Below are 229,659 nucleotides of genomic sequence, written 5' to 3'. Positions count from 1 at the left end.
TGGGAATGCATCCCGTGACGCTCCGCGTCACCCTTGCGCTGGGGCAGGACGCGGAGCGTCCAGGGAGGCGTTTCCACGCAGAGCGTGGGAACGATCAATTACCCATCTATCAGTATTACCAAGTTTGTCAGAGTTTTACATTGAGCCCGGCAGGGTGCATGTATATAATGGCGCGCTTCCATTTTCCCGCTCGGGAGCCCCCGCGATGCTGCGTATCAGCCAAGAAGCTCTGACATTCGACGACATTCTCCTAGTGCCCGGTTATTCCGAGGTGCTTCCTAACGAAGTCAGTCTCAAGACCCGCCTAACCCGTGGCATCGAGCTGAATATTCCCCTGGTTTCCGCTGCCATGGACACCGTCACCGAAGCCCGTTTGGCAATTGCCATGGCTCAGGAAGGCGGCATCGGCATCATCCACAAGAACATGACTATCGAGCAGCAAGCTGCCGAAGTGCGCAAGGTCAAGCGTTACGAAGCCGGTGTGGTGAAAGATCCCATCACCATCGAAGCCGACGCCACCGTGCGTGACCTGTTCGACCTGACCCGCCTGCACAACATCTCCGGCGTTCCGGTGCTGCACGATGGCGACCTGGTCGGCATCGTCACTTCCCGTGACGTGCGTTTCGAGAACCGTCTTGAAGTCACCGTCCGCGAAGTGATGACGCCTAAAGAGCGCCTCGTTACTGTCAAGGAAGGCGCCGACAAGAACGATGTGCGCGAGCTGCTGCACAAGCACCGCATCGAGCGCGTGTTGATCGTCGACGACAAATTCGCCCTCAAAGGCATGATGACCGTCAACGACATCGAAAAAGCCAAGGCTTACCCGCTGGCCAGCAAGGATGACCAAGGTCGTCTGCGCGTTGGCGCTGCGGTCGGCACCGGTAAAGACACCGGTGACCGCGTTTCGGCCCTGGTCGCTGCCGGTGTTGACGTGGTGGTGGTCGACACGGCCCACGGTCACTCCAAAGGTGTGATCGACCGCGTTCGCTGGGTCAAACAGAATTTCCCTGAAGTGCAAGTGATCGGCGGCAACATCGCCACCGGCGCCGCCGCCAAGGCCCTGGCCGAAGCGGGCGCGGATGCGGTCAAGGTCGGTATCGGCCCTGGCTCGATCTGCACCACGCGTATCGTCGCCGGTGTGGGCGTGCCGCAAATCAGCGCTATCGCCAACGTTGCCGCTGCCCTTGAAGGCACTGGCGTTCCGTTGATCGCCGACGGCGGCATCCGTTTCTCCGGTGACCTGTCCAAGGCCATCGTTGCCGGTGCTTCCTGCGTGATGATGGGCTCGATGTTCGCCGGTACTGAAGAAGCGCCAGGCGAGATCGAACTGTTCCAGGGCCGTTCGTACAAGGCTTACCGCGGCATGGGTTCGCTGGGCGCCATGTCCCAGGCGCAAGGCTCTTCCGACCGTTACTTCCAGGACTCCTCGGCAGGCGCCGAGAAGCTCGTACCGGAAGGCATCGAAGGCCGTGTGCCGTACAAAGGCACCCTGAGCGCGATCATCCATCAACTGATGGGCGGCCTGCGTTCCTCGATGGGCTACACCGGCAGCGCCGACATCGAAGAAATGCGCACCAAGCCAGAGTTCGTACGGATCACCGGCGCCGGCATGGCTGAATCCCATGTCCACGACGTGCAGATCACCAAGGAAGCGCCAAACTACCGCGTAGGTTGAGGCTTCCAGCAAAACGTTAAGTAACCGGGGCTGTTTTCAGCCCCGAGTTGTTTCTGATTTTCTTCACCGAATTGCATAGACGAGACTGACCCCATGGCCCTCGACATTCACGCCCACCGCATCCTGATCCTCGACTTCGGTTCCCAGTACACCCAGCTGATCGCCCGCCGCGTGCGTGAAATCGGCGTGTACTGCGAACTGCACCCGTTCGACATGGATGACGAAGCGATCCGCGAATTCGCCCCTAAAGGCGTCATCCTCGCCGGTGGCCCCGAGTCCGTGCACGAAGCCAACAGCCCGCGCTGCCCACAAGCCGTATTCGACCTGGGCGTGCCCGTCTTCGGTATCTGCTACGGCATGCAGACCATGGCCGAGCAACTGGGCGGCAAGGTTGAAGGTTCCGAGCTGCGTGAATTTGGTTACGCCCGTGTCGACGTCGTCGGCAAGAGCCGCCTGCTGGACGGTATCGAAGACCACATCGACGCCGATGGCCTGTTCGGCCTCGACGTGTGGATGAGCCACGGTGACAAGGTCACCAAGATGCCGGAAGACTTCCACATCCTGGCCAGCACCCCGAGCTGCCCGATCGCCGGCATGTTCAGCGACGAGCGTCGTTACTACGGCGTGCAGTTCCACCCGGAAGTGACCCACACCAAACAAGGCGGCCGCATCCTGTCGCGCTTCATCCTCGACATCTGTGAGTGTGAAGCCCTGTGGACCCCGTCGAAAATCGCTGAAGACGCCATCGCCCAGGTTCGCGCCCAGGTCGGCACCGACAATGTGCTGCTCGGCCTGTCCGGCGGCGTTGACTCCTCGGTCGTTGCCGCGCTGCTGCACAAAGCCATCGGCGACCAGCTGACCTGCGTGTTCGTCGACAACGGCCTGCTGCGCCTGCACGAAGGTGAGCAAGTGATGGCCATGTTCGCCGAGAACATGGGCGTCAAGGTGATCCGCGCCAACGCCGAGGACCAGTTCCTCAACAACCTGGCCGGCGAGTCCGACCCAGAGAAGAAGCGCAAAATCATCGGCCGCACCTTCATCGACGTATTCGATGCCCAGTCCAACAAACTGGACAACATCAAGTACCTCGCCCAGGGCACCATCTACCCGGACGTGATCGAGTCGGCCGGCGCCAAAAGCGGCAAGGCCCACGTGATCAAGTCCCACCACAACGTGGGTGGCCTGCCTGAGGAAATGAACCTCAAGCTGGTAGAACCGCTGCGCGAACTGTTCAAGGACGAAGTCCGTCGCCTGGGCCTGGAACTCGGCCTGCCGTACGACATGGTCTACCGCCACCCATTCCCGGGCCCGGGCCTGGGCGTGCGGATCCTCGGTGAAGTGAAGAAGGAATACGCCGACCTGCTGCGTCGCGCCGACCACATCTTCATCGAAGAACTGCGCAAGGCCGACTGGTATCACAAAGTCAGCCAGGCCTTCGTGGTGTTCCAGCCGGTTAAATCGGTGGGCGTCGTAGGCGATGGCCGTCGTTACGCTTGGGTTGTAGCCTTGCGTGCCGTAGAAACCATCGACTTCATGACTGCTCGTTGGGCACACCTGCCGTACGAACTGCTAGAGACTGTCAGCGGCCGTATCATCAATGAGATCGAAGGCATTTCGCGCGTTACGTATGACGTGTCGAGCAAGCCGCCGGCGACGATTGAGTGGGAATGACGGGGCGTCCGGCATTGCCGGGCACCCACTAGCAAGAAATGCCCTGAAGCCCGCGTAAATGCGGGCTTTTGGCTTTTTGGGGCTCGCCTGCCTCGCCGATGATGGCGGTCGAGAAGGCGCAACGGCCCAGCGCTGCTACCGTCGACATCCCTGCGGTGCCGTACAGTCCGCGTAGATCGCTCACCCGCTAATGGATTATCGGCGGCCGTCGCACACCGGTGATTCGCCGATGCGGCCTTCCTTACACAGGTCAATGTTATCTGTTCGCTTGAAACCTGCGTCTTTCATGCAATAAAACTGCGTGAGTACCTGGTCAATCGGGGTCCTGTCCCCTGTCCCTGTGAGGTTGATGTAGCCGCATGCGGTCATAGCGCTCTTGACGTCCTTTTCAGACATCCCGGCCTTCTTCCAATTGGTAAACTCCGGCGGCGGCGGTTGAAAGCCCCTTCCCGTGCAGCCAACCAGTAATGCAGCGCAAAAACTCAGCAACACGCTTGTTGTACACATGGCGTTATTCTTCATGTTTTGACTCGGATAAGTATGAGATGCCATGGGGTGGACCTTTCCAGAAAGGCTTACTACTTGGTTGAAACCTTGATCGCCGACACATGGGTTATGAAGGGGTGTGAAGTTTGTGCAACCGGTGAGCGCAAGACCATTGGCGTTCCCAAAAAGACGTCGCGGCTGACCGACCGCGCAGCGAGTTCATGGGGAGCCGCCGAATTGGTAGCCTGCTGTGGCAGAGTCTCGTTTTCAATCAATACCAAGGGCTGACGCAGGTATTAGAGAAACTGTGACCGAATCAAATCCGTATCGAACGGTGTTATCCCTTGATCCGGCGCAAACACCGCCTGTGCCTGCTGCGGTGACGCTACTCGTTCTCCCCGTGCTCGAACGTGTAAATCGAACAGAGTCTCCAAATCCGGTTTTGGTGTATGTATTAAAGCTCGCAACATCAGTGATACCCCACTGAGGTTGTTCTCGACGTTATTCCAACGCACAGATGAAGTGAGCCCCAGGTCGGCCCAAATCATGCGTCGTTCCTGCAAATCCATCACAAATGGCAGACAGATCGCTGTGTCGGATGCGATATCGATACGGTCGAACACGGAGCGCGGCTCGAATACTTCACCCGACGCTGTGTCGGTGCGGGCCATCCAGCCAGCGAAGCATTCTGGAAGATCGCAGTACGGTTGCTGGGTGAAAGAGTTGATAGAAGTGACGACATAGCGGATGCCCTTCTTGACGAGGACCTCGAGGTCGAGGTCGATGAACTCCGAAGCCCCGTCAGGCGCGTCGACGATGTCGCCGCTGTGACAGCCGCCGAAATCCTTGAGGTTGTAGTACGCGACCGTTTGTTTGAATACGAAGTTGGCGTCGAAAAATGCCGCGGACAAGTCGATATCCGTGCGTCCTCTGCCATTCTTCCACCACAGGAACAGGCGAATGAAACGTGTGTCAGGTATAGGTAACCGACTGCCTCGCACAAGCGTTCGTAGCGACTTCGATGAGGCACGCTGCGCCAGCGGCACCCTGTATTCACTTAATGCTGGATCTATAAAACAGCGGCCTAGAGGCGGCAGTGACGCAAAACGCGTTACGAGAGCGTCCTCACAGATTCTGACCGCACGAGCCAACACGTCGGGCGCGAGAGGTTCGCGTCGGTCCTTGATTGCATAGACTTTGGCAAATGCACCTTTCGGTGTGAACGCTCGCAGGGGGAGCGGGCGCGGCGCGCGTAAGTGAGTCAGCAATTGCAGCAGGACAGGTGAGGACACTTGTGTGGCAACCACCTCGAACGCGTCGAGAACCGCCTCTGGTTCCGTCGCGCGCCGCAGGGTTACGTCCAGTCGTCGCGCGAATTCACCAGGACGGCTCTGTAGTATGGGCGTAAGCGTGGCGATGTAATGCTGGGCAAGCAATGTTTCAACACGTGATCCAAATGAGTCTGGCGCTTCGTTGCGACGTGCTGCCGCGATGGCGGCTAGCGCTCGTGGGTATTTATCAGCGTAGTCGCCCGGATGTAGTACCTCAGCCAGGCGCTTCCAGCGCTCAGCATGGCGCATCACGTCTTCTACTGCATTGGGTATGCGGTCTAGCAGGCGCAATAGCAGACGGCGCATCGAGCGCTTCATCGCTTTGAAACGTGTCGAAGCTGTTGTCAGTGACACGTCTCCTCCGCTCAGCGCCACCGCGAGCCTTAGCACGTCAGTTGCGGTTTCGACGTTCCGCTCCAGAAACGCATTCACCCGTGCATCGCCAGCGACATGCAGGATAAGTGCGCCGCCAACCTGTGCACGGATTTCCCGGAACGGTACGGCCTCAGGCAGCAGACGGAACACATCGTTTTTGTACTCTCGGATAAACCAGACGACATCAGCTGTGTCGGTTTCTGAGAGCGAAGTGCGCGATGAAACCAGCGGCTCGAGCAGTGATTCGAATTCAGAGGCGCTTCCTGCTTCGATAACGCGGGAAACGAAGTTGCCTTCAAGCATCGCAGGTCGAGAGTGTTCACTCGCTGGTAAGCGCCAAAGTGTGAGGTAGTGAATGACGGCGTTAAGGTACAACTCCGCCTCTGAGGCTGCCAGAACTTGCTCGGGAAAGTCAGGATAAAGCGGTCTGTGGTGTACATGAGCGCCATTTTCCCGCCGAAGAACTGCGACGATTTCGCGCAGCCAGTACTTGAGTTCTGTCGCTGACAGCATGCCGATTTGTTCAATCAGAGGCTCTGACAGCACGCATCTGAACGCCGCGACTTCGCGGACAGCCGATGCGACCTGAGCGCGCGTGGCGCCGCCAGTGCCCATTGGAACGTGAACTTTGCTACGGCGACGCAGGAACAGATCCTGATTCATGCTTGATTTCTCCTTGGTCGCCGTCGTGGACGAGCTGCAGCATTGTTTTACAGTTGATGTAAAAACGCCTGCAAGAAGCAGGCGCAGTGTGGAGAGCGAAACCCCTAGGTCATAGGAGGTTAGAAGGAAGGTGTTCCATAGCCACCAAGGCATCCTACGTCAGGTTGAATCTGTTTGTCAGGTTGCTGCGTATTTCAACGGTAACAAGCTGCTTCGCCAGAAGAACAGGAGCTGATTAGCGACAAGTCGCTTGTCCACCGGCGACGATTGAGTGGGAGTGATCCTGCGATAGCAGGTGAACGCTGAATAACAAAACCCCGGCCATGTGCCGGGGTTTTGTGTTTTGAAATGCGATCAAAATGTGGGAGCGGGCTTGCCCGCGAAGGCGGTGTGCCAGTCAATAAATTTACTGGCTGATCTACCGCATTCGCGAGCAAGCCCCACATTTGATCTCTGTTTGTCTTCTAGCGCCGCGCAATATCCGAAAAATAAAACTTATCCAACGTATGCCGCGACTCGGTGTATTCGAACTGCCGCCCATCCTGCAAAAACGTCTGGTTGCTCACTACGATCACATGGCTTTGACCTTCGAGGTCCAGATGGGTCTGATCGTCCTTGCTGCGCGGCAGTGCCTCGATGGTGCGTTGCGCGTAGCTGATCTGCAGCTGCAACGTCTGTTCGATAAACGCGTAGATCGACTGTTCGGCGATGTCGCGGTCCAGGCCTGGGATCAGGTCGGCGACGAAGTGGTTGATGTCGAGAATCACCCGTTTGCCGCCGATGCGCCGTACCCGTTTTATCCGCGTGATCAGGGTGCCGGGTTCGGCTTCGACGTGTTGCAGCAGTGAACCTTCCAGTGGGAATTGGCTGAATTCGACGACTTCGGTGCGTACGTCATCGCCCAAATCGGCGTGGGTTTCGTGGAAGCTGACGATGCCGCCCAGTTGGAACTCGATGGGGTTTGGCGACAACACAAAGGTGCCCTTGCCGTGGATTTTTTGTGCAAAGCCACGTTCCTGCAACTGCTCAATGGCCCGACGCACGGTGCCACGGCTGGCCTGGTAGGCGTCCATCAGTTCGGTTTCGGAGGGAAGGCGCGTGCCGCGTTGCAGGCGTTCAGTGGTGATGCTGGCAAGCAGATCCGTATAGATCTGGTTGTATTTGCTCATGGTTTGGCTCTATGCCCGACGTGATGAAGGTGAACGGCGCGTTCAAGGCAGGAACCTTAGTGGCAGAGGTGAGGTTTGTCCATTCGACCCCAGTGGAAGAAAAAGAAATGCCTGACTCAAAAATCAGAAATATAAACAATTTGTGACTCGTACAGACGAGTTGTTGATTTAACTCGTACAGACGAGTACTTTTGGCCTCGGCGTGCTGCCAATGACTGCCCCCAAATAAAAAAATCAAAGTGGAAACCAAGCATGAGCCACGACTATTCGACTATTGCCCGCGAGATTCTCGAGAACCTCGGGGGCAGCGACAACCTTGAGCAAGCTGCCCACTGCGTGACCCGCCTGCGCCTGGCGCTCAAGGACCCGAGCCTGGTCAACAGCAGTGCGTTGAACCAGGTCGACCTGGTCAAGGGCTCGTTCTTCACCGGTGGCCTGTTTCAGGTGGTGATCGGCCCCGGCGAAGTGGAAAAGGTCTACGCCGCCTTGCGCGAACAGACCGGCCTTGCCGCCGCCACCATTGCCGACGTGAAGAAGAAGGGCGCCGACAAGACCAACGCCATGCAGCGTCTGGTGCGGGTGTTCTCCGACGTGTTCATGCCGATCCTGCCCGCGCTGATCATCGCCGGCCTGCTGATGGGCATAAACAACCTGATGGGCGCCAAGGGCATGTTCATCGAGGGCAAGACGCTGCTCGAGGCCTACCCGAACCTGGATGGCCTGTGGAGCCTGATCAACCTGATGGCCAACACTTCGTTTGTGTTCCTGCCGGCGTTGGTGGGTTGGTCAGCGGCCAAGCGGTTTGGCGGCAGCGAAATCCTCGGCATCGTGCTCGGCCTGATGCTGGTGCACCCGGACCTGCTCAATGCCTGGAACTACGGCAAGGCCGTCGCCGGCCTCGACGGCCAGAGCCTGCCGTACTTCGATATCTTCGGCTGGTTCAAGATCGAGAAAGTCGGTTATCAGGGGCAGATCCTGCCGATCCTGATGGCGGCGTATGTGATGAGCGTCATCGAGAAATGGCTGCGGGCACGTGTGCCTAACGCAATCCAGCTGCTGGTGGTGCCGATCACCACCATCGTCGTCACCGGCGTGCTGGCCCTGGCGGTCATCGGCCCGGTCACGCGTCACCTCGGTATCCTGATCACCGAAGGCGTGGTCACCCTGTTTGACCTGGCGCCGATGGTCGGCGGGGCGATATTCGGCTTGCTGTATGCGCCGCTGGTGATCACCGGCATGCACCATATGTTTCTTGCCGTCGACCTGCAGCTGATCTCCACCCAGGGCGGCACCTTTATCTGGCCGATGATCGTCATGTCCAACCTCGCACAGGGCAGCGCCGCACTGGGCGTGTTCTACATGACCCGTAATGCGCGGGACAAAAGCATGGCGTCCACCTCGGCGATTTCCGCTTACTTCGGCATCACTGAACCGGCGATGTTCGGGGTGAACCTGCGCTTCAAGTTTCCGTTTTATGCCGCGCTGCTGGGCTCTGCGCTGGGCAGCATTTTCCTGTCGTTGAACAAGGTGACCGCCTCGGCCATCGGCGTCGGTGGTTTGCCGGCGTTTATCTCAATCCTGCCGCAGTACATCCCGGTTTTTGTGATCGGGATGGTCATCGCGATTGTGGTGCCGTTTGTTCTGACCTGTGCGTTGAGCATGAAAATTGTTCGGCCTGGATACCGGGTCGCCTGATCAATCGCTATCGCAGGCAAGCCAGCTCCCACACTTGAAATGCGTTCCCCTGTGGGAGCCGGGCTTGCCCGCGATGAGGCCCGCATGGCCAGTACACAATTTAATTGAAGGAACCCACCATGCAAAACTGGCAACAATCGGTGATCTACCAGATCTACCCTAAAAGCTTCCACAGCCACGCGGGTAACGCCACCGGTGACCTGCTTGGCATCGTGGACAAGCTCGATTACCTCAAATGGCTGGGCGTGGATTACCTGTGGATCACGCCGTTCCTGCGCTCGCCGCAGCGCGACAACGGCTACGACATCAGCGACTACTACGCCATCGACCCGAGCTACGGGACCATGGCCGACTGCGACCTGCTGATCAGCGAAGCGGCCAAACGCGGCATCAAGTTGATGCTCGACATTGTGGTCAACCACACCTCCATCGAACATGAGTGGTTCCAGCAGGCGCGCAGCAGCCTCGACAACCCGTACCGTGACTTCTACATCTGGCGCGACCAGCCGAACAACTGGGAATCCAAGTTCGGCGGCTCGGCCTGGGAATACGAAGCGCAAACCGGCCAGTACTTCCTGCACCTGTTCGACCACACCCAGGCCGACCTGAATTGGGACAACCCCAAGGTGCGCGCCGAGGTGTTCAAGCTGATGCGCTTTTGGCGCGACAAAGGCGTGGGCGGTTTCCGCCTGGACGTGATCAACCTGATCTCCAAGCCTGCCGATTTCCCCGAGGACAACACTGACGGTCGTCGCTTCTACACCGACGGCCCGAACGTGCACGAATACCTGCAGCAAATGCACCGCGAAGTCTTCGAAGGGCATGACCTGATCAACGTCGGTGAAATGTCGTCTACCAGCCTGGAGCACTGCATTCGTTACTCGAATCCGGCGTCGAAAGAGCTGTCGATGACCTTCAACTTTCATCACTTGAAAGTCGATTACCCGAACCTGCAGAAGTGGGTGAAAGCCGACTTCGACTTCCTGCAGCTCAAACAGATTTTTTCTGACTGGCAACTGGGCATGCAGGCCGGTGGCGGTTGGAACGCGTTGTTCTGGTGTAACCACGACCAGCCGCGGGTGGTCTCGCGTTTCGGTGACGACGGCGAACACCGTGTGGTCTCGGCCAAGATGCTCGCCACCGCGCTGCACTTTCTCCAGGGCACGCCGTATGTGTACCAGGGCGAAGAACTGGGCATGACCAACCCTGGCTTCAACAAAATCGAGCAGTACCGCGATGTCGAGACTTTGAACATCTTCCGGCTCAAGCGTGATGCCGGTGAGCCCGAGGCGTCGAGCATGGCGGCGATTATGCAGAAGTCGCGCGACAACGGTCGCACGCCGATGCAGTGGAGCCGCGAAGCCAATGCCGGCTTCAGCAGCGGCGAACCGTGGATCGGTATTCCGGCCAATGCGGCGCAGATCAACGTCGAGAGCCAATTGGATGACCCTGATTCGGTGCTGCATCACTACCGTGCGCTGATTGCGTTGCGTCGCCACGAGCCGCTGATCCAGGAGGGCGTTTATCGCCAACTGCTGCAAGACCATCTACAGGTTTGGGCGTACCTGCGCGAAGGGCAGGGCGAGCGCTTGCTGGTGCTGAACAACTTCTATGGCACGCCCTGCGAAATCCAACTGCCCGAAGGCGTCATCAACGCGGCGAGCGAGCAACGCCTGCTGATCAGCAACTACCCCGACTGCCCATTGCGTACGGGCGCCGTGGTATTGCGCCCTTATGAATCCTTCGTCCTGCATCTCAAGGACTGAAACACCTCCCTTGTAGGCGTCGGCAAGCCGATTCCTACAAGGGGCGCGTCACGCAATAACAATAATAAAAATATTTGGAGTGCTTCATGAAAACAACAATAAAGCTGGGCCTCATTGCCTCATGTCTTACTGCACCTTTTGGCGCTCAGGCGCTGGAGTTTGCCGGTTACTTGCGCAGCGGCGCGGGCACTTCAACGGGCAGTGGCAAGCAGCAATGCTTCCAACTGCCGGGGGCGCAAACGAAGTACCGTTTGGGTAACGAATGCGAGCAATACGCCGAACTGGAATTGCGCCAGGACCTGCTGACCCTCGACGACGGCTCGGTGCTCAGCGTCGATGCGATGGCATCGCTGTATAACAAGTACGACCGCGCCCTGAAGTTCCAGGGCGAAGACAACGGCTCGGCGCGCATGCCGCAGATGTATGCGCAGTGGTCCAACCTGCCCAGCCTTAATGGCGGCTCGCTGTGGGCGGGTCGGCGTTACTACAAACGTAACGACATCCATATTTCCGACTTCTACTACTGGAACCAGAGCGCCACGGGCGGTGGTGTCGAGGACGTGAAAATTGGCGACCTCAAATACAGCTACGCCTTGTCGCGCAAGGACAACCTGTACCAGAAGGAATACGCCACCCGTCACGACTTCAACGTTGCGGGCTTCAAGACCAACCCCGGCGGTGAGCTGGAGTTCGGCCTGAGCTATATCGAAAAAGCCGGCGGCCGCGACGCCAACAGCGGTTGGGCGATCACGGCGCAGCATGTACAAAAACCGTTTCTGGGCGGCAAAAACAAATTCGCCTTGCAGTACGGCGAAGGCCCCGGCACTGGCCTGGGCTACACCGGTAATACAGCCCTGGATAACAGCAGCAAAAGCTACCGCGCCGTGGAGTTTTTCGACTGGCAGGTGACCCCGCGTTTTGGCGGGCAGGTCGAGGCGGTGTACCAGAAAGACATTCGCCCAGGCAGCCAGGACCAGACCTGGATGTCCATCGGCGTGCGCCCGGCATATGCCATCAGCGAGCAGTTCAAGCTGGTCACCGAACTTGGGCATGATCAAGTCGACGCTGCTGGCGGAACACGCAAGCTGAGCAAATTTACCTTCGCCCCGACCTGGTCGCCCAACGGCCCGGATTTCTGGGCGCGGCCGGAAGTGCGTTTGTACTACACCTACGCAACCTGGAACGAGGCGGCCAAACGCGCGGCGAATGAACTGGCGGCGGGCTCGGCGTTGTCCGACACCGGCGCCTACGGCACCGCGCGGCATGGGTCGAATGTGGGTGTGCAGGTCGAATACTGGTGGAAATAACGCGGATCAAATGTGGGAGCGGGCTTGCTCGCGAAAGCGGTGTATCAGGCAACACAGGTATTGAATGAACCACCGCATTCGCGAGCAAGCCCGCTCCCACACGGATTTTTACAGAACAAAACAGCAGGTGAAGTCATGACCACAACTCAACCCCTGGAACTGCTGGCGCCGCTGTCCGGTGTGCTGCTGGCGCTGGATCAGGTGCCCGACCCGGTGTTCGCCAGTCGCATGATCGGCGACGGCCTGTGCATCGATCCCACCTCGCAGACGCTTTGCGCGCCGCTGGCCGGGGTGATCAGCAGCATCCAGGACAGTGGTCATGCGGTCAGCGTTACCGACGACAACGGCGTCCAGGTGCTGATGCATATCGGCCTGGACACGGTAAACCTGGCAGGCCAAGGCTTCACACCGCTGGTAAAGGAAGGCCAGCGCGTGGCGGTCGGGCAGCCGCTGATTGAATTCGATGCCGACTACGTGGCGCTCCATGCACGCAGTTTGCTGACCTTGATGCTGGTGGTCAGCGGCGAGCCGTTTACGCTGCTGACGCCGGACGGTGGCGTGGTGGATGTGGGCCAGCCGCTGTTGCGAGTCGCAACAGGCGAAGCAGCTGAAACGGCGAATGAGGAGGAGGGCGAAGCGCTGTTTTCCAAGCCGCTGACCCTGCCCAACGCCAACGGTTTGCACGCGCGCCCTGCGGCGGTGTTTGCCCAGGCGGCCAAGGGTTTCAATGCAAGCATTTACCTGCACAAGCAAACCCAGAGCGCCAACGCCAAGTCGCTGGTGGCGATCATGGCGCTGCAAACCGCGCAGGGCGATACGCTGCAAGTGAGCGCGGCAGGTGATGACGCCGACGCGGCGATCAACGCCTTGGTGGCGTTGCTGGCCGAAGGCTGTGGCGAGACGGTCGCGGCAGTTGCTGCGGTGGTGGAACCGGTCGCGCCGCTGTCGTCGGCCAGCTTGTTGCGCGGCGTGTGTGCGTCCCCTGGTTCGGCATTTGGCCAGGTGGTGCAAGTGGCCGAGCCAGCGTTGAAGATTACCGAAGCCGGCGCTGGCGAAGCGATCGAGCGTGCCGCACTGGAGCGTGGCCTGCTGGCGGCAACCGAGGCGCTGCAAGCCCTGCAAGCCAAGGCGGCTGGCACTGCCCAGGCCGAGATCTTCCGTGCCCATCAAGAACTGCTCGAAGACCCGACCTTGCTTGAACAAGCCCACGCCCAACTGGCCAATGGCAAAAGCGCTGCCTTTGCCTGGAACCGCGCCACGCTGGCCACCGCCACCTTGTTCCAGGGCATGGGCAACGCGCTGCTCGCCGAACGGGCGGCGGACTTGGCCGACGTCGGCCAACGCGTGCTCAAGCTGATTCTCGGTATCGAGGACCGCGCCTGGGACTTGCCCGAGCAAGCCATCCTGATTGCCGAGCAACTGACTCCATCGCAAACCGCCAGCCTGGACACGCGCAAGGTGCTGGGGTTTGTCACCGTCGGTGGCGGTGCGACCAGCCATGTCGCGATCCTCGCCCGCGCACTCGGCCTGCCGGCGATTTGCGGTGTGCCGGTGCACGTGCTGACCCTGGCTAACGGCAAGCAGGTGCTGCTCGACGCCGATAAGGGCGAGCTGCACCTGGACCCGGACCTGGCCGAAATCGAGCAGCTGCAAGCTGCCCGCCAACAGCAGGTGTTGCGGCGCCAGCGGGAAGTGGCGCAGGCTGCTTTGCCGGCCATCACCCGCGACGGCCACCACGTCGAGGTCACGGCCAACGTCGCCTCGTTGCAGGAGGTTGAGCAGTCCTTGAGCTTGGGCGGTGAAGGCGTCGGCCTGCTGCGTTCGGAGTTCCTCTACCTGGACCGCAACCGCGCGCCCAGCCCTGAAGAACAAGCCGGCACCTACAGCGCCATCGCTCGCGCCCTGGGCACCGAGCGCAATTTGGTGGTGCGCACCTTGGACGTCGGCGGCGACAAGCCGCTGGCCTATGTGCCGATGGAAAGCGAGACTAACCCGTTCCTCGGCTTGCGCGGTATTCGACTGTGCCTGGAGCGCCCGGAACTGTTGCGCGAACAGTTCCGCGCAATCCTCGCCAGCGCCGGTTTCGCACGGCTGCATATCATGTTGCCAATGGTCAGCCTGCTGTCGGAACTGCACCTGGCACGCACGATTCTTGAAGAGGAAGCGCTGGCGCTGGGGCTCAAGGAACTGCCGAAGCTGGGGATCATGATCGAGGTGCCGTCTGCGGCCTTGATGGCCGATGTCTTCGCCCCGCACGTGGATTTTTTCTCCATCGGCACCAATGACCTGACCCAATACACCCTGGCCATGGACCGCGACCACCCGCGCCTGGCCAGCCAGGCCGACAGCTTTCACCCCTCGGTGTTGCGCCTGATCGCCACCACCGTCAAGGCCGCGCACGCCCATGGAAAATGGGTCGGTGTGTGCGGCGCGCTGGCGTCCGAAGCGCTGGCGGTGCCGGTGTTGATCGGGCTCGGCGTGGATGAGTTGTCAGTCAGCGTACCGCTGATCCCGACCATCAAGGCCACCGTGCGCGAGCTGGACCTGGCGGACTGCCAAAGCATCGCCCGCCAAGTACTGGGCCTGGAAGAAGCAGCCCAGGTTCGCGAGGCCTTGCGTCTGTATCACGCGGCCACGGTTGAAACCTCACCTGTTGTGGAGCACTGAGCATGTTCGAGAAATTACAGCGCGCGTTCTGGAAAGCCCTGACCCCGGATTTGATTGCCGAGACGGTAACGGCGCCGACGCCGACGTCGAGCCTGTTGTCGGCCGATGTACTGAATGCATTGGGTGGCGCGGATAATCTCAAGTCACAACAACGCGTGGCGCTGACGCGGGTGCGTGTGCAACTGCAGGATGCGGGGCGGTTGGATGCGCAGGCACTGAAGGCGGCGGGTGTGCCGGGCGTGATGGTGTTGACGGGCGGCGTGGTGCACCTGCTCACCGGCTTCTGAAGCCAGGCGCAGATCAAAAATGTGGGAGCGGGCTTGCTCGCGAAGAGGGAGTGTCAGTCACCAGATGTATCGACTGACCCACCGCATTCGCGAGCAAGCCCGCTCCCACATGAGTTATGGGTCGTTTGGGAGATTGGGGTTAAAGCTGCGGGTTATCTTCCGGCGGCTTGGTCTTATCCACACCCGGCACATGCAAGTTGCCTTCGACCACCTGGTTGCCTTCCAACTGCGGCTGCGTGACCCAAGTCAGAATGTCGTAATACCGCCGGATGTTCGCCACAAAATGCACCGGCTCACCTCCACGAGCATAACCGTAGCGAGTCTTGCTGTACCACTGCTTCTGCGACAGGCGCGGCAGCATCTTCTTCACGTCCAGCCACTTGTTCGGGTTCAGGCCGTCCTTCTTCGCCAGCGTGCGTGCATCTTCCAAGTGGCCGGTGCCGACGTTGTAGGCGGCGAGGGCGAACCAGGTGCGGTCCGGCTCGGCGATGCTGTCGTCCAGCTCATCCTTGATCTTGGCCAGGTATTTGGCGCCGCCCATGATGCTTTGCTTGGCGTCCAGGCGGTTGGACACGCCCATGGCCTGGGCGGTGTTCTGGGTCAGCATCATCAGGCCACGTACGCCGGTCTTGGAGGTCACGGCCGGTTGCCACAGCGACTCCTGATAACCGATGGCGGCGAGCAGGCGCCAATCGACTTTTTCTTCCTTGGCGTAGGTCCGGAAGTGCTTCTCGTATTTGGGCAAGCGTTGCTGCAAGTGCTGGGCAAAGGTGTAGGCGCCGACGTAGCCGAGTACATCGACATGCCCGTAATAGCGGTCTTTAAGACGCTGCAGGGTGCCGTTCTTTTCAACTTTATCCAGGTAGCTGTTGATCTCGTTGAGCAGGCTGTTGTCATCACCCGCCGCCACGGCCCAGCTCTGATTGCTGGCATTGCCGAGGTCGAACGCCACGCGCACGTTGGGGAAGTACACCTGGTTCATCGCGACTTCGTTGGAGTCCACCAGGGTCAGGTCGATTTGCCCCTCGTCGACCATGCGCAGTAAGTCGACCACCTCAACGGCGTCGGATTCTTCGTATTCAATCGCAGGGTTCTGCTTTTTAAGCGCCGCCAGTTGCTCGGCGTGGGTGCTGCCCTTGAGCACCATGATCTTTTTGCCCACCAGGTCCGCCGCCGTGGTCGGGCGGGACTGGCCATTGCGGTAGATGATCTGCGGCGTCACTTCCAGGTAAGGATGGGAAAAACGCACCTGTTGCGCGCGCTGCTCGCTGCTGACCAGGCCGGCGGCGGCCAGCACCGGACCGTTGGGTTTGCCCAACTGGCCGAACAGGTCATCGAGGTTGTCGGCGGTCTCGATCTCCAGCTTCACCCCCAGGTCATCGGCAAAACGCTTGACCAGTTCGTATTCGAAACCGGTTTCACCGTTGCGGTCCTGGAAATAAGTCGCCGGGCTGTTCCGGGTAATCACCCGCAATACGCCATCCTCCTTGATTCGCTCGAGCGTGCTGGGCTTATCAACACAGGCGCTGAGCATCAGGAAGAGTCCGGTTGCGATGAGCCATTTGGCACATCGCGGGCGCAAAGCAGTAGGGGAGAACATCTGCGCAGTATACGCAAACGACCCACGGCGCCATATATCGACAGCAGGGGACTTGTCTGCTAGCACCCCTGAAACTGGGCTGCAGCCCGCAGAAACGCGGGTTGACGAGGGTTTGTGACGGTTAAAATAACTGCGCGCAACCCGGTGAAAAACGCCCCGATACTGTGCAAAGCGTGCCAACTGACGTTCGGCAACGGCCAGCCGTGCCGTTTCGGGTGCCGTTGGCGGCGGTTTACGCTAGAATGCACGGCCTCAAAGCACACCCCCTTCCCGAGGCTGTCCCGAAGATGTTGATCCTGCGCGGCGCTCCTGCCCTTTCTGCCTTTCGCCACAGCAAACTCCTTGAGCAACTGAGCCAAAAGGTTCCAGCGGTTACAGGCTTGTATGCTGAATTTGCTCACTTCGCCGACGTTACCGGCGTATTGACCGCCGACGAACAGCAAGTGCTGGCACGCCTTCTGAAGTACGGCCCAAGCGTTCCCGTTCAAGAGCCTAATGGCCGCTTGTTCCTGGTTCTGCCACGGTTCGGCACCATCTCGCCCTGGTCGAGCAAGGCCAGTGATATCGCCCGCAACTGTGGCCTGGAAAAAATCCAGCGCCTGGAGCGCGGTATCGCTTTCTACGTCGCCGGCCAGTTCAGCGATGCCGACGCCGAGCTGATCGCCAGCAGCCTGCACGACCGCATGACCCAGATCATCGTCAGCCAGCTTGAACAGGCTGCCGGTCTGTTCAGCCATGCCGAGCCAAAACCGCTGACCGCGATTGACGTGCTCGGCGGTGGCCGTGCCGCCCTCGAGAAGGCCAACACCGAACTGGGCCTGGCCCTGGCCGAAGACGAGATCGACTACCTGGTCAACGCCTTCAACGGCTTGAAGCGCAACCCCCACGACATCGAACTGATGATGTTTGCGCAGGCCAACTCCGAGCACTGCCGTCACAAGATCTTCAACGCCAGTTGGGACATCGACGGCGAAAGCCAGGAAAAAAGCCTGTTCGGCATGATCAAGAACACCTACGTGATGCACAGCGAAGGCGTTCTTTCTGCTTATAAGGACAACGCCTCGGTGATCGTCGGCTCCGTCGCCGGCCGTTTCTTCCCGGACCCTGAAACCCGCCAATACGGCGCGGTGCAGGAACCGGTGCACATCCTGATGAAGGTTGAAACCCACAACCACCCGACCGCGATTGCCCCGTTCCCCGGCGCAGCCACCGGTTCCGGCGGTGAAATTCGTGACGAGGGCGCAACCGGCCGTGGCGCCAAGCCAAAGGCGGGCCTGACCGGTTTCACCGTGTCCAACCTGCAGATTCCAGGCTTCGAACAGCCGTGGGAAGTGCCGTACGGCAAGCCTGAGCGCATCGTAACCGCGCTGGACATCATGATCGAAGGCCCACTGGGCGGCGCCGCGTTCAACAACGAATTCGGCCGTCCGGCGTTGACCGGTTACTTCCGTACCTTCGAGCAGTCCATCACCACCCCGCGTGGCGATGAAGTGCGCGGCTACCACAAGCCAATCATGTTGGCCGGCGGCATGGGCAACATCCGCGAAGAACACGTCAAGAAAGGCGAGATCCTGGTCGGCTCCAAGCTGATCGTCCTCGGCGGCCCGGCGATGTTGATCGGCCTGGGCGGCGGCGCAGCTTCCTCCATGGCCACCGGCACCAGCTCGGCGGACCTGGATTTTGCGTCCGTACAGCGCGAAAACCCGGAGATGGAACGCCGCTGCCAGGAAGTTATCGACCGTTGCTGGCAGTTGGGTGACAAGAACCCGATCAGCTTCATCCACGACGTCGGCGCCGGTGGTTTGTCCAACGCCTTCCCGGAACTGGTCAACGATGGCGACCGTGGTGGTCGTTTCGAGCTGCGCAACATTCCAAACGACGAGCCGGGCATGGCCCCGCACGAAATCTGGAGTAACGAATCCCAGGAACGCTACGTACTGGCCGTTGGCCCTGAAGACTTTGCGCGCTTCCAGGCCATTTGCGAACGCGAGCGTTGCCCGTTTGCGGTAGTCGGCGAAGCCACTGCCGAGCCACAGCTGACGGTGACCGACAGCCACTTCGGCAACAGCCCGGTCGACATGCCACTCGAAGTGCTGCTGGGCAAAGCCCCGCGCATGCACCGTTCGGCCGTGCGTGAAACCGAGTTGGGCGATGACTTCGACCCAAGCAGCCTCGACCTGACCGACAGCATCGAACGCGTGCTGCACCACCCGGCCGTGGCCAGCAAAAGCTTCCTGATCACCATCGGCGACCGCACCATCACCGGTCTTGTGGCCCGTGACCAAATGGTTGGCCCATGGCAAGTTCCGGTGGCTGACGTTGCCGTTACCGCCACCAGCTTCGACGTCTACACCGGCGAAGCCATGGCCATGGGCGAGCGCACGCCGCTGGCCCTGCTGGACGCCCCGGCGTCGGGCCGCATGGCCATTGGTGAAACCCTCACCAACATCGCTGCATCGCGCATCGGCAAGCTGTCCGACATCAAACTGTCGGCCAACTGGATGTCCGCTGCCGGTCACCCCGGTGAAGACGCGCGTCTGTACGACACCGTCAAGGCTGTCGGCATGGAGCTGTGCCCCGAGCTGGGTATCACCATTCCGGTGGGCAAGGACTCGATGTCCATGGCCACCCGTTGGAACGAAGACGGCACCGACAAGAGCGTCACTTCGCCGCTGTCGCTGATCGTCACCGGCTTTGCGCCGGTTACCGACATCCGCCAGACCCTGACCCCGCAACTGCGCATGGACAAAGGCACCACCGATCTGATCCTGATCGACCTGGGCCGTGGCCAGAACCGCATGGGCGCCTCGATCCTTGCGCAAACCCACGGCAAGCTCGGCAAGCACGCGCCGGACGTGGATGACGCCGAAGACCTGAAAGCCTTCTTCGCCGTGATCCAGGGCCTGAACGCCGACGGCCACCTGCTGGCTTACCATGACCGTTCCGACGGTGGTCTGCTGACCAGCGTGGTAGAGATGGCCTTCGCCGGTCACTGCGGCCTGAACATCGTGCTCGACAGCGTTGCCGAGGATGCATCCGAAATCAACGGCATCCTGTTCAACGAAGAGTTGGGCGCCGTGATCCAGGTTCGCCAGGACGCTACCCCGGACGTACTCGCACAGTTCAGCGCTGCTGGCCTGGACGATTGCGTGGCGGTGATCGGCCAGCCGATCAACAACGGCGAGATCAACATCTCGTTCAACGGCGACACCGTGTTTGCCGGCCAGCGCCGCTTGCTGCAACGCCAGTGGGCCGAGACCAGCTACCAGATCCAACGCCTGCGTGATAACGCCGACTGCGCCGAACAGGAATTCGACGTGATCCTGGAAGAAGACAACCCGGGCCTGAGCACCAAGCTCAGCTTCGACGTCAACCAGGACATCGCCGCGCCTTACATCAAAAAAGGCATTCGCCCACAGGTTGCCGTACTGCGTGAGCAGGGCGTCAACGGCCAGGTGGAAATGGCGGCCGCGTTCGACCGCGCCGGCTTTAATGCGATCGACGTGCACATGAGCGACATCCTCGCCGGTCGCGTTGACCTCAACGCGTTCAAGGGCCTTGTCGCCTGCGGTGGTTTCTCCTACGGTGACGTGCTGGGTGCCGGTGAAGGCTGGGCCAAATCGGCCCTGTTCAACAGCCGTGCCCGCGACGCATTCCAAGGCTTCTTCGAGCGCAACGACAGCTTCACCCTGGGCGTGTGCAACGGTTGCCAGATGATGTCCAACCTCAGCGAACTGATCCCGGGCAGCGAGTTCTGGCCGCACTTTGTGCGTAACCGTTCCGAGCAGTTCGAAGCCCGTGTCGCCATGGTGCAGGTGCAAGAGTCCAACTCGATCTTCCTGCAAGGCATGGCCGGTTCGCGCATGCCAATCGCCATCGCCCACGGTGAAGGTCATGCCGAGTTCGAAAGCGAAGAAGCCCTGCTCGAAGCCGACCTGTCCGGCTGCGTGGCCATGCGTTTCGTCGACAACCACGGCAAGGTCACCGAAAGCTACCCGGCCAACCCGAACGGCTCGCCGCGCGGTATCACCGGCCTTACCAGCCGCGACGGTCGCGTCACCATCATGATGCCGCACCCGGAGCGTGTGTTCCGCGCCGTGCAGAACTCGTGGCGCCCGGAAGAGTGGAACGAAGACGGCGCCTGGATGCGCATGTTCCGTAACGCTCGCGTGTGGGTGAACTAAGGCGGTGTACAAGCTCAGCTTCTTTGTGCCCGCAAGCCATGTGGAGACGGTGAAAACCGCCGTCTTCGCCGCTGGCGGCGGGCGTATCGGCAACTACGACAGCTGCGCCTGGCAAGTGCTGGGCCAGGGCCAATTCCGCGCATTGGACGGCAGCCAGCCGTTTCTCGGGCAGGTCGGCCAGGTTGAAGTGGTTGAAGAGTGGAAGGTTGAGTTAGTGGTGGCGGATGAGTTGATTGTGGCTGTTGTGGCTGCTTTGAAACTCAGTCATCCGTATGAAACACCGGCGTATGAGGTGTGGCAGTTGGCGGATTTTTGATTCGTCGGCTGTTAAAACAAGAAACCCGCTGGGCCAGTTTGGTCAGCGGGTTTTTTGTTGGCTGTGATGGCCTCTTCGCGAGCAAGCCCGCTCCCACATTTGACCGCATTGCCACGTCGGGCACCGATCAAACTGTGGGAGCGGGCTTGCTCGCGAAGGCGTCGGGACAGGCACCTCAGACCTTTCCCACAGGCCTTTCAGGTTGTCCCTCGGAACTGGCCTCAATAGCCTTGCTCGGTCGCTGAAAAGTCAGCGATCGGGATTTGAACTCAAGACCCGTTCAGCAACCTTGCCTCGGCTTGAGATTCAATGATGGATTTTCCAGATGTCGTTGTTCCCCGACTAAATACGAGTACCCCGTTGGGCCAGGCGTTGATTTCAATGTTCAAGTCCATTGAGGTGGAGTTGATGATTGAGGGCGCCAAACCAGGCACGGTCAAGGTCATAGTGTTCGGCGGTTGTGCTGTTCATCTGTATACGCATCACCGCGTCTCCACTGATGTCGATGCAGAAATCTATTGTGCGAATACTCGAGACAAACTGCGTTTACGGACATTGCTGGCGGAGTTTCCAGAAGAGTTTTTCGATGAGCAGTCTGGCCGTGTCATGGAGCTGAACTACGATCTGCAATACAACACTGGTTTTGGCCCGCTTCACGAAGACTACTGGGAGCGAAGTCTTCCCCTCGAAGAGTTTCCTGATGGGTCTGCACTGCATCTTCACATAGCAGCGCCTATCGATATTGCGATCTCAAAACTGGGCAGAGCGACTGATCAGGATGTAAGCGACATCATGGCGCTGCTCAGGGCAGGCTTCATTGCGACCACTGAGTTCCGTCGGCTGGCATTGCAGGCGATTGATATGTATGTTGGCAACAAGGAACCACCTAGATCCATCCTGACCAATATTCTGCACGATTATCTGGAGACTGAAGTTGACGAAGCCTTTTAACGCTCCCGTCCTCTCATCCGCCTTGGATACGCTGGTCAAAAGCCCTTTGAATCAGGCTGACGACGCCGCGCTTGTCAGTGCAGCGAAAGCAGTCTGGTACTCGGACGCGAACCTTGTGGGCGAGGTGAGGGCTTTTCTGAAGGCACATTCCAGTGAAGTGGAGCTTCGTCGCGCAGGCTACTTGCTTGAGCGCTTTACGCGCTTTTCATGTGCGACGGATTCCAGGGTAATGGAAGCGTTGAAGGCGCTTGAATTGTTTTCGGCTTCTGCTGCCAAGCAAAACGTGCAGCCACAAGGCGCCGTTGCGCTGCGCAGCCGTCGTGATGAACTGGCGGTGTCTTGGGGGCTGAGTGAGGGGTTGGGTTTAAAGGCTCAAGCGCTGATGCCTTTCCAGACTCGCCATTACGAAGCCGAACAGCGCGCGGCGTCTGCTTAGGCATAGATCACAAACAAACAACCCGGCTTGGACCGGGTTTTTTATTGTCTGCGATATTTTCAAGTCTCGGAGGTTTCCCACAGGCCTTTCAGGTTGTCCCTCGGAACTGGCCTGACTAATCTTCTCGGGTCGCTGCCAATGTGGTGACCGGGACTGCAAGCCCGCCGATAGTTTGTTAGTACTCAACAGCACACCTATAATCGTGCCGCTTTCATAAAGCGGTTATTGAGTCATGGTGGCTGTGTGCGGGAGATCCTCGGGTCTGCCGGGGTTCCTAACAACTCGGTCTTGCAGGCCCGTACACAGCTGCCACCCATCATCTGCAAGTGATGTCGGTAGCTCCCATTTTTGTTAGGAGTTTTACCATGATCAAAGACAGTCCCAATCCTCCATCTGATTCTCAATCTACCGACCATATTTTCACTGTACTCCCCAACCTGAACAGCGAAACCCTGCTCGCCAACGCCTCCCAAGACCTGGCATCCGTGCAGGCGCTGGCGGGCAATCTGGCGTTTGACATCGACGGCCCGCAGCGTGATGCGGTGCTGGGAATTCATCGGATGCTGGAGGGTATCCAGTTGATGGTGGATCGGGTGCTGGATCTATTTGAGGTGCCTGAACAGAAGTAATCGGGCGTCTATGAGGCCCATTCGCGAGCAAGCCCGCTCCCACATTTGACCGCATTGCCACGTCGGGCAGGGATCAAAATGTGGGAGCGGGCTTGCTCGCGAAGAGGCCAGAGCCGCCGCTACTCTTGTAAGCCCTGGCGCCGACCCCGCGGCCACCGACCAACCGCTTGATCGTTCCCACGCTCCGCGTGGGAATGCATCCTGTGACGCTCCGCGTCACCCTTGCGCAGGGCTTGAGCGGGACGCGGAGCGTCCGGGGCGGCATTCCCACGCAGAGCGTGGGAACGATCGGTCAGGCGTTGATTGGGCGGGTAACCAACCGCTCCAGTGCCTCGCCCAATCCAGTGGCCTTGTCACCAATCAACAAGTGCCAAACGCCACTGTCCAGCTGGCTCACACCCTGGCAACCCAGCGCCGTCAGGTCAGCTTCAGACAACACCGAATCATCGCCCAGTTCCACCCGCAATCGGGTCACCGCCACGGCGTCCAACTGCCGTACATTTTCACGGCCACCCAAGGCCTTCAGCCATTTCTCGGCCTCTTGCACATTCACCGCAACCGGCTTATCCACAGGCGCAACCGCCACCGGCGCAGTGGCAACAAACGACGGCATGGCCAGGCGAATCTCATCAGCAATGCTGTCGGCCATCGGCCCGACCACCACCTGCAAGCTGCCGCCGTTACCCGGCCGAACCACGGCCATCGCGCCGAGTGCTTTGAGCTCTGCATCCACCGCCTTGTTGCGATCCACCATGTCCAAGCGCAGACGCGTGGTGCAGGCGCCAACACTCAGCAAATTATCCGCACCGCCCAGCGCACGGATATACGCCCCGGCCCGTTGGTTATCACTCATCGCCTCAGCCTGCACCACCTGGATATCTTCACGACCCGGCGTTTTCAGGTTGAAGCGGCGAATGCAGTAGTTGAACACGCTGTAGTAGATCACCGCGTACGCCAGCCCGACCGGGAACACCAGCCAGCCGTTGGTGGACTTACCCCAGCCGAGCACCATGTCGATAAACCCACCGGAGAAGGTAAAACCGAGGTGGATATTCAGCATGTTGGTCACGGCCATCGACAGGCCCGTGAGTACTGCGTGAATCAGGTACAAAAACGGCGCCAGGAACATGAACGCGAATTCAATCGGCTCCGTCACGCCGGTCAAAAACGAGGTCAGCGCCATCGACAGGAAAATCCCGCCCATCACTTTGCGGCGCTCCGGCAGCGCGTTGCGGTACATCGCCAGGCACGCGGCGGGCAGGCCGAACAGCATCACCGGGAACATGCCGGTCATGAATTGGCCGCCTTTCGGGTCGCCGGCGAAGTAGCGGGTCAGGTCGCCCGTGACGACGGCGCCGGTGGTCGGGTCGGTAAAGGTGCCGAACACAAACCACGCCATGTTGTTGAGGATATGGTGCAGGCCGGTAACGATCAGCAGGCGGTTGAACACGCCGAACACGAAGGCGCCAAAGCTGCCGCTTTCCATCAGCAGCACGCCGAAGCTGTTGATGCCGTGCTGGATCGGCGGCCAGATCAGGCCAAAGATCACGCCCAGGGCAACCGCCGAAAACCCGGTGACAATCGGCACAAAGCGTCGCCCACCAAAGAAGGCGAGGTACTCCGGCAGCTTGATGTCCTTGAAGCGGTTATACAGCCCGCCCGCCATCAAACCGCTGGCGATACCGGCGAGCATGCCCATGTTGATAGTGGTGTCCATCACCTTGAGCGTGGAGACCATCACCAGGTAACCAATCGCCCCGGCCAGGCCCGCCGTGCCGTTATTGTCGCGGGCAAACCCCACGGCAATACCGATGGCGAAGATCAGCGCGAGGTTGGCGAAAATCGCCTGCCCGGCATCGTGCATCACCGCAATGTTGAGCAAGTCGGTGTCGCCCAGGCGCAGCAAGAGGCCGGCGATCGGCAGGATCGCGATCGGCAGCATCAGCGCGCGGCCCAGGCGTTGTAAGCCTTCGATAAAATGTTGGTACATGGCGTGTCTCCCTATTCTTGTTGTTTTCAGCTCAGCGGCCAGTGGTGTTGACAGGCTTGGCGAACCGCCTTGGCGCTGCTCAGGTCGAGCAGGCCGAGGCTGAGTTGCCGGCATTGAGCCGCGTCCAAGTGGCGGACACGGTCCTTGATTTCTCCGATTTGCGGCGGGCTTACCGACAGCTCGCTGACGCCCAGGCCGACCAGCACCGGCGTGGCCAGTGGGTCGGACGCCAGGGCGCCACACACGCCGACCCACCGCCCGTGTTTGGCTGCGCCCGCGCAGGTCTGCGCGATCAGCCTGAGCAGCGCCGGGTGCAGCGCATCAACGCGAGCGGCGAGGCCGGCGTGGTCGCGGTCCATGGCCAGGGTGTACTGGGACAGGTCATTGGTGCCGATGGACAGAAAGTCCGCATGCTTGGCGAGTTGCTCGGCCATCAATGCGGCGGCGGGCACTTCGATCATCACGCCCAGCTCCGGGCGTTGGGTCAGTTCCAGCTCGGCGCACAGCTCATCCAGGCGCTGGCGGATTTGCAGCAGTTCGTCGACTTCACTGACCATCGGCAACAGGATGCGGCAACGCTCCAACGGGCTGACTTGCAGCAGCGCGCGCAGTTGCTGGTCGAGCAATTCGGGACGCACCTGGGCCATGCGAATACCGCGCAAGCCCAACACCGGGTTGGCCTCGATGGGCAGCGGCAGGTAGTCGAGCTGTTTGTCGCCGCCCACGTCGATGGTGCGGATGATCACCGCCTTGTCGCCCGTGGCATCCAGCACGGCTTGATAAGCCTGGCGCTGTTCCTGTTCATCCGGCGCGGTGCGACGGTCGACGAAGAGGAATTCGGTGCGCAGCAGGCCAACGCCATCGGCGCCGTTCTCAAACGCCACTTGGGCTTCGGCGCTGGAGGCGACATTGGCGGCCACTTCGATGCGCACGCCATCGCGAGTTTGCGCCGCTTGGTGCGCCTGAGCCTGTTGTTGCTCGCGGCGCAGTTTTTGCGCGTCGAGAATCTGATGCACCTCGGCATGACGCGCTTCGCTGGGAGCCAGTTCCAGGCGACCATTGGCCGCGTCGAGTACCACGCGTTGGCCTTGCGGCACATCGAGTACTTCCGCGCCCAACGCCACCACGCAGGGCAGGCCTTTGCCACGGGCCAAAATCGCCACGTGGGAGGTGGCGCCGCCTTCGGCCATGCAGATGCCCGCAGCGTGTTGCGCGCTCAGTTGCAGCAGGTCGGATGGCGTCAGTTCATGGGCACTGACAATCGCCCCGGCAGGCAATTCGAAGTGCCAGGCTTCACCCAGCAGCGCGCGCAGCACCCGTTGCTGTAAGTCGCGCAGGTCATTGGAACGCTCGGCAAACAGCGGCTTGCCGAGTGCCAGCAATACCGCGCATTGCGCCTGGATCGCATCGCGCCAGGCGTGGGTGGCGGCGCTGCCTTGTTCGATGGCGGCGGTGGCCGCTTCCAACAGGGCCGGGTCTTCCAGCAGCGCGAGGTGGGCGGCGAAGATCTCTTCTTCATCAATGTTTTTGCGTTGGCGAGCGTGGTCCAGCGTCGTGCGGATCTCGCCACGCACTTGCTCAAGGGCCGCATCCAGGCGTTGCAGTTGTTCGTCGGCGGAATGGTTGCGGGTGTCTGCCGGCAGTTCGATACCGCTCAAGCGAAACATCGGCCCACAGACCAGGCCGGGCGCAGCACATACGCCTTGCAGCACGCCAACTTCGGTATTCGCAGGGCGCGCAGCAACGGCCACCGGCGCGTGATGTTCTTCACTGACGGCCACCGACAGCGCCGCCACCAACGCCTGCAACGCTGCCTCGCAATCCTTGCCGCGACAGGTGACACGCACTTCGTCGCCTTCACCGATGCCCAGCCCCAGCAAGCCAATCAGGCTGTCGCATGGCGCCGACTTACCGGCAAAGTGCAACTGCGCGTGGCTGCTGAAGCCTTGCGCGGTTTTGCGGATCAACGCAGCGGGGCGTGCATGCAAACCGCCACGGTGAGTAATGCGCACGCTGGCGCGGACTTCGGTCACCGAGTTATCCACAGCTGCCTGCGGTGCTGCCGCCGAGCGCGGCACAATCACCAGCAAGGGCTCACCGACCTTGACGGCGTTTCCCGCCATCGGCCGCAGTTCAAAGCGCTCGCCATTGGTGAGGATAATCAGGCTGACCAGGCTTTTGCACTGGCGCGCAATGCGGTCCAGATCAAACTGCACCAGCGCCTGGCCGTTGCTGACCCGCGCGCCTTCCTTTACCAGCAGCGCAAACCCTTCGCCGTTCAGTTCCACGGTGTCGATGCCGACATGCATCAATACCTCGGCGCCGTTGTCTGCACGCAGGGTCAGCGCATGCCCGGTGCGCGCGACGTGGATGATCACGCCGTCACACGGTGCGTGCAGGCAATCGTTCAGCGGGTCGATGGCCATACCGTCGCCCATCGCGCCGCTGGCGAACACTTCGTCGGGAACGTTGCCCAGGGTCAGCACCGGGCCACTGAGTGGGGCGCTTAGGGTCAATTCGTTATTCTTGTTGGACATGGGCACGGTACTCATCAGGAAAACGCGACTCAGTGAGTGCGGGTAACTTTGCTCAGGTGACGCGGCTGGTCCGGGTCCATGCCCCGGGCTTGCGCCAGGCCTGCGGCCATTACGTAAAAGCTCTGGATCGCCAGGATCGGGTCCAGGCTCGGGTGTTCGGCGCGGCTCAGGGTCAGGTCGCGTTCGCTGATATCGTCCGGCGCGGCCAGCAGCACACGGGCGCCGCGTTGGCGCATGTCGGCGGCCAGGCTCAACAGGCCGGCTTGCTCGGCGCCACGTGGGGCAAAAATCAGCAGCGGGTAGTTCTCGTCGATCAAGGCCATCGGCCCGTGGCGCACTTCGGCGCTGCTGAAGGCTTCGGCCTGGATCGCCGAGGTTTCCTTGAGCTTGAGCGCGGCTTCCTGGGCGATGGCAAAACCGGCGCCCCGGCCGATCACCATCAAGCGCTGGCTGTCACGCAGGGCGTCGATGGCGGTGCTCCAATCCTGCTTCGCGGCGGCACGCAACTCGTCAGGCAAGGCGCGGCAGGCTTGCAGCAGGTCGGCCTCCTGGTTCCAGTGGCCGATCAATTGCGCGCTGGCGCTGAGGGTGGCGATAAAGCTTTTGGTCGCCGCCACGCTGTGTTCCGGCCCGGCGCACAGCGGCAGGTGGAATTCGCAGGCGGCTTCCAGCGGTGACTCTTCTGCGTTGACCAGCGAAATGCTCAGGGCACCGCGTTTGCGCAGCAGGCGCAGGCTGTTGACCAGGTCCGGGCTTTGCCCCGACTGCGAGAAACCGAACGCCACCTGGCCGCTGACTTTCAACGGTGCCTGCAACAAGGTCACCACCGACATCGGCAACGACGCCACCGGAATGCCCACGTGCTGCATGGCCAGGTAGGCAAAGTAGCTGGCGGCATGGTCCGAACTGCCGCGCGCAATGGTCATGGCCACTTGTGGCGGCTGACGGCGCAGGCGACCGGCGACTTCTTCCAGCAGCGGGTCCAGGCGTTGCAGCTGCGCCGCGACGGCGTCACAGGAGGCCAGGGCCTCCTCAAGCATTTTTGAAGTCAATGGTTTCTCCTTCGACCATTACGTCGGTCAATGTCAGGGAACGATCCAGTCGCACGCAGTCGGCAAAGCTGCCGGGTTGCAGGCGGCCGCGTTCTTCCAGGCCCAGGTAATCCGCAGGAAATTGCGACAGGCGTTGTGAGGCTTCGCTGATCGGCAGGCCGATTTTCACCAGGTTGCGCAGCGCCTGATCCATGGTCAGGGTGCTGCCGGCCAAGGTGCCGTCCGCCAGGCGCACGCCGCCCAGGCATTTGGTCACGGTGTGGCTGCCCAGCTTGTATTCGCCGTCGGGCATGCCGGCGGCGGCGGTGGAATCGGTGACGCAGTACAGGCACGGGATCGAACGCAGGGCCACGCGCATGGCGCCGGGGTGCACGTGCAGCAAGTCGGGGATCAACTCGGCGTACTTGGCGTGGGCCAGCGCGGCGCCGACGATGCCCGGCTCGCGGTGATGCAGCGGGCTCATGGCGTTGTACAAATGCGTGAAGCTGGTGGCGCCGGCGGCGAGGGCGGCGACGCCTTCTTCATAGCTGCCCAGGGTGTGGCCGATCTGCATGCGCACGCCGCGTTGGCTGAGCGCGCGGATCAGGGCGTCATGCCCGGCGATTTCCGGCGCGATGGTGATCACCCGGATCGGCGCCAGGCGCAGGTAGGCTTCCACTTCGGCCATCAGCGCGGTGTGGGCGAAGTTGGGTTGGGCGCCGAGTTTGCCTGGGTTGATGTAGGGGCCTTCCAGGTGCACGCCGAGTACACGGGCGCTGCCGGTCGGGCGTTGTTCGCAGAAGCTGCCGAGTTCGCCGAGCACACGGGAGATTTCGTTCACCGGTGCCGTCATGGTGGTCGCCAGCAGTGAGGTCGTACCAAAACGCACGTGGGTGCGGGTAATGGTCTCGAAGGCGTCGACGCCTTCCATGATGTCTTTGCCGCCACCGCCGTGTACGTGCAGGTCGATAAAGCCCGGCAGCAAGTAGGGCAGGTCGTTGTCGGCCGGGTCGCACGGCGTACCTTCGATGGCGACCACCTTGCCGTGTTCGTGCACCAGGCGGCCGCGAATCCAGCCGTGGGGCGTGAGGATATTGTCTTCGGACATGGGCAGTTCTCTAACGTCGCAGTTCAGCGGAATAGTCATGACGGCGCAGCTCTGCGACAAAGTCGTAGTAGTCGTTGCGGCAGTAGGTGTCGGTGATTTCAATTGGCGTGTTGTCGGCGGTGTAGCCGACCCGCGTCATCAGCAGCATGGCGGTGCCGGGGGCGATGCCCACCAGCTTGGCGAACTCATCCGAGGCGTTGATCGCCTGGATGTGCTGCAGCGCGCGCACGATGGGCTTGCCGATGCTTTCCAGGTATTCGTACAGCGAATTGCCGATGGCTTGCGGGTGCGGCAGCACCGAGGCGGGCATGGCGGTCATTTCAATCGCCATCACCGTGTCATCGGCTTTACGCAGGCGTTTGAGGCGCGCGACTTTGTCGGTGGGCGACAGGCCCAGGCGGATCAGCTCTTCGTGGGTCGGCGGGGTGATGTCGCGTTCCAGCCATTGCGAAGTCGGTACAAAACCTTTCAGTCGCAGCATCTCGCTGAAGCCCGACAGGCGTGACAGCGGTTGTTCCAGGCGCGGTGTGATAAAGGTGCCGGAGCCTTGGCTGCGGCGAATCAGGCCTTGGGCGAACAACACTTCCAGCGCTTTGCGTGCGGTCACCCGCGAAATGCTCAGTTGCTCGCTGAGGGCGCGTTCCGACGGCAAGGCCTGCTCGGATTTCCACTGGCCGGCATGGATCGCCGCTTCCAGGTTGCGCGCCAGCTGCAGGTACAGCGGCGTGGATTGTTTGTCGTCGGGGCGCAGCGTCAGGATGGGGTTCATCTGTGAAGGTTCCGATGCGGTTATTGGAGTGTTGTCGCCCGGTAGTGGCCGGAAATTAATACCACTTAAATACCATGTCAATGCTGCCAAAACGGTGCGAATCCCGGTTTGTGGGCGCTTTAATGGTGCCTGGTATCAAGTGGTATTAGAGAGGTCTTTATCGCGCGCAGAACTACGCAGCCCGGCGTGGTGAACTGGTATTCACCGGCAGGCGCTGCCAGGGGCAGGAATTATTTTCAGATTATTTTACGAACGGTACGAAACTAGGGGCGAATCTCGATCATGGTGCCGTCTTTGACCAGGTTCCAGACTTCGCGCATGTCCACGTTGCGCATGCCGATGCAGCCGTCGGTCCAGTCCAGGGTGTGGAACCACTGCTCCGGGTATTCCTCGGTGTCGGGCGTGCCGTGGATCATGATCATGCTGCCCGGTTTCACGCCTTCGCGGCGCGCGCGCGCGGAGTCGCTGATGTTCGGGTAGGAGATGTGCATGGCCAGGTTGAAGCGGTCGCTGGTTTTGCGCCAGTCGATCCAATAGAAACCTTCCGGCGTGCGGCGGTCGCCTTCAACCAGCTTGGTGCCTTTGGGGTTTTTACCGAGGGAAATGCGATAGGTCTTCAGCGGCTTGCCGTCATTGATCAACTGCAACTGGTGGGCGGACTTGAGCACCAGGATTTTTTCCACAGGTTTGCCCCCGATGATTTCCACCGTGGAGGCCGACGAAAAGGTAGCGAACGACAGGCAGATCAAAGCGAGCAACAGACGCATTAAAACGGTTTCCCTTAGAGGCTATCTGCCGGTTTTTTTATTCGGTGGGTTTGCCCATGGGCGGTACAGCTTCGCTGCGCACCGGGAACGCCTGCTGCCGACGGTCAGCGAAAAAGTATTCTAAAGTACGCCCGACCGTGCGGAAAGCCAGCTCTGACCAAGGGATGTCGGCTTCATCGAACAGCTTCACTTCAAGGCTTTCGGGGCCTGCGGCAAAGTCGAGGTCGACCAGTTCGGCGCGGTAGAAGACATGCACCTGGCTGATGTGCGGCACATCGATCAGCGTGTAAATGCTCAGGTTGCGCACGCGGGCGCAGGCTTCTTCCAGGGTTTCGCGGGCAGCGGCCTGTTCAACCGTCTCGCCGTTTTCCATAAAGCCTGCGGGCAGGGTCCAGTAACCCAGGCGCGGTTCGATGGCGCGGCGGCACAGCAGCACTTTATCGCCCCAGACCGGCACGGTGCCGGCGACGATATTGGGGTTTTGATAATGAATGGTCGAGCAGTGATCACACACATAACGCAGGCGTGTGTCGCCTTCGGGAATGCGCTGGGTGACCGGTTTACCGCACTGGCTGCAGAAGTTCATGCTGGGGTTCCTGGAGAGTGGGCCTATCTTGGCTTGACGGGCAGGGCCCTGCAAGTTGTCGTTTCGCGACATGCGCAGGGTTTGGGGTTGGGTGCCTGCCCGCTTTGGTGCATGATGCAAGGTAGCCAACAGACCGAGATGACTCATGCTGGACGAGCTACTTCGCCGGGTAAGCAATCACACCCCTCATACACTGGAAACTGACGGGCGTTTCCCCGAGGCCGCCGTGTTGGTGCCGATCACCCGCAGCGACGAACCTGAGCTGATCCTGACCCTGCGCGCCAGCGGCCTGTCGACCCACGGCGGCGAAGTGGCGTTTCCTGGCGGGCGGCGTGACCCCGAAGACCCGGACCTGATCTTTACTGCGCTGCGCGAAGCCGAAGAAGAAATCGGCCTGCCGCCCGGTCTGGTGGAAGTCATTGGCCCGTTGAGCCCGTTGATTTCCCTGCACGGTATTCGCGTGACGCCCTACGTCGGCGTGATTCCCGATTACGTCGAATACCTCGCCAACGATGCAGAGATCGCTGCGGTCTTCAGCGTGCCTCTGGAGTTTTTCCGCCAGGACCCGCGCGAACATACTCACCGCATCGATTACCAGGGCCGCAGTTGGTATGTGCCCAGCTATCGGTTTGGCGAATACAAGATTTGGGGGCTGACGGCAATCATGATTGTCGAGCTGATCAACCTGCTCTATGACGACGCCAAGATCAGCCTGCACCACCCACCTAAAAGCTTCATCAATACGTAAGCCATCGCTTGAATGGCAACGCCGTGAGGACACACCATGAAATACCGCCTGGGCGACGCCCGCGTCGAGACTCATCCGCAAAGCTGGGTGGCACCTAACGCCACGCTGGTCGGCAAGGTCAAGCTGGAAGAGGGCGCCAACGTCTGGTTCAACGCGGTGTTGCGTGGCGACAACGAACTGATCCTGATCGGCAAGAACAGCAACGTGCAGGATGGCAGCGTGATGCACACCGACATGGGCTACCCATTGACCCTGGGCACCGGCGTGACCATCGGCCATAACGCCATGCTGCACGGCTGCACGGTCGACGACTACAGCCTGATCGGCATCAACGCGGTGATCCTCAATGGCGCCAAGATCGGCAAGCATTGCATCATCGGCGCCAATTCGCTGATCGGCGAAGGCAAGGAAATTCCCGATGGCTCGCTGGTGATGGGTTCGCCGGGCAAGGTGGTGCGCGAACTCACCGAGGCGCAGAAGCGCATGCTCGAAGCCAGCGCCGCGCACTATGTGCATAACTCGCAGCGGTATGCGCGTGACTTGGTTGAGCAGGAAGAATGAGCCCGATCGAACGCCCTGTTGCCTCGCCGTGCGTGAGTATCTGCGCGCTGGATGACGATGATATCTGTACGGGTTGCCAGCGTACGGTGGATGAGATTACGCGCTGGAGCCGCATGGACAATACCGAACGCCGAGTGGTGTTGGGGTTGTGTCATGAGCGGGCGAAGGCGAGTGGATTGGTGTGGATGATGCCGGGGAAATCCGGCGCCTGACAGATTGCTTTCGCGAGCAAGCCCGCTCCCACATTTGATAGCGTTTAACCTGTAGGAATGCGGTCAAAATGTGGGAGCGGGCTTGCTCGCGAAGGGGCCCTCCCAGACGACATATTTCCAATTGTGAAGTACCCTGTGCCGATTGCTCACAGGTCCATCTCCATGCTCTTCCTGATCGCCTACATCAGCAGCGTCGTGCTGATCAACTTCGCCTTTTCCACCGCGCCGCACCTGGACGTCATCTGGTCCGCCTGGGGTGGCCTGGTGTTTATCCTGCGCGACATGGTGCAAACCCGCTTCGGCCACGGTGCAATCATCGCCATGCTGGCGGCGCTGGTGCTGTCGTATATCACCTCCGATCCGTCCATCGCCCTGGCCAGTGCCACGGCATTTGCAGTGTCCGAGTGCATCGACTGGCTGGTGTTCAGCATCACCAAGCGCCCACTGCATGACCGCCTGTGGATAAGTTCGGCGCTGAGCATTCCCCTCGATACGTTTATCTTCTTCGGCCTGATCGGCGCGCTGACGCCGGCAGTGGCGGGCACGGCATTGGTGTCTAAATTCGCCGGCGTCACGGTAGTGTGGCTGATCATGGCCTGGCGCATGCGCAAACGCGCCGTCGCCAACTGAGGCCAATTCTTGCAGTTCATGTAAAATGCCGGCCTTTCTCCCCATGATCCGCTCCCCTGAGGACCTGAGATGACCCGAATCGGAACTCCATTGTCGCCAACCGCGACCCGCGTTTTGCTGTGTGGCTGCGGTGAGCTGGGCAAGGAAGTGGTAATCGAACTGCAACGCCTGGGCGTTGAAGTGATTGCCGTGGATCGCTACGCCAACGCGCCGGCCATGCAGGTTGCGCACCGTAGCCACGTGATAAACATGCTCGACGGCGCCGCCTTGCGTGCCGTGATCGAGGCGGAAAAACCGCACTTTATCGTGCCGGAAATCGAAGCCATCGCCACTGCCACGCTGGTTGAGCTGGAAGCCGAAGGCTTCACCGTGATCCCGACCGCGCGGGCCACCTCGCTGACCATGAACCGTGAAGGCATTCGCCGCCTGGCTGCCGAAGAGCTGGACCTGCCGACCTCGCCGTATCACTTCGCCGACACCTTCGAAGACTACAGCAAGGCCGTGCAAGACCTGGGCTTCCCGTGCGTGGTCAAGCCGGTGATGAGTTCCTCGGGCAAAGGCCAGAGCCTGCTGCGCAGCGCCGATGACGTGCAGAAAGCCTGGGATTACGCTCAGGAAGGCGGGCGTGCCGGTAAAGGCCGCGTGATCATCGAAGGCTTTATCGATTTCGACTACGAAATCACCCTGCTGACCGTGCGCCACATCGGCGGCACCACCTTCTGTGCGCCGGTCGGCCACCGTCAGGAGAAAGGCGACTATCAGGAATCCTGGCAGCCGCAAGCCATGAGCCCGATTGCCCTGGCGGAATCCGAGCGGGTTGCCAAAGCCGTGACCGAGGCGCTGGGTGGCCGTGGTCTGTTTGGCGTGGAATTGTTCATCAAGGGCGATCAAGTGTGGTTCAGCGAAGTGTCGCCGCGCCCGCATGACACCGGTTTGGTGACCCTGATTTCTCAGGACCTGTCGCAGTTTGCCTTGCACGCTCGCGCCATTTTGGGCCTGCCAATTCCGCTGATTCGCCAGTTCGGGCCTTCGGCTTCGGCGGTGATCCTGGTGGAAGGGCAGTCGACCCAGACCGCATTCGCCAACCTCGGCGCGGCCTTGAGCGAGCCGGACACGGCGTTGCGTCTGTTTGGCAAGCCAGAAGTGAATGGTCAGCGCCGGATGGGTGTGGCGTTGGCGCGGGATGAGTCGATTGAGGCGGCGCGGGCCAAGGCTACTCGTGCTTCCAAAGCTGTTGTAGTCGAGCTGTAACTTTACCTTGATCGTTCCCACGCTCCGCGTGGGAATGCCTTATGTGACGCTCTGCGTCACGCTTTGGGACGCAGAGCGTCCCGGGCTGCATTCCCACGCAGAGCGTGGGAACGATCTTCGCTCAGGCGACCTTGTTCAGGTCGTTATCCCGCGTCTCTTTCAGGCACAGCACAGCAATCAAGCTGAGCAACGCTGCCGCCGACACATACCCGCCGACATAACTCAGCCCACCCATCGCCACCAGCTTGGTCGCGAAGAACGGCGCGGCTGACGCACCCACAATCCCACCCAGGTTATACGCCGCCGAAGCGCCGGTATAACGCACGCGGGTCGGGAACAGTTCCGGCAGCATCGCGCCCATCGGCGCGAAGGTCACGCCCATCAGGAACAACTCCAGCGCCAGGAACAATGCCACTGCCCAGGTCGAACCATGGGTCAGCAGTGGCTCCATGGTGAAGCCCGACAGAATCGCCAGGATCGCGCCGACGATCAGCACCGGCTTGCGCCCGTAGCGGTCGCTGGCCAAGGCCGCCAATGGCGTGGCCAGGCCCATGAACAACACTGCAAAGCACAGCAAACCGAGGAACATCTCGCGGCTGTAGCCCAGTGTCGATACGCCATAGCTCAGGGAAAACGCGGTGGTGATATAGAACAGCGCATAACACACCACCATCGACGCGGCGCCCAGCAGCACCGGCAGCCAATGCTGGCTGAACAGCTCCATCAATGGCACTTTCACCGGCGCTTCTTTGGCCACGGCGTTGGCGAACACTGGGGTTTCATGCAATTTGAGTCGTGCATACAGGCCGACCATCACCAGCGCTGCGCTGAGGATGAATGGGATGCGCCAGCCCCAACTGCGGAACTGCTCGTCGTTGAGGCTCATGGCCAGGATCAGGAACAGGCCGTTGGCGGCCAGAAAGCCGATCGACGGGCCCAGTTGCGGGAACATGCCGAACCACGCGCGCTTGCCCTTGGGCGCGTTTTCGGTGGCCAGCAACGCCGCGCCACCCCATTCGCCGCCAAGCCCCAGGCCCTGGCCGAAGCGCAATACGCACAACAGGATCGGCGCCCAGGCGCCAATGCTGTCGTAACCCGGCAGCAAACCGATCAGCGTGGTGCACACGCCCATCAGCAGCAACGAGGCGACCAACGTCGACTTGCGGCCGATACGGTCGCCGAAGTGGCCGAACAGGGCCGAGCCCAGCGGGCGGGCGATAAAGGCGATGCCGAAGGTCAGGAACGACGCGAGCATCTGCGCAGTGCCGGAGGTCTGCGGGAAGAACACCGGGCCAATCACCAGCGCAGCAGCCGTGGCGTAGATATAGAAATCGTAGAATTCGATGGCGGTACCGACGATGCTCGCGGTTGCAACTCGTGCGGTCGAGTTAAGCGGGGCGGCGGTCGCGGCCTCGTTGTAGGTGGTGCTCATTGAGGTATCCCTGACGGTCATTGCGCGTTTGGACGCGGATTATTATTGGTCGAACACCCATGGGTCAGGGGTGTGCGCGGGGCGGCTCGGGATGGGAGCAAACACCGGTCAGACACGGTAAAGCAGTGCCTGGACGCGCTGAGTGCGGGTAGCACGCGGTCGGGCGGGGCTTGGGTAAGCCGCACCGATTATAGGAAGGGGTTTGCGGATCCAACAAGGGGCTCAGTCACGATCTATCAAACGCTGCAAATCAACTGTGGGAGCGGGCTTGCTCGCGAAAGCGGTGGGTCAGTTAAAGATGGGCTGACTGATCCACCGCTTTCGCGAGCAAGCCCGCTCTCACATTGGAATGCGCAGTGCCAGAAAGCTAGGCGGCGACGGGCACGCGGCTGGTGTGCCAGATCAGCACCTTGCTCACGCGGTTGTCCTCGGTCTCAAGGATTTCCAGGCGATAGCGGCCGATCTTCAGGCATACCGCACAGTCTGGAATGGTCTCCAGCGCTTCGGTCACCAGGCCGTTGAGGGTCTTGGGGCCGTCGCTGGGCAGGTGCCAGCCGAGGCTTTTGTTGAGTTCGCGGATCGAAGCGGCGCCGTCGATGATGTAGCGGCCGTCGGGTTGCGCTTCGATATGCGGGTTGTCTCCCGCCTGATCGCTTTCGAATTCGCCGACGATTTCTTCGAGGATATCTTCCAGTGTCACGATGCCCAGCACTTCGCCGTATTCGTCCACCACCATGCCCAGACGGCGCTGCTGTTTGTGGAAGTTCAGCAGTTGCAGCTGCAACGGTGTGCTTTCCGGTACGAAGTAAGGCTCGTGGCAGGCGGCGAGCAGGGCTTCTTTGGTCAGGCTGGCATCGGGCAGCAGGTGCTGGATCTGCCGCGTATTGAGCACCGCTTCGACCTGGTTGATGTCGCTGTGAAACACCGGCAGGCGCGTGCGCTGGGAGGTGCGCAGTTGCTCGATGATTTCCTCGACCGAGTCATCCAGGTTAATGCCGTCCACTTCGCTGCGCGGCACCAGGATGTCATTGACCGTGATGTTGTCCAAGGCGTGGATGCCGGGCATGCCGGGCGTGCGGTTTTCGTCGGCCTCGGGCTCCGGTTCATCGTCGTGATCGGGCAGTGGTTCGTCGCTCTTTTTTACCACGCCGGATTTGCGTGCGAACGGGCGCAGCAGTAATACGCTGATGCCATTGAGCAGCCAGGCCAGCGGATAAAGGATTTTCAGCGGCACACCCAGCAGCGTGTTGCCAAAGCCCAGCACAGCTTGCGGGTGGCGGATTGCGAGGGCGCGAGGCAGGTAGTCGGCGAGCACCAGCAAAATCGCGCAGGAGATCAGCCAGCCGAGCCAAGGGCCGTTCTGCGCCCAGGCGTAAATCGCCAGCAGGGTGCAGAGAATCACCACGGCGGCGCGGCACAGGCTGTTGCACAGGATCAGGCTGTTGCGCGGGAAATTCAGGCGGGCGGCCGCCTTGTCACCCTGGCGTGTGCCGGGGCGCAGGGCCAGTAAGTGTTGTTGCGCGGCCTCGATGGCGGTAAACAGCGCGGCCCATAACACCAGCAAGGCAATTACCGCGAGCATCGGCCCAAGGGGCAAGTTGTCCATGATCGCTGCCCGTCAGATATGCAGGATGTATTCGCGAACCAGCTTGCTGCCGAAATAGGCCAGCATCAGCAGGCAGAAACCGGCCAGGGTCCAGCGGATCGCCTTGTGCCCACGCCAGCCGAGGCGGTTACGCCCCCACAGCAACACGCTGAACACCACCCAGGCCAGGCACGCCAGCAGGGTTTTGTGCACCAGGTGTTGGGCGAAGAGGTTTTCGACGAACAGCCAGCCGGAAATCAGCGACAGCGACAGCAGCGTCCAGCCGGCCCAGAGGAAGCCGAACAGCAGGCTTTCCATGGTTTGCAGCGGCGGGAAGTTCTTGATCAGCCCGGAAGGGTGCTTGTTTTTAAGCTGGTGGTCCTGCAGCAGCAGGAGCAAAGCCTGGAACACCGCGATGGTGAACATGCCGTAGGCCAGGATCGACAGCAGGATGTGCGCGAGGATGCCCGGCTCCTCGTCGATCACCTGCACGGTGCCGGTCGGGGTGAATTGCGCCAGCAGCACTGTAAGCATTCCCAATGGGAATAGCAGCACCAGCAGGTTCTCGACGGGAATGCGGTAGCAGGCCAGCAGCGTCAGGGCGATGACGGCTGCGGCGATCAGGCTGGCGGCGCTGAAAAAGTCCAGGCCCAGGCCAACCGGCGTCATCAAGTGGGTGAAAAGGCTCGCGGCGTGAGCCAGCAGGGCGACGACGCCCAGGCCGACCAGCAGACGTTTGTCCGCTTTTGTGCCTTGGGCCAGACGAGTGCCCTGATAGAGAGTCGCAGCGGCGTACAAAATGGCGGCGGCGAGGCTGGGTAGCAAACTGGGTGACAAGGGGACCATAAATCCTGATAGACAAGCCCGAAAGGCGCTGAGTTTGGCACACACCTGCGCTGCACGAAAGACTCCCGGGCCAGAGAGCGGGTGTGCACAGGCGCAGTCTTCGCTATAATCCGCGACCTGCCCACGCCGCAGGCTCGCCGAGCGCTGTTTTTAATAGCGATTTACCCCAGCCTGGGCCGCCACTACCTCGGTCTACTAATGCATTTCGATGAATAGGGCCTGAAAGGATCGCGCATGTTTGAAAACTTGACTGACCGTCTCTCGCAGACGCTGCGCCATGTAACCGGCAAGGCCAAGCTGACCGAGGACAATATTAAAGACACCCTGCGTGAAGTGCGCATGGCGTTGCTGGAAGCCGACGTTGCCTTGCCTGTGGTCAAGGACTTCGTCAACTCGGTCAAAGAGCGCGCAGTGGGCACTGAAGTGTCCCGCAGCCTGACGCCGGGCCAGGCCTTTGTGAAGATCGTGCAGGCCGAACTCGAAAGCCTGATGGGCGCGGCCAACGAAGACTTGAACCTCAGCGCCGTGCCGCCAGCCGTTGTGCTGATGGCCGGTCTGCAAGGTGCGGGTAAGACCACCACCGCCGGCAAGCTGGCGCGCTTCCTTAAGGAGCGCAAGAAGAAGTCGGTGATGGTGGTGTCGGCCGACGTGTACCGTCCGGCGGCCATCAAGCAGCTGGAAATGCTCGCGGGCGAAGTGGGCGTGACCTTCTTCCCGTCCGACCTGAGCCAGAAGCCGGTCGACATTGCCAACGCGGCTATTAAAGAAGCCAAGCTCAAATTCATCGACGTGGTCATCGTCGATACCGCCGGTCGCCTGCACATCGATGAAGAGATGATGGGCGAGATCAAGGCGCTGCATGCTGCGATCAACCCGGTCGAAACGCTGTTCGTGGTCGACGCCATGACCGGCCAGGATGCGGCCAACACCGCCAAGGCCTTCGGCGACGCACTGCCGCTGACCGGCGTGATCCTGACCAAGGTCGACGGCGACGCCCGTGGCGGTGCCGCATTGTCGGTGCGTGCGATTACCGGCAAGCCGATCAAGTTCATCGGTATGGGCGAGAAGAGCGAAGCGCTCGAGCCGTTCCACCCTGAGCGGATCGCCTCGCGTATCCTCGGCATGGGCGACGTGCTCAGCCTGATCGAGCAGGCCGAAGCCACGCTCGACAAGGACAAGGCCGATAAGCTGGCCAAGAAGCTGAAGAAGGGCAAGGGCTTCGACCTCGAAGACTTCCGTGATCAGCTGCAACAGATGAAGAACATGGGCGGCCTCGGCGGCCTGATGGACAAGCTGCCGAACATCGGCGGTGTGAACCTGGCGCAAATGGGCAATGCCCAGGGCGCGGCAGAGAAGCAGTTCAAGCAGATGGAAGCCATCATCAACTCCATGACCCCGGCCGAGCGCCGTGACCCTGAGCTGATCAGCGGTTCGCGCAAACGTCGGATCGCCATGGGTTCCGGCACCCAGGTGCAGGACATCGGTCGCTTGATCAAGCAGCACAAGCAGATGCAGAAGATGATGAAGAAATTCTCCGCAAAAGGCGGAATGGCCAAGATGATGCGCGGCATGGGCGGTATGTTGCCCGGCGGTGGCATGCCTAAAATGTAAAGTATTCGAGCGGGAGCCCAGCTCCTGCTCCGACCCACAGGGATGTGGGATCTCCAGCAAACCCGCCGTTGGCGGGCGCTGACTCGCCGTTTTAACCGACGGCTCTATAGCAGATCTGAGTGGCACGCTGATAGGCGCCAGAAAAAGACATTTGCAAAAGTCCGGATATTCCTTAGAATATGCGGCCTTTCGGGCACCTATGCCCGCTGTGCATTTAGATTTGCAGCACCGACTACAGGAACGATGTTCACATGCTAACAATCCGTCTTGCCCTTGGCGGCTCCAAAAAGCGCCCGTTTTACCACTTGACCGTAACCGACAGCCGCAACCCGCGCGACGGTTCGCACAAGGAACAGGTTGGTTTCTTCAACCCTGTTGCTCGTGGTCAAGAAACTCGTCTGTCCGTGAACCAAGAGCGCGTAGCCTACTGGCTGAGCGTGGGTGCACAGCCATCCGAGCGCGTAGCAAAACTGTTGAAGGACTCGGCTAAGGCCGCAGCCTGAGCAATATGAACGCGACGCCAGCTGTTGCTGATGATTTGATCGTTATCGGCAAGATTTACTCTGTTCATGGCGTTCGCGGCGAAGTGAAGGTGTATTCCTTTACTGATCCGACTGAAAACCTGTTGCAGTACAAAACCTGGACGCTCAAGCGCGAAGGGAGTGTGAAACAGGTTGAGCTGGTCAGTGGACGCGGGAGCGATAAGTTCCTGGTCGCAAAGCTCAAGGGTCTTGATGATCGTGAAGAAGCGCGTCTTCTGGCCGGTTATGAGATCTGCGTGCCGCGCAACCTGTTCCCTGAATTGACCGACGGCGAGTACTACTGGTACCAGCTGGAAGGTCTGAAGGTTATTGATCAACTCGGGCAATTGCTCGGGAAAATCGATCATCTTCTGGAAACCGGCGCCAATGATGTAATGGTGGTCAAGCCTTGCGCTGGCAGCCTGGATGATCGCGAACGCCTGTTGCCGTATACCGAGCAATGTGTGTTGGCCGTCGACCTGGCAGCGGGCGAGATGAAGGTGGAATGGGACGCGGACTTCTAAGCGTGGCTAATTTGCGCATTGAAGTGATCAGTTTGTTTCCCGAGATGTTCTCCGCCATCAGCGAGTACGGCATCACCAGTCGGGCGGTGAAACAGGGGCTGTTGCAGCTTACCTGTTGGAACCCGCGAGACTACACGACGGATCGACATCACACTGTGGACGATCGCCCATTTGGCGGTGGCCCGGGCATGGTGATGAAGATCAAGCCCCTGGAAGACGCGTTGGTTCAGGCCAAGGCCGCCGCCGGGGAGAAGGCGAAGGTAATTTACCTGTCCCCTCAAGGCCGTCAGCTGAAACAGGCTGCGGTACGCGAACTGGCGAATGAGGAAGCACTGATCCTGATTGCCGGTCGCTATGAAGGCATTGACGAGCGGTTTATTGAAGCTCATGTCGATGAAGAGTGGTCGATTGGGGACTATGTCCTGTCTGGTGGCGAGCTGCCGGCGATGGTCCTGATAGATGCGGTTACACGACTGCTGCCTGGAGCTTTAGGGCATGTGGACTCCGCGGAGGAAGATTCCTTCACGGATGGTTTGCTGGATTGCCCGCACTACACCCGACCGGAGGTGTATGCGGATCAGCGTGTTCCCGACGTATTGCTAAGTGGCAATCACGCACACATCCGGCGTTGGCGTTTACAGCAGTCCCTTGGTCGGACCTATGAACGACGCGCCGATCTTCTGGAAAGCCGCTCGCTTTCTGGAGAAGAGAAGAAGCTGCTCGAGGAATACATCCTCGCGCGGGACGATAGTTAACAACGTATCGATGGTAGGTCCGACGACTTACCTTAGGAGCACAGCATGACTAACAAAATCATCCTTGCACTCGAAGCAGAGCAGATGACCAAAGAGATCCCTACCTTTGCCCCAGGCGACACTATTGTCGTTCAGGTGAAAGTGAAGGAAGGCGACCGTTCGCGTCTGCAAGCGTTCGAAGGCGTGGTAATCGCCAAGCGTAACCGTGGTGTGAACAGTGCTTTCACTGTTCGTAAAATCTCCAACGGTGTTGGCGTAGAGCGTACTTTCCAGACCTACAGCCCGCAAATCGACAGCATGGCCGTTAAGCGTCGCGGTGACGTACGTAAAGCCAAGCTGTACTACCTGCGTGACCTGTCCGGTAAAGCAGCTCGCATCAAGGAAAAACTGGCTTAAGTCCAGCTTCCCGATGCAGAAAAAAGCAGCCTACGGGCTGCTTTTTTGTGCCTGAAATTTGTCAATTTGCCGGTAATTCCCCATGACCACCCGCCTCGAAGAAATCCAGCGTCGTACCGACCTGTCCGTGACCCACGTGACCAAAGCCGTGTTCCCGCCGACCACCAACCACCACAACACCCTGTTCGGCGGCACTGCGTTGGCCTGGATGGACGAAGTGTCGTTCATCACCGCCACGCGGTTTTGCCGGTTGCCGCTGGTGACGGTGTCTACCGACCGCATCGACTTCAACCATGCAATCCCGGCCGGCTCCATCGTCGAGCTGATCGGCCGCGTGATCAAAGTGGGCAATACCAGCCTCAAGGTTGAAGTGGAAGTGTTCGTCGAAAGCATGAGTGCCGATGGCCGCGAAAAAGCCATCCAGGGTGTGTTCAGCTTTGTCGCGATCGATGCTGACAAGCGCCCGGTGCCGGTATTGCCCGGGTTTGTAGACTGATCCGGTACCGAGTCGCGGCTATCGCAGGCAAGCCAGCTCCCACAGATTTGTTCAGTGTTGATCCTGCTATCAGGCAAAACACAAAACCCATGTGGGAGCTGGCATGCCTGCGATAGGATCTACCAGTCACCCAAGAAATCAGCCTGAGCCCCTATGCCCGCCATTGACCACCCTCTGATCGACCGCTTCCTCGATGCCCTCTGGCTGGAAAAAGGCCTGTCAGACAACACTCGCCAGGCCTATCGCAGCGACCTGGCCCTGTTCAATGGCTGGTTGCAGGAGAAAAACCTCGAATTGATCAATGCCGGTCGCGAGTTGATCCTCGATCACCTGGCCTGGCGCCTGGAGCAGAACTACAAGCCACGTTCCACCGCGCGATTCCTCTCGGGTGTGCGTGGCTTTTATCGTTATTTGCTGCGCGAAAAGTTGATCGCTATCGACCCGACCCTGCAAATCGATATGCCGCAACTCGGCAGGCCATTGCCCAAATCCCTGTCGGAACCCGACGTCGACGCCTTGCTCGCTGCGCCCGACTTGAGCGAAGCCATTGGCCAGCGCGACCGTGCCATGTTGGAAGTGCTCTACGCCTGCGGCCTGCGCGTGACCGAGCTGATCAGCCTGACCCTGGAGCAAGTCAACCTGCGCCAGGGCGTGCTGCGCGTGATGGGCAAGGGCAGCAAGGAACGGTTGGTGCCGATGGGTGAGGAGGCGATTGTGTGGGTCGAGCGCTACATGCGTGATGCCCGTGGCGAATTGCTCGGTGGGCGGCCCAGCGATGTGCTGTTCCCCAGCCTGCGCGGCGAGCAGATGACCCGCCAGACCTTCTGGCACCGCATCAAGCACCAAGCCAAAGTGGCCGGGATCGGCAAGGCGCTCTCGCCTCACACATTGCGACACGCGTTTGCCACCCATTTGCTCAACCACGGTGCGGATCTGCGCGTCGTGCAAATGCTGCTTGGGCACAGCGACTTATCCACCACCCAGATCTACACGCATGTCGCGCGGGCGCGCTTGCAGGATATGCACGCCAAGCATCATCCGCGCGGATGAAATTACGTGGGAAACGGCCCAATTTACCCACCGCAGTCTGCCCTGTGGCCCAACTGTGGTAGGCTTTGCCGGTTAGCAAAGGGGACGGCCTCAGCCCGTGTTTTCAGACCGGTGTTCCTTCCCGTCCCTGCATCTGCCTTCAGGAGTTCCCATGCGCTTGACCCAGATTATTGCCGCCGCAGCGATTGCGTTGGTTTCCACCTTTGTTGTCGCCGACGACGCCGCCGAGCAAACGATTCGCAAGAGCCTGGCCAACCTGCAGCTCGACACACCCATCGAAAGCATCAGTGTCAGCCCGATGGCCGGCCTGTATGAAGTCAAACTCAAGGGCAGCCGCGTGCTGTACGCCAGTGCCGATGGCCAGTACATCGTCCAGGGCTACCTGTTTCAATTGAAAGATGGCAAGCCGGTCAACCTCACCGAGAAAGCCGAGCGCCTGGGCGTGTCGAAGCTGATCAATGGTATTCCGGTGGCTGAAACCGTGGTTTACCCGGCCATCGGCGAGACCAAGACCCACATCACCGTGTTCACCGACACCACCTGCCCGTACTGCCACAAGCTGCACGCCGAAGTGCCTGCGCTGAACAAGCTGGGCGTGGAAGTGCGCTACGTAGCGTTCCCGCGCCAGGGCCTGGGTTCACCGGGTGACGAGCAATTGCAGGCAGTCTGGTGCTCGGCCGACAAGAAAGCCGCCATGGACAAAATGGTCGATGGCAAGGAAATCAAGTCCGCCAAATGCGCCAACCCCGTTTCCAAGCAGTTCGCCCTGGGCCAGTCGATTGGTGTGAACGGTACGCCGGCCATCGTTTTGGCTGACGGCCAAGTGATTCCGGGCTACCAGCCGGCGCCACAAGTTGCCAAACTGGCACTGGGTGCGAGTAAGCAGTAATCGTCGAGCCTTGACGATCATGGCCCGCCGAACAGTCGGCGGGTCATTAATTGAGAGCCGCAGTTGTGCGGCTGTTTTCCACGGCCGACCTTGAGTCGGCCGTTTCATGGGGAGTTCTTCAGTGAAACCGGTCAAAGTAGGCATCTGTGGGTTAGGGACCGTCGGTGGCGGCACCTTCAACGTACTTCAGCGTAACGCTGAAGAAATTTCCCGCCGTGCAGGGCGCGGGATTGAAGTGGCGCAAATTGCCACGCGTTCGCCAAAGCCTCAGTTCCAAACGACCGGTATTGCGATTACCAACGATGTCTTCGCCGTGGCCACCAACCCTGAAATCGATATCGTCATCGAGCTGGTTGGCGGCTACACAGTGGCCCGTGACCTGGTGTTGCTGGCCATCGAGAACGGCAAGCACGTGGTCACCGCCAACAAGGCGCTGATCGCCGTGCATGGCAACGAGATCTTCGCCAAGGCCCGCGAGAAGGGCGTGATCGTTGCGTTCGAAGCCGCCGTGGCCGGCGGCATCCCGGTGATCAAGGCGATTCGTGAAGGCCTGTCCGCCAACCGCATCAACTGGGTGGCCGGCATCATCAACGGCACCGGTAACTTCATTCTTACCGAAATGCGCGAGAAGGGCCGTACCTTCGAAGACGTGCTGGCCGAAGCCCAGGCCCTGGGCTACGCCGAAGCCGACCCGACCTTCGACGTGGAAGGCATCGACGCTGCGCACAAATTGACCATCCTGGCGTCCATCGCCTTTGGCATCCCGCTGCAGTTCGACAAGGCCTACACCGAAGGCATCACCAAGCTGACCACTGCGGACGTGAATTACGCCGAAGCGCTGGGCTACCGCATCAAGCACTTGGGCGTGGCGCGCAGCACACCGGCCGGTATCGAGCTGCGTGTGCACCCGACGCTGATCCCGGCCGACCGCCTGATCGCCAACGTCAATGGCGTGATGAACGCGGTGATGGTCAACGGCGATGCTGCCGGTTCTACATTGTTCTACGGCGCGGGCGCCGGCATGGAGCCAACTGCTTCGTCGGTGATCGCTGACCTGGTGGACGTGGTTCGCGCCATGACCAGCGACCCGGAAAACCGTGTACCGCACCTGGCCTTCCAGCCGGATTCGCTGTCGGCTCACCCGATCTTGCCGATTGAAGCATGCGAAAGCGCCTACTACCTGCGCATCCAGGCCCAGGATCATCCGGGCGTGTTGGCCCAGGTGGCGAGTATTCTGTCGGAGCGCGGTATCAACATCGAGTCGATCATGCAGAAGGAAGTCGAGGAACAAAACGGCCAGGTGCCGATGATCCTGCTGACCCACCGCGTGCTCGAGCAGCACATGAACGATGCCATCGCCGCCCTCGAAGCCCTGCAAGGTGTGGTCGGCCCGGTGGTGCGGATTCGCGTCGAGCACTTGAACTAACCGATTTGTTCCAGGGGCCCCGCGCATTCGGCGGCCTCTGTTCGAGAATGTTTTAGAGGAGCCAGTCATGCGTTACATCAGCACCCGCGGCCAGGCACCGGCCCTGAATTTCGAAGACGTTTTGCTGGCAGGCCTTGCCACTGACGGCGGCCTGTACGTGCCGGAAAACCTGCCACGCTTCACCCAGGAAGAAATCGCTTCCTGGGCCGGCCTGCCGTACCACGAACTGGCGTTCCGCGTGATGCGCCCGTTCGTCACCGGCAGCATTCCGGATGCAGACTTCAAGAAGATCCTGGAAGAGACGTACGGCGTGTTTTCCCACAGCGCCATCGCGCCATTGCGTCAGCTCAATGGCAACGAGTGGGTGCTTGAGCTGTTCCACGGGCCGACCCTGGCGTTCAAGGACTTCGCTCTGCAACTGCTCGGTCGTCTGCTGGATTACGTGCTGGAAAAACGCGGCGAGCGCGTGGTGATCATCGGTGCCACCTCGGGTGATACCGGCTCGGCGGCCATCGAAGGTTGCAAGCACTGCGAAAACGTCGACATCTTTATCCTGCACCCGCACAAGCGCGTGTCGGAAGTACAGCGTCGCCAGATGACCACCATTTTTGGTGAGAACATCCACAACATCGCCATCGAAGGTAACTTCGATGACTGCCAGGAAATGGTCAAGAACAGCTTCGCTGACCAGAGCTTCCTGAAAGGCACACGCCTGGTAGCGGTGAACTCGATCAACTGGGCGCGGATCATGGCCCAGATCGTTTACTACTTCCATGCAGCGCTGCAGCTGGGCGGCCCGGCGCGTTCGGTGTCGTTCTCGGTGCCGACCGGCAACTTCGGCGACATCTTCGCCGGTTACCTGGCGCGCAACATGGGCCTGCCGATCAACCAGTTGATCGTCGCCACCAACCGCAACGACATCCTACACCGCTTCATGAGCGGCAACCAGTACGTCAAGGAAACCCTGCACGCGACGCTGTCGCCGTCGATGGACATCATGGTCTCGTCGAACTTTGAACGCCTGCTGTTCGACATGCACGGTCGCAACGGTGCTGCCCTGGCCGAGCTGATGAACAGCTTCAAGAGCGGTGGCGGTTTCAGTGTCGAGCAAGAGCGCTGGACCGAAACCCGCAAGCTGTTCGACTCCCTGGCCGTGGACGACGCACAGACCTGCGAAACCATCGCCGAAGTCTATGCCCAGACTGGCGAGCTGCTCGACCCGCACACCGCTATCGGCGTGAAGGCTGCGCGCGAATGCCGTCGTAGCCTGGACATTCCGATGGTGATCCTCGGCACCGCTCACCCGGTCAAGTTCCCGGAAGCGGTCGAGAAGGCAGGTGTGGGCAAGGCGCTGGAATTGCCGGAGCACTTGGCTGACCTGTTCGAACGTGAAGAGCGTTGCACGGTGCTGGCCAATGACCTGAAGACAGTGCAGGCGTTTGTCAGCCAGCACGGGAATCGGGGCAAGCCGTTGTAAGGCGAACCGCGTAGACAAAAACGCCGCTTTCCCTTCCTTGGGTCAGCGGCGTTTTTTGTCTGTCATGTTGCAAGCGCATGCTGGTTGACGTCACTCCCTGACGACCGCGTAAAGACGATAAAGCGAACTTTCCTACGACATAACCAGTCACTTAGGATAGAGGCAGCTGCCGTTGAAACGATTGTTCCCGAACTATTGAGTGGTGATCGAGATGGAAAATATCAGCCTATTGCTCGAAGAAGCACTGAGCCCTTATCAGGTTACGTTGACCACCTCGGGTGTGCAGGACGAGTGCCTGGTGACCGTGAAGAATCCGGCCGGTGCCATCGTTGTCGAGCGTGAAGTCGACCGCGCACAATTGACCGACAAGCGCGTTTTGGTGGATGTGGTGGATTGCCTGTTGCGCGACCTGAAAATCGCCGAAGGTCGCCTGGAACCCTCGGTCATCGCGGCCCTGCGTAACGCTGCACAGACGCGTGGCGCTGCCGTCGCATGAAGAAAAATTTAATCGGCGAAACTTCCTACAGCATGGCCGGTCAGATTTTGTAACAGCAAGAGCAAACATTGTGCTCCGGTGTTTGTGGCTTGTTGTACTGGTCTTTGTAGGCCACGTTTAACCCCGAAGTGTCTCCCCACTCTTCGGGGTTTCTTTTTGCCTGCGATTTACCCTGTGGCTGCTCAGGGCTCGGGGGAATCCTGGAAAAACCTCGGGTTGTCGCGCAAATACTGTTCACGCATGCCTGGGTCCAGCCATGAGGCGTAGGATTGCTGCAGTTGCGCCTGTGGGATATCGCGTAGTACCCGGTCAATGCGCGTCATGGCCTGGCGGCCTTGCGGCGTGTTCGAGCAACCGATATGCGTGCGCTGGTAAGGCGCTGAGCCTTTGATGGCGTAGAACATCAGGTCTTGGGCGGCGATGCCCTGTTGCTTGGCGTGATAGCGAATTTCTGGCCAATAGCCCAACACCGCTTCCAATCGCCCCAAGCGCTGCATTTGCAACAGGCTCCCAAGGGCGTCATTGCCGTAATGGAGTGCCAAGGTGTGTGAGTCAACGCCTTTGAGCTGTTCATCGATCACAGGGCCATAGCTGCGCTCGGCGGTTGCGCCGATCCGTGCCTTATGGGAGTCGAGAAAGGCTTGCAGGTCGAATTGGCCCTCGACGATAAACGGCGCCAGTGCTTGCTGCTGGCTGCGTCGGATGGTCACCCCATTGGCCACCGCCACAAATGCCTGTTTGGAAAACACCACGTACTTGGCGCGTTCCGCGGTCCACAACAGCGACGGGTCGCAGGTGAGGGAGGGCGAGCGCAACATTTGAATGCCGCGCGCACGGTTGACGTGCATGACCGTGTGGCGGTATTCCGGCAGGCGCTCGCTGAGTATCGGCAGCAACTGGTCCAGCGCCCCTTGGCCTTTCTGCGGGCCCTCGAAAATGGTGATGGGCGGCAAGTCACGCAGCAGCCAAATCAAGGTTTCCTCGGCGTGCGCAAAGAATGGCCATACGCCGAACATCGCGCCGGCGAGGTACAGATGGATGAGCCGGCGCTTGCGCGGACGAGCCATCAGATCGCGCCATCCTCACGCAAGCGGGTAATGGCTGGCGCGTCATAGCCCAACGCGTTGAGCACCACGCTGTTGTGCTCGCCCAACTGCGGGCCGACCCATTCACAACTGCCGGGGGTGTCCGAGAGCTTGGGCACAATCCCCGGCATCTTGAAGTCCTTGCCGCCCGGTAACTGGGCCTTGAGAAACATTTCCCGCGCCAGAAACTGAGGGTCGCCAAGCATGTCTTCAGCGCTGTAGATGCGGCTGGCGGGCACGTCTGCCGTGTTGAGCTGCTCGACGACCTGGTCCAGCGGCAGCGAATTGACCCAGCGGTCGATCACGCCGTACAGCTCATCGCGGCGGCTATCGCGCCCATCATTGCTGGCCAGTTGCGGGTCATTGGCCAAGTCCTCACGGCCGATCGCGCTCATGAAACGCTTGAAGATCGCATCACCGTTGGCACCGATCTGCACATGCTTGCCATCGGCGCTGGTATGGATCGACGACGGCGTGATGCCGGGCATGATGTTGCCGGTGCGCTCGCGGATAAAACCGAACACATCGAACTCCGGGATCATGCTTTCCATCATGGCGAAAATGGCTTCATACAGCGCCACATCCACCACCTGGCCCAGGCCGCCGTTGACTTCACGATGACGCAGCGCCATCAGCGCGCCGATCACCGCCCACAAGGCGGCAATCGAATCGCCGATGGAAATCCCGGTGCGCACCGGCGGTCGGTCTTCGAAACCGGTGATATAGCGCAAGCCGCCCATCGATTCACCCACCGCACCAAACCCCGGCTGGTCTTTCATCGGCCCGGTCTGGCCAAAGCCTGAAAGACGCACCATCACCAGCTTGGGGTTCAGGGCATGCAGGGTTTCCCAGCTCAGGCCGAGTTTTTCCAGCACGCCGGGGCGAAAGTTCTCGATCAGGATGTCGGCATCCGCCAGCAACTGTTTGAGGATCGCCAGGCCATCCGGATGCTTGAGATTGAGTGTCAGCGACTTTTTGTTACGTGCCTGCACGAACCACCACAGTGAAGTGCCTTCATACAGCTTGCGCCATTTGCGCAGTGGGTCGCCGCCGTCCGGGGATTCGACCTTGATCACTTCGGCCCCGAACTCGGCACAAATACGTGACGCAAACGGGCCGGCGATCAAGGTGCCCAGTTCGATGACTTTCAGGCCGGCAAGCGGTTTGGCATTAAACGACATGAGGATCCTTAGCAAGCGCAGGGCGGTGGTGTGATGCCTTTTAACATAGGCGAGCGGCCCAGGGATAAGGATGATGCAGTGCAGTATTCGTTGATTGGCCCCACCATCGGTTAGACTGGCCGCCTTTCCCTGTCTCTAGAAGCCCGTTCATGGCCCAGCCGTCCACGACCTACAAATTCGAACTCAACCTCACCGACCTCGATCGTTCGGTGTACGAGAGCGTCAAACAGACCATCGCCCGCCACCCTTCGGAAACCGAAGAGCGCATGACTGTGCGCCTGCTGGCCTACGCCCTTTTCTACAACGAGCAGCTGGCTTTTGGTCGTGGCCTGTCAGATGTAGACGAACCAGCCTTGTGGGAAAAAAGCCTGGATGACCGCGTCCTGCACTGGATCGAAGTCGGCCAGCCGGATGCGGACCGCCTGACCTGGTGTTCCCGTCGCACCGAACGCACCACGTTGCTGGCCTATGGCAGCCTGCGCGTCTGGGAAGGCAAAGTAGTGCCGGTGGCGAAAAACCTGAAAAATGTGCACATCGCCGCCGTGCCCCAGGAAATCCTGGAAACCCTGGCCAAGGACATGCCACGGGTGATCAAGTGGGACGTGATGATCAGCGAAGGCACGGTTTTTGTGACTGACGACCGTGGCCAGCACGAAGTCCAGCTGGAATGGCTGGCCGGCGAGCGCGGTTGACCCTGTAGGTGCCGGCTTGTTTGGGAGCTGGCTTGATGTGGGAGCCGGGCTTGTGTGGGAGCGGGCTTGCTCGCGAAAGCATCACCTCGGTATGGCTGAAAGACCGAGGTGTCTGCATCGCAGGCAAGCCAGCTCCCACAAGCTGGCTCCTACACAAGCCGGTTTCTACAGTTGATCCATGTTGTTTTCAGCATTGTTGTTTAACCGTTGTACTAGAAGAGAAGTTTCCGTCACCCCATGCGTATCGATCCTCGCCCGTTGCCTGCTGTCCTGCCGTTTCTCGGTGAATTGCCACCGCTGTTGACCCGTCTCTACGCCGCACGCGGTGTGCAGTCCGAGGCCGAGCTGGACAAGAGCCTTGCGCGGTTGATTCCTTACCAGCAGCTCAAGGGGATTGATGCAGCGGTGGACCTGCTGGTGGTGGCCTTGGAGCAGCGCCAGCGCATCCTGATCGTCGGTGACTTCGACGCCGATGGCGCCACAGCCAGCACCGTGGGCACCCTGGGCCTGCGGTTGCTCGGCGCGGCCCATGTCGACTACCTGGTGCCTAACCGCTTTGAGTACGGCTACGGCCTGACCCCGGAAATCGTCGCGGTGGCGCTGCAGCGCGAGCCACAGTTGCTGATCACCGTGGACAACGGCATCTCCAGCGTCGAAGGCGTAGCGGCGGCCAAGGCGGCAGGGTTGAAGGTGTTGGTCACCGACCACCACTTGCCGGGTGATGAGTTGCCGGCGGCAGATGCCATCGTCAACCCGAACCAGCCTGGCTGTGAGTTCCCCAGCAAGGCGCTGGCCGGCGTAGGCGTGATCTTTTACGTGCTGATGGCCTTGCGCGCGCGGTTGCGCAGCCTGGGTTGGTATGACAACAAGCCTCAGCCGAACATCGGCGAATTGCTTGACCTGGTGGCCTTGGGCAGCGTCGCCGACGTGGTGCCCCTGGACGCCAATAACCGCATCCTCGTCCATCAAGGCCTGGAACGTATTCGCGCCGGCCGTGCGCGGCCGGGGATCAAGGCGATCCTTGAAGTCGCCAAGCGCGATCACGCGCGCATCACCTCCACCGACCTCGGCTTTATCCTCGGGCCACGCCTGAACGCCGCCGGGCGCCTGGACGATATGAGCCTGGGCATCGAATGCCTGCTCACTACCGACGTCGCTGCCGCACGGGAAATGGCGGCGCAACTGGACGGTATGAACCAGGACCGCAAATCCATCGAGCAGGGCATGCAGCGCGAGGCGCTCGCCCAGCTCAAGGACTTGCCGGTGGAGTCGATGCCTTACGGCTTGTGCCTGTTCGACCCGGAATGGCACCAAGGTGTGATCGGCATTCTGGCGTCGCGGATGAAAGAGCGCTATTTCCGCCCGACCATCGCCTTTGCCGACGCCGGTGATGGCCTGCTCAAGGGCTCAGGGCGCTCTGTGCAGGGTTTTCATATCCGTGACGCCCTGGCGGTCGTGGCGAGCCAGCATCCCAACCTGATCGCCAAATACGGCGGCCACGCGATGGCGGCTGGCTTGACCTTGCCTGAAGAAAACTTCCCACTGTTTGCCGAAGCCTTCGACGCTGAAGTGCGTCGGCAACTGCGTGAAGAAGACCTGACTGGCCGACTGCTGTCTGACGGTACGTTGGCGGTGGAAGAGTTTCACCTGGAACTGGCGCGCGCCTTGCGGCATGCCGGGCCGTGGGGGCAGCACTTTCCCGAGCCGTTGTTTCACGGCGTGTTTCAGTTGGTCGAGCAGCGCGTCGTGGGAGAGCGGCACCTGAAGGTGGTGCTCAAGAGTGAGTGCGGGTCGGTGAAGCTCGATGGCATTGCGTTTGGTGTAGACCGTGAAGTCTGGCCTAACCCGACAGTGCGTTGGGTGGAGTTGGCCTACAAGCTGGACGTGAACGAGTTTCGTGGGAATGAAACTGTGCAGTTGATGATTGCGCATATCGAACCGCGCTAGTTTTCACCAGCGCCACAAAAACAATGTGGGAGCGGGCTTGCTCGCGAATGCGGTGTGTCAGTCAAAGATGTTGTGACTGATCCACCGCATTCGCGAGCAAGCCCGCTCCCACATTTTTAATCCGCGTACAGCTCGGGATTACTCGGCTTTGTCTTTAGCCTGGTGCTTCACGATGATGTCCACCAAGCGCTGTGCCAGCGCCGGGTAGTTCTCATCAAAGTGATGCCCGCCCGGCAGTTTCACCGCCTCGCCAACCGCCGTCTTGTCGGTGCAGCCACTTTCGTCGACTTCTTCGGCGCCATAGATGCACACCACTTTGTCAGCCGGCAGCTTGGCCATTTCCGGGCCGGTCGCGGCTTCTTTGCCGGCGTTGCCCAGCCAGCCTTCCACTTCGATCTCAAAGCTGCCGGTACGCGCGAAGGCCAGCAGGATGATCGCGTCCACACGCTGTTGTTCGTTTTCCGGCATGCGGTTGTAGATCGCGGGCAGTACGTCGGCGCCGAACGAGTAGCCGGTCAGCACGAAGCGCTTGGTGCCCCATTTCTGCCGGTAGTGTTGCATCAACTCGGTGAGGTCTTTGGCGCTCTGTTCCGGGGTCTTGTGCTGCCAGTAGTAGCGCAGGGTGTCGATGCCCACCACCGGGTAGCCGATCTTGGCCATTTCACCGGCCACGTCGCGGTCCAGGTCGCGCCAGCCGCCGTCACCGGAGAGGAACAGGGTGACGGTGTCCTTGGCTTGGCCGGCCGGTACTTCAACCACAGGAATCGCCAGGCCGCCGTTGTCCGAACCCACCAGCTGCTTGCGCAGTTCGTTGTTCAGCACTTGCGGGTAATGAATGTCGTAGTCGCTGATGCTGGTGGTGGCGCGCGGGGTGTCGCGCACGAAGCTGGCGGCATCGTCGTCAGGGTTGTCGTTCCATGCCACCAGCCAATTGCCGTGGGCGGCGGTTTTCGGCAGTGGGTCCTTGCAGCCTTCCTGTGTCATGGCGAAGCCGACCGAGATGGCGTTGGCCTTGTCGTCGGTCTGTGCGGCCAACCAGCGCCAGGCCAGGCTTGCGCCAGGGCCAATGCCGCTGACCAGCGTCGCCGGGCCTTTAAGCTGGCCCAGGGCGCTTTGCAGCGCTTGTTCCTGCAACTTGCAGTCGTCTTTGGGCAGGATCACTTGAACGATTTGCGCAGAGCCGCCCTGGCTCAGGGCAATCAGCTGGCTGTCGGTCAAGGTTGCATCGGCCAATACGGCCACAGCCACACGGGCTTTTGCCGAACCGGCAGGGGTGACACGGGTCATCACCGAACCGTCGGCCTGGGGCAGTTGTTCCAGGGTCGGTTGCGGGGCAGGGCGGTTCCAGTACCAAAAGCCACCCGCCGCGATCAGCGCGAGCAGCACTACAAAGGCCAATACATACCGCCAGGAGCGTCGAATCATCAGCGTTTCACCAATCCAGTCAAGCCGCCCGCAATCAGGGCGGCGGTATCGGCCAGTGCCACCAGCGGATCAAGTCCTGCGGGCACGGCCATATAACGGGGTTCCCAGTCAGGCTGGAACTTATCTTTGAAGCGGCGCAAACCTTGGAAGTTATACAGCTGCTCGCCACGGCGGAACACCATCGAGCCCAAGCGTTGGGTCAACGGCGCGCCACGGCGTGGTTGCAGGCCCGACAACGGCACCATGCCGAGGCTGAAGCGGGCGTAGTCGTGGTTCTTATAATGTTGAATCAGGCCAACCATCATGAATTCCATGGTCAGCTTCGGCGCGTCCGGGTGCGCACGCATCAGGTCGAGACTGGCCAGGTCGTGGTTGTAAGTCTCGAGCAGGTTGGCGAAGGCCACCGGGCGCCCTTCGAAGCGAATGATCGCGATGCGAAAGTGCTTGAGGTAGTCGTCGCTGAAACGGCCCAGGGAAAAGCCCTTTTCCCGTACGTTCTTGCCGGTCAACCAGGCATCAGAGATGACCTTGAGTTCATCCATCGGCGCCTGGCCCGGGTCGAAGATCTCCAGGGACAAGCCGTCCCGGGTGCCACGGTTCCAGGTGTAGCGCAAATCCTTCATCTCTTTGCCCTTGGCTTCCAGGTCAAAGCGTTTCAGGTCGACGCGGGCCTCTTCGCCCAGCTTGATCGCGGTGAGGCCGATGTCCATGTAGTACGGCAGGTTCTCGGCGCGGACCTGATAGAAAACCGGGCGTGCGTGGTGGATGTCACACAGGTCACGGAACTGCCAGATCATTTCGGCGCGTGGTTGAGTCGGGCCGATCGGGTCATACAAGGCCACCAGGCTGCGCCCGCGACGCGCGTACATCAGGAAGGCTTCGTCGTTAGGGTGGAACAGCAATGCTTTATCGCCGGTCAGCGCCAGGCCGCCGTCGGGCTGGGACGAGGCCATCAGGATCTTGGTGGCGCGCTCCAGTTCGTCCGGCGTCGGCAGGTGGATCACCGGGCGCGCGGTGCGCAGCAGCCAGGTCAGCGACACGATCACCAACAGCACCGCCGCGCCCAGCAGCGAGCGCAGGCCGCGTGGGGCGTTGGCGTCCAGGGTGAACTGCCACCACAGTTGGTGGCTGTACGGCACGTCTTGATAAGCAAACAGCAGCAGCCAGATGGAGGCGCCCAGCACGCAGACGCTGGCCACCAGGTACAGCGGCGAGAACGGCAGTTCGGTCAGGCGGCTGGCGCGGTAGAACGAACGCCGGAAGATCGCCAGCAGCACCGCCGTCATGATCATCAGGCTGGCTTCTTCCCAGTCGAAGCCTTTGAGCAGCGAGAGCAGGGCACCGGTCAGCAGCAGCACCATGGTCAGCATCCAGGCGGCCGACAACCGCCGACGCAAACCCTGTGCGAGCAACAGGCACAACACGCCGATCAAGCTGGCGCCAAAGTGCGAGGCGTCAATCAGGCGGTGGGGAATCAGGAAGCCGATGTTTTCCAGGCGTGAGTCGATTTCCGGCGTTGCGCCGGAAAACAGCAGGACCACGCCGGACAAAAAAACCAGCACGGCCAGCACCGGTGCGGCCAGGCCTGAGGCAACCCGCAGGCTTTGCTGGGTCTGGAACAGACGCTGGGCCTCGTTGACCAGCAGGAACACGCAAGCGATCAGCAGCGGCAGCACCACGTAGATCATGCGGTACAGCAGCAGGGCGGCAGCCAATGGCGCGGCGCCGAGCTTGTCGGCGAAGGCGGCGAGCAGAATCGCCTCGAATACACCCACGCCACCCGGTACATGGCTGAGCACACCGGCGGCCAGGGCCAGCAGGTACACCAGCAGGAACGGGCCGAACGGCGGTGCTTCCGGCAGCAACATATAAAGAACGGTGGCGGCCGCGGCGACGTCCAGCGCGGTGATGATCAGTTGCAGGAACGTCAGGCGCCGGCCCGGCAGGCGCAGGGTACGGCGCCCGGCCTTGACCAACAGATTATCCGGGTAAGGTTGCTCCGGCAGGCGACGACGATAGATGCCGATGCACAGCGCGGCGGACAGCACGAGTACTGCAGCGGCGATGCCGCCGAGCAATCCTTGGGATAAATGCAGGTAAGTAGAGGCGGCTGGCAAATTACTCAGGGTGGCCAACGCGGCCAGTGGCGGCAACGCCGTGCCCAGCGCCAGGCTGGCGAACACGGTCATGTGGGCGACTTCTGCAGCGCCGATGCCATGGCGTGCATAAAGACGGTAACGCACCGACCCGCCCGAGAGCATCGACAGACCAATTGCGTTGCCGATGGCGAAGGCTGTGAAGCCGCCCATCGCCAGGGTCTTGGCCGGCAGTTTCACCCCGGCATAGCGTGCGCCGGAGAATTCATAACCGAGCAGAATGATGAAGCCGGCGACCGCCGCCGCAAACGCGCCGAGCAGGGCGGGCTTGGGCACTTCCAGGATCGAGTCGTGGAGGGCGTACAGGTCCAGTTCCAGCAACAGGTGTCGGCAGGCGATCAGGGCGATTGCGAACAGCAACAGAGTAACGGCCAACCCAATGGGCTGACGGTATTTACTCAACAGATCCAGCCAGCGCAAACGGGTGGGTGGAATCGGTTGTGTCGCTGTGACGGTGTCTTGTGGTTCAGACGAGTTGGCGCGCATCAATCACCTCGTGGATTGTGCGCGACAGGATGGAGGTATCCAGCCAAGTTACCAATCCCTATGGACAAAATAATTACAAATATTAACGCGTATCGCCGGGTGCGGCGACTGCGGCCATTAGTCGTAGAGGATAGCGCTTGAGCATTGAGCATAGCTTGCAAAGACATGGACTCAACAAACCGCGCAGGGTTTCATGAAAGATGCCATGCCATTGTTTCAGAAGAACTTTTTCACCGGATACAAAAAAGGCCACTCTTTCGAGTAGCCTTTTTTGATGTTTGGTTGCGGGAGCCGGATTTGAACCGACGACCTTCGGGTTATGAGCCCGACGAGCTACCAGACTGCTCCATCCCGCGTCTGTGGGCGGCATTCTACAGCCCAGCGGCGGGGTGTCAACCGTTAATGGGCTGATGGGTCAAATTAGTGTGAAATAGCTGTTTTGAACCGGCTACGCACGGTAAGTGCGCGAAGGGCAAAGACTTTTTTGTCTTACAATTTTCATACATAGCAAAAACAGGCACGCACAAAAAAGGCCACTCTTTCGAGTAGCCTTTTTTGATGTTTGGTTGCGGGAGCCGGATTTGAACCGACGACCTTCGGGTTATGAGCCCGACGAGCTACCAGACTGCTCCATCCCGCGTCTGTGTGTCGGCATTCTACAGAGGAACGCAGATGTGTCAACCTGTGAATTGAAGAAAAGCGCTTGTGGTTCAATCGTTTAGCTCTCCAAGACGGGGTTTGGAACGGCTCGGGGCCAGTCTGGCCGTGGGTTTCGGCTCTATCGGAAGGCTGATTTCGATTGATAAAATAAATTCATCTGTGAAATTTCCTACCGCTCAAGCGGAAGAATCAAACTACTGGTGCTATATACAGGGGTGAGTGCGATACTGGCCACCCGTTGGATTACACCCTCTGTTTATATGACGCAGCGCAAAATCATCCACGTCGACTGTGATTGCTTCTACGCCGCCATCGAGATGCGCGACGACCCGAGCCTGGCACAAAAGCCTCTGGCCGTTGGCGGTTCGGCGGACAGGCGAGGGGTGATCGCCACCTGCAACTATGAAGCGCGGGCGTACGGGGTGCGTTCGGCCATGTCGTCACGCCACGCCTTGAAGCTGTGCCCGGACCTGACCATCGTCAAGCCGCGCATGGAGGCTTATAAGGAAGCGTCGAAGGAAATCCAGACGATCTTTCGTGACTACACCGACCTGATCGAACCGCTGTCGCTGGATGAAGCCTACCTGGATGTTTCCGACAGCCCGCATTTCGGCGGCAGCGCCACGCGTATTGCCCAGGACATTCGTCGTCGGGTTTCCAACCAGTTGCACATCACCGTGTCCGCAGGCGTTGCGCCGAACAAGTTCCTGGCCAAGATCGCCAGCGACTGGAAAAAACCCAACGGCCTGTTTGTGATTACCCCGGATCAGATCGAAGACTTTGTCTCCCAGTTGCCGGTGAAAAAGCTGCACGGTGTCGGCAAGGTCACCGCCGACAAGCTGGCGCGCCTGGGCATTGAAGACTGCCTGCAGTTGCGTGACTGGAACAAGCTGGCGCTGGTGCGTGAATTCGGCAGTTTTGGCGAGCGCCTGTGGAGCCTGGCGCGTGGGATTGATGACCGTGTGGTGCAGAACGACAGCCGTCGGCAATCCATCAGTGTGGAAAACACCTACGATGTGGATCTGCCGGATCTCTCAAGTTGCCTGGCGAAGCTGCCCGAGCTGATGGAAACCCTTGCCGGGCGCATGGCGCGCATCGACAGCAGCTATCGCGCGGGCAAGCCATTCGTCAAAGTGAAGTTTCATGACTTTACCCAGACTACCTTGGAGCAGGCCGGGGCAGGGCGGGACCTGGAAAGTTATCAACAGCTGTTGACCCAGGCGTTCAATCGGGGCGGCAAGCCGGTGCGGTTGCTGGGGATTGGGGTGCGGTTGCTGGATTTGAGCAGTGGTAATGAGCAGCTTCAGTTTCCCTGGTAGAAACCGGGAGCCAAATGTGGGAGCGGGCTTGCTCGCGAAGGCGCCGTGTCAGTCGATACATTCATCACTGAAACACCGCTTTCGCGAGCAAGCCCGCTCCCACATTTAGATCTTTACCTGTCTTGAGATCCTAGTGAGCGCCTGGGTCTGCGACGAGCCGCCCCGCATCCTTGGTCAGTGCCTGCAGGAATTCCTGCTGTAACTCCGGATCATTGCGAGTCAGTTCGATCAGGCTCTGCTCCAGTTCACTGGCTTCTTCCTCCAGGCCCAGCTCCGACAGGCGCTTGACCCGGTGCACCCACTGGTTGACTTCATCGTCTTCCAGGTCGTCGTAAATCAGGCCATGGGCTTCCAGCAACTTGCCGCGCAGGGTGTTGCTGATCGCCAGGGTCGAGTCCGAATGCACGTCGTCCTGGCCATCTTCCACGCTGATCTTCAAGGTGCTGATGCGGTTCAGGTCCTGTTCGGCAAATGGGCTGTCCAACAGGTTCAGGCGCAGGACGCCATTACGGTCGGTGGTCAGCTCATGGGTTTGCTTGCCGGCGGTGACCTGTACCGGGCGTTCGCTCCACGGCAGGCTCGAATACTCCGTGCGTTTGTCGCGCTGGACTTCATCGATACCCGCCAGGTTCTGTTGCGCACGGCCGTGGGATTGCACGTTCATGAACGGGTTGATGCCGTCCACGCCGTAGCTCAGCCAGTCGCGGGTCATGCTGGTGGGCAGGTTGCCGAGGGCGAAGATATTCGCCACGTTGGCACCCGCGCCCGCCACTAAAGCGACCGCGCCCAGGGGCATTTCGTAGATTTTGCGCCAGGGTTGGTAAGGTGTGTAGCGATCGTAACGGCGGGTGACTTCGTATTCGGTGACCTCAAAGGTCTTCTGCTCGTGAATGCGAACCCGGCGTTGCGGCAGTTCGAGCACTTTGGGTTCACCTACATCGATCTGCAGGCTGTGGTCGAGCAATTTGCGCTCGACCCGCTCCTCGTGCTCACTGCGTTGCGACATCTGGTTGGCGCAGCCGCTGACCAGCAGGGCGCCGCACAAGGCGGCGCCCCCCAGGGCTCTGGTGTTTCGCTTGAACATGACTTCTCTTGATCTGGTTTTCAGCGACGAATACGCGCCTGAAGGAAAGACAGCACGTCAGCCACCGGCAACGGTTGGGCTTCGGCTTCGGTCCGGCTTTTGTATTCCAGATTGCCATCGGCCAGGCCGCGGTCACTGACCACGATCCGGTGCGGGATGCCAATCAGTTCCATGTCGGCGAACTTGATGCCCGGGCTGGTTTTCTTGTCCCGGTCATCCAGCAGCACTTCAAAACCGGCAGCCGTCAGTTCGGCATACAGTTTGTCGGTGGCTTCGCGAACTTGCTCGGTTTCATAACGCAGCGGCACCAACGCCACCTGGAACGGCGCCAGGGCGTCACTCCAGATGATGCCTTTCTCGTCGTTGTTCTGCTCGATGGCAGCGGCAACCACGCGGGATACGCCAATGCCGTAGCAGCCCATGTCCAGGGTGATCGGCTTGCCGTTCTCGCCCAGCACTTCGCACTTCATCGCCTTGCTGTACTTGTTGCCCAGCTGGAAGATGTGCCCGACTTCGATGCCGCGCTTGATTTCCAGGGTGCCCTTGCCGTCCGGGCTTGGGTCGCCTGCAACCACGTTACGCAGGTCGGCCACGGTCGGCACCGGCAGGTCACGTTCCCAGTTCACGCCGAAGTAGTGCTTGTCGTCTATGTTCGCGCCGATACCGAAGTCGCTCATCAGCTCGACCGAACGGTCGATGATGATTGGCAGCGGCAGGTTCAGCGGGCCGAGCGAACCGGCACCGGCGCCAATCGCGTCGCGCAGTTCGGCATCGGTGGCCATGACCAGCGGGCTGGCCACGCCAGGTTGCTGGGCGGCCTTGATTTCGTTGAGCTCATGGTCGCCACGGATGACCAGGGCGATCAGCTTGCCTTCTTCCTCGGCGCGCACGATCAGGGTCTTGATGGTCTTTTCAATCGGCAGATTGAATTTTTCCACCAGGGCCGCGATGGTCTTGGTCTCTGGCGTGTCCACCAGGCGCAGCTCTTCAGTCGGTGCCGGGCGGGAGGTCTCGCGTGGCACAGCTTCGGCTTTCTCGATGTTCGCCGCGTAGTCGGAACCGTTGCTGAAGACGATATCGTCTTCGCCGGACTCGGCCAGCACGTGGAATTCGTGGGAACCGGCGCCGCCGATGGAACCGTTGTCCGCTTCAACCGGGCGGAATTTCAGGCCCAGGCGCGTAAACACGTTGCAGTAGGCCTGGTGCATGCGGTCGTAGGTGACCTGCAGGGAGGCCTGGTCGGCGTGGAACGAATAGGCGTCCTTCATGATGAATTCGCGGCCGCGCATCAAACCGAAGCGTGGGCGGATTTCGTCACGGAATTTGGTCTGGATCTGATACAGGTTCAGCGGCAGCTGTTTGTAGCTGCTCAGCTCGTTGCGCATCAGGTCGGTGATCACTTCTTCGTGGGTCGGGCCGGCGCAGAAATCGCGGCCATGACGGTCCTTGAAGCGCAGCAATTCAGGGCCGTACTCTTCCCAGCGCCCGGATTCCTGCCACAACTCAGCCGGTTGGGTGCTCGGCATCAACACTTCCAGAGAGCCGGCGGCGTTCATTTCTTCGCGAACGATGGCTTCGACCTTGCGCATCACCTTCAAGCCCATGGGCAGCCAGGTGTACAGGCCGGAGGCCAGCTTGCGGATCATGCCGGCGCGCAGCATCAGCTGATGGCTGATCACAACCGCGTCGGAAGGCGTTTCTTTCTGTGTGGCGAGCAAATATTGACTGGTACGCATGGTAGGCCGTTGTCGGTTGCTTGGACTTGAAATGACTTGGGATTGTACGGGCGCAAACTGCTGGAGTACAGGTATCAGAATGCAGAGGGGTCTGTGGGAGCGGGCTTGCTCGCGAAGGCGGTGTATCAGTGATGCATGTATCAACTGACACTGCGCCTTCGCGAGCAAGCCCGCTCCCACATTGACCGAGGAGTGTCACTCCTGTTCAGGCGGGCTCAACCGAATCCGTCGATTTTCCTGAAACCAATGCAAGGCAATCAGGAACAACGTCGGCACGCCCAGCAGGCAGGTGATCAGGAAGAAGTTGTGATAACCGAACTTCTCCACCATCACGCCTGAATAGCCGCCAATCAGGCGCGGCAGCAACAGCATGATCGAGCTGAGCAACGCATATTGAGTGGCCGAGAACTTCAGGTTGGTCAGGCTCGACAAGTAGGCGACAAACGCCGACGTGGCCAGGCCCGAGCTGAAGTTATCCAGGGAAATGGTGAAGATCAGCATCTGCAGGTCGGGGCCCATGTCGGCGAGCATCACGAACAGCAGGTTGGTGGCGGCCGAGGCGACGCCGCCGATAAACAGGATCGGCAGGATCCCGAAGCGCACGATCAGCAGGCCGCCCATACCGGCGCCGAGCAGGGTCATGATCAGGCCGAAGATCTTGCTCACCCCGGCGATCTGGTCCTTGGTAAAGCCCTGGTCGATGTAGAACACGTTGGCCATCACGCCCATCACGGTGTCGGACATGCGGTAAGTGGCAATCAGCCCGAGCAGCAGCAACGCCTGCCAGCGATAGCGCAGGATAAAGTCGTTGACCGGCGTCAGCACCGGCGCCAGGCCGCGACGGCCCATGGCCGACAGGCACAGGGTGGTGAGGATGATGTACAGAATGGCGCGCAGGAACGCGCGGTCTTCCATCAACAGCTCCCACAGGCTTACGCCATGGAACAGCACGCTGGCAAAATCGGTGTTGTACAGCTGGGTGAACATCGCCGGGACCGACACCAGCAGCACGATCAGCACAAATACAGAAACAAGCTGGTGCACGAAGCTGTAACGGCCGGCCTGCAACTGGGTGCGCAGTGGCACGTTGGGTTCGCGCATGAACAGGGTGGTGAGCAAGGCGGGGATCATCAGCACACCGAACAGCACGTAGGTACCGGTCCAGGCCGAGTGTTTATAGTTGAACCCGGTCGAGCCGAAGCCTTCGGCAAAGAACAGTGCGCCGGCCGTGGCCAGCAGGGCCGCGATGCGATAACCGGACATATAGCTGGCAGCCAGGGCTGCCTGGCGGCTGTCGTCGGCGATTTCCAGGCGATAGGCGTCCACCGCAATGTCTTGGGTAGCCGAAGCGAAGGCAACGATGACGGCAATGGCGATCAGCCAGGACAGGTGTTTTTGCGGGTCGCAAAAGCCCATGCCGATCAACCCGAGGATCACCAGCGTTTGGGCCAGCACCAGCCAGGAACGACGACGTCCGAGTTTACCCAGCAGCGGCAGGCGCCATTGGTCGAGCAGCGGCGACCATACCCATTTAAAGGCGTAGGCCAAACCGATCAGGCTCGCATAACCGATGGTCTCGCGGGCCACACCGGCTTCGCGCAACCACACTGAAAGCGTCGAGAACACCAACATGTAAGGCAAGCCGGCGGCGAAGCCGAGCAACAACAGTACTAACGTCGAGGGGCTGGCATAGGCAGCGAGCGCGGCGCGCCAGGTTTTACGGGGCATGGGCTGGAGTCTGCCTCAGATTTGCGGAAACAAAGCGCGCACTCTAACCGCTGTGCTCTACCGGGCGCCAGCCATGACGCTGAATATCAACGCGATTGTTCAGGATACTGACGCCTTCACTGCGTAAACGCGCACGTTGTTCGTCGCCTGAGGCACTGCCCACCGGCAGACTTATCCGACCACCGGCACCCAGCACTCGGTGCCAGGGCAGGCGAGTGTCTTGCGGCAGTTGGCTCAGCGTGCGCCCGACCCAGCGGGCCGCGCGGCCCAACCCGGCCAGATGGGCCAGTTCGCCGTAACTCACCACGCAGCCCTCGGGCACTTGCGCCAAGGTCAGGTACAGCGCGGTGCGGCGCATCTCGGCGGGGCTTTGATGAGTATCGTCGGGTGGATTCTCTGTGGGCATCGTCAGGGTCTTTGTAAGAAACGTCTGTAATCATGCAGGTGAGAATTGAACTCAATATAAATACTTGAGTCAGTCCTAGCTATCTAACACGATAACGCCTCTTTTTCGCCAACTCCGAGCCCCCAATACGCTTATGTTGTCCAGAACCCTGCTGTGCCTCGCTGTTTTCAGCGCCTCCACGCCCTTGCTTGCCGACACCGTCTGGTTGAAGAACGGTGACCGCCTGACGGGCAAGATCAAGGTCTTCGACGGTGGCAAACTGCTGATTCAGACCGACTACGCAGGGGCAATCCCGGTGGACTGGAAACAGGTGAAGACCCTGGAAAGCGACCAGGAGTTGCTGGTCAAGCAGGACGCCTACAGCGGCGAGAAGGCCAAGTCCTTGAAGGCAGCGGAGGATGGCAAGGTGGTCTTGGCCAATGGCGAAGCCCCCAAAACCGTGGAGCTGGCGAGCATCCAGCAAATCATCAAGCCCAAGCCTGTGATTGAAGACCTGGTGTGGAAGGGCAACGTCGACCTGGCGCTCGACTACAAGCGTGCCGACAAAGACACCAACGACTACGACGTCGACTTCAAGACCACCGCCCGTCACGGCCAGTGGCGTCATACCGGCCAGGGCGAATACAACCGCGAGTTCCAGGACGACGTCACCACCACCGACAACTGGGCCCTGGAATATGACTTGGACCGCTTCCTCACCGAGCATTGGTTCTGGCAAGGCCGCCTGACCTACAAGCGTGACAAGGTTGAAGACTTGTCCCGCCAGCGCACCGTCGGTACAGGCCCGGGCTACCAGTTCTGGGACGACGAACTGGGGGCGTTCTCCCTCGGCTCGCTGGTTAACCGCACCGATTATGAATATTCCAATGATCTCAAGACCAACTTCTATTCCCTGGCCATGAAGTGGAACTACAACCGCTACCTGGTGGGTAAAACCGTTGAGTTCTTCACTAACGGTGAGGTGGGCAAGCCGCTCTCCGGGCCGGCCAAGTACTCTCTGGATTCGGAAATGGGCCTGCGTTACAAAGTCACCGAGTGGGCGTCTCTGAACCTCAAGGCCGAACGCGACATCATTGATGGCGATTCGAAAGGCAGCTTGAGCAAGACCCGTTATACCGCAGGCTTTGGCGTGGCCTGGTAAAAGCAGCACGGAGCGCTCTGGCAACCTGCGCGGTTATTGATTACCTTGTGTTGAGATTCATTCCCATAGACGCCATAGGCTATGGGCGGCTGATTACCCGAGGAGTCATACGTTGAGCGCGCACGTTGCCAAGAACGCCCGAGAGCTGTTGCTCAAGGAATACCGTGGGGCTCTCTCCACATTGTCCAAAGCCATGCCCGGGTTTCCCTTTGGCTCGGTCGTGCCGTATTGCCTCGACGAGCAGGGCCGACCGCTGATCCTGATCAGCCGTATCGCCCAGCACACCCATAACCTGCTGAAAGACCCCAAGTGCTCGCTGCTGGTAGGCGAGCGCGAGGCCGATGAGGTACAGGCCGTCGGCCGCCTGACTTACCTGGCCGAAGCCGAAAAACTCGAAGACGCCGACGCCATTGACGCGGCCGCCGAGCGTTATTACCGCTACTTCCCCGATTCCGCCAACTACCACAAGGCCCACGATTTCGACTTCTGGGTGCTCAAGCCTGTGCGTCATCGTTATATCGGCGGGTTTGGCGCCATTCACTGGGTCGATCAATTGACCCTGGCCAATCCGTTCGCGGGCAAGGCCGAGCGCAGCATGATCGAGCACATGAACAGCGATCACACCAAGGCCATCGCGCATTACGTCGCGTTGACCGGCTTGCCGACCTTTGAACCGGCGCAATTGGCCGGCATCGACAGCGAAGGCATGCACTTGCGCATTGGCCAGTCATTGCACTGGCTGCCCTTCGCAGCGTCTTGCAACACTCCGACACAAGTACGCGAAGCCCTGGTTTCATTGGCTCACGCCGAGGTCTGGCCGAAAAAAGAGCCTGCCAGCGCTTGAATTCACGAAATGGCGACGTCATCTAGGGTGGACTGGCAAGGCATTCTTGCGTTGAGGAACCATTTGATGCGCCCTTTTTTATTGCTCTTTCTGCTATTTCCGGTGTTGGAGCTGTTCGTATTCGTTCAAGTCAGCGGTGCGATCGGGTTTTTCCCGGCCCTGTTGCTGATCATTCTCGGCTCGATGCTCGGCGTTCTGGTGCTGCGCGTCGCCGGCCTGGCCACGGCGTTGCGTGCCCGTGAAAGCTTGAACCGCGGCGAACTGCCAGCCCAGACCATGCTTGAAGGCCTGATGATGGCTTTGGCCGGCGGCCTGTTGATCCTGCCGGGTTTCATCAGCGACGTGGTCGGCCTGGTCATGCTGCTGCCGGTCACCCGCAAGCTGCTGGCCGGCAAGATGCGCCAGCGCGCTGAAGAGGCTGCGATTCGCCAGCGTGCGTTCGCCGACGACCTGCAACCCCGTGGCGGCCCGGCCCCGCGCCAGCCGTTGGGGCGTGAAGGTGATGTGATCGAAGGCGAGTTCGAACACCGCGACAGCAAATAACCGCTTTATGAGCACGGCACCTTCGGGTGCCGTGTTGCATTTGGTTGCCGGCAGACACAAAAAATTTCCGCTGCGACCCCTTGTAATAAGCTTATGCGCCCTTATGTAACGGTCACCGCAAGGTTTCTGGTGGCGACACCAGACAGACTTCCGCGTCTTGCTTGGCGAGGCGCGACCGGCACCGCCGGAATACAACCCGCCGGTACCGATACCGGCCGATGAAAAACACAATTAGGAGAGATCGACAATGAGCAAGCTTCGTCCTCTGCACGACCGCGTCGTAATCCGTCGCAGCGAAGAAGAAAAGAAAACCGCTGGCGGTATCGTTCTGCCAGGTTCGGCTGCTGAAAAAGCCAACCACGGTGTGATCATCGCTGCAGGCCCAGGCAAGGCTCTGGAAAACGGTGAAGTACGTGCGCTGGCTGTGAAAGTGGGTGACAAGGTTGTTTTCGGCCCTTACTCCGGCAGCAACACTGTGAAAGTCGACGGCGAAGACCTGCTGGTAATGAGCGAGAACGAAATTCTCGCCGTTCTGGAAGACTGATTCCCCGCTCATTTTCCCGTTACTACAAAGTATTTAAGGAATATCGATCATGGCTGCTAAAGAAGTTAAATTCGGCGATTCCGCCCGCAAAAAAATGCTCACCGGTGTCAACGTCCTGGCTGACGCAGTAAAAGCGACCCTGGGCCCGAAAGGCCGTAACGTGATCATCGAGAAGAGCTTCGGCGCTCCGACCATCACCAAGGACGGCGTTTCCGTCGCCAAAGAAATCGAACTGGAAGACCGTTTCGAGAACATGGGCGCGCAGCTGGTCAAAGACGTTGCCTCCCGTGCCAACGATGACGCAGGCGACGGCACCACCACCGCCACCGTTCTGGCTCAGGCTATCGTCAACGAAGGCTACAAAGCCGTCGCTGCCGGCATGAACCCGATGGACCTCAAGCGCGGCATCGACAAGGCGACCATCGCCGTTGTTGCTGAGCTGAAAAACCTGTCCAAGCCATGCGCCGACACCAAGGCTATCGCTCAGGTAGGCACCATCTCCGCCAACTCCGACAGCTCCATCGGCGACATCATTGCCGAAGCCATGGAAAAAGTCGGTAAAGAAGGCGTGATCACCGTTGAAGAAGGCACTGGCCTGGAAAACGAACTGTCGGTTGTAGAAGGCATGCAGTTCGACCGTGGCTACCTGTCCCCGTACTTCGTCAACAAGCCAGAGACCATGGTTGCCGAGCTGGACAGCCCGCTGATCCTGCTGGTCGACAAAAAAATCTCCAACATCCGTGAAATGCTGCCAGTACTGGAAGCCGTTGCCAAAGCCGGCCGCCCACTGCTGATCGTTTCCGAAGACGTTGAAGGCGAAGCCCTGGCGACGCTGGTTGTGAACAACATGCGTGGCATCGTTAAAGTCGCAGCCGTCAAGGCTCCAGGCTTCGGCGACCGTCGCAAGGCCATGCTGCAGGACATCGCTGTTCTGACCGGCGGTACCGTTATCTCCGAAGAGATCGGCCTGAGCCTGGAAAGCGCCACCCTGGAAAACCTGGGCAGCGCCAAGCGCGTGACCATCTCCAAAGAAAACACCATCATCGTTGACGGTGCTGGCGTAGAGCAGGACATCCAGGCGCGCATCACTCAGATCCGTGCCCAGGTTGCCGAAACTTCGTCCGACTACGACCGTGAAAAACTGCAAGAGCGTCTGGCCAAGCTGTCCGGCGGCGTTGCAGTGATCAAGGTTGGCGCGGGTTCCGAAGTTGAAATGAAAGAGAAGAAAGCCCGCGTTGAAGACGCCCTGCACGCAACCCGTGCAGCCGTTGAAGAAGGCGTGGTACCTGGCGGTGGCGTTGCGCTGATCCGTGCTCTGGAAGCGCTGGTTGACCTCAAAGGCGACAACGCTGACCAGAACGTCGGTATCGCTGTACTGCGTCGTGCCGTTGAAGCACCGCTGCGCCAGATCGCTGCCAACTCCGGCGACGAGCCAAGCGTTGTGGTCAACGAAGTCAAGAACGGCAAAGGTAACTACGGTTACAACGCTGCGACTGGCGTCTACGGCGACATGATCGAAATGGGCATCCTGGACCCTACCAAGGTGACTCGTTCGGCACTGCAAGCAGCAGCTTCCATCGGCGGTCTGATCCTGACCACCGAAGCGGCAATTGCTGATGCACCGAAGAAAGAAGGCTCGGCTGGCGGCGGTATGCCAGACATGGGCGGCATGGGTGGCATGGGCGGCATGATGTAAGCCAGCCTTACCCGGCTACTGAAAAACCCCGCCTGCAGCGATGCAGGCGGGGTTTTTTTATGGGCTTTATCCAATACATCAACCGATGGAGCGGCGCCGCAACAGCTTTTTGAAGGTCATGCCCCGGGCCAGCGTCAGTTCGGCATGCGGCATAAGTGCCAGGGGTTGCGATGCAGCAGCTTGGTTGAGTGGGTGAGTGACAGGCAGGTGCGCGAGTTTTTCAGCGCGGGTGGCTCTGGGCCGCCTCCGGTGTTCGGCTACAACGACCCTGCCTGTCACGCTTGGGTAGCACACGGCTTTGCGTGTGTAGTCGGCGACGTATTGATCTATGCGTTGCGCTGGCGAGTGTGTGACCGCCAGTGGCAAGGCCGACGCTGTGCCGGTGACGATGCACAACGACAGCAGCAGCGTGAACAAATGCTTCTTGGGGGGACGCATGTACGGGCTCTCCAACCTGGGATTCAGGCGGCAGAGAGTAGGGGGAATGGCAGCGTCTCGCTGTCACCGGCTGTAACACGCTATCTAGAGTGGGCGCAGCGGCAACACCAGGGTCAGGCGTGCACCGCCCAGCGGGCTGCGGGCCACCGTCAATTCACCGTGGTGCCACTGGGTCGCACGTTTGGCCAGCGCCAGGCCGAGGCCGAAGCCGCCGGGTGCGTCGCCGCCCATGGCAAGCCGCACAAAGGGCTCGAAGACCTTTTCGCGGTTTTCCGCGAGGATGCCGGGCCCATCGTCATCCACGTGCAGCACCAAGTGATGTTGCCCCTGATACGCCGCGCTGACACACACTTGCTCGCGGGCATAGGTGATGGCGTTGCTCAACAGGTTACGTACGATCAGGTGCAACAAGGCGCGGTCGCCGACCAGTTCCAGCCCGGCCGGCTCGGTTTCCAGGCTCAACCGCCGATGGTGCCCGTCGAGCAAGGCGAACTCTTGATGCAACCACTCACGCAGGTTGATCGGTTCGTGTTGCAAGTCGGTCGGCGCGCCCGCAAGGCGAGCAAACGCCAAACTGGCGCGAACCAAGGCTTCGAGCTCTTCGACATCGATGAGCAAACGTTCTTGAAGGCGCGTTCGGGTGGGCGGGTCTTCGCTTTTGCCCAGCAGCGATAAGGCAAAGCGCATGCGCGCCAGGGGCGTGCGCAGTTCGTGGGACACCGCCTGGGAGACTTCGCGGTGGCGTTCACTCATGGCGCTGATGTCCCGTGCATGCTGTTGCAGCGTCAGCAGCAACGGTGTCCATTCCTTGCCCATGGCGGGCAACATCACGTTCGGGCTGCGCGCCAGTGTCGCCAGGCAGGTATTGAGTGTGTGCAGGTCGGTGTGGCGCCGCCGGTGCAGGCGTAAACCAATCCCGAGCAGTAGCAGCACCGGCAAGCCTGCGACGCAGGCGGTGATCCAGAACACCGGGAATTTCAGCAGGTCCTTGACCTCGGCGCTGCCCCACATGGGGCCGAATCGGATCACGGTTTCGTCGTCGAGCGGGAAGTAGCTGATGTCTTCGTCGCTGTTCAGCGCCGGTTGCCTATGTTCCAGCATGACCATGGCTTCCGGCGGCAGCTCCACATCGTCCAGCGCGATCAGGTTCACCGGGTACTGAAAGTGCGCCCGCAGGGTATCCATCCGCGCTTCGCGCTGGTCGGCGGGCACGCCTTTGAGCTGTTCGGCCACCAGGTAGCCCGGCCCGGCCATCAGGCGCAAGAAGCTGTCATCACCCACAAATACTGAGGCGTTGGTGCACAGCCAGAGCAGGTAAAGCGTCAAGCCGGTCCAGCCCGCGCCGGCCGTCGCCACCATCCAGGGCCGCAGGTTAGAGAACACGCGCGGCCTCCTGCGGGATTTCGACGAACAGATAGCCTTGGGCCGTAATGGTCTGGATGGTCACCGGGCATTCCAGGCTCATCAGCTTTTTGCGCAAGCGCGATACGCGCATATCGATGGAGCGGTTGAGCCCGTCGTATTCCAGGCCGCGCAGGCTTTGCAGGAGTTTTTCCCGCGTCAGCAAGACGCCGCAATGGCGGGCAAAAATCGCCAGCAATTCGAACTCCGCAACCGAGAACTGCAAGGGCGCGTCATTCAGCCAGGCGAAATGGCTGTTGAGGTCCAAGCGAAACGCGCCCCACTGGTAATACGCGCGAGGGGCTTGCGGGTGGCGGCGCAGCAACGAGCGAATCCTGGCCAGCAACAACTGCGGGTCGACAGGCTTGACCACGTAATCGTCTGCCCCGACGTTGAACCCGGTGAGCTGTTCGGCGTTTTCGTCCAGCGCGGTCATCATCAGGATCAGCCCAGGGTATTGGTCGCGAATCTGTCGGCACAGAGTGAAGCCGTCGATACCCGGCAGCATCACGTCCAGGATCAACAGCGCCGGCTGCTCGTCGCGAATGCGCTGGGCGGCGCGGTCGCCCCGGTGCTCAATGGCCACGGTGAAACCTTCGGCGCGCAGAAACTCGGCGGTCAGCGCGGCCAGTGGGCGGTCATCTTCAATCAGTAGCAGGGTGTCGGACATGAACGGGCGTCGTCGCCAGGGAATGGGCGCAAGTGTTACGCCCTTGCCCTGTGGCAGGCAAGGGCTTGAGTGGGGCTGTCAGCGGATGCTGATGGCCGCAGCCTCATCCTTCGGCGCTTTCCAGCTCAGCAATTGCTGTTTGAAGCCATAGCTGGCGGCCTGGTAGTAGGTGATTGCGCGCAGGATCAATGGGTCATCACTGCCCACGCGCAACTCCTGGCTTTCGGCCAAGGCTTGGTCATGGCGACGCAGGCCCAGGCGGGGGCTGAGGATTGCCAGGTCCTTGCCGTCAAACAACCCCAGGTGCTGGTAGTTGCCGACCACCACGCGCGGCGGCAGCGGGTTGTCCTGCAACAGGTTGCGGCCGAAAAACGTCGACTCGTAGCTCAGGTTGATCAGGCCCAGCAAGGTCGGCGCCAGGTCGATCTGGCTCGCCAGTTGCGCGGTTTCCCGGGCGTCGATCAGCTTGGGTGCATAGATAAACAGCGGGATCTGGTAGTTGGTGATGGGCAAGTCTTCCTTGCCCGCGCTGCCTGCGGTGTGGTCGGCGACGAACACGAAAATCGTGTTATCGAACCACGGCTTCTGGCGTGCCGCCTCAAGGAACTCGCCGATCGCGTGGTCGGTGTATTTCACCGCACCGTCACGGCCATTGCCGGATTTGATATCGATGCGCCCGTCCGGGTAGGTGTAGGGGCGATGGTTGGAGGTGGTCATCAGTTGCAGCAAAAAGGGCTGCTGCTTGGCGTAATCGGCGTCGGCCAGTTTCAGGGTTTGCCGGTAGAGGTCTTCGTCAGCCATGCCCCAGGCGTTTTTGAACGAGATGTCGGTTTCCGGAACGCTGCTCTGGTCAACGACGCGATAACCGTTGCCGCTGAAAAACGCGTTCATGTTGTCGAAGTAACCGCGCCCGCCGTAAACAAACACGCTGTCGTAGCCGATGGCGCTGAGTTGCTGGCCGAGGCTGGCGAAGCCGCTTTCACGGCCTATGCGCTTGACGATTGAACGCCCTGGCGTGGGTGGAATCGCCAGGGTAATCGCTTCCAGGCCACGGTCGGTGCGGGTGCCGGTGGCGTAGAAGTTATTGAAGTACAGGCTTTGTTTGCGCAGGGCATCCAGGTTCGGCGTGAGGTTACGCCCGTCGCCATTGCTGCCCATGTATTTGGCGCTGAAACTTTCGATGGTCACCAGCACGATATTGGGTTTGCGCAACGTGCCGGGGTTGTTGATTGCGCGGCGGATGTCCAACGGGTCTTTGCCAATAAAGCGCGCATTGGGTTCGCTGAGTTCGGCACGCAACTGCTTGGCGACCACCTCGGTGGGCAGGCTTTGGTAGAACTGTGGGTAATCCAGCTCGTTGTTGCGAAAGGCCGCAAAGAATTGATACGGGCCGTTGCTCGCCAGCTCGTTCTTGTAGGCGTTGCCACCTTGGGCGCGCGGGCTGTCCTGGCTGATCAGTTGCAGGCTGAGGCCGGCGACAATCAACAGGCCCAGGGCGTTAAGCAGGCGACCTCGCAGCGGCGGCAAGGGTGCGTTCATGGCGGCAATGAACGGATTGCGCAGAACCACACTCAACACAACCGCGAGCATTGCCAGCAGGCTGAGCAGCTTGCCGATCGGGTAAGACTCCAGCAGGTTGTTCAACACTTCGTCTGAGTACACCAGGTAATCGACGGCGATAAAGTTGAAGCGCACGCCGAACTCATCCCAGAACAGCCACTCGGCGACCGACGTAAACAGCATGGCGAACAGGCTGACGGTCAGCACGGCCTGCAGGAACCAGCGGTGGCCACGGCGGCGCCACAGCGCAGGCGGGCAGAGCAGCAGGTACAAGCCCAGCGGCAAGGCGGCATAGGCAAGGAAGCCGAGGTCGTATAACAGGCCCACGCCAAACACCGGCAGCAGGTTGCCGCCGACTTCATCCAGATGGGTAAGCAGCAGCACGCTGCGCGTCAGCAAGAAAACAACCAGCCAGGCGCCGGTGACGAGCAGCAAAAAGCGCATAGGCGCCGTTTTGAGAAACCCCATGTCTACATTCCTTATATCAATGGGCGGTGATCTTCAGCCTGACACTGTAGTCAGTTTGTGAAGCTATAGTGAAAAACTTGTTGGTTCGTGCAATTGGTTGAAAACCTTTATCGACAGGCCCTCAAGGTCTATCCCTGAGCCACACTTGGCCTTAAGCTGCGCGAGCCAACACGGCCGTTACCGCGTACGGAGACACTGCCCATGCGAATTTTATTGGTTGAAGACAACCGCGATATTCTGGCCAACCTGGCCGATTACCTGGGGCTGAAGGGCTACACCGTGGACTGTGCGCAGGACGGTTTGTCAGGCCTGCACCTGGCTGCCACCGAGCATTACGACTTGATCGTGCTCGACATCATGCTGCCGGGCATCGATGGCTACACTTTGTGCAAACGCCTGCGTGAAGACGCGCGCCGTGACACGCCGGTGATCATGCTCACCGCCCGTGACCAGTTGGACGACCGGCTGCAGGGCTTCAAGTCCGGCGCCGATGATTACCTGCTCAAGCCGTTTGCCTTGTCGGAATTGGCCGCCCGCATCGAAGCCGTATTGCGCCGCGCCCAAGGTGGCGGCCGCCGTGCCCTGCAGGTTGGCGACTTGAACTATGACCTCGACACCCTGGAAGTGACCCGCGAAGGGCGCCTGCTCAAACTCAACCCCGTGGGCCTGAAATTGCTCGCGGTGTTGATGCAAAAGAGCCCGCATGTCTTGCGCCGTGAAATTCTCGAAGAAGCCCTGTGGGGCGATGACTGCCCGGACAGCGACAGCCTGCGCAGCCATGTTCACCAATTGCGCCAAGTGATCGATAAACCGTTCGCCAAGCCGCTGCTGCAAACGGTGCACGGTGTGGGTTATCGCCTGGCCGAGGGTCGTGATGGAGTTTAAGCAAAGCCTTGCCCAACGGATCATCATCGCCTTTGCGTTGATGAGTGCATTGGTGGCGGGGGCGTTCGCCATGGGCATCGTCGCGACCGTGCACCTGGTGGAAGAAAAACTCATCTCGGCAGGCCTGGGCGGCGACTTGCAACGCTTGTTGCTGATGGACAGCGTCGAGGACTGGAGCCACCGGCCCGAGCCCGACCAGCTGTTCTATTTCAGCGGTGGGCGCGGGGATTTCGAACTGCCCAAGGATTTACGCCATCTGGAACCGGGCTTTCACGAGGTGTTCCGCGAGTCGCTGTCGTATCACGCCATGGTCGAAGTGGTGGATGGCCGGCGCTATGTGCTGCTGCAAGACCAAAGCGATTTTGAAGAGCGCGAGCGTGTTCTGTTCGCCGTGGTGCTGGTGGGCTTCGTGCTCAGCCTGGCGCTGGCGGTGTTTCTCGGTTGGGTGTTGGCGCGCAAAGTGATGGCGCCGGTGGTGCGGCTGGCCCGCCAGGTGCGACATCGCGACCAACTGCTGGGCCTGGCGCCGCCGCTGGCGCCGGATTACGCGGCCGATGAAGTCGGCGAACTGGCGGTGGCCTTCGATGCCACCTTGGGCCGCTTGCGCCAGGCGTTGTCGCGCGAGCAGCTGTTTACCAGTGATGTCAGCCATGAATTGCGCACGCCATTGATGGTGCTGGCCAGCTCCTGCGAGCTGCTGCTGGAAAACCCGGCCATCGACCAACGCGGGCGTAATCAAGTGGAACGCATCGCCCGTGCCTGCGAAGAAATGCGTGAACTGGTGCAGACCTTCCTGATGCTGGCGCGCGCGGAACATGATGAAGCGGCGATGTCACCGCAGGTGACGCTGGCGCAGGTCGCTGACGATTTGCTCGGCATCTGGCGCGAGCAAATCGAGCGCAAGGGGCTGGAATTGATTTACCAGCCCGGCAATCCTTCGGATGCGCGTTACAACACCACCTTTCTGCATGCGGTCATGGGCAACCTGTTGCGCAATGCCCTGCATTACACCGAGCACGGGTTTATCCGCCTGACCCTTGAACCCAGCGGTTTTGTGGTGGAAGACACCGGTGTAGGGATTCCCGAAGACAAGCGTGAGGCGATGTTCGAGCCGTTTGTGCGTGGCAGCGAGAAGCGTGGCGAAGGCCTTGGCCTGGGTTTATCGCTGGTGCAGCGCATCTGCGAGAACCAGGGCTGGACGGTCAGCCTCAACCCGATGGACCCCCACGGCTGCCGTTTTCACGTCCAGTTGAGTCAGGTCAAGCCCTGACGCATGTCCCTGCCGTTATCCTGCCAGACATCGCCGTAATTCGGCGAAGATGGCCCCATGATATCGCTTGTGTCTGTAAAGTCTTGAAATGTATGAGATTGGACAGGACAAGTTTTTCACAACGGGTTGACCAGTTGATCACAGGGCGGTGCTTAAGGTTGTAGGCATCAGCTACTGGAGATCCGTTGATGTCTACCCCGATCAAACTCGATTTTTCCGAAAAGTACGACGATCAGCACGCGCAGAATTATTTGCTCAAGCATCAGGACAATCTGGCTCGCCGGTTGTCCCACAAACGCGACGAGCAATTGGCGCGCGGTGCGCTGGCCATGGCTGGCGAACCTGGCCTGGTGTTGGACCTGCCCTGCGGGGCCGGGCGTTTTTGGCCGTTGCTGGCTGAGAAACCCAACCGAGTGATTATCGGGGCCGACAATTCGGCGTCGATGTTGAAGGTGGCGACCGTCGCTCAGCCGGCGGACGTGGTGAAACGGGTACGACCCTTGCAGACATCTGCCTTTGATATCGATTTGCCTGACAATTCAGTCGACAGCATCTTCTGCATGCGCTTGATGCACCACATTGGTGACCCGGCGCACCGTATGACGATACTGCGGGAATTTCAGCGGGTTACCCGCGACAGCGTGATTATTTCGCTGTGGGTGGACGGCAATTTCAAGGCCTGGAAACGCAAGCGCGCCGAAGTGAAACGTCGTAGTAAAGGTGAGCAGGAAGGTTACCAAAACCGGTTCGTGTTACCGGCTGCTACTGTTGAGGCAGAGTTCGAGCAGGCCGGTTTCCGTGTTCAGGAATCCCTGGACTTCATACCGCTCTACGCCATGTGGCGTGTGTATGTATTGCGTAAGAGGTAACAGGATGGCAGTTGAGTGCGTAGTAGGCAGTCATGTAGCTCCCGAAGAACGGTTTGATTATTTTTGGCGCCTGAAGGGCGAATGGGTCGAGGAACCCAATCGTCGACGCGGCGGTGAAAGTGGTGTGCAACGCGTGATCAGCCCCAATGGTCGTTTGCTCTACAGCAAGCGCCAGACCGGGCATATCTACCGCAGTTTGCTCCACCCGTTCGGGCGCCCGACGGTGTTGCGTGAACGTGATGCCCTCAAGGGCCTGCGTTCACTGGATGTACGAGTGCCTGAATTGGTGTTCTGCGAGGCGCGCCGCGACCCCGAGCACCAGTGGAAAGCGCTGCTGGTGACCGCGTCGCTCGACGGTTTCGACGAGATCGAAAACTGGTACGCCGCCGGTGGCCGCGAGCAGTATGGCGAGGTGGTGCATGAGCGTGTGCTCAAGGAAGTGGCGGGCACCCTGGCGCGTATGCACAAGGGCCGCTGGCAACATGGTTGCCTGTACATCAAGCACATCTTTTTACGGGTGACGGGTGAGGGCGACTCGGCCAATGTGGAAGTGGCGTTGCTGGATTTTGAGAAATGCCGCCAGCGTTTGACCGCTTATCGGGCCGCCTCCCATGATATGCAGCAACTGCGGCGCCATTCGTCGTGGAGTGATACAGACTGGAAAAAACTCAGCTACTTTTACGAGACGGCGTTTGGCAGCGCTATCAAGGGTTTAACCAGATGAAGCTAGAAATAGCACGAGGTTTGTTCCTGGTCGGTGCGTTGGGCATTGCAGCCCTCGCATTGGCTGCGTGGGAACAACCTCGCACACAAGTGCTCAGTGCGGTGCAAGGTAGCGGGCAATGCCTGCTGCCGCGCGTCGCCAAGACGAGTGTGGCGGTCAAGCCTGATCATGAGTTGTTGCTGTTCATGTTCGGGATGTCTCAGGGCATGAGGCCGCAGAGTTGAAACGATTCAAACCCCCAAGAAAGGGCCTTGCGATGCGAGGCCCTTTTTTTGTACTTGACCTGAACGTTTACAAGTAACGTCGAGCCGAAACGCCCAATGTTCAGCATCGGGCGCGGCGTTCAAGGCATCTGGGATGGGGCAACGTTGACTTGGCCGGATGGGGGGCCAGCAGTGATGACATAAGGCACATCCGGGTTCCAGATGCCTTTAACTTTGTCAAAGTACACATAGACTCCGTGATTCGGTTCGATTTCCAGAGGCTTCGAAAGAGAACTATTGTCCGTGTTAATAAAGGTAGATTTATCCGATTTGTTTAATACCATTACAGCGCTGCCATAATCATTCGACTTTTTGGGTAAAGTTAGTTTTTCTGTAAACCCCATAGTTGAATTATCTAACCGATACACCAATGGGCCATTATCTGGCACCTTCGGCATAACGCCTATCGATGTAGAACCACCAGTTCTCACGTCGTCATTGGGTGAAGGGAAATATTCGGTAGTTGCGGCAAATACCTGAGTTGACATCAGTAAACAGGCCGCGAGGATTAGTTGTTTCATACTGTAATTCCTTTTTAAGATATCCAATCTAAACTACTGCAGGCAGTCGCCAATAGTGACCGCCCCGACACCATAACGAGGAAAGAAATAGCGGTGTACTGTGAGAAATGACAGTTTTTAATTCGATATGGGAATAAGCGTTATTCCGGAATAAAGCTGAACATGAATCGCTCTTCGCCCGCGGAGTTCGCTGAAAGCATCTACAACCGCATGAAGGCTCGTTCCCGCGCGGGAGAACGAGCGTGCTGATGTCAAACCAAGTGCAAGTGGTTATCCCAAAAACCCGACGGCAACTCCAACGGTTTAGCCACCAACGGCTGCTGGCGGCAGTCATAAAAGCGGCAGCGCCCCTGGCCTGACGTCACCACAAAACCGTCCGCTACCGCGCCAACCCCGGCGCAGTCGGGCAACGGCCCATCCAGGCGCAGCTCGCCGCTGTCCATGTCCCAGATAAAAAAGCGATTGCCCCGTGGCGCAGTCAACGCCACCAGCCGTAACTCACTGTGTACCGCAACGCTGGCGGTGTAATGCCCCATGGCCTGCAACTGCTCATCGGCCACCGGAAACGCCACAAACGGCTGCCCTGGCCGCTTGATTGCCAGCAACTCGGAGCGCTCCTGAGACGCGCCCATAAACTGCTGCCCCGTGAGGATGGTGCCGTCGCCGGCAATCCCCATATGGCGCACGCTGTTCATTTGCTGCCCCAGGGTTTCCTTGCTGATCAGGCTGCCGTCGCGGCGCATCAGCACCAGGCTCGGCTCCATGGCGTTGAGGTTCATCTCCACCCGGCTTTCAGCCTCGGTGCGAATGCCGCCGTTGGCGACCACCAAGGTCTCACCGTCCGGCATCCACGACACTTGGTGCGGGCCGATACCGTGGGTGGAAATTTCCCCAGTGTGCACCAGCCGCTCACCTTCGAACTTATACACACCCAGCAACCCACGGCCCGGGTCGGATGTGTCGTTCTCGGTGGCATACAGCCAGTCGCCGCTCTTGTGGATGACCGCATGGCCATAAAAATGGCGATTGGCATTCGAGGTAATGGTCTGCAGCAGCGCGCCGTCACGCAGGTTGATCAGGTAGCTCTCTGTGCCCGGACGCCGGGCGACGAACAGCGCAATCGGCAGCGTCGGGTGGTTGATGATGTCGTGGCACCGCTGGCCAACCTGGGTGGCAAACACTTGCTTGCCGTCCAAGTGATAACCCACGGCATAGTGTTTGCCATCCACATCATCGCGCGCCGACAGCAGCAACGGGCTCTTTGAGCCCTTTTGCTTGAACAGCGTCCAGCCACCCAGCGTGATTGCACTGAGCAGCACGCTACCCACCGCCAAAGCCTGTCGCCTGAGCATCATCAGTCACCGTCGTTGGCGTTAAAGCCCAATTGGATGCCCAGCGCCTTGGCCAACTCGCCTTCGTGCAGGCGGTGGACTACGTTGAGGCTGTCGTAAATATCGTTGAGCTGCTGACGGCCGGCGTCGTCGGCCAGCAGTTCATTCAGCGTGCGCTGGTTGCTGGCGAACAGTTTCAGTGAAGCGGCATAGGCAGCGTCGATCTTGTCGGCCAATGGTTTTTGGTCCGAAGGCAACAAGCCACGCAGGCCTTTGTTGTCGACGCCGGCCCATACGGTCTGGGCGGCGGCCAGGCTGGCTTGCAGGCTTTGCAGGGACGACTGGCTGCGCCACGCATCGGCCTGGAACGGCTGCGGGATGCCCTTGGTCTGGCGGCCCATCGGCGTGCCGAGTTTTTTCTTCAGCGTATCCAGCGCGGTCACTTGCACGCGCAGCAGATCGGCGATGGCTTCGTGGGAATCGGCGTAACGCTGGTTCGGAAACTTGGTCATTTGCGCGAGCATGCCGTCGGTGCTGTTCCAGCTCGCCAGGATCTCTTCAGCCAGGGCTTTCTGGCGCTCGCCGATTGCCACCAGCAGCGGGCAGTAGCGGGCCTTCTGAGCTTCGTCGGCGACGTCGGTCTTGGCGTCGTAGAGGATGTATTCGTAGGCCGACAGGCCCTGTACCACCACGCTGGATTTGGCCAATGCGGCGCCGTCGATCTGCGGCTGGGCGGTGACCAGTTGCTCGACTTGTCGGCCGACCAGGTTTTTCTTGTCCGGCCAGAACTGCACTTGCCACGAGCGGTTGCCCTCGGCCAGTGGGCCGATCAGCAGCGGTTGCAGTTCGGCCCAGGCTTTTTGCGCGTGGAGGAAGTCGGCGCGGGCGGTGTCCAGGCTTTCCTTGCCCTGGCAGTAGGCCAGCGCGCTGACGGCCAATTGGCGGTCGGCTTCAACCCAGCGGCTGTAGGTCGGCAGGATCACTTGCTTGGCGATGGCCGCCGAGGTCACCGCTTGCGGGTCCTGCGGCGAGCAGGCGCCGAGGGCTAAGGCGGCCAGGCTGGTGAACAACAACTTGGGACGAAACATGTCGAGCTCCCTTCGGTAATTGGGGCAAATCTTATAGAGAATTCAGGAACGCCAGCAACGCGGCACGCTGCTCGGCATTAAAGGACAACACATGCTGCTGCGCCGCCTGTGCTTCACCGCCATGCCAGAGCACGGCTTCGAGCAGGTTGCGGGCGCGGCCATCATGCAAAAACTGGGTGTGGCCACTGACAGTCTGTGTCAGGCCAATGCCCCACAACGGCGGCGTGCGCCAGTCGCGGCCACCGGCCTTGAATTCGCTGCGGTGGTCGGCAAGGCCTTCGCCCATGTCGTGCAACAGCAGGTCGCTGTAAGGGCGAATCACTTGGTTGGCCAGTTCGGGTTCGGCAGCGTTGGCGGCCGTGGTGAACGTCGGTTTGTGACAGCCCTGGCAACCGGCCTGGTAGAACAGGTTTTTACCGGCCAGCACCTGCGGCGTGTCGACGCCGCGGCGCACCGGCACGGCCAGGTTGCGGGTGTAGAACAGCACCAGGCGCAAGATGTTATCGCTGACTTCCGGCTCGCCATCGGGGCCGTTACCGTTAGGCGCCTGTTTGCAGGCGACTTGGGCGTCGGTGCAGTCATCAAAGGGTCTCAGGGACGTGGTGAGGCCCATATCACCAGAAAACGCGTGAACATTTTGTTGATTGAGGTTGGGTTGCCCGGCTTTCCAGCCGAAGCGGCCGAGCACGGTTTTGTGCTGGGCGTCATCCCAGACCCAATTGGCGCGGCCGACGAGGGCTTCTTTGTCGGCGGTTTTCGGGTCGGTGTTGCGCAGCACATCGGCGTCGCTGATGGCTTCGAGCAAGCCCAGGCCAATCATTGGCGGGGCGATGCGCGCCGAGAAAAGTGTATCCGGATGCATCGGGCCATAGCCGAGTTGAGTGATTTGCAGGTCCGGCTTGCGCAACTCGACCACCGTGCCGTCCTTGAACGTCACGTGGACCGGCGTGTAGTCGACCCGCACTTTGCCTTCCGGCGCCACGCCCGGCACCGCCATGTCTTGCAATTGCCCGCCGTAGACCGGCTCGGGCACTACGCCGAGCTGTTCGATGAGCTTGGCGTAGGGCTCAGCATTTGGAATCGACAGTCGCACCAGCATCGACACTGCATTCGGCGCGTCCGGCAACGGCGGGTGGCCACGGCCATCCTTGATATGGCAGTTCTGGCAGGCGTTGGTGTTGAACAGTGGGCCAAGGCCGTCGCGCGCGGTGGTGGTGGACGGCGCGATCACCCAGGGGCTGCGAAAGAAGCTGTTGCCGACACTGAAGTCCAGGCGGCGAGTGGGCGCCAGGTTGGCCGAGGGCAGGGAAAACGCGTTCTGGTCGCGCTTGTTTACCGTCGTCGCGCCGCCGGCTCGCGCTTCACCGGGCTCTGCCTTGGTGAAGCGTGGGGCGTCATCGCAGGCCGTCAGGCTCAAGGCCATCAATGCTGCGCACAGGCGAAATAGCGAACGGAACATCGAAATTCCTGAACGGAGGCCGAAAATTAGGCCGCAAAGTCTAACAGGGCAGGGCGGTTTGAATAAGAGCAATTATCGTTTGGTCGAATCCGAGTCATTCCCGCTAGAATGGCCGCACATTTTTCTCTGGAGGTGGCCAATGCAGGCTCTCGACGCTTTGCTCAACCGTGTTTCCGTGCCGCGTTTGCTGGAACCGGCACCGACCCAGGAGCAGCGCGACGTGCTGTTCGCCGCCGCCATGCGCGCGCCGGACCACGGCCAGTTGCGCCCTTGGCGTTTCCTCACTGTGGAAGGCGCGGCCCGTGAACAAATGGGCACGCTGTTGGCCGAAGCGGCGCGCCTGCAGGACGCCGACGCCCCGCAAGCTGTCATCGACAAAGCCCAGAACGGCCCGCTGCGCGCACCGTTGGTGGTGGTGGTGATTGCCCGCCTGCAAGAACATTTCAAGGTGCCGAAATCCGAGCAACTGCTGGCGGCCGCGTGTGCGGCCCACGGTATTCTGTTGGCGGCATATGCACAGGGGATCGGCGCGGTGTGGCGTACGGGGGAGTTGTCTTACTCGGCCCACGTGGCGAAAGGCCTGGGGCTGACGGCGGATGAGGAAGTGATTGGCTTCCTTTACCTGGGTACGCCGCAGAACCCGCCGCGCACTGCGCCGAAAGAAGACCTGACGCCGTTTGTTACAGCCTGGACTGGTCTGTAAGAAAGCGCAGATCTGCTTTATGTGGGAGTGGGCAAGCCCGCTCCCACATTGGGTCCCCATTGTTTCGAAGTCCGAGGTTTACACCTTGAACTGATCCATCAACTTCATCTGCTGGCTGGCCAGGGCGTTCAACTGGCTGCTGATGGCCGCCGACTCGGTGGCCTGGCCGGTGAGAGTTTCAGTCACGGTGCGGATCGCCGACACATTGCGATTGACCTCTTCAGCCACGGCGCTCTGTTGCTCGGCGGCGCTGGCGATTTGCAGGTTCATGTCGCTGATCACCGTCACCGCATCGCTGATTTTGCCCAGCGCTTGCACGGCTTGATGGATCTGCCCCGCGTTGCTCTGGGCCTGGTGTTGGCTGGAATGCATGGTCGCCACCACGCCGCGGGTGCCGCTTTGGATGCGCTCGATCACCAGGCGAATTTCTTCCACCGAATCCTGAGTGCGTTTGGCCAGGTTGCGCACTTCGTCGGCCACCACCGCAAAACCACGCCCGCTTTCCCCGGCGCGCGCTGCTTCGATGGCGGCGTTGAGCGCCAACAGGTTGGTCTGCTCGGCAATGCTGCGGATCACTTCCAGCACCGAGCCAATCTGCTCGCTGTTCACCGCCAGGGCTTCAACTTCGCCTACGGCTTTGCTGACTTCTTCGGCGAGGGTGGTGATGTCGCGGGTGCTCTGTTCAATGATCGCCATGCCGTCACGTGCCGACTGGTCCGCGCCGCGCGCTGCGCTGGCGGCATTGGAGGCGCTGTTGGCGACGTCGTGGGCGGTGGCGCTCATTTCGTTGGAAGCGGTGGCCACCTGGTCGATTTCGCGGAACTGCACCTGCATGCCTTCACTGGTCTGGCGTGCGATGGCCGAAGACTGATCCGCCGTGCCACGCGCCTCGGTGATGCTTTGCTTGATCTGCGCGATGGTCGGTTGCAGCTTGTCGAGGAAACGGTTGAACCAGTTGGCCAGCTCGCCCAATTCGTCTTTCTTCGAGTAGGTCAGGCGCTGGGTGAGGTCGCCTTCGCCGCTGGCGATATTCTTCAGCATCGCCGCCACGGTATTGATCGGGCGGGTCACGCCGGTGGCGGTCAGCCAGATCAGCAATAAGCCCAGCAACGCGGCGGTGGCGCCGACCAGCAACGCCTTGAGCATGCCGGCCGCCTGGGCTTTGTCGAGTACGCCTTGCAGTTTCAAGGTGTCGGCCAGCATCACGGTTTTCGGCAGTTTGATCACGATGCCCCAGGACTTGGCGTCGGCAATCGGCTTGACCGGGTACACGGCGCGAATCGTGTCGTCTTGCTCGCGGATCGTGCGCGTGTCGTTGGCCAACAGTTGCACGATTTCCTTACCCTCGGCGCCCAGGGTGTCGATCAGGTTTTTACCGACGCGCGCCGGCTCACCGCTGTAGGCCGCGATCAACCCGGTGCTGGACAGAATCTCCAGGTGCGCCGCCCCGTCGAACAGTTCTTTTTGTGCCGCGTCCGTCACCGCCTGCAAGGTATTGAGGGCCAGGTCGATACCGACCACGCCGATGACCTTGCCGTCGACGATCAACGGCAGCGAGATCGTGGTCATCAGCACCTGCTTGCCGGCCACTTCATCGGAATACGGGTCCAGCAGGCAAACGTTGCGCGTGTCCCGTGGGCAGGTGTACCAAATGTTGTAGGGCGTACCGCTGAGGTTGGGCGTGGTCTTGGTCAGGTCTTCCTCGACCATCACCGTGTTCAGGCCTTCACCGGCGGCGCGGCTCCAGTAGCTGGAGAAGCGCCCTTTTTCGTTGGAGACGCGGGCTTTGTCGTCGACAAACTCGCTGTCCTTGCCATCCAGGCCATTGGGTTCGAACGACAGCCAGATGCCCAGCACCTTGCTGTTGCGCTCGAACGCGGTCTTGAGGCTCTGGTTGAGTTCTTCACGCAGTGCGCCGGCTTCCAGCCCGCGTTTGGCGGCTGTGGTGCGCAGGCCTTTGATCTGGTCGGCCAATGCTGTGATCGCCACCAGGCTTTCGCCAAAGGTTTTCTGCAGTTGTACGGCCTGTTCGCCGGCCTTGGCCTGCAACAGGTTCTGCACACTGGTGGTGAGCATGCGCGAGCTGGATTCGCTGACCATGCGGTTGTTCTGGTCGGCCTCGTAGAGGTTGACGCCGACGATCAGCGCGATCACCCCAACCAGGCAGAGGCCCGACAGCAGCACGATTTTCAAGCGGATAGAGAGGGTGTCGAACATAGGTTCACTCGCGATTGGACTTGTTGACCTGCAAGCAGGGCGAGCCAAGTCCATTCGGCGCTTATGTCCGGAACATCGGCGTAACTAGATGTTTCATGAGGGGCAGGCGATGAGCGGTAGGTAAAAGACTACACGCCGCGTTATACGGGCGTTGCGAGCCGTTCCGGGCGTGACCAGATCCACAGGTTGCCCAGGCTCATTCCGGCAATCGCCAGGTAGATCGGCCAGTCGTGATCGAGCATCACCAGCATCAAGCCGGCGCACAGCAGCATGCTCACGGTGGCGCTGACTTTGGCACGCCGCGCGATGATCTTGCCGTTGCGCCAATTGAACAGGATCGGGCCGAACAGGCGGTGGTTTTCCAGCCAGGCACTCAGGCGCGGCGAGCTTTTGGTCGCGGCCCAGGCGGCGAGCAGGATGAATTCGGTGGTGGGCAAACCCGGTATCACAATCGCCACCAACCCAATGCCCAGGCTGACGTAGGCCAGCAGGCCGAAGAGGAGCTGGGCGATTTTTGAGGTGGATTGGGTTTTGCCGGGCATGGGTCGAGTGATCACAGAAAATTAGTTTGAAATGAGATCTAAATGTGGGAGCGGCGGTGCGACGATTCGACTTGCTCGCGAAGGCTGTGGTTCAGTCATGCAAATGTCGACTGACACACCGCTTTCGCGAGCAAGCCCGCTCCCACATTTTTAATCGCATTTCAGCAATCAGGCCAATTCAGGCGCGCTAGCGTACGCCTGTTCCAGCAGCACGGTGAAGCGCACAAACGCGTCGATTGCACCTTTTTCTACCGCCGCTTCTTCTTCGGCGCTGAACTCAAGGACGTCGAGGGTGCGGGTAAAGCTTTTCCAGCCTTCAGCACGGCCACCGGCCGGCTCGCCGAGGTGGCGGGCGCCGAAGGTTTCGCTCAGGCCCAGGCCCACGGCGCGCTTGATCAGGAAGGCAGCGCCCAGTTTGGAGCCTTCCGACACGAACAGCCAGCCCAGGGCTTCGGCCTTGCTCGGGTTTTTCACGGCGCCAGCAACCGGTGCAGGCACTTCGGTGTCCAGGTCGCCCAGGTCCAGTTTGGCGGCTTCGGCGCGGCAGCGCTCGGCCAGGTCCGGGACGATCTTGATCAACTCAGGGTCGTTGTACAGCGCCATCAGTTCCGACTGGAACAGGTATTGCGCGACCACGAAGCGGGCGAAGTTGGCTTGGGTTTCGAAGGGCGCGTGGGCTTTGACCAGCGCATCGAGCTTGGTGTGTGGCGCGTTGGTGATTTGGTTCAGGCGCTGGGAGCGCAGGCTTGGGCGTTCTGCGGTAGGAGAAGCGGTCATCGAAAAAGTCCTTGAGAAGAGTAGCGCCTGGGTGCCCTAAAGAGAGCTGTTATCAACTAGACGAACAAGAAGACGCGGCACAGTAAAAAATCCTCACCTCGCCGCTGAAATTCCGGCGAGGTGAGGAGGGCGGCATTTGGGGCAAGCGCGATCAGATGTCCCAGATCAGGTTGATCGCAAAGTTGCGGCCCGGCTGGGTCAGGCGGTCGAGGTTGGCCGGCGCGGTCACACCCGCTTCGCCGACGCCGTCGTAGCTGCGCACGTCATCCCAGTTCCAGTACTTCTTGTCGGTGAGGTTGTAGAGGCCGCCGTTGATGGTCACGTCGTTGGTGACCTTGTAGTAGCCGGTCAGGTCGACGATACCGAAGCCTGGGGTTTTGAACGGGGCGCTGGTGCTGCCATCCGGTGCGTGGAAGGTGGTGCTGTCGACGCGGTTTTGTTTCTTCACCAGCGTCCAGCTGACCAGTGCGCCGTATTGCTCTTGCTCGTAGCCCAGGCCGAACACGCCTTTAAGCGGGTTGACGCTGTTGAGTGGCTCGCCGTTGTCGTCGTTGCGGCCATAGGTGTAGCCGACCGAACCCTGGGTGTAGAGGCCTTGTGGTGCGCCGAAGGCGTCCAGGTTCAGGCGGCCCTTGGCTTCAATCCCCTTGATGGTGGCGTGCTTGATGTTGTTGGCTTCGAAGGTTTGGATATCGCCGCCGGCGACCGAGGCGTCTTCGTCGATAAAGTCACGGTACTTGTTGTAGAACACCGCGATGTCGAAGGAGCCTTCGTCGAAATTGCCGCGAATCCCGGTTTCGATGCCCTTGCTGGTTTCCGGCTTGAGGTTCGGGTTCGGCTCGACGGTGTAGCCCAGGTTGAGGTTTTCAAAGCGACCATACAGCGCCTTGGCCGATGGGGTGCGGAAGCCCTCGGCGTATTGACCGAACCAGGTGTATTGGTCGGTCAGGGCATAGGTCAGGCCGAACTTGGGCGTCACACGGTGCCAGGTTTTTTCCTTGTCGCTGACCGGGTAGGCGCCGGTCGGGTTTACGGTGTTGAGGAACTCCTGGGTCAGCTTGGGCTTGAGCTGGGTGTAGTCGTAGCGCACGGCGGGCAGGAAGGTCCATTTGTTCCAGGTGATCTGGTCCTGGGCGAACAGCGAGTAGGTGTTGATGGTCGGGTCCGGGAAGTCGCTGGATTTTTTCACGCTGTCACTGGCAGAAGGGCTGGGCGCGCCGATAGCCGTGCAACCCCCGCCGACCGCCAGGCACGTCGCGGCACCTTCCCGGGAGCCGGTGACTTTCTGCTGTTTGAGTGTGGTGCCGTAGGTCACTTGGTGATCGGTTTCACCGAGGCTGAAGGCTTTGTCCAATTGGGCGTCGAAGACCCACTGCTTTTCTTCGTACAGGGTTTCGCGAGTGCGCAATACGCGACGCGACGGTTGGTAGATCTCGGCAGTCGTCTGGTCGGTCTTGGCGATCTGGTAATTGAGGCTGGTTTTGATCTGATCGGCAATCGGCGAATCGAGCGCGAAGCGGTTTTCGATACCGAAGCGCTCACGGGTGATGGTGTCGTTACCCGAACGGCCGCGATAGAAGTTGAAGCCTCGACCACCAACGAACGGCCCGCCCACGGCGTTTTTCAGGTCGACGTCGCGATCATCCTTGAACTTCTCGTAGGTCAGGCCCAGGCGGTTGTCATCGCCATAATTCCAGCCCAGCTTGGCGAGGATATTGGTGGTGCGCGCATCTTCCGGGTTGGCGCCGGTGCGGGCCAGGCCGGTGGCGTTGTTGCCGTCGTAGGACTCCATTTCGTGGCCATTGCGCTGGCTCAGGTGCAGCAAACCGTCGAAGTCCTGCACGCGTCCGGCGACGGTGCCGGAGGTCAGCCAGCTGTCGTCAGCAGAGCTGTAGCCGGTTTTCAGGCGGGCACCGACATCCTGGCCGGGCTTGATGATGTCGTCCGGGTCGAGGGTGAAGTAACTCACTGCGCCGCCAATCGCGCTGCTGCCGTACAAGGCCGAGGCCGGGCCACGCAGGATTTCCACGCGCTTGACGATTTCCGGGTCGACGTAGTTGCGGCGCGTCTTGGCGTAGGGGCCATTGAAGAAGTTATCCGGCACTTCGACGCCGTCGACCTGCGTGAGGATGCGGTCGCCGTCGATGCCGCGAATGTTGTAGCCCGCGTTGCTGGCGCGCGTGCCGGCGCCGCCGACCGATACGTTGGGCTCGTAGCGCACCAGTTCACGGATGGTGTTGACGTTCTGGCGGTCCAGTTCCTGGCGATCATGCACGGTGACGGTGCTCGGCACGCTGTCGACGGCCTGCTCGTTGCGCGTGGCGCTGATGGTCACCTGTTGCAGGTTGAGCACGCTGCCTGCGGCGCGTTTTTCCAGCACGATGTTGTTATTGCCCAGTTTGCGGTAGCTCAGGTTGGTCCCCACCAACAGCCGGTCCAGGGCTTTTTCCGGCGACAGCGGGCCGCGCACGCCAGGGGATGACACGCCTTGGCCCAGCTCTGCCGGCAGGCCGACTTGCCAGCCGGTCACGCGGGTAAAGGCGTTGAGTGCCGAGACCAGTGGCTGCTGCTCGATGCTGAAATTGTAGTTGCCGTGGCTGCGGGCGACCGGCTCGGCGGCCGTGGCGGCCATGGCCGGCGCGCTGGCCAGCAGGATGGCGGCGGTCAGCAAGGACAGGACGGGCGAAGAAGACCGGCGGTTGAAACGAGAGGACATCGAGAGCGCTCCGGAGGTACGAATCTTATAGTTGCGAACCGAATCAAATAGGAATCAGTTGCATTGGCTATAACGAGACGTACCGCCGGTTAGCATCGAGTAAAAATAATTCTCATTTAGTTGAGGATGACCAGCGCCGGGTATTCCGAGAGCTTGGCCGAGGTGATGTGTGCCAGTGAGCGCACCACGTCCAACGGCTGGTCGAGGCGGTAGTTGCCGGTGACGGCCACGCTGGCCAGCTTGTCGTTGGTGTTGACGATCCAGCCGGGGTAATAGCGGCGCAGCTCGGCCAGCACTTCGCTCATCGGGCAGTTTTCAAACACCAGGCGGCCCTGGACCCAGGCCAGATCCTTGCTCACATCCAGCTTGGCGGGTTGGCCGAAGCCCTTGGGGCCGATGCGGATACTCTCGCCAGCGCGCAGGCGCACACGGGCATCGTCGAAGGTGTTGCTCAGGTCGACATCACCACGCTGCACCTGCACTTGCGCTTCACCGTTGAGGTAACGCACGGCGAAGTCGGTGTCACGCACACTGGCACGCACCGGGCCGGCGTCGATCTCCAGCGGCAGGCCACGGTTGGGGGCTATCTCGAAAAACGCCTCGCCCTGATACAGGCGGGCGACGCGCTGGTGGTCCTTGATGCTGCTGGAAAACGCCGAGTTGGTGTTCAGCAGCACTTTGGCGCCATCGTCCAATTGCAGGCGCTGGCGTTCGCCGACCACGGTGAGGTGGTCGGCTTGCAGGCGTACGGGCAGGTTGCTGAAGCTGAACAGGCCGATCAGCAGCACGGCGGCGGTGGCCAATGGTTTCCAGTGCGGCTTGACCCGGCGCCAGGCGCTCGGCTTGCGCGGCGCGGCCAGGGCCACGGCGGCACTGTGCACGGGCGCGCCACCCCAGGCGGCCTGGGCTTTGTTGAAGGCGTGGGCATGCGTCGGGTCAGCGGCCAGCCAGGCGTCGAACTCCGCCTGCTGCCCGGGTTGCGGGCACTGCAAGGCGATCAGCCAATCGAGGGCTTGGTCCATGGCCGTGTCTTGCAACACCGCATGAGCCAGCTCATGGGCGCGCAGTTTATTCGGGTCCGTCACGGTGTTCCTCGGGTCTTCGCCACGTTTTATTCGTCTTTCCTGCAGCCTGGATCGACACATCTGTCGGGTGAATCTTAAGGCTGATCCAGCCGCTCGGCCACACCTACACAGATGGCCATGATCAATTTCAGTTCCTTTTGCACGGTGCTCAAGGACACTTGCAACTGGTCGGCAATCTCCTGATAGCTGCAGCCATGCAAGCGGCTGAGGATGAAGATCTGCTGCTGACGGGCGCTCAACTGACCGAGGCTGACGCTCAGGTGTTCGAGCAATTGCTCGGCCTGTGTCGCGTCTTCGGGCGTGCTGATGGGGGCGGCGACGCTTTGCAGTACGTCCAGCGGGACATCTTCCTGCAGCGTGCGGGCTTGAATCCGGCGCGAACGCAGATGGTCGAGCGCCAGGTTGCGCGCCGTCTGGTAGACAAAGGGTTCGAGGTGATCAATCGGCCGCTCGCTGAGGGCCCGGGTGACGCGCAGGTAGGTTTCCTGCAACAGGTCCTCGGCGGTGCTGTGGTTATTCACCATCCGCTGCAAGGTGCGTAGCAGAATCACCCGTTGGGTGAGAAAGACTTGGTTGAAGCGAGATTGGCTCACAGTGGTACCAGACCGATATGCAGTTAATGATAATGCTTATCATCAACTCAAATGGCAAGTGGCTATTTCTATGAACCTATACGGGGCTGGGTAATGCACAAAACCCATGTGGGAGCGGGCTTGCTCGCGAATGCGGTGTGTCAGTCAATTGATTGGGCGACTGATTCACCGCATTCGCGAGCAAGCCCGCTCCCACACAAGCCCGCTCAAACAGAGCGCTTTGTTGCCTGTTTATTCGGCGTTACACAGCGCCAGGCAGTTATCCAGCATACGGTTGGAGAAGCCCCACTCGTTGTCGTACCAGGCCAGCACTTTCAGCAATTTGCCACTGACTTTGGTGTGGTTGGCATCGAAGATCGACGACAGCGGGTTATGGTTGAAGTCACTGGAAACCAGCGGCAGGGTGTTGTAGCCGAGGATTTTCGAGTGCTGGCTGGCTTCTTTGAGCAGGGCGTTGACTTGCTCGGCCGTGGCTTCTTTCTTCAGTGTCACGGTGAGGTCGACCAGCGACACGTTGATCACCGGCACGCGCACCGCCATGCCGGTCAGCTTGCCTGCCAGTTCCGGCAGTACCAGGCCGACCGCTTCAGCGGCGCCGGTCTTGCTTGGGATCATGTTCTGGGTGGCCGAGCGCGCGCGGTACGGGTCGGTGTGGTAGACGTCGGTCAGGTTCTGGTCGTTGGTGTAGGCGTGAATGGTGGTCATCAGGCCGTTTTCGATACCCAATTCACGGTGCAGCACCTGGGCAACCGGCGCCAGGCAGTTAGTGGTGCAAGAGGCGTTGGAGATGATCTGGTGGGATTGACGCAAAATGTCATGGTTTACGCCATAGACCACGGTGGCGTCGGCGCCCTTGGCCGGGGCCGAGATGATCACCTTGCGCGCGCCGGCGGTAATATGCGCGGCAGCCTTGTCACGGTCGGTGAACAGACCAGTGCATTCGAACACGACGTCGATCTTGTGCGCAGCCCACGGCAGGTCGGCCGGGTTGCGGATGGCGCTTACGGCGATCCGGTCACCATTGACGGTCAGGCTTTCCTGATCGTGGGCAACCTCTGCTTCGAAAGTACCGTGTACGGTGTCGTATTTGAGCAGGTGGGCATTGATCGAACTGTCGCCCAGATCATTGATGGCGACGATCTGCAAATCCTGGCGGTAGCCTTGGGTATACAGTGCGCGCAGGACATTACGGCCGATACGGCCAAAACCATTGATTGCGATACGAAGAGTCATTGGAAAGTGCCTGTCGTCGATTTGTTGTAAGAATTACAAGATTATTCGCATAAAAATAGAAAACAAGCCTTTTTAGTGGCAATATTTTGTTCAATCTACAACGAGTGACCTGAATCAACTGGTCCGATGATTCAAACGACACCCTGCCATCCCATGCGCTGCGGGCGTTTGATCAGCATAGACACTCAGGTCGCCACATCCGTTAGCCTGGAGTTCTACACATGCATCCCCGCGTTATTGAGGTCACCGAACGGCTTATCGCCCGCAGTCGTGCAACCCGCGAGGCTTACCTTGCGCTCATTCGCGGCGCCGCCAGCGACGGCCCGATGCGCGGTAAGCTGCAATGCGCCAACTTCGCCCACGGCGTAGCCGGTTGCGGCACTGAAGATAAAAATAGCCTGCGCATGATGAATGCCGCCAACGTGGCAATTGTTTCGTCATATAACGACATGCTCTCGGCGCACCAGCCGTACGAACATTTCCCTGAACAGATCAAAAAAGCCCTGCGTGAAGTCGGCTCGGTCGGCCAGTTCGCCGGCGGTACGCCCGCCATGTGCGACGGCGTGACCCAAGGCGAGCCCGGCATGGAGCTGAGCCTGCTCAGCCGTGAAGTCATCGCCATGTCCACGGCGGTAGCGCTGTCCCACAACATGTTCGACGCGGCGCTGATGTTGGGCATCTGCGACAAGATCGTCCCTGGCCTGATGATGGGCGCGCTGCGCTACGGCCACCTGCCGATGATCTTCGTACCGGGCGGCCCAATGCCCTCGGGCATCTCCAACAAGCAGAAGGCCGACGTGCGCCAGCGCTACGCCGAAGGCAAGGCCACCCGCGAAGAGCTGCTGGAATCGGAGATGAAGTCCTACCACAGCCCCGGCACCTGCACTTTCTACGGCACCGCCAACACCAACCAGTTGCTGATGGAAGTGATGGGCCTGCACTTGCCGGGCGCCTCGTTCGTCAACCCGTACACGCCGCTGCGTGACGCGCTGACCCGCGAGGCTGCGCACCAGGTCACACGCCTGACCAAGGCCAACGGCAACTTCACGCCGATCGGCGAGATCGTCGACGAAAAATCCATCGTCAACTCCATCGTCGCGCTCAACGCCACCGGCGGTTCCACCAACCACACCCTGCACATGCCGGCCATCGCCATGTCGGCGGGCATCATCCTGACCTGGCAGGACATGGCCGACCTCTCCGAGGTGGTGCCGACCCTGTCCCACGTGTACCCGAACGGCAAAGCCGACATCAACCACTTCCAGGCCGCGGGCGGCATGTCGTTCCTGATCCGCGAACTGCTCGAAGCCGGGCTGCTCCACAACGACGTCAACACCGTGGCCGGTCACGGCCTGAGCCGCTACACCCAGGAACCCTTCCTGGTCGACGGTGAACTGGTGTGGCGTGAAGGCCCGATCGAAAGCCTCGACGAAACCATCCTGCGCCCCGTGGCCCGCGCGTTCTCGCCGGAAGGTGGTTTGCGTGTGATGGAAGGCAACCTCGGCCGTGGCGTGATGAAAGTCTCGGCCGTGGCCCTGGAACACCAGATTGTCGAAGCACCGGCCGTAGTATTCCAGGATCAACAGGACCTGGCGGACGCGTTCAAGGCAGGCCAGCTGGAAAAAGACTTTGTCGCCGTGATGCGCTTCCAGGGCCCGCGCTCCAATGGCATGCCGGAACTGCACAAAATGACGCCGTTCCTCGGCGTGTTGCAGGACCGTGGCTTTAAAGTAGCGTTGGTGACAGACGGGCGTATGTCCGGCGCGTCGGGTAAGATTCCCGCCGCGATCCACGTCAACCCCGAAGCTCAGAGCGGCGGGCCGCTGGCGCGGGTCAAAGATGGCGATATCATTCGCGTCGATGGCGTCAAAGGCACCTTGGAGCTTAAGGTGGACGCCGAAGAATTTGCAGCGCGCACGCCTGCCACGGGCCTGTTGGGCAATAACGTGGGGGCCGGTCGCGAGCTGTTTGCATTTATGCGCTTGGCCGCAAGCTCCGCAGAGCAGGGCGCCAGCGCCTTTACCTCTGCCTTGGAGACGCTTAAGTGAAGCTTGCGCTGGTCGGTGATATTGGCGGTACAAACGCCCGTTTTGCGTTGTGGCGGGATCAGGCGCTGCACTCGATCCGCGTGCACGCCACGGCGGATCACACCAGCCCTGAGGAGGCCATCAAGGTCTACCTCAAGGAAGAAGGCCTGCACATCGGCGACATCGGCGCGGTGTGCCTGTCGGTCGCCGGGCCGGTGAGTGGCGATGAATTTAAATTCACCAACAATCACTGGCGCCTGAGCAAAACTGCATTCTGCAAAACCCTGCAAGTGGATGAACTGCTGCTGGTCAACGACTTCACCGCCATGGCCCTGGGCATGACGCGCCTCAAACCCGACGAATTCCGCGTGGTCTGCGAAGGCACCCCGGAGCCGTGGCGCCCAGCCGTGGTGATCGGCCCGGGCACCGGCCTGGGCGTCGGTACCTTGCTGGACCTGGGCGAAGGCCGTTACGCGGCGCTGCCGGGCGAGGGCGGGCATGTCGACCTGCCCCTGAGCAGCCCACGTGAAACCCAGCTGTGGCAGCACATCTACACTGAAATCGGCCACGTCAGTGCCGAAACCGCTTTGAGCGGTGGCGGCCTGCCCCGTGTGTACCGCGCGATTTGCGCGGTCGACGGGCATACCCCGGTGCTGGACACGCCCGAAGCCATTACGGCAGCGGGGTTGGCCGGCGACCCGGTGGCAATGGAAGTCTTGAACCAGTTCAGCATCTGGCTGGGCCGTGTGGCGGGTAACAACGTACTGACCACCGGCGGGCGCGGTGGGGTGTATATCGTGGGTGGGGTGATTCCACGGTTTGCCGACTTCTTTATCAACAGCGATTTTGCCAAGAGTTTTAGCGACAAAGGCTGCATGAGCGACTACTTCAAAGGCATTCCGGTGTGGTTGGTGACGGCGCCGTATTCCGGGTTGACCGGGGCGGGTGTGGCGCTTGAACAGGCTTTTGCGTAGAGGCTGATGGCCTCATCGCAGGCAAGCCAGCTCCCACATTTTGAAATGCATTCCAAATGTGGGAGCGGGCTTGCTCGCGATAGGGGCCTGAAGGGCAACAAATGACTTAAGCTTGGCCATAACAACAAGGAGGACCCCGTGAGCGTAATCAGTAAATCGATTCTCCTCGTCGACGACGACCAGGAAATCCGCGAATTGCTGCAAACCTACCTCAGTCGCGCCGGCTTCCAGGTGCGTGGCGTGTCGGATGGTGCGGGGTTCCGCCAGGCGATGAACGAGGCGCCGTGTGACTTGGTCATTCTTGATGTGATGTTGCCCGACGAAGACGGTTTCAGCCTCTGCCGCTGGATTCGCCAGCACCCGCGCCAGGCGCAGGTGCCGATCATCATGCTCACCGCCAGCTCCGACGAAACCGACCGCGTGATCGGTCTGGAGCTGGGCGCCGACGACTACATCGGCAAGCCGTTCAGCCCCCGCGAGCTGCAAGCGCGGATCAAGGCCCTGTTGCGCCGTGCCCAGTTTGGCCAGGAGCGCAGCAGCGGTGGCGATGTGTGGGTGTTCGATGAATGGCGCCTGGACATGATCAGTCACCGCCTGTTTCACATTGACGGTGAAGAGGTGATTCTCTCCGGCGCCGACTTCGCCTTGCTCAAATTGTTTCTCGACCACCCCCAACAGATTCTCGACCGCGACACCATCGGCAACGCCACCCGTGGCCGCGACCTGATGCCGCTGGACCGTATCGTCGACATGGCCGTCAGCCGCCTGCGCCAACGCCTGCGCGACACCGAAAAACCCCCTCGGCTGATCCGCACCGTGCGCGGCAGCGGTTATCAACTGGCAGCCAGCGTGGTTGCCGGCAATGCCCACTGAGCATGTAACCGAACGCCGCCGCCGCTTCCCGGTGCCGCGTTCACTGCTCGGGCGCATGCTGCTGTTGACCTTGCTCGCGGTGCTGTTCGCCCAAACACTCTCCAGCGTGATCTGGGTTTCGCAATTGCGTGCCACCCAGCTCGAAGGCCTGGTCACCAGCGCCCGCAGCCTTGCGCACTCGATGACGGCCAGCGTGAGTTATTTCCGTTCGCTGCCGGTGGCCTATCGGCCGTTAGTGCTGGACCAGCTGCGCAGCATGGGCGGCACGCGTTTTGTCGTGACCCTCAACGACCGCCCCCTGGACATGCAGATATTGCCGCAGACCCCGCGCAAGCAGGCGGTGCTGCAAGCCGTGGATGAAGTGTTGCGCCAGACCCTGGGCGGCGATGTGCATATCTCGGTGGAGTTCGTCAGTGCCGAAGACCTGCGTATTTTCAACGCCGGCTTGAAGCTCGATGAGCTGCCGCGTTCCTGGGCGCATTACGCGTTGACCCTGGAGCCGGTAAACCCGCCGGTGCTGGTCACGCAGATCCAGCTGGCGCCCGGCGAATGGCTGTACATCGCCTCGCTGCTGCCCGAGCCCTACACCAGCCTTGAAGAACAAGGCCTGCCGTCGCAGCAGGTGTGGTTTATCGTGCTGACCAGTGGCTTCCTGCTGCTGTTTATCGGCCTGTTGGTGCACTGGCAGAGCCGGCCACTCAAGCGCCTGGCACGGGCGGCGCGGGACATGTCGCTGGGCGCGGACGTGGAGCCGGTGGCCGAAGGCGGCGGCAGTGAAGTGGTGGAAGTGGGCCGTGCGTTCAACGCCATGCGCGAACGCATCAGCCGTTACCTGACCGAACGCAGCCAATTGTTCAGCGCCATTTCCCACGATTTGCGCACGCCGATCACGCGCCTGCGCCTGCGCGTGGAACTGCTCGAAGACGAAAACCTGCAAACCAAATTCGGCCGCGACCTGGACGAGTTGGAGTTGCTGGTCAAAGGCGCGCTGCAGTGCGTAAAAGACACTGACATTCACGAAAACATCGAGCCGGTCGACCTCAATCACGTGCTCGATTGCCTGGTGGAGCCGTACCTGGCGCCCAACGGCAACGGCCGCATCACCCAGGCCGGGCGAGCCCTGTCGCCGTACGCAGGCAAGCCGCTGGCGCTCAAGCGCTGCATCGGCAACCTGATCGACAACGCCTTGAAGTATGGGCAGAACGCGCATTTGCATATCGAAGATGATGGTGTGTTGTTCATCTTGCACGTTGATGATGAAGGGCCGGGCGTTCCGGAACAGCGCCTGGAGCAAGTGTTTGAACCGCACTTTCGGTTGGCGGGGCAACAGCAGGGTTATGGCTTGGGCTTGGGTATTGCGCGCAACATCGCTCACAGCCATGGCGGCGAGGTGAGTTTGCAGAATTTGCGTGAGGGTGGTTTGCGCGTCACGCTACAGCTGCCCCGGACACTGGACTAGCAAGCAGCGCAAATCAAATGTGGGAGCGGCGGTGCGACGATTCGACTTGCTCGCGAATGCGGTGGGTCAGTCAATATTTTCGGTGACTGACACTCTGCATTCGCGAGCAAGCCCGCTCCCACATTTTTTGATCTCTGTTGGGTCAGATGCTTTGGCGCAATCTGGCCAAGTCTCTTAAGGGCGGCGCTCCAAACAACCGGCTGTACTCCCGGCTGAACTGCGACGGGCTTTCATACCCCACCCGATACCCCGCCGCCGAGGCTTCCAGCCCTTCGGCAATCATCAACCGCCGCGCTTCCTGCAAGCGCAGTTGCTTCTGGTATTGCAGCGGGCTCATCGCGGTGATCGCCTTGAAACGGTGGTGCAAGGTCGAGACGCTGAGGTTCACTTCCTTGGCCAGGTCATCAATACGCAGCGGCTGTTCATAGTTGCCGTTCAACCACTTGATCGCCTGGCTCACACGATGGCTCTGACTGTTGGCCACGGCGATTTCATACAGCCGATAACCCTGCGGCCCACGCAGCAGGCGATACAGAATCTCGCGGTTGATCAACGGCGCCAGCATCGCGATGTCTTTGGGGCTGTCCAGCAGGCGCGCCAGGCGCAGCACGGCATCCAGCAGTTGGGTGTCGATGCGGTCGACATACATGCCGCGCGATGTCGGGCGGGAGGGCACGCCCATCGGGCCGGCCTCGGCGATCAGTGCGGTCAGCTGCGCCGGGTCGATGTTGATGCGCACTGACAGGTTCGGGTCTTCCGGCGTGGCGTCGATGATCCGCCCGGCCACCGGCATCGCAACCGAGAACACCAGATAGTTGAGTGGGTCGTAGGCAAAGATCTCGTCGGCCAGGCGTACTTCCTTGCTGCCGCTGGCGAGGATGCACAGCGCCGGCTCCACCAGCACCGGCATAAAGTCGCGTGGCGTGTTGTGGCGGTTGAGAAACAGTGAGGTGATCGCCGTGCCGTAGGAACCGTCTTCCCAGGTATGCCGATGCACGATACCGGCGAGTTCGGCGCGCTGTTTTTCCATCTCGGCATCGAGGGGAATGGGCTTGGGGTCCGGCGACGACATGGGGTGTCCTCTACACGCTTGTTTGATGGCCCCAGCTTAGCGGCGGCTTTCGAAAAAGTGTTACGTCGATTCTGCACAATCCTTGCCTGATCCTGCGAGAGGTCGCGAATCAGGCAAGTTCCTGGGCTGTCATGTGCCTGAAATACTGAGCATGGGCCTGGAATAAACCCTGGGGGCCAAACGTCTTATCTACGCTTCTCGCAGGATTGTGCAATAAGCCTGCAGGAATTGACTAACCGCGCCCACACCCGCGCCGTTATCTTTGATCCTGTGGCAACACGCCCTCACAGTGCTTGCCGAGCATCACTTCTCAACGGGAGAGTCGAACATGTCCACCCCCATTCCCGCGAGCCATATGGCCTTTATCCGTGCCCGTACCGGGTGCAGCACCGAACTCGGTGCACGCTTGAGCAGTTTGATCGAACCCGGCCGTCAGGCGCAGGGTTGCCTGCAATTCTCGTTGCAGCATTCCCAGGTCGATCCCGATGTATGGCTGGTCTCGGGCTTCTGGAGCAGCGAGCAGGCGATGAGCGCCTACTTCAATTCTCCGGCGCTGATGATCTTTACCGAGCTGTTGAACGACATGGTCGTGCGCAGCATGGACTTCCAGACCTTCACCGATGCATCCGCCGCGCATGCCTACGGCGAGTACCTGCAACTGGCCGGTTAACGGTTAGAATGGCTGACTTTCCATTGGCCAGGACCTGCAACATGGCACGTAAAGAGTTTGCCCACCACGAAGCCGTTTCCGCCTTGGTGCGTGAAGAAGAAGGTGGCTACAGCGCTGCCATCGCCGTCAAGGCACTGGATGGCATGGGCGCACCCAAGTTTCACAAGATCCTTGAAGGACAGACGTTCAAGACCGCCGACGACGCCGACGATGCGGCTGCCGCGCAATTGCAGCGGTTGGTCGATGTGGACGAAGAAGGTCAACTGACTTGGGCAACAGCTGCTAGCTGAACACCACCACCGATCAAATGTGGGAGCGGGCTTGCTCGCGAATGCGGTGTGTCAGTCAATGCATCAGTGACTGAAAAATCGCATTCGCGAGCAAGCCCGCTCCCACATTTTTATTGCATTCCAATCAGCGTGGCGTGGCGCCTGGGCGATACATCTTGAACAACGCCTCCGGCCCCAGCTGGAAGTAATCCGCCGGCCCACCACCGCGCAAGATCGGCTCGGCAGCGGCGGTGTCGTAGATCCCGTCCTTGAGCAGCCATTTGGCAATGTGCACCGCCACCACCTCGCCTAACACCAGCCAGCTTGGCACCAACTCTTTGTCCGCACGCTGTAGCTGAATGATCTGCGTCACCTTGCATTCGAACGACACCGGGCTTTCGCCCACGCGTGGCACGCCGACGATTTTCGAGGCGACCGGCGTCAGGCCCGATAGCTCGAACTCATTCACCTGCGGCGAGACCGCCGCGCAGCTCTGGTTCATCTGCTCGGCCAACGGGCGTGTGGCCAGGTTCCATACAAACTCGCCGGTCTGTTCGATGTTGTTCAGGCTGTCTTTGCGCCCGACACTGGAAAACCCAATGATCGGCGGAATGTAGTTGAACGCATTGAAGAAGCTGTAAGGCGCCAGGTTCAGTTGGCCTTCGCGGTCATGGGAAGAAATCCAGCCAATCGGCCGTGGGCCGACGATGGCATTGAACGGATCGTGGGGCAGGCCGTGGCCGTTGGCGGGTTCATAGAAGTGGATATCGTCAGACATGGGCCGGGGTTCCTGCTGCGGGGTTCTGGGAGGTAGCCATAGTGCAAGCCATAACGGCGAATTTCCATTGGCCGTATGGAATTTTCATTGATTGCCCACCTATTTTTCACGGCCCTGCGTTCAGTCTGCGCCCCAGGTCGACACGCCTATAAGTCGGCCCAATGAAAGACTGAGCTTCGGAGCCTTCTGCACCATGAACAAACTTCCTCAGATCACCCTGGCGTTCTGGGTCATGAAAATCTGCGCAACCACCCTGGGCGAAACGGCCGGGGATTTGCTGTCGATGACCTTGAACGTCGGCTACGCCATCAGCTCGATGATCCTGATCAGCGTGTTTTTCGTCACCCTGGTGACGCAACTCTGGTCGAAAACCTACAACCCGGTGCTGTATTGGCTGGTGATCCTGTCCACCAGCACGGCCGGCACCACTATGTCTGACTTCATGGACCGCACGCTCGGCCTGGGATATGCCGCAGGGTCGATGATCCTGATCGTGATCCTGATGATCATCTTTGCGCTGTGGCGGTTGAGCGGCGACTCGCTGAACGTGAACAAGGTCCAGACGTTTCGCGGTGAGCTGTTTTACTGGATGGCGATTCTGTTCTCCAACACCTTGGGCACCGCGCTGGGCGACTTCCTGGCGGACGACTCGGGGCTCGGCTTTGCCGGGGGCGCCTTGCTGATCGGCGCGGCCATTGCGGCAGTGGTGGCACTCAAATACTTCACCCAACTGTCGTCGGTGCTGTTGTTCTGGGTGGCATTTGTACTGACCCGGCCGTTTGGCGCGACCCTGGGCGACTTCCTCACCAAACCCCACGAAAAGGGCGGGCTGGATTTCGGCACCATCGGCTCATCGGCGGTGTTGGCGGCGGTGCTGGTGGTGATGATTGCGGGGGCGTCGTATGCGCAGCGCCGGTATGGTCGTCCGCAGTCCGTAGAGCTGACCTGACGCTTTTTTGGAAACGCTAAAGAACTAAATGTGGGAGCGGGCTTGCTCGCGAATGCGGTCTATCAGTCACTGATGTATTGACTGACACTGCGCTTTCGCGAGCAAGCCCGCTCCCACATTTTTACTGCGTTAAACCTTTAGTCTGTGGTGATACGAGAGTGCTTGCGGGTGTCCTTCATGGTCACGTAAACCACCAGCGACACGGCAATGCACGCCGTCACATACCAGTAGTAACCGGTTTCCATCCCAATACTCTTGAACCACAGCGCGATGTATTCAGCAGTGCCGCCGAAGATCGACACGGTCAGCGCATACGGCAGGCCCACGCCGAGGGCGCGAATTTCGGTCGGGAACAGTTCAGCTTTCACCACTGCGTTGATCGAGGTGTAGCCGCTGACGATGATCAGCGCCGCCATGATCAGGAAGAACGCGCCCCACCAGCTTTGGATGGTGTGCAGGGTGGTGAGGATCGGCACGGTGAACAGCGTGCCGAGGATGCCGAAGGCGATCAGGATCGGGCGCCGGCCGACTTTATCGGAGAGCCCGCCGACCAAGGGTTGCAGGCACATGAACAGAAACAGCGTGGCGGCCGAAATGGTGGTGGAGTCGGAGATGCTCATGCCGACGGTGTTCACCAGGTATTTCTGCATGTAGGTGGTGTAGGTGTAGAACGCCAGGGTGCCGCCCATGGTCAGGCCGACCACGGTCAACACTTCTTTGGGGTGGCGCATCAAGGTGCGCATGGCGCTTTCCTTGGCTTTTTCCTTTTTGGTGAACGACTCGGTTTCTTCCATGCCGCGACGCAGGAACAGCGCGACCACTGCGCACAAGGCGCCGATGGCGAACGGGATGCGCCAGCCCCAGGCGTACAACTGCTCGGTGGTCAGCACTTGCTGCAGCACGATCAACACCGCCAGGGCGATGAGCTGGCCGGAGATCAGGGTTACGTATTGGAAGCTGGAGAAGAAACCGCGACGTTCCTTGGTCGCCATCTCACTCAGGTAGGTCGCCGAGGTGCCGTACTCGCCACCCACCGACAGGCCTTGCAGCAAACGCGCGAACACCAGCAGGATCGGCGCGCCGATGCCGATGGTGTCGTAACCCGGGGTCAGCGCGATCAGCAGCGAGCCGAAGCACATCAGCAAGACCGAGGCCATCAGCGCGGCCTTACGGCCCTTGTAGTCGGCGTAGAGGCCCATCAGCCAGCCACCGATCGGGCGCATGATAAAGCCCACGGCGAAGATCGCGGCGGTGTTCATTAACTGGGCGGTGGAGGAGCCGGCGGGGAAGAAGGCTTTGGCGAAGTACAGCGAGAAGGCGGCGTAGACGTACCAGTCATACCACTCGACCATGTTGCCGACGGAGCCGCTGAAGATCGATTTGATCCGGCTGGACGTTGTGCGTTCTTTGGCCGGCACAGCCGCCGACCCCAAAGGCAAGGTGTTGGAGTTATCCATTGAAGGATCCTTCATCTAATTGTTTTTGTGGAGCGGCGCGAACGCTGCCTGGTTCGGCTATAGCAGAAGCTGTGCCAGGTAGATGAAGGCCCGGTTTAGAAGGGTTTCAGAATGTTTTTGAGCGGAAAGTTGCTGATGGTTTGAGGGGGATGAGCGGAAATCCGCTTATGGCGACTGCCCCTTTCGCGAGCAAGCCCGCTCCCACATTCGATCCCATTTCAACTGGAGAGATGCGGTCGAATGTGGGAGCGGGCTTGCTCGCGAAGGCGTCCTGCCAGGCAATACAAAAGTCGGCCTACAGGAAGGTATCCCGCACCAACCCATGCCGCTGCATCTTTTCATTAAAGGTGCGACGCGGCAGTTGCAACTCCGCCAGCACCGCCTTGATATCACCCTTGTGCCGAACCAGCGCCGCTTTCAGGCAATGCGCTTCAAATGCCTCCTGCTGCGCCGCCAACGATTGCCCGGCCTCGATACCTTCCGGCTCCGGCTCACCCAGGCCCAGCACTTGGCGTTCGGCGACGTTGGCCAGTTCGCGCACATTCCCTGGCCAATCATGGCTGAGCAACCGCCCCAGTTGCGCACCGCTCAAGGGTTCGGCGCTGCGGCCCAGGCGCTCGGCGGCGCTGTGGGCAAAGTGGTCAAACAGCAGCGGAATATCTTCGCGGCGCTCGCGCAGCGGTGGCAGGCGCAATTGCGCGACGTTCAGGCGGTAGGCCAGGTCTTCGCGAAAACGCCCGGCGCGTGCCTCTTCCAGCAAGTCCGGCTTGGTCGCGGCGATAATGCGTAAATCCACGTGAATACTTTGGTTGGAACCCAGTCGCTCCAGCTTCTGCTCCTGCAACACGCGCAGCAGCTTCACCTGCTGGGCCAGCGGCATGCTTTCGATTTCATCCAGGAACAACGTGCCGCCGTGGGCGTATTCCAACTTGCCGATGCGCTTGCCCTGGGCGCCGGTGAACGCGCCACTTTCGTGGCCAAACAATTCGGCTTCAAACAGCTGCTCGGGGATGGCGGCGCAGTTGAGCGCTACAAACGGCTTTTTCGCGCGCGGGCCGAAATCATGCAGGCAGCGCGCGACCAATTCCTTGCCGCTGCCAGTCTCGCCACGGATCAACACATTGACCGGCAAACTCGCCAGGTCCAGCACCTGGCGGCGCAAATTCTGCAAGCTGCGGGACACGCCCAGCAGGCTCGACTCCAGCTGCGCTCGATGGTCGGCCTGTTGATGCAGGCGACGGTTCTCCAGGATCAGCCCGCGTTTGTCCAGGGCGCGCCGCAAGCTGTTAAGCAAGGCGTCGGGGCTGAAGGGTTTTTCCAGAAAATCGTAGGCACCGTCGCGCATGGCTTCCACCGCCATCGGCACATCGCCGTGGCCGGTGAGCAATATCACCGGCAGGTCGGCATCGCGGCGCCGTACTTCGGCCAACAACTCCAGGCCGCTGAGGCCGGGCATGCGCACGTCGCTCAAGATCACGCCGGGGAAATCCTTGGGCAGTTGCGCCAAACATTCCTCGGCGCGGCTGAACAGCTGCACGGCAAACCCCGACAGGCTCAACCATTGTTCGACGGCCGTGCGAATACTGGCTTCGTCATCGACCACAATCACTGCATTCAACATAGGTCGGGCGTCTCCAGCGCAATGGGCAAGGTCAGGGTAAATATGGCGCCGTCGCCACGGTTGCCGGCGAGCAGGCGCCCGCCCAATTCATGCACGATAGCGTAGGACACCGCCAGCCCAAGGCCGAGGCCGTCGCCCACGGGTTTGGTGGTAAAGAACGGGTCGAACACGTTGTTCAAGTGTTCTTCGGCAATCCCGCCGCCGCTGTCGCTAACGGTCAGTCGCCACAGTTGTTGGTCGGCGTGCAGGCGGATTTCCAGGCGTTTGCGCGGCTTGTCGGCCATCGCGTCGAGGGCGTTGCGCAGCAGGTTGATCAGCACCTGTTCCAGGCGGATCGCGTCGCCGCGTACCCAGGCGGGGCGCGTCAGGTCCAGCACCACGCCGATGGCTTCGTCGCGCAGGCGTGCATCGAGCAAGTGCAGGGATTGGTCGACCACCGTGGCCAAATCCAGCTTTTCACGCAGGCCGCTCGGGCTTTTGCGCGCGAAGGTCTTGAGGTGGCCGGTGAGTGCGGCCATGCGTGTGAGCATATCGTCCAGCGGCGTCAGTGCCTGATAGGCATCGTCCACGCGGCCATGGTCCAGCAGCAGGCGCAAGGTCGCCAACTGCATGCGTTGCGCGGTCAGCGGCTGATTGATCTCGTGGGCGAGGGCGGCGGACATTTGCCCCAATGCAGCCAACTTGGCCGATTGCACCAGACCATCCTGAGCCGTGCGCAGCGCCTGGGTGCGCTCCTCGACCAGTTGCTCCAGTTCTTCGCGGCTGCGTTGGCGCAGGCGGGCCAGGCGCCAGCGCTGGGTCAGGAACAGCACCAGAAACACCAGGGCCAACCACGACCCGGCGGCGGCGAGGCCGGCGTTGCGTTGGTCTTCAAAGGCAAATTGGGGTTTGCGCAGCAGGTGCAGCGTCCAGCCTTCGGCCTTCAGCGGCAGCGATTCCCAGATGTAGTTGGCATTGCCGTCGGGGCCATTGACGCGCATCAGGTGGCTGTTTTCGCCGAAGCGCTGCAGGGTGCTGGTTTCCAACGGCTGCAGCTGTTTTTTGTCGTACTGGCGGGTGGCCTTGAGCTCGGCGAGGTCACTGGCCGACAGCGGTCGCAGGTTGCGGTAACGCCAGCCTGGCTGATTGGCGATAAACACAATGCCGCGCGCGTCGCTGACCAGCAGCAAGTCATTGCCTTGGGCCCATTCGCGTTCGAGTTCAGGGAATTCCAGCTTCACGACCATGGCGCCGAGGAACTGGTCGTGCTCGTCGACCACTGCGCTGGAGAGGAAGTAACCTGGAATCCCGGTGGTTACGCCCACCGCATAAAAACGCCCGGTGCCCTGGCTCAAGGTCTGGCTGAAATAAGGGCGAAACGCATAGTTGTGTCCCACATAACTGCTCGGCAGGTTCCAGTTGCTGGCGGCCACGGCCAGGCCGGTGCGGTCCATCAATTCGAGCGTGGAAGACTGCGCGGCGCCGTTGATGCGCTCCAACTTGCGGTTAAGCACGTCCTGAGTCGTGGCATCCACCGGGTTTTTCAACGCGCTGATCATCTCCGAGTCCAGCGCCAACACGGCGGGCAGGGCGCGGTAGCGTTCGATCAGCGTGTGCAGGGAGTTGCCATAGAGCGTGAGCTGCTGATTGGCGCGAGCGGCGTCATCGACCAGGGCTTGGCGTTCGGCATGGCGAGTGGCCAAGGCCGCGGCCAGCACCGCACCAGCGATGATCAGCAGGGAGTAGAAGGTCAGGCGCAACGGGCGTGGGATCGCGATCATACGGTGATGAACAGGCACGGTAAGGGGCGAGCACCATAGCATGAGCGGCCTGGAACTTGTGGCGAGCGAGCTTGTGTGGGAGCTGGCTCGACTGCGATGGCATCAATCCGGTGTGCCTGATGTACTGAGGTGTCTGCATCGCAGGCAAGCCAGCTCCCACATGAGCGAGTTCGCCATAAAAAAGGCGACTGGGCCGTGGGGCCGCAGTCGCCTTTTTCCTTGCAGTGAGGTGCTTACTGCACTTCTACCGCCAGGCTTTCACTGATCTTTTTCTGCCAGATGGCAGGACCGGTGATGTGCACGGATTCGCCCTTGCTGTCGACAGCAACGGTGACCGGCATGTCTTTCACGTCGAACTCGTAGATCGCTTCCATGCCCAGCTCGGCGAAGGCGACAACGCGGGACTTCTTGATGGCTTGCGCCACCAGGTAAGCGGCGCCGCCCACGGCCATCAGGTACACAGCCTTGTGGTCCTTGATCGCTTCGATCGCGGTCGGGCCACGCTCGGATTTGCCGATCATGCCCAGCAGGCCGGTTTGCTCGAGGATCTGACGGGTGAACTTGTCCATCCGCGTCGCGGTCGTCGGGCCGGCAGGGCCAACCACTTCTTCGCGCACCGGATCAACCGGGCCGACGTAGTAGATGAAGCGACCCTTGAGGTCCACCGGCAGGGTTTCACCCTTGTTCAGCATCTCGACCATGCGCTTGTGCGCAGCGTCGCGGCCGGTGAGCATCTTGCCGTTGAGCAACACGGTTTCGCCCGGCTTCCAGCTCTGCACTTCTTCCGGGGTCAGGGTGTCGAGGTTGACGCGACGGGCCGATGGGCCGGCTTCCCAGACGATTTCCGGGTAGGCGTCCAGCGGTGGCGCTTCCAGCGACGCCGGGCCCGAGCCGTCGAGCACGAAGTGCGCGTGACGGGTGGCGGCGCAGTTGGGGATCATGCACACCGGCAGCGAAGCTGCGTGGGTCGGGTAGTCCATGATTTTCACGTCGAGCACGGTGGTCAGGCCACCCAGGCCCTGGGCGCCGATGCCCAGTTGGTTGACCTTCTCGAACAGCTCCAGGCGCATCTCTTCGATACGATTCTGCGGGCCGCGCTTTTTCAGCTCGTGGATGTCGATGGATTCCATCAACACTTCCTTGGCCATGACTGCGGCCTTCTCGGCGGTGCCGCCGATGCCGATGCCGAGCATGCCCGGTGGGCACCAGCCGGCGCCCATGGTCGGAACGGTCTTGAGCACCCAGTCGACGATCGAGTCGGACGGGTTGAGCATGGCCATTTTCGACTTGTTCTCGGAACCGCCGCCCTTGGCCGCCACGTCCACTTCCACGGTGTTACCCGGGACGATGGAGTAGTGGATCACGGCCGGGGTGTTGTCCTTGGTGTTTTTGCGCGCGCCTGCCGGGTCGGCGAGGATCGATGCACGCAGGACGTTTTCCGGCAGGTTGTAGGCGCGACGCACGCCCTCGTTGATCATGTCGTCCAGGCCCATGGTGGCGCCGTCCCAACGTACGTCCATGCCCACGCGCACGAACACGGTAACGATACCGGTGTCCTGGCAGATTGGGCGATGGCCGGTGGCGCACATGCGCGAGTTGATCAGGATCTGCGCGATGGAGTCACGGGCTGCTGGCGATTCTTCGCGCAGGTAGGCTTCGTGCATCGCCTGGATGAAGTCAACGGGGTGGTAGTAGGAAATGAATTGCAGGGCGTCGGCAACGCTCTGAATCAGGTCGTCTTGCTTGATCACGGTCATGAGTCGCGCTCCTCTATAAGACGGGAACATTCAATAAAGGTGGCTTCAGTGTTGCATCGGTCGGCTGAAGCCACCTTTCCAAGGCGCGTCGCCAAGAAGAGCAAGTATTGTTGGCGCGACGCTAAAAAGGCGCGGCAGTATAACCCGGCGCGGTGGCTGATACACCCGACTATGGTCAAACTCTGTAGGGCATGATTCCCTGTACGCAGCCCTTCTGATAGAGACCTTATATGCCTGAACTGCACGTCGGCGAACGCCATTGGTCGGTAGCCACCGGCAGCAACCTGCTGGACGCCCTGAATCTGGCGGGTGTGGCCGTGCCTTACAGTTGCCGGGCGGGCAGTTGCCATGCGTGCCTGGTGCGTTGTCAGGGTGAGGTCGAGGACAAGCAACCCGACGCCCTGACCCCGGCGCAGCGCCAGGACGGCTGGCGTCTGGCCTGCCAGTGCCAGGTCAGTGGGGACCTGCAGGTCGAGACGTTTGACCCGCTGCGTGACGGTTTGGCCGCCAAGGTGGTCGGCGCCGATTGGCTGGCGGCGAACGTGCTGCGCCTGCGGCTGCAACCGGAGCGTGGATTGCGCTATCGGGCCGGGCAGCATCTGGTGCTGTGGGCGGGGCAGGTGGCGCGCCCCTATTCGTTGGCCAGTTTGCCCCAGGAAGATCCGTTCCTGGAGTTCCACCTCGATTGCCGTCTGCCCGGTGAGTTCAGCGATATTGCCCGCCAGTTGCAGGCAGGAGACAGTCTGCGATTGGGCGAATTGAGAGGCGGCGCGCTGCAATATGACCCTGACTGGCAATCGCGGCCACTCTGGCTGCTGGCCTCGGGCACTGGCCTTGGGCCTTTGTGGGGCGTGCTGCGTGAGGCCCTGCGTCAGGATCATCAGGGCGCCATTCGTGTGATTCACCTGGCCCATGATGCGCACGCCCACTATTTGGCCGAGCCCCTGGCGCAGCTGGCTGCGCAGCATCCCAACCTGTGCGTGGAGCTGTGGACGGCGGCGGAGTTGACCCAGGCATTGGCGCAACTACGGCTTGTTTCGCGGCAAACTCTGGCCTTACTCTGCGGGCACCCTGCCAGCGTCGAGGCGTTTTCCAAGCGCTTGTTCCTGGCGGGACTGCCGCGTAATCAACTGCTGGCCGATGTGTTCCTGCCCCGTGGTTGAGCGCTGAATTCGACAGCCGCGAGATCCGCCATGACCGACGCCATTCTTCAACAACGCGAACGCGGGCTGCTGATTCTGCAGCTCAATCGGCCCGACAAGAAAAACGCCCTGACCCGGGCCATGTACACCCAATTGGCCGAAGCGTTGGAGCAGGCCGATGCGGATGCCGCTGTCCGTGCCGTGCTGATTCAAGGCAGCAGTGAGTGTTTTACCGCCGGTAATGACATCGGCGACTTTCTCGAACAGCCGCCCAGCGACCTCGACAGCCCACCGTTTCACTTTATGAAAAGCCTGCTCAACTGCCGCAAACCGGTGATCGCCGCTGTGGCCGGCGCGGCGGTGGGCATTGGCACGACCCTGCTGCTGCATTGCGACCTGGTGTATATCAGCCGTGACGCGCGTTTGCGCATGCCGTTTGTCAACTTGGGGCTGTGCCCCGAGTTTGGCTCCAGCTTGATCCTGCCGCGGCTGCTGGGGCATGCCAAGGCGGCTGAGCTGTTGCTGCTGGGCGAAGGGTTTACCGGTGAGCAAGCGGCGGCGTGGGGCATTGCCACCGAGGCGTTGGGCAGTGGTGAGGCGGCATTGGCCAAGGCGCGGGAAGTGGCTGAACGCTTTGAAACGCTGGCGCCGGGGGCAGTGCAGGTGAGCAAGCAACTGATGAAAAGTGTTGATCGCGACCAGTTGCGGCAGGTGATTGAGGAAGAGGGGGCGTTGTTTACCCAGCGGTTGAAGTCGCCGGAGGCGATTGCGGCGTTGTCGGGGTTTATCACCCGGCGATAGATGTTTGTTGATTGTTCGGACGTCTTCGCGAGCAAGCCCGCTCCCACATTCGACCGGGTTTCTTCAGGATGTACGCGGTCAAATGTGGGAGCGGGCTTGCTCGCGAAGAGGCCATTCATGCCCACACACCCGTCAGCATTGAAATGTAAAAAGCCCCGCCATTCACATGGCGGGGCTTTTGTTTTTCAGCCTGTCACTCAGACCATTGGGTCGCCAACGTGCAGAATCTTCATGCCGTTGGTGCCGCCGATGGTGTGGTAGCTGTCACCCTTGGTCAGGATGACCCAGTCGCCTTTCTCCACCACGCCGCGCTTGATCAACTCGTCGATGGCAGCTTGGCTGACTTCATGGGGCGGCAACGAAGCCGGGTCGAACGGTACGGTGTACACGCCACGGAACATCGCGGCGCGGGCCTGGGTTTCGCGGTGTGGGGAGAACGCGTAGATCGGCACCGAGGAACGGATACGCGACATGATCAACGGCGTGTAGCCACTTTCAGTCAAGGCGATGATCGCTTTAACGCCCGGGAAGTGGTTCGCGGTGTACATCGCAGCCAGGGCGATGCTCTGGTCGCAGCTTTCGAACTCTTTGCCAATGCGGTGGCTGGAGGTCTTGCTGGTCGGGTGCTTTTCAGCGCCGAGGCAGATACGCGCCATGGCCTGGACGGCTTCCAGCGGGTACGGGCCGGCAGCACTTTCAGCCGAGAGCATCACGGCGTCGGTGTAGTCGAGCACGGCGTTGGCCACGTCAGACACTTCAGCACGGGTCGGCATTGGGTTCTGGATCATCGACTCCATCATCTGGGTCGCCACGATCACCGCTTTGTTGTGGCGGCGTGCGTGCAGGATGATTTTCTTCTGGATACCGATCAGCTCGGCGTCACCGATTTCCACGCCCAGGTCGCCACGGGCAACCATCACAGCGTCGGAAGCCTTGATCAGGCCGTCGAGGGTTTCGTCATCGGCCACGGCTTCGGCGCGTTCGATCTTGGCTACCAGCCAGGCGGTGCCGCCAGCTTCGTCGCGCAGTTTACGCGCGTATTCCATGTCGGCAGCGTCGCGCGGGAAGGACACGGCGAGGTAGTCCACTTCCATTTCGGCGGCGAGAATGATGTCGGCCTTGTCTTTTTCAGTCAGGGCCGGCGCCGTCAGGCCACCACCGCGGCGGTTGATGCCTTTGTGGTCGGACAGCGGGCCGCCGATGATCACGGTGCAGTGCAGCTCGGTCGGGGTCGCGGTATCGACGCGCATTACAACGCGGCCGTCGTCCAGCAGCAGTTCGTCACCGACGCCGCAGTCTTTCACCAGGTCCGGGTAGTCAATACCCACGACTTCCTGGTTGCCGTCGGTCAGCGGGTGGCTGGTGGAGAAGGTGAACTTGTCACCGATCTTCAGTTCGATCCGCTTGTTGGCGAATTTGGCGATACGGATTTTCGGGCCTTGCAGGTCACCCAGCAGTGCCACGAAACGGCCGTGCTTGGCGGCCAGGTCACGCACCAGCTTGGCGCGAGCCTTGTGCTCGTCCGGGGTGCCGTGGGAGAAGTTCAGACGGGCAACGTCCAAACCAGCCAGAATCAGCTGTTCGAGGACTTCCGGCGAGTTGCTGGCCGGGCCAAGGGTGGCGACGATTTTGGTGCGACGGACGGACATGCACAGACTCCTGAGTTCAAGCGCTGGAGAAGGCTACTATGCTCTTTCGTTGTAGTCATTGTTCGTTTGCACTACTTATCGACGATTGGCTTGTTTTTGCAGCGGTTGAATCGACGAACATCCTTGAAGATTTTCGACGAGGGGTCGATACACTGCTCAAGACAGGAGAACCCCCATGCGAATTTTGCTCGTTGCTGCCCTGGCCGTCAGTGTTGTCGGCTGTACCCGCTGGTCGATGGACCACCATTTGAACAATGCTTACCGCGCCTATGGGGTGGGTGATTGCGAGCGCGTCACCCTGGAATTGTCCCAGGTCGACCGTGAGAGCCGTACCCGTCGTTATGTACAACCGGAGGTCTCGATGTTGCGCGGGCAATGCCTGGAACGGCAGAAGTTGTTCGTGGACGCCGTACAAACCTATCAATTCATCATCAGTCAGTACCCGACGAGTGAGTACGCTTTCCGCGCTCGCGCCAGGCTCGACACCCTGCAGCAATTGGGGCATTACCCCGGCGCCAGCGTTGCGCAGCCACGGCCAGCGTCTTTGTAATTATATTTGTCATGCTGTAGCTGGCCCGACGCCAGTCTTGGACTATTCTTTGAGTGTTCGTTTGTACAAGTTTCTACTCAAACGAATGCGAGGCCCGGATTCGGCAGCTGTTTAGTGACCCCAACGCTGTACGTTGTCACACCGAGATCCAGGGAGAGCGAGCCATCGGCTCGTTCCGAATCACTGGCACGGCCAAAACATGGCCATTGGATGGCGATCTCACATGGTTACCCACCGACGGATCGAGCGGCACCAGTTACATTGCTTCCTGCAGGTGTTCAATCGTCTTACCGACAAGCCTATCGGTTTTCTGGGCAATGTTTCCGAAAACGGGCTGATGTTGATCAGCCAATTGCCCATGATGGTCGATGTGGACTTCGAGTTGCGCCTGAAAGTCCCTGGGCCGGACGGCGAACTCCAGGCCATTGACCTTACCGCGACCTGCCTGTGGAGCCATGAGGACATCAATCCTCAGTATTATGACTCCGGGTTCAGTGTGATTGATGCGTGCGAAGAGTACGGGCAACTGATCACCGCCTTGTTGAATTACTTCAGTTTTGATCCCTTGCAGGCATCCGCCTAGGCACTGTGTGTTGTCGGCCGGGTTCGGTTTGTTGCCCGAACCTGGTCGTACACTCGCGCTCAAAATACGCCGGCTTTTTTCCAACCCAGATAACGCGTCACCAGGGCGGCACCCAGCGCCGAAGGTGAGGTGTCCACTACGGACAACCCATGCGCGCTCAGCCGGTCGTGGAGTTCGTTACGCGTATTGAGGTAGTCCACCGTGCCGCTATAAGCCAGTGCCTCGGGCAAGGTCTGCACGGGGGCCTGGCGCAGTTGATCAAGCACCTCCTCGCGCAGGCTGGCCACCAATACACGATGCTGTCGGCTGATGCGCTTTACCGCTGTCAGCAGTGCTTCATCGTCCTCATCGCGCAGGTTCGTGACCACGATCACCAGCGCCCGGCGTTTCTGCCGAGCCAGCAGTTGGCTGGCGGCGGCCTGGTAGTCCGCGCTGCGCCGGGTGGTATCCAGGTCGTACACCGCATTAAGCAGCAGGTTCAACTGGCCGCTACCCTTGACCGGCGCCAGGTAGCGTGGCTGGTCACCGGCAAAGGTGCACAGACCCACGGCATCGCCCTGGCGCAGTGCGACATAGCTGAGCAGCAGGCATGCGTTAAGCGCGTGGTCGAAGTGCGATAACTCGTCATCCTGGCTGCGCATGCGTCGGCCGCAATCAAGCATGAACACAATTTGCTGGTCGCGCTCATCCTGGTATTCGCGAGCGATGGGCGTGCGTTGGCGGGCGGTGGCCTTCCAATCTATCTGGCGCAGGCTGTCGCCTTCGCGAAATTCACGCAGTTGATGGAATTCCAGCCCTAACCCCCGGCGCTGACGTTGTTGCACACCGAGTTGGCTCAGCCAGTTATCCACACCCAGCAGCTGCGCGCCGTACAGCCGGGCGAAGTCCGGGTAGACGCGGGTTGTATCGTTAACTTCAATAAAACGTCGTGCAGACCACAGCCCAAAGGGGCTGGGCAGGTGAATTTCACAACGGCTGAAACGGAAGTGCCCACGCCGCAGGGGGCGTAGCCGATAACCCAGCTCACTGCGTTCACCGGGGCGCAGTTCGATGGACTGAGGCAGGTTTTCCATGCTCAGGCCATCCGGGACGTGATCGAACACCTGCACCGTCAGTGGCTGCGGGTAGTTGTGGGTGAGCGTCAGGCGAACGTCACCCCAGCGCCCGAGCGCCAGGCTGCCGGGCATTTGCCGTTGCACTTGCACAGAAGGGCGCCGACGCAAGCGTGCAGCATCCAGCAGGGTCAGCAGCAACAGTGCCAGCAGCAGGCCCCAGGCGACCGAATGCAAGGTGTCGGGCACCTTGAACTGCAATGCTGCGGCAACGCCGAGCAAGGTGTTCAGGCCCAGTAGCGCACCCAGCCAGGCCAGCAGCAGTCGGGTCGGCTTCATGGGCACGTCACTGCCGCGGCGCCGCAATCTGGTCCAGCAACTGCTGGAGCACCTGGTCGACCTCAAGGCCGTCGATGTCCAACTCCGGTGCAATGCGCACCCGGTGACGCAATACCGCCAGCGCACAGCCCTTGATGTCGTCCGGGGTGACAAATTCACCCCCGCGCAACAAGGCTCTGGCGCGAGCACCGCGAACCAGTGCGATGGACGCCCGAGGGCCGGCGCCGATAGCCAGCCCAGGCCAGGTGCGTGTGGCCCGCGCCAGGCGCACGGCGTAGTCGAGCACCTGTTCATCCAAAGGCAGTTCACTGGCAATCTGCTGCAATCGCAGTACGTCCTCGGCTTGCAGCACGGTGCGCAGCGGTTGCACATCGAGCATGTCTGCTCTGGATGAGCGGGTCACCTCGCGCACCATCTCCAGCTCCTGCTGTGCATCGGGGTAGTCCATGCGTACTTTGAGCATGAACCGGTCCAGCTCGGCCTCGGGCAGAGGGTAAGTGCCTTCCTGCTCGATGGGGTTTTGCGTCGCCAGCACCATGAACGGTTGGCCGATAGGCAGCGCCTCGCCCTCGAGGGTGACCTGGCGTTCCTGCATGGCTTCGAGCAGGGCGGCCTGAGTCTTGGCCGGGGCGCGGTTGATTTCGTCGGCCAGCAACAAATGCGTGAACAGCGGCCCCTTGCGCAGTTTGAACTGTTCGGTATGCAGGTCGTAGACGGCATGGCCGGTGACATCGCTGGGCATCAAGTCCGGCGTGAACTGGATACGCGCGAAATCACCCCCGAAACACCGGGCCAAGGCGCGTACCAGCAGCGTCTTGCCCAGGCCCGGTACGCCTTCGAGCAGGACGTGGCCGCCGGCGATCAGGGCGGTGAGTACGTCGTCAATCACCTGGTCCTGGCCGATCACTGCCTTACGCAGCTCAACGCGCAGGGCTTGTGCCTGCCCACTGGCGTGTTGAAGGCTTTCGCTGGTCGGAGCCGTGGCTGCTGGAAAATCGCTCATAGGGCATTCCTGAGAGTTTGCAGGCACGCCACCTGACGGCAGAAATCGGCGCTGCTGAGCCGTTTTGCCGGGAGTGGGCCGAGGGCCTGACTGATGACGTGGGAGGGTTGGCGCGTCAGGCGTTCGAGCACCTGCCACTGTTCAGCGGTTTCGAGGTGTTCAAAGCCTGGGTGACGCCGTCTTGCAGCGCGTTGGACGTCACGCTGCAAGGCTTGCAGGAGTGGGCCCTGGCCACTGCGGCGCAGCAGGAAGTCGGCGCTGGCCTTCAAGTGTTCCTGCAACTGCCGACGAGCCTTGGGCGCCGGCGCCTGGATTGGGCCTTGGCGCATGCCGGCCTGCCACAGCGCCAGGGCAATCAGCGCAACAAATGCCACCAGGGCCTGGGGGAAATAGCGCAGCAACAGGGTCAGTAGATTGTCTACGTCACTGTTGAACAGCAAGGTCACGTCAGTGCCTTGGTTGAGATACCACAGCAGCCAGGCGTTGTCGTGTTTGCCGATGGCCGGGGTTTTCCACAGGTCGCTGTCGGTCACAACCGTCACGGTGCCGTTGCCGAAGTCGAGTTGCATCAGGTGGCTGGCCTTGGCGCTATTCGCGGAAAACTGTGCGACGTGTTTGGGGTCGGTAAGGTTGAAGGCGGTATCGAAGCTGAAATAGGCCGGGGCCGTTTCATTGTCGACGTAGAGCTTGGTCAGATCCGGAGCCGCTTTCTTTTTGCGCGGGGAGGCCGGCTCGTCAGGGACGTCACTCATCAGTTGGTGGATGTTCAAACGGTCAAGCAGCAGGTCGCCGCTCTTGCCTGTTTCTTCATCCCATAACGCTTCGGCAACCACCAGCAGGTGCCCACCCGACTTGGTCCAGCCCAACAGTTGATCCACTTGGCGCGGGGTCATGTTGCTGCGTTCGCCCAGGATCAGCAGGCTATTGCCTTTGGCCGGGAGCTGGGTGAGTCGTTCAAGGTTGTTGGCATGCTCAACGGCCAAACCTTGCTCACGTAGAAAATGCTCGGCGGCCAGATAGGGGTTCTGCCGGGCCTGGGGCGAAGGGCCGCGATCCACCACTTCGTCATAAGGGATTGCCTTGTGCCAGGCATAAAGGGCTCCTGCTCCCAGCAGGCAGGCCAGCAGTAATCCGATCCAGACTAATGGGCGGTTCATTGGGCGGCCCCCGAACTGAACAGCGCGCGCCAATCGGTGCAGAGCTTCTGCTGGGCTGAGGCTGGAGGCAGGTGGTGACCGTAGGCGAGGTTCTGCCAGTGACGGGTCAATTCTGCACTGAACGCCAGCAGCTGCGGTTGATGCAGCTGGTGAATGCGCTCCAGCACCTGGCCTTCGGTATCGGCGCTTTTCAGTGGCAGGCTGTAGTCATGCAGCAATCGACTGAGCAGGCCTCGATATAGAAGGCCAAGTGCTTCCCGTGGCTGAGTGAGCCACAGTTGCTCGGCGGTACTGGCGATGTCTTCCGGCAACGTCTCGATACCCAGTTCAAGGCCGAACAACTGCGCCGGCGCTGGCTTGGTGAGTTTAGGGCTGGGCTGCGGGCGCCAGCCGACAAAGGCGCGCAGCCAGTCACGGTAGCGCCAGACCAGCAGGGCCAAGAGACCGATTACCAGGCTCCAAAGGAGAACTTCCAAGCCCTGGCCGACATGTTTGAAGGTGTTGCTGTTGAGGCTGTCCAGCAGCGACTCAAGCCAGGCTGGTAATTTGCCGTCACCGTGCGCTTTGTTTTTAGTCGCAGGCTTGTCATCCCCAAAACGATAACGCGTGACGGTTTCCGGGTTTTTGAACGGGGGCTGCTCCAGCACGGTCTTGATCGACTGGGCGGCGGCCTGAGTACTGAGTGGCGTGCGTGCGTTTGAGTCGCCAGCCATGGCCGGCGGGCTCGACGGTAGCAGCAACAGCCCGACAACCAGCAGTAGCAGCGGCGCGACACTGCTCAGGCGTTGGCGCAGTCGACGGAATACCAGCTCCAGGTCCCAGGCTTCCAGCACGGTGCGACGATTGAGGTACAGGCTGAAACCGCAGGCAACATAGATCGGCTCCCAGAACACCAGGATCAGGGCGTAGAAGGCATTGGTCAGGTGTTCCAGCCACAGCCAGTTCGATCCCGTGCCAAGCGCCAGGCGTTGCCAGTCCCAATCCAGCTCAACCTGATCCGGTATAAACAGATAAAACATCGCCATGCAGCCAAACCACAGGCCGATTTCCAGGTGTACGCCGATGATGGTCAGCCAGCGCGCGGCACCGGCGTTGCGTTGCAGCAGTACCCCCAGACGTTGCTGGCGTGCCTGGCCACCGAGGCCTTCGAGTTGGCTGACCGGCAACACGAAACTGCGACTCAGGCTGAGTCGTCGCCAGGTCAGGCTGACCAGCAACTGGTTTTTCAGCAGTCGTGGCCAATGGCGTACGGCGTCTTTGAGACGCGGCGTTTCTCCAAACAGGGCCTTGGACAGGATGTACAGCGGCAAGCGATCGAAAGCCGGCTTGAGCCACCAGAACACGAACATTGCCATGGACGGGTGTTCCCAAAGCAAGACGGTGAGCAAGGCAAACACCGGCAGGCTCACCAGCGCCCAACTGCTCATCAACAGCAGGCGATGTTCCCGGGCCATTAATACGCCAAGGTCCATGGCTTCCCAGGCGGTACGCGGGCGAATCACCACGCTGGCGTCACTCAGGCGCATGGTGGTTCCGTCCAGCAAGGGTCAGGTAAGTGACGACCATGAGCCAAAGCGCAGCGCCGACGAGGTATTTGACCCAGGGAGCGATCGATGTGGTGGAAGACCAGTAGGCTTCAATAAAGGCCGCAATCAGCAGGAACACCATGACGCCACAGAGCATCTGCACGCTTTTGCGTGCCGCCAGGCGCAGGGATTCGCTGCGAGCCAGCGGCCCCGGAGCGATCAGCGCCCAACCCAGTTGCAAGCCCGCCGCGCCGGCCAATGCGATGGCGCTCAGCTCGAATGCACCGTGGCCGATGACAAATGACCAGAAGGTCTGGCCATAGCCAATTTCGGTCAGGTGGCCGGAGACAGCCCCAATGATCAAGCCGTTGAAAATCAGAAAGAACACGCTGCCCAGGCCAAATAGCAGGCCGGCGGCGAAGGTCTGGAAGGCAATGCCGATGTTGTGCATCACGTAGTAGCCAAACATCATCCAGTCTTCGCTGGAGGCACGCTCGGCAGCGCGGCCCAGGCGGCTGGCGTCCGGGTCGTACATGCTTTGCATTTCGGCGACCTGCTGGGGGCTGACGATGCTGTAGATCAGGTCGGGAAACACGTAGACCAGCAGGGCTATGCCCACCAGGCTGCCAAAGAACAGCAGGCTGGCGATCAGGACGAAGCGCCACTGTTCACGCACCAGCCGCGGGAAGCCGGCCAGAATGAAGGCCAATACATTCGCGCCCAGCTGGCTGCGGTGACGGTACAACTGTTGATGGCCACGCAGGGCAAGTTGCTGCAGCGGATCTACCAGGTAACTGCTGTAGCCGCGCTCTTGGGCGAGGGCCAGGTGCTGGCATAAACGTCGATAGTGATGGGGGAAATCAGCCACGTCACTCGGCTTGGCTTTACCCTGCTCCAACTGCTTGAGTTGCTCGGTGAAGGCTTCCCATTGGGCCTGGTGACGGCTTTCGAACTGGCTCTGTTTCATGTCGGCCCCAACAAGCCACGGGCCACACCATTGAGCTGTTCCACGGCCCGTGCCGGCGACACTTGCAGGGGCGTGGCGAGGATTGAGGCCAGTTCATGCACCCGTTCGCTCGACAGCTCAGCCTGGCGTTCGGCGAAGCCGAGGATGGCGCGTTGCTCGCTCAGGTCCAGGGCAAAGGGCAGTCGCAGGGCGCCAGCTTGAGGAATCTGAGGGCGCAGCAGTGGCTGTTCACGGTAGACCACCAGCGTGCCGGCGGCCAAGTCGCCGAGGCGCTTGAAATGAGGATGTTGCAGACAACTGATGGCGCCGAGGAAGTATCCGAAGGGCAGCATATCGACGAAGCGCAGCAGGTTGCGGATCAGTGATGCGGACCAGCCGACAGGTGTGCCGTCGTCCTGCACAACCCGCAGGCCCATGACTTGTTTGCCAGGGGAGCAGCCCTGATTGAGCACCTCGAACAGGACCATGTACCACCAACTGACCAGGAACAGCAGCAATGAGCCCAGGCCGATGCCGATATTGCCCAGCAGGGCCAAAGGCACGAGCAGGATACCCATGATCAGCCCACGCACGCCCAGGTCGAAAGCAAAGGCCAGGACGCGTGGCAGAAGACCTGCCGGGCGCAGGGGCAGATCAATACCCTCTGGGGTCTCGATCTGATAGCGGGTATCCAACGGGGGTGATGGCATTGCGATCCTTGGCAGTGCGAGGCGGTTCAGAGACACGGATGCTAGCAGTGTCGACGGTGGAAGCAACCTTTCCAGTTTTTACTGGATGTTTGTACAGGTCATGTATCGCTGGCCCCGGACGCCTCGCAGCGCCTAGACTTTGACGGTCTTCAGTACAGGAACAGCCCGTGACCTCCATTTTCTGGTACGACTATGAAACCACCGGCATTAACCCGCGCAGCGATCGCCCGCTGCAGGTCGCCGGTATTCGTACCGATCTCGAACTCAACGAGGTCGGCCCGCCGATCAATCTTTATTGTCAGCCCAGCGACGACATCCTGCCTCACCCGGCCGCTTGCGCGATCACCGGTATCACCCCAAGTGTTCTGGCGGAAAAGGGGTTGGCCGAAGCCGACTTCATGACCCGCGTGCACGCCGAGCTGGCCGCGCCAGGCACCTGTGGCGCCGGCTACAACACCCTGCGTTTTGACGATGAAATGACGCGCTACAGCCTGTACCGCAACTTTTTTGACCCCTACGCCCGTGAATGGCAGGGCGGCAACAGTCGCTGGGATTTGATCGATGTCGTGCGCACAGCCTATGCGCTGCGCCCCGAAGGTATCGTCTGGCCGGAGCAGGACGGGCGCGTCACCCTTAAACTTGAGCGCTTGACCGAGGCCAATGGGATTGATCATGGCCAGGCTCACGATGCCTTGTCGGACGTGCGAGCCACCATTGCGCTGGCCCGTTTGGTCCGGGAGAAACAGCCGAAGCTATACGACTGGCTGTTTCAGTTGCGCAGTAAGCAGCGGGTGATGGATCAGATACGCCTGCTGCAACCCATGGTGCATATTTCCGGGCGTTTTTCCGCCGAGCGTCATTACCTGGGCGTGGTGCTGCCTCTGGCTTGGCACCCGCGCAACCGTAATGCGCTGATTGTCTGTGATCTGGGGCTCGACCCGCAGGGGTTGCTGGATCTGGACCCCGCTACCTTGCGCGCACGTCTCTACACGCGGCGCGACGATCTGGCGGAGGGGGAACTGCCGGTGCCGCTCAAGTTGGTGCATATCAACCGCTGCCCGGTGGTTGCCCCTTTGAATGTGCTGCGGGCACAGGATGCCGAGCGCCTGCAGTTGGATATGGCGGCGTGCCAGGCGCGGGCGCTGCGACTAACTGACGCACAGGAAGTTTGGCGCGATAAGTTGGCGGCCATTTACGCCGAGGAAGATTTTGCGCCGAATGCAGATCCTGAGCAGCAGCTCTATGACGGTTTTATAGGTGATCGCGACCGTCGTTTATGCGAACAAGTCCGGTCGGCTGAACCGGCACATCTAGCGCATCAGCAGTGGCCTTTTGATGATCATCGATTGCCTGAACTGTTATTTCGCTACCGTGCACGCAACTTTCCTGACACCTTGAACAGCGAGGAGCAACAGCGCTGGAAACTTTTTTGCCAGCAACGTTTGTCGAATCCGGAGTGGGGCGCACCCAATACCCTTTTGGCATTTAAACAGGCGCGTGAGGAGTTGGCCCTTAGTGCTACATCGTTTCAGTGCCAGGTGCTTGATCAATGGCAGGAGTATGCCGATTCATTAGCGGCTCGCCTGGCGCTGTAGTCAGGCAATTGCAGAATTATCGGAAATAAAAAAACGCCAGCAAGCTGGCGTTTTTAATGTGCTGCATATCAGGCAAGTGCCCGACCAGGCTTAGCCCAGCAGGGTAGCCCAGCCTTCAACGACGTCGCCGCCCCACTTGGCTTTCCACTCTTTCAGGGTTTTGTGGTTGCCACCTTTGGTTTCAATCACTTCGCCATTGTGCGGGTTCTTGTATTGCTTGACCTTGCGAGCACGCTTGGTGCCGGTAGTTTTTACAGCGCCACGCGGTGCTTTAACTTTCGACTCTGGATCCAGCAGCGCGATGATGTCACGCAGGGATTTGGAGTATTCACCCATCAGGGTGCGCAGTTTACCTTCGAATTCCAGCTCGGTTTGCAGCTTGTCGTCTTGGGACAGGTTCTTCAAACGGGCTTGCAGCTCTTTGATAGCTTCTTCGGTGGCACGGTATTCGTTGATCAGAGACATGTGGACTACCTTATGTAGAGCGCTGATTGACAGGGGAAGTGGGCTAATAATAGTCAGGCAATTACCTCAAGTAAACATTTAAGGACGTATTTATGTGAATTACGTTGAATGTTTGTAGCAAGGCTACGCAATCGAGTTAATTAGTAGGTGCAAGGCGTAAAGATAATCTCGGTTATTTTCGGATAACTGCCCGTGCTCGACGTTGTACAGACATATAGCGGTAGTAAAACCTTACGCTATTAAGGGCTGTAGCCAGGGCGCGCGGGCAGAATAAGGCGCAAGGAATACTGCAGTTTTTCTGCGTAATCGCTAGAATGGCGGCCTTTGCGAAGTTCTGGAGTTCCCCCCTAATGCGCACTTTTCGGCTGGTGATTGCTTGCCCGGACCGGGTTGGCATCGTTGCCAAAGTCAGTAACTTTCTGGCCTCCCACAACGGCTGGATCACCGAGGCGAGCCATCACTCGGATGATCTCAGCGGTTGGTTTTTCATGCGTCACGAAATTCGTGCCGACACGCTGCCCTTTGGTCTTGAAGCCTTCCGTGAGGCGTTTGCGCCGATCGCCGAAGAATTTTCGATGACCTGGCACATCGCCGACACCGAGCAGAAAAAGCGCGTCGTGCTGATGGCCAGCCGTGAGTCTCACTGCTTGGCCGACCTGCTGCACCGCTGGCACAGCGATGAGCTGGACTGCGAGATCGCCTGCGTGATTTCCAACCATGACGACCTGCGCAGCATGGTCGAATGGCACGGCATTCCGTACTACCACGTGCCGGTCAATCCGCAGGACAAGGAGCCGGCATTTGCCGAAGTCTCCCGCCTGGTCAAGCAGCATGAGGCGGATGTTGTGGTGCTGGCGCGCTACATGCAGATTCTGCCGCCGGAACTGTGCCGCGAATACGCCGGCAAGGTCATCAACATTCACCACAGCTTCCTGCCGTCGTTTGTGGGGGCCAAGCCTTACCACCAAGCCTCGCTGCGTGGCGTGAAGTTGATTGGCGCCACTTGCCACTACGTTACCGAAGAACTGGACGCCGGTCCGATCATCGAGCAAGACGTGGTGCGTGTCAGCCACAGCGACAGCATCGAAGACATGGTGCGTTTCGGCCGCGACGTCGAGAAGATGGTGCTGGCCCGTGGGCTGCGTTATCACCTGGAAGACCGCGTGCTGGTGCATGGCAACAAAACCGTGGTGTTCTGATAACCGCGTTTTGAACGATTGAAGAATAAAGGGCCTGGGCGTTAAATCGTTCAAGGCCCTTTTTCTTTGCCTGCCATTGAGGATTGATCGATGAGCGATCCACTCGACAAAGCCACCTCCAAAGCCCCGGCGACGCTGGGGGAGGGGTGTTTGAGCCGATTTGACCCGGATGACCTGGACGCTGAGGACGGCACCGAGTTTCCCGGTGCCGCCGAGCTGTGGGAGCGTGAGCACGGTAAACCCGAGCCCTCGCAAGACTAGTCTGCCCGCCGTCGTATCAGCCGGCGGGCACGCAGGTCAGATGCGGAAACTCCCCACCAGTTGCTTCAAGCGTGCCGCCTGTTGTTCCAGGTCGGTGCAGGCGCGCAGGGTCGAGTGCAGGTTTTCCACGCCTTCCTGGTTGAGGGTGTTGATCTCGGTAATGTCCATATTGATCGACTCCACCACCGAGGTTTGTTCCTCGGTGGCCGTGGCGACCGACTGGTTCATGCCGTCGATCTCGCCAATGCGCTGGGTCACGCTGTTCAAGCGCTCTCCGGCCAGGTTAGCGATTTCCACGCTGTCCTGGCTGTGACGCTGGCTTTCACTCATGGTGCTGACCGACTCCCGGGCGCCGACTTGCAGTTCTTCGATCATCGTCTGCACTTGTTGCGCCGACTCTTGAGTGCGATGGGCCAGGTTGCGAACCTCATCGGCCACCACCGCAAACCCGCGCCCGGCTTCCCCGGCACGCGCCGCTTCGATTGCGGCGTTAAGTGCCAGCAGGTTGGTTTGTTGCGAGATGCTGGTGATCACTTCCAGAATTTGTCCGATGTTCACGGTCTTGCTGTTAAGCGCTTCTATATTGGTGCTGGAAGCACTGATCATCGCTGACAGTTGAGTCATCGCCTTGATATTGCGATCCACCACCTGTTGGCCGTCCTCGGCGAGGTGCCGCGCATCGCTGGCCTGGTTGGAGGCTTGTGCGGCATTGCGTGCGATTTCCTGGGCCGCGGCACCCAACTCGTTGATGGCGGCGGCGACGCTGTTGGTACGGTTGGCCTGCTCGTCGGAATTGACCATCGACGAATTGGACGCGCTGACTACGCGCAAGGCGACTTCGTTGACCTGCTCGGTGGCCGAGGACACTTCCCGAATCGACGTATGAATTCGCTCCACGAAGCGATTGAAGGCGTTACCCAGGCTGCCGAATTCGTCGTTGTTCTGAATGGTCAGGCGGCGGGTCAAGTCGCCCTCGCCATCGGCGATGTCTTGCATGGCGCGGGTCATCACGTGCAAGGGTTGCAGCAGCACGCGGATCAACATGCCCAGCAGCGCAATGATGATCACCACGGCAATGAGCGTGGCGATCACCGCCGAAGTGCGGAATTCGCTGAGCATGGCGAAGGATTTGTCTTTATCTACTGAAATACCCAGGTACCAGTTCACCGAAGGCAAGCCCTTGATCGGTGTGAAGGTCACGATGTTGTCCTTGCCGTTGGCCTGGACTTCGCTGAAGTCCGCGCTGATCTTCGGCGTGTTTTTCGGGTACATGTCAGCCAGGGTCTTCATCACCAGGTTTTTGTCCGGGTGCACCAGCACTTTGCCGTCAGCACTGACCAGGAACGCATAGCCCATGCCGCCGAAATTCAACGCGCCGATGTTATCCACCAGGGTTTGCAGGCTCAGGTCGCCGCCCACCACGCCGACGCTCTGGCCGGCCTTGGTGGCGCTCGGGGTGGCCACGGAAATGATCAACTGCCCGGTAGCGGCGTCAATATAGGGTTCGGTCAGGGTCGAACCGTTGCTGCTTTGGGCGCCCTTGTACCAGGGGCGAACGCGCGGGTCGAAGCCGTCCGGCATCTTGGTGTCGGGGCGGATGGTGAAGGCGCCTTTGCTGTCGCCGACGTAGGTGGCCATGAACGCGGAGGTCAGGGCTTTTTGCTCAAGCAGGCCGGCAACCACACTGGGTTCGGGATTGATGGCGATGTTTTGTGCGGCGTTTTCCACCAGGGCAATGCGCCCGTTGAGCCAGGTTTGGATATTGCTGGCGGTGACGTCGCCCATTTCATGCAGGTAGTTATTGAGGTCGTCGCGAATCGCGTTGCGTTGCAGGTAGTCGTTATAGAGGGTAAACAGCGCGAAGGCGGCGATGACGATAAGGGAGGCTGCAAGCAGGATTTTGTGGCTGAAGCGCAGGTTTTTATTCATGGCTTGTAGGGTCCGCTAAGGTCTTAATATCCGAAGCGCGTCCTTATGGGACGCGCAAAATGACAGCGTCAAAAAAGGTGTGATACTTCTTGTGATAGCTCTGCTAGTCCCTGTAGGCGCTATCTGACCTATTTTTAGACTTTGTGGGTCTTACATCGCTCTATATCGACCTGGCGGCACTAAAGATTAATCAAAGGTGACGAAATGCCTGACTCCTCGCAACTGCTTATCGGCGCCGGCCTCGATGGCCAGCCAATCGCCCAGGCCATGCGCCTGGCCAACCGCCATGGGTTGATCGCCGGTGCCACCGGCACAGGCAAGACCGTCACGTTGCAGCGCCTGGCGGAGGCCTTCAGTGATGCGGGCGTGGCGGTGTTCGCCGCTGACATCAAGGGCGACTTGTGCGGTTTGGGTGCTGCGGCCAACCCTCAAGGTAAGGTCGCCGAGCGCATCGCGGGTATGCCCTTCCTTAACTACACGGCGAAGGCCTATCCGGTAACGCTGTGGGATATTCACGGGCAGTCGGGTCATCCGCTTCGCACCACCATCAGCGAAATGGGGCCGTTATTGCTCGGCAGCCTGCTGGAACTCACCGACAGCCAACAATCGGCACTGTATGCCACCTTCAAAGTGGCAGACCGCGAAGGCCTGTTGCTGCTCGACCTTAAAGACCTCAAGGCATTGCTCAACCACCTGCGCTATCACCCGGAACTGCTCGGTGAAGACGCGGCGCTGATGACCACCGGTTCCAGCCAGGCGCTGTTGCGGCGCCTGGCGGTGCTGGAACAGCAAGGTGCCGAAGCCTTGTTTGGCGAGCCGGCGCTGCAACTTGAGGATATTTTGCAACCGGCCAGTGACGGCCGTGGGCGCATCCATTTGCTCGACGCCAGCCGCCTGGTGCATGAGGCACCGAAGGTCTACGCGACCTTCCTGTTATGGCTGCTGGCCGAGCTGTTCGAGCAATTGCCGGAGCGTGGCGATGCCGACAAGCCGCTGCTGGCACTGTTTTTCGACGAGGCGCATTTGTTGTTTGCCGACACGCCGAAGGCGCTGCAGGATCGTCTCGAGCAAGTGGTGCGGTTGATTCGCTCTAAAGGCGTGGGTGTGTACTTTGTCACTCAGTCCCCAGGTGATTTGCCTGACACGGTATTGGCGCAACTCGGCCTGCGTATCCAGCACGGCTTGCGTGCGTTCACCACGAAAGAGCAGAAGTCCCTGCGTGCGGTCGCCGACGGTTTCCGGCCCAACCCGGTGTTCGATACGTTGTCGGTGCTGACTGAACTGGGCACAGGTGAGGCGCTGGTGGGCACGTTGCAGGAAAAGGGCACGCCGGAGGTCGTCCAGCGCGTGCTGGTTGCGCCGCCGCAATCGCGAATCGGGCCACTCAGTGAGGCCGAACGCGCGGCACTGATCGCCAGTTCGCCGCTGCTGGGGCGTTACGACAAGCCCATTGACCGCGAGTCGGCCTATGAAGTGTTGATGGCGCGCAAGGACCTTGGGCCGACCGAAGAGGCTAAACCCTCCACTGAAGAACCGAGCTTTACCGACAAGGCCGGCGCGTTTTTGGGCACGGCGGCCGGCAAGGCACTCAAATCCGCCATGCAACAGGCCGCCAATCAGATGGGGCGGCAGCTGGTAAGAGGGTTGTTGGGCTCGTTGCTGGGCGGCAGCAAGCGTAAATAGGGGCTCAGGCTTTAGGCTTGGCGTGCGCGGCCAACCGCTCCAGGGCTGCGCGCAAGCCCGGGTCGCTGATCCCATCGGCCGTCGCCTGGATGGTTTCGGCGGCCGTCACCGACAGGTTGATCGTGTGCCCCACTGCGCCTTGCTGCACGGTGGGTGGCTGCACCTTGAACTGGATACGGGTCAAGCTGGCAAATTCATCAAATACCATCAATTGTCGCTGCAGGCGTTTTTGCTGGTAGCGCAAACGGGTCGCCCAATGGCCGTCGGTGACAATTAACAACAAATTGCCTTCACGCCAGGACGCGACATGGCAATGTTCTCGTGCGGCAGGTTGCAGCTGGCTTTCGACCAAGCGTTGCAAATGGCCCAGGCGTTGCGCGTGGCCGAAGATGGCTTTCAACGGTTTGGCTTCGCGGAGCAACACGCTTGGCGCGCGGGCTGTAAGAGGGCGAAATGCCATGTCTAGACACCTTAAGTAACAGAGCCGCCATCTTAGCAGAAAGCGCCTGTGCGCCCCCAGGCAATGCGATAACAGGCCTTTGCCCGTGAAATCAATAGGTAACTTCTGCGCTCCATGGGTTGAAGTTCCAGCAAAAGCCCTTATTTTAAACAGGCCCTCTCACAGCGCCATGCCAGCATCGGGGAATAACGCCACTTTCCTCACCCACGATTCCGGGTAGAATGCGCGTTCGCATGCGGCCGTGAGGGCTGCTCGGGCCACTGACGGTGCGCCCTCCATCCCTATGTGTGGAAGAACCTGCCGATATGTTTGCGCCTTTGTTAAAGAAACTTTTTGGAAGCAAGAATGAGCGCGAAGTTAAACGCATGCTCAAAACGGTGCAGCTGGTCAATGCCTTCGAAGAGCAGATGGTTGCCCTTTCGGACGAGCAATTGCGCGCCAAGACCGAAGAGTTCAAGGCCCGCATAGCCAAAGGTGAAACCCTCGACAAGCTGCTTCCCGAAGCCTTTGCGGTCGCCCGTGAAGCCGGTAAGCGTGTCATGGGCATGCGCCACTTCGACGTCCAGTTGATCGGCGGCATGACCTTGCATGAAGGCATGATTGCCGAAATGCGTACCGGTGAAGGCAAGACCCTGGTGGCAACCCTGGGTGTTTACCTCAACGCACTGTCCGGCAAGGGCGTGCACGTTGTGACGGTGAACGACTACCTGGCTCGCCGGGACGCCAACTGGATGCGCCCGCTGTATGAATTCCTCGGCCTGACCGTCGGCGTGGTAACGCCGTTCCAGCCGCCGGAAGAGAAGCGCGCTGCGTACGCCGCCGACATCACTTACGGCACCAACAACGAATTCGGTTTCGACTACCTGCGCGACAACATGGCGTTCAGCATGGAAGAAAAATTCCAGCGCGAACTCAACTTTGCCGTGATCGACGAAGTCGACTCCATCCTCATCGACGAAGCCCGTACCCCGCTGATCATCTCCGGCCAGGCCGAAGACAGCTCGCGCCTGTACACCGAGATCAACAAGTTGATCCCGCGTCTGGAGCAGCACATCGAGGAAGTGGAAGGCGTGGTGACCAAAGAAGGTCACTTCAGCATCGACGAGAAGACCCGCCAGGTCGAACTCAACGAAGCCGGTCACCAGTTCGTCGAAGAGATGCTGACCCAGATCGGCGAGCTGGCAGAAGGCGAAAGCCTCTATTCGGCGCACAACCTGGGCCTGTTGACCCACGTGTATGCCGGCCTGCGCGCCCACAAGTTGTTCCATCGCAACGTCGAATACATCGTGCAAGACGGCCAGGTCGTCCTGGTTGACGAACACACCGGCCGTACCATGCCGGGTCGTCGTTTGTCCGAAGGCCTGCACCAGGCCATCGAAGCGAAGGAAGGGCTCAACATCCAGGCCGAAAGCCAGACGTTGGCGTCCACTACCTTCCAGAACTACTTCCGTCTGTACAACAAGCTGTCCGGCATGACCGGTACGGCCGACACCGAAGCGTTCGAATTCCACCAGATCTACAACCTGGCCGTGATGGTGATCCCGCCGAACAAGCCGCTGGCGCGTAAAGACTTCAACGACCTGGTGTTCCTGACTGCCGAAGAGAAATACGCGGCAATCATCAACGACATCAAGGACGGCATGGCCCAAGGCCGTCCGATCCTGGTGGGTACCGCCACTATCGAAACCTCCGAGCACGTGTCCAACCTGCTCAACAAGGAAGGTATCGAGCACAAGGTACTGAACGCCAAGTTCCACGAAAAAGAAGCCGAGATCATCGCCCAGGCCGGTCGCCCAGGCGCACTGACCATCGCCACCAACATGGCCGGTCGTGGTACCGACATCCTGTTGGGCGGTAACTGGGAAGTGGAAGTCGCGGCGCTGGAAAACCCAAGCCCCGAGCAAATCGCCCAGATCAAGGCCGACTGGCAGAAACGTCACCAGGCCGTGCTGGAATCCGGTGGCCTGCAGGTGATCGCGTCCGAGCGTCACGAATCGCGCCGTATCGACAACCAACTGCGTGGTCGTGCCGGTCGTCAGGGTGACGCCGGTTCCAGCCGTTTCTACCTGTCGCTGGAAGACAGCCTGATGCGCATCTTCGCCTCGGACCGGGTGAAGAACTTCATGAAAGCCCTGGGCATGCAGTCCGGTGAAGCGATCGAGCACCGCATGGTGACCAACGCCATCGAGAAGGCCCAGCGCAAGGTTGAAGGCCGCAACTTCGACATTCGTAAGCAACTGCTCGAGTTCGATGACGTCAACAACGAACAGCGTAAAGTGATCTATCACATGCGTAACACGTTGCTGGCCGCCGACAACATTGGCGAGACCATTGCCGATTTCCGTCAGGACGTGCTCAACGCCACCGTCAGCGCGCACATTCCACCACAGTCCCTGCCTGAGCAGTGGGATGTTGCCGGTCTGGAAGCGGCGTTGAAGAGCGACTTCGGTGTGGATTTGCCGGTTCAGCAATGGCTGGACGAAGACGACCACCTGTACGAAGAAACCCTGCGCGAGAAGCTGATGACCGAGCTGCTGGCCGCGTACAACGAAAAAGAAGAGCAGGCGAGTGCCGAAGCACTGCGCACCTTCGAGAAACAAATCGTACTGCGTGTACTGGACGACCTGTGGAAAGACCACCTGTCGACCATGGACCACCTGCGTCACGGTATCCACTTGCGTGGCTACGCCCAGAAGAACCCGAAGCAAGAGTACAAGCGCGAGTCGTTCACGCTGTTCTCCGAGCTGCTGGATTCGATCAAGCGCGATTCGATTCGCGTGCTGTCCCACGTTCAGGTGCGTCGCGAAGACCCGATCGAGGAAGAAGCTCGCCTGCGCCAGGAAGCCGAAGCACTGGCTGCGCGCATGCAGTTCCAGCACGACGAAGCGCCGGGCCTGGAAGCGCCGGAAGTATTGGGTGAAGAGGTCGATGTGGCCTTGGCTCAAACTCCGGTTCGCAATGACCAGAAGCTGGGCCGCAACGAACTGTGCTGGTGCGGTTCGGGCAAGAAGTTCAAACACTGCCACGGCGAAATCAACTAAGGTTTTTGCCTGACGCTGCAATACCCCGCGCCGCGACCGGCTTCTGCCGTCGCGGCGTTTTGCCATTAATTTCACCGTCGACACGACGGCACAGACATCACCTAATTTTTAAGGAGCGCATTCATGGCTGTTGGTCTTGGTCCTTTGCCCACATTGCACCCGGTTGCCGGTTTTGAACTCGGTATCGCTTCGGCCGGCATCAAGCGCCCGGGGCGCAAGGATGTGGTGGTGATGCGCTGTGCCGAAGGCTCGACGGTCGCGGGTGTGTTCACCCTCAACGCGTTCTGCGCGGCGCCGGTGATCCTGGCCAAGCAACGCGTTGCCGGTTCGATCCGCTACCTGTTGACCAACACCGGCAATGCCAACGCCGGCACCGGCGAGCCAGGCCTGGTGGCGGCTGCGCGCACCTGCGCCAAGTTGGCCCAGTTGACCGGCGTGGACGCCAGCCAAGTGCTGCCGTACTCCACCGGTGTGATCGGCGAGCCGCTGCCCGTGGAAAAAATCGAAGGCGCATTGCAAGCCGCGCTGGATGATTTGTCGGTGGATAACTGGGCCGCCGCCGCTACCGGCATCATGACCACCGACACGCTGCCCAAAGGCGCGAGCCGTCAGTTCGTGCACGACGGCGTGACCATCACCGTGACCGGTATCAGCAAAGGCGCAGGGATGATCCGCCCGAACATGGCCACCATGCTCGGCTACATTGCCACCGACGCCAAAGTTTCCCGTGACGTGTTGCAGCGCCTGATGCTGGACGGCGCCAACAAGTCGTTCAACCGCATCACCATCGATGGCGATACCTCGACCAACGACTGCTGCATGCTGATCGCCACCGGCCAGGCCAACCTGCCGGAAATCACCTCCACCGAAGGCCCACTGTTCGCTGCATTGAAGCAGGCGGTGTTTGAAGTGTGCATGGACGTGGCCCAGGCCATCGTGCGTGATGGCGAAGGCGCGACCAAGTTTGTCACCGTTGAAGTCAATGGCGGCGGCAACCACCAGGAATGCCTGGATGTCGGCTACACCGTGGCCCACTCGCCGCTGATCAAGACGGCGCTGTTTGCCTCTGACCCTAACTGGGGTCGCATCCTTGCTGCCGTGGGCCGTGCCGGTGTGCCGGACCTGGACGTGAGCAAGATCGACGTGTTCCTGGGCGACGTGTGCATTGCCAGCCGTGGCGCCCGCGCCGAAACCTACACCGAAGCCCAGGGTTCGGCGGTGATGCAGCAGGAAGAAATCACCATCCGCATCGAGTTGGGTCGCGGCGAGTGCAGCGAAACCATCTGGACCACTGACCTGTCCCACGAATACGTGAAGATCAATGCGGAATACCGCACCTGATAGCCAAGAGGATAGCGCGGTGAAACGAGTGCATGTAGCAGCAGCGGTGATCCGTGGCGTCGATGGCAGGATTCTGCTGGCGCGCCGCGCCGATACCCAACACCAAGGCGGCCTCTGGGAATTTCCCGGTGGCAAGGTGGAGGCCGATGAGTCGGTCGCCACCGCGCTGTCCCGTGAATTGCAGGAAGAGCTGGGCATTCAGGTCACCACGGCGCGGCCGCTGATCAAGGTGCAACATGACTACCCGGATAAACAGGTGTTGCTGGATGTCTGGGAAGTTTCGGCCTTTAGCGGCGAGCCCCATGGTGCCGAAGGGCAGCCGTTGGAATGGGTGGCTCCACGGGATTTGAGCAACTATGAATTCCCGGCGGCCAACGCTCCGATCGTTGCGGCGGCGCGGCTACCGGCTGAGTACCTGATCACCCCGGGCGAGCTGGAAACCCCGACATTGCTGCGCGGTATTCAGAAAGCTATTGCCGGTGGCATCAAGCTGATCCAATTGCGTGCACCCAACGGCTACGACCCCAAGTACCGTGACCTGGCGGTGGACGCTGTTGGCCTGTGTGCCGGTAAGGCGCAACTGATGCTCAAAGGGCCGTTCGAGTGGCTGGGGGATTTCCCTGCCGCTGGCTGGCACATGACCGCGGCGCAACTGCGCAAATACGCGAGCAAGGGCCGCCCGCTGCCGAAGGATCGTTGGTTGGCGGCGTCGTGTCATAACGCCGAAGAGCTGGCGCTGGCAGAAATGATGGACGTGGATTTTGTCACGTTGTCACCGGTGCAGCCGACCCAGACGCATCCGGATGCCCAGCCGTTGGGTTGGGAGCAGGCGGCGCAGCTGATCAGTGGGTTCAGCAAGCCGGTGTTTCTGTTGGGCGGCGTTGGGCCGGCTGAGCGGGAACAGGCTTGGGAAGCTGGGGCTCAGGGTGTGGCCGGCATTCGGGCGTTCTGGCCGCAGGTTTGATGCAGTCTTGATGATGATGATCGTTCCCACGCTCTGCGTGGGAATGCAGCCCAGAACGCTCCGCGTCCCAAAGCGTGACGCGGAGCGTCACATGAGGCATTCCCACGCAGAGCGTGGGAACGATCTTATAATCAGTGGGGTTTTGCGGCGGCCTGCCACAACACCTCAGCCACACCCTGGCGCTTGGCAATCACCCGTGCCGCCACAAACAATAAATCCGACAACCGATTGATATACGCCAACCCCACGCCTTCCAACGGCTCCAGCGTATTCAACTGCTGACACCGCCGCTCCGCGCTGCGCGCCAGGCTGCGGCACACGTGGGCTTGGGCGATCAGCGCCGAGCCTCCGGGCAGGATGAAGTTCTCCAACGGTCCGACTTCCTCGTTCCAGCGATCAATCGCCGCTTCCAGTCGATCGACTTCCGCTGCATTCAGTGCCTTGTACACTGGCATCGCCAGTTCACCGCCCAAGTCGAACAACCGATGCTGGCAAGGTGTGAGCACCTCGATCACCTCGTTCAGTTGCGGGTGCTTGCCGCTTTGCTCTTCAAGGTTGGCCAGCAATAGGCCCAACTGGCTGTTCAGCGTATCCACCTCGCCAATGGCTTCCACCCGCGGGTGGTCCTTGGGCACGCGGCGGCCGTCGCCGAGGCCGGTCTCGCCCTTGTCGCCGGTACGCGTGTAGATCTTCGACAGGCGAAAGCCCATGGTCATTGCTCCAGTTGAGTCAGGTCAAAGGATGGAATCTGGCTGCCGGCCAACGGCAGGCGCAGGGTGAAGCAAGTGCCCTGGCCGAGGGTGGAGTGCACCTCCATCTGGCCCTTGTGGTTGTTGGTGATGATGAAATACGACACCGACAGCCCAAGCCCGGTGCCTTGGCCGATTTCCTTGGTGGTGAAGAACGGCTCAAAGGTCCGTTTGCGCACGTTTTCGCTCATGCCGATGCCGTTGTCTTCCACCTGGATCTCCGCCCAGGGCGGGTTGAGGCGGGTGCGCAGGATAATGCGCCCGGGTTCGCGGTCGTCTTCACGCAGGTGAATGGCTTGAGCGGCGTTTTTCAGCAGGTTGAGCAACACTTGCTCAAGCTCGTTGGCGGTGCCCGGCACCGGGCCGAGTTGCGGGTCGAACTGGCGGATGATCGCCTGGCCCTTGAAGTCGAAACCTATGGTCAGGTCGAAGTCGTTACCGGCAATTTCTACCGCTTGGTCGATCAGGGCCGGCAAATCACAGGGCGCCATCTGGCGATTGCTGAGGCGGCTGAAACTGAGCATATGGGTGACGATCTTCGCCGCCCGCGCGCCGGCTTGCTGAATGCCATCGAGCAGTTGCGGCACTTCGCGGCTGTGCAGGTAACGGTTGACGGTGTCCAGCTCGACGCCCACCTGTTCGGCGTGTTCCAGGTTCTTCGGCAGGTCGGGTGACAAGCGCCGGCGGATGTTCTGCACGTTGTGCAGGATCGCGCCCAATGGGTTGTTGATTTCATGGGCCATGCCCGCAGCCAGGCCGCCGACGGAGAGCATTTTTTCCGACTGCACCATCATTTCTTCCAGGGACAGGCGCTGGGTGATGTCGTCGATACGGATCACCACGCCGCGCCCGGCACCGCCCATCAGCGGGTAGAACGTCAGGGCGTAATGCTTGGCCTCGTCATCCTTGATCCAGGTGACGCGCTCAATCCGTTCCACCGTGTGTTGCTCAACCGTGGCCTTGATTTGCGGCAGGTAGGGCTTGAGGGGCTGGAACGCGAGGAATATCGGCTGGTTCAGCGCTTCATCCAGGCGCGTGCCGGAAAGTGCACTGGCCTCCTGGTTCCACTGGGTTACGTAGAGCTGCTCATCGAGGGCGATCAGCGCCGAGGGCATCGAGTCGATAATGCTGTTCAGGTAGTTCTGGAAACCGGTGAGTTTCTTCTCGATCTTGCTGCGCACCTGGACTTCCAGTTCCAGCTTGCGGTTGGTGTGACGCGTTTCTTCGGCCAGGCCTTGGGCCTGGTCGTAAGCCGCCTGGGAATCATCGCGCGCACGCTTGAGCTGCTGCTCGCGAGCCTCGATGCGCGACAGCATGGTGTTGAACGCTTCGGCCAGGCTGCCGATTTCATCACGGTTGCCGCGCCCGGCGCGCAGGGCGTAGTTTTCTTCGCGGGTGACCTGGCGCGAGAGTTCTTCCAGTTCGTGGATCGGGCGGGTGATCAGGCGTTTGATCTGCCGGGCGATGACCAGCCAGAGCAACACACTGAAAATCAGGATGCCCAGGCTGGCGGTCAGCGTGCCGGTGTAGAAGGCCATCGGCAGCTCGCTGCTGGCCACCAACAGCAAATGCCCGGAAGGCTGGCCGGTGCGGGGCAGGGTGATGACTTGGTTACTGCGAAACTCGGTAACACGCCAGGCTTCGATATGCCGGTAGTTTTCCGGCAGTTGCAGGCGATTGCCGTGTTGCATCTGCGCCAGGCGGTTGCCGTCGCCGTCGTACAACGCCGCCGCGCGCAGGGGCGAGTAGCTGGTCAGCTCATTGAGCAGCGCTTCGGCCTTGGCCGGGGATTCCAGGGCTTCACCGGCCAGGGACGGGTTCGACACCAGGCGACCGATGGCCTGCAAGGCCTGGGGCGCCATGCTTTCCTGGGAGATCCAATAGGCGGCGCTGATAAACGTCAGGTTGGCCACCAGCAACACGGTGGTCAACAACACCAGCAGGGCGGCCAGCAGTTTCTGCCCTACCGGTAGATTTTCAAGACGCTGGCGCAGTGGCATCAGGGTTTTCCCAGGTGATAGACAGGTAGGCAGGGTAGCGCGTGCCTCAGTCGCTGGCCAATCCGCGTGCGTGCAAGTACTCAACCAGGCGCGCTTGCACTTGTTGCAGGTGCGGCAGTACCAATTGATGGCGAGCCGCTGCCGCGCAGGCATAGCCCAGCAGGTAGCTGATTTCGGTGCGCCGGGCGTTGGCCACGTCCTGATACATGGAAGAGTAGTTGGCGGCAGTCGCCTGGATCACTCGCTCCACTTCACTGTGCAAATCTTCGGCGGCCGCCGGTTGGCCGCAACATTCAAGCAGCTCGGTCAACTCGGCGCACAAGGTCGCGACTTCACATTGATGCGCTTGCAGACCGCCGTTGCGGCACTGGTACAGCACGGTCAGTGGGTTGATGGCGCAATTGAGGGCCAGCTTGCGCCACAGGCGCGTCAGAATCTCGGTGCTCCATTCGTGGGGAATGCCGGCGGCGTGCAGGTCGTCCAGCCATAACGGTGGAGTAGGGTGGCCAACGTCCCCCAGCCAGGTGTAGCCATGGCCGGCAAACACGACGCGCCAATCGCCGTCGCGAAACGCGCCTTCGGTGCTGGAAGCAAACAGGCAGCGGGCCTTGGGAAGCTGCGCGGCCACCGCGTCCTGGCTGCCGAGGCCGTTTTGCAACAGGATCAGTTCGGCATCCGGCACCAAGCGATGTTGCAGCTGTGCGATGGCGCTCTGGGCGTCGTAGGCTTTGCACGCCACCAGCAGGCGCTGAATTGGCTCAGGGCTGTCGGGCGTTTCGCCGATCACCGGGTAGGTGTGCTCTACGCCGTGTTCGACCAGCGTCAGCCCGGGTCCTGCCTGATAGCTGGCCAGGCGCGCAGCATCGCGCAGGATCAGTTTCACCGGTACGCCCGCGCGGGCCAGGCGCGTGGCCCAGAGTGTGCCCAGGCTGCCGGCGCCGAGAATGTGCCAGGTGGTCGACATCAGATTGTGCTCCGTGGGGTCGCTCACAGTGAACGGGGCGAAAGAACCGCTATAATGTCTCGGCATTTTAGCTCGGGCGCGCTCCATCTCTACTGAGCCCGCCCCTTATATTGGAGAAATGACATGCCTTCGTTCGACGTGGTATCCGAACTGGACAAACACGAAGTCACCAACGCCGTCGAGAACGCCGTCAAGGAACTGGACCGTCGCTATGACTTGAAAGGCAAGGGCAGCTTCGAATTCAAGGAAAAGGAACTGACCGTCAACCTGACCGCTGAAGCCGATTTCCAGCTGGAAGCGATGATCGAGATCCTCAAGCTGTCCCTGGTCAAGCGCAAGATCGACGCGCAGTGCCTTGAAATCAAGGATGCTTACGCCTCCGGCAAGCTGATGAAGCAGGAAGCGGTACTCAAGGAAGGCATCGACAAAGAGCTGGCGAAGAAAATCGTCGCCCACATCAAGGATGCCAAGCTGAAAGTCCAGGCTGCCATCCAGGGTGAGCAGGTACGCGTGACCGGCAAGAAGCGTGATGACTTGCAGGAAGCCATCGCCGCCCTGCGCGCCAAGACCTTCGACATGCCGCTGCAGTTCAATAACTTCCGCGACTGATGGCACATTGGGGAACCTGTGGGCGTTTTTGACGTCCCACGCCCCGGAAACAGTGCCTACACTTGAGCCCTTCGGGGCTCATTTGCGTTTTAAGGCAGTCAATAAAGCCGCACATCCGCGCAACAGGAGAAGATAGATGGATTTAAACGCTGAAGTGGATCACCTGATCAAGACCTCTGAGTCTTGGCTCCCGATGATCATGGAATATGGCAGCCGCTTTTTGCTGGCCGTGGTCACGCTGGCCATCGGTTGGTGGCTGATCAACGTGTTGACCCACCGCGTCGGGCGTTTGCTGGCACTGCGTAACGCCGACCTGGCCCTGCAACACTTCATCACCAACCTTGCCAACATCGCGCTCAAAGTCATGCTGGTGGTCAACGTGGCCTCGATGATCGGCGTGGCAACGACCTCGTTTGTGGCCGCGATTGGTGCCGCCACGCTGGCCATCGGCCTGGCATTGCAAGGCAGCCTGGCGAACTTCGCCGGTGGCGTGCTGATCCTGTTGTTCCGTCCGTTCCGCATTGGTGACTGGATCGAAGCGCAAGGCACGTCCGGTACCGTCGACAGCATCCAGATCTTCCACACCGTGTTGCGCACCGGCGACAACAAAACCGTGATCATCCCGAACGGCAGCCTGTCCAACGGCCTCATCACCAATACCAACCGTCAGCCGACCCGCAAGGTGGTGTTTGACGTGGGTGTCGACTATGAAGCCGACCTGCAGAAGGCCCGCGAAGTGCTGTTGGAGCTGGCGAAAGACCCGCGTGTATTGGCAGATCCGGCGGCAGTTGCTGTGGTGTCGACCTTGGGTGACAGTTCGATCACCGTGTCTTTGCGCTGCTGGACCAAAACGTCCGATTACTGGGACGTGGTGTTTATGCTTAATGAACTGGCGCGTGATCGCTTGAAAGGCGCGGGTATTGATATTCCGTTTCCGCAGCGAGTTATTCGCGTGATGCAGGAACCGGCGGCGAAATAACGAAGCGATAAAGTCTATCGAACTTGGCCAATAGGTCAGGTTCAAAGCTGACGGTTAATCTCGTTAGCTAGCTTGCTAGTTATTTTTTCCAAAGTAATAAAGTTGCAATAAAAAAAGCCGCTCCCTTGTAAACAGGGGAGCGGCTTTTTTGTTTAAGGCCGAAGCCTTAAGCCATCGTTGTAATTAAACGGCTAATTACAAGATGTTCAGCGGGTATTGCGCGATCAGACGCAGTTCGTCCAAGGAGGCCGAACCGTAGTAAACCGCATCGCTGGAGCGATAAGTCGCTTGACGCAGACGCAGGCTCAGGTCTTTAGCCGGGCCGCTCTGGATCACGTACTTGGCTTCGATGTCGCGTTCCCACTCTTTCGCGTTGTTAGTGACACCGTTGTCGGCGCCGCTACCAGTGACATAACGCGTCATGAAGCTCAGGCCTGGAATGCCGAAAGTGGCCATGTTCAGGTCGTAACGAGCTTGCCAGGATTTTTCGCCTTCGGCGTTGAAGTCAGAACGAGCGACGGAGTTGGCCAGGAAGATCGTGCCACCGCCGTCTACGCCATAACCATAGTCGCCATCACCGGTAACCTTTTGGTAGGCCAGGGTAAAGGTGTGAGCGTCGATGGTGTACGCGCCCTGCAAGCTGTAGGCACGGTTGTCGAGCTTGGTGGTGTTGTCTTTTTCTGCGCGAACAAGACCTTCGCCATCACTTTTGGTGCTGTAGATGTTGAAGTCAAAGGCCAGCGACTGTTCCTTGCTGAGGGCATGGGTCCAGTTGACGTTGGCGTAGGTCTTCTTCCAGTAGTCTTCGGTTTTTGCGTAGTAGAGGCTACCGGTCAACTCTGGGGTGAACGCGTAGACGCCGCCGATGAAGTTGGTTTCCTTCAGGCCCAGGCTGTCATGGTAAGTCGCGTTTTGCGCAGTGGAGGCCGTGAAGTGACCGCCTTCCAGTTTCAGGCCCTTGATTTCGTTGCTGGTGATCGAGATACCTTGTGGCAGCTCTGGCAGCAGACGGCTGTCATCGGACGCGAAGACCGGTGCGGTGGTGTACTGGTCACCGATTTTCAGCACGGTGTCGGAGAAACGGAACTTGATGGCGCCGCCGCCTTTGGAGTAATCGTCCTGGGCACGGCCGTCAGCACCGTTAGGGAACAGGCCGGTACCGGCGTGACCCCGACCACTGTCGAGCTTGACGCCCAGCAAGCCAATAACGTCTACACCGACACCGATGGTGCCTTGGGTGAAGCCCGATTGGTACAGGGCATTGAAGCCAAGGCCTGATTCTTCGTAGATGCTTTTGCGTTCAGTGCTACCCGGTTTGACGGGTTTATAGCCGCCACCTGGTTCGTTACGGATATCGCGGCTGAAATACAGCGCACGGGTATTGATGCTGAAAGTACTGTCGTCTACAAAGCCCTTGGAATCATCTTGGGCGGACGCCATTGCGAACTGCGAGGTGCCGGCTGAAACAGCCAGGGCGATCATGCTCCACTTCATCACGCGCATCGTGATTTGCTCCTTTGGTTTTAGGAAGAGTACTGCCGTCCCACCTGTATTTTTATCTGGGCGGCTCTTTCTTTTTTGTGTCGGCGCAAAGTTATATCACGCAGACCCTATTGACGATACTGACTCATCTATCCTTTCAGCTTCTTTACGAGGCTGTCGTAAATTGCTAGTTCCATGTCGCAAATTCACAGCCCTAATGTAACCAGGCTGACAACTTAAATGCTGTTTTCAGACCCCTTTCGAAGTTTGAACTCTTCCTTGGTGCGCATTCAAACGCTGCTGTTCTTTTATCGCGAAACACCTGCTTCCAAACGGGTGCCGTTGCCGACGATACGGGTGTGAATGCAACAAGCGTGCACAAAGCGGTAACCGAATGTCATTTTTTCGTGAAAAACGTTACGGCAGTGTAAAAACCGCATAAGCACGGGCTTTTTACGTCGTTTGGTTTGGGCTTGACGCCCGGGTATTTCAGATGTGAGCAGGTACATAAAACCTGTGCCAGAGCAAAACGTTACCGGTTCACCCCGCTGAGTGGGTAATTGGCGGATCCCTTTGAAGCACAGGTGGGTCATTTTGGTGCATCCCGGCGAGGCCCGATTTAGCGTAGCTCAAATATTCGCCTGCCTCTAAAGGGTGCAGATTTTTTATCTGCTTGCATCGAGGGTATGCTGGGCGCCTGATATCGACCTGCCGAACGGAGTGCCCGCGTGTTCGCTTTAGATCAACGCCTGCAACAAGACACATTGGTCATGGGTGACTTCCCGCTCTGTCGCCTGCTGCTGTCCAATGACTCGAATTACCCCTGGTTCATCCTGGTGCCGCGCATCAACGGTATCAGTGAAGTGTTTCAGCTGGATGTCGCCGATCAGCAGACACTGTGGCAAGAAACGACCGCCCTGGCGCAAGTGCTTAATGAAGGCCTGGTGGCCGACAAGATGAACATCGGTGCGCTGGGCAACGTTGTCAGCCAGTTGCATGTGCACGTGATTGTGCGTAAGCGCGACGATGCCGCCTGGCCGGCACCGGTCTGGGGCAAGCACCCGGCCCGGCCGTATACCGAAGAGCAAGTGGCGGCGCTTCGCACCCGACTGCGCGCGTTATTGCCTGCCGACTTCATCTTTACCCAGGACTGAACCATGGACCTGCAAGACCGCGTCAACGACCTGGAAAGCCGCCTGGCGTTTCAGGACGACACCATCGAGACCCTCAATGACATCCTCGTCACCCAGCAGCGCGCGGTTGAGCGTCTGCAACTGCAGATGAAGGCGCTGCTCAAGCGCCAGGAAGAAATGGGTGGCCAGTTCGAGTCATCCGAAGAAGAAGCGCCGCCGCCGCATTATTAAGGCGCGCATAAAAAAACCGCGATCCAGCAGGGCTGGATCGCGGTTTTTTATTGCGCCGAGGGTGGGAATCAGCGACGCGGCAATGCCGCGATCACGTCTTCGGCTTGCAGGCCCTTGTCGCGGTTCATGACGGAGAACTCCACGCGCTGGCCTTCGACCAGAACGCGATGACCTTCGCCGCGGATGGCCCGGAAATGGACGAAGATATCGTCGCCCGAATCGCGGGAAATAAAGCCGAAGCCTTTGGAGGTGTTGAACCACTTGACGGTCCCGGTATCCCGGTTGGTCATGTCGTAGTTTTGCGACGCAGCGGCTGGGGACGAACGGTAGAAGCTGATGGCCAGGTGAAGAACGATGGCGACCACAGCAATCACCAGGCTGAGCAGGATGGCCGGGTGGCCACCGACTTCAGGCATCGGTGCGAGGAGGGTGAGGGTTTGAACGACAACGGTCAGTACCAGCAGCGCGCTGACCAGGTTTTGCAGTTGATGACGCGTGCCTTTGTTCCAGTAAGGGATCACCGGTGCCAGCGTCAGGTTAAGAAGGCCGAACAAGGCCAGGTACAGAGCGTCGTGTTGTTCCAGGTAGGGAGGGCTTCCCTGTTGCAAGCTCGGTATAAAGGACAGCAGCAACGCTGCAACGCCCGTTAGCAGGTGGACGATTTTCAACATTTTGATTAACTCACGTTAAGAAGGATCACAAGGAAGAGCTGACTGGCACGGTTCGCTTCTGAACAATGGGAGGCGTTGGGCACGTGCACGGGTATCAGCCTATGTGGCGTGCCGCAGAAATAAACGGCGCACCACACGACGTCTATTTAACAGCAAAGGCTGTGCCTACTCAAATCAAGCATTTCGGGGTGTTGCGAGCGCGTTGGCATTTCTGCGTCAAACACTTGTCCTAGACAGGTGCGGGATTTTTGAGCAGCATTTTTAGCGTTTTCCTACGCTGCGCAAAGGCTTGCATGCCGCTGTCACGTTACCGGCAGGTGCATGCGCAGAAGGGGCGATTTGCCGCACGCCAGCGGTGTATGTCGGGCTGCACACAGCCGGCACTCTTGCTAGAGTGGTCCTGCACCTGATCAATGAATGCTCGTCAATTGAAGGGGAAAAACATGGCAATCGATATTGGTATCAGTGAAGAAGACCGTAAATCCATCGTCGACGGACTTTCACGGCTGCTGTCCGATACCTATGTACTGTATTTGAAAACCCACAACTTCCATTGGAACGTCACGGGCCCCATGTTTCGTACGCTGCACTTGATGTTTGAAGAGCAGTACAACGAACTGGCGCTGGCAGTGGACTCCATTGCCGAACGTATCCGTGCCCTGGGTTTCCCGGCGCCGGGTGCCTATTCGATCTACGCCCGTCTGTCTTCGATCAAGGAAGAAGAGGGTGTGCCCAGCGCCGAAGAGATGATCAAGCAGTTGGTGGCGGGCCAGGAGGCAGTGACGCGTACCGCGCGCGGCATCTTCCCGCTGCTCGATAAAGTCAGCGATGAGCCAACGGCGGATTTGCTGACCCAACGTATGCAGGTTCATGAAAAAACCGCGTGGATGCTGCGTTCTCTGCTCGAAAACCAGTAAATCTACACCTGAGTGGCGCCGCCCTGGCGCCGCTCAGTGGTTTCCCCGCGCTTCCTGGCGTTGTCCTACGACTACCGACTCCCTGTCTTCTGGTCGCCCCTCGCATCCTGCTGTTTTATAGACCCACTGTTCCATGGGAGAAACCCGTGGGCTGTTGTTTGGCAATGGAGTGTCAGGTGTATGTCACGCGCAGTGGGTAATGGAGTGATGGAAACCTGTGGTTTTCATAAGATAAAGGTCGACCCCTTTGCAAAAGGGTTCGATATGGGACTGGCCAAGCCACTGTCCCGGTCGGTCAGGCTCAACGGGTTTTCCACCTGCCTGCGGCTCGAACAGATCTACTGGAATATCCTCACGGAGATCGCCAGGATCAATGCCTGCTCAGTCAGTGCGTTGCTGTCGTATGTCGACCGGGAAGTGCATTTGCGTTACGGAGGGGTGAAGAACTTCAGCGGATTGGTCAGGGTGGTGTGCGTGGTTCACGTATTAAAAGCTTGCACTACCCCGATGAGCGCCGATTAATCCGGCGGTTGCACAGCCGGCCCGCCGTCGAGGTGGGCCGGCCTTGGGGCAGAAAGCCGGCTGCGCTGCCTCGATTTACCAGATATAATCCCGCGCTTTGCTGCGCATGCCTGGGGTTTATCCACAGGGCAGGGCGTGGCGCAGTAATGATCTGATCGCCGAGACATCTCCATGCCCATGTACGACTATCAATGTGCTTCCTGTGGTCATCAGTTGGAAGCCATTCAGAAGATCAGCGCCGCGCCGCTGGTCGATTGCCCTGCCTGCCAGGCACCTGAGCTGAAGAAGATGTTGTCCATGCCGGGCTTCCGCCTGAGCGGCGGTGGCTGGTACGAGACCGACTTCAAGACCGGCGCCAAGAAAAACCTGGCAGGCGGCGACAAAGCAGACTGAGTTGAACTCTACGCGCAGGCTCCTGCATTATCCGTCCCCTGCTTAACTGTACGGTGACGAGGCGAGCCTCCACCGAATTTCGAATTACGAGAAGTGAAACCACTACCATGATGCGCAGCCACTATTGCGGCCAACTGAACGAGACCCTGGAAGGTCAGGAAATCACCCTTTGCGGATGGGTTCACCGTCGCCGCGACCACGGCGGGGTGATCTTCCTCGATATCCGTGATCGTGATGGTCTGGCCCAAGTGGTGTTCGACCCGGACCGCGCCGAGAGCTTCGCCGCCGCCGACCGCGTGCGCAGCGAATACGTCGTGAAAATCACCGGCAAGGTGCGCCTGCGTCCGGCCGGTGCCGTGAACAAGAACATGGCGTCCGGCGGTATTGAAGTGCTGGGCTACGAGCTGGAAGTGCTGAACGAGTCGGAAACCCCGCCGTTCCCGCTCAACGAATACTCCGACGTGGGCGAAGAAACTCGCCTGCGCTACCGCTTCCTGGACCTGCGTCGCCCGGAAATGGCCGAGAAGCTGCGTCTGCGTTCGCGCATGACCACCAGCATCCGCCGCTTCCTCGACGAAAACGGCTTCCTTGACGTCGAAACGCCGATCCTCACCCGGGCCACCCCGGAAGGCGCGCGTGACTACCTGGTGCCGAGCCGTACCCACGCCGGTTCCTTCTTCGCCTTGCCGCAATCGCCGCAATTGTTCAAGCAACTGCTGATGGTGGCCGGCTTCGACCGTTACTACCAGATCGCCAAGTGCTTCCGTGACGAAGACCTGCGTGCCGACCGCCAGCCTGAATTCACCCAGATCGACATCGAGACCAGCTTCCTCGATGAAAAAGAGATCATGGGCCTGACCGAACAAATGATCCGCAACCTGTTCAAGGAAGTGCTGGACCTGGAGTTCGGCGAATTCCCGCACATGACCTTCGAAGAAGCCATGCGCCGCTACGGTTCCGACAAGCCAGACCTGCGTAACCCGCTGGAACTGGTGGACGTGGCCGACCAACTCAAAGAAGTCGACTTCAAGGTGTTCAGCGGCCCGGCCAATGACCCGAAATGCCGCATCGCCGCCCTGCGCGTGCCTGGCGGCGCGAGCATGCCGCGCAAGCAGATCGACGACTACACCAAGTTCGTCGGCATCTACGGTGCCAAAGGCCTGGCGTACATCAAGGTCAACGAGCGCGCCAATGGCGTTGACGGCCTGCAATCGCCGATCGTGAAAAACATCCCGCTCGACAACCTGAACGCGATCCTGGACCGCGTCGGCGCGGTTGACGGCGACATCGTGTTCTTCGGTGCCGACAAGGCCAAGATCGTCAGCGAAGCCCTGGGCGCGCTGCGCATCAAGCTGGGCCACGACCTGGACCTGCTGACCTGCAAGTGGGCCCCAATGTGGGTGGTCGACTTCCCGATGTTCGAAGAGAACGACGACGGCAGCTTCAGCGCCTTGCACCACCCGTTCACCGCGCCGAAGTGCTCGCCTGAAGAGCTGGAAGCCAACCCGGCAGGCGCGCTGTCGCGAGCCTACGACATGGTCCTGAACGGCACCGAGCTGGGTGGCGGTTCGATCCGTATCCACCGCAAAGAGATGCAGCAAGCGGTATTCCGTCTGTTGGGCATCAACGAAGCGGAACAGGAAGAGAAGTTCGGCTTCCTGCTCGACGCCCTGAAGTACGGCGCGCCGCCGCACGGTGGCCTGGCGTTTGGCCTGGACCGCCTGGTGATGCTGATGACCGGCGCCCAGTCGATCCGTGAAGTGATCGCCTTCCCGAAAACCCAGAGTGCTGCGGACGTCATGACCCAGGCTCCGGGCGTGGTGGATGCCAAGGCGCTGCGCGAACTGCACATCCGTCTGCGCGAGACGCCGAAGGCTGAGTAAGGCTGCTGCGTGAAAGCGCGATAAGGTTGTAAGCAGTCAAAAAGGCGCATCTTCGGATGCGCCTTTGCGTTTAAAAGAGGGAATTCCTGCCTGGGGTGGGATTGTTAAGGTTTCTAGAGAATTTCGGAGTTGTGTTATGGCTGGCCATTCCAAGTGGGCGAACATCAAGCACCGCAAAGAGCGTCAGGATGCCAAGAAAGGCAAGATCTTCACCAAGTGGATTCGCGAACTGACCGTCGCTGCCCGCCAGGGTGGCGGTGACCCGGGCTCCAACCCGCGCCTGCGCCTGGCGCTGGACAAGGCCTTGGGCGCGAACATGAGCCGCGACATCATCGATCGCGCCGTGGCCCGTGGTGCCGGCGCGGCCGACACTGACGATATGGTCGAGTTGAGCTACGAAGGCTACGGCCCGGGCGGCGTGGCGGTGATGGTCGAGTGCATGACCGACAACCGCAACCGCACCGCGGCAGCCGTGCGCCATGCATTCAGCAAATGCGGCGGCAACCTGGGCACCGACGGCTCGGTGGCCTACCTGTTCGAGCGCAAGGGCCAGATCTCCTTCGCGCCGGGCGTGGATGAAGATGCGCTGATCGAAGCCGCGATGGAGGCCGATGCCGACGACGTGGTGAGCAACGAAGACGGCTCCATCGACGTATTCACCTCGTTCGCCGGCTTCTATGCGGTGCGCAACGCCCTGGAAGCCGCCGGTTTCAAAGGCACCGACGCAGAAATCGTGATGCTGCCGACCACCAGCGCCGAGCTGGACCTGGACGGTGCGCAGAAAGTGCTGAAGATGCTGGATATGCTTGAAGACCTGGATGATGTGCAAAATGTGTACTCGAATGCCGACATCCCGGAATCTGTCGCCGAACAGCTCACCTGAGAACAATGAGGATCCCCTGTGGGAGCGGGCTTGCTCGCGGATGCGGTGTGTCAGTTACTTGATGCATTAACTGAATGGCCGCTTTCGCGAGCAAGCCCGCTCCCACATTGGGTCTATCTGTATCCACAAAACCGCAGGCGTTATGACTTTAATCCTAGGTATCGACCCCGGTTCGCGCATCACCGGGTTTGGCGTGGTGCAACAGACCCCGCGCGGCTGTGTGTACGTTGCCTCGGGCTGCATCCGCACCGGTGCGGGCGAGTTGGCCGAGCGCCTGCAGATCGTCTATCGCGGCGTGCGTGAAGTGATCCAGACCTACGGGCCGGTGACCATGGGCATCGAAAAGGTGTTCATGGCCAAGAACGCCGACTCTGCGTTAAAACTTGGCCAGGCGCGAGGCGCCGCCATCGTCGCCGGCGCCGAGGAAGGCATGGAAATCGCCGAATACACCGCCACTCAGGTCAAGCAGGCCGTGGTCGGCACGGGCGCGGCGAATAAGGAGCAGGTGCAGATGATGGTCATGCACATGCTCAAGCTCACCTCAAAACCACAAATTGACGCCTCCGATGCCCTGGCCATCGCCATTTGCCATGCGCATACCCGCTCAAGCCTGTTGCCGCATGGTCTGGGCACGGCACGCAGTCGTGGCGGTCGCCTGCGTCTCTGATAGCATCAGCGCAATCGTTATTTCCGGTCAGGCCTTATCTGACCCCAAGCTTTAAGGATTTGAACCGTGATTGGACGCTTGCGCGGCACCCTGGCTGAAAAACAGCCGCCGCACCTGATTCTGGATGTAAACGGGTTGGGGTATGAGCTGGAAGTGCCCATGACCACGCTGTACCGTCTACCGTCGGTCGGCGAGCCGCTGACCCTGCACACCCATTTGGTGGTGCGCGAAGACGCGCAATTGCTTTATGGTTTTATTGGCAAGCGCGACCGCGACTTCTTCCGCGAGCTGATTCGCCTGAACGGCGTAGGCCCGAAACTTGCGCTGGCGTTGATGTCGAGCCTGGAGGTGGACGAGCTGGTGCGTGCGGTTTCGGCCCAGGACACCTCGGCGTTGACCAAGGTGCCGGGCGTCGGCAAGAAAACGGCCGAGCGCTTGTTGGTGGAGCTCAAGGACCGCTTCAAGGCCTGGGAAGTCGTACCGAGCATGTTCGCCCTGGTGCCGAACCAGCCGGATATGCCGGCAGGCCAGGTGGCCAGCGCCGAAAGCGATGCGGTCAGCGCGTTGATCTCCCTGGGCTACAAGCCGCAGGAGGCCAGCAAAGCCGTATCGGCCATCAAGGACAAGAACCTGAGCAGCGAAGACATGATCCGCCGAGCCCTGAAGGGAATGATTTAAGTGATTGAAGCTGATCGTCTGATCGCGGCCACCGGCCCGCGCGACCGTGAAGAAGTCCAGGACCGGGCCATCCGCCCGCTGAGCCTGGCCGAGTATATCGGCCAGCCAACCGTGCGCGAGCAAATGGAGTTGTTCATCCAGGCCGCGCGCGGGCGCAGCGAGTCTCTGGACCACACGTTGATCTTCGGCCCGCCGGGGCTGGGTAAAACCACGCTGGCCAATATCATCGCCCAGGAAATGGGCGTGTCGATCAAGTCCACCTCCGGCCCGGTGCTGGAGCGTCCGGGTGACCTGGCGGCGTTGCTGACCAATCTTGAGCCGCACGACGTGCTGTTTATCGACGAGATCCACCGGCTTTCGCCGATTGTCGAGGAAGTGCTGTACCCGGCCATGGAAGACTTCCAGCTCGACATCATGATCGGCGAAGGCCCGGCGGCCCGCTCGATCAAACTCGACCTGCCGCCCTTTACGCTGGTGGGCGCAACCACCCGTGCGGGCATGCTGACCAACCCGCTGCGAGACCGTTTCGGCATTGTTCAACGTCTAGAGTTCTATAGCACGGCGGATTTGGCCACCATCGTCAGCCGTTCGGCGAGCATTCTCGGCTTGCCCCTGGACCCGGAAGGCGCGTTTGAAATCGCCCGCAGGGCACGTGGCACGCCGCGAATCGCCAACCGTTTGTTGCGTCGCGTGCGCGACTTTGCCGAGGTGCGGGCCAAGGGGCATATCACCAAGGCCGTGGCCGATCTGGCCTTGAACCTGCTGGATGTGGACGAGCATGGCTTCGATCACCAGGATCGACGTCTACTCTTGACCATGATCGAGAAATTCGACGGCGGCCCGGTAGGTGTGGACAGCCTGGCGGCGGCAATCAGCGAGGAGCGTCACACCATTGAGGATGTACTGGAGCCGTACCTGATCCAGCAGGGTTACATCATGCGTACGCCAAGGGGCCGCGTCGTGACGCGCCATGCCTATTTGCACTTCGGGTTAAACATTCCGTCACGATTGGGCGAGATGCCTGTAGTAGACGAATTCCTCGATGCAGTGGACGATTAAAAAGGTCACGCGGGACGATTTATTCAAGGTTTGTGCTGTCCTAGTGGCTGGCGTCGTCATTCAGTCGTTAGAAATGTTGAATAGAATGAAAAACAGTTGCCCGGCCGGATTGGCAACCTGAGGAGTAAGCACTAGAGTATGCGCGCGCAAAACGGGGATCAGTCGTTCGCACATCGCTGTCGCGTTTATTACGAGGACACCGATGCCGGCGGCATCGTTTATTACGTCAACTACCTCAAGTTCATGGAGCGGGCTCGAACCGAGCGGCTACGGGAGCTGGGCTTTGCCCAATCCCAGCTGGCAGGGGAGGACCTGTTATTCGTCGTGCATTCCAGCGAGGCGCGTTACCACGCACCGGCGCGATTGGACGACGAGTTGCTGGTCAGCGCTGAAGTAATCGAATTGAACCGTGTCAGCCTGCGCTTTAAACAGCAAGTCAGGCGGGCAACGGATGCAACGCTGCTCTGTGAGGGGCAGTTCCTGGTGGCCTGTGTGCGCACCAATAGTTTGAAACCCCGGGCCATTCCCGAAGCTCTACGTGCGGCCTTTGCCGGCGTAAGCGGCGCGGGTAAACAATCAAAGCAGGAGATTTAGCGTGGAACCTACCGTCGTCGACCATTCCTCCATGTGGAGCCTGGTCAGCAATGCCAGTGTTGTGGTTCAACTGGTGATGCTGGTCCTGGTAGCCGCTTCGGTTACCTCTTGGGTCATGATTTTTCAGCGCAGCAACTTGCTGCGTGCCGGTCGACGTGCCCTGGAGAGCTTTGAAGAGCGCTTCTGGTCGGGTATCGACCTGTCCAAACTGTACCGTCAGGCCGGCAGCAACCCGGACCCGGATTCGGGCGTCGAGCAGATCTTTCGCGCCGGCTTCAAGGAATTCTCCCGCCTGCGTCAGCAACCGGGCGTTGACCCGGAAGCGGTCATGGAAGGCGTGGCCCGTGCCATGCGCGTCGCCATTTCCCGTGAAGAAGAGAAGCTGGAGCAGAGCCTGCCGTTCCTCGCCACCGTCGGTTCCGTCAGCCCGTACATCGGTCTGTTCGGTACGGTGTGGGGGATCATGAACTCCTTCCGCGGCCTGGCCCAGGCCCAGCAAGCGACCCTGGCCACCGTGGCCCCGGGTATCGCCGAAGCCCTGATCGCCACCGCGATCGGCTTGTTCGCTGCTATCCCCGCAGTAATCGCCTACAACCGTTTTGCCGCCCGTGGCGAAACCTTGATCAGCCGTTACTACACCTTCGCCGACGAATTCCAGGCGATCCTGCACCGTAAAGTGCACACCAGCGAAGAATAAGCAGGTAATTCCCAATGGCTTTAATCGCTCGAGCTCGCAAAAAGCGCAAGCCGGTCGCCGAGATGAACGTAGTGCCTTACATCGACGTGATGCTGGTGCTGCTGGTCATTTTCATGGTGACCGCGCCGATGCTCAATCAGGGCGTGAAGGTTGATCTGCCCAAGGTTTCCAGCGAAGCCTTGCCGCAAGACAACAACACTCAGGTCCTGACCATTTCGATCAAGGCTGACAAGACCTATTACTGGAACCTTGGCAGCGAAGTCGATACCCAGAAACAGCAGGACAAGGCCATGACCTTGCCGCAGATGACCGACGCCGTGACCAAGATCATCCGGTCCGGCAACGAAGGCGGCAAGCACACCCAGGTGTTCATTCGCGGCGACAAAGTGGTCGACTATGGCTCCGTCATGGGCGCCATGGGCGGGCTGCAGAAGGCCGGCGTGGGTAACGTTGGCTTGATTACCGAGGCGCCCTGATGCAGCAACAGCGAGAGCCGTCCGCCTCGGAAAGCTACTTCTGGCCTAGCGTCTGGGCAATCGCCCTGCACGTCCTGGTGTTTGGCATGCTGTTCGTCAGCTTTGCCATGACCCCGGACCTGCCGCCAGCCAAGCCGATCGTGCAGGCGACCCTGTATCAGCTGAAATCGAAAAGTCAGGCCACCACCCAGACCAATCAGAAGATTGCGGGTGAGGCCCAGAAGTCGGCTGCGCGCCAGACTGAAGTCGAACAGATGGAACAGAAGAAGGTCGAGCAGGAAGCGGTGAAGGCTGCTGCGGAACAAAAGAAAGAAGAGGCGGCTCAAAAGGCCGAGGAATCGAAAAAGGCTGACGAAGCCAAGAAAGCTGACGAGGCGAAAAAGGCTGATGAAGCCAAGAAAGCCGAAAAAGCTGCCGAAGCTAAAAAAGCCGAAGAGAAACAATTGGCTGATATAGCCAAGAAGAAGTCTGAAGAAGAAGCCAAGAAAGCTGCCGAAGAAGAGGCCAAGAAAAAGGCCGCTGAAGAGGCCAAGAAGAAGATAGTCGAAGACGCGAAGAAGAAAGCCGCCGAAGACGCCAAGAAAAAAGCTGAAGCAGACGAGGCGAAGAAGAAAGTCGCCGACGACGCGAAGAAGAAAGCTGCCGCCGATGCCAGCAAGAAAAAGGCCCAGGAAGCAGCACGTAAATCCGCCGAAGAGAAAAAGGCCCAGGCCTTGGCAGATTTGCTTTCCGACACGCCTCAGCGTCAGCAAGCCTTGGCCGATGAGCGTGGTGATGAAGTCGCGGGCAGTTTCGACGACCTGATTCGGGCACGGGCAGCGGAAGGTTGGACACGTCCACCTTCGGCACGCAAAGGTATGACAGTAGTGCTGCAGATCGGCATGTTGCCGGACGGTACGGTGACTTCGGTCAGCGTGGCCAAGTCCAGTGGCGACGGTTCGTTCGACAGTTCGGCGGTTGCCGCGGTCAAGAATATTGGCCGGTTGACCGAGATGCAGGGAATGAAACCAAGCGACTTCGCTCCCTATCGTTCATTCAAGATGACATTCACACCTGAGGATCTAGCCTTGTGAGAAACCTTCTTCGAGGAATGCTTGTCGTTATTTGCTGTATGGCAGGGATAGCGGCGGCGGATGAAAAGAACATCCTGGTTACCAGCGGTAGCGATCGGGCCACCCCGATCGCCGTAGTACCGTTCGGCTGGCAGGGCGGCAGCGTGCTGCCGGACGACATGGCCCAGATCGTCAGTGACGACCTGCGCAACTCCGGTTACTACGCGCCGATTCCAAAAGGCAACATGATCAGCCAGCCGACCCAGGCCAGCGAAGTCATCTTCCGTGACTGGAAAGCCGTAGGCGCCCAGTACCTGATGGTCGGCAGCATCACGCCGGCCGGCGGTCGCCTGCAGATCCAGTACACGTTGTTCAACGTGGCCACCGAGCAGCAGGTCTTGACCGGCAGCGTATCGGGCACCGCCGAACAACTGCGGGACATGGCGCACTACATCTCCGACCAGTCGTTTGAAAAGCTCACCGGTATCAAGGGTGCTTTCTCGACGCGTCTGCTTTATGTAACGGCTGAGCGTTTCTCTGTAGACAACACTCGGTACACCTTGCAGCGCTCGGACTACGACGGTGCACGGGCTGTGACCTTGCTGCAATCGCGCGAGCCAATCCTGTCGCCGCGTTTCGCGCCGGACGGCAAGCGTATTGCCTATGTGTCGTTCGAACAGCGCCGTCCGCGCATCTTCGTGCAGCACATCGATACCGGCCGTCGTGAGCAGATCACCAACTTCGAAGGCCTCAACGGTGCGCCAGCCTGGTCGCCGGATGGTTCGCGCCTGGCGTTCGTGCTGTCCAAGGACGGCAACCCGGATATCTACGTGATGAACATGGCTTCGCGCCAGATCAGCCGTGTGACCAGCGGCCCGGGCATCAACACCGAGCCGTTCTGGGGTAAGGATGGTTCGACCATCTACTTCACTTCCGACCGGGGCGGCAAGCCACAGGTCTATAAGGCAAATGTTAACGGCGGCGGTGCAGAACGCGTTACCTTCATTGGTAACTACAATGCCAACCCTAAGCTTTCGGCTGATGAAAAGACGTTGGTGATGATTCACCGTCAGGATGGTTTCACTAATTTCCGGGTTGCGGCCCAGGATTTGCAGCGCGGAACCGTAAAAATCCTTACAGATACCAACCTTGATGAGTCAGCTACTGTTGCGCCCAACGGCACCATGGTAATCTACGCCACCCGCCAGCAGGGCCGGGGAGTCTTGATGCTCGTGTCCATTAATGGACGCGTAAGGCTCCCGCTTCCTACCGCACAAGGCGAAGTCAGAGAACCATCCTGGTCCCCTTACCTGAACTGACGCGGCGCTACAAAAAGAAGTACTTAACACACTGGGGTTCATTAGGAGTTTCACGATGGAAATGCTGAAGTTTGGTAAGTTTGCTGCTCTGGCTCTGGCTCTGTCCGTAGCCGTTGGTTGCTCGTCTAAAGGCGGCGACAATGCCGGTGAAGGCGCAGCTGTTGATCCAAACGCTGGTTACGGCGCTAACACTGGTGCAGTTGACGGCTCCCTGAGCGAAGAAGCTGCTCTGCGCGCTATCACCACTTTCTACTTCGAATACGACAGTTCGGACCTGAAACCAGAAGCCATGCGCGCTCTGGACGTTCACGCGAAGGACCTGAAAGCTAACGGCGCTCGCGTTGTTCTGGAAGGTAACACCGACGAACGTGGTACTCGTGAGTACAACATGGCACTGGGCGAGCGTCGTGCGAAAGCCGTTCAGCGCTACCTGGTACTGCAAGGTGTTGCTCCAGGCCAACTGGAACTGGTTTCCTACGGTAAAGAGCGTCCAGTTGCTACTGGCCACGACGAGCAGTCCTGGGCTCAAAACCGTCGCGTCGAACTGCGTAAGTAATTCGTCATGCGAACGTGCCGTCGTGCTCTAACTGTATTGGCTCTCAGCCTCGCACCGCTTGCGGTGTGGGCTGCGGTTCCTGTGGAAGATAGCAACTCTGGCTATAACAATAGCGGGAGCAGTTATCCGCCAGCGGGTTATGGCACGAACGGCGCCTATGCTGGGGGAGCGGCTACGTCCGCTCCCTCGGCACAGGGCGAACTGTTCAACCAGCTGCAACGCATGCAGGATCAATTGTCGCAGCAACAAGGCACGATTGAAGTTCTGCAGAATCAAGTGAACCAGCTGAAGCAAGAAGGCCTGGAGCGTTACCAGGATCTTGATCGACGCATTGGAGCCGGCGTAACACCTGCCGCCACTCCTGATAATTCTTCTGCCGGTAGCGCGCCAAGCGCCGCTGCCGGTGGTGCAGCAGCGGGGGCTGCGGCCGCAAGCCAAGCCCCTGCCGCCAGCAGCGAACCGGGTGATCCGGCCAAAGAAAAGCTGTATTACGATGCAGCCTTCGACCTGATCAAAGCCAAGGATTTCGATAAGGCCAGCCAGGCTTTTACCGCATTCCTGCGCAAATACCCCAACAGCCAATACGCGGGCAATGCCCAGTACTGGTTGGGCGAGGTTAATTTGGCCAAGGGTGATCTGCAGGGCGCAGGCCAGGCGTTTGCCAAGGTCAGCCAGCTCTACCCAAAGCACGCCAAGGTGCCTGATTCGCTGTACAAACTTGCTGACGTAGAACGCCGCCTGGGTCACACCGACAAGGTCAAAGGCATTCTGCAGCAGGTCGTTGCCCAATATCCGGGTACGTCCGCTGCCCAGTTGGCTCAACGAGATCTGCAACGCTTGTAAGCGATGCTTTCCCGTTTAGAAGAAACCCGCGCCTGGCGCGGGTTTTTTCGTTAGAATCCACGCCCTTTTATGAAACACGCTTCCTGGGGTTTACGCGTTTGCGAAATTCCTTGAAGTGCCTGACGGAGGCGGACAGCCTGTTTAGCTGTTACGCCCGTGGCGACTATGCAAGACACATTACGTATTACCGAAGTTTTTTACTCGTTACAGGGTGAAACGCGAACCGCTGGCCTGCCCACCGTATTTGTACGGCTGACCGGCTGCCCTTTGCGTTGCCAATACTGTGACAGCGCCTACGCCTTCAGTGGCGGCACCGTGCGCAGCCTCGACGACATCCTCGAGCAAGTGGCCGGCTTCAAGCCGCGCTACGTCTGCGTGACAGGTGGCGAGCCGTTGGCCCAACCCAACGCCATCCCATTGCTCAAGCGGCTGTGTGACGCCGGTTACGAGGTCTCGCTGGAAACCAGCGGCGCCTTGGACATCTCGGCTGTTGACTCGCGCGTGAGCCGGGTAGTCGATCTCAAGACCCCAGGTTCCAAAGAGGCGCACCGCAACCTCTACGAGAACATGGACTTGCTGACGGCCAACGATCAGGTCAAGTTCGTGATCTGCTCTCGTGACGACTATGACTGGGCAGCCTCCAAGCTGATCCAGTACGGCCTCGACCGCCGCGCCGGTGAGGTGCTGTTCTCGCCCAGCCATCACGACCTGAACGCCCGCGACCTGGCCGACTGGGTCGTCGCGGACAACCTGCCGGTGCGCCTGCAATTGCAGTTGCATAAATACCTGTGGAATGACGAGCCGGGGCGCTGACATGGCCGATGAAAAACGCGCCGTCATCCTGCTTTCCGGCGGCCTGGACTCCGCCACATTGGTGGCCATGGTACGCGCCCAGGGCTACAGCTGTTACACCCTGAGCTTCGACTACGGCCAGCGCCACCGTGCCGAGTTGGACGCCGCTGCGCGTGTCGCCCGTGACCTGGATGTGGTCGAGCACAAGGTCATCGGCCTCAACCTTAATGGCATCGGCGGTTCGGCGCTCACCGACAGCAGCATCGACGTACCCGAGGCGCCCAGCGAAGGCATCCCGCTGACCTACGTGCCGGCGCGCAACACCGTCTTCCTGTCGCTGGCCCTCGGCTGGGCCGAAGTATTGAACGCCCGCGACATCTTCATCGGCGTCAATGCACTGGACTACAACGGCTATCCGGACTGTCGCCCTGAGTATGTCGAGGCATTCGAGCGCATGGCCAACCTGGCCACCAAGGCCGGTGTAGAGGGGCAGGGCTTTCGTATCCAGGCGCCGCTGCAGAACATGACCAAGGCGGATATTGTGAAGGCTGGTGTAGGACTTGGTGTCGACTACACGCTGACAGTTTCCTGCTACCAAGCAGACAATGCCGGTCATGCCTGTGGGAAATGTGACGCCTGCCGACTGCGTGCAGAAGGCTTCCAAGCCGCCGGAATTGCTGACCCAACGCGTTATTTCTGATTTATTTAAAATAAGGTGTTGAATAATCCTTAGAAATCAGTATTATACGCGCCACCACACAGCGGGTCGTTAGCTCAGTTGGTAGAGCAGTTGGCTTTTAACCAATTGGTCGTAGGTTCGAATCCCACACGACCCACCATTTTTGGCGGTTTAGAAAATCCGGAAGGCCCACGCAAGTGAGGATTTCCGGGTTTTTTTTTGCCTGGTGAAAAAGCCGCCTGCAATAGGTGGCCCGTGGCTCCTCTGTCGGGGTCGCTCAGCCAAACCGCCCGGTAATATAGTCCTCCGTCTGCTTCATCTTCGGCTTGGTGAAGATCTCGTCCGTATTCCCATACTCAATCAATTCCCCCATGAACATGAACGCGGTGTTGTCCGACACCCGCGCGGCTTGCTGCATGTTGTGGGTCACGATAATCACCGTGTACTGCGCTTTCAGCTCAGTGATCAATTGCTCGATGCGCCCGGTGGAAATGGGGTCGAGCGCTGAGGTCGGTTCGTCCAGCAGCAACACCTGCGGGCGCAGCGCGATGGTGCGCGCGATGCACAGTCGTTGTTGCTGGCCGCCGGAGAGGCTTTGGGCGCTCTGGTTGAGTTTGTCTTTGACTTCATCCCACAGGGCGCCGCCGCGCAGGGCTTGTTCGACGCGGTCGTTCATCTCACGGCGCGAGAGTTTTTCGTGGTGGCGCACGGCGTAGGCGATGTTGTCGTAGATCGACATCGGGAACGGCACCGGCTTTTGGAACACCATGCCGACGTGGCTGCGCAGGCGGTTCATTGAGTAGCCGGGGGCGAGGATGTTTTCGCCGTTGAGCAGCACTTCGCCACGTGCTTCCTGCTTCGGGTACATCGAGTAGATGCGGTTGAACACGCGCAGCAAGGTGGACTTGCCGCAGCCGGAGGGGCCGATGATGGCGGTGATGCGCTTTTCCGGAATGTCGATGTCGATGGATTTCAGCGAGCGTTGGTGGTTGTAGAAAAACTCCAACCCGCGCACCTGGATTTTGGTTTTTTCGGGAACAATGCCGGTGGCGTCCATCAGTGAGACCTATTGCGTAAAAGGATCAGGCGAGATGCCAGGCTGAGCACCAGCACGAACAGTGTGAGCACCAGGGCGCCGGCCCACGCGAGTGAGTGCCAGTCGTCGAACGGGCTCATGGCGTACTGGAAGATAACCACCGGCACACTGGCAATCGGCTTGAGCAAGTTGCTGCTCCAGAACTGGTTGCCAAAGGCGGTGAACAGCAGCGGTGCGGTTTCCCCGGTGATTCGCGCCAGGGCCAGCAGGATGCCGGTGACCACCCCGGCCTTGGCCGCTCTCAACACGATCTGCAAGGTCAGCTTCCATTGCGGCACACCCAGTGCCAGCGCGGCCTCGCGCATGGTGGAAGGTTGCAGTTGGAGCATTTCATCGGTGGTGCGCACCACCACTGGAATCACCAGCAGGGCCAGGGCCAAGGCGCCGGCAATGGCGGAAAAACCAACCTGGTGATTGGTCAGCAGGTTGAGTGGCAAGATCACGCCGGTGTAGATAAACAAACCCAGCACAATCGAAGGCGCCGACAGCAGGATGTCGTTGATAAACCGCACCGTGGTGCCCAGGCGTGAGTGGCGTGCGAACTCTGCCAGCCAGATACCGGCCATCAACCCAATGGGCGTGCCGATCAGCAGTGCGATGGCAGACATCAATGCGCTGCCATAGAACGCGTTGGCCAGGCCGCCTTCGGTGCCGGGCGGCGGCGTCATCTGGGTAAACAGGCGCAGGTTGAGGGCCTGGAACCCATTGATGATGGTGGTCAGCAGAATCCACGCCAGCCACAAAAGGCCGAAGGCCGTCGCGCCGCAACTGAGGAACATTGCCACCGTGTTTTTTAACGCGCGTTTTCGGTACAGGCGTTCGTTGGCGTTCATAACCCTTCCTTGCGCGACAGGCGCATCAGCATCAGGCGCGCCAGTGCCAGCACCACAAAGGTCACGATAAACAGCAAGAAGCCCAGCGCGATCAGCGCGGAGCGGTGCAGGTCGGTGTAGGCCTCGCTGAATTCATTGGCGATCACGGACGCAATCGAACTGCTGGGCATCAGCAGCGAGGCGGAGAATTGTTGGGCGTTGCCCAGTACGAAGGTCACCGCCATGGTCTCGCCAAGGGCACGGCCCAAACCGAGAAAGATCCCGCCGACAACGGCCGAGCGCGTATAGGGCAAGACGATGTCCCACACCACTTCCCACGTTGTGCTGCCAAGCGCGTAGGCCGATTCTTTCAATGGCGTCGGCACACTGCGAAACACCTCATGCATCACCGAGGTGATAAACGGCATGATCATCACCGCCAGCACAATCCCGGCAGTCAACATGCCGATCCCCAGCGGCGGGCCCTGGAACAGCGAGCCAATAAAGGGCAGAGCGCCGAGGTAGTCGTTGATCAAGGGCGACAGGTGCTCAGCCATAAACGGCCCGAACACGAACAAGCCCCACATGCCATAGATGATCGAAGGAATACCGGCGAGCAATTCAATCGCCGACGCGACCGGCATCTTGAGCCAGGGCGGCGCGACCTCGGTGAGAAAAATCGCAATGCCAAAACTCACCGGCACCGCAATCAGCAAGGCCAGGAATGAGGTGACCAAAGTGCCGTAAATCGGCACCACGGCGCCAAAGTGGTTGTTCACCGCATCCCATTCGGTGCTGGTGATAAAGCTGAAACCAAAGGTCTTGAACGCCAAACCGCCGCCCCACAGGGTCGAGGCCGCAATGGCACCCAGCAGTGCCAACACCAGCATGGCGGCGCCGAACATCGAGCGTTTAAACCACAGATCGTGGCGTTGATCGCGGGTGGCACGGCGGTCGCCCGCGGTGTCGCCTGCGTGAGAAGTCATGACCAGCGAGTGGACGGTGTCGTTCATATCAGATGTGCTCACCGCCTTGCGCAGTCAATGCGCAAGGCGGCCGTAGGACGAATCAGTTGGCGAAGTCAGACTTCCAGTAACCTTCGATTCGCGACACCAGGGAGTCCGGCAGGGCTACGTAGTCCAGCGCCGCTGCCTGTTGCTGGCCTTTTTCCAGTGACCACTTGAAGAAGCTGAACGCCGCCTGGCTTTGCTCGGCATTCTTCGGCTGCTTGTACATGATGATCCAGGTGGTCGCCGTGATCGGCCACGCGCCTTCGCCTGGGGCGTTGGTCATGATCAGGTTGAAGTCTTTGGCATTCGCCCAGTCGGCGGTATCTGCGGCGGCCTGGAATGCCTTGGCATCAGGTTTGACGAATTTCCCCGAAGCGTTTTTCAGTTGGGCATAGGTCATTTTGTTCTGCAGGGCGTAGGCGTATTCCACGAAACCGATGGAGTTCTTGATCTGCTTCACGTAGGCCGAAACGCCTTCGTTACCCTTGCCGCCCACACCGACCGGCCACGGCACGGTGGTGCCGAACCCCACCTTGGTTTTCCAGCTGTCACTGACTTTGGCCAGGTAGTTGGTGAAGTTGTACGAGGTGCCCGAGCCGTCGGAACGGTGCACCACGGTGATGTTCGCCACCGGCAGGTTCAAGCCGGAGTTGAGGGCGGCGATGGCCGGGTCGTTCCAGGCCTTGATGTCGCCGAGGAAAATCTTCGCGAGCACGTCGCCATCGAGTTTCAACTGGCCAGCCGCTACGCCCTCGACGTTCATCACCGGCACGATGCCGCCAATCACGCTGGGGAACTGGCCCAGGCCGCCGGCTTTGAGTTCATCGGCCGACAGCGGGGCGTCGGAGGCGCCGAAGTCAACGGTGGCCGCCTTGATCTGGGCGATGCCGCCGCCGGAGCCGATCGACTGATAGTTGATGCGGTTGCTGGAGTTCTTGCTGTAGTCCTGCGACCACTTGGACAGCACCGGGTAGACGAAACTGGAGCCGGCGCCGGTAACGTCGGTGGCGTGGGCCACGCCGCTCAAGCACAGGGCAGCGAACAGAACAGACAGACTTTTTTTAGTCGGCAACATCACGACAACACCTCAAGGGAAGGGGTAAGTGGATAGGTCCACCTGTCTAAGACGTGACGATTTAATTCCTGAGATATGTCTGTTTAATGACGGTTTGGCTTTATGAAGAAACATTTAGAAATGTTTGCAGCGGTGAACGTGGGTTGCCCACGTCCACCGCCGCCGTGCGACTTAGTTGATGCTCTGCTCTATCCCGGCCTGCAACACCTGGCTGTCACTGTGCCCGCCGACCCGCAGTGGCCCAAGGTTGAAAGCCTGATCCTTACGCGTGGCGTCGTCCTGTTTCCGGGTCAGTTCATCCTTGGCGCCCAAGGCCAGGTTGACCGGTGATTTCGACAGGTTCAGCCCGACATCGGCCCGGTAGTCGCTGCCGGCCAGTGTCGTCGCCTTGACCGTGGAACCGCCGAGGTCGACCTTGCCCTTGTCCGCGCTGATCTGCGCACCCGTGAGGCGTGTTTCGCCACTCACGTGCAGAGTGACGCCCTGAGTGCCGCGCAGGCCCGACGCCTGGGTGACGCTGTCTTTCACCACGTGGCTGACGTCCAGATTCAACGTTGGGGTGTAGGACGTATCGCCACTTTTGTCGCCGAACAGCACGTTTTCGGCGGTATTGGCCACCGAGCTGCCGGTGGTGTTCTTGCCGCTGACGGTGTAGCTGTCCGTGGTTTTTGGCCAGACTTTTTCCTTGAGGTTGGACAGGCGAGTGCCCACGGCGTCCTTCTTGTCCGCCAGGTAAGCCTTGGCTTGATCCAGGCGTGTGCCAAAGGCGCCACGGGGCTCGGGGTTCACGTCGTAGCTACCGCTGCGGGTGAGTTTTTCGCCCAGGCGCTCCTTGGCGTTGATCACGCTCTCTTTGGCCGAGGCCAGGTGCTCGGTGCCCTTGTCGACGGCGTTCTCCAGCTTTTCGCGGTGTTTTTCAAACGCGCCCTCGGCCTTGGCTTGCACCTTGTCCTTGAGCGGGCCGCTGGCCTTGGCCAGTTTGTTGACCACACCCGGTTGGTTTTTCTCGACGTCGAGCCGGGTGTCGACGTTGACCTGGGTGCTGCTGACGTGGTCCTTGCGGCTCTCGACGACGAGGTTGCCGCCCACGTTGCCGCTGACCTGCTCGGCTTGAATCCGCGCGCCGGCCAGATGGGTATCACCGGCACTGTTGATCACCACCTTATTCGCCTTGATCAGGCTGTCGTGCTGGGTGGTGCCTTGCAGGTGATCGACGTCGACCTTGACCCGCGCATTGATGCCGTACTGGGTTTTGGCTGTGTCGTGTTCACCGGCGTCGGCCAGGGCTGTTTTGCCGCCGCTGCCACCTGCGCCCAAAGTCACGCCCCAGCTGTTATGCGCTTGGGTGGATTGTGCCGACTCTTGCAAAATGCCGCCGTTTTGCGCCGCCAGGTTGACCCTGTCGGCCACTACTTGGGTGCCTTGCAGGTGGATGGCATCCGCCGCGTCAGCGCCACTGGCGAGGGTAACGTTGCCGTTGCTGTGCAATTGCCCGACCACTACGCCCTGATCGTTCTCGGAAACCTTGCCGATGTTGAAGTTGGCGCTCAGGCTACCGGTTGTACCGCTGCTTTCGGCACTGCTGGTCTTGCCGGCTCCCACCGTCAAGCCGCCGCCCAGGTTGCTGCCGCTGCTGACATGGTTTTCGGTGGCCGCTTGCAGGTTCAATTTGCCGCCGGCGTTGAGGCTGATGTCACCGGTCTTCGCGGTGCTGCTGCCGATCTGAGTGCCTTGCAGGGTCATGTCGCCGCCACTGCTCAGTTGGATCGGCCCGTTGCCGTGGAGCGTCGCGACACGTGCCTGGCTGTCCTGGGTGTCGAGGCGTTTGTTATCCAGTTGAACGCCGGCACCCAGGTTCACGTTCGTACCATTGCTGCCCGGCGCTGTGCCCACCGTCAACGAGCCGCTGCCGCGCAGGCTGTTGTCGGTTTTGTTTTGGGTATCGCTGGCCTGGTTCAGTGCCAATTCGCCTCCGGCCTTGAGGTTGACGCCTGCCTGGCCACCGTTGAAGTGGCTGCCTTCATAGCGTGCATCGCCTTGGGTCTGAATGCTCACACCCTGAGCCCCGGCGTAGCTGCCGACCACCGCCGTGCTGCTTGATTCGCGCACATCACTGCTGCCGCCGGTGCCGCTGCCGCGCACGTTCAAGTCTTCACCCGTGGTGGTGTAAACCCGCACGCCCGCCTTGGCGTCCACGCCTTGCTCGCTGCTGCTGTGAGTGTTGGCGGCTGCGGTGGCAAGGTGCTCGCCGGCATTGATCTTGAGCCCGCCCTCGCTGGCGCGGTATTGAGTGCCTTGATCCTTCACGGTGTTGGCGACATTGACCTGCACCGTTCCACCACTGAACTGGCTGACCACCGCGGTGCTGTCCTGCTGTGTGCGGGTCTTTTGGGTATGACCGACTTCCACATCCAGCCCGACATTCGGCTGCTCAAACGCATCGAGCAAACCTGGCTGATGGAATTTGGCCTGGGCCACGCCCTCGACGGCTTTTTCGACCGGCCGGGTGATGCCTTTGTATTCGACATTGGCGCCGACATCGGCGGTCCAGCCATTCTCCTTGTGGGTGCTGGTCTCGGTGTTATGCGCCGCCTGGTTATCGACCTGGGCAGCGTTGACCTGCAACTCGGAGCCGGCCTTGACCTGCGCGCCTTGGCTGGTCAGGGTGTTGCCGGCGTTGATCGTCAGCTTGCCGGCCGCCGCTACATTGCTGGTTTGCGCGGTGGTTTTGTTGCGGGTGTCATCGCTGCTCTGATGGCTGAATTGCGCACCATTGCCGGCCCGGTCCAGGCCACCGGTGTAGTACACGCCGCCCGCAGTGGTGGTCGTGTCGGTTTGGTTGCGGGTGCTGTCATCCGCCGCCAGCAGCTCGACGTTTTTGCCGCTCACGGTCGCGTCGCCCTGGGTGGCCTTGAGCTCAGAGCCCTTGATGCTCACATCGCCACCCGCGGTGACGGCCAGGCTGCCACCGCTGAGGCTGGCTGCCTGCTGCCGGGTGGTGTCGGTCTTAGCTGTTTGCTGTTGATCTTCATAGGTGACACCCGCGCGGTACTGACGGCTGCCTTCGGCGGTTTCCTTGGCGTAGCCATCGAAACCACGGGTGTGAGTGCTGGTGGTATCGCTGGAGGTGTTTTGCGCCGAAGCGACCTTGATATCGCCCTTGGCGTGCGCCTGCAATGAACCTGTGGCAGCCACTTGAGAGCCACTGACTTCGATGTCCTTGGCGCTTTGCAGTCTGAGATTACTGTCCGATCGCAGGTTGCTGGCGACGGTGGTGCTGTCCTTGAGGTTCTTGCGGCTTTCATCCTTTGTAATGCCGAAGAACTTACTGTCGTTGCTGTAGCTATTGTCGTGGGAGGTGTCTTGTACGCCGTCGATCACCAGCGAGCCTTTGTCGCTGATGACGCTGGCCTGTTTGCCGCCGCGCGCCTGGCTGCCGCTGATACGCACGTCATCGGCCTTGACGATCAACTTGCCGTCGGCATTCACCTTGCTGCCGGTGTTCAAGGTTTTGCCCTTGTCACCGTCGCCGCTTTTGCCGAAGAAGCTGCCGCCCGTGAGGTCGCCGGCGTAGGCGTTATCGCTGCTGCGCTGGGTGCGGCTGGCGCTCCCGATGTCCACCTGACGGCCGGCCAATTGAATGTCGCCCGCCGATTTCAGCTCGGCGCCCTGCAACTGCAGTTTCTGCTGGCTGGTCAGGTCCAGCGTTTTGCCGGCGTTGAGGCTGCTGGTGACGCTGCGTTGTTCACTGCTGGATGTGTCCCAGTTGGCCTTCCACAGGTGCTTGCGGTGGTTGCCGTGATCGCGAGTTTCATGGGTTTCGGTGGCAGCGTTCACTTGCAGGTTGGCACCGCTGTTGACGCGCAAGGCGTCGCCGGCTTCGACCTTGCTGGCGGTGAGGGTGGTGTTGGCGCCGGACGACAGCGCGGCATTCTGTTGCGCGACGACATGGTTGCCGTGCTGGCGCGAGTCCTTGTCGGTGGTGGTGCGGTCATAGGTTTCGTAGGTGAACAGGAAGTTGCTGTTGTTCCACTGTTCACGTTTTTCCTGGAGCTTGCGGCTTTCCAGGCTGCTGAGGGTCAGGTTGCGGCTGGCGTCGAGTTTGACGTTGCGCCCGCTGACGTCCGCAGCGGCGAGGCTCAAGTCCTTGGCGCTGTGCAAGTCAACATCGCCCTGGCGGCTGTGCACGCCGGCGCGGGTGGCCTCAAGGCTGTCGGCGTGCACCTGGCCGCTGATGTCGAGGTCGCCGGCCGAGCTGACCTTCACGCCGTCGCGGCCTTCCACTTGCACGGCGCCCACACGCACGCCGGCGCCTTCGGCGGTACTGATGATATTGATACGCCCGGCTTGCATCGCGCCGAACAGGCGGGCGTCGATGCGCTGGTCCTGGGTCTTGCTCGCCGGGTCGACCTGACGCACTTGGCCGCTGGCGTAGTCGACCTGATTGCGGCCGACCGTGAGGTTCAATTGATCCCGCGCACTGAGGCGCCCATCGCTGTCGATGTGCGGCGCGATCAGGTGGATGGAGCCCGCGTCGTTTTGCAGGCCCTGGCCTTGCACCGTCAACTGGCCGCTTGCATCGCGAGTGTTCAAACCTTGCAGCTTGCCGTCGTTGAGCTCGGGGCGGCCCACCACCAGGTTGGCATTCGGGGTGTTGATGAAGCTGCCGCCGTTCACGGAAATGCCGTTCGGGTTGGCCAGTACATAATCGGCGGCGCGGCCGAAAATCTCCTGGGCGCCGTTGATGGCCGAGGCGTTGCGGCTCACCACTTCGTTGAGGATCACGCTGGCCGCCTGGCCCTGGAACTGCGGGTTGGCTGCCAACTGCCCGGCGAGTTGCGATTGGCCCGCCTGCAACGCGTTGTTCAGCACCACGCCCTGGCGGTCGACGTTGTAGTCCAGAAACTGGTTGTGGGACAGGCCGCCGGCATTCGGCGCGACGATGTTGACAATGGGCACGCCGCCCTGGTTTTGCAGCTGCGGCGTGCCGCCAGGCCCTTCAACGACGGTCACGCCACCGGCCAGCACCAGCTGCGGCAGCAGGAAGAGGCTGGCGATGGCCCAGCGCAGTTTGCCCTGAGGGGAAAGGTGAAACGTGTGTGTGGCAGTCGGCATAATAAATTCGCTCTGTGTTGGCTGATCCACGACGTGCGTTGTTCGGTGCAACACTGGTGTAGTGGTCAGGTACGGCGGTTATTTCAGGCTAATCATGTGTCAGCTCATCTCTGCAAGCTCAAATCTGCACGCTAAGGCGCGTCAGCCAAACCTCCGGCTCCTGGCCAAACCCTGTGGGTGTGTTGAGGCTGCGTTGGTAATCGAGGTCGAGCTGCAGGTTCTTCCAGCTCAGGTTGAGCCCGACGCTGGCGCCGCTCAGGCGTTGGCCCTGGGCGCCGTGTTCGCGCTTGACCCAGCCGTTGTCCAGGCCCAGGCGCGGGGTGATTTTTATCGGCAGGTCGCTGCTGAGCGGCAGGCGCAAGGTGTTGCGCCACACCGCACCGATGGCACCGGACGCGATGTATTCGCGGTAGCCACGCACCGCCGAGTCGTCGGTGCCCAGCAGTTGTTCGATGGCGGGCAAGGCGTCCGGGCTGTATTGCGCTGACAGCTGGCTCTGCCATTGCCACGGTTGCCCCTGCCATTGGCCGTTGCGCCATTGGGTGAGGTTGGCGCGGTACTTGTGGAATTGCGCCTGGGGCAGGTTTTTTTGCGTTTGCTCGGCATCGCGATCAGCACCGAACCACGTCAGGCCTTGGGCGTAATTGACGTCGAGGTTCCACACCGCGCTGTTGAGCCAGAACAGGTTCAGGCCCGCCTCGGCCACGGTCAGTGTTGGGCTCTGGATGCCCAGGCGGACCTTTTGCAGGTAGCTGTCGACGTCCTTGTAGGCCAGTTGCAGGTTTGCACTGAGTTGATGGCCCTGGTCGCGCCACAGCACGCGGTCGGTGCGCAAACTGACCTGATCGGTGCGGCCGCTGTTATACAAGGTGGTGCGACTGAGCTTGAACGGCGAGCGGTATTCGGCATGGCTGGCGAACAGGCTGTAGGTCCAGTAACCGTAAGGGATGGCATAAAACAGGCTGTTGCTGCGGCTGTAACGCGGCCCGTGGTTGAGCGTGTCGCTGAAGCTCAGGTTGAGCGAATCGTTGAGCTCCAGCGGGCTGTCCAGGCTCAGGTTGATCGCATTGCGATCACGCCCGGTGCCGGCGCTGCCGAGGTTATCCAGCCCAAGTCCCAAGGCCCAGCGCGAAGCCTTACTGCGCGAGCGCAGGATGATGCGCGAGGCGCCAGGTTCACTGCCGGGAGCAATGTCGGCGGTGAGGTCCACCGAGCGCAGGCGGTTGAGCTGGTCCAGGCCTTGCTCCAGGTCGCGCAGGTTCAGCGGCTGGCCGAGCATTCCGGGAAATGCCCCGGTTAACGACACGGGCAGGCTCTGGTCGGCCAGTTCGATGGCTTCCAGGTAACCTTCTTCGACGTGAATATCCAGCGGCAGCCCGGCGGCCGGCGCGCTGATCAGGTACGGGCGGCTGGCGATATAGCCGGCTTCCACATACAGCTGGGTGATCTCGGCCAGCAAGCGGTTGATCTGGGTGACGCCCATGCACGGCGCCACGTAGGGCTCAATGCGTTTGTTCAGTTCGGCCCTGTTGAACAGCGTGACCCCGGCCAGGCGTGTACCGCTGAGCGGCCAGCAGCGTTCATCTTTGTCGACAGCGTTGGGCAAGGCCGGCGTGGCCGGTTGACTACCGAAACTGCCGCGTTGCATCTGCCGCTGGCGCTGCTCCAGTTGTAACTGTTGCAGGTCGCGCTGTTGTTGCTGCTGCAAGCGCAGGGTTTCCTGGCCGGGCTGCGGGCCATCGGCGGCTGCCACCGGCAACGCGCACAGGCAGAGCAGGGCGACACTCCATCTGCGGATACAGCAAAGGCGTTGGGTTGAGGGCTGGTTTGGCACTCGACATCCTTAACGTAGAAATACACACAATTCATGCCCCTGAGCCAAACCGTGAGCTCAGGGTATGCCGCACTTGAGTCATCTTTAAACGGATTGTTACATCGGCTGTAGGATTTATTACATAAAACGTGAGGAATGCCGCGTTATTCAGGAAATAAATGCACATTTTTAGTGCGAAGGTGCAGGCGAACGCCTGATAAGCCACGTATCTTCGGGGAGGATGAGACGGCGGAGGTACGAAGATCGTTTTTGATTGTTGCAGCGAAATCGCTTAATCGGGGCGTTTATAGCGCAAGCGCACGCCGGATAAAACCGGGCAGTCACGAACAGATTAAAAGGTCATAAAATGAAGCCTAAAAACCGCCAAAGTCCTTGAAATGCTTGGGATTGTCGGACAATCCAGCAGATGAAAAACTCTTCATAAACGCTCCGCTCGAAGGTTGGTAGTTTTCCCAGCGCTGCCCAATAATTCGAGTCCTAATAATGAATAACAAAACTCTTAAAGGCGCCTTGGCGCTCTCCGTTTCGCTCGCCTCCACACAACTGCTCGCCGGTGGTTTTGCGCTCAATGAACAAAGCGTCAGTTCAATGGGCACGGGCTACGCCGGGCGTTCTTCCTCGGCCGATGACGCCAGCACGGTGTTCGGCAACCCGGCCGGCATGTCCCGCCTCAAGCACAATGAAGTCAGCATCGGCGCGACTTACCTCGATGCCAAAACCAATATCAAGGACGCCAGCTCCAGCCAGGGCGGCGTCGATAACCCCGGCACCAACAAGGGCGACATGGTGCCTGGCATTGCCGTGCCGATGGGTTACCTGGTCACGCCGATCGATGAGCACTGGGCGTTTGGCCTGGGGGTTTACGCACCGTTTGGCCTGGTGACCGACTATGAACACAGCTTCCAGGGCAATGGCTTTGGCAATAAGAGCAAGATTCAAGTCACGACCGTGCAGCCGACCGTCAGCTACGCGTTCAATGACAAGGTGTCGGTAGGTTTCGGCCCGACCTTCAACAAGATCAGCGGCGAGCTGGACTCCAAAGTCCCGGCGTTCGGCCTCGGCACCGAAGCGGTGAAAATCAAGGGCGACGACACCGCGATGGGTTTCAACGCCGGTATCTTGGTGCAGGCGCTGGACAGCACCCGCATCGGCGTCACCTACCATTCGCAAGTGGTGTATCACCTGAGCGGCCATACCCAAGCCTCGGGCGTGCTGTCCGATCTGTTGGACGGCGGGCCGCAAAAGTATGACGCCAAGCTGAACGTCACCACGCCTTCTTCCGTGGACTTCTCGGTCACTCACCAGTTGACCGATGCCTTGACCCTCTACGTGGGCAGCACCTACACGCGCTGGAGCCAGTTGAAGAAAATCACGGTGAACAACGCCGGCGTGTCGGATATTACGGCTGAGCTGGCAGGCCTGGGCTCCATCACCGAAGAGCAGCACTGGCACGACACCTGGTCCCATGCCATCGGCCTGTCGTATCAGCTCAACAAACAACTGGTGCTGCGCACCGGCTTCTCGGTGGACGAGACGCCGACCAACAACACCGACCGTTCTGTACGTATTCCTACGGGCGACCGTACCGTATTCAGCGTGGGTGCCGGCTGGACGCCTGTGGATAACCTGACCTTTGACGTGGCCTATTCCTACCTGAAGGAAGAACCGATCAAGGTTCGCGACAACAACCCTCAGTTAGCGCTGAACTACGACGCCAAGTATGAAAACAGCGCGAATGGGTTTGGTGGTTCGGTGACTTACCGCTTCTGATCGATGCAATCCGGCGAAGAGCCAGTTTTTTGGCATGGCTCTTTGCCGGTTTTGTTGACATCAATGCTGTCATTTACGGCGCGTGTTGGTTAGATTGAAAGCTACTCAGCTTTTAAGACATGGACTGTCATGACCACGCTAACGCCTGTTATCGCGACCAATCCCCTTATTGTTCGGGCTGCGACCACCGCGCCTCCCGCCACCCTGGCGAACACTGTCGACGTCTCACCGACGCGGCCTTCGGCAGTGGTCAGCCTTGGCAATCCGGCAGCCAATGTCGTCGATACCTATTCTCGAAACGGCTTGTTGCCCGGCCAGGAAAGCGTGCGGACCTGGGAAAACAACAGCGATGATTCGATCACCTGGGTCATCAACTCCGGCTTCCACTCGGTCACTACGGCCGGCCGCTACAGTGGGCTGGGCGCTGCGTTGGTGGACCAATTCACCAAAGGTGGCGGTGCCGCTATTTCCCAGTCGCTGCTCAACACCACCGCTGACCGCGCCGGCGACACCGATGCAATCAAGGCGGACCAGACGCTGCTGCACAGCAAGGCCGACAACCAAGTCAGCCTCAGCATCAAGACTGCCAGCGGCAAGACCGTCACGTTCAGCCTGTCCAGCCAGAAAGATGGCCTGGGCGTACAGGCCACCGTAGAAGGCGGGGAGTTGACCGCCGATGAACTCAAGGCCGTCGGCCAGTTGGGCAGCGCATTCCAGGCCTCGGTCGACGGGCTGACCGCCGTGCCGCCGAAACTCGACTTGAGCAGGCTGACTCAGTTCGACGCCAAGCTGCTGTCGTCGGTGGACCTCAATGCCAAAGTGAAGGCCTCGAACGAAGAGGACATTACCCTGGCCTTTCATGCCGACAGCGAGAGCCGTACCACGCGCATGAGTGGCCCGGCGGGTCAGATTGACCTCACGGTGGACCTGAGAAACGCGGCGATCCTCGGCAATGCCAAGCAGCAGGCCAAGGCGCTGCAAACCTACCTGGCGCAGTTCGACCGCGTCGAGCGGCGCGGCAGTGCCAACGCGGACCTGATGGCCATGTTCAAGGACGCGTTCAGCGCCATGAACAGCAACTATCCGCCCGGGGCTGGCACTGCAAACCCGCTGACGAATAACCCGACCGACAGAGGCTTGCTGACGGGCCTGGCTGACTTCAAGGCCTCGATCAAACAGGCGGCGGGCGCGCCCAATTCGATGCGTCGGTCGGAAGTTGAGGGCTTTTCCTACAGCGTGTCGCAGAAGACCCAGGTCAATGGCCGCAGCACGGGCGACCGCAGCGTCACCCAGAACCAGCAATCGCTGCTGTCGGCGAGCTTCCATAAAGGCCTCGACGGTGGCAAACCGCCGGTTTTTGACGGCTCTCGCGAATCGCAGAATTACCTGTATGTGCAAGTGCAGGACAAGGCCAGCAGCACCGCAACCTTCGCCTATAAAGATGGCCGACTGACGAATGCGTCCGTTACCCAATCGGCTTCCCAGAACACCCACACGCAGAAGTACGTGATGGGCAACCGGGTGGAAGACAGCGTGGTGCCGAAGGAAGCCTCCATCAGGCGCGACTACCTGACGCTGCTTGAGCACGCCGCCCAGGCGAGCAAAAAGTCCAAGGATGCCCTGGAGCAGTCAACCTTGAAGGATGCCTTGGCCAACATGCATGACTCGATCCTGTTGCAGAACGATCCGGATGTGCTGATGCGCTGACGTTCGGCGTGATCAAAGCGGGAAGGCCCAGTGATGCGCCTTCCCGTTTTTTTTGCCCGATGAGCGTGCCTACGCGGACCAGATTAGGCTTTTGAATCCATTCGATATTCTGTAGCCTTGCGCAGCTTCACCCGTGCTTGATGAACACAATCACTTCGTCCGGCGGCGCCCGAAGGGCTCCAGAGCCGGTGGTACACTCGACTTTCGCGCTTACTGCGCCTGCAGGTCTTGCGAACATGACGCAAATTTCCGAACGCCTACTGGTCCAAGCCCACCTCGACGCCAAGCAGCCCAAGGCGCTGAGCGCCGAAGAAGAGGCGAGCCTGCGTGCCGCCATCGCCGCCGAGCTCAAGGCTCAGGACGCGGTGCTGGTCGCCCACTTCTATTGCGACCCGGTGATTCAGGCCCTGGCCGAAGAAACCGGCGGCTGTGTCTCCGATTCCCTGGAAATGGCCCGCTTCGGCGCTGCCCACCCGGCCAAGACCGTACTGGTCGCCGGTGTGCGTTTCATGGGCGAGACCGCCAAAATCCTCACCCCCGAAAAACGCATCCTGATGCCCACCCTGGAAGCCACGTGCTCCCTGGACCTGGGCTGCCCGGTGGATGAGTTTTCGGCGTTTTGCGACCAGCATCCCGAGCGCACCGTGGTGGTGTATGCCAACACCTCGGCGGCGGTCAAAGCCCGGGCGGATTGGGTCGTCACCTCAAGCTGCGCGCTGGAAATCGTCGAAAGCCTGATGGACAACGGCGAGACAATTATCTGGGGCCCGGACAAGCATCTGGGTACATACATTCAGCGCCAGACCGGTGCGGACATGTTGCTGTGGGACGGCGCGTGCATCGTCCACGAAGAGTTCAAGTCCAAGCAGCTCGAAGACATGAAGGCGCTGTACCCGGACGCCGCGATCCTGGTGCACCCGGAGTCGCCCACGGCGGTGATCGAGCTGGCGGACGCCGTAGGGTCCACCAGCCAACTGATTGCCGCAGCCCAGCGGTTGCCGAACAAGACCTTTATCGTCGCCACCGACCGCGGCATTTTCTACAAGATGCAGCAGCTGTGCCCGGACAAGGTCTTCGTTGAGGCGCCGACCGCCGGTAACGGCGCAGCCTGCCGCAGTTGCGCACACTGCCCGTGGATGGCAATGAATACGCTGGAGCGCACGCTGCAATGTTTGCGTGAGGGCAGCAATGAGATCTTTGTTGAGCCGTCAGTGATTCCGCAGGCGGTAAGGCCGCTCAAGCGCATGCTGGATTTCACTCAGGCTGCGCGCCTGAAATTGGCCGGCAACGCCTGACCTGAGGCGAGCACGGTAAGAAAATGTGGGAGCGGGCTTGCTCGCGAATGCAATGTGTCAGTCGATACATATGGTGACTGATCCACCGCATTCGCGAGCAAGTCGAATCGTCGCACCGCCGCTCCCACATTTGGATCTCCACTCTTTCTGGAGTTACTTCTTCTGCTTCGGAATCCGCACCAACTGCGTATCCGAATAAATGTCATGCCAGCTGCGTTTGTGCTTATCAAACAGCGACCAGATGAACCCCAGCCCCACGCACAACCACGACGCAATCGACACCACAAAGCGCAGCAGCGCCTGCCACAGGCTGATCCGCGAGCCATCGGCGTTCTGCACGCGCACGCCCCACACCTGCATGCCCAGGGTCTGCCCGGAATAGGTCCAGAACTTGGCAAAAAAACCAAACAATACAAAAAACAAAATCGTCGACAGCAGCGGGTCACCGTCCAGCGCGCCGGATTCGGTGAGCGTGCGCATCTTGGCTTCGCCGATAAACGCCATCCACACCAGCTTGTAGATGAACGCGGTGACGATCAGCAGGGCGGTGCACAGCAGAAAGTCATAGAACATCGCTGCCAGGCGACGGCCCAGGCCAACGGCGGGGAAGTCGCCTTGGGGGCTCAGCAGGGGTTTGGACATGGCAGTCTCTCTAGAGAAAAAAGCCATTTTACGAGCAAACGCACATAAAAAAGCCCCTGATGTCACCACCAGGGGCTTTTTGTCGCAGAAGAACTCAGTGGTTTTCTGCTTGTACTTCGTCAGCCTGCATGCCTTTCTGGCCTTGCACGGCAACGAACGTCACTTTCTGGCCTTCTTTCAGGCTCTTGAAGCCGTTGCCTTGAATAGCGCGGAAATGCACGAACAGATCCGGACCGCTTTCTGGAGTGATAAAACCAAACCCTTTCTCGTCGTTAAACCACTTGACGGTACCGCTCTGACGATCAGCCATTTTCTTATTTCCTTGACGCAAAAAATTAATGACAGCCCCTTTCACATGAAAGAGTACTGGGCTGAGTTGCAGGAAAGTAAGAGACGTCGAACGGGTTGTAGCAAACTTTTAGCTACTGCCCAGGTCCAGGTTCAAAGCGACCCATGCAAACACAGTGAACAAACTCTACGCCAACTAATGCAGAAAAAACAAGCCCCGCCAAAAGCCCATGTTTTGCTTGGCTTCGTGACTGTTTGATCAACAAAGTGGATCCCACTTATTCGATAGAGTTGATCACTTGTTATAGGCGCGGGCCTATTACATTGCCTATCGTCAATGCACTGTTTTATGGCGGTTGCGTTACAGTTTAGTGCACGTTAACGCAACCGCGTTACTTATAGAAACAGTCAATCAGCCACGGTAGTAACGTTGCGGTACAAATGGCATTTTACTTACACGTAATGGCACCTTTTTCCCACGCACCAACGCAGACACTTCGGTGTCCAGTGCGATAAAGGCGCTGTCCAGGTAACCCATGGCCAGCGGGCCGCCCAGGGTCGGGCCAAAGCCGCCGCTGCATACGCTGCCGATCACGGTGCCGTGTTCGTCGACGATTTCTGCGCCTTCGCGCACCGGGGTGCGTTCCTGGGGCAGCAGGCCGACTCGCTTGCGGCTCACTCCGGCTTGTTGCTGGGTGAAGATCCGGTCGGCACCCGGGAAGCCACCGGCACGTGCACCGTCGGCGCGCCGGGCCTTGGAGATTGCCCACAACAGGCTGGCTTCAATCGGCGTGGTGTCGGTGTTCATGTCGTGGCCGTACAGGCACAGGCCGGCTTCCAGGCGCAGCGAGTCACGCGCGCCCAGGCCGATGGCCTGCACTTCGGTTTCGGCCAGCAGGCTGCGCGCCAGGCTCTCGGCATTGGCAGCGGGCACAGAGATCTCAAAACCGTCTTCACCGGTGTAGCCGGAGCGGCTGACGTAACAGTCCACGCCCAGCAGGCGCAAGGTGGCGAACTGCATGAACGTCATCTTGGTCACTTCAGGTGCCAGGCGCGCCAGTACCTTCACTGCTGCCGGGCCTTGCAGGGCGAGCAGGGCACGTTCTTCGAAGAGTGGCTCGATGCTGCACTGCTCGCCAATGTGTTTGCGCAGGTGCGCCAGGTCCTGGTCCTTGCAGGCGGCGTTGACCACCAGGAACAGTTCGTCGTTGCCCAGGTTGGCCACCATCAGGTCGTCGAGAATGCCGCCCTGATCATTGGTGAACATGGCGTAGCGCTGCATGCCAACCGGCAAGTCGATGATGTCGACGGGCACCAGGGTTTCCAGGGCTTTGGCGGCGTTTGCGCCGGTCAGGCGGATCTGGCCCATGTGCGACACATCAAACAACCCGGCGTGTTCACGGGTGTGCAGGTGTTCCTTCATCACGCCCAGCGGGTATTGCACCGGCATGTCGTAACCGGCGAAGGGCACCATGCGTGCGCCCAATTCGAGGTGCAGCGCATGCAGTGGGGTTTTCAACAGGGTTTCGGTGGACATATTCAGCTCCTGAAAAACGTGCGGACGCGCTGTTAGGCGTCAGCACTCGATAATGTTGACCGCCAAACCGCCACGGGCGGTTTCCTTGTATTTGCTTTTCATGTCGGCGCCGGTCTGGCGCATGGTGCGGATGACTTTGTCGAGGGACACAAAATGTTGCCCATCGCCGCGCAAGGCCATGCGCACCGCATTGATCGCCTTGACCGAGCCCATCGCATTGCGCTCGATGCACGGCACCTGCACCAACCCGCCAATCGGGTCGCAGGTCAGACCGAGGTTGTGTTCCATGCCGATCTCGGCGGCGTTTTCGACTTGGGACACGCTGCCGCCCAACACCTCGCACAACGCACCGGCCGCCATCGAACAGGCCACGCCGACTTCGCCCTGGCAACCGACTTCAGCGCCGGAGATCGAGGCGTTTTCCTTGTATAAAATGCCGATGGCGGCGGCAGTGAGCAGAAAGCGCACCACGCCGTCTTCGTTCGCGCCGGGGATAAAGCGCATGTAGTAATGCAGCACCGCCGGCACAATCCCGGCCGCACCGTTGGTGGGCGCCGTGACTACACGCCCGCCGTTGGCGTTTTCTTCGTTGACGGCCAGCGCGTACAGGTTGACCCAGTCGAGCACCGACAGCGGGTCGCGCAGCGCTGACTCGGGGTTCTTGCACAGCTGGCGATGCAAAGCAGCGGCGCGGCGCTTGACCTTCAAGCCACCGGGCAGAATCCCTTCGTTGCGACAACCGGCGTCCACGCAGTCTTGCATCACTTGCCAGATCTTCAGCAAGCCGGCGCGAGTTTCCGCCTCCGGGCGCCAGGCACTTTCATTGGTCAGCATCACTTGGCTGATCGACAGCCCGTAGGTGGCGCAATGGCCCAGCAAGTCCTTGGCGTGTTTGAAAGGGAAGGTCAGCGGCGTGGTGTCTTCGACAATCCGGTCGGCGCCGGCCGCGTCTTCATCCACCACAAAACCGCCGCCGACCGAGTAGTACTCGCGGCTGCGAATCTGAATGCCGGCGGCGTCGAAGGCACGAAAAATCATGCCGTTGGGATGGTAGGCGAGGGGTTTGCGAATCATCGCCAAGTGTTCTTTCTCGTTGAACGCAATGCTGTGTTCGCCGAGCAGGTTCAAACGACCATCGCTGCGCATCTGCGCGAGGCGTGCGGCGACAGTTTCGGTATTCACGGTGTCCGGGTGTTCGCCTTCCAGGCCCAGCAGCACGGCCTTGTCACTGCCGTGGCCTTTGCCGGTGGCGCCCAGCGAGCCATAGAGTTCCACCTTGATGCCGGTGGTGGCGCCAAGCAGGTTGTCGCGCTTGAGGCCTTCGACAAATCGGGCGGCAGCGCGCATCGGGCCAACGGTGTGGGAGCTGGAGGGGCCGATGCCAATCTTGAACAGGTCGAACACGCTGAGGGACATGGTTGTTCTCCGGTTTCTTATTATTTTTGAAGACTGGCTCGGTTCAAATGTGGGAGCGGGCTTGCTCGCGAAAGCGGTGTGTCAGTTGATGCATTTGGCGACTGAACCACCGCATTCGCGAGCAAGCCCGCTCCCACATTTTTGCCCGCGTTCCTCCAGTCAGATCAGGCGTAGCTCTCGATCGACGGGCACGCACACACCAGGTTGCGATCGCCAAACACGTTGTCGACCCGGCCAACCGGTGGCCAGTACTTGCCTTCGATCAGCGACGCAACCGGGTACACCGCTTGTTCACGGCTGTACGGGTGGCTCCATTCACCGACGATTTCAGCGGCGGTGTGCGGCGCGTTTTTCAGTGGGTTGTCGTCCTTGTCCAAGGTGCCGTTTTCCACCGCACGAATTTCTTCGCGGATGGCGATCATGGCGTCACAGAAGCGGTCCAGTTCTTCCTTGGATTCACTTTCAGTCGGCTCGATCATTAACGTGCCGGCCACCGGGAACGACATGGTCGGCGCGTGGAAGCCAAAATCGATCAGGCGCTTGGCCACGTCGTCGACGCTGATGCCGCTGCTGTCTTTCAGTGGGCGCAGGTCCAGGATGCATTCGTGCGCCACCAGGCCGTTGCTGCCGGTGTAGAGCACTGGGTAGTGCTCTTCAAGGCGACGGGAAATGTAGTTGGCATTCAGGATCGCCAGCTGCGAAGCACGCTTGAGGCCCGCGCCGCCCATCATGCTGATGTACATCCAGGTGATCGGCAGGATGCTCGCGCTGCCGAACGGCGCCGCGCATACCGCGCCTTCCTTGCGTTCCATGGCCGCGTGGCCGGGCAGGAATGGCGTGAGGTGCGACTTGACGCCAATCGGGCCAACGCCCGGGCCGCCGCCGCCGTGGGGAATGCAAAAGGTCTTGTGCAGGTTCAGGTGGGACACGTCGCCGCCGAACTTGCCCGGTGCGCACAGGCCAACCATCGCGTTCATGTTGGCGCCGTCGATGTACACCTGGCCGCCGTTGTCGTGAATGATCCCGCAGATTTCGCGGATGCCTTCTTCGAACACGCCGTGGGTGGACGGGTAGGTGATCATTAGCGCGGCGAGGTGCTCGCGGTGCTCGATGGCCTTGGCGCGCAGGTCTTCGATGTCGACGTTGCCGCGTGCGTCGCAGGCGGTCACGACCACGCGCATACCGGCCATGTTGGCGGTCGCCGGGTTGGTGCCGTGGGCCGACGACGGGATCAGGCAGATGTCGCGGCGCTCTTCGCCACGGCTCTGGTGATAGGCACGAATGGCCAAGAGGCCTGCGTACTCACCCTGGGAACCGGCGTTCGGTTGCAGCGAGATCGCGTCATAACCGGTGGCCGCGCAGAGCATGGCTTCCAGGTCGGACGTCAGTTCAAGGTAGCCGGCGCTTTGCGCGGCCGGGGCGAACGGGTGCAGGGCACCGAACTCGGCCCAGGTCACCGGGATCATTTCGCTGGCGGCGTTGAGCTTCATGGTGCACGAGCCCAGCGGGATCATGGTGCGGTCCAGCGCCAGGTCCTTGTCGGCCAGTTTGCGCAGGTAGCGCATCAGCTCGGTTTCGGAGTGATAACGGTTGAACACCGGGTGGCTGAGAATCGGCGACTGGCGCAGCAGCGCGGCCGGCAGCGTGCTTTCAGCCTCGGCGAAGGCAGGCAGTGCCTTGCCGTCGGCGAAAATTGACCACAAGGCTTCGATATCAGCCTGGGTGGTGGTTTCGTCGACCGACAGGCCTAGACGCTCAGCATCCACCACACGCAGGTTGATGCGCTGGGCGCGGGCCTTGTCGTGCAGGGCGGCGGTTTGGGCGCCGGTGTTGAGGGTCAGGGTGTCGAAGAAGTGTTCCTGCTCGACCTTCAGGCCCAACGCGGTGAGGCCTTTGGCGAGAATCGCGGTCAGGTGATGAACACGGTTGGCGATCTGGGTCAGGCCTTTCGGGCCGTGGTACACGGCGTACATGCTGGCGATGTTGGCCAGCAGCACTTGGGCGGTGCAGATGTTGCTGGTGGCCTTCTCGCGGCGGATATGTTGCTCGCGGGTCTGCATGGCCAGGCGCAGGGCCGGCTTGCCGAAACGGTCGACGGACACACCGACCAGACGGCCCGGCATGTCGCGCTTGAACGTATCCTTGGTGGAGAAGTACGCCGCGTGCGGGCCACCAAAGCCCAGCGGCACGCCGAAGCGTTGCGCGCTGCCGATGGCCACGTCGGCGCCGAACTCGCCCGGAGGCGTCAGCAGGGTCAGGGCCAGCAGGTCAGCGGCCACGGCGACCAGGGCGTTGGCGGCGTGGAAGCGCTCGGTCAGTTCGCGGTAATCAAACACGTCACCGTTGCTGGCCGGGTATTGCAGCAGGGCGCCGAAGAATGGGCTGACGTCGGTCAGTTCGCGCTCATCGCCCACCACTACGTCGATACCCAGCGGCTCGGCACGCGTGCGCAGCACGTCGAGGGTTTGCGGGTGGCTGTGGATCGAGGCGAAGAAGGCGTTGCTGCCCTTGTTTTTGCTCAGGCGCTTGCAGAAGGTCATCGCTTCGGCGGCGGCGGTGGCTTCGTCGAGCAGGGAGGCGTTGGCGATCGGCAAGCCGGTGAGGTCGCTGATCAGGGTCTGGAAGTTCAGCAGCGCTTCCAGGCGGCCTTGGGAAATCTCGGGCTGGTACGGGGTATAGGCGGTGTACCAGGCCGGGTTTTCCAGCAGGTTGCGCAGGATCGGCGACGGCGTATGGCAGTTGTAGTAGCCCTGGCCGATGTAGGTCTTGAACAGCTGGTTCTTGCCGGCGATGGCCTTGATCTTGGCCAGGGCTTCGGCTTCGCTCAGGCCGTCTTCCAGGCCGAGCACGCTGGTGCCCTTGATGCTTTCCGGGATCACGCTGGCGCTCAGGGCTTCGAGCGAGTCAAAGCCCAGCTTTGCGAGCATTTGCTGCTCGTCTTCCTGGCGTGGGCCGATATGGCGGGCGATGAATTCGTTGGCGGTAGTGAGATTAACGGTCATGGCGCGCTCCTCAGGCTTCAGCGTTGGCTTTGATCAGGCGGTCGTACGCATCCTGATCCAACAGCTTAGCCACTGCGCTGGCATCGGCGGGTTTAAAGCGGAAGAACCAACCTTCGCCCATCGGGTCTTCGTTGACCAGCTCCGGGCTGTCGCTGAGCTTTTCGTTAACTTCGAGAACTTCGCCGTCCAGCGGCATGTACACGCCACTCGCGGCCTTGACCGACTCAACGGTGGAGGCTTCTGCGCCCTTGGCGTAGGACTGCAACTCCGGCAGTTGCACGAAAACCACATCACCCAGCGCGTTCTGCGCGAAAGCGGTGATACCCACGGTGACGCTGCCATCGGCTTCGGCGCGCAGCCATTCGTGATCTTCAGTGAAACGCAACTCGCTCATGGAAACTCCTCAAGGCCAGATTCGTCTGGTGGACGGGATTGGAATAATGGGGAGTTGCTTAGCAATATCGCGGCCAACGTTATTAATTCGTTATAAATCAATAGGTTATTAAAATTGGTTAGGGCGCTGGAAGTTTTTGCTGTAGCGATTTCGCTACAGCTGGGCCTGTGAAAAAAAGCCTATGTGGATCAAAGCCTTGCATGGCGCGCAAAATACAGGGTTGTAGCGATATCGTTACGCTGTAGCGCTTTCAGTACACTGGATGTCGTTCTCAGACCAAAATCTGGAGTGTCGTCCATGTGGGAGTAGGCTTGTGTGGGAGCTGGCTTGCCTGCGATAGCATCACCTTGGTTTAGATGAAAGACCGAGGTGCCTGTATCGCAGGCAAGCCAGCTCCCACATTTGAACCGCGTTTATTCAGTCAGGGCTTGTTGGGAATGCCGTACTTGCGCAGCCGATGCGCAATCGCGGTGTGCGAAGTCTGCAAGCGGCTCGCCAGTTGGCGGGTCGAGGGGTAGCTGGCGTAGAGCTTTTCCAGCAGGCTGCGCTCGAAGTCTTCCACCGCCTGTTCCAGGCTGTCGACTTCGCCGTCGCTCTGGCGCGCTACCGAGGTGCCGGCGATGTCCAGGTCGCCGATGTCCACCAAGCTGCTTTCGCAAATGGCGGCTGCGCGGAAGATCACGTTTTGCAGCTGGCGCACATTGCCCGGCCAGCGGTTGCCCAGCAGCGCCGGGTAAGTGCCGGGCGCCAGGCGGCACACCGGGCGCTGGATCTGCGCGCAGGCCTGCTGCATGAAGTAGCGCGCCAGCAGCAGGATGTCCTGGCCGCGTTCACGCAGCGGCGGGACTTCAACGTTGAGCACGTTGAGGCGGTAGAACAGGTCTTCGCGGAAAGTACCCTCGCTGACCATTTTTTCCAGGTCGCGGTGGGTGGCGCTGAGAATGCGCACATTGACCTTCACTTCGCGGTCGCCGCCCACGCGGCGGAAGCTGCCGTCATTCAGAAAGCGCAGCAGCTTGGCCTGCAAGTACGGCGACATTTCGCCGATCTCATCAAGAAATACCGTGCCCTGGTTGGCCAGCTCCATCAGCCCCGGCTTGCCGCCGCGCTGGGCACCGGTAAAGGCGCCGGGGGCATAACCAAACAGTTCACTCTCGGCGAGGTTCTCCGGCAACGCCGCGCAGTTCAGCGCCAGAAACGGTGCACTGTGGCGCGCGCTGATCGCATGGCAGGCCCGCGCCACCAACTCTTTGCCGGTGCCGGTTTCGCCCTGGATCAGTAACGGTGCATCCAGTGCCGCCACCCGCTGTGCACGCGCCTTGAGGGTGCGGATCACCGGGGACTCGCCCAACAGCGCATCAAAGCCTTCGGCATGGTCATGGTGCAGCGCCGACAATTGCTCGCCGATGCGGTTGGGCTGGTACAGCGTCAGCAAGGCGCCGGCGTCGGTGATGGGCGTGGCGTCGAGCAAAAAGGTCTGGCCGTTGACGCTGATTTCGCGCAAAGGCAGGCGAAAGCCATGCTCCAGCAAGGTCTCCAGCAGCGCCGGGTCATTGAACAGTTCGCTGATACTTTCACCCGCGGGTTCGCGGCCGTACAGCGCGATCAACGCCGGGTTGGCCAGCAGGATCTTGCCGGCGCTGTCCAGGGCCAATACCGGGTCGGTCATCGCGGCCAGCAGGGCGTCGAGTTGCAAGTGGCGGCGCTGGCCGGGAAGGATGTCGACCACGGTGACCGCCTGCACGCCGTGCACGCTGAACAGCGCATCACGCAGTTCTTCGAGGACCTCGGCGCTAAGGGTCGGCGCGTCGATGTAGACGTTGGGCGGCACCATCTCCACCGCATCCAGGTTGAGATTGCGCCCACCGAGCAAGGCCAGGACTTCCTGGGTAATGCCGACGCGGTCGATGAAGCTGACGTGGATACGCATGGGGTGGCTGACAAATCTGCAAAGCGAGAGGCCGCAAGTATGCCTTGGAGCGGATGGAGATCAAAATGTGGGAGCGGGCTTGCTCGCGAATGCGGTGTGCCAGTCTCTTAATTTATTGACTGAAAGACCGCATTCGCGAGCAAGTCGAATCGTCGCACCGCCGCTCCCACACTGATGGTGTTGTGTCAGTGCAAACTTGTTATTCCAGGTGCTCGGGCTTTACCGGATCGCCCGCCTTCACATCCAACTGATGCCGTACATCCTCAAACATCAAGTCGTACTGCTTATGCATCTGGCCGTTGAGCGTCGCAACCTTCGGCATGCCATATTTCTGCGCGATATTCATCGCATGCCGGGCGAAATCAAAAGCCTGGTCCTTGGGCAAAAAGAATTCCTCCTTGAGGTCCTTGCCCTGCACCGAACCGTGCAGCTTGAAGAGCATTCCCTTGCCTTCCTTTGGGTCCTGGCTGACTTCGTAGTCGATGCACAGGTTGTAGCTGTAATCATCCTTGTTGAGCGCGTGACGTTCGACGTGCAGGTGACCGGGTTCAAAGGTGGCCATAGGCGTTTCTCCTCTACTTCACAGGTAGGTGATGCCAGGTGTTGCCGTGCTGATGCGTGTGCCGGCGCTGCCCTGGACAATGGCTTCGATGTCCGAGAGTGAACCGATGACGGCGGTTTTGCCAGTCTGGCGGGCGAACTCGCAGGCGGCTTGCACCTTGGGGCCCATGGAACCGGCGGCGAAGCCGAGCTTTTCCATTTCGTCCGGGTGAGCCTGGCCGATCGCCTTCTGGGTCGGCTTGCCGAAGTCGATAAAGGCCGCGTTGACGTCGGTGGCGATCACCAGCAAATCGGCGTCCAGTTGCGCGGCCAACAGTGATGAGCACAGGTCTTTGTCGATCACCGCTTCAATGCCGCGCAGCTTGCCGTCTTCGCCATACATTGTGGGGATGCCGCCACCACCGGCGCAGATGACGATGGCGCTTTTTTCCAGCAGCCACTTGATCGGGCGGATTTCAAAGATGCGTTTGGGGCGCGGGCTGGCGACCACGCGGCGGTACTTGTCGCCGTCCGGGGCGATGGCCCAGCCTTTTTCGGCGGCGAGTTTCTCGGCTTCGGCTTTGACGTACACCGGGCCGATGGGCTTGGTCGGGTTTTTGAAGGCCGGGTCGTTGGCGTCCACTTCGACCTGGGTCAGCAGTGTGGCAAACGGCACTTCGAAGTCCAGCAGGTTGCCCAGTTCCTGCTCGATGATGTAGCCGATCATGCCTTCGGTTTCGGCGCCCAGCACGTCCAGCGGGTACGGCGACACGCTGGTGTAGGCCGCCGCCTGCAGCGACAGCAGGCCGACTTGCGGGCCATTGCCATGGGCAATCACCAGCTCGTTGCCGGGGTGGATCTTGGCGATCTGTTCGGTGGCGATGCGGATATTGGCGCGTTGGTTGTCCGCGGTCATGGGTTCACCACGGCGGAGCAGGGCGTTGCCGCCCAGGGCTACGACGATGCGCATAATGAATGTCCTTCTGAAGTTGATCGTTCCCACGCTCTGCGTGGGAATGCCTCACTGGACGCTCTGCGTCCGCTCTTGTGACGCGGAGCGTCACGGGCTGCGTTCCCACGCAGAGCGTGGGAACGATCAGCGTGAGGGTTAGATATCCGCCAACGCCGACACCAGAATCGCCTTGATGGTATGCATGCGGTTTTCCGCCTGCTCAAACGCGATGTTGGCTGGCGACTCGAACACCTCTTCGGTCACTTCCACGCCATTGGCCAGGTTCGGGTAGCGTGCAGCGATGTCCTTGCCGACCTTGGTTTCGCTGTTATGGAACGCCGGCAGGCAGTGCATGAACTTCACCCGAGGGTTGCCCGAGGCCTTCATCATCTTGGCGTTGACCTGGTACGGCAGCAGTTGCTCGATACGCTCGTCCCACGCTTCCACCGGCTCGCCCATCGACACCCAGATATCGGTGTGGATGAAGTCCACGCCTTTCACTGCTTCTTTCGGGTCTTCGGTGATGGTGATACGCGCGCCGCTCTCTTCGGCAAACGCCTGGCACTGCTTGATGAAATCCTCGTGTGGCCACAGCGCTTTTGGCGCGCCGATGCGCACGTCCATGCCCAGCTTGGCGCCGATCATCAGCAGCGAGTTGCCCATGTTGTAACGCGCGTCGCCCAGGTAGGCGTAGCTGATGTCATGCAGCGGCTTGTCGCTGTGCTCGCGCATGGTCAGGGTGTCGGCGATCATTTGGGTGGGGTGGAATTCGGCGGTGAGGCCGTTGAACACCGGCACGCCGGCAAACTTGGCCAGCTCTTCGACGATTTCCTGTTCAAAGCCACGGTACTCGATGGCATCGAACATACGGCCCAGGACGCGGGCGGTGTCTTTCATGCTTTCTTTGTGGCCGATCTGCGACGACACCGGGTCGATGTAGGTGACGTGGGCGCCCTGGTCATGGGCCGCCACTTCGAACGCGCAACGGGTGCGGGTCGAGGTTTTTTCGAAGATCAGCGCGATGTTCTTGCCTTGCAGGTGCGGACGCTCGGTGCCGGTGTATTTGGCGCGTTTGAGGTCGCGGGACAGGTCCAGCAGGTAATGCAGCTCGCGCGTGGTGTGGTGCATCAGCGACAGCAGGCTGCGGTTGCGCATGTTGAAAGCCATGATGGAATCTCCTTAGTAGTCGATTGGGTCGCGGATGATCGGGCAGGTCATGCAGTGGCCGCCGCCACGGCCACGGCCGAGTTCACCGGCGCTGATGGTGATGACTTCCACACCGGCCTTGCGCAGCAACGTGTTGGTGTAGGTGTTGCGGTCGTAACCGATCACCACGCCAGGCTCCACGGCCACCACGTTGTTGCCGTCATCCCACTGCTCGCGTTCGGCGGCGAAGCTGTTGCCGCCGGTTTCCACCACACGCAGGGCCTTGAGGTTGAGGGCGGCGGCGACGGTTTCGAGGAAGTTGGTTTTCTCCCGTTGTATGTCGATGCCGTGCGGCTTGCTTTCATCCGGGCGCAGGGTGAAGGGCACGATCTGGTTGACCACTTCGGGGAAGATGGTGACCAGGTCGCGGTCGCAGAAGCTGAACACCGTGTCCAGGTGCATCGCTGCGCGGGATTTTGGCAGGCCGGCAACGATCACGCGTTCCACGGCTTTGTTCTTGAACAGGTTGCGCGCCAGTTGGCCGATCGCCTGGTGGGACGAGCGCTCGCCCATGCCGATCAGTACCACGCCATTGCCAATCGGCATCACGTCGCCGCCTTCCAGCGTGGCGGCGCCGTGTTCCTGGTCGGGGTCGCCGTACCAGATCTGGAAGTCGGCGTTGGTGAACTCAGGGTGGAATTTATAGATGGCCGAGGCCAGCAGGGTTTCCTGGCGTCGCGCCGGCCAGTACATCGGGTTGAGCGTCACACCGCCGTAGATCCAGCAGGTGGTGTCGCGGGTGAATTGGGTGTTGGGCAGCGGCGGCAGAATGAAGCTTGCGTGGCCGAGGAAGTCGCGGAACATCTCGATAGTCTTGCCGCCAAAGCTGCCCGGCAGGTCATCGGCCGACACGCCGCCAATCAGGAACTCGCTGATTTTGCGCGGCTCCAGGCTGCGCAGCCACGAGCCGACTTCGTCGACCAGGCCCAGGCCCACCGTATTGGCGGTGATCTTGCGCTCCAGGATCCAGTCCAGCGCTTCGGGGATGGCGACGATGTCGGTCAGCAGGTTGTGCATTTCCAGCACATCAATGTCCCGCTCGCGCATTTTGGTGACGAAGTCGAAATGGTCGCGCTTGGCCTGGGCCACCCACAGCACGTCATCGAACAGCAGTTCATCGCAGTTGTTGGGGGTCAGCCGCTGGTGGGCCAAACCTGGGGAGCACACCATGACTTTGCGCAGTTTGCCGGCTTCGGAATGTACGCCGTACTTCACTTTTTCCGTGGTCATTACAGATCCTCCAGTGAACAAAGCTTTCTTTAGATAAGAACTACAGAGTCAAGAAGCCGTCGTAGAGGCCATAGGCAGCCACCAGGGCGCCAATGACGACTGCGGCAAAAATCAGCTTCTCGACGTTGGTGAAAATTGGTTTGCCCAGTTCATGCTTGGCCTTGGCGAACAGGATCACGCCAGGCGCATACAGCAGGGCAGAGAGCAGCAGGTATTTGACGCCGCCGGCGTAGAGCAGCCAGACCGCATAGATCAGCGCGATGGCGCCGATGAACAGGTCTTTCTTGCGCTCGCGCAGGGCGTTTTCGTAGGTATCGCCGCGCACCGCCAGCAGCAACGCGTAAGCCGCCGACCACAGGTAAGGCACCAGGATCATCGAGGTGGCGAGGTAGATCAGCGACAGGTAAGTGCTGGCGGAGAACAGCGTGATCACCAGGAAAATCTGCACCATGGCGTTGGTCAGCCACAGGGCGTTGGCCGGCACATGGTTGGCGTTCTCGCGGCGCAGAAACTCCGGCATGGTGTGGTCTTTGGCGGCGGCGAACATGATCTCCGCACACAGCAGCACCCATGACAACAGCGCGCCCAGCAGCGAAATGATCAAGCCGACGCTGATCAGCACCGCGCCCCAGTGGCCGACCACATGCTCAAGCACGGCGGCCATCGACGGGTTCTGCAACTTGGCCAGTTCCGGCTGGGTCATGATCCCCAACGACAGCACGTTCACTAGCATCAGGAACAGCAGCACGGTGATAAAGCCAATCACCGTGGCCTTGCCGACATCGGAGCGTTTTTCTGCGCGGGAGGAGAAGATGCTCGCGCCTTCGATACCGATGAACACCCAAACGGTGACCAGCATCATCTTGCGCACCTGGTTCATCACACTGCCCAGGTCCGGGTTTTTCACGCCCCAGATGTCAGCGGTGAAGATGTCCAGCTTGAACGCGAACAGTGCGATCAACACGAACAGCACCAGCGGCACGACTTTGGCGACGGTGGTCACTAGGTTGATGAACGCCGCTTCCTTGATCCCGCGCAGCACCAGAAAGTGCACGGCCCACAGCAGTACCGACGCGCCAATCACCGCCGCCGGCGTGTTGCCTTCGCCGAAAACCGGAAAGAAGTAACCGAGGGTGCTGAACAGCAACACGAAATAACCGACGTTGCCCAGCCAGGCGCTGATCCAGTAGCCCCAGGCCGACGAGAAACCCATGTAGTCGCCGAACCCCGCCTTGGCGTAGGCGTACACGCCACCGTCGAGATCAGGCTTGCGGTTGGCCAGGGTCTGGAACACGAAGGCGAGGGTCAGCATGCCGATGGCGGTAATCACCCAACCGATCAACACCGCACCCACATCGGCGCTGGCGGCCATGTTTTGCGGCAGTGAGAAGATCCCGCCGCCAATCATTGAGCCCACGACCAGTGCAACCAGCGCGCCTAATCGAAGTTTTCCGGGAGATTCAGACATTGCATGACTCCAATGCAGGAGAAGAGAGACCACAGAATAAGTCTGTGCGCTAATCAAACAGCTGACTCAGATCACTTCATTGGCACATTCCATTGTGAATTAATGACTTAGGGGTAAGATTCGCGGGCGATACTGATCCTCGCAAAGTCGCGTCCCAGAGCGGCTCTGCGTTGTGGATAATCATTTAGTGCGTTTGAGTGGACTTTTGAAACTAGCCCTTTTTGCTGAATGTGCAAACTATTTCGGGCCTAATTGCCAAATAGCTAGAAGGTGGCAGAGTGCCTGCCGCCTTTAAATTTTAAATAAATCTAAACTTTATAAAACGTCATGCCCTTACGTTATTGAGCGTGAGGGTTTTATCGCTGTCTTTAATAAACGCTACACTCGCTGAATTAATTAGTGGAGTGCACGGTTGTCAGCTCAAACTATTTTTATCAGGAGTCTTCATGTCCCAACCGGCCCAAAAACTCAAGCTCAGCGCGCTGATCGCGCTGGTGGTGGGCTCGATGATCGGCGGGGGGATTTTCTCCTTGCCGCAGAACATGGCCGCACGTGCCGAAGTGGGCGCGATATTGATCGGCTGGGCCATCACCGCCGTCGGCATGCTGACCTTGGCGTTCGTGTTCCAGACCCTGGCCAACCGCAAACCCGAGCTGGATTCCGGGGTGTATGCCTACGCCAAGGCCGGTTTCGGCGATTACATGGGCTTCTCGTCTGCGTGGGGTTACTGGATCAGTGCCTGGATGGGCAACGTGGGTTACTTCGTGTTGCTGTTCAGCACCCTCGGCTACTTCTTCCCAGTGTTCGGCCAGGGCAACACGCCGGTGGCCATCGGCTGCGCGTCGCTGTTGTTGTGGGCCGTGCATTTTCTGGTGCTGCGCGGGATCAAGGAGGCGGCGTTCATCAACCAGATCACCACCGTGGCGAAGATCGTGCCGTTGCTGATGTTTATCGTGATCGCCGCCGTCGCGTTCAAGGCGGATATCTTCACCCGCGATATCTGGGGCCTGGGCAACCCGCAATTCGGCAGTGTGGTCGATCAGGTGCGCAACATGATGCTGGTCACCGTGTTCGTGTTTATCGGCATTGAAGGCGCCAGCGTGTATTCGGCGCGCGCCGAGAAACGCTCGGACGTCGGCCGCGCCACGGTGATCGGCTTTCTCGGTGTGCTGGCGCTGCTGGTGCTGGTGAATGTGTTGTCGCTGGGGATCATGAGCCAGCCGGAACTGGCGCAATTGCAAAACCCGTCACTGGCCGGCGTACTGGAGCATATCGTCGGGCCTTGGGGCGCGATGGCGATCAGCATTGGCCTGGCAGTGTCGTTGCTCGGCGCCTTGCTGTCCTGGGCGCTGCTGTGTGCGGAAATTCTCTACGCCACCGCCCATGACAAGACCATGCCGGCCTTTCTGAAAAAGGAAAACGCCAACCGCGTGCCGGTCAATGCGCTGTGGCTGACCAATGTCATGATCCAGATCTTTCTGGTGATCACGCTGTTTTCCCACAGCACCTACACCACGCTGATCTACCTGGCCTCGTCGATGATTCTGGTGCCGTACTTGTGGTCGGCGGCGTATGCGGTGCTGCTCAGCGGTCGCGGCGAAACCTATGACGGCGCCCAGCGCCAACGCTACAAGGATTTACTGGTCGGCTTGGTTGCGCTTGGCTACGCCGTTTGGCTGCTGTACGCCGGCGGTTTGAAATACCTGCTGCTCTCGGCGCTGCTGTATGCGCCGGGCGTGATCCTGTTTGCCCTGGCTAAACGCGAGCAAGGCCAGCCGTTGTTTACCCACCTGGAAAAAGGCATTTTCAGTTGCGTGGTCGCAGGCGCGGGGCTGGCGGCGTATGGGTTGTATAGCGGGGTGTTGTCGTTGTGAGATAGGTGTATCAGCCGCCCTATGACTGGGCGGCGATGCTGGGCTTTTTAGCGGCGCGGCAGCCGTTGAGGGCGTATGCGGCGCAGCATTTGTGGACGTCGTTGCCGGGTGGATTAGTGGCGTCTGGGAGGGCCTCTTCGCGAGCAAGCCCGCTCCCACATTTGACCGCGTTTCAGAGGAGATACTCGGTCAAATGTGGGAGCGGGCTTGCTCGCGAAAGCGGTTTTCAGGTCACCACTGAGCCCGATGTGAGCCCAATTCCCCCGCCGGCAAATCCCACTGCAACGGCGTACCGCTGATGCTCACCGGCGCCAGCAGGCGATGGGCCTGGCCCCAGGCCGTGTGCTCCACCACCAAGCCCTGATCGCCCGGCTCCTCGGCCCGCAACGCTGGCTGCTCCGGCACTTGCCCGGCCTCCACCAACAACTTTGCCGTACGCGCCAACGATAACCGCGCCGACCCGCCGCGCCCGGATTTCAAGCGTTCGCTCAATGCCTGAAGCGCGCTGGCCGCCATCAAATACCCGGTGGCGTGATCCAGCGCCTGCAGCGGCAGCGGCACCGGTTTATCCGACTGCTTCCAGGCCATGCCCGCGTCGGCTATCCCGCTGCTCATCTGCACCAGGCTGTCGAAGCCGCGGCGGTTACGCCACGGGCCGCTCCAGCCGTAGGCATTGAGGCTCACGTCGATCAGGCCGGGGGCGAGGGTTTGCAGCTGCGTGGCGGTGTAGCCCAGTTGTTCAAGGGCGTCGGCGCGGTAGCCGTGAAACAGAATGTCGGCGTCCTTGAGCAGGCTTTCAAACACCTCTCGGCCCTCGGGGCTTTTCAGGTCGAGACGCGCGCAGCGTTTGCCCAAGGTCATTTCCGGCACTACGCCGGGTTCGTTCCAGCTCGGTGAGTCGATGCGCAGCACATTGGCGCCGAGCCCGGCGAGAAAACGACTGGCCACGGGACCGGCCAATACGCGTGTCAGGTCCAGCACCTTGATGCCGGCCAGTGGCCGCGCCACCGAGCCAAGCCAGGGTTTGTCGGGGGTGGTGTCGAAGGTCTCACGCTGCACCAATGCCTCTGCGTTCACCGCCAGCCCTTGAGGGTGGGTTTGCCAGGCTTGCCACGAACGCATCTGCGCCGCGCAGCCACCGGCATCGACAATCGCCTGCTCCAGTTCGGCAGCATTCCAGGCCGCGACTTTGCTGGCCATCTCGGCGCGGTCATTGACCTTGCCCAGCACCCGCTCGGCGGCGGCACGGTGGTGTGGCGCATTGGTGTGCAGGCGAATCCAGCCATCGGCGCAGGCGTAGTCGCCGGCTACCGGGTCCCACAGCGGCGGCGTTTGCCAGCCTACCGGGCGCAGCGAGGACGAAAACCAGAACGAGGCCAGGCGCCGGTCGACACTGACGCTGGGCAAGCGCCCGGTCTGTTGCTGGATCAGTTGAGCGACGGCTTGGCCGGCGGCACCGAGGCTGGCGCTGGCCAGTTCGGTCACGGCAAAGGTCGAGGGCAGGGCGCCAGCTTCGCTGAAGGTCAGCGCGGTGTGCGGTAGATCGAGTGCGGCTTGGATGGGTGTCAGCAGGTCAGTCATCAAAGGCCCTCCGTTTAGAGAAGGGCCACTATAGAAGATCATCACACCGGTGTGACAACTCCCGGCTCCAACGGCAAGTCGATGCTGGCGATAAACCCACCCTCGGCATGGTTCGCCAGGATCAGGCTGCCGCCATGGCGTTCGGCGGCGCGCCGCGCGATGGCCAGGCCCAAACCGTGGCCCTGGGCGGTTTGCCCGGGGGCGCGGTAAAACGGCTCACCCAGTTGGCTCAGGTGTTCGGCGTCAACGCCTGGGCCGTGGTCACGCACGCTGATGAAGATTCTTTCACCCGCGCGATGGGCGTGCATTTCAATCGGCTGCCCCGGCGGGTTAAAGCGCTGGGCATTGCGCAGCAGGTTATCCACTGCGCGCTCGATCATGGTTGGCCAGCCCTTGAGGTGCAGGTCGGCCTCGGCGTTCAGTTGCACCACCTGCTCCGGCGCGCTGAGCTGGGCGTCTTTTTGCAGGGTCTTGAGCAGCGGGTTGAGGTCGATGTCTTCGGCGCTGGCGTTGTCGGCATCGACGCGGGCCAACACCAGGATTTCGCTGATCAGCGCTTCCAGGCGGTCGCACTCGCGGGTCAGGCGTGGCCAGAGTCGTTCGCGCTCTTCGGGGCTGGCGCGTTCGGCCAGGGCCAGGGCAATGCGCAGCCGGGCGAGCGGCGAGCGTAACTCGTGGGACACGTCGCGCAGCAACTGGCGCTGGCTGCCGATCAGGCTTTGCAGGCGCGCGCCCATGCGGTTGAAATCAGTGGCCAGCACGCCGAACTCATCGCGCCGGTTGGCCAACTTCGCCAGGCTGTTTTGCTGGTAGGTGGCCTGGCCGAGGTCATGCACCGCGCCGCGCAGGCGGCTGAGCGGGCGGGTGATGGACAGCGTCACCAGCAGGCTGAACAGCGTCAACACCACCAGCGCAATCGCCAGCGCGCTCAACGGCCACGTCAGGCTGCTGCGGTGCCATTCGTCCAGTTCCGGGTGCGGGATGCGGTAGATCAGCAGGTAAGTGTCACCGGTTTTTTCGCTGGTGTACTCAGCGGTCAGGCGGCGCCAGGGCAGGTGGCTGTCCTGGCTGTCATTCTGCCGGGCCTCAAACGCCGCCGCACGCCGTGGGAAGGTGCCGCGCACCACCGGATCGCCGCTTTCATTCAGCACTTGCACGTCGATGTGGTACTGGCGCTTGCGTTGTTGCAGCAAATCCTGGGCAGCGTCCTCGCCCTGGGCTTCGTAGAGTTGCGTCCACTCCTGCGCCAGGTTGTTGAGACCAGGGTGGCGGCTGAGAATCCAGGCGTCCTGGTTGAGCATATGCCCCAGCAGGATCGACAACCCGGCAACCAGAGCGATGGCCAGCCAGAAACTGGCCAGGATGCGCCAGAACAATGAACGCACAGGAAACCCTCAAGCAGGAAAAGCCCAGCGGCGTAAGCCACTGGGCTGGGGAGTGAAGCTAACGCATTATTGCGCTTTTTGCGGCTGTTGGGCTTTCCAGGCCTGGAATTCCTTCCACTCGGCACGGCGCTCGGCTTGTTTCTTGACGATCTCGTCGAATTTCTTCTGTTGATCGGGTTTCAGCACGGCACGGATGTCAGCCTGGGTTTTCTGCTTGGCGGCAGCCATTTCGTTCTTCATGGCTTGCTGGTCAGCGGCGGGCAGTTTGTCCAGGTACTTGCGCACGATCTCTTTGCGACCGTGCCATTGTTCGCCCATCAGCTTGCCGATTTGCTCGCGTTGTTCGCGGCTCAGGTCGAGCTGGCTGAATGGGCCGCCTTTGCCACGCGGACCGTGTTCACCACCGTGGCCCGGGCCACCCATCATGTGGCCTTCAGGGCCGCCCATCGGGCCTGGGCCTTCTGGCGCAGCGGCCATGGCAACGGTGGGCAGGGCAGCGGCGAACATCAAAGCGATAAGGGTCTTGCGCATGGTGATTCTCCTGTCTCTATTCCGGTGAGTCCGGATGTGAGTAGATTACGGAGATCAAGGTCAGCGGCGGTCAGGTGTGGGTAAAGCTTGGGTAAAGAGGTTTTTGGTGGGCGCTGACAAAACTTTCAAGGCGGGTGAGTTGATCGTTCCCACGCTCCGGTGATCGTTCCCACGCTCCGCGTGGTAACGCATACCGTGACGCTCTGCGTCACCCGTGCGCTACGGAACGCGGAGCGTCCCAGGCGGCGTTCCCACGCGGAGCGTGGGAACCCTCTTTAAGCAGCTTAAAGGCTGTAGTAGTAGCCGCGACTGCGCAACGCCACGATCCGTGGCCGGCCATCCGGGTGTGGGCCGATTTTCTTGCGCAGGTTGCTGACGTGCATGTCCAGGCTGCGGTCATAGAGTGTCAGTTTGCGGCCCAGGGCGATCTGCGCCAGTTCCTGCTTGTCCAGCGGCTCGCCGGGCTGGCGCAGCAAGGCTTCGAGCAGGCGGCTTTCGGAGACGGTGAGGGCGAATTCCTGTTCATCGATCGTCACCACGCCACGCACCGGGCTGAAGCACAGGTCACCCAGCTCCAACTGCGTCGACACGGCAGCCGGGTGGCTGCGGCGCAATACGGCGCGCAGCCGCGCCGTCAGCTCGCGTGGGTCGCAGGGCTTGGCCAGGTAATCGTCGGCGCCCAGTTCCAGGCCGAGGATGCGATCCAGTGGCTCGCCACGGGCAGAGAGCATCAGCACCGGCAGTTCCGGGTGGTCGTTGCGCAATTGCTTGAGCAACTCCAGGCCACTGCCGTCGGGCAGCATCACGTCGAGTACCACGGCCGCCGGGGCGCTGTCGGCCAAGGCTTTGCGCGCGCTCAAGCCATCGTGGCAGGCGCGCACCTGGAAACCTTCCTGGCTTAGCCAACTGGTCAGCAGCTCACAGAGCTCCTGGTCATCATCTATCAGTAACAGCTCGCTCATGACTCACTCAATTTAGCCATTGTCGACGGCGACGGTGCCCACCGCTGGCGAAGATTCCGCACAGCAACGCGATCAGTGCAACGGCGCCACCGGTGACAAACCATTGCTGTTGCTCGGTCAGCCAGCGGGTCAAGGCGCCGCCCTGTGTTTCTTTGAGTTGCTGGGTGAGGCGTTGGTTCTCTTGGCGCAAGCGACTCAGTTGGGCGCTTTCGCGGGCAGCGTCTGCGGTTTGCAGTTGCTTGCTCAGTTCTTCACGCAGGCGTTCGCTTTCTTTCAAGCGCTGCTGCAATTCGGTGATCTGGCTGCCGGCACTCAAGGACAGAGGCGTGGAACTGCCGGTGTTCGAGGTTTCTTCAGCGTGGGCCGCAGCCCCGATCGTTAACACTGCCAACAGACACAACTGACGTAAGCGCATCGGAACTCCTGATTCCACACGAATATTCAGAACGTTGTCGGCAGGTTACCGAGAATAATGAGCAATTAGGAGCGCGCCGGACCGATTAGGTTCGGCGCGGCTTTATTAAAGAAAGCGCGTTCAAGGCAGGACTTGCTTGAACGGCTTGATCACCACATCGGCGTAGACGCCCGCCGCGATATACGGATCGGCCTTGGCCCAGGCCTGGGCATCCGCCAGCGAGGCGAACTCGGCAACGATCAGGCTGCCGGTAAAACCCGCCGCGCCCGGGTCATTGCTGTCGACCGCCGGGTGCGGGCCCGCCAGTACGAGGCGGCCTTCGGCTTGCAGCACTTTCAGGCGTTCGAGGTGCGCCGGGCGCACGCTCAAGCGTTTTTCCAGCGAGTTGGCAACGTCGGTAGCAATGATGGCGTAGAGCATGTCAGTCCTCTGTTTTCGGCGTGGTAGGGGCGGTGTCATGCAGGTGGCGCGACAGGTAGATGCCTTGGCCGATCAGGAACAAGACGGTCATGCCCAGGCTGCCGAAGACTTTGAAGTCGACCCAGTAGGCTTGAAAGGTAAAGGCCACGAACAGGTTGGCGGCGCCGCAGAACAGGAAAAACACGATCCAGGCCACGTTCAAACGCGTCCACACCGGGTCCGGCAATGTCAGCGCATGGCCCATGATCCGCTTGATCAGCAGGCGATCACCGATGAAGTGGCTGCCGATAAACACCAGCGCGAACAGCCAGTTCACCACCGGGGCTTTCCATTTAAGGAAGGTTTCGCTGTGGAAGGCCAATGTCAGGCCGCCGAAGACCAGACAGGCGATGAGGGTCAGCCATTGGCTTTTTTCCAGCTTGCGCTGGGAGATGAAGATGGCGCCGTAGACCACGATAGAGCTGATGATCAGCACGGCGGTGGCGCTGTAGATGCCCCCGAACGTCAGTTCGTGACCGGCGATATCGATGACTCTGGGGTCGAGTTTGGTAACGATGAAAAACAGCAACAGCGGGATGAAGTCGATGAATTGTTTCACAGTAAGAGCCAGAAGCTGGATGTGGCGGCATAATAACAAACATCCTTGGTAGCGAAAGCGCCAGCTGACTTGAGGTTACACACTCCCGTGAATGTTGATTTGCACTGCCACAGCACGGCCTCCGACGGCGCCCTGGCGCCCGCGGTACTGGTTGCGCGTGCGTTTGAAAAAGGCGTGCGAGTCCTGTCGTTGACCGACCACGACACCCTCGAAGGCCTCGATGAGGCCCGCGAAGCGGCCCAGGCCATGGGCATGCAACTGGTCAACGGCGTGGAATTGTCCTGCACCTGGGGCGGCGCCACCATTCATGTGCTCGGCTACGGCTTTGATCAAAACGCCCCGGCGTTAGTCGCCGCCATCGCCCAATTGCACGATGGCCGCTGGCTGCGGTCCGAAGAAATAAGCCGCAAACTCAGCCTTAAGGGCATGCCCAATGCGCTCGACGGCGCTCGCGCCATCCAGCAGGAACTGGGCGACAGCGGCAATGCACCGGCCCGGCCGCACTTTGCCGACTGGATGGTGCGTGAAGGTTTCGTCAAGGACCGCGCCGAAGCGTTCCGCAAATGGCTGGGCGCCGGCAAGTTGGGTGACGTCAAGCAACACTGGCCGACCCTGGAAGACACCGTCGGCACCCTGCGGGCCTCCGGGGCCTGGGTCAGCCTGGCGCATCCCTGGCATTACGATTTCACCCGCAGCAAGCGCCGCAAGCTGATTGGCGACTATATTGGAGCGGGCGGCCACGCAATCGAAGTGGTCAACGGGCACCAACCCGCCGAACAGGTGGGGAGCCTGGCGATTCTTGCCCGCGAATTTGGTCTGCTGGTCAGTGCCGGCAGTGATTTTCATGGCCCAGGCGGCTGGTCCGAGATTGGCGAGTACCGCCAAGTCCCGGAAGACCTGCCGCTGTTGTGGGGGCGATTCAAGCATGACCCCATTATTGCCACCGTCTGAACAGGTAGAACACGTGAGTCAATTCTTCCAGATTCATCCGGAAAACCCTCAAGCGCGCCTGATTAAACAGGCCGTGGAGATCATCCGCGCCGGTGGCGTGGTGATCTACCCAACGGATTCGTCCTACGCAATTGGTTGCCAGATCGGCGATAAAAGCGCGGTTGAACGCGTAAGACGCCTGCGTGACCTGGACAAGAACCACAACTTCGCGCTGATCTGCAGCGATTTGTCCCAACTGGGGCTGTTCGCCAAGGTCGACACCGGCACCTTCCGCCTGCTCAAGGCCCATACGCCGGGGCCCTACACCTTTATCCTGAATGCCACCCGCGAGGTGCCGCGCCTGTTGCTGCACCCGAAGAAGCGCACCATCGGCCTGCGCGTGCCGGAGCACCCGATTGCCCTGGCGTTGCTGGCGGAACTGGGTGAGCCGTTGATGAGTGTGTCGTTGATCCTGCCCGGTGAAGAAGAGCCGCTGTACGACCCGTACGAAATGCGCCGCCTGCTGGAAAAACACGTCGACCTGATCATCGATGGCGGCTACGGCGGCAACAAGGCTTCCACCGTGATCAACCTGGCCGACGGCGAGCCGGAAGTGGTGCGTGTGGGCTGCGGCGACCCGACGCCGTTTATGGTCGAGGCCTGAATGTCGGTCGTGGAAACCGTCGACAGCCAGGCCGGCGCCCAGCAGGAACTGCCTTTTGCCATGGTGTATGGCCAAGCGGTCATGGAGATGCCGCTGGACCTGTACATCCCGCCGGACGCCCTGGAGGTCTTTCTTGAGGCCTTTGAAGGCCCGCTGGACTTGCTGCTGTACCTGATCCGCAAGCAGAACATCAATATTCTGGATATCCCGGTGGCGGAAATCACCCGCCAATACATGGGGTATGTCGAGCTGATGCAGTCGGTGCGCCTGGAGCTGGCCGCCGAGTACCTGGTGATGGCTGCCATGCTCGCCGAGATCAAGTCGCGCATGCTGTTGCCGCGCTCGGAGACCATCGAAGCCGAAGAGGACGACCCGCGCGCCGAGCTGATCCGTCGCCTGCAAGAGTACGAACGCTTCAAAGCGGCTGCCGAAGGCATTGACGGCTTGAGCCGCGTCGGGCGTGACGTGGTGGTGCCCAAGCTCGACGCCCCGGAAGCGCGGGCGCGCAAGCTGCTGCCGGACGTCAGCCTGGAAGAATTGCTGATGTCCATGGCCGAGGTTCTGCGCCGTGGCGATATGTTTGAAAGCCACCAGGTCAGCCGCGAGGCGCTGTCGACCCGTGAGCGCATGAGCGATGTGCTCGAACGCCTCAAGGGCGGCGGGTTTGTACCCTTTGTCGAGCTGTTTACCAAAGAAGAAGGGCGCCTGGGGGTTGTGGTGACCTTTATGGCGATCCTCGAGCTGGTCAAGGAATCCTTGGTCGAGCTTGTCCAGAATGAGCCTTTTGCGGCTATCCACGTGCGGGCGCGAGCCGAATAAAGAGCTGAATCGATGAATTTGACTGAACCCCGCGAACTGGCGCCGCTGCTGGAAGCCTTTCTCCTGGCCTCGGGTAAACCGCAATCCCTGGAGCGCCTGTTCGAACTCTTTGAAGAGGCCGAGCGCCCTGAACCGCCGGTGTTCAAGAAGGCGTTGGAGATTTTGCGCAAATCCTGCGACGGCCGCGCCTTTGAGCTGCGCGAAGTGGCGTCGGGTTATCGCCTGCAGATCCGTGAGAAGTTTTCCCCGTGGGTCGGCCGCTTGTGGGAAGAGCGCCCGCAGCGTTATTCGCGGGCGATGCTCGAAACCATGGCGCTGATCGCCTATCGCCAGCCGATCACCCGGGGCGAGATCGAGGATGTGCGGGGCGTGGCGGTCAACAGCCATATCGTCAAGACGCTGCTGGAGCGCGAGTGGATCCGCATCGTCGGCTACCGCGACGTGCCCGGAAAGCCGGCCATGTTCGCCACCACCAAGGTGTTCCTCGACCATTTCAACCTGAAAAACCTCGATGACCTGCCGCCGTTGGCCGAACTGCGCGAGATGGAAGCCGAGCCGGTGCTCGACTTCGTCGACGCGCCGGTCCCGGCCAGCCTGCAGGAACTGGCCGACGCCACCGCCGAGCCGGAAGAACCGAAGGACGAAACCAGTTTCCACACCTTGTTGCTGGAACTGGACGACATGGAGCAGGGCATCAAGACCGACTTCGACGACTTGCTGCGTGACGGTGCGGCTGAGCCTGAAACCCAAGTGAACGTTGAAGTTGAGCCTGAAGTCGAAGCTGAAGCAGAGCCTGAGGAAGATATCCTCGGCGTGGCCGAAGCCCGCGAGAAACTCCTGGCCGCCGTTGCCGCTCTTGAACAGCCGCCGTTGAGCGACGAGGAAGATGAAGCCCGGGCGCTGGCTGAAGCGATCGAGGCCGAACGCCGCCAATTTGATGATTAACTCGATCTAACATTTTGATCTCCAGCGTCAGGGAGTAAGCATGAGTTCCACCAAAGACCCCTGCATCAGCATCTGCAAATTCACCGATGACATTTGCGTCGGCTGTGGCCGCAGCAAGCGCGAAATCCGCGCCTGGAAGAAACTCGACAAAGTCGACAAACGCACAGTTTTGGCCGAAGCCGAACTGAGATTGCTGGCCTTGGGCGCCACCGGTCGGCGGAAAAGCAAATGACTGGGGCCTTATCGACTAGTCTGTGATGCGCAACGCGCGCCATGCGCGTATGATTCGCGACCCTTTGGCGACCTATTCGCCCAAAGCCCAGCTTTCAACATTCTTCAGGCCACGCCTGAATCGACCCACCGGGAGGTGCTTAAGATGAACGACCAAGACCAGAACGACAGCCAGGAAATCGGCCCAGCAGGTGAAAAACTGCAAAAGGTGCTGGCGCGTATCGGCGTGGGCTCGCGCCGCGACGTCGAAGCCTGGATCACCCAGAAGCGCATCAAGGTCAACGGCGTTGAAGCCACCCTTGGCCAGCGCGTCGACCTGCACGATGCAATCACCATTGATGGCAAGGTCATCAAGCGTGAAGAGGCCGCCGAATCGGTGCGCCGCGTGATCATGTACAACAAGCCCGACGGCGAGATCTGCACCCGTGACGACCCGGAAGGCCGTCCGACCGTGTTCGACAAGATGCCCAAGCCCAAAGAAGGCCGCTGGATCAACATCGGTCGTCTGGACATCAACACCACCGGCTTGCTGATGTTCACCACCGACGGTGAATTGGCCAACCGCCTGATGCACCCGTCCTACGAGATGGACCGTGAATACGCCGTGCGTGTACGCGGTGAAGTCGACGACGAGATGATCGAGCGCTTGAAAGCCGGCGTGGTCCTTGAAGACGGCCCGGCCAAGTTCACCGACATCAAGCAGGCACCCGGCGGCGAAGGTTTCAACCACTGGTATCACTGCGTGGTGATGGAAGGCCGTAACCGTGAAGTACGTCGCCTGTGGGAATCCCAGGGCCTGGTGGTCAGCCGCCTGAAGCGCGTGCGTTTCGGCCCGGTGTTCCTGAACTCCGACCTGCCGATGGGTCGCTGGCGCGAAATGAGCCAGTACGAAGTCGACATCCTCAGCGCCGAAGTGGGCCTGACGCCGGTCGCGATGCCGCAGATGAACGCCAAGAGCAAAGACAAGCTTGAGCGCATGCAGCGTAAATCGTCGCGCCCTGTGGCCCGCACCGAACGTGTGGCCCGCACCCTGCGCCCGGCGCTGAATGCACCGGCAACCGGTGGGCGTATCTCCCGTGAGCCGCACATCGAAGGCGAGCGCCGCCCAACGGCCCCGTCCCGTCAGGAAGGTGAGCGTGCGCCACGCACGCCGCGCCCTGCACGCGGTGACGCGCCAGCCGGTGGTCGCGGCAATCGTGGTGAAGGCCGTGGTGCTCCGGCATCCGATCGCCCAGCCGATAACGCCAGCACCAAGCGCCCGGCCAAGCCTGCGGCGAATAAGCGTCCTGGCCCGAAACTGGTCGCCGACGAGCCGTCGGGCAAGCGCCGTGGCGCCCCGGCCGGTTCCGGTCAGCGTCCTGGTTTTGGTCGCAAGAAGCCGCAGTGATGTAAGTGCGGCATAAAAAAACGCCAACCCTAGGGTTGGCGTTTTTTTTGGTCTGGATTTGGTAACCCAATCAACTGTGGGAGCGGGCTTGCTCGCGAATGCGGTGTATCAGCTTGCACATGCATCAACTGACCCACCGCATTCGCGAGCAAGTCTGCTCCCACATTTGGATCTCCAGTGTTTCTGAATTTTGTGATCAGAACGCAAACCGCCCATCAAACACCGGCTTGTCATCCAGCGCCAACACGCCACTGGCAAAGATCAAATCCAGGTGATGGCTACCTTTCTGCCCGCCGCCCAGGCCCAGGTGCAAACCGCAATGGCGCTCCTCGAACCCGGCGTTGCGCGCATACAAATCCTTGACCCCTTCATTGGTGCCAATCCCCAACTCCTCCACACGGCGGTTGGACGGGTTGGCATTCAGGTATTTGTTGAAGTCATCCGCCAGCCCCGGTACGTCGCTGGCCACGCTGCAAATGGTCGAGTTCTCGATCCACAGTTCCAGCGGTGATTGCAGCACGCCGTATTTGCGCGCAAACGGGATGGTGCTGAGAAAGGTGCCGACAAACCTTACCTGGCCATTGATGGCCTCGCTGTGGGTAGCAATTTCGCCCGGCGCCAGGTCGTGGTTGCCGACGCCGTTGATGTTGGTCCACTTCTTGATGCTGCTCATCGGTGCTTCCAGGCGTGAGCCGTGTTTGTCGGTAAAGCTCAGCACGTTGGCTTGGGACATGCGCCGGATCAAAGTGGCGTTGAGGTCGGCAATGCGCTGCGGCTCGACGCTGAAGGTGTCATAGAAGTAGTCGCCATAATCCTTGAACAGCAGGGATTTCTTCCAATGCTCGGCCATCACGCCTTGCAGTGCGCGGATAAAGTCCGGGCCTTCGGCACGTGGGTTGGGCAGGGTCGAGGAATCGTAGAGAAACAGGTACAGGTCGCAGGCTTCGATGGCGTGGGCCAGGGTGTCGCTGGCGGCCAGGTCCAGGCGCTGCACCTGGAAATTGAAACGGGCGGCGCTGCCGTGGGTGATTGCCTGGGCGATGGCGTCGTAGCGTTCGGTATGGCCCAGCAGCACGGTAGGGCGGCTCAGGCCGCTGAGGGCCGGGTGGTGAGCGAGGTAGTAGAGAAAGTGTTCGACGGCGCGGGCCTTGTCCATGACGTGTGTCCTTCTGTGCCTTGGGTAAGGGGGCAGGTGCCGTGCACAGCACCTGCCGGATGCCTGCCGGGTGTTAGAAAGGCCACATCGCGGTGCCGAACGGCACAACGGCATCGGCTTGCATCATTTCAACGGCGGCCTCATGGGTCGGCGCTTCAAACCAATCGTCGAGTTGCAGTTCGGTTTCCAGGTCGTTTTCCAGTGCTTGCATGGTGTATCTCCTAGAGGACGTTGTTTGAGAACGGCTTGCCAGCGGGCTTCGCTGGGCAAGTGCAAGAACCTAGGCGAGAGTGTTTCAGAATGCAAAAAATTTATTGACACGGTTTCATTTGGATTTTTTCTTCTGTTTTTTGCGGTTTGATTTTTTTTAGAAAAAACAGTGAGCTGGCTGAAACGATTGATCAGGTTTTTGCCACTGACAATTTTCTGGTGAATGAGGGTTTGAGCTGTCTGTAACGCTGGTTTTACGCGGTGTAACGACAACTTTACGCTCTGGTCCAGGACTTACTGGGGGTTGTCTGGCTGTAAGGAATCTCTGACAGTTTGTCGCGGACGCTTTGCGGGGGCGGCCAGAAGCTGTTGAGCGATGTACAATGCGCCGCGTTTTACTGTGACCCCCCTTGCGTATCCACGCAAAAGGCCAAGACCCAGGGTTTACCGACCCTGATCACTCCGTCCGACCACGAGCCGGGCGGGTTCGATTTCGTCACAGATAAAAACAAACAGGTGACGCATGACCGTTAGAAAGACGCTGTACTCCTGGTGCCTGCGCTGGGGTTTGAGCGGCGCTGCTTGAGTCGAGATTCAAGACAGCAACGTGCATTCAACATCATCAAACCTTGCGTGAGACCCTTTTCATGAGTGGACCCCATTCCTCTTCAGGCGAGCTGAAACGCGGCCTGAAAAATCGGCATATCCAGTTGATCGCCCTCGGTGGCGCCATCGGCACCGGCCTGTTCCTGGGCTCGGCCGGGGTGCTCAAATCCGCCGGCCCGTCGATGATCCTGGGCTATGCCATCTGCGGCTTTATCGCCTTCATGATCATGCGCCAGCTTGGCGAAATGATCGTCGAAGAGCCGGTCGCCGGCTCCTTCAGCCATTTTGCCCACAAGTACTGGGGCGGTTTCGCCGGCTTCCTGTCGGGCTGGAACTGCTGGATCCTGTACATCCTGGTGGGCATGTCCGAGCTGACCGCGGTCGGCAAATACGTGCACTACTGGTGGCCGGAGATCCCGACCTGGGTCTCGGCGGCGGCGTTCTTCGTGCTGATCAACCTGATCAACCTGGCCAACGTCAAAGTCTTCGGTGAGGCCGAGTTCTGGTTTGCGATTATCAAGGTGGTAGCCATCGTCGGCATGATTGCCCTGGGCAGTTATTTGCTGGTCAGCGGCAGCGGCGGCCCACAAGCCTCGGTGAGCAACCTGTGGGACCACGGCGGTTTCTTCCCCCATGGCGTGGGCGGATTGGTGATGGCCATGGCGATCATCATGTTTTCATTCGGCGGCCTGGAAATGCTCGGCTTTACCGCCGCCGAAGCCGACCAGCCTCGCACCGTGATCCCAAAAGCGATCAACCAGGTGATCTACCGCATCCTGATTTTCTACATCGGCGCACTGGTGGTGCTGTTGTCGCTGACGCCGTGGGACAGCCTGCTGGCGACCCTCAACGCGTCCGGCGATGCCTACAGCGGCAGCCCGTTCGTGCAGGTGTTCTCGATGCTGGGCAGCAACACCGCCGCGCATATCCTCAACTTCGTGGTGCTCACCGCGGCGCTGTCGGTGTACAACAGCGGCACCTACTGCAACAGCCGCATGTTGCTGGGCATGGCTGAGCAGGGCGATGCGCCGAAGGCCTTGGCGAAGATCGACAAGCGCGGCGTGCCGGTGCGTTCGATCCTCGCGTCGGCGGCGATCACCCTGGTGGCCGTGCTGATGAACTACCTGATCCCGCAACACGCGCTGGAACTGCTGATGTCGCTGGTCGTGGCCACGCTGGTGATCAACTGGGCGATGATCAGCTTCTCCCACTTCAAGTTCCGCCAGCACATGAACCGCACCGGCCAGGTGCCGTTGTTCAAGGCGCTGTGGTATCCCTACGGCAACTACGTCTGCCTGGCGTTTGTCGCGTTCATCCTGGTCGTCATGTTGATGATTCCGGGGATTCAAGTGTCGGTGTACGCAATTCCGGTGTGGGTAGCGTTCATGGGGCTGTGCTACTGGATCAAGAACAAGAAGGCGCAAGCGGCTTTGGGCACAAAGAGGACGGCTCTGGAGTAGGACGCTTCCCGTAAACAGAAAACCCGGCGCCGTGCCGGGTTTTTTGTGGGCGCGGGCAGGTTAGACTCGCCCCCTCGTTTTTCATCGATACTTGCCCGGAGGCCCCATGCAGCACACCGATATCGACGGCGGCAGCTTGCAACGCGATGCGCTGGAAGACCTGATCGACCAGCACAGCGGGCCGTTGCGCCTGATTGGCGTCGACTTGAGTGGGGCCGATCTGTCGCGGATGGTGCTGGACCACTGGGTGTTCGAGCGTTGCATCCTGGTGCAGACCTCGTTTCTCGGTTCGCGCCTTGAAGGCACCCAGTGGAACAGTTGCCGCACCGCCCACGCCATATTCGAGGCGGCAAACCTGCTGGAAGCGCAGTTCCACAGCTGCGACCTGAATAACACTCGCTGGCAGCGCAGCAAACTGTCCCAGGCCGGTTTTGCCCACTGCAAGCTGACCGGCGCCAACTTCACCCATTGTGCGTCGCTGGGCTTGAGCTTCAGCGAAACCCGGCTCAACAGTGCATTTTTGTCCGGCCTGTCGTTTGCCCGCACCGTGCTGAACAACCTGGATTTCTCCGACAGCGACTTGTCGGATGCCGACTTTCGCAAGGCCGAACTGATCGATTGCAGCCTCGCCCATGCGCGCATCAACGGCGCCAATTTCGCCGGGGCCGACCTGCGGGGTGCGGATTTGAGCGGTTTTCGCCTCAATGATGCCAAACTGTTCAAAGGCGCCGTGATTTCCAAAGCCCAGGTGTCGATGTTGTTGTCCGAGTTGGGCTTGTCCGTTGCCTAAGGTTTTTCAGTGATGCTGGTTATTTCCAACAATGTGCACCTGCCCGATGCCGAGATCGAGCTGACCGCCATTCGCGCTCAGGGCGCCGGTGGGCAGAACGTCAACAAGGTGTCGAGCGCGGTGCACCTGCGGTTTGATATTCCGGCGTCGTCATTGCCGGACTTCTACAAGGAGCGGCTGCTGGCGCTGCGTGACAGCCGGATCACCAGTGAAGGCGTATTGGTGCTCAAAGCCCAGCAATACCGGACCCAGGAACAGAACCGCGCGGATGCGCTGGAACGTTTGGTGGAGTTGATCCTCAGCGCCACCAAGGTCGAGAAGAAGCGCCGCCCGACCAAACCGACGCTGGGCTCGAAAAAGCGTCGGCTCGAATCCAAGACCAAGCGCGGCAGCATCAAGGCTGGGCGCGGCAAGGTCGACTTCTAGGCGTCGCGCGCCTCGCGGGCCTTGGGTGCTTGCCGGTACAAGTACAGGCTCAGCAGCAGGCCGCCGGCGGCGGCGAGGGCGGCGAACAGGAAGATCGAGGCAAAGCCGAAGCCTGCCGCCACCGCGCCGGCCAGCGGGCCGGTGATGCCCAGCGACAGGTCGATAAACAGCGAATAAGCCCCCACTGCCGAACCACGGCTGGACGCTGGCACCAGGTTGACCGCCTCCACCCCCAACGCCGGAAACACCAGGGAAAAGCCAAACCCGCTCAACGCCGCACCGGCGAGTGCCAGGTGCGCATCCGGCGCCAGCCACAGCAACAGCAGGCCGAGGATTTCCACCGACAGGCAGGCAATCGCCACGCGAAAGCCGCCGATACGGTTGATCAAATTGCCGAACAGCAGGCGTGCACCGATAAAGCTGGCGCCGAACAGGCTCAGGGCCCACACCGCGTTGTCCCAGTGCTGGGTGGTGTAATACAGGGTGATAAATGTAGCGATGGTGCCAAAGCCGATCGAGCCCAGCGCCAGCGCGCTGCCGTGGGGCAATACGCGGCCCAGCACGTTCATGAACGGCAGACGTACACCGGCCACAATCGGCGCCGCGACTTTGTTCCAGGCCAACAGCACGCCCAGCACCGCCAGCAAAATGATACTGACGCCCATGCTCCACAGGCCGAAATGGCTGACCAGCACCACCCCAAGCGGTGCACCGACGGCCAACGCGCCGTAACTGGCGATGCCGTTCCATGAGATGACCTTGGCCGTATTGGCTGCGCCGACCCGGCCAATGCCCCAGCCGATGGCGCCTGAACCTACCAGGCTTTCCGCGCTGCCCAGGACCAGTCGGCCAATCAGCAGGCTGACCAGGCTGACGGCCGGCAGGCTGGAAAACCACGCCGCCAGCAACATGAATACGCCACTCAGGCCACAGCCGACCAGGCCGATCAACACTGCGCGCTTGCTGCCCAGATTATCGATGATCTTGCCGGCATACGGGCGGCTGAGCAGCGTGGCCAGGTATTGCACGCTGATCACCAGGCCGGCGATGACCGCGCCGTAGCCCAGTTCACTGTGGACATAGCCCGGCAACACAGCCAGGGGAATGCCGATATTCAGGTAACCGATAAAGGTGAACAGCACGATGGAAACGACTTGCAGCGTGACCGCCATGGGGCGCTGGGTATCTGGCATGGGAGAGGTCCACTGTCGCAGCAGGTAAAGATAGGCTGCTAATGATACCGGCGCGAGGGCCGGGTGGGGCGGCAAACCAGCAAAAACTTCAGTTTAGGTACAGATCAGGGTTTGGCCGGCGCGAGCATTTGCGTAGTGACCAAGGCGGCCAGGGCGTTTTCCTGGGTGCCGAAGCGCTTGAGCAGCAAGGCTTGTTTGTCGGCGCTGAGGCGGTTCCAGACTTCGATCATCTGCAAGGCAGCGTCGAGTACAGCGGCGTCGGGGGTGTCGTGGAGGGTATCAGTCATGGCGGGTATCTCGGGTGATTCAGGCAGTGTGGAAAGCGCTCAATGGTGCGCTTTCCACACGGTCTGGTACGGCGTCAGTCCTGGCGTTTGCTGTCGACTGGTTGTGCTTCTTTGGTCTCAGGCTGTTTGCTACTGGCCTGCTGCGGTGTTGGCTGCTCAGTTGGGTGCAGGCTTGGGAAGGGGAGATTAGGTATCTCGTGCATCGTCGTCGCTCCTCGCAAGATCTGTTTATCAATCGCAGTGTGATTGCGCGCTCTCAAAAAGCCTTGGCAGGATACAGCACTGAAAATGACAAAAAGAATTTTATGTGGACGGATGTACGAATTTTCATTTTTTAAGCAAGTGACAAGAAGTCACAGGCTAAAAAGGCGTACTAGAACGGCACCTTGCCCAAAATCATGTCGCGGTACATCACAAAATCGCCCAACAAGCTGTAGAACGGGTGTTGAAACGTCGCCGGGCGGTTCTTTTCGAAGAAGAAGTGGCCGATCCAGGCAAAGCTGTAGCCAGCGACTGGCAAGGCCAGCAACAGGCCCAACGACCCTCTGCCAATCGCATAGGCCAGAATACCGATCACCAACGTGGTGCCGATAAAATGCAGGCGCCGGCAGGTGCTGTTGCCGTGCTCGCTCAGGTAGTAAGGGTAGAACTCGGCGAAGCTATTGAATTGTTTGATATTTTCCACGGTAGCCGGCCCTTGGGTGGTGATGCCGCCCAACAGATGTTCGGCGGGGAGCTTATTTGAGTCTAGAGTGATCAGTGGTAACAGCCAGTGACAATAGATGCCACTTTAGTATCCTTGGCTTCCTGGCTGCCGTTTGAGCCTGCTTTTTTCAAGAAGACGCCATGAGCGAACGAACAACTTCTGCAAGCTGGGCGATGGGGATAGTCAAGGCGCTGGAAATGGACGGCCTGGATTGCCGCGTCTTGTTCAAGCAACTGGGCCTGGACTACGCCGCCCTCAGTGATCCCGACGCGCGTTTTCCGCAGGACTCCATGACAAGGTTGTGGCAGCGGGCGGTGGAGTTGTCGGGCAACCCGGCAATCGGCTTGAACATGGGCAAAGTGGTGCGCCCGGCCTCGTTTCATGTGGCCGGTTACGCGCTGATGTCCAGCAACACCCTGGCGGAAGGCTTTATGCGCCTGGTGCGCTACCAGCGCATCATTGCCGAAAGCGCCGACCTGAGTTTCCGCCTTCTACCCGAAGGCTATGCGCTGATTCTGACGGTGCATGGCGACCACCTGCCGCCCACCCGGCAAAGCGCCGAAGCGTCGCTGGCGAGTGCCTTGGCGCTGTGCGGCTGGTTGACCGGGCGCACCCTGCAACCGCGCAAAGTCGTGTTGCAAGGTGATCAACCGGCGGACCTTGCGCCTTACAAACAAGCCTTCCATGCGCCGCTGGAATTCAATGCGCCGTATGACGCGCTGATTTTCGAGCAGGCTGACATGGAGGCGCCGCTGCCCACGGCCAATGAGGCCATGGCGCTGTTGCATGATCGGTTTGCCGGTGAATACCTGGCGCGGTTTTCCGAGAGCCGCGTGACCCACAAGGCCCGCCAGGTGCTGTGCCGCCTGTTGCCCCAGGGCGAGCCCAAGCGCGAAGTGGTCGCCCAGACCTTGCACCTGTCCCAGCGCACCTTGCAGCGGCGTTTGCAGGAGGAGGGCACCAGTTTCCAGACCTTGCTCGACGACACCCGCCGCGAACTCGCCGAGCAGTACCTGGCGCAGCCGAGCATGACGTTGCTGGAAATTGCCTACCTGTTGGGGTTTGCCGACCCGAGCAATTTTTTCCGCGCGTTCCGCCGTTGGTTCGATGCCACGCCTGGCGAATACCGGGCGCGATTGCTCGAAGCGTCAACGGTCAGTGGCGCCAAAACGCCGGAATGCACAGAACAAAGACTGTAATGATCTCCAGCCGGCCCAGCAGCATGCCGAACGACAGGATCCACTTGGCCGCATCCGGCAAGCTGGCGAAGTTGCCGGCCGGGCCGATGGTTTCGCCCAGACCCGGGCCCACGCCCGAGACGGTGCTGGCGGCGCCGGTCAACGCGGTCATCCAGTCCAGCCCGAGCAGCGACAGGGCCAGGGCGATGGCGCAGATGGTGATGGCGAAGAAGAACGAAAAGGTCAGAATCGAGCGCACGATCTCTTCGTCGAGGCGGTGGCCGTTGTATTTCTGCTTGATCACCGCGCGTGGGTGAATCAGCTGGTTCAAGTTGGCCTTGAGCAATATATAGGCGACCTGGAAACGGAAGATCTTGATCCCGCCCGCCGTGGAGCCTGAGCAGCCGCCGACAAAGCCCAGGTAGAAGAACAGCATCAGTGAGAAGTTACCCCAGATGCTGTAGTCCCCAAGTGCAAAGCCGGTGGTGGTCACTACAGAGGTGACGTTTACCGCCACATGACGCAGCGCGTCCAGCCAATGCAAGTTGGTCGTCCACCAGTACCAGGTGCCGAGCACCAGCCAGGTCACCAGCAATAAACCCAGCAAACCTTGCACCTGCTGATCCTTGATCAGCGCCCGGCGATTGCCGCGCAACGTGGCCACATACAAGGTGAACGGCAAGCTGCCGAGGATCATCACCACCACCGCCACCCAGTGCACCGCCGGTTGTTTCCAGTGGGCCAGGGATTCATCCGAGGTGGAAAAACCGCCGGTGGAGATCGCCGACATCGCGTGGTTGATCGCGTCGAACAAGCCCATCCCGGCCCACCAGAACGCCAGGCTGCCGAGGATGGTAATGCCCACGTAGGCCGCCACGATCAGCCGCGCCACCATGTGTGAGCGCGGCATGACCTTTTCCGAACGGTCCGAGGATTCGGTCTGGAACAGGCGCATGCCACCAATGCGCAGCAACGGCAGGATCGCCACCGCCATGCCGATAAAGCCGATACCACCGAGCCAGTGCAGCAGCGAGCGCCACATCAGGATGCCCGGTGACATGCTGTCCAGCCCGCTCAATACCGTGGAGCCGGTGGCGGTGATGCCGGACATGCTTTCGAAGAAAGAGTCGGTGTAGCTGATGTGCTGGGTCAGCAAAAACGGCAGCGCGGCGAACACACACACCACCACCCAACTGCTGACGGTGAGCAAGTACATGTCGCGGGGGCGCAAGTGCACGTGTTCGGGGCGGCCGGGGATCACCAGCGCCAGGCCGGCGAGAAAGGTAATCATGCTGGCCCAAAGGAACGAGGGCAGGTCGCTGGTGCGTTCGAAGATCACCAGCGTGGCCATCGGGACGACCATGGCGATCGCGAGGGTGATCAGGAAGATGCCGATGATGAAACCGATGATGCGTAGGGTCGGCAACGCCATGAAGTGTGCTCGGGATGACAGGTAGAGGCGCCATTCTACCTACGTAAACCGAGGGCTCAAAGGCGACGCGGTAAAATGTGGGAGCGGGCTTGCTCGCGAAAGCAGTGGGTCAGCCAATATATCTGTCGACGGGTACACCGCTTTCGCGAGCAAGCCCGCTCCCACAAGGGTTTTGTGGTGGCTGATGATGCCAGGAAGGGTACAAAAAAGGCGACCCGAAGGTCGCCTCATTCAACGCGGCACGGATCAGAATTCGTGATCAGCGTTGTCCGGGTTCAAGTCGCTGATGCCCAGTTTGCCGGCAGCCGCTTCGATCGAACCGGTCTGCTTGACCAGTGCCGCGATGGCGTCACGCACGATCTGGTTGCCCGCATCGTTGCCCGCAGCGATCAGTTGGTCGTAGTGCTCACCGTTGTTGGCGTGATCAACCATGACCTGGATCTTCGCTTCGGTCGACGCCAGGTCGGCCTTCAGTGCGCTGTCGGCAGCCGGGTCAGCCTTGGCCACCAGCGACGACAAGCTCGCGCCGGTCATCTTCGTGCCGTCGACGCGGGTGTACTCGCCCAGGTAAACGTTACGAATACCCTTGGCATCGTAGAAGTGCGAGTTGTGGGTGTTGTCGCTGAAGCAGTCCTGCTCGTCTTCCGGCGAGTTGGCTTCCAGGGAAACCTTCATGCGCTCACCGGCCAGTTCGCCGAGGGACAGGCTGCCCATGCCGAACAGCATTTTGCGCAAGCCGTCGGTAGCCGGTTCGGCTTCCAGGGTGGCGCGGTAGTTGTCTTCGACGTTGGGTTTCCAGTTGCCGACCATTTCTTCCAGGTCGCTGACCAGCAGTTGGGTCACGGCGCGCAGGTAAGTGCGGCGGCGTTCGTTGTGGCCACCGGTGGCGCCGTCGCCTGTCAGGTAGTCGGAGGCAGGGCGGTTGCCCGCACCTGGGCCGGTGCCGTTGAGGTCTTGGCCCCACAGCAGGAATTCGATGGCGTGGTAGCCGGTGGCGACGTTGGCTTCGGAACCGCCCAGTTCATTGAGGCTAGCGAGTTTTTCCGGGGTGATCTCTTTGACGTCGACCTTGTCTTCGCCGACCTGGATCTCGGTGTTGGCGATGATGTTGGCGGTGGCGCCTGGGTTACCCAGGGCGTGTTCGTAGGATTTGTCGACGTAGTCGATCAGGCCTTCGTCCAGGGGCCAGGCGTTCACTTGGCCTTCCCAGTCGTCGATGATGGTGTTGCCGAAACGGAACACTTCGCTCTGCAGGTACGGTACGCGAGCGGCAACCCAAGCGGTGCGGGCCGCTTTCAGGGTTTGGTCGTTCGGGTTGGCGAGGAAGGTGTCGACTGCGGTTTGCAGGGTTTTCGCCGTCGATTCGGCATCGCTGTACACCGCGAACACCATGTCAGCGTAATGCGCGACCACGGCTTTGGCGGCCGCTTCGTCGACCTGGCCGGCAGGGGTGGCAGCCGCTGGAGCGGTGGTGCTGGCAGCCGGGGTCGGCGCCTGGTTTGCTGCGGCCTTGTCGTCTTTACCTTCGCCGCAACCGGCGAGAGAAATGGCAATGGCCAGCAGACTGGCGGTGGCCAGGGGCATACGAATCATGGCGAACATCCTGCTTCGGTTGTTGATAGGGCGCGCGGGGGAGCGCAAAAAAGCTGCGACATAATGCGAAAGATTTGCATTTTGTGTAAAGGGTTATACGCGGGAAATATTTAGTATCGTTTTGCTATTTCAGAGAATCGCCGCGTTATTGCGCTCGGACTGTTTCAAAAACGCCGCCAGTTCCCGGGCCGGCAGCGGTTTGCTGTAGTGGTAGCCCTGGCCCTCGTGGCAGCCTTCGGAAATGATGTAGGCCTCCTGCTCGGCGGTTTCCACGCCCTCGGCGATCACCTGCATGCCCAGGCTTTTGCCCAGTTGGATGATGGCGCGCACGATGGTTGCATCGTCGTCGTCATCCAGCAGGTCCTGGACGAAGCTCTTGTCGATCTTGATCTTGTCCAGCGGCAGGCTTTTCAGATAGCTCAAGGACGAATAGCCGGTGCCGAAATCATCAATCGCGATCAACGCCCCGGAACGCCGCAGGCTCAGCAAATGCTGGGCGGCGGTGCTGATGTCTTCCATCAGGCCGGTCTCGGTCACTTCCAATTCAAGGCTGCGCGGCGGCAGGCGGTAAATCTGCATCAGGTTGTTGACCACGCGCGGCAACTCGGTGTGGTGCAGTTGCACGGTCGACAGGTTGACCGCCATGCGCAAGGTAGTGAAGCCCAGGTCATGCCATTCGCGCAGTTGCCGGCAGGCCTGGTCCAGCACCCACTCACCAATCGGAATAATCGTGCCGTTCTGTTCCGCCAACGGGATAAACAAGTCGGGCGGCACCAGGCCGTGCTCCGGGTGCTGCCAGCGGATCAGCGCTTCCACACCGACCACGCGGTGGTCGCGATAGCTGATCTGCGGTTGGTAGACCAGGTGAAACTGGTCACGGCTGAGGGCATCGCGCAGGTCTTTTTCCAGTTCGCGGCGCCGACGCATTTCACTGTCGACGCTGGCGATATAGAACTGATAGCGGTTGCGCGAGCGGCTTTTGGCCAGAGTCATGGTCTGTTCGGCTTTTTGCAGCAGCTTCTCGGTGCTGTCGCCGTCTTCCGGGAACAGCGTGATGCCGATGGTGGCGCGCAGGCGAATCTGCTCGTGTTCAAGGGCGAATTCGGCTTCCAGGTCATCAAGAATGCTTTGTGCCAATTCGGCGGCTTCGTAAGGCTGGTCAATGTCGGCCTGCACCAGCGCAAACTGATCGCCGCCCAGCCGGGCGAGGGCGCCGAGGCGGCCGCTGTGGGCGCGCAAACGGTCGGCCAGGGCCAGCAGCAGTTTGTCGCCGGCCTGATAAGTGAACTGTTCGTTGACGCTTTTGAAGTCATCCAGGCCTACACACAACACCGCGACTCGGCGCTGTCGGCGGCCGGCGTCGATGAGGATCTTGTCCAGCTGTTCCTGCAATTTCTGGCGGTTGGGCAGGCCGGTGAGAAAGTCGTACTGGGCCATGCGCAGCAGGCTGGATTCGGCCTCGTGCCGCAAGTGCGTATTGCGTTCGATGGATTCGAGCAACTGGTTGGCGGTGTTGATCCACAGCCCCAACTCGTTGCGTTCGTGGCCTTTGAGCTGGGGGATCTTGTGTTCACTGGGCCGGTCCGGGTTGATCGACGTCAGGTGCTCGATGATCCGCGACAACGGCTTGGTCAGCAGCCAGTGATAGACCAGGTACAACACCAGGCCCATCGCCAGGGCGCGCAGCACGCCGGAAATAAAGATGATCACCGAGCTGACCAGAAAGCCTTTGCCATAGTTGGCCGTGTCGAGGGTGATGCTCAGGTCGCCGTAGTACTCGCTGTACGGGCCTTTGCCGACCAACGATGTGGTGAAGGTGCGTTCCTGACCCAGAATCAGGTCGGTCAACCAGCGCGTCGGGGATTGCTGCAAGTCGCGGCTTTTTTCCGCGAGCATGGTTTCGTTGGGGTGGCCGATGGAGGCCATGCGCACGGCGTCGTCCTGAAACAGGCCTTCGATCACCTGCATACCCATCTCGCGGTCAAGGCTGTAGACAGCCTGGGTCGAGGGGTCGCGAAACATGTCGAGGATGCGTTGGGCATCACCGGCCACAGCCTGGCGTGTCTTGTAGGCATCGAAAACAATCTGCGCCGCGCTCAGCGCCACGCCCACGATCAATGCCGACAGCAGCACAACCCGTAGCAACTTCACCGACAAGCTGTTTTTGAGTTCCAGCTTCAAAGGGGCATTCCTTGTTCCATGCGGGTGGCCTCAATATGCCATGAGTATTGGCAATCTGGGGGTGGCAGTCAAAGGAACATTAGGGCATCGGCAGGTTTGGCAGTGAGCTTGAGGGGCGTAGGGGCAGGCGGATTCGCGTCCGCCTGCCCGAAGTGACTCTGCAGGTGAGGGGCGCCTGGGTTTACGAGATGTTGACGTTGACGCTCTTGCTTCCAGCGTTTGGTTGCGAATAATTCATAGCGTGGTGGTTGCTGTGGGTGTCTGCGTTCGCGATCTGACCCCCGCGCTGGCTTTGAGAATTAGCCAAGTCGCCTACCGTCTTGGCGAGTTGAGTGACAGCGTTCATGGCCTGGCCAGCCAAGGGCGCGAGTGCGCCAACAAGTGGGATTGCTGCTGCTAATGCGGTAATGGACATTGTAATTTCTCCGACAGTTTAGAGAGGCGAATTCCTCACATTGACTGCGTGGCACAATCCACAATCTGAGTTCCAAACCCCCGGCCAATTTTTCATCGCCCATAAAAAAGCCCGGCAATTGCCGGGCTCTTTTTACTGCAAGCGTTGCTTAGGCAGTGAAGGTTTTGCCTTCGAACTGCTCAGCCACGAACTTCCAGTTGACCAGGTTCCAGAACGCTTCCACATACTTTGGACGTACGTTGCGGTAGTCGATGTAGTAAGCGTGTTCCCAGACGTCGCAGGTCAGCAGCGGGGTGTCGCCGCTGGTCAGCGGGTTGCCGGCGCCGATGGTGCTGGCCAGGGCCAGGGAACCGTCAGCTTTTTTCACCAGCCAGCCCCAACCGGAACCGAAGGTGCCGACGGACGTCTTGGTGAACTCTTCCTTGAACTTGTCGAACGAACCGAACGCAGCGTTGATGGCCTCAGCCAGTGCGCCGGTAGGTTGGCCGCCGGCGTTTGGCGCCAGGCAGTTCCAGTAGAAGGTGTGGTTCCAGACCTGAGCGGCGTTGTTGAAGATGCCGCCCGAAGAAGACTTGACGATTTCTTCCAGGGTCTTGCCTTCGAACTCGGTGCCTGGCACCAGGTTGTTCAGGTTCACGACATAGGTGTTGTGGTGCTTGTCGTGGTGGTATTCCAAGGTTTCCTTGGAAATGTGCGGCTGCAGGGCATCGTGTGCGTAGGGCAGCGGCGGCAATTCGAAAGCCATGATGATTCTCCTAATCAGGTCAGTTGCGGTGAGCGCAAGGCCGATCACGGGCGGCCAAACAAGCGCCGGGGAGTTTGTACTCTTTGCGGCGCAGGGGCTGGATCATAGCACCGGGGTTGCGGCATAACCACGCAACAACTGTGTGGGATAGAGGTTCCAGAGCGTTTTGGAATATTCCTCACGCACTGATCAATTGGTAGGCCACGCTGAACATCATCGCCGCCACCAGGAAGTCCAGCAGCCGCCAGGTCGCCGGGCGCGCCAACCAGGGTGCCAACCACGCGGCGCCGAGTGCCAACGTGGCAAACCACAGGAACGAGGCGCTGGCGGCACCGGCCACATAGGCGCCGGGTTCGGTTTGTTGAGCGCCCAATGAGCCAATCAGCAGCACGGTATCCAGATAGACATGCGGATTGAGCAGCGTCACCGCCAGGGCACTGAGCAGCACGGCGCGCAAGGAGCGTACCTTGAGGTTTTCGCCTTGTTCCAGGCTCTGCCTGGAAAACGCCCGGCGCAGCGCCAAGGTGCCGTACCACAACAGGAACGCCGCGCCGCCCCAGCGGGCAATCGCCAGCAGCAGTGGGTTCTGTGCCAGCACCGTGGCCAGGCCGAACACCCCGGCCGCCACCAAAATTGCATCACACACGATGCACAGCGCCGCCACGGGCAAATGGTGTTCACGTCGCAGGCTTTGCGCCAGCACAAAAGCATTCTGGGTGCCGATCGCCATGATCAGGCCCAAGGCCACCAGCAGGCCGTTCACATAGCTTTGCCACATAATTTTTTACTCCGCGTTTGCGGCCAGTTGACGCAATACATCCATGGCCCGCTCGGCATCGTTGCGGCCGACAAACAGGTGGTCGTGGTAGTAGCCGGCGATCACGTTGCAACTGATACCGGCTTTGCCCAGAGCACTGGCGAACGCCGCAGTCAGGCCCACGGCTTCCAGGGCCGAATGCACATTCAAGGTGATCCACGCGGCGACGTAGTCAAAGGCCAGCCCCGCTTGCTCCGCCTGCTGACGCTCTAGAATCAGCGTCAGCCCTTCCTGTTCGCGAAAGCTGCCGATGATGTCGCAACCGTCGGGGATACGATTGTCGGGCAGGGTGCAGAACACATAATCGCCGTCATTCAACTGCGGGCTCATGCTGCGCAGCAGGGTTGCCAGGGCGGTTTCGCCAGCCATGTGAAGTTCCTTAATAGAGAGAGAAGCGATGCTGGTCATTCTTACGGGCTAAGCTGTATAAGAAAAACCAATATTGCTGATCGCCCATTAGAGAAACTGATGTTCGACTATAAATTGCTTTCTGCCCTGGCAGCGGTGGTGGAACAAGCCGGCTTCGAGCGCGGCGCCCAGGTGCTGGGGTTGTCGCAGTCGGCGATCTCCCAGCGCATCAAGTTGCTCGAAGCGCGCATCGGCCAGCCGGTACTGGTGCGGGCCACGCCGCCGACGCCCACTGACATCGGCCGGCGCCTGCTCAACCATGTGCAACAAGTTCGGCTGCTTGAGCGCGACCTGCAAAGCCAGGTGCCGGCGCTGGATGAAGAAGGCATGCCCGAGCGCCTGCGCATCGCGCTGAATGCCGACAGCCTTGCCACCTGGTGGGCCGCGGCCGTCAGCGACTTTTGCGCCGAGCAGCATTTGTTGCTGGACCTGGTGGTAGAGGACCAGACCGTCGGCCTCAAGCGCATGCGCGCCGGTGAAGTGGCGGCCTGTATCTGCGCCAGCGAGCGCCCGGTGGCGGGCGCTCGCAGCCTGCTGCTCGGCGCCATGCGCTACCGGGCGCTGGCCAGCCCGGCCTTTATTGCCCGGCATTTCCCTGGCGGCGTGCGTGCCGATCAACTGGCGCGCACGCCGGCACTGGTGTTTGGCCCGGATGATTTCCTGCAACACCGTTACCTGGCTTCACTCGGCGTGGACGGCGGTTTCGAACACCATTTATGCCCATCCTCCGAAGGCTTTATCCGCTTGACGGAAGCTGGCCTGGGCTGGGGCCTGGTCCCGGAATTACAGGTGCGCGACCAGCTGGAAACCGGCGTATTGGTCGAGTTGTTGCCAGATAAGCCCATCGACGTGCCGCTGTACTGGCATCATTGGCGCAGTGGCGGGCAGCTATTGGGCTTGTTGACCGATCATCTGGCCCAGGCGTGTGGCCAATGGTTGGTGCCGTTGGAATGATGGCGGGCGTCAACGCAACAGCGATGAAAAACGAAAGAACATGGGGTAATACATGAAAATTCTGGTCACCGGCGCAAGCGGCTTCATCGGCGGGCGCTTTGCGCGTTTCGCTCTGGAGCAGGGCCTGGACGTGCGGGTCAACGGGCGGCGTGCCGAAGGTGTGGAACATCTGGTACGGCGCGGCGCCGAGTTTATCCAGGGTGATTTGAATGACGCCGACCTGGTGCGCGACCTGTGCCGTGATGTCGAAGCGGTGGTGCATTGCGCCGGTGCCGTCGGGCTATGGGGCAAGTATCAGGACTTTCATCAGGGCAACGTGCTGGTCACCGAAAACGTTGTCGAAGCCTGCCTCAAGCAGCGCGTCGGGCGCCTGGTGCACCTGTCGTCGCCGTCGATCTACTTCGATGGGCGCGACCACCTCGGGTTGACCGAAGAGCAAGTGCCCAAGCGCTTCAAGCACCCGTACGCGGCGACCAAGTACCTGGCGGAGCAAAAGGTGTTCGGTGCCCAGGAATTCGGCCTGGAAGTGCTGGCCCTGCGCCCGCGTTTCGTCACCGGTGCCGGTGACATGAGCATCTTCCCGCGCCTGTTGAAAATGCAGCGCAAGAACCGCCTGGCGATCGTCGGCGACGGCCTGAACAAGGTCGACTTCACCAGCGTGCACAACCTCAACGAAGCACTGTTGAGCAGTTTGCTCGCGACCGGCTCGGCGTTGGGCAAGGCCTACAACATCAGCAACGGCACGCCGGTGCCGGTGTGGGATGTGGTCAACTACGTGATGCGCCAGATGGACATGCCTCAAGTCACGCGTTATCGCTCTTACGGTTTGTCCTACAGCGTGGCGGCGTTGAACGAAGCATTCTGCGCCATGTGGCCAGGGCGCCCGGAGCCGGCGTTGTCACGCTTGGGCATGCAGGTGATGAACAAAGATTTCACCCTCGACATCAGCCGGGCGAGGCATTATCTGGACTACGAGCCCAAGGTCAGCCTGTGGACTGCGCTCGATGAGTTCTGCAGCTGGTGGCGCGCCCAGGATCCGGGGCGCCAGTAAGCTCACACCCAGCAACACTTCGGGAACCGAATCCGCGGTTCCGGGTCGATCAGTGCGGCGCAGGCGCGGTTTATACTGCGGTCGCTCGGCTTTTTTTAAGGTAGCCATCTCACCGATTCAGGGTTGATTCATGCGTAACGATGCTAAAGACGACTTCGACAACGTTCCCAGCCTGCGGGCCGACATCGGGGACGATGATGATTTCGAGCCAAGCCCGGCCACGTCGGTGCGCTCGCGCAATACGCCTGTGGTCAAGGTCAAGAGCGCCAGCACCGGCCCATTGTGGGCGTTGGTCGGCGCGCTGCTGATCGCCTTTGCGGGCCTTGCCTGGTGGAGCTTCCAGCAGATTTCCCTGATGGGCCAGCAATTGGTCGCCACCCAGGAAAGTTTTGCGCGCATCAGCGAGGAAGCGGCGGGGCGCCTGCAGGACATTTCCGGCAAAGTGGTGGCCAGCGAAGCCAACGTAAACAACGGCAGTGAAGCGCTGAAATTACAGATCAAGCAGTTGGAAGCGCAGTTGCAGGAGCAAGGCAAGCAGCAGGTCGGTGTCGCCGGTCAAGCCACCGAACTGGACCAGCGCCTGGCACAAATGACCGCCAGCACCACCGACCTGTCGAACGCCAACAGCAAGCTGCAAGGCCAGGTGCAGGCGCTGACCGAGGCGGTGGCAACGCTCAAGGCGGCGCAAGGTGAGGTCAAGGATCTGTCCGCCGACGTGGCCGCGCTGAAGAAACAGGGCAACCCGAGCGCCGCGATTGCCCGTATCGAGCAAGACCTGGTGGTGCTCAAAAGCACGCAGGACAGCCAGCCGGTTAACAGTGATGCGCCGACCAATAAAGAGTTCGACGTGTTCCGCATCCAGACCACGCGCAATATCACCACCTTGCAGAGCCAGGTGCAGAACCTGCAACAACAGCTCAACGCGCCCGCGAAGATCAGGCCGCTGGGGCAGTAGTACACGGACCTGATCATTCCCACGCTCTGCGTGGGAATGCATCCCGTGACGCTCTGCGTCACCCTTGCGTGGAGCTTAAGCCATTCGTCGTCTGCTGGACGCGGAGCGTCCGAGGTTGCGTTCCCACGCAGAGCGTGGGAACGATCGTTTTGGTAAATGTCACCGCCCAGTGACATTTCCCATCCCCTTCGTTACTTGCCCCCAACGCGCCCTTGTTTAGACTCCTGTCATCCCATAAAAAATAATAAGGGCTACTTATGACCACCCAACCACTGCCTGCCAGCAGTTGGCTGAACGCACCTGCCCATCACTCCTGGCTTGCCACCGAAGGCCAGCGCCTGCTGGCATTCGCCAAGGCTTCACGCCTGCCTGACGGCTTTGGCAACCTCGATGACAACGGCCAACTCCCGGCCGACGCCCACGCCGAAACCATGAACACCGCCCGCATGACCCACAGCTTCGCCATGGCCCACGCCATGGGGCTGCCCGGTTATGCCGAGCTGGTGGCGCACGGCGTTGCGGCGCTCAGTGGCCCGTTGCGCGACAGCGAGCACGGTGGCTGGTTTGCTGCGCCTCACGCGCTTGATGGCAACCGTGGCAAAGCGGCTTACCTGCATGCATTCGTCGCCTTGGCGGCCAGCTCGGCCGTGGTGGCCGGCGCGCCCGGTGCGCAAAATCTGTTGAACGACGCCGTGCACATCATCGACCAGTTTTTCTGGAGCGAGGAAGAGGGCGTCATGCTCGAATCCTTTGCTCAGGACTGGACGGGTGTTGAGGCTTATCGCGGCGCCAACAGCAACATGCACGCCACCGAGGCGTTCCTGGCGCTGGCGGATGTCACCGGTGATACGCGCTGGCTGGACCGCGCGCAGCGTATCGTCGAGCGGGTTATCCACAGCCACGCAGCCGGCAATCAGTTTATGGTCATCGAGCATTTCGATGCCCACTGGAAACCGCTGCTCAGCTACAACGAAGACAACCCCGCCGATGGCTTCCGCCCGTATGGCATCACCCCCGGTCACGGCTTTGAGTGGGCGCGGCTGGTGCTGCACCTGGAAGCCGCACGCCTGCAAGCCGGGCTGGCCACGCCGGACTGGCTGGTAACCGACGCCCAAGGCTTGTTCGCCAGTGCCTGCGAATACGCCTGGGCGGTGGACGGTGCTCCCGGCATTGTCTACACCCTGGACTGGAACCACCGCCCGGTGGTGCGCGAACGCCTGCACTGGACCCACGCCGAGGCCAGCGCCGCCGCACAGGCCTTGCTCAAACGTACCGGTGAGCTGCATTACGAAACCTGGTATCGGCGCTTCTGGGAGTTTTGCGAAACTCACTTCATCGACCGTATCCACGGCAGTTGGCATCACGAACTCAGTCCGCACAACCAGCCCAGCAGCAAGATCTGGGGCGGTAAACCGGACCTTTATCACGCCTGGCAAGCGGTGGTGCTGCCTGCGCTACCCTTGTCACCCAGCATGACCAGTGCGTTGGGTCGGGGCCTTTATGTCACCAAGTGGTGACATTTGTACGTCCCTTTGTTACCTGCGCCCGGAAAATCCCTGTTTAAACTCCGTGCAGCGCAAGCTCTAGACTTGCATGCATAACAACAAGAAAAGGTACTCAGATGAACGCGATTAATCGCCTCGCCGTCGCTATTTCCATTGCCTCGTTGTTTCCCCTCAGTGCATTTGCCGCCGACTCGAAAGGGACGGTTGAAGTTGTGCATTGGTGGACCTCCGGCGGTGAAAAAGCGGCTGTAGATGTCCTGAAGGCCCAAGTTGAGAAAGACGGCTTCACCTGGAAAGACGGTGCCGTCGCAGGTGGCGGTGGTGCCACGGCCATGACTGTGCTGAAAAGCCGCGCAGTGGCCGGTAACCCACCGGGCGTGGCCCAGATCAAAGGCCCCGACATCCAGGAGTGGGCCTCGACTGGCTTGCTCGACACCGACGTCCTGAAACAAGTGTCCAAGGACGAGAAGTGGGACTCCCTGCTCGACAAGAAAGTCTCCGACACCGTGAAGTACGAAGGTGACTACGTCGCCGTACCGGTCAATATCCACCGCGTGAACTGGCTGTGGATCAACCCGGAAGTCTTCAAGAAAGCCGGTATCACCAAAAACCCGACCACCCTCGAAGAATTCTACGCAGCCGGCGACAAGCTTAAAGCCGCGGGCTTCATTCCGCTCGCCCACGGTGGCCAGCCTTGGCAGGACAGCACCGTATTCGAAGCGGTAGTCCTGTCGGTAATGGGCGCCGATGGCTACAAGAAAGCCCTGGTCGACCTGGATAACGGCGCGCTCACCGGCCCGGAAATGGTCAAGGCCCTGACTGAGCTGAAGAAAGTCGCGACCTACATGGACGTTGACGGCAAAGGCCAGGACTGGAACCTCGAAGCAGGCAAGGTCATCAACGGCAAGGCCGGCATGCAGATCATGGGTGACTGGGCCAAGTCCGAATGGACCGCCGCCAAGAAAGTCGCTGGCAAGGACTACGAGTGCGTAGCCTTCCCAGGCACCGACAAAGCCTTCACCTACAACATCGACTCCCTGGCGGTGTTCAAGCAGAAAGACAAAGGCACTGCTGCCGGTCAGCAGGACATCGCCAAAGTCGTGCTGGGTGAGAACTTCCAGAAAGTCTTCAGCATCAACAAAGGCTCGATCCCGGTTCGTACCGACATGCTCAATGAAATGGACAAGCTCGGTTTCGATTCCTGTGCCCAGACTGCTGCCAAGGACTTCCTGGCTGACGCCAAGACCGGCGGCCTGCAGCCAAGCATGGCGCACAACATGGCCACCACCCTGGCTGTGCAAGGTGCGTTCTTTGATGTCGTGACCAACTACATCAACGACCCGAAAGCCGACCCGGCCGACACCGCCAAGAAACTCGGCGCTGCGATCAAGTCTGCGAAGTAACGGTTAGCACGGCTGATCCTTGTGAGGGGAAACCCCCTGACCCCTTACAAGGTTTGTTCCTGTAGTCCTTTTTCTCTGTACTGGATTTTCCCATGAGTTCTGTTGCTGTGTTCAGCAAGGCCTCGCCGTTCGATGCACTGCAGCGCTGGCTCCCTAAACTGGTGCTGGCGCCCAGCATGTTCATCGTGCTGGTGGGCTTCTACGGTTACATCCTGTGGACGTTCGTTCTGTCGTTCACCAATTCCACGTTCCTGCCAAGCTACAAATGGGCTGGTCTTGCGCAATATGCGCGGTTGTTCGACAACGACCGCTGGTGGGTAGCGAGCAAGAACCTGGCGGTTTTTGGCGGGATGTTTATCGGCATCACCTTGGTGATTGGCGTGACCCTGGCGATCTTCCTCGACCAGAAAATCCGCCGCGAAGGCTTTATCCGCACCATTTACCTGTACCCGATGGCGCTCTCGATGATCGTGACCGGTACGGCCTGGAAATGGCTGCTCAACCCGGGCATGGGCCTGGACAAACTTCTGCGTGACTGGGGCTGGGAAGGCTTCCGTCTCGACTGGCTGATCGACCCGGACCGCGTGGTGTACTGCCTGGTGATTGCCGCTGTATGGCAAGCCTCGGGCTTCATCATGGCGATGTTCCTCGCCGGCCTGCGTGGCGTTGATCAATCGATCATTCGTGCCGCCCAGATCGACGGCGCCAGCCTGCCGCGTATCTACTGGAGCGTGGTGCTGCCAAGCCTGCGTCCGGTGTTCTTCAGTGCGGTGATGATCCTCGCGCACATTGCGATCAAGAGCTTCGACCTGGTCGCGGCGATGACCGCCGGCGGCCCGGGCTACTCCTCCGACCTGCCCGCGATGTTCATGTACTCGTTCACCTTCAGTCGTGGCCAGATGGGCATGGGCTCGGCCAGTGCAATCCTGATGCTCGGCGCGATCCTTGCGATCATCGTGCCTTACCTGTACTCCGAGCTGAGGACCAAGCGTAATGACTAGTCTCGCTTCCAAACCTTCCATCAGCCTGAGTCGCGTCGCGATCTATGCGGTGCTGATCCTCGCTGTGCTGTTGTACCTGGTGCCGCTGGTGGTGATGCTGCTGACCAGCTTTAAAACCCCGGAAGACATCAGCACCGGCAACCTGCTGAGCTGGCCGACCGTGGTCACCGGCATCGGCTGGGTCAAGGCCTGGGCCACTGTTGACGGTTACTTCTGGAACTCGATCAAGATCACCGTTCCGGCGGTGCTGATCTCCACCGCCATCGGCGCACTGAACGGCTACGTGCTGTCGTTCTGGCGCTTCAAAGGCTCGCAGTTGTTCTTCGGCCTGCTGTTGTTCGGCTGCTTCCTGCCGTTCCAGACGGTGTTGCTGCCAGCCTCGTTCACCCTCGGCAAGATGGGCCTGGCCAGCACCACCACGGGCCTGGTGTTTGTGCACGTGGTCTACGGGTTGGCGTTTACTACACTGTTCTTCCGTAACTACTACGTGAGCATTCCTGACGCGCTGATCAAGGCGGCACGACTGGACGGTGCAGGCTTTTTCACCATCTTCCGTCAGATCATTCTGCCGATGTCGACCCCGATCATCATGGTCTGCCTGATCTGGCAGTTCACTCAGATCTGGAACGACTTCCTGTTCGGTGTGGTGTTCTCCAGCGGCGACTCGCAGCCCATCACGGTGGCGCTGAACAACCTGGTCAACACCAGCACCGGGGCCAAGGAATATAACGTGGATATGGCGGCGGCGATGATCGCCGGGCTGCCGACCCTGCTGGTCTATGTGATCGCAGGCAAGTATTTCGTGCGCGGCCTCACGGCCGGCGCGGTCAAGGGGTAATCATGGCTACGCTTGAACTTCGCAATGTAAACAAGACCTATGGCGCCGGCCTGCCCGACACCTTGAAGAACATCGAACTGTCGATCAAAGAAGGCGAGTTCCTGATTCTGGTAGGCCCTTCGGGGTGCGGTAAATCCACGTTGATGAACTGCATCGCCGGGCTTGAGACCATCACCGGCGGCGCGATCATGATCGGCGACCAGGACGTGAGCGGCATGAGCCCCAAGGACCGTGACATCGCCATGGTGTTCCAGTCCTACGCGCTGTACCCGACCATGAGCGTGCGCGAGAACATCGAATTCGGCCTGAAAATCCGCAAGATGGCTCAGGCTGACATCGACGCCGAAGTGGCGCGCGTGGCCAAGCTGCTGCAGATCGAGCACCTGCTTAACCGCAAACCGGGCCAGCTCTCCGGTGGCCAGCAACAGCGTGTGGCCATGGGCCGTGCCCTGGCCCGTCGGCCGAAGATCTACCTGTTCGACGAACCGCTGTCCAACCTCGACGCCAAGCTGCGCGTCGAGATGCGCACCGAAATGAAGTTGATGCACCAGCGCCTGAAAACCACCACCGTCTACGTCACCCACGATCAAATCGAAGCGATGACCCTGGGCGATAAAGTGGCGGTGATGAAGGACGGCATTATCCAGCAGTTCGGCACGCCGAAAGAGATCTACAACAACCCGGCCAACCAATTCGTGGCGAGCTTTATCGGCTCGCCGCCGATGAACTTCGTGCCGCTGCGCCTGCAACGCAAGGACGGTCGCCTGGTGGCGCTGCTCGACAGTGGCCAGGCGCGTTGCGAGCTGGCGCTTAACGTGTCGGACGCCGGTCTTGAGGACCGCGACGTGATCCTGGGCCTGCGCCCGGAGCAAATCATGCTGGCGGCGGGCGAGGGCGACAGCGCGTCGAGCATTCGTGCTGAGGTGCAGGTCACCGAGCCGACCGGTCCGGACACCCTGGTGTTTGTGCAACTCAATGACACCAAAGTCTGCTGCCGCCTGGCACCCGACGTGGCACCGCAGGTGGGCGAGACCCTGACCCTGCAATTCGACCCGGCCAAGGTATTGCTGTTCGACGCCAAAACCGGCGAACGCTTGGGCACTGCTGCATCATTGCCTGCACACGGGCATGCCGACAACGTGGCCCAATTCAAAGGCCGCTGAAGCAGGTAACCTGTTGTTTTAGATAAAAATGTAACCCGCGTTAGATAAAAACAGTTTAATAACAATAAAGACGAGGATGTAGGGATGAAAAAGCAACACAACAACACCCGGCTGCTCTGCCAACTCTCAGCAGCAGCAGCCCTGGTATTGTCCGCCAATGCGATGGCGGCCGATGCATTCAGCTCCGATTCCAAGTGGATGACGGGCGATTGGGGCGGCGAGCGGACCAAGCTCATTGAGCAAGGTATCGACATCAAGGCTGACTACGTTGGGGAAGTGGGCGCCAACCTTCGCGGCGGCTACAACGACGACAAAACTGCCCGTTACGCTGACCAGTTCGGTCTGGGCGTAGCACTGGATCTGCAAAAGCTGTGGGGCTGGGATAACACCCAGGCCAAGATCCAACTGACCAACCGTAATGGCGCGAACATCTCCAATGACCGTATTGGTGACCCGCGTGCCAGCACCTTGAGTTCGTCTCAAGAAGTTGATGGCCGTGGCCACATGGTGCGTCTGACCCAGTTCTGGATCCAGCACCAGATGTTCGACAACAAGCTGGACGTGAAGCTCGGTTACTTCGGTGAAGGCGAAGACTTCAACACCTTCCCGTGCGACTTCCAGAACCTGTCGTTCTGCGGCTCGCAAGTGGGTAACTATGTAAACACCTGGTACAACTGGCCTGTCAGCCAGGCGGCGATCCGCGTGAAGTACAACATCACGCCTGAGCTGTATGCGCAAATCGGTGCGTACAACCAGAACCCATCGCAGCTGGAGCACGGCAACGGCTTCAAGCTCAGCGGCAGCGGCACCAAGGGCACCGTATTGCCGGTGGAATTGGTCTGGTCGCCGAAGGTCAATGGCCTGCCGGGCGAATACCGTGTGGGTTACTACAAAAGTACTGCCGATGCCACCGACGTACGTGAAGACGTCAATGGCGGTGATGCTGGCACCACCGGCGCAGCCTTCCGCGTTCGCAGCAGCAAAAGCGGCTACTGGGGTGTTCTGCAACAACAACTCACCACGCACAATGGCGACGCTTCCCGCGGTCTGAACATCGCGGCCAACGTGACCTTCCACGACAAAGACACCAACCTGGTCGACAACTACCAGTCGTTGATGCTTGTGTACAAAGGGCCATTCGACGCGCGTACCAAGGATGACGTCGGTATCGGTGTGTCGCGTATCCACGCCAACAGTGACGTGAAGAAAACCGCTGAGTTGCTGAACGAGGCTAAAGGTTTCACCGATTACGACCAGTCCGGTTATGCACCGCTGCGTAACACGGAATACAACGTTGAACTCAACTACGGCATCCACGTTACCAATTGGCTGACCGTGCGTCCTAACCTGCAATACATCGCCAACCCAGGTGGTGTGAAACAAGTCGACAACGCGGTAGTGGCGGGCCTGAAAATTCAGTCTACGTTCTAACGCTGTTGCGATAAGCTCCTTCTCTCTGTGCGCATTTTGCGGGTAGCCATGGCTATCCGCTTTTTTTTGGGTCGCGCTGCACTACCCCTGTGGGAGCTGGCTTGCCTGCGATGCGAACGATGCGGTCTGCCTGGATGGCCGAGGCGATGCCATCGCAGGCAAGCCAGCTCCCACAGGGTAACCAAGCTTGAGCAACACTGAATTTCAGGACCGTGGCACATGCATGAGCATCCGCTGCAACGCTTTTTCAAATCCCTGCGCGAACAACCGGTGTTCGCCTGGGAGCGCTTTCAGATGCGCGACGTGTTGGTGATTGACCATCCGTTGTGCCAGGCGGTGTTCAGTCGCCAGGGCGCGCAATTGCTGCACTTTCAACCGCGTGGCCAGAAACCCTGGCTGTGGTGTGCGGCCAAGTGGCCGCAAGTCGGCGCCATCCGTGGCGGCGTGCCGGTGTGCTGGCCGTGGTATGGGCGCCACCCGAGCGAAAACGCATGGCCGTCCCATGGCTGGGCGCGGCTGATCGACTGGAAGCTGCTCGACAGCAGCGCCGACGACGATGGCGTACGCCTGCACTGGCAATTGCAGCTGTGCGACTGGCAGGTCGACCTGCACGCACACCTGGGCGAAACCCTGGAACTGCGCCTGTGCACCGAGCATCAGGACGAGTTGCCGTGCCAGTTGAGCCATGCTTTGCACGCCTATTGGCGTATCGGCAATGTCGGTGAGATAGCGCTGTCTGGGCTCGACGGCGCGCAAGGCTATGACCAGCTCAATCGCCAGGTTTGCCAGCAGGAAGGCGAGCTCCGCGTGGATGGCGGCTGCCAGCGGGTGTTCCAGCATGACGGGGAATTACACCTCAAGGACCATGCCTGGCAGCGCGAGCTGTGCATCGACACCGGCGACAGCGCCGACACGGTGGTGTGGCACCCGGGCAGCCGACCTTTGTTGGGCGTGAGCTTTAACGAGGCGGCGGGGTTTGTGTGCGTGGAGTCGGCGATGGCCGGGGCCAGCTTGGCGCCGGGGGAGAGGGCGCATCTGAGTTTGCAGGCGAGGGCTGGGGCATGATCGTTCCCACGCTCCGCTGATCGTTCCCACGCAGAGCGTGGGAACGATCTGGAACTAGTTAAACTCATCCCCAACCGGATACCGGCTGTCATTCAAGCTCTCTTTGATCTTGCGCAAATGCGGCTGGAAATCCACGCCACGGCGCAAGGTCATGCCGGTGGCCAGCACATCCAGCACCGTCAGCTGGATGATCCGCGACGTCATCGGCATGTAGATGTCGGTGTCTTCCGGCAACGGAATGTTCAAGCTCACCGTACTGGCCTTGGCCAATGGCGAGTTCTCGGCAGTTACGCCCAGCACTGATGCACCGTTTTCCCGCGCTATACGCGCCACTTCCACCAGCTCGCGGGTACGCCCGGTGTAGGAAATAATCACGAACAGCTCGCCGGTGTGCGCCACCGACGCGATCATGCGCTGCATCAGCACGTCGGCATGGGCGGTGACCGCCAGGTTGAAGCGGAAGAACTTGTGCAGCGCATCCATGGCCACCGGCGCCGAAGCACCCAGGCCGAAGAAGTGGATCTGCCGCGCCTGGATCAACAGGTCCACGGCCTTGCTGATCAGGGCCGGGTCCAGAGCCTGGCAGGCGCTGTCCAGCGAGGCAATGGCGCTGCCGAAGATCTTCTGGGTGTAGGCCTCGGGGTTATCATCGGCTTCCACGGCACGGCTGACATACGCCGCACCACTGGCCAAACTTTGCGCCAGCTGCAATTTAAGTTCAGGGTAGCCACTGACGCCGAATGAACGGCAGAAGCGGTTGACCGTCGGTTCACTGACCGAGGCGGCTTGGGCGAGGGCGGCGATAGAGAAGCGGGTCGCCTGCTGTGGGTTGAGCAGGATGACCTCGGCGACTTTTTTCTCGGCCTTGTTCAATTCTTCGAGGCGGTTCCGGATTTGTTCCAGAAGATTTCGCACGCGGTCCATTCAGTCTTTCCTTCGGGCGACGATGCAAATTAAGGGCGGTAGCCAATCGACGAGTGGCCCTTTGCGGTGGCCTATCCTACTGAGGGTAGCTGAACACCACCACTCGGAATGCATATTTTGGGAAAATGTTGTGGTTATTACTACATTTTTCCTTGAGTGATGCCTTGAAAAAAGGTATTTGTAGCTTAACTTGATAAAAGAACAAACATCATGCCTTCGATAACCGTAGAACCCTGCACCTTTGCCCTGTTTGGCGCGTTGGGTGATCTGGCGCTGCGCAAGTTATTTCCTGCCCTCTATCAGCTGGACGGCGCAGGGCTCCTGCACGACGACACGCGCATCCTGGCCCTGGCCCGTGAAGCCGGTTCCGAGCAGCAGCACCTGGCGCATATCGAAAAAGAACTGCGTAAATACGTCGGCAAGGAACTGGACGAAGCCATCGCTCAGCGTTTCCTGGCGCGCCTGACCTATGTACACGTCGACTTCATGAAGGCCGACGACTACGTGGCCCTGGCTGAAATCGCCGGCACCGAACAACGCCTGATTGCCTACTTCGCCACCCCGGCGGCGGTGTACGGCGCGATCTGCGAGAACCTGTCCAAGGTCGGCCTGGCGGAAAACACCCGCGTCGTGCTGGAAAAGCCGATTGGTTCGGACCTGGAATCCTCGCGCAAGGTCAACGACGCCGTGGCGCAGTTTTTCCCGGAAAACCGCACCTACCGCATCGACCACTACCTGGGCAAAGAGACGGTCCAGAACCTTATTGCGCTGCGTTTCGCCAACAGCCTGTTCGAAACCCAGTGGAACCAGAATTACATTTCCCATGTGGAAATCACCGTGGCCGAGCAGGTCGGTATCGAAGGCCGTTGGGGTTACTTCGACAAGGCCGGCCAGCTGCGCGACATGATCCAGAACCACCTGTTGCAGCTGCTTTGCCTGATCGCCATGGACCCGCCGGCCGACTTGTCCGCCGACAGCATCCGTGACGAAAAGGTCAAGGTGCTCAAGGCCCTGGCGCCGATCAGCCCGGACGGCCTGACCACGCAAGTGGTGCGTGGCCAGTACATCGCCGGTTACAGCGCCGGCAAGGCAGTGCCGGGTTACCTGGAAGAAGAGAATTCCAACACCCAGAGCGACACCGAAACCTTTGTCGCCCTGCGTGCCGATATTCGCAACTGGCGTTGGGCCGGGGTGCCGTTCTACCTGCGGACCGGCAAGCGCATGCCGCAAAAGCTGTCGCAGATCGTCATCCACTTCAAGGAGCCGTCCCACTACATCTTCGCCCCCGAGCAGCGCCTGCAGATCAGCAACAAGCTGATCATCCGCCTGCAGCCGGACGAAGGTATTTCCTTGCGTGTGATGACCAAGGAGCAGGGCCTGGACAAGGGCATGCAGCTGCGCAGTGGCCCGCTGCAACTGAATTTTTCCGACACCTACCGCAGCGCCCGTATTCCGGATGCCTACGAGCGGTTGTTGCTGGAAGTGATGCGCGGCAATCAGAACCTGTTTGTTCGCAAAGATGAAATCGAAGCCGCGTGGAAGTGGTGTGACCAGTTGATCGCCGGGTGGAAAAAATCCGGTGATGCGCCCAAGCCGTACGCGGCCGGGTCGTGGGGGCCGATGAGCTCGATTGCACTGATCACGCGGGATGGGAGGTCGTGGTATGGCGATATCTGAATTGAAACTGCCTCAGGGCGTCACTGCCCATGAGTACCGCACGCCTGTGCTGCTGGCCGACGGCCTGGCTAATGACGTGGCCGAGCAACTGCGCGCGGCCATCAGTGCACGTGGCGAAGCGACCCTGGTGGTGTCCGGTGGCCGCAGCCCCGTGGCGTTTTTCCAGAACCTGGCCAAACAAGGCCTGGACTGGTCCAAGGTCACCATCACCCTCGCCGACGAGCGCTGGGTGCCGGTGGAACACGCCGACAGCAATGCCGGCCTGTTGAAGAAGTACTTGCTGCAAGGCCCGGCCGCCAAGGCCAAGTTCCTCAGCCTGTACAACGTTGCCGCGAATCTTGAAGACGCCGCCGAACTGGCCGATCGCCAGTTGGCAGAGTTGCCCGCCATTGATGTGCTGGTACTCGGCATGGGCGATGACGGCCACACCGCATCGCTGTTCCCCAACAGCCCCAACCTGGGCGAGGCACTGAAGGCCGACGGTACCCGCCGTTGCTGGCCGATGCTGGCGCCGACCGTGCCGCACCAGCGCCTGACCATGAGTCGCGCGTTGCTGGCCACGGCCCACTACACCGTGCTGTCGATTTCCGGCAGCTCGAAATTGACCACCTTGAGCGCCGCGCTGGCCAGTGACGACGTTGCTGCCATGCCGATTCGCGCGTTTTTGCAACCTACTTTAGAGATTTACTGGTGCCCATGAGCCAAGGATCAGCCGCTATGAAAAGCCCTCAACCGACCGTGTCCATGGCGGATAAAGTTGCCCTGATCGACAGCCTCTGCGCCAAGGCGCGGATCCTGCCGGTCATCACCATTGCTCGCGAACAGGACATCCTGCCGCTGGCCGATGCCCTGGCAGCGGGCGGTTTGACCGCACTGGAAGTGACCCTGCGTTCCGAGTTCGGCCTCAAGGCCATTCAGGTCCTGCGTGAGCAGCGCCCTGAACTGTGCACCGGTGCCGGCACCGTGCTCGACCGTCACATGCTCGAAGCGGCCGAAGTGGCCGGCTCGCAATTCATCGTCACCCCCGGCATTACCCGCGACCTGCTGGAAGCCTCGGTGCACAGCCCGATCCCCCTGCTACCGGGCATCAGCAATGCCTCCGGCATCATGGAAGGCTATGGCCTGGGCTATCGCCGCTTCAAGCTGTTCCCGGCGGAAGTGAGCGGTGGCGTCGCGGCGATCAAGGCCCTTGGCGGTCCGTTCGGCGAAGTCAAATTCTGCCCAACCGGCGGCGTTGGCCCGGCCAACATCAAGAGCTACATGGCGTTGAAAAACGTGATGTGCGTGGGCGGTAGCTGGATGCTCGACCCGGACTGGGTCAAGAACGGCGACTGGGCCCGCATCCAGGAAGTTACCGCACAGGCGCTGGCGCTGCTGGACTGAGCTGATTTATCGAATCGTTGTTGCTGTGCTTAACGGCATTTTTGCGGTGCACTTGGTCGGTGTACCGCTTTTTTTTGCCTGAAAAAAGGCTTGAATTCAACGCAGATCAATGTGGGAGCGGGCTTGTGTGGGAGCGGGCTTGCTCGCGAATACGGTGTGTCAGTCGATAAATAGGCCAACTGAGCCACCGCTTTCGCGAGCAAGCCCGCTCCCACATTTTAGTCCGCGCTTAGCTCGGTTATTGCGTTGACCAACACATCGATATCCGCCGCCGATGTCACCAGCCCCGGCGTCACCCGAATACAGGTGCCAAACGCCGCACCCGTGCGCGTCGTGGTAAACAAGCCGTAATCCTCGAACAACCGTT

206 protein-coding genes, 3 tRNA genes and 2 pseudogenes (1 of these 211 cut by a window edge) are annotated in these 229,659 nt (G+C 60.4%); 110 read left to right on the top strand and 101 right to left on the bottom strand.

Annotated elements, in window-relative coordinates; translation table 11 throughout:
• Positions 1 to 205 precede the first annotated feature (205 nt).
• Together guaB and guaA are read left to right on the top strand one after the other, a co-directional pair.
• Complete coding sequence (gene guaB, locus HX783_RS12715; protein WP_010207937.1) at positions 206 to 1,675, top strand: IMP dehydrogenase; 1,470 nt, start codon at positions 206 to 208, stop codon at positions 1,673 to 1,675.
• Positions 1,676 to 1,768: 93 nt separating this feature from the next.
• Positions 1,769 to 3,346, top strand: a complete 1,578-nt coding sequence (gene guaA / locus HX783_RS12710) for a glutamine-hydrolyzing GMP synthase (RefSeq protein ID WP_015885725.1) — start codon at positions 1,769 to 1,771, stop codon at positions 3,344 to 3,346.
• Positions 3,347 to 3,541: 195 nt separating this feature from the next.
• Here guaA and HX783_RS12705 read toward each other — a convergent pair whose 3' ends face one another.
• The 3 genes from HX783_RS12705 to treR form a co-directional block, all read right to left on the bottom strand.
• Positions 3,542 to 3,853, bottom strand: coding sequence for a hypothetical protein (locus HX783_RS12705; RefSeq protein WP_177017129.1), 312 nt, complete (start codon positions 3,851 to 3,853; stop codon positions 3,542 to 3,544).
• A gap of 275 nt (positions 3,854 to 4,128) precedes the next feature.
• The gene (locus HX783_RS12700) at positions 4,129 to 6,201 is read right to left on the bottom strand and encodes a TerD family protein (protein ID WP_177017083.1); all 2,073 of its coding nucleotides are present in this window, start codon (positions 6,199 to 6,201) and stop codon (positions 4,129 to 4,131) included.
• A gap of 464 nt (positions 6,202 to 6,665) precedes the next feature.
• Positions 6,666 to 7,370: a trehalose operon repressor gene (gene treR, locus HX783_RS12695; protein ID WP_177017082.1), complete on the bottom strand. Its 705-nt coding sequence runs from the start codon at positions 7,368 to 7,370 to the stop codon at positions 6,666 to 6,668.
• 252 nt (positions 7,371 to 7,622) lie between these two features.
• Between treR and treP the strand changes: the two genes are divergently transcribed.
• The 5 genes from treP to HX783_RS12670 all read left to right on the top strand — a co-directional run bounded on the left by treP (position 7,623) and on the right by HX783_RS12670 (position 15,092).
• A complete protein-coding gene (gene treP / locus HX783_RS12690) occupies positions 7,623 to 9,065 on the top strand; it encodes a PTS system trehalose-specific EIIBC component (protein WP_159959645.1) in 1,443 nt (480 codons plus the stop codon).
• Between the two features lie 119 nt (positions 9,066 to 9,184).
• The gene (gene treC, locus HX783_RS12685; RefSeq protein ID WP_177017081.1) at positions 9,185 to 10,831 is read left to right on the top strand and encodes an alpha,alpha-phosphotrehalase; all 1,647 of its coding nucleotides are present in this window, start codon (positions 9,185 to 9,187) and stop codon (positions 10,829 to 10,831) included.
• A gap of 86 nt (positions 10,832 to 10,917) precedes the next feature.
• Positions 10,918 to 12,138, top strand: a complete 1,221-nt coding sequence (locus tag HX783_RS12680) for a carbohydrate porin (protein ID WP_159959641.1) — start codon at positions 10,918 to 10,920, stop codon at positions 12,136 to 12,138.
• A gap of 135 nt (positions 12,139 to 12,273) precedes the next feature.
• Positions 12,274 to 14,805, top strand: coding sequence for a phosphoenolpyruvate--protein phosphotransferase (gene ptsP, locus HX783_RS12675; protein ID WP_177017080.1), 2,532 nt, complete (start codon positions 12,274 to 12,276; stop codon positions 14,803 to 14,805).
• A gap of 2 nt (positions 14,806 to 14,807) precedes the next feature.
• A complete protein-coding gene (locus HX783_RS12670; RefSeq protein ID WP_177017079.1) occupies positions 14,808 to 15,092 on the top strand; it encodes a PTS transporter subunit EIIB in 285 nt (94 codons plus the stop codon).
• 139 nt (positions 15,093 to 15,231) lie between these two features.
• On the opposite strand, the gene mltF is transcribed toward HX783_RS12670, so the two are convergent.
• Entirely contained in the window at positions 15,232 to 16,692 is a 1,461-nt protein-coding gene (mltF, locus tag HX783_RS12665) for a membrane-bound lytic murein transglycosylase MltF (protein WP_159959635.1), read from the bottom strand.
• Positions 16,693 to 16,979: 287 nt separating this feature from the next.
• Here mltF and purL point away from each other — a divergent pair, with 287 nt between their 5' ends.
• The 5 genes from purL (at position 16,980) to HX783_RS12640 (ending at position 23,208) form a co-directional block, all read left to right on the top strand.
• Complete coding sequence (purL, locus tag HX783_RS12660) at positions 16,980 to 20,876, top strand: phosphoribosylformylglycinamidine synthase (RefSeq protein ID WP_177017078.1); 3,897 nt, start codon at positions 16,980 to 16,982, stop codon at positions 20,874 to 20,876.
• Between the two features lie 4 nt (positions 20,877 to 20,880).
• Positions 20,881 to 21,192 (top strand): NGG1p interacting factor NIF3, encoded by a 312-nt coding sequence (locus HX783_RS12655; protein ID WP_159959633.1) that lies wholly within the window; start codon positions 20,881 to 20,883, stop codon positions 21,190 to 21,192.
• Positions 21,193 to 21,573: 381 nt separating this feature from the next.
• A complete protein-coding gene (locus HX783_RS12650; protein ID WP_256347149.1) occupies positions 21,574 to 22,143 on the top strand; it encodes a DUF6036 family nucleotidyltransferase in 570 nt (189 codons plus the stop codon).
• Positions 22,127 to 22,579 (top strand): hypothetical protein, encoded by a 453-nt coding sequence (locus HX783_RS12645; protein WP_177017076.1) that lies wholly within the window; start codon positions 22,127 to 22,129, stop codon positions 22,577 to 22,579. The genes HX783_RS12650 and HX783_RS12645 overlap by 17 nt, the downstream gene beginning before the upstream one ends.
• Before the next feature lie 365 nt (positions 22,580 to 22,944).
• The gene (locus tag HX783_RS12640; protein WP_159959630.1) at positions 22,945 to 23,208 is read left to right on the top strand and encodes a DUF6124 family protein; all 264 of its coding nucleotides are present in this window, start codon (positions 22,945 to 22,947) and stop codon (positions 23,206 to 23,208) included.
• Positions 23,209 to 23,500: 292 nt separating this feature from the next.
• On the opposite strand, the gene nagE is transcribed toward HX783_RS12640, so the two are convergent.
• The 7 genes from nagE to HX783_RS12605 form a co-directional block, all read right to left on the bottom strand.
• The gene (gene nagE / locus HX783_RS12635) at positions 23,501 to 25,198 is read right to left on the bottom strand and encodes an N-acetylglucosamine-specific PTS transporter subunit IIBC (protein ID WP_177017075.1); all 1,698 of its coding nucleotides are present in this window, start codon (positions 25,196 to 25,198) and stop codon (positions 23,501 to 23,503) included.
• Between the two features lie 26 nt (positions 25,199 to 25,224).
• A complete protein-coding gene (gene ptsP / locus HX783_RS12630) occupies positions 25,225 to 27,735 on the bottom strand; it encodes a phosphoenolpyruvate--protein phosphotransferase (protein ID WP_177017074.1) in 2,511 nt (836 codons plus the stop codon).
• A 29-nt stretch (positions 27,736 to 27,764) separates the two neighbouring features.
• A complete protein-coding gene (locus HX783_RS12625; RefSeq protein ID WP_159961627.1) occupies positions 27,765 to 28,775 on the bottom strand; it encodes an SIS domain-containing protein in 1,011 nt (336 codons plus the stop codon).
• Positions 28,768 to 29,874, bottom strand: coding sequence for an N-acetylglucosamine-6-phosphate deacetylase (nagA, locus tag HX783_RS12620; protein ID WP_177017073.1), 1,107 nt, complete (start codon positions 29,872 to 29,874; stop codon positions 28,768 to 28,770). The genes HX783_RS12625 and nagA overlap by 8 nt, the downstream gene beginning before the upstream one ends.
• A gap of 10 nt (positions 29,875 to 29,884) precedes the next feature.
• Positions 29,885 to 30,643, bottom strand: coding sequence for a GntR family transcriptional regulator (locus HX783_RS12615; protein WP_159959626.1), 759 nt, complete (start codon positions 30,641 to 30,643; stop codon positions 29,885 to 29,887).
• A 263-nt stretch (positions 30,644 to 30,906) separates the two neighbouring features.
• Positions 30,907 to 31,410: a murein L,D-transpeptidase family protein gene (locus HX783_RS12610; protein WP_177017072.1), complete on the bottom strand. Its 504-nt coding sequence runs from the start codon at positions 31,408 to 31,410 to the stop codon at positions 30,907 to 30,909.
• Between the two features lie 37 nt (positions 31,411 to 31,447).
• Entirely contained in the window at positions 31,448 to 31,996 is a 549-nt protein-coding gene (locus HX783_RS12605; protein WP_177017071.1) for an NUDIX hydrolase, read from the bottom strand.
• A gap of 145 nt (positions 31,997 to 32,141) precedes the next feature.
• Here HX783_RS12605 and HX783_RS12600 point away from each other — a divergent pair, with 145 nt between their 5' ends.
• The 5 genes from HX783_RS12600 (at position 32,142) to purT (ending at position 35,398) form a co-directional block, all read left to right on the top strand.
• On the top strand, positions 32,142 to 32,744 hold the full coding sequence (locus tag HX783_RS12600) for a CoA pyrophosphatase (RefSeq protein ID WP_177017070.1): 603 nt from the start codon (positions 32,142 to 32,144) through the stop codon (positions 32,742 to 32,744).
• Between the two features lie 36 nt (positions 32,745 to 32,780).
• A complete protein-coding gene (locus HX783_RS12595) occupies positions 32,781 to 33,305 on the top strand; it encodes a gamma carbonic anhydrase family protein (protein ID WP_159959622.1) in 525 nt (174 codons plus the stop codon).
• Positions 33,302 to 33,517 (top strand): DUF1289 domain-containing protein, encoded by a 216-nt coding sequence (locus tag HX783_RS12590; RefSeq protein ID WP_177017069.1) that lies wholly within the window; start codon positions 33,302 to 33,304, stop codon positions 33,515 to 33,517. Before HX783_RS12595 ends, HX783_RS12590 begins: the two co-directional genes overlap by 4 nt.
• 162 nt (positions 33,518 to 33,679) lie before the next feature.
• Positions 33,680 to 34,147, top strand: a complete 468-nt coding sequence (locus HX783_RS12585) for a VUT family protein (protein WP_056858699.1) — start codon at positions 33,680 to 33,682, stop codon at positions 34,145 to 34,147.
• Between the two features lie 69 nt (positions 34,148 to 34,216).
• Positions 34,217 to 35,398: a formate-dependent phosphoribosylglycinamide formyltransferase gene (purT, locus tag HX783_RS12580; protein ID WP_017139720.1), complete on the top strand. Its 1,182-nt coding sequence runs from the start codon at positions 34,217 to 34,219 to the stop codon at positions 35,396 to 35,398.
• A gap of 121 nt (positions 35,399 to 35,519) precedes the next feature.
• On the opposite strand, the gene HX783_RS12575 is transcribed toward purT, so the two are convergent.
• The 3 genes from HX783_RS12575 to HX783_RS12565 form a co-directional block, all read right to left on the bottom strand.
• Positions 35,520 to 36,830, bottom strand: a complete 1,311-nt coding sequence (locus tag HX783_RS12575) for an MFS transporter (protein ID WP_177017068.1) — start codon at positions 36,828 to 36,830, stop codon at positions 35,520 to 35,522.
• Positions 36,831 to 37,197: 367 nt separating this feature from the next.
• Positions 37,198 to 38,436 carry a transporter associated domain-containing protein gene (locus tag HX783_RS12570; RefSeq protein ID WP_159959616.1) on the bottom strand — a complete coding sequence of 413 codons (1,239 nt, stop codon included), beginning with the start codon at positions 38,434 to 38,436 and terminating at the stop codon, positions 37,198 to 37,200.
• A gap of 12 nt (positions 38,437 to 38,448) precedes the next feature.
• Positions 38,449 to 39,261 (bottom strand): inner membrane protein YpjD, encoded by an 813-nt coding sequence (locus tag HX783_RS12565; protein ID WP_106578310.1) that lies wholly within the window; start codon positions 39,259 to 39,261, stop codon positions 38,449 to 38,451.
• 234 nt (positions 39,262 to 39,495) lie between these two features.
• On the opposite strand from HX783_RS12565, the gene ffh reads away from it, so the two are divergent.
• From ffh to HX783_RS12510, 11 genes are all read left to right on the top strand, one after another.
• Positions 39,496 to 40,872 carry a signal recognition particle protein gene (gene ffh / locus HX783_RS12560; RefSeq protein WP_003193965.1) on the top strand — a complete coding sequence of 459 codons (1,377 nt, stop codon included), beginning with the start codon at positions 39,496 to 39,498 and terminating at the stop codon, positions 40,870 to 40,872.
• Positions 40,873 to 41,123: 251 nt separating this feature from the next.
• Positions 41,124 to 41,375 carry a 30S ribosomal protein S16 gene (gene rpsP / locus HX783_RS12555; protein WP_159959612.1) on the top strand — a complete coding sequence of 84 codons (252 nt, stop codon included), beginning with the start codon at positions 41,124 to 41,126 and terminating at the stop codon, positions 41,373 to 41,375.
• Between the two features lie 5 nt (positions 41,376 to 41,380).
• Positions 41,381 to 41,917 (top strand): ribosome maturation factor RimM, encoded by a 537-nt coding sequence (gene rimM / locus HX783_RS12550; protein ID WP_003175898.1) that lies wholly within the window; start codon positions 41,381 to 41,383, stop codon positions 41,915 to 41,917.
• Positions 41,899 to 42,672, top strand: a complete 774-nt coding sequence (trmD, locus tag HX783_RS12545) for a tRNA (guanosine(37)-N1)-methyltransferase TrmD (protein WP_174554031.1) — start codon at positions 41,899 to 41,901, stop codon at positions 42,670 to 42,672. The genes rimM and trmD overlap by 19 nt, the downstream gene beginning before the upstream one ends.
• Before the next feature lie 45 nt (positions 42,673 to 42,717).
• Entirely contained in the window at positions 42,718 to 43,068 is a 351-nt protein-coding gene (rplS, locus tag HX783_RS12540) for a 50S ribosomal protein L19 (RefSeq protein WP_003175895.1), read from the top strand.
• An 82-nt stretch (positions 43,069 to 43,150) separates the two neighbouring features.
• The gene (locus HX783_RS12535) at positions 43,151 to 43,564 is read left to right on the top strand and encodes an acyl-CoA thioesterase (RefSeq protein ID WP_003193963.1); all 414 of its coding nucleotides are present in this window, start codon (positions 43,151 to 43,153) and stop codon (positions 43,562 to 43,564) included.
• 153 nt (positions 43,565 to 43,717) lie between these two features.
• The gene (gene xerD / locus HX783_RS12530; protein ID WP_177017066.1) at positions 43,718 to 44,614 is read left to right on the top strand and encodes a site-specific tyrosine recombinase XerD; all 897 of its coding nucleotides are present in this window, start codon (positions 43,718 to 43,720) and stop codon (positions 44,612 to 44,614) included.
• Between the two features lie 151 nt (positions 44,615 to 44,765).
• Positions 44,766 to 45,503, top strand: coding sequence for a thioredoxin fold domain-containing protein (locus tag HX783_RS12525; protein WP_177017065.1), 738 nt, complete (start codon positions 44,766 to 44,768; stop codon positions 45,501 to 45,503).
• A 121-nt stretch (positions 45,504 to 45,624) separates the two neighbouring features.
• Positions 45,625 to 46,929 carry a homoserine dehydrogenase gene (locus tag HX783_RS12520; RefSeq protein WP_159959606.1) on the top strand — a complete coding sequence of 435 codons (1,305 nt, stop codon included), beginning with the start codon at positions 45,625 to 45,627 and terminating at the stop codon, positions 46,927 to 46,929.
• A gap of 67 nt (positions 46,930 to 46,996) precedes the next feature.
• Positions 46,997 to 48,406 (top strand): threonine synthase, encoded by a 1,410-nt coding sequence (gene thrC / locus HX783_RS12515; RefSeq protein WP_177017064.1) that lies wholly within the window; start codon positions 46,997 to 46,999, stop codon positions 48,404 to 48,406.
• A gap of 211 nt (positions 48,407 to 48,617) precedes the next feature.
• On the top strand, positions 48,618 to 48,902 hold the full coding sequence (locus HX783_RS12510; RefSeq protein WP_159959602.1) for a DUF3509 domain-containing protein: 285 nt from the start codon (positions 48,618 to 48,620) through the stop codon (positions 48,900 to 48,902).
• 182 nt (positions 48,903 to 49,084) lie between these two features.
• On the opposite strand, the gene HX783_RS12505 is transcribed toward HX783_RS12510, so the two are convergent.
• Together HX783_RS12505 and HX783_RS12500 are read right to left on the bottom strand one after the other, a co-directional pair.
• Positions 49,085 to 49,969 carry a TIGR02285 family protein gene (locus HX783_RS12505; RefSeq protein ID WP_177017063.1) on the bottom strand — a complete coding sequence of 295 codons (885 nt, stop codon included), beginning with the start codon at positions 49,967 to 49,969 and terminating at the stop codon, positions 49,085 to 49,087.
• Positions 49,969 to 51,168 carry a CaiB/BaiF CoA-transferase family protein gene (locus HX783_RS12500; RefSeq protein WP_177017062.1) on the bottom strand — a complete coding sequence of 400 codons (1,200 nt, stop codon included), beginning with the start codon at positions 51,166 to 51,168 and terminating at the stop codon, positions 49,969 to 49,971. The genes HX783_RS12505 and HX783_RS12500 overlap by 1 nt, the downstream gene beginning before the upstream one ends.
• Before the next feature lie 149 nt (positions 51,169 to 51,317).
• On the opposite strand from HX783_RS12500, the gene HX783_RS12495 reads away from it, so the two are divergent.
• Complete coding sequence (locus HX783_RS12495; protein ID WP_159959596.1) at positions 51,318 to 51,860, top strand: YaeQ family protein; 543 nt, start codon at positions 51,318 to 51,320, stop codon at positions 51,858 to 51,860.
• A gap of 237 nt (positions 51,861 to 52,097) precedes the next feature.
• Positions 52,098 to 53,807 (top strand): single-stranded-DNA-specific exonuclease RecJ, encoded by a 1,710-nt coding sequence (recJ, locus tag HX783_RS12490; protein WP_177017061.1) that lies wholly within the window; start codon positions 52,098 to 52,100, stop codon positions 53,805 to 53,807.
• Positions 53,808 to 53,945: 138 nt separating this feature from the next.
• On the opposite strand, the gene HX783_RS12485 is transcribed toward recJ, so the two are convergent.
• From HX783_RS12485 to HX783_RS12470, 4 genes are all read right to left on the bottom strand, one after another.
• Positions 53,946 to 55,232, bottom strand: a complete 1,287-nt coding sequence (locus HX783_RS12485) for a virulence factor family protein (protein ID WP_177017060.1) — start codon at positions 55,230 to 55,232, stop codon at positions 53,946 to 53,948.
• Complete coding sequence (gene mprF, locus HX783_RS12480; protein ID WP_159959589.1) at positions 55,232 to 57,874, bottom strand: bifunctional lysylphosphatidylglycerol flippase/synthetase MprF; 2,643 nt, start codon at positions 57,872 to 57,874, stop codon at positions 55,232 to 55,234. Before mprF ends, HX783_RS12485 begins: the two co-directional genes overlap by 1 nt.
• A gap of 279 nt (positions 57,875 to 58,153) precedes the next feature.
• Positions 58,154 to 58,230 (bottom strand) — tRNA-Met (locus HX783_RS12475).
• Between the two features lie 207 nt (positions 58,231 to 58,437).
• Positions 58,438 to 58,514 (bottom strand) — tRNA-Met (locus tag HX783_RS12470).
• 280 nt (positions 58,515 to 58,794) lie between these two features.
• On the opposite strand from HX783_RS12470, the gene dinB reads away from it, so the two are divergent.
• Positions 58,795 to 59,853 (top strand): DNA polymerase IV, encoded by a 1,059-nt coding sequence (gene dinB / locus HX783_RS12465; protein ID WP_177017059.1) that lies wholly within the window; start codon positions 58,795 to 58,797, stop codon positions 59,851 to 59,853.
• 130 nt (positions 59,854 to 59,983) lie between these two features.
• On the opposite strand, the gene HX783_RS12460 is transcribed toward dinB, so the two are convergent.
• The 4 genes from HX783_RS12460 to HX783_RS12445 form a co-directional block, all read right to left on the bottom strand.
• Positions 59,984 to 60,937 (bottom strand): hypothetical protein, encoded by a 954-nt coding sequence (locus HX783_RS12460; protein WP_159959585.1) that lies wholly within the window; start codon positions 60,935 to 60,937, stop codon positions 59,984 to 59,986.
• Between the two features lie 20 nt (positions 60,938 to 60,957).
• Positions 60,958 to 62,673 (bottom strand): proline--tRNA ligase, encoded by a 1,716-nt coding sequence (locus tag HX783_RS12455; protein WP_177017058.1) that lies wholly within the window; start codon positions 62,671 to 62,673, stop codon positions 60,958 to 60,960.
• A gap of 195 nt (positions 62,674 to 62,868) precedes the next feature.
• The gene (locus tag HX783_RS12450; RefSeq protein ID WP_177017057.1) at positions 62,869 to 64,401 is read right to left on the bottom strand and encodes an AmpG family muropeptide MFS transporter; all 1,533 of its coding nucleotides are present in this window, start codon (positions 64,399 to 64,401) and stop codon (positions 62,869 to 62,871) included.
• Positions 64,402 to 64,444: 43 nt separating this feature from the next.
• On the bottom strand, positions 64,445 to 64,807 hold the full coding sequence (locus HX783_RS12445; RefSeq protein WP_177017056.1) for an MGMT family protein: 363 nt from the start codon (positions 64,805 to 64,807) through the stop codon (positions 64,445 to 64,447).
• A gap of 133 nt (positions 64,808 to 64,940) precedes the next feature.
• On the opposite strand from HX783_RS12445, the gene HX783_RS12440 reads away from it, so the two are divergent.
• From HX783_RS12440 to groL, 5 genes are all read left to right on the top strand, one after another.
• Positions 64,941 to 65,948: a DUF481 domain-containing protein gene (locus tag HX783_RS12440; protein WP_159959577.1), complete on the top strand. Its 1,008-nt coding sequence runs from the start codon at positions 64,941 to 64,943 to the stop codon at positions 65,946 to 65,948.
• 112 nt (positions 65,949 to 66,060) lie between these two features.
• Entirely contained in the window at positions 66,061 to 66,792 is a 732-nt protein-coding gene (locus HX783_RS12435; RefSeq protein ID WP_177017055.1) for a HugZ family protein, read from the top strand.
• Positions 66,793 to 66,858: 66 nt separating this feature from the next.
• The gene (locus HX783_RS12430) at positions 66,859 to 67,335 is read left to right on the top strand and encodes an FxsA family protein (protein WP_025854816.1); all 477 of its coding nucleotides are present in this window, start codon (positions 66,859 to 66,861) and stop codon (positions 67,333 to 67,335) included.
• A 247-nt stretch (positions 67,336 to 67,582) separates the two neighbouring features.
• Positions 67,583 to 67,879, top strand: coding sequence for a co-chaperone GroES (gene groES / locus HX783_RS12425; protein WP_094953007.1), 297 nt, complete (start codon positions 67,583 to 67,585; stop codon positions 67,877 to 67,879).
• Positions 67,880 to 67,928: 49 nt separating this feature from the next.
• Positions 67,929 to 69,575 (top strand): chaperonin GroEL, encoded by a 1,647-nt coding sequence (groL, locus tag HX783_RS12420; protein ID WP_064453985.1) that lies wholly within the window; start codon positions 67,929 to 67,931, stop codon positions 69,573 to 69,575.
• 78 nt (positions 69,576 to 69,653) lie between these two features.
• Here groL and HX783_RS12415 read toward each other — a convergent pair whose 3' ends face one another.
• The 4 genes from HX783_RS12415 to HX783_RS12400 form a co-directional block, all read right to left on the bottom strand.
• Positions 69,654 to 70,013, bottom strand: a complete 360-nt coding sequence (locus HX783_RS12415; RefSeq protein ID WP_177017054.1) for a hypothetical protein — start codon at positions 70,011 to 70,013, stop codon at positions 69,654 to 69,656.
• A gap of 84 nt (positions 70,014 to 70,097) precedes the next feature.
• The gene (locus HX783_RS12410; protein ID WP_177017053.1) at positions 70,098 to 71,396 is read right to left on the bottom strand and encodes an ATP-binding protein; all 1,299 of its coding nucleotides are present in this window, start codon (positions 71,394 to 71,396) and stop codon (positions 70,098 to 70,100) included.
• Entirely contained in the window at positions 71,386 to 72,084 is a 699-nt protein-coding gene (locus HX783_RS12405; RefSeq protein WP_177017052.1) for a response regulator transcription factor, read from the bottom strand. Before HX783_RS12405 ends, HX783_RS12410 begins: the two co-directional genes overlap by 11 nt.
• A 78-nt stretch (positions 72,085 to 72,162) precedes the next feature.
• On the bottom strand, positions 72,163 to 74,112 hold the full coding sequence (locus tag HX783_RS12400) for an LTA synthase family protein (protein WP_177017051.1): 1,950 nt from the start codon (positions 74,110 to 74,112) through the stop codon (positions 72,163 to 72,165).
• A 201-nt stretch (positions 74,113 to 74,313) separates the two neighbouring features.
• On the opposite strand from HX783_RS12400, the gene colR reads away from it, so the two are divergent.
• The 5 genes from colR (at position 74,314) to HX783_RS12375 (ending at position 78,084) form a co-directional block, all read left to right on the top strand.
• Positions 74,314 to 74,997 (top strand): two-component system response regulator ColR, encoded by a 684-nt coding sequence (gene colR, locus HX783_RS12395; RefSeq protein WP_003208587.1) that lies wholly within the window; start codon positions 74,314 to 74,316, stop codon positions 74,995 to 74,997.
• The gene (locus HX783_RS12390) at positions 74,987 to 76,267 is read left to right on the top strand and encodes a HAMP domain-containing sensor histidine kinase (RefSeq protein ID WP_159959565.1); all 1,281 of its coding nucleotides are present in this window, start codon (positions 74,987 to 74,989) and stop codon (positions 76,265 to 76,267) included. The genes colR and HX783_RS12390 overlap by 11 nt, the downstream gene beginning before the upstream one ends.
• A gap of 188 nt (positions 76,268 to 76,455) precedes the next feature.
• Positions 76,456 to 77,136, top strand: a complete 681-nt coding sequence (locus HX783_RS12385) for a class I SAM-dependent methyltransferase (protein ID WP_177017050.1) — start codon at positions 76,456 to 76,458, stop codon at positions 77,134 to 77,136.
• A gap of 4 nt (positions 77,137 to 77,140) precedes the next feature.
• A complete protein-coding gene (locus HX783_RS12380) occupies positions 77,141 to 77,860 on the top strand; it encodes a lipopolysaccharide kinase InaA family protein (RefSeq protein WP_177017049.1) in 720 nt (239 codons plus the stop codon).
• Positions 77,857 to 78,084 (top strand): hypothetical protein, encoded by a 228-nt coding sequence (locus HX783_RS12375; protein ID WP_159959561.1) that lies wholly within the window; start codon positions 77,857 to 77,859, stop codon positions 78,082 to 78,084. Before HX783_RS12380 ends, HX783_RS12375 begins: the two co-directional genes overlap by 4 nt.
• A 119-nt stretch (positions 78,085 to 78,203) precedes the next feature.
• Here HX783_RS12375 and HX783_RS12370 read toward each other — a convergent pair whose 3' ends face one another.
• The 4 genes from HX783_RS12370 to HX783_RS12355 all read right to left on the bottom strand — a co-directional run bounded on the left by HX783_RS12370 (position 78,204) and on the right by HX783_RS12355 (position 82,522).
• Positions 78,204 to 78,644 carry a hypothetical protein gene (locus HX783_RS12370; protein WP_177017048.1) on the bottom strand — a complete coding sequence of 147 codons (441 nt, stop codon included), beginning with the start codon at positions 78,642 to 78,644 and terminating at the stop codon, positions 78,204 to 78,206.
• A gap of 251 nt (positions 78,645 to 78,895) precedes the next feature.
• Entirely contained in the window at positions 78,896 to 79,996 is a 1,101-nt protein-coding gene (locus tag HX783_RS12365) for a DUF1513 domain-containing protein (RefSeq protein WP_177017128.1), read from the bottom strand.
• A gap of 2 nt (positions 79,997 to 79,998) precedes the next feature.
• On the bottom strand, positions 79,999 to 81,063 hold the full coding sequence (locus HX783_RS12360; protein ID WP_159959559.1) for an imelysin family protein: 1,065 nt from the start codon (positions 81,061 to 81,063) through the stop codon (positions 79,999 to 80,001).
• Positions 81,064 to 81,094: 31 nt separating this feature from the next.
• On the bottom strand, positions 81,095 to 82,522 hold the full coding sequence (locus tag HX783_RS12355; protein ID WP_177017047.1) for a di-heme oxidoredictase family protein: 1,428 nt from the start codon (positions 82,520 to 82,522) through the stop codon (positions 81,095 to 81,097).
• Between the two features lie 139 nt (positions 82,523 to 82,661).
• Here HX783_RS12355 and HX783_RS12350 point away from each other — a divergent pair, with 139 nt between their 5' ends.
• Positions 82,662 to 83,225 (top strand): NAD(P)H nitroreductase, encoded by a 564-nt coding sequence (locus tag HX783_RS12350; RefSeq protein ID WP_177017046.1) that lies wholly within the window; start codon positions 82,662 to 82,664, stop codon positions 83,223 to 83,225.
• A gap of 78 nt (positions 83,226 to 83,303) precedes the next feature.
• Here the strand turns inward: HX783_RS12350 and HX783_RS30280 are convergent, their stop codons facing one another.
• The 8 genes and pseudogenes from HX783_RS30280 to gap form a co-directional block, all read right to left on the bottom strand.
• Positions 83,304 to 84,059 carry a methyl-accepting chemotaxis protein gene (locus HX783_RS30280; protein ID WP_371317678.1) on the bottom strand — a complete coding sequence of 252 codons (756 nt, stop codon included), beginning with the start codon at positions 84,057 to 84,059 and terminating at the stop codon, positions 83,304 to 83,306.
• Between the two features lie 102 nt (positions 84,060 to 84,161).
• A pseudogene (locus HX783_RS30275) lies at positions 84,162 to 85,301 on the bottom strand (HAMP domain-containing protein); the annotation flags it as partial.
• Positions 85,302 to 85,582: 281 nt separating this feature from the next.
• Positions 85,583 to 85,984, bottom strand: a complete 402-nt coding sequence (locus HX783_RS12340) for a YbaN family protein (protein ID WP_177017044.1) — start codon at positions 85,982 to 85,984, stop codon at positions 85,583 to 85,585.
• A gap of 168 nt (positions 85,985 to 86,152) precedes the next feature.
• Positions 86,153 to 86,761: a biliverdin-producing heme oxygenase gene (locus HX783_RS12335; protein ID WP_177017043.1), complete on the bottom strand. Its 609-nt coding sequence runs from the start codon at positions 86,759 to 86,761 to the stop codon at positions 86,153 to 86,155.
• Positions 86,762 to 86,912: 151 nt separating this feature from the next.
• A complete protein-coding gene (locus HX783_RS12330) occupies positions 86,913 to 89,477 on the bottom strand; it encodes a TonB-dependent receptor (protein ID WP_177017042.1) in 2,565 nt (854 codons plus the stop codon).
• Positions 89,478 to 89,593: 116 nt separating this feature from the next.
• A complete protein-coding gene (locus HX783_RS12325; protein WP_177017041.1) occupies positions 89,594 to 90,562 on the bottom strand; it encodes a FecR domain-containing protein in 969 nt (322 codons plus the stop codon).
• Positions 90,563 to 90,636: 74 nt separating this feature from the next.
• Complete coding sequence (locus HX783_RS12320) at positions 90,637 to 91,155, bottom strand: RNA polymerase sigma factor (protein ID WP_056858662.1); 519 nt, start codon at positions 91,153 to 91,155, stop codon at positions 90,637 to 90,639.
• Positions 91,156 to 91,386: 231 nt separating this feature from the next.
• Positions 91,387 to 92,388, bottom strand: a complete 1,002-nt coding sequence (gene gap, locus HX783_RS12315; protein WP_159959549.1) for a type I glyceraldehyde-3-phosphate dehydrogenase — start codon at positions 92,386 to 92,388, stop codon at positions 91,387 to 91,389.
• A gap of 221 nt (positions 92,389 to 92,609) precedes the next feature.
• On the opposite strand from gap, the gene edd reads away from it, so the two are divergent.
• The 4 genes from edd to HX783_RS12295 all read left to right on the top strand — a co-directional run bounded on the left by edd (position 92,610) and on the right by HX783_RS12295 (position 97,721).
• Positions 92,610 to 94,436, top strand: a complete 1,827-nt coding sequence (edd, locus tag HX783_RS12310; protein WP_177017040.1) for a phosphogluconate dehydratase — start codon at positions 92,610 to 92,612, stop codon at positions 94,434 to 94,436.
• Positions 94,433 to 95,389, top strand: a complete 957-nt coding sequence (locus tag HX783_RS12305) for a glucokinase (protein WP_177017039.1) — start codon at positions 94,433 to 94,435, stop codon at positions 95,387 to 95,389. The genes edd and HX783_RS12305 overlap by 4 nt, the downstream gene beginning before the upstream one ends.
• A 138-nt stretch (positions 95,390 to 95,527) precedes the next feature.
• Entirely contained in the window at positions 95,528 to 96,262 is a 735-nt protein-coding gene (locus HX783_RS12300) for a response regulator (RefSeq protein WP_078738901.1), read from the top strand.
• A gap of 31 nt (positions 96,263 to 96,293) precedes the next feature.
• Complete coding sequence (locus HX783_RS12295; RefSeq protein WP_371317677.1) at positions 96,294 to 97,721, top strand: ATP-binding protein; 1,428 nt, start codon at positions 96,294 to 96,296, stop codon at positions 97,719 to 97,721.
• 142 nt (positions 97,722 to 97,863) lie between these two features.
• Here the strand turns inward: HX783_RS12295 and HX783_RS12290 are convergent, their stop codons facing one another.
• Positions 97,864 to 98,793 carry an AraC family transcriptional regulator gene (locus tag HX783_RS12290; protein WP_159959541.1) on the bottom strand — a complete coding sequence of 310 codons (930 nt, stop codon included), beginning with the start codon at positions 98,791 to 98,793 and terminating at the stop codon, positions 97,864 to 97,866.
• 328 nt (positions 98,794 to 99,121) lie between these two features.
• Here HX783_RS12290 and HX783_RS12285 point away from each other — a divergent pair, with 328 nt between their 5' ends.
• Both HX783_RS12285 and HX783_RS12280 read left to right on the top strand, forming a co-directional pair.
• On the top strand, positions 99,122 to 99,463 hold the full coding sequence (locus tag HX783_RS12285; RefSeq protein WP_016975490.1) for an antibiotic biosynthesis monooxygenase family protein: 342 nt from the start codon (positions 99,122 to 99,124) through the stop codon (positions 99,461 to 99,463).
• Positions 99,464 to 99,471: 8 nt separating this feature from the next.
• The gene (locus HX783_RS12280; RefSeq protein ID WP_177017037.1) at positions 99,472 to 99,753 is read left to right on the top strand and encodes a hypothetical protein; all 282 of its coding nucleotides are present in this window, start codon (positions 99,472 to 99,474) and stop codon (positions 99,751 to 99,753) included.
• 124 nt (positions 99,754 to 99,877) lie between these two features.
• Here the strand turns inward: HX783_RS12280 and HX783_RS12275 are convergent, their stop codons facing one another.
• Positions 99,878 to 100,510, bottom strand: a complete 633-nt coding sequence (locus HX783_RS12275; protein ID WP_177017036.1) for a flavin reductase family protein — start codon at positions 100,508 to 100,510, stop codon at positions 99,878 to 99,880.
• A 193-nt stretch (positions 100,511 to 100,703) separates the two neighbouring features.
• Here HX783_RS12275 and HX783_RS12270 point away from each other — a divergent pair, with 193 nt between their 5' ends.
• The gene (locus HX783_RS12270; RefSeq protein WP_177017035.1) at positions 100,704 to 101,459 is read left to right on the top strand and encodes a hypothetical protein; all 756 of its coding nucleotides are present in this window, start codon (positions 100,704 to 100,706) and stop codon (positions 101,457 to 101,459) included.
• 137 nt (positions 101,460 to 101,596) lie between these two features.
• Here HX783_RS12270 and HX783_RS12265 read toward each other — a convergent pair whose 3' ends face one another.
• The 4 genes from HX783_RS12265 to HX783_RS12250 all read right to left on the bottom strand — a co-directional run bounded on the left by HX783_RS12265 (position 101,597) and on the right by HX783_RS12250 (position 108,054).
• Positions 101,597 to 102,916, bottom strand: coding sequence for an MFS transporter (locus HX783_RS12265; protein WP_159959531.1), 1,320 nt, complete (start codon positions 102,914 to 102,916; stop codon positions 101,597 to 101,599).
• Between the two features lie 295 nt (positions 102,917 to 103,211).
• Positions 103,212 to 104,537 (bottom strand): sigma-54 dependent transcriptional regulator, encoded by a 1,326-nt coding sequence (locus HX783_RS12260; protein ID WP_177017034.1) that lies wholly within the window; start codon positions 104,535 to 104,537, stop codon positions 103,212 to 103,214.
• Positions 104,531 to 106,297, bottom strand: a complete 1,767-nt coding sequence (locus HX783_RS12255; RefSeq protein ID WP_177017033.1) for an ATP-binding protein — start codon at positions 106,295 to 106,297, stop codon at positions 104,531 to 104,533. Before HX783_RS12255 ends, HX783_RS12260 begins: the two co-directional genes overlap by 7 nt.
• A 233-nt stretch (positions 106,298 to 106,530) precedes the next feature.
• Positions 106,531 to 108,054 (bottom strand): fumarate hydratase, encoded by a 1,524-nt coding sequence (locus HX783_RS12250; RefSeq protein ID WP_010208051.1) that lies wholly within the window; start codon positions 108,052 to 108,054, stop codon positions 106,531 to 106,533.
• A gap of 230 nt (positions 108,055 to 108,284) precedes the next feature.
• Here HX783_RS12250 and HX783_RS12245 point away from each other — a divergent pair, with 230 nt between their 5' ends.
• Together HX783_RS12245 and HX783_RS12240 are read left to right on the top strand one after the other, a co-directional pair.
• A complete protein-coding gene (locus HX783_RS12245) occupies positions 108,285 to 109,217 on the top strand; it encodes an iron-sulfur-binding ferredoxin reductase (RefSeq protein WP_177017032.1) in 933 nt (310 codons plus the stop codon).
• 30 nt (positions 109,218 to 109,247) lie between these two features.
• Entirely contained in the window at positions 109,248 to 109,997 is a 750-nt protein-coding gene (locus HX783_RS12240) for an enoyl-CoA hydratase-related protein (protein ID WP_177017031.1), read from the top strand.
• A 197-nt stretch (positions 109,998 to 110,194) separates the two neighbouring features.
• Here HX783_RS12240 and pyk read toward each other — a convergent pair whose 3' ends face one another.
• The gene (gene pyk / locus HX783_RS12235; protein WP_159959519.1) at positions 110,195 to 111,646 is read right to left on the bottom strand and encodes a pyruvate kinase; all 1,452 of its coding nucleotides are present in this window, start codon (positions 111,644 to 111,646) and stop codon (positions 110,195 to 110,197) included.
• A gap of 175 nt (positions 111,647 to 111,821) precedes the next feature.
• Here pyk and HX783_RS12230 point away from each other — a divergent pair, with 175 nt between their 5' ends.
• Both HX783_RS12230 and HX783_RS12225 read left to right on the top strand, forming a co-directional pair.
• Positions 111,822 to 112,196 (top strand): tol-pal system YbgF family protein, encoded by a 375-nt coding sequence (locus HX783_RS12230; RefSeq protein ID WP_159959517.1) that lies wholly within the window; start codon positions 111,822 to 111,824, stop codon positions 112,194 to 112,196.
• A gap of 223 nt (positions 112,197 to 112,419) precedes the next feature.
• The gene (locus tag HX783_RS12225) at positions 112,420 to 112,779 is read left to right on the top strand and encodes a PilZ domain-containing protein (RefSeq protein ID WP_159959515.1); all 360 of its coding nucleotides are present in this window, start codon (positions 112,420 to 112,422) and stop codon (positions 112,777 to 112,779) included.
• 59 nt (positions 112,780 to 112,838) lie between these two features.
• Here the strand turns inward: HX783_RS12225 and HX783_RS12220 are convergent, their stop codons facing one another.
• From HX783_RS12220 to HX783_RS12195, 6 genes are read right to left on the bottom strand one after another with little or no spacing between them, the layout of a single operon-like run.
• Positions 112,839 to 114,170: a DUF58 domain-containing protein gene (locus HX783_RS12220; protein WP_177017030.1), complete on the bottom strand. Its 1,332-nt coding sequence runs from the start codon at positions 114,168 to 114,170 to the stop codon at positions 112,839 to 112,841.
• A 7-nt stretch (positions 114,171 to 114,177) separates the two neighbouring features.
• On the bottom strand, positions 114,178 to 115,173 hold the full coding sequence (locus HX783_RS12215) for a MoxR family ATPase (protein ID WP_177017029.1): 996 nt from the start codon (positions 115,171 to 115,173) through the stop codon (positions 114,178 to 114,180).
• Positions 115,170 to 116,330 carry a DUF4350 domain-containing protein gene (locus tag HX783_RS12210; RefSeq protein WP_177017028.1) on the bottom strand — a complete coding sequence of 387 codons (1,161 nt, stop codon included), beginning with the start codon at positions 116,328 to 116,330 and terminating at the stop codon, positions 115,170 to 115,172. The genes HX783_RS12215 and HX783_RS12210 overlap by 4 nt, the downstream gene beginning before the upstream one ends.
• The gene (locus HX783_RS12205; RefSeq protein WP_177017027.1) at positions 116,327 to 117,856 is read right to left on the bottom strand and encodes a DUF4129 domain-containing protein; all 1,530 of its coding nucleotides are present in this window, start codon (positions 117,854 to 117,856) and stop codon (positions 116,327 to 116,329) included. The genes HX783_RS12210 and HX783_RS12205 overlap by 4 nt, the downstream gene beginning before the upstream one ends.
• Positions 117,843 to 118,823 (bottom strand): stage II sporulation protein M, encoded by a 981-nt coding sequence (locus tag HX783_RS12200; protein ID WP_177017026.1) that lies wholly within the window; start codon positions 118,821 to 118,823, stop codon positions 117,843 to 117,845. Before HX783_RS12200 ends, HX783_RS12205 begins: the two co-directional genes overlap by 14 nt.
• A complete protein-coding gene (locus HX783_RS12195) occupies positions 118,820 to 119,512 on the bottom strand; it encodes an RDD family protein (RefSeq protein WP_159959503.1) in 693 nt (230 codons plus the stop codon). The genes HX783_RS12200 and HX783_RS12195 overlap by 4 nt, the downstream gene beginning before the upstream one ends.
• A gap of 167 nt (positions 119,513 to 119,679) precedes the next feature.
• Here HX783_RS12195 and sbcB point away from each other — a divergent pair, with 167 nt between their 5' ends.
• Positions 119,680 to 121,107 (top strand): exodeoxyribonuclease I, encoded by a 1,428-nt coding sequence (sbcB, locus tag HX783_RS12190; RefSeq protein WP_177017025.1) that lies wholly within the window; start codon positions 119,680 to 119,682, stop codon positions 121,105 to 121,107.
• Between the two features lie 90 nt (positions 121,108 to 121,197).
• On the opposite strand, the gene mvaT is transcribed toward sbcB, so the two are convergent.
• On the bottom strand, positions 121,198 to 121,572 hold the full coding sequence (mvaT, locus tag HX783_RS12185; protein WP_005790963.1) for a histone-like nucleoid-structuring protein MvaT: 375 nt from the start codon (positions 121,570 to 121,572) through the stop codon (positions 121,198 to 121,200).
• A 350-nt stretch (positions 121,573 to 121,922) separates the two neighbouring features.
• Here mvaT and purU point away from each other — a divergent pair, with 350 nt between their 5' ends.
• Both purU and HX783_RS12175 read left to right on the top strand, forming a co-directional pair.
• Positions 121,923 to 122,771 carry a formyltetrahydrofolate deformylase gene (gene purU / locus HX783_RS12180; RefSeq protein WP_177017024.1) on the top strand — a complete coding sequence of 283 codons (849 nt, stop codon included), beginning with the start codon at positions 121,923 to 121,925 and terminating at the stop codon, positions 122,769 to 122,771.
• A 90-nt stretch (positions 122,772 to 122,861) separates the two neighbouring features.
• The gene (locus HX783_RS12175) at positions 122,862 to 123,032 is read left to right on the top strand and encodes a hypothetical protein (RefSeq protein WP_174245647.1); all 171 of its coding nucleotides are present in this window, start codon (positions 122,862 to 122,864) and stop codon (positions 123,030 to 123,032) included.
• Between the two features lie 36 nt (positions 123,033 to 123,068).
• Here HX783_RS12175 and HX783_RS30270 read toward each other — a convergent pair whose 3' ends face one another.
• Together HX783_RS30270 and HX783_RS30265 are read right to left on the bottom strand one after the other, a co-directional pair.
• Complete coding sequence (locus HX783_RS30270) at positions 123,069 to 123,833, bottom strand: methyl-accepting chemotaxis protein (protein WP_371317676.1); 765 nt, start codon at positions 123,831 to 123,833, stop codon at positions 123,069 to 123,071.
• A gap of 93 nt (positions 123,834 to 123,926) precedes the next feature.
• Positions 123,927 to 124,961: pseudogene (locus tag HX783_RS30265) on the bottom strand (cache domain-containing protein); the annotation flags it as partial.
• A gap of 204 nt (positions 124,962 to 125,165) precedes the next feature.
• Here HX783_RS30265 and HX783_RS12165 point away from each other — a divergent pair.
• Positions 125,166 to 126,644 (top strand): helicase HerA-like domain-containing protein, encoded by a 1,479-nt coding sequence (locus tag HX783_RS12165; RefSeq protein ID WP_177017022.1) that lies wholly within the window; start codon positions 125,166 to 125,168, stop codon positions 126,642 to 126,644.
• 4 nt (positions 126,645 to 126,648) lie between these two features.
• On the opposite strand, the gene HX783_RS12160 is transcribed toward HX783_RS12165, so the two are convergent.
• Positions 126,649 to 127,104: a DUF721 domain-containing protein gene (locus HX783_RS12160; protein ID WP_159959493.1), complete on the bottom strand. Its 456-nt coding sequence runs from the start codon at positions 127,102 to 127,104 to the stop codon at positions 126,649 to 126,651.
• A 305-nt stretch (positions 127,105 to 127,409) separates the two neighbouring features.
• Between HX783_RS12160 and secA the strand changes: the two genes are divergently transcribed.
• From secA to HX783_RS12145, 3 genes are all read left to right on the top strand, one after another.
• The gene (gene secA / locus HX783_RS12155) at positions 127,410 to 130,145 is read left to right on the top strand and encodes a preprotein translocase subunit SecA (RefSeq protein ID WP_159959491.1); all 2,736 of its coding nucleotides are present in this window, start codon (positions 127,410 to 127,412) and stop codon (positions 130,143 to 130,145) included.
• A gap of 123 nt (positions 130,146 to 130,268) precedes the next feature.
• Complete coding sequence (gene argJ, locus HX783_RS12150; protein WP_032895495.1) at positions 130,269 to 131,486, top strand: bifunctional glutamate N-acetyltransferase/amino-acid acetyltransferase ArgJ; 1,218 nt, start codon at positions 130,269 to 130,271, stop codon at positions 131,484 to 131,486.
• A 19-nt stretch (positions 131,487 to 131,505) separates the two neighbouring features.
• Positions 131,506 to 132,450, top strand: coding sequence for a Nudix family hydrolase (locus HX783_RS12145; RefSeq protein ID WP_159959487.1), 945 nt, complete (start codon positions 131,506 to 131,508; stop codon positions 132,448 to 132,450).
• A gap of 131 nt (positions 132,451 to 132,581) precedes the next feature.
• Here HX783_RS12145 and HX783_RS12140 read toward each other — a convergent pair whose 3' ends face one another.
• The 3 genes from HX783_RS12140 to HX783_RS12130 are packed head-to-tail and all read right to left on the bottom strand — an operon-like array spanning position 132,582 to position 136,163.
• On the bottom strand, positions 132,582 to 133,160 hold the full coding sequence (locus HX783_RS12140; RefSeq protein ID WP_159959485.1) for a cob(I)yrinic acid a,c-diamide adenosyltransferase: 579 nt from the start codon (positions 133,158 to 133,160) through the stop codon (positions 132,582 to 132,584).
• Positions 133,161 to 133,162: 2 nt separating this feature from the next.
• The gene (locus tag HX783_RS12135) at positions 133,163 to 135,199 is read right to left on the bottom strand and encodes a PAS domain-containing sensor histidine kinase (protein WP_177017021.1); all 2,037 of its coding nucleotides are present in this window, start codon (positions 135,197 to 135,199) and stop codon (positions 133,163 to 133,165) included.
• 46 nt (positions 135,200 to 135,245) lie between these two features.
• Entirely contained in the window at positions 135,246 to 136,163 is a 918-nt protein-coding gene (locus HX783_RS12130) for a putative 2-dehydropantoate 2-reductase (protein ID WP_177017020.1), read from the bottom strand.
• Positions 136,164 to 136,286: 123 nt separating this feature from the next.
• Between HX783_RS12130 and HX783_RS12125 the strand changes: the two genes are divergently transcribed.
• The gene (locus HX783_RS12125; RefSeq protein WP_003175814.1) at positions 136,287 to 136,772 is read left to right on the top strand and encodes a YajQ family cyclic di-GMP-binding protein; all 486 of its coding nucleotides are present in this window, start codon (positions 136,287 to 136,289) and stop codon (positions 136,770 to 136,772) included.
• Between the two features lie 136 nt (positions 136,773 to 136,908).
• Positions 136,909 to 137,751, top strand: coding sequence for a mechanosensitive ion channel family protein (locus HX783_RS12120; protein ID WP_159959479.1), 843 nt, complete (start codon positions 136,909 to 136,911; stop codon positions 137,749 to 137,751).
• A gap of 195 nt (positions 137,752 to 137,946) precedes the next feature.
• Here HX783_RS12120 and HX783_RS12115 read toward each other — a convergent pair whose 3' ends face one another.
• Positions 137,947 to 139,254, bottom strand: coding sequence for an OprD family porin (locus HX783_RS12115; RefSeq protein WP_159959477.1), 1,308 nt, complete (start codon positions 139,252 to 139,254; stop codon positions 137,947 to 137,949).
• Positions 139,255 to 139,961: 707 nt separating this feature from the next.
• Between HX783_RS12115 and HX783_RS12110 the strand changes: the two genes are divergently transcribed.
• Together HX783_RS12110 and HX783_RS12105 are read left to right on the top strand one after the other, a co-directional pair.
• The gene (locus HX783_RS12110; RefSeq protein ID WP_177017019.1) at positions 139,962 to 140,387 is read left to right on the top strand and encodes an HIT domain-containing protein; all 426 of its coding nucleotides are present in this window, start codon (positions 139,962 to 139,964) and stop codon (positions 140,385 to 140,387) included.
• 3 nt (positions 140,388 to 140,390) lie between these two features.
• On the top strand, positions 140,391 to 140,597 hold the full coding sequence (locus HX783_RS12105; RefSeq protein ID WP_159959473.1) for a SlyX family protein: 207 nt from the start codon (positions 140,391 to 140,393) through the stop codon (positions 140,595 to 140,597).
• 68 nt (positions 140,598 to 140,665) lie between these two features.
• Here HX783_RS12105 and HX783_RS30140 read toward each other — a convergent pair whose 3' ends face one another.
• Entirely contained in the window at positions 140,666 to 141,268 is a 603-nt protein-coding gene (locus HX783_RS30140) for a cold-shock protein (RefSeq protein WP_083356990.1), read from the bottom strand.
• 443 nt (positions 141,269 to 141,711) lie between these two features.
• Here HX783_RS30140 and HX783_RS12095 point away from each other — a divergent pair, with 443 nt between their 5' ends.
• The 18 genes from HX783_RS12095 (at position 141,712) to HX783_RS12010 (ending at position 155,438) form a co-directional block, all read left to right on the top strand.
• The gene (locus HX783_RS12095) at positions 141,712 to 142,185 is read left to right on the top strand and encodes a Dps family protein (RefSeq protein ID WP_003193874.1); all 474 of its coding nucleotides are present in this window, start codon (positions 141,712 to 141,714) and stop codon (positions 142,183 to 142,185) included.
• A gap of 180 nt (positions 142,186 to 142,365) precedes the next feature.
• Complete coding sequence (locus HX783_RS12090) at positions 142,366 to 142,707, top strand: ribbon-helix-helix domain-containing protein (protein WP_159959471.1); 342 nt, start codon at positions 142,366 to 142,368, stop codon at positions 142,705 to 142,707.
• Between the two features lie 171 nt (positions 142,708 to 142,878).
• Entirely contained in the window at positions 142,879 to 143,100 is a 222-nt protein-coding gene (locus HX783_RS12085) for an FmdB family zinc ribbon protein (protein WP_017139808.1), read from the top strand.
• A gap of 107 nt (positions 143,101 to 143,207) precedes the next feature.
• Entirely contained in the window at positions 143,208 to 144,983 is a 1,776-nt protein-coding gene (aspS, locus tag HX783_RS12080; protein ID WP_159936978.1) for an aspartate--tRNA ligase, read from the top strand.
• Between the two features lie 136 nt (positions 144,984 to 145,119).
• Positions 145,120 to 145,866, top strand: a complete 747-nt coding sequence (locus HX783_RS12075) for a YebC/PmpR family DNA-binding transcriptional regulator (protein WP_177017018.1) — start codon at positions 145,120 to 145,122, stop codon at positions 145,864 to 145,866.
• Positions 145,867 to 146,008: 142 nt separating this feature from the next.
• Entirely contained in the window at positions 146,009 to 146,533 is a 525-nt protein-coding gene (gene ruvC / locus HX783_RS12070) for a crossover junction endodeoxyribonuclease RuvC (protein ID WP_016975450.1), read from the top strand.
• Positions 146,534 to 146,599: 66 nt separating this feature from the next.
• The gene (gene ruvA, locus HX783_RS12065; protein ID WP_025854761.1) at positions 146,600 to 147,211 is read left to right on the top strand and encodes a Holliday junction branch migration protein RuvA; all 612 of its coding nucleotides are present in this window, start codon (positions 146,600 to 146,602) and stop codon (positions 147,209 to 147,211) included.
• Positions 147,212 to 148,270, top strand: a complete 1,059-nt coding sequence (ruvB, locus tag HX783_RS12060) for a Holliday junction branch migration DNA helicase RuvB (protein WP_003193867.1) — start codon at positions 147,212 to 147,214, stop codon at positions 148,268 to 148,270.
• 138 nt (positions 148,271 to 148,408) lie between these two features.
• Complete coding sequence (gene ybgC, locus HX783_RS12055; RefSeq protein ID WP_071484353.1) at positions 148,409 to 148,864, top strand: tol-pal system-associated acyl-CoA thioesterase; 456 nt, start codon at positions 148,409 to 148,411, stop codon at positions 148,862 to 148,864.
• Position 148,865: 1 nt separating this feature from the next.
• Positions 148,866 to 149,561: a protein TolQ gene (gene tolQ / locus HX783_RS12050; RefSeq protein WP_003209819.1), complete on the top strand. Its 696-nt coding sequence runs from the start codon at positions 148,866 to 148,868 to the stop codon at positions 149,559 to 149,561.
• 23 nt (positions 149,562 to 149,584) lie between these two features.
• Positions 149,585 to 150,037 carry a protein TolR gene (gene tolR, locus HX783_RS12045; RefSeq protein ID WP_161630238.1) on the top strand — a complete coding sequence of 151 codons (453 nt, stop codon included), beginning with the start codon at positions 149,585 to 149,587 and terminating at the stop codon, positions 150,035 to 150,037.
• Positions 150,037 to 151,110, top strand: coding sequence for a cell envelope integrity protein TolA (gene tolA, locus HX783_RS12040; RefSeq protein ID WP_159959465.1), 1,074 nt, complete (start codon positions 150,037 to 150,039; stop codon positions 151,108 to 151,110). The genes tolR and tolA overlap by 1 nt, the downstream gene beginning before the upstream one ends.
• Positions 151,111 to 151,127: 17 nt before the next feature.
• Positions 151,128 to 152,408 carry a Tol-Pal system beta propeller repeat protein TolB gene (gene tolB / locus HX783_RS12035; RefSeq protein ID WP_177017017.1) on the top strand — a complete coding sequence of 427 codons (1,281 nt, stop codon included), beginning with the start codon at positions 151,128 to 151,130 and terminating at the stop codon, positions 152,406 to 152,408.
• Positions 152,409 to 152,463: 55 nt separating this feature from the next.
• On the top strand, positions 152,464 to 152,964 hold the full coding sequence (gene pal, locus HX783_RS12030; protein ID WP_003209827.1) for a peptidoglycan-associated lipoprotein Pal: 501 nt from the start codon (positions 152,464 to 152,466) through the stop codon (positions 152,962 to 152,964).
• 6 nt (positions 152,965 to 152,970) lie between these two features.
• On the top strand, positions 152,971 to 153,807 hold the full coding sequence (gene ybgF / locus HX783_RS12025) for a tol-pal system protein YbgF (RefSeq protein ID WP_177017016.1): 837 nt from the start codon (positions 152,971 to 152,973) through the stop codon (positions 153,805 to 153,807).
• Positions 153,808 to 153,972: 165 nt separating this feature from the next.
• Positions 153,973 to 154,620: a 7-carboxy-7-deazaguanine synthase QueE gene (gene queE, locus HX783_RS12020; RefSeq protein ID WP_159959461.1), complete on the top strand. Its 648-nt coding sequence runs from the start codon at positions 153,973 to 153,975 to the stop codon at positions 154,618 to 154,620.
• 1 nt (position 154,621) lies between these two features.
• Positions 154,622 to 155,299: a 7-cyano-7-deazaguanine synthase QueC gene (gene queC / locus HX783_RS12015; RefSeq protein WP_177017015.1), complete on the top strand. Its 678-nt coding sequence runs from the start codon at positions 154,622 to 154,624 to the stop codon at positions 155,297 to 155,299.
• A 63-nt stretch (positions 155,300 to 155,362) separates the two neighbouring features.
• Positions 155,363 to 155,438: transfer RNA gene (locus HX783_RS12010), tRNA-Lys, on the top strand.
• 117 nt (positions 155,439 to 155,555) lie between these two features.
• Here HX783_RS12010 and pstB read toward each other — a convergent pair.
• The 6 genes from pstB to HX783_RS11980 form a co-directional block, all read right to left on the bottom strand.
• The gene (gene pstB / locus HX783_RS12005) at positions 155,556 to 156,335 is read right to left on the bottom strand and encodes a phosphate ABC transporter ATP-binding protein PstB (RefSeq protein ID WP_159959457.1); all 780 of its coding nucleotides are present in this window, start codon (positions 156,333 to 156,335) and stop codon (positions 155,556 to 155,558) included.
• Complete coding sequence (pstA, locus tag HX783_RS12000; protein WP_177017014.1) at positions 156,335 to 157,207, bottom strand: phosphate ABC transporter permease PstA; 873 nt, start codon at positions 157,205 to 157,207, stop codon at positions 156,335 to 156,337. The genes pstB and pstA overlap by 1 nt, the downstream gene beginning before the upstream one ends.
• Positions 157,204 to 158,199, bottom strand: a complete 996-nt coding sequence (gene pstC, locus HX783_RS11995; RefSeq protein ID WP_177017013.1) for a phosphate ABC transporter permease subunit PstC — start codon at positions 158,197 to 158,199, stop codon at positions 157,204 to 157,206. The genes pstA and pstC overlap by 4 nt, the downstream gene beginning before the upstream one ends.
• 55 nt (positions 158,200 to 158,254) lie before the next feature.
• Positions 158,255 to 159,271, bottom strand: coding sequence for a phosphate ABC transporter substrate-binding protein PstS (pstS, locus tag HX783_RS11990; RefSeq protein WP_177017012.1), 1,017 nt, complete (start codon positions 159,269 to 159,271; stop codon positions 158,255 to 158,257).
• Between the two features lie 171 nt (positions 159,272 to 159,442).
• The gene (locus HX783_RS11985; protein WP_177017011.1) at positions 159,443 to 164,386 is read right to left on the bottom strand and encodes a hemagglutinin repeat-containing protein; all 4,944 of its coding nucleotides are present in this window, start codon (positions 164,384 to 164,386) and stop codon (positions 159,443 to 159,445) included.
• 118 nt (positions 164,387 to 164,504) lie between these two features.
• On the bottom strand, positions 164,505 to 166,220 hold the full coding sequence (locus HX783_RS11980) for a ShlB/FhaC/HecB family hemolysin secretion/activation protein (RefSeq protein ID WP_177017010.1): 1,716 nt from the start codon (positions 166,218 to 166,220) through the stop codon (positions 164,505 to 164,507).
• A 483-nt stretch (positions 166,221 to 166,703) separates the two neighbouring features.
• On the opposite strand from HX783_RS11980, the gene HX783_RS11975 reads away from it, so the two are divergent.
• From HX783_RS11975 to nadA, 3 genes are all read left to right on the top strand, one after another.
• Positions 166,704 to 167,990 (top strand): OmpP1/FadL family transporter, encoded by a 1,287-nt coding sequence (locus HX783_RS11975; RefSeq protein WP_159959445.1) that lies wholly within the window; start codon positions 166,704 to 166,706, stop codon positions 167,988 to 167,990.
• A gap of 129 nt (positions 167,991 to 168,119) precedes the next feature.
• On the top strand, positions 168,120 to 169,697 hold the full coding sequence (locus HX783_RS11970) for a lactate dehydrogenase (RefSeq protein WP_256347148.1): 1,578 nt from the start codon (positions 168,120 to 168,122) through the stop codon (positions 169,695 to 169,697).
• Between the two features lie 236 nt (positions 169,698 to 169,933).
• On the top strand, positions 169,934 to 170,992 hold the full coding sequence (gene nadA, locus HX783_RS11965) for a quinolinate synthase NadA (protein WP_122542851.1): 1,059 nt from the start codon (positions 169,934 to 169,936) through the stop codon (positions 170,990 to 170,992).
• Positions 170,993 to 171,145: 153 nt separating this feature from the next.
• Here nadA and HX783_RS11960 read toward each other — a convergent pair whose 3' ends face one another.
• The 12 genes from HX783_RS11960 to arcD (HX783_RS11905) form a co-directional block, all read right to left on the bottom strand.
• Positions 171,146 to 171,634: an RDD family protein gene (locus HX783_RS11960; RefSeq protein WP_177017009.1), complete on the bottom strand. Its 489-nt coding sequence runs from the start codon at positions 171,632 to 171,634 to the stop codon at positions 171,146 to 171,148.
• A gap of 94 nt (positions 171,635 to 171,728) precedes the next feature.
• Complete coding sequence (locus HX783_RS11955) at positions 171,729 to 171,944, bottom strand: cold-shock protein (RefSeq protein WP_177017008.1); 216 nt, start codon at positions 171,942 to 171,944, stop codon at positions 171,729 to 171,731.
• A 390-nt stretch (positions 171,945 to 172,334) separates the two neighbouring features.
• Positions 172,335 to 173,459, bottom strand: a complete 1,125-nt coding sequence (gene gcvT / locus HX783_RS11950; protein WP_159959441.1) for a glycine cleavage system aminomethyltransferase GcvT — start codon at positions 173,457 to 173,459, stop codon at positions 172,335 to 172,337.
• Positions 173,460 to 173,498: 39 nt separating this feature from the next.
• Complete coding sequence (locus HX783_RS11945) at positions 173,499 to 174,875, bottom strand: L-serine ammonia-lyase (RefSeq protein WP_177017007.1); 1,377 nt, start codon at positions 174,873 to 174,875, stop codon at positions 173,499 to 173,501.
• A 164-nt stretch (positions 174,876 to 175,039) separates the two neighbouring features.
• Positions 175,040 to 177,877, bottom strand: a complete 2,838-nt coding sequence (gcvP, locus tag HX783_RS11940; RefSeq protein WP_177017006.1) for an aminomethyl-transferring glycine dehydrogenase — start codon at positions 177,875 to 177,877, stop codon at positions 175,040 to 175,042.
• A 10-nt stretch (positions 177,878 to 177,887) separates the two neighbouring features.
• A complete protein-coding gene (gene gcvH, locus HX783_RS11935; RefSeq protein WP_177017005.1) occupies positions 177,888 to 178,271 on the bottom strand; it encodes a glycine cleavage system protein GcvH in 384 nt (127 codons plus the stop codon).
• 421 nt (positions 178,272 to 178,692) lie between these two features.
• Positions 178,693 to 180,201: a sigma-54-dependent transcriptional regulator gene (locus HX783_RS11930; protein ID WP_177017004.1), complete on the bottom strand. Its 1,509-nt coding sequence runs from the start codon at positions 180,199 to 180,201 to the stop codon at positions 178,693 to 178,695.
• 199 nt (positions 180,202 to 180,400) lie between these two features.
• Positions 180,401 to 180,763, bottom strand: a complete 363-nt coding sequence (locus tag HX783_RS11925; protein ID WP_159959430.1) for a DUF5064 family protein — start codon at positions 180,761 to 180,763, stop codon at positions 180,401 to 180,403.
• 18 nt (positions 180,764 to 180,781) lie between these two features.
• Positions 180,782 to 181,711 (bottom strand): carbamate kinase, encoded by a 930-nt coding sequence (arcC, locus tag HX783_RS11920; RefSeq protein ID WP_159959428.1) that lies wholly within the window; start codon positions 181,709 to 181,711, stop codon positions 180,782 to 180,784.
• A 138-nt stretch (positions 181,712 to 181,849) separates the two neighbouring features.
• Positions 181,850 to 182,860 carry an ornithine carbamoyltransferase gene (locus HX783_RS11915; protein WP_027605559.1) on the bottom strand — a complete coding sequence of 337 codons (1,011 nt, stop codon included), beginning with the start codon at positions 182,858 to 182,860 and terminating at the stop codon, positions 181,850 to 181,852.
• A gap of 12 nt (positions 182,861 to 182,872) precedes the next feature.
• The gene (gene arcA, locus HX783_RS11910) at positions 182,873 to 184,129 is read right to left on the bottom strand and encodes an arginine deiminase (RefSeq protein WP_177017003.1); all 1,257 of its coding nucleotides are present in this window, start codon (positions 184,127 to 184,129) and stop codon (positions 182,873 to 182,875) included.
• 40 nt (positions 184,130 to 184,169) lie between these two features.
• Positions 184,170 to 185,597 carry an arginine-ornithine antiporter gene (arcD, locus tag HX783_RS11905; RefSeq protein WP_177017002.1) on the bottom strand — a complete coding sequence of 476 codons (1,428 nt, stop codon included), beginning with the start codon at positions 185,595 to 185,597 and terminating at the stop codon, positions 184,170 to 184,172.
• 446 nt (positions 185,598 to 186,043) lie between these two features.
• Here arcD (HX783_RS11905) and arcD (HX783_RS11900) point away from each other — a divergent pair, with 446 nt between their 5' ends.
• Entirely contained in the window at positions 186,044 to 187,471 is a 1,428-nt protein-coding gene (arcD, locus tag HX783_RS11900) for an arginine-ornithine antiporter (RefSeq protein ID WP_177017001.1), read from the top strand.
• 231 nt (positions 187,472 to 187,702) lie between these two features.
• Here arcD (HX783_RS11900) and HX783_RS11895 read toward each other — a convergent pair whose 3' ends face one another.
• From HX783_RS11895 to HX783_RS11865, 7 genes are all read right to left on the bottom strand, one after another.
• Complete coding sequence (locus tag HX783_RS11895) at positions 187,703 to 189,052, bottom strand: CoA transferase (protein WP_177017000.1); 1,350 nt, start codon at positions 189,050 to 189,052, stop codon at positions 187,703 to 187,705.
• A 41-nt stretch (positions 189,053 to 189,093) separates the two neighbouring features.
• Positions 189,094 to 190,437: a HAMP domain-containing sensor histidine kinase gene (locus tag HX783_RS11890; RefSeq protein WP_177016999.1), complete on the bottom strand. Its 1,344-nt coding sequence runs from the start codon at positions 190,435 to 190,437 to the stop codon at positions 189,094 to 189,096.
• A gap of 66 nt (positions 190,438 to 190,503) precedes the next feature.
• Complete coding sequence (locus HX783_RS11885; RefSeq protein ID WP_159959416.1) at positions 190,504 to 190,968, bottom strand: LTXXQ domain protein; 465 nt, start codon at positions 190,966 to 190,968, stop codon at positions 190,504 to 190,506.
• Between the two features lie 284 nt (positions 190,969 to 191,252).
• On the bottom strand, positions 191,253 to 191,930 hold the full coding sequence (locus HX783_RS11880; RefSeq protein ID WP_119741452.1) for a response regulator transcription factor: 678 nt from the start codon (positions 191,928 to 191,930) through the stop codon (positions 191,253 to 191,255).
• Between the two features lie 7 nt (positions 191,931 to 191,937).
• Positions 191,938 to 192,345, bottom strand: a complete 408-nt coding sequence (locus tag HX783_RS11875) for a translation initiation factor 2 (protein WP_159959414.1) — start codon at positions 192,343 to 192,345, stop codon at positions 191,938 to 191,940.
• A 120-nt stretch (positions 192,346 to 192,465) separates the two neighbouring features.
• Positions 192,466 to 192,765: a YciI family protein gene (locus tag HX783_RS11870; protein ID WP_177016998.1), complete on the bottom strand. Its 300-nt coding sequence runs from the start codon at positions 192,763 to 192,765 to the stop codon at positions 192,466 to 192,468.
• 1 nt (position 192,766) lies between these two features.
• Positions 192,767 to 193,363, bottom strand: a complete 597-nt coding sequence (locus tag HX783_RS11865; protein ID WP_106578415.1) for a septation protein A — start codon at positions 193,361 to 193,363, stop codon at positions 192,767 to 192,769.
• A gap of 87 nt (positions 193,364 to 193,450) precedes the next feature.
• Between HX783_RS11865 and HX783_RS11860 the strand changes: the two genes are divergently transcribed.
• The 6 genes from HX783_RS11860 to rluB all read left to right on the top strand — a co-directional run bounded on the left by HX783_RS11860 (position 193,451) and on the right by rluB (position 198,339).
• Positions 193,451 to 194,314, top strand: coding sequence for a PHP domain-containing protein (locus HX783_RS11860; RefSeq protein ID WP_177016997.1), 864 nt, complete (start codon positions 193,451 to 193,453; stop codon positions 194,312 to 194,314).
• A 13-nt stretch (positions 194,315 to 194,327) separates the two neighbouring features.
• A complete protein-coding gene (locus HX783_RS11855; RefSeq protein WP_017139161.1) occupies positions 194,328 to 194,957 on the top strand; it encodes an L-threonylcarbamoyladenylate synthase in 630 nt (209 codons plus the stop codon).
• 120 nt (positions 194,958 to 195,077) lie between these two features.
• Positions 195,078 to 195,776, top strand: coding sequence for a ScpA family protein (locus HX783_RS11850; RefSeq protein ID WP_169875663.1), 699 nt, complete (start codon positions 195,078 to 195,080; stop codon positions 195,774 to 195,776).
• A gap of 12 nt (positions 195,777 to 195,788) precedes the next feature.
• Entirely contained in the window at positions 195,789 to 196,721 is a 933-nt protein-coding gene (gene scpB, locus HX783_RS11845) for an SMC-Scp complex subunit ScpB (RefSeq protein ID WP_177016996.1), read from the top strand.
• 40 nt (positions 196,722 to 196,761) lie between these two features.
• Positions 196,762 to 196,953 carry a DUF1289 domain-containing protein gene (locus tag HX783_RS11840; protein WP_083357036.1) on the top strand — a complete coding sequence of 64 codons (192 nt, stop codon included), beginning with the start codon at positions 196,762 to 196,764 and terminating at the stop codon, positions 196,951 to 196,953.
• A 144-nt stretch (positions 196,954 to 197,097) separates the two neighbouring features.
• On the top strand, positions 197,098 to 198,339 hold the full coding sequence (rluB, locus tag HX783_RS11835; protein ID WP_159959405.1) for a 23S rRNA pseudouridine(2605) synthase RluB: 1,242 nt from the start codon (positions 197,098 to 197,100) through the stop codon (positions 198,337 to 198,339).
• A gap of 196 nt (positions 198,340 to 198,535) precedes the next feature.
• Here the strand turns inward: rluB and HX783_RS11830 are convergent, their stop codons facing one another.
• Positions 198,536 to 199,495 carry a leucyl aminopeptidase gene (locus tag HX783_RS11830; protein ID WP_177016995.1) on the bottom strand — a complete coding sequence of 320 codons (960 nt, stop codon included), beginning with the start codon at positions 199,493 to 199,495 and terminating at the stop codon, positions 198,536 to 198,538.
• Positions 199,496 to 199,568: 73 nt separating this feature from the next.
• Positions 199,569 to 199,706 (bottom strand): hypothetical protein, encoded by a 138-nt coding sequence (locus tag HX783_RS11825; RefSeq protein WP_003175756.1) that lies wholly within the window; start codon positions 199,704 to 199,706, stop codon positions 199,569 to 199,571.
• 646 nt (positions 199,707 to 200,352) lie between these two features.
• Here HX783_RS11825 and HX783_RS11820 point away from each other — a divergent pair.
• The 3 genes from HX783_RS11820 to arfB all read left to right on the top strand — a co-directional run bounded on the left by HX783_RS11820 (position 200,353) and on the right by arfB (position 202,987).
• Entirely contained in the window at positions 200,353 to 201,771 is a 1,419-nt protein-coding gene (locus tag HX783_RS11820) for an amino acid permease (protein WP_177016994.1), read from the top strand.
• Positions 201,772 to 201,877: 106 nt separating this feature from the next.
• Entirely contained in the window at positions 201,878 to 202,561 is a 684-nt protein-coding gene (locus HX783_RS11815; RefSeq protein ID WP_177016993.1) for a pentapeptide repeat-containing protein, read from the top strand.
• Between the two features lie 12 nt (positions 202,562 to 202,573).
• Positions 202,574 to 202,987, top strand: a complete 414-nt coding sequence (arfB, locus tag HX783_RS11810; RefSeq protein WP_034109044.1) for an alternative ribosome rescue aminoacyl-tRNA hydrolase ArfB — start codon at positions 202,574 to 202,576, stop codon at positions 202,985 to 202,987.
• Here arfB and HX783_RS11805 read toward each other — a convergent pair.
• Both HX783_RS11805 and HX783_RS11800 read right to left on the bottom strand, forming a co-directional pair.
• Positions 202,984 to 204,180 (bottom strand): MFS transporter, encoded by a 1,197-nt coding sequence (locus HX783_RS11805; RefSeq protein WP_177016992.1) that lies wholly within the window; start codon positions 204,178 to 204,180, stop codon positions 202,984 to 202,986. The genes arfB and HX783_RS11805 overlap by 4 nt on opposite strands.
• 104 nt (positions 204,181 to 204,284) lie before the next feature.
• Positions 204,285 to 204,467, bottom strand: coding sequence for a hypothetical protein (locus tag HX783_RS11800; protein ID WP_159959394.1), 183 nt, complete (start codon positions 204,465 to 204,467; stop codon positions 204,285 to 204,287).
• Positions 204,468 to 204,481: 14 nt separating this feature from the next.
• Here HX783_RS11800 and HX783_RS11795 point away from each other — a divergent pair, with 14 nt between their 5' ends.
• On the top strand, positions 204,482 to 204,805 hold the full coding sequence (locus tag HX783_RS11795; protein WP_177016991.1) for a hypothetical protein: 324 nt from the start codon (positions 204,482 to 204,484) through the stop codon (positions 204,803 to 204,805).
• A 35-nt stretch (positions 204,806 to 204,840) separates the two neighbouring features.
• On the opposite strand, the gene HX783_RS11790 is transcribed toward HX783_RS11795, so the two are convergent.
• Positions 204,841 to 205,152 carry a DUF962 domain-containing protein gene (locus HX783_RS11790; RefSeq protein WP_159959392.1) on the bottom strand — a complete coding sequence of 104 codons (312 nt, stop codon included), beginning with the start codon at positions 205,150 to 205,152 and terminating at the stop codon, positions 204,841 to 204,843.
• Between the two features lie 161 nt (positions 205,153 to 205,313).
• Here HX783_RS11790 and HX783_RS11785 point away from each other — a divergent pair, with 161 nt between their 5' ends.
• A complete protein-coding gene (locus tag HX783_RS11785; protein WP_159959390.1) occupies positions 205,314 to 206,372 on the top strand; it encodes an AraC family transcriptional regulator in 1,059 nt (352 codons plus the stop codon).
• Here HX783_RS11785 and HX783_RS11780 read toward each other — a convergent pair.
• The 7 genes from HX783_RS11780 to HX783_RS11750 all read right to left on the bottom strand — a co-directional run bounded on the left by HX783_RS11780 (position 206,329) and on the right by HX783_RS11750 (position 213,903).
• Positions 206,329 to 207,783 (bottom strand): TrkH family potassium uptake protein, encoded by a 1,455-nt coding sequence (locus tag HX783_RS11780; RefSeq protein WP_177016990.1) that lies wholly within the window; start codon positions 207,781 to 207,783, stop codon positions 206,329 to 206,331. The two genes, HX783_RS11785 and HX783_RS11780, sit on opposite strands and share 44 nt — an antisense overlap.
• A gap of 246 nt (positions 207,784 to 208,029) precedes the next feature.
• Positions 208,030 to 209,376: an imelysin family protein gene (locus HX783_RS11775; RefSeq protein WP_177016989.1), complete on the bottom strand. Its 1,347-nt coding sequence runs from the start codon at positions 209,374 to 209,376 to the stop codon at positions 208,030 to 208,032.
• Positions 209,377 to 209,505: 129 nt separating this feature from the next.
• Positions 209,506 to 211,557, bottom strand: coding sequence for a bifunctional diguanylate cyclase/phosphodiesterase (locus HX783_RS11770; RefSeq protein ID WP_177016988.1), 2,052 nt, complete (start codon positions 211,555 to 211,557; stop codon positions 209,506 to 209,508).
• A gap of 181 nt (positions 211,558 to 211,738) precedes the next feature.
• Positions 211,739 to 211,972: a hypothetical protein gene (locus tag HX783_RS11765; protein ID WP_159959382.1), complete on the bottom strand. Its 234-nt coding sequence runs from the start codon at positions 211,970 to 211,972 to the stop codon at positions 211,739 to 211,741.
• 148 nt (positions 211,973 to 212,120) lie between these two features.
• Entirely contained in the window at positions 212,121 to 212,717 is a 597-nt protein-coding gene (locus HX783_RS11760; RefSeq protein WP_003212997.1) for a superoxide dismutase, read from the bottom strand.
• A 178-nt stretch (positions 212,718 to 212,895) separates the two neighbouring features.
• The gene (locus HX783_RS11755; protein WP_177016987.1) at positions 212,896 to 213,495 is read right to left on the bottom strand and encodes a LysE/ArgO family amino acid transporter; all 600 of its coding nucleotides are present in this window, start codon (positions 213,493 to 213,495) and stop codon (positions 212,896 to 212,898) included.
• 6 nt (positions 213,496 to 213,501) lie between these two features.
• On the bottom strand, positions 213,502 to 213,903 hold the full coding sequence (locus tag HX783_RS11750; RefSeq protein WP_177016986.1) for an ACT domain-containing protein: 402 nt from the start codon (positions 213,901 to 213,903) through the stop codon (positions 213,502 to 213,504).
• Between the two features lie 99 nt (positions 213,904 to 214,002).
• On the opposite strand from HX783_RS11750, the gene HX783_RS11745 reads away from it, so the two are divergent.
• The 10 genes from HX783_RS11745 to HX783_RS11700 all read left to right on the top strand — a co-directional run bounded on the left by HX783_RS11745 (position 214,003) and on the right by HX783_RS11700 (position 225,308).
• Entirely contained in the window at positions 214,003 to 214,896 is an 894-nt protein-coding gene (locus HX783_RS11745; RefSeq protein ID WP_177016985.1) for a LysR family transcriptional regulator ArgP, read from the top strand.
• A gap of 52 nt (positions 214,897 to 214,948) precedes the next feature.
• Complete coding sequence (locus HX783_RS11740) at positions 214,949 to 215,947, top strand: NAD(P)-dependent oxidoreductase (RefSeq protein ID WP_159959374.1); 999 nt, start codon at positions 214,949 to 214,951, stop codon at positions 215,945 to 215,947.
• Between the two features lie 130 nt (positions 215,948 to 216,077).
• Positions 216,078 to 216,902 carry an ATPase gene (locus tag HX783_RS11735; RefSeq protein WP_177016984.1) on the top strand — a complete coding sequence of 275 codons (825 nt, stop codon included), beginning with the start codon at positions 216,078 to 216,080 and terminating at the stop codon, positions 216,900 to 216,902.
• A gap of 257 nt (positions 216,903 to 217,159) precedes the next feature.
• Positions 217,160 to 218,419 carry an AGE family epimerase/isomerase gene (locus HX783_RS11730; protein ID WP_177016983.1) on the top strand — a complete coding sequence of 420 codons (1,260 nt, stop codon included), beginning with the start codon at positions 217,160 to 217,162 and terminating at the stop codon, positions 218,417 to 218,419.
• A gap of 104 nt (positions 218,420 to 218,523) precedes the next feature.
• Positions 218,524 to 219,810 carry an ABC transporter substrate-binding protein gene (locus tag HX783_RS11725; protein ID WP_159959368.1) on the top strand — a complete coding sequence of 429 codons (1,287 nt, stop codon included), beginning with the start codon at positions 218,524 to 218,526 and terminating at the stop codon, positions 219,808 to 219,810.
• A 92-nt stretch (positions 219,811 to 219,902) separates the two neighbouring features.
• The gene (locus HX783_RS11720; RefSeq protein ID WP_017253695.1) at positions 219,903 to 220,811 is read left to right on the top strand and encodes a carbohydrate ABC transporter permease; all 909 of its coding nucleotides are present in this window, start codon (positions 219,903 to 219,905) and stop codon (positions 220,809 to 220,811) included.
• Entirely contained in the window at positions 220,804 to 221,649 is an 846-nt protein-coding gene (locus tag HX783_RS11715) for a carbohydrate ABC transporter permease (RefSeq protein WP_159959366.1), read from the top strand. The genes HX783_RS11720 and HX783_RS11715 overlap by 8 nt, the downstream gene beginning before the upstream one ends.
• A 2-nt stretch (positions 221,650 to 221,651) precedes the next feature.
• Positions 221,652 to 222,812 carry an ABC transporter ATP-binding protein gene (locus tag HX783_RS11710; protein WP_159959364.1) on the top strand — a complete coding sequence of 387 codons (1,161 nt, stop codon included), beginning with the start codon at positions 221,652 to 221,654 and terminating at the stop codon, positions 222,810 to 222,812.
• A gap of 84 nt (positions 222,813 to 222,896) precedes the next feature.
• On the top strand, positions 222,897 to 224,243 hold the full coding sequence (locus tag HX783_RS11705) for a carbohydrate porin (RefSeq protein ID WP_177016982.1): 1,347 nt from the start codon (positions 222,897 to 222,899) through the stop codon (positions 224,241 to 224,243).
• 219 nt (positions 224,244 to 224,462) lie between these two features.
• Positions 224,463 to 225,308 (top strand): D-hexose-6-phosphate mutarotase, encoded by an 846-nt coding sequence (locus HX783_RS11700; RefSeq protein WP_159959360.1) that lies wholly within the window; start codon positions 224,463 to 224,465, stop codon positions 225,306 to 225,308.
• Positions 225,309 to 225,362: 54 nt separating this feature from the next.
• Here the strand turns inward: HX783_RS11700 and HX783_RS11695 are convergent, their stop codons facing one another.
• Positions 225,363 to 226,223: a MurR/RpiR family transcriptional regulator gene (locus HX783_RS11695; protein WP_170039859.1), complete on the bottom strand. Its 861-nt coding sequence runs from the start codon at positions 226,221 to 226,223 to the stop codon at positions 225,363 to 225,365.
• A gap of 219 nt (positions 226,224 to 226,442) precedes the next feature.
• On the opposite strand from HX783_RS11695, the gene zwf reads away from it, so the two are divergent.
• From zwf to HX783_RS11680, 3 genes are read left to right on the top strand one after another with little or no spacing between them, the layout of a single operon-like run.
• Complete coding sequence (gene zwf, locus HX783_RS11690) at positions 226,443 to 227,909, top strand: glucose-6-phosphate dehydrogenase (protein WP_122674464.1); 1,467 nt, start codon at positions 226,443 to 226,445, stop codon at positions 227,907 to 227,909.
• Complete coding sequence (pgl, locus tag HX783_RS11685) at positions 227,896 to 228,609, top strand: 6-phosphogluconolactonase (protein WP_159959358.1); 714 nt, start codon at positions 227,896 to 227,898, stop codon at positions 228,607 to 228,609. Before zwf ends, pgl begins: the two co-directional genes overlap by 14 nt.
• A 17-nt stretch (positions 228,610 to 228,626) precedes the next feature.
• Positions 228,627 to 229,292 carry a bifunctional 4-hydroxy-2-oxoglutarate aldolase/2-dehydro-3-deoxy-phosphogluconate aldolase gene (locus HX783_RS11680; protein ID WP_177016981.1) on the top strand — a complete coding sequence of 222 codons (666 nt, stop codon included), beginning with the start codon at positions 228,627 to 228,629 and terminating at the stop codon, positions 229,290 to 229,292.
• 218 nt (positions 229,293 to 229,510) lie between these two features.
• On the opposite strand, the gene HX783_RS11675 is transcribed toward HX783_RS11680, so the two are convergent.
• Positions 229,511 to 229,659, bottom strand: the end of a protein-coding gene (locus HX783_RS11675) for an aminotransferase class V-fold PLP-dependent enzyme (RefSeq protein WP_177016980.1). Its footprint extends 1,027 nt past the window's final position; only the last 149 of its 1,176 coding nucleotides appear in the window; its start codon lies beyond the right edge, outside the window; it ends in the stop codon at positions 229,511 to 229,513.

Source organism: Pseudomonas sp. D2002, from assembly GCF_013385735.1.
Taxonomy (GTDB): Bacteria; Pseudomonadota; Gammaproteobacteria; order Pseudomonadales; family Pseudomonadaceae; genus Aquipseudomonas.
The sequence above is the reverse complement of the archived record's forward strand: the minus strand, read 5'-3'. Positions and strand labels throughout refer to the sequence as shown.

Bases quoted from the DNA above. Each gene is read 5' to 3' on its own strand.
- HX783_RS30140 (WP_083356990.1), bottom strand. From the start codon at position 141,268: ATGTTGAAAATCGTCCACCTGCTAACGGGCGTTGCAGCGTTGCTGCTG.
- HX783_RS12195 (WP_159959503.1), bottom strand. From the start codon at position 119,512: ATGCCATCACCCCCGTTGGATACCCGCTATCAGATCGAGACCCCAGAG.
- gcvH (WP_177017005.1), bottom strand. From the start codon at position 178,271: ATGAGCGAGTTGCGTTTCACTGAAGATCACGAATGGCTGCGCGCCGAA.
- purL (WP_177017078.1), top strand. From the start codon at position 16,980: ATGTTGATCCTGCGCGGCGCTCCTGCCCTTTCTGCCTTTCGCCACAGC.
- HX783_RS12215 (WP_177017029.1), bottom strand. From the start codon at position 115,173: ATGAGCGATTTTCCAGCAGCCACGGCTCCGACCAGCGAAAGCCTTCAA.
- treP (WP_159959645.1), top strand. From the start codon at position 7,623: ATGAGCCACGACTATTCGACTATTGCCCGCGAGATTCTCGAGAACCTC.
- ffh (WP_003193965.1), top strand. From the start codon at position 39,496: ATGTTTGAAAACTTGACTGACCGTCTCTCGCAGACGCTGCGCCATGTA.
- queC (WP_177017015.1), top strand. From the start codon at position 154,622: ATGGCCGATGAAAAACGCGCCGTCATCCTGCTTTCCGGCGGCCTGGAC.
- HX783_RS11760 (WP_003212997.1), bottom strand. From the start codon at position 212,717: ATGGCTTTCGAATTGCCGCCGCTGCCCTACGCACACGATGCCCTGCAG.
- HX783_RS12450 (WP_177017057.1), bottom strand. From the start codon at position 64,401: ATGCCCCGTAAAACCTGGCGCGCCGCGCTCGCTGCCTATGCCAGCCCC.
- rluB (WP_159959405.1), top strand. From the start codon at position 197,098: ATGAACGACCAAGACCAGAACGACAGCCAGGAAATCGGCCCAGCAGGT.
- HX783_RS12505 (WP_177017063.1), bottom strand. From the start codon at position 49,969: ATGGCTCGTCCGCGCAAGCGCCGGCTCATCCATCTGTACCTCGCCGGC.
- HX783_RS11735 (WP_177016984.1), top strand. From the start codon at position 216,078: ATGCGTAACGATGCTAAAGACGACTTCGACAACGTTCCCAGCCTGCGG.
- rpsP (WP_159959612.1), top strand. From the start codon at position 41,124: ATGCTAACAATCCGTCTTGCCCTTGGCGGCTCCAAAAAGCGCCCGTTT.
- secA (WP_159959491.1), top strand. From the start codon at position 127,410: ATGTTTGCGCCTTTGTTAAAGAAACTTTTTGGAAGCAAGAATGAGCGC.
- HX783_RS12290 (WP_159959541.1), bottom strand. From the start codon at position 98,793: ATGTCGTCGCCGGACCCCAAGCCCATTCCCCTCGATGCCGAGATGGAA.
- HX783_RS12240 (WP_177017031.1), top strand. From the start codon at position 109,248: ATGACCGACGCCATTCTTCAACAACGCGAACGCGGGCTGCTGATTCTG.
- gcvP (WP_177017006.1), bottom strand. From the start codon at position 177,877: ATGACCGTTAATCTCACTACCGCCAACGAATTCATCGCCCGCCATATC.
- HX783_RS12445 (WP_177017056.1), bottom strand. From the start codon at position 64,807: ATGCCCACAGAGAATCCACCCGACGATACTCATCAAAGCCCCGCCGAG.
- HX783_RS12405 (WP_177017052.1), bottom strand. From the start codon at position 72,084: ATGTCCGACACCCTGCTACTGATTGAAGATGACCGCCCACTGGCCGCG.
- HX783_RS12430 (WP_025854816.1), top strand. From the start codon at position 66,859: ATGCGCCCTTTTTTATTGCTCTTTCTGCTATTTCCGGTGTTGGAGCTG.
- tolB (WP_177017017.1), top strand. From the start codon at position 151,128: ATGCTTGTCGTTATTTGCTGTATGGCAGGGATAGCGGCGGCGGATGAA.
- HX783_RS11820 (WP_177016994.1), top strand. From the start codon at position 200,353: ATGAGTGGACCCCATTCCTCTTCAGGCGAGCTGAAACGCGGCCTGAAA.
- aspS (WP_159936978.1), top strand. From the start codon at position 143,208: ATGATGCGCAGCCACTATTGCGGCCAACTGAACGAGACCCTGGAAGGT.
- queE (WP_159959461.1), top strand. From the start codon at position 153,973: ATGCAAGACACATTACGTATTACCGAAGTTTTTTACTCGTTACAGGGT.
- HX783_RS12260 (WP_177017034.1), bottom strand. From the start codon at position 104,537: ATGTTGAATGCAGTGATTGTGGTCGATGACGAAGCCAGTATTCGCACG.
- HX783_RS12075 (WP_177017018.1), top strand. From the start codon at position 145,120: ATGGCTGGCCATTCCAAGTGGGCGAACATCAAGCACCGCAAAGAGCGT.
- HX783_RS12570 (WP_159959616.1), bottom strand. From the start codon at position 38,436: ATGGACAACTTGCCCCTTGGGCCGATGCTCGCGGTAATTGCCTTGCTG.
- HX783_RS11880 (WP_119741452.1), bottom strand. From the start codon at position 191,930: ATGAGCGAGCTGTTACTGATAGATGATGACCAGGAGCTCTGTGAGCTG.
- pyk (WP_159959519.1), bottom strand. From the start codon at position 111,646: ATGTCCGTCCGTCGCACCAAAATCGTCGCCACCCTTGGCCCGGCCAGC.
- HX783_RS12615 (WP_159959626.1), bottom strand. From the start codon at position 30,643: ATGAACCCCATCCTGACGCTGCGCCCCGACGACAAACAATCCACGCCG.
- HX783_RS12085 (WP_017139808.1), top strand. From the start codon at position 142,879: ATGCCCATGTACGACTATCAATGTGCTTCCTGTGGTCATCAGTTGGAA.
- HX783_RS11740 (WP_159959374.1), top strand. From the start codon at position 214,949: ATGAAAATTCTGGTCACCGGCGCAAGCGGCTTCATCGGCGGGCGCTTT.
- purU (WP_177017024.1), top strand. From the start codon at position 121,923: ATGCGCACTTTTCGGCTGGTGATTGCTTGCCCGGACCGGGTTGGCATC.
- HX783_RS11725 (WP_159959368.1), top strand. From the start codon at position 218,524: ATGAACGCGATTAATCGCCTCGCCGTCGCTATTTCCATTGCCTCGTTG.
- HX783_RS12670 (WP_177017079.1), top strand. From the start codon at position 14,808: ATGTTCGAGAAATTACAGCGCGCGTTCTGGAAAGCCCTGACCCCGGAT.
- HX783_RS12165 (WP_177017022.1), top strand. From the start codon at position 125,166: ATGCCTGACTCCTCGCAACTGCTTATCGGCGCCGGCCTCGATGGCCAG.
- HX783_RS11925 (WP_159959430.1), bottom strand. From the start codon at position 180,763: ATGGCCACCTTTGAACCCGGTCACCTGCACGTCGAACGTCACGCGCTC.
- HX783_RS12390 (WP_159959565.1), top strand. From the start codon at position 74,987: ATGGAGTTTAAGCAAAGCCTTGCCCAACGGATCATCATCGCCTTTGCG.
- HX783_RS11775 (WP_177016989.1), bottom strand. From the start codon at position 209,376: ATGATTCGTATGCCCCTGGCCACCGCCAGTCTGCTGGCCATTGCCATT.
- HX783_RS12510 (WP_159959602.1), top strand. From the start codon at position 48,618: ATGGAAAATATCAGCCTATTGCTCGAAGAAGCACTGAGCCCTTATCAG.
- pstB (WP_159959457.1), bottom strand. From the start codon at position 156,335: ATGGACGCCACCGGCATTGTTCCCGAAAAAACCAAAATCCAGGTGCGC.
- HX783_RS11930 (WP_177017004.1), bottom strand. From the start codon at position 180,201: ATGCGTATCCACGTCAGCTTCATCGACCGCGTCGGCATTACCCAGGAA.
- HX783_RS12680 (WP_159959641.1), top strand. From the start codon at position 10,918: ATGAAAACAACAATAAAGCTGGGCCTCATTGCCTCATGTCTTACTGCA.
- dinB (WP_177017059.1), top strand. From the start codon at position 58,795: ATGACGCAGCGCAAAATCATCCACGTCGACTGTGATTGCTTCTACGCC.
- HX783_RS12640 (WP_159959630.1), top strand. From the start codon at position 22,945: ATGATCAAAGACAGTCCCAATCCTCCATCTGATTCTCAATCTACCGAC.
- HX783_RS11975 (WP_159959445.1), top strand. From the start codon at position 166,704: ATGAATAACAAAACTCTTAAAGGCGCCTTGGCGCTCTCCGTTTCGCTC.
- arfB (WP_034109044.1), top strand. From the start codon at position 202,574: ATGCTGGTTATTTCCAACAATGTGCACCTGCCCGATGCCGAGATCGAG.
- HX783_RS11840 (WP_083357036.1), top strand. From the start codon at position 196,762: ATGAGTTCCACCAAAGACCCCTGCATCAGCATCTGCAAATTCACCGAT.
- pgl (WP_159959358.1), top strand. From the start codon at position 227,896: ATGGCGATATCTGAATTGAAACTGCCTCAGGGCGTCACTGCCCATGAG.
- HX783_RS11720 (WP_017253695.1), top strand. From the start codon at position 219,903: ATGAGTTCTGTTGCTGTGTTCAGCAAGGCCTCGCCGTTCGATGCACTG.
- HX783_RS12095 (WP_003193874.1), top strand. From the start codon at position 141,712: ATGGCAATCGATATTGGTATCAGTGAAGAAGACCGTAAATCCATCGTC.
- HX783_RS12210 (WP_177017028.1), bottom strand. From the start codon at position 116,330: ATGAACCGCCCATTAGTCTGGATCGGATTACTGCTGGCCTGCCTGCTG.
- colR (WP_003208587.1), top strand. From the start codon at position 74,314: ATGCGAATTTTATTGGTTGAAGACAACCGCGATATTCTGGCCAACCTG.
- HX783_RS11825 (WP_003175756.1), bottom strand. From the start codon at position 199,706: ATGCAAGCACTGGAAAACGACCTGGAAACCGAACTGCAACTCGACGAT.
- HX783_RS11945 (WP_177017007.1), bottom strand. From the start codon at position 174,875: ATGTCCCTCAGCGTGTTCGACCTGTTCAAGATTGGCATCGGCCCCTCC.
- HX783_RS11955 (WP_177017008.1), bottom strand. From the start codon at position 171,944: ATGGCTGATCGTCAGAGCGGTACCGTCAAGTGGTTTAACGACGAGAAA.
- mprF (WP_159959589.1), bottom strand. From the start codon at position 57,874: ATGCGCGCCAACTCGTCTGAACCACAAGACACCGTCACAGCGACACAA.
- HX783_RS11805 (WP_177016992.1), bottom strand. From the start codon at position 204,180: ATGCCAGATACCCAGCGCCCCATGGCGGTCACGCTGCAAGTCGTTTCC.
- recJ (WP_177017061.1), top strand. From the start codon at position 52,098: ATGCGTATCGATCCTCGCCCGTTGCCTGCTGTCCTGCCGTTTCTCGGT.
- edd (WP_177017040.1), top strand. From the start codon at position 92,610: ATGCATCCCCGCGTTATTGAGGTCACCGAACGGCTTATCGCCCGCAGT.
- groL (WP_064453985.1), top strand. From the start codon at position 67,929: ATGGCTGCTAAAGAAGTTAAATTCGGCGATTCCGCCCGCAAAAAAATG.
- zwf (WP_122674464.1), top strand. From the start codon at position 226,443: ATGCCTTCGATAACCGTAGAACCCTGCACCTTTGCCCTGTTTGGCGCG.
- HX783_RS12365 (WP_177017128.1), bottom strand. From the start codon at position 79,996: ATGCTCAGGCGACAGGCTTTGGCGGTGGGTAGCGTGCTGCTCAGTGCA.
- HX783_RS12525 (WP_177017065.1), top strand. From the start codon at position 44,766: ATGCGCTTGACCCAGATTATTGCCGCCGCAGCGATTGCGTTGGTTTCC.
- HX783_RS12355 (WP_177017047.1), bottom strand. From the start codon at position 82,522: ATGTTCCGTTCGCTATTTCGCCTGTGCGCAGCATTGATGGCCTTGAGC.
- rplS (WP_003175895.1), top strand. From the start codon at position 42,718: ATGACTAACAAAATCATCCTTGCACTCGAAGCAGAGCAGATGACCAAA.
- HX783_RS12330 (WP_177017042.1), bottom strand. From the start codon at position 89,477: ATGTCCTCTCGTTTCAACCGCCGGTCTTCTTCGCCCGTCCTGTCCTTG.
- HX783_RS11710 (WP_159959364.1), top strand. From the start codon at position 221,652: ATGGCTACGCTTGAACTTCGCAATGTAAACAAGACCTATGGCGCCGGC.
- HX783_RS12130 (WP_177017020.1), bottom strand. From the start codon at position 136,163: ATGTCGACCACCTGGCACATTCTCGGCGCCGGCAGCCTGGGCACACTC.
- HX783_RS11785 (WP_159959390.1), top strand. From the start codon at position 205,314: ATGAGCGAACGAACAACTTCTGCAAGCTGGGCGATGGGGATAGTCAAG.
- HX783_RS12460 (WP_159959585.1), bottom strand. From the start codon at position 60,937: ATGTTCAAGCGAAACACCAGAGCCCTGGGGGGCGCCGCCTTGTGCGGC.
- HX783_RS11715 (WP_159959366.1), top strand. From the start codon at position 220,804: ATGACTAGTCTCGCTTCCAAACCTTCCATCAGCCTGAGTCGCGTCGCG.
- arcC (WP_159959428.1), bottom strand. From the start codon at position 181,711: ATGCGCATCGTCGTAGCCCTGGGCGGCAACGCCCTGCTCCGCCGTGGT.
- HX783_RS12225 (WP_159959515.1), top strand. From the start codon at position 112,420: ATGGTTACCCACCGACGGATCGAGCGGCACCAGTTACATTGCTTCCTG.
- HX783_RS12160 (WP_159959493.1), bottom strand. From the start codon at position 127,104: ATGGCATTTCGCCCTCTTACAGCCCGCGCGCCAAGCGTGTTGCTCCGC.
- HX783_RS12105 (WP_159959473.1), top strand. From the start codon at position 140,391: ATGGACCTGCAAGACCGCGTCAACGACCTGGAAAGCCGCCTGGCGTTT.
- groES (WP_094953007.1), top strand. From the start codon at position 67,583: ATGAGCAAGCTTCGTCCTCTGCACGACCGCGTCGTAATCCGTCGCAGC.
- HX783_RS12255 (WP_177017033.1), bottom strand. From the start codon at position 106,297: ATGATCGCGATCCCACGCCCGTTGCGCCTGACCTTCTACTCCCTGCTG.
- HX783_RS12400 (WP_177017051.1), bottom strand. From the start codon at position 74,112: ATGGGGTTTCTCAAAACGGCGCCTATGCGCTTTTTGCTGCTCGTCACC.
- HX783_RS30270 (WP_371317676.1), bottom strand. From the start codon at position 123,833: ATGGTCAATTCCGACGAGCAGGCCAACCGTACCAACAGCGTCGCCGCC.
- HX783_RS12590 (WP_177017069.1), top strand. From the start codon at position 33,302: ATGAGCCCGATCGAACGCCCTGTTGCCTCGCCGTGCGTGAGTATCTGC.
- mvaT (WP_005790963.1), bottom strand. From the start codon at position 121,572: ATGTCTCTGATCAACGAATACCGTGCCACCGAAGAAGCTATCAAAGAG.
- HX783_RS11745 (WP_177016985.1), top strand. From the start codon at position 214,003: ATGTTCGACTATAAATTGCTTTCTGCCCTGGCAGCGGTGGTGGAACAA.
- HX783_RS12115 (WP_159959477.1), bottom strand. From the start codon at position 139,254: ATGCGCGTGATGAAGTGGAGCATGATCGCCCTGGCTGTTTCAGCCGGC.
- HX783_RS12250 (WP_010208051.1), bottom strand. From the start codon at position 108,054: ATGACCGTGATCAAGCAAGACGACCTGATTCAGAGCGTTGCCGACGCC.
- mltF (WP_159959635.1), bottom strand. From the start codon at position 16,692: ATGTTCTCCCCTACTGCTTTGCGCCCGCGATGTGCCAAATGGCTCATC.
- HX783_RS12610 (WP_177017072.1), bottom strand. From the start codon at position 31,410: ATGCGTCTGTTGCTCGCTTTGATCTGCCTGTCGTTCGCTACCTTTTCG.
- arcD (WP_177017002.1), bottom strand. From the start codon at position 185,597: ATGTCTGAATCTCCCGGAAAACTTCGATTAGGCGCGCTGGTTGCACTG.
- HX783_RS12440 (WP_159959577.1), top strand. From the start codon at position 64,941: ATGTTGTCCAGAACCCTGCTGTGCCTCGCTGTTTTCAGCGCCTCCACG.
- trmD (WP_174554031.1), top strand. From the start codon at position 41,899: ATGGGACGCGGACTTCTAAGCGTGGCTAATTTGCGCATTGAAGTGATC.
- HX783_RS12175 (WP_174245647.1), top strand. From the start codon at position 122,862: ATGAGCGATCCACTCGACAAAGCCACCTCCAAAGCCCCGGCGACGCTG.
- pstC (WP_177017013.1), bottom strand. From the start codon at position 158,199: ATGAACGACACCGTCCACTCGCTGGTCATGACTTCTCACGCAGGCGAC.
- HX783_RS12485 (WP_177017060.1), bottom strand. From the start codon at position 55,232: ATGATTCGACGCTCCTGGCGGTATGTATTGGCCTTTGTAGTGCTGCTC.
- treR (WP_177017082.1), bottom strand. From the start codon at position 7,370: ATGAGCAAATACAACCAGATCTATACGGATCTGCTTGCCAGCATCACC.
- pal (WP_003209827.1), top strand. From the start codon at position 152,464: ATGGAAATGCTGAAGTTTGGTAAGTTTGCTGCTCTGGCTCTGGCTCTG.
- ybgF (WP_177017016.1), top strand. From the start codon at position 152,971: ATGCGAACGTGCCGTCGTGCTCTAACTGTATTGGCTCTCAGCCTCGCA.
- HX783_RS12370 (WP_177017048.1), bottom strand. From the start codon at position 78,644: ATGAAACAACTAATCCTCGCGGCCTGTTTACTGATGTCAACTCAGGTA.
- HX783_RS11800 (WP_159959394.1), bottom strand. From the start codon at position 204,467: ATGACTGATACCCTCCACGACACCCCCGACGCCGCTGTACTCGACGCT.
- HX783_RS12265 (WP_159959531.1), bottom strand. From the start codon at position 102,916: ATGGATAACTCCAACACCTTGCCTTTGGGGTCGGCGGCTGTGCCGGCC.
- HX783_RS11915 (WP_027605559.1), bottom strand. From the start codon at position 182,860: ATGGCTTTCAACATGCGCAACCGCAGCCTGCTGTCGCTGATGCACCAC.
- ptsP (WP_177017074.1), bottom strand. From the start codon at position 27,735: ATGTCCAACAAGAATAACGAATTGACCCTAAGCGCCCCACTCAGTGGC.
- pstS (WP_177017012.1), bottom strand. From the start codon at position 159,271: ATGTTGCCGACTAAAAAAAGTCTGTCTGTTCTGTTCGCTGCCCTGTGC.
- HX783_RS11755 (WP_177016987.1), bottom strand. From the start codon at position 213,495: ATGTGGCAAAGCTATGTGAACGGCCTGCTGGTGGCCTTGGGCCTGATC.
- HX783_RS12205 (WP_177017027.1), bottom strand. From the start codon at position 117,856: ATGCGCCTGAGTGACGCCAGCGTGGTGATTCGCCCGCGTACCGCCTGG.
- HX783_RS12415 (WP_177017054.1), bottom strand. From the start codon at position 70,013: ATGCGTCCCCCCAAGAAGCATTTGTTCACGCTGCTGCTGTCGTTGTGC.
- HX783_RS12495 (WP_159959596.1), top strand. From the start codon at position 51,318: ATGGCCCAGCCGTCCACGACCTACAAATTCGAACTCAACCTCACCGAC.
- HX783_RS11960 (WP_177017009.1), bottom strand. From the start codon at position 171,634: ATGTCCAAACCCCTGCTGAGCCCCCAAGGCGACTTCCCCGCCGTTGGC.
- HX783_RS12500 (WP_177017062.1), bottom strand. From the start codon at position 51,168: ATGTCGTTTAATGCCAAACCGCTTGCCGGCCTGAAAGTCATCGAACTG.
- guaA (WP_015885725.1), top strand. From the start codon at position 1,769: ATGGCCCTCGACATTCACGCCCACCGCATCCTGATCCTCGACTTCGGT.
- HX783_RS11885 (WP_159959416.1), bottom strand. From the start codon at position 190,968: ATGCGCAAGACCCTTATCGCTTTGATGTTCGCCGCTGCCCTGCCCACC.
- HX783_RS11970 (WP_256347148.1), top strand. From the start codon at position 168,120: ATGACCACGCTAACGCCTGTTATCGCGACCAATCCCCTTATTGTTCGG.
- HX783_RS11780 (WP_177016990.1), bottom strand. From the start codon at position 207,783: ATGGCGTTGCCGACCCTACGCATCATCGGTTTCATCATCGGCATCTTC.
- HX783_RS12230 (WP_159959517.1), top strand. From the start codon at position 111,822: ATGCGAATTTTGCTCGTTGCTGCCCTGGCCGTCAGTGTTGTCGGCTGT.
- scpB (WP_177016996.1), top strand. From the start codon at position 195,789: ATGAATTTGACTGAACCCCGCGAACTGGCGCCGCTGCTGGAAGCCTTT.
- HX783_RS11750 (WP_177016986.1), bottom strand. From the start codon at position 213,903: ATGGCTGGCGAAACCGCCCTGGCAACCCTGCTGCGCAGCATGAGCCCG.
- HX783_RS11830 (WP_177016995.1), bottom strand. From the start codon at position 199,495: ATGGACAAGGCCCGCGCCGTCGAACACTTTCTCTACTACCTCGCTCAC.
- gap (WP_159959549.1), bottom strand. From the start codon at position 92,388: ATGACTCTTCGTATCGCAATCAATGGTTTTGGCCGTATCGGCCGTAAT.
- HX783_RS11730 (WP_177016983.1), top strand. From the start codon at position 217,160: ATGACCACCCAACCACTGCCTGCCAGCAGTTGGCTGAACGCACCTGCC.
- HX783_RS12600 (WP_177017070.1), top strand. From the start codon at position 32,142: ATGCTGGACGAGCTACTTCGCCGGGTAAGCAATCACACCCCTCATACA.
- nadA (WP_122542851.1), top strand. From the start codon at position 169,934: ATGACGCAAATTTCCGAACGCCTACTGGTCCAAGCCCACCTCGACGCC.
- HX783_RS12575 (WP_177017068.1), bottom strand. From the start codon at position 36,830: ATGAGCACCACCTACAACGAGGCCGCGACCGCCGCCCCGCTTAACTCG.
- HX783_RS12595 (WP_159959622.1), top strand. From the start codon at position 32,781: ATGAAATACCGCCTGGGCGACGCCCGCGTCGAGACTCATCCGCAAAGC.
- HX783_RS12335 (WP_177017043.1), bottom strand. From the start codon at position 86,761: ATGACCGCTTCTCCTACCGCAGAACGCCCAAGCCTGCGCTCCCAGCGC.
- nagA (WP_177017073.1), bottom strand. From the start codon at position 29,874: ATGTCCGAAGACAATATCCTCACGCCCCACGGCTGGATTCGCGGCCGC.
- tolA (WP_159959465.1), top strand. From the start codon at position 150,037: ATGCAGCAACAGCGAGAGCCGTCCGCCTCGGAAAGCTACTTCTGGCCT.
- HX783_RS12090 (WP_159959471.1), top strand. From the start codon at position 142,366: ATGTCACGCGCAGTGGGTAATGGAGTGATGGAAACCTGTGGTTTTCAT.
- HX783_RS12585 (WP_056858699.1), top strand. From the start codon at position 33,680: ATGCTCTTCCTGATCGCCTACATCAGCAGCGTCGTGCTGATCAACTTC.
- HX783_RS12455 (WP_177017058.1), bottom strand. From the start codon at position 62,673: ATGCGTACCAGTCAATATTTGCTCGCCACACAGAAAGAAACGCCTTCC.
- HX783_RS12565 (WP_106578310.1), bottom strand. From the start codon at position 39,261: ATGGTCCCCTTGTCACCCAGTTTGCTACCCAGCCTCGCCGCCGCCATT.
- pstA (WP_177017014.1), bottom strand. From the start codon at position 157,207: ATGAACGCCAACGAACGCCTGTACCGAAAACGCGCGTTAAAAAACACG.
- HX783_RS12125 (WP_003175814.1), top strand. From the start codon at position 136,287: ATGCCTTCGTTCGACGTGGTATCCGAACTGGACAAACACGAAGTCACC.
- HX783_RS12350 (WP_177017046.1), top strand. From the start codon at position 82,662: ATGCAGGCTCTCGACGCTTTGCTCAACCGTGTTTCCGTGCCGCGTTTG.
- ybgC (WP_071484353.1), top strand. From the start codon at position 148,409: ATGCGCGCGCAAAACGGGGATCAGTCGTTCGCACATCGCTGTCGCGTT.
- HX783_RS12650 (WP_256347149.1), top strand. From the start codon at position 21,574: ATGTTCAAGTCCATTGAGGTGGAGTTGATGATTGAGGGCGCCAAACCA.
- HX783_RS12535 (WP_003193963.1), top strand. From the start codon at position 43,151: ATGACCACCCGCCTCGAAGAAATCCAGCGTCGTACCGACCTGTCCGTG.
- HX783_RS12375 (WP_159959561.1), top strand. From the start codon at position 77,857: ATGAAGCTAGAAATAGCACGAGGTTTGTTCCTGGTCGGTGCGTTGGGC.
- HX783_RS11680 (WP_177016981.1), top strand. From the start codon at position 228,627: ATGAAAAGCCCTCAACCGACCGTGTCCATGGCGGATAAAGTTGCCCTG.
- xerD (WP_177017066.1), top strand. From the start codon at position 43,718: ATGCCCGCCATTGACCACCCTCTGATCGACCGCTTCCTCGATGCCCTC.
- HX783_RS12200 (WP_177017026.1), bottom strand. From the start codon at position 118,823: ATGAAACAGAGCCAGTTCGAAAGCCGTCACCAGGCCCAATGGGAAGCC.
- HX783_RS11875 (WP_159959414.1), bottom strand. From the start codon at position 192,345: ATGCGCTTACGTCAGTTGTGTCTGTTGGCAGTGTTAACGATCGGGGCT.
- HX783_RS30280 (WP_371317678.1), bottom strand. From the start codon at position 84,059: ATGCAGGTGCAGTTCCGCGAAATCGACCAGGTGGCCACCGCTTCCAAC.
- HX783_RS12705 (WP_177017129.1), bottom strand. From the start codon at position 3,853: ATGTGTACAACAAGCGTGTTGCTGAGTTTTTGCGCTGCATTACTGGTT.
- arcD (WP_177017001.1), top strand. From the start codon at position 186,044: ATGTCCCAACCGGCCCAAAAACTCAAGCTCAGCGCGCTGATCGCGCTG.
- HX783_RS12120 (WP_159959479.1), top strand. From the start codon at position 136,909: ATGGATTTAAACGCTGAAGTGGATCACCTGATCAAGACCTCTGAGTCT.
- purT (WP_017139720.1), top strand. From the start codon at position 34,217: ATGACCCGAATCGGAACTCCATTGTCGCCAACCGCGACCCGCGTTTTG.
- HX783_RS12275 (WP_177017036.1), bottom strand. From the start codon at position 100,510: ATGTCTGACGATATCCACTTCTATGAACCCGCCAACGGCCACGGCCTG.
- HX783_RS11895 (WP_177017000.1), bottom strand. From the start codon at position 189,052: ATGACTGACCTGCTGACACCCATCCAAGCCGCACTCGATCTACCGCAC.
- HX783_RS12270 (WP_177017035.1), top strand. From the start codon at position 100,704: ATGAACAAACTTCCTCAGATCACCCTGGCGTTCTGGGTCATGAAAATC.
- arcA (WP_177017003.1), bottom strand. From the start codon at position 184,129: ATGACCACGGAAAAAGTGAAGTACGGCGTACATTCCGAAGCCGGCAAA.
- HX783_RS12220 (WP_177017030.1), bottom strand. From the start codon at position 114,170: ATGAAGCCGACCCGACTGCTGCTGGCCTGGCTGGGTGCGCTACTGGGC.
- argJ (WP_032895495.1), top strand. From the start codon at position 130,269: ATGGCTGTTGGTCTTGGTCCTTTGCCCACATTGCACCCGGTTGCCGGT.
- HX783_RS12625 (WP_159961627.1), bottom strand. From the start codon at position 28,775: ATGCTTGAGGAGGCCCTGGCCTCCTGTGACGCCGTCGCGGCGCAGCTG.
- HX783_RS11815 (WP_177016993.1), top strand. From the start codon at position 201,878: ATGCAGCACACCGATATCGACGGCGGCAGCTTGCAACGCGATGCGCTG.
- ptsP (WP_177017080.1), top strand. From the start codon at position 12,274: ATGACCACAACTCAACCCCTGGAACTGCTGGCGCCGCTGTCCGGTGTG.
- HX783_RS12360 (WP_159959559.1), bottom strand. From the start codon at position 81,063: ATGTTTCGTCCCAAGTTGTTGTTCACCAGCCTGGCCGCCTTAGCCCTC.
- HX783_RS11700 (WP_159959360.1), top strand. From the start codon at position 224,463: ATGCATGAGCATCCGCTGCAACGCTTTTTCAAATCCCTGCGCGAACAA.
- HX783_RS12700 (WP_177017083.1), bottom strand. From the start codon at position 6,201: ATGAATCAGGATCTGTTCCTGCGTCGCCGTAGCAAAGTTCACGTTCCA.
- treC (WP_177017081.1), top strand. From the start codon at position 9,185: ATGCAAAACTGGCAACAATCGGTGATCTACCAGATCTACCCTAAAAGC.
- rimM (WP_003175898.1), top strand. From the start codon at position 41,381: ATGAACGCGACGCCAGCTGTTGCTGATGATTTGATCGTTATCGGCAAG.
- thrC (WP_177017064.1), top strand. From the start codon at position 46,997: ATGCGTTACATCAGCACCCGCGGCCAGGCACCGGCCCTGAATTTCGAA.
- HX783_RS12140 (WP_159959485.1), bottom strand. From the start codon at position 133,160: ATGGGCTTTCGCCTGTCGAAGATCTACACGCGTACCGGCGACAAGGGC.
- HX783_RS11705 (WP_177016982.1), top strand. From the start codon at position 222,897: ATGAAAAAGCAACACAACAACACCCGGCTGCTCTGCCAACTCTCAGCA.
- HX783_RS12280 (WP_177017037.1), top strand. From the start codon at position 99,472: ATGGCTGACTTTCCATTGGCCAGGACCTGCAACATGGCACGTAAAGAG.
- nagE (WP_177017075.1), bottom strand. From the start codon at position 25,198: ATGTACCAACATTTTATCGAAGGCTTACAACGCCTGGGCCGCGCGCTG.
- HX783_RS11870 (WP_177016998.1), bottom strand. From the start codon at position 192,765: ATGCTCTACGCCATCATTGCTACCGACGTTGCCAACTCGCTGGAAAAA.
- HX783_RS11985 (WP_177017011.1), bottom strand. From the start codon at position 164,386: ATGCCGACTGCCACACACACGTTTCACCTTTCCCCTCAGGGCAAACTG.
- HX783_RS12340 (WP_177017044.1), bottom strand. From the start codon at position 85,984: ATGCCCGGCAAAACCCAATCCACCTCAAAAATCGCCCAGCTCCTCTTC.
- HX783_RS12285 (WP_016975490.1), top strand. From the start codon at position 99,122: ATGTCCACCCCCATTCCCGCGAGCCATATGGCCTTTATCCGTGCCCGT.
- ruvC (WP_016975450.1), top strand. From the start codon at position 146,009: ATGACTTTAATCCTAGGTATCGACCCCGGTTCGCGCATCACCGGGTTT.
- HX783_RS12245 (WP_177017032.1), top strand. From the start codon at position 108,285: ATGCCTGAACTGCACGTCGGCGAACGCCATTGGTCGGTAGCCACCGGC.
- guaB (WP_010207937.1), top strand. From the start codon at position 206: ATGCTGCGTATCAGCCAAGAAGCTCTGACATTCGACGACATTCTCCTA.
- HX783_RS12605 (WP_177017071.1), bottom strand. From the start codon at position 31,996: ATGAACTTCTGCAGCCAGTGCGGTAAACCGGTCACCCAGCGCATTCCC.
- gcvT (WP_159959441.1), bottom strand. From the start codon at position 173,459: ATGTCCACCGAAACCCTGTTGAAAACCCCACTGCATGCGCTGCACCTC.
- HX783_RS12380 (WP_177017049.1), top strand. From the start codon at position 77,141: ATGGCAGTTGAGTGCGTAGTAGGCAGTCATGTAGCTCCCGAAGAACGG.
- HX783_RS12385 (WP_177017050.1), top strand. From the start codon at position 76,456: ATGTCTACCCCGATCAAACTCGATTTTTCCGAAAAGTACGACGATCAG.
- HX783_RS11765 (WP_159959382.1), bottom strand. From the start codon at position 211,972: ATGTCCATTACCGCATTAGCAGCAGCAATCCCACTTGTTGGCGCACTC.
- HX783_RS12135 (WP_177017021.1), bottom strand. From the start codon at position 135,199: ATGCCACTGCGCCAGCGTCTTGAAAATCTACCGGTAGGGCAGAAACTG.